A 161631-nucleotide genomic window follows, 5' to 3' on the forward strand; every position below is an offset into this window, starting at 1 on the left:
ACTAAGGATTGGGAAGCATCTATATTCACTTCCTTTGCTTGGTTACAATATAAGATCTGAAAGATACTTAGTAATAGAACGATACGTTTCATACGGGCCTTTTACTTAATAACAAATTTCCATAAAATCTTTCCCATCTTTTTTGGGATATCGACCGTTTGATTATGTAGAATTCTCTAGGATTTTTCTAGTTAGTTTAGGGCTCCAACTTATAATCGGCCTCTAAAATTCGAGGACAATGGCTGAAAATAGTCCCTAAATAATGCCTGGCTAAAGAATGAAAGACCCATTCTCCTGCTGTATTTTGCACCTCTGCGGAACCAATCTCGGAAAAACCGTTTTTCTGGAAGAAAGAATCTAAGCTCCAATCTTCTTCCCCAGGGATCACTTGTATTTTTAACATAGCGTAGAAGGTCCCTGAATCGGGATCGAATCTGAACACGATGGATCGGCCGCCTAATGGATTTCGAATGGAGAAGGTGGCCCATTTTGCCTTGGGTCCGGAACCTTCGGACTTTAGATCGTACAATTCGTATTGTAAATCTTTCTCATTTCCGAAAAACTCATGAAAAGCGGAACGAAATGCCTCTCCGAATTCTAACTGGGTTGGGCAATAAGAATCTTCCGAAGGATCCATAGTACTGATTCTTGGAAGGTAGTATTCACCATCAAGTTTTTAGAGAAATGGATCTTAGGAAAATAAACGAGACTCTAGTCTTTTTTGAGAATATGACCGAAATAAAAAACATGGGCCGGAAAAAATCCAAGATTGATCTGCTGAAAATTTTTTCCTTCATTTCACTCACTGGAATTTTTATCTTATCCGGCCCGATCTTATCCAAAGATCTTTCCGGAATTTATAAAGAATACGTGGTCCAAGATTTTGAAACCGAAGTTTTTGGAGAAGAAAACGTAAAAGCAAAACTCGGTCCTGATTTCAGTCCGGAAGTAAGGATCTCTACTGTGTTTAGAACTCCAGAAAGAGAATCCGAAAAATCTTTGTATATAGAATTAAGCGCGGAAAAAAATCAATCCTTTCAGATCTTATTCAAGAAACCTTGGTCCTCCAAAGAATTCGTAAAAGAGTTTAAATTCCATTTGTATGCAAACGATGGAGGGGGTTCTCTTTTTGTTTTGGTAAGAGACTCAACCTTGGATCAAAAAAAAATATTACTCACACATTTTAATTTTTCAGGATGGAAAGTTTTATCTTTGGATATCACTCGAAAAGTGAGACAGGACGATCTAGTGACTCATAAAAATTCAGAACTTGTGTTCTTAGGATTTTTATACGAAGCTCCTTTCGAAAGAAAAAGAGGTACAAGAGAAGTTTTCGTGATAGATGATATTCTTGCTAAGACAAGACCTAAATATCTTCTATTTCCTAGCGAAAAAGCTTTAGTAAAATAGCCGCGACCTTTTTAAAGCCGGCCATAGACGAAATATAATTCTTTTCTAATCTAAATTCGCAAGTCCTAGATCTTTTCTGGCCGGGTAAGAATTTCTTCTTCTTTCGAAATATTCCCAGTCCTGATCTTTCCAAGAGTTTCTTAATTTATGATCTTCTTCTTTTAAAAAAGTTTCCGTAGAGATAGGTTGATCCGATCTCAAAAATTCGGAAAGTGGAGGGAGTTTATTCTCTTTATATAAAATACATAACTTCTCCGCAAGTCTATAGGTGCCAAGTAGTCTTCCCAATTGGCTATAACCTGCGATATGAGGAGTGAAGATCGAATTTTCTAAACCCGCCATTTGTTCCGCGATCTTTCCCTTAGGAGGTTCCGGAGAAAACACATCCATCACCTTGTATAGATCCGTTCTGTTCAAAATAGTTTGGAAAGTATCTTCGGACCAAACTTCTCCTCTGCTTGTGTTCAGAAGAAGTGTACCTTCTTTCAATTCGGAAATTTTATCTTCGTCGAGCAAGTTTACCGTAGGATAAGGACCATCCGCAGTAAGAGGAACATGCAGACTGACTATGGAACATTTTAGGATCTCATCTAAAGGAACAGATCGATCTTTGATAAAAGGGTCGTTGTAGATATAAGGAACCTTCTTCTTTTCTAAAATTTTAGCGAATGTCTTGCCTGTGTTCCCGAAACCGATGATGCCTACATTCTTCTTTTTCAATTCTTCTTCCGAAAAAAAATGAAGAAGGGAAACCCAGCAATATTCAGCGACAGAACCTGCATTGCTTCCTGGAGAATTGATGAATACCCTGGATTCTTTTTTGAGATCCGAAAAATTCACATGATCTGTTCCGGAACTCACTGTCGCAAAAATTTTTACACTAGGGAACGTTCGACAGGTCTCTCGATCCACCTTGAGTCTAGTGTTTGCGATCAATATTGTAGGCTTAAACTTTTCGATCTCTTCCGGAGATTTGGCGGGATAAGATCTCATGTCTAAGTTCCGGAAATGGGAAAAAATTTCCGAAGCGCCTACGGTTCCTTCCGGATAAAAAAGAATAGGAAGAGACATGAAGGAATCTTTTAAAAAAGGACCTGAATCGCCAATTTATTTTCCGTAAAAACTCTTGCCTTCTCGCACCCGATCCATACCTTCAATGCTTTCCAACCGGTAAATATTTCAAATGTTAGAACGTTTAAAAGAAATCCCCCCGAAAATCTGGCTTTTTGCCTCTGGTTTTTTAATCCTTATATTACTGATCATATTCCTTCTCTGGGAACCCGGCTCAACCGGCAAAGAATTCGGTTTTGATGGAGGAGATTCTCCAGGCTTTACTGTAACTCAAAACGAGAATGGAGAATGGATCATCAATCCGGAGATCATGGCTACTTCTCGCGAATTATATAAAGACGGCCAATGGTTAAGCTACGATGAGATCCTGAAATATGCTGCGAATGGAGAATTGGATCTTGTATCTTCTCTTTGGGAATTGAGAAGGAAATGTCCCGCGGATTATACTCCGGAACAATGTAACGAAATAGTAAAAGCTTTCATCTTAGAACAGTATCCTGGAGCGGATGGAGAAAGGCTAGTCGGTCTTTTCAGAAAATATCTTTCTTATGAGATGGTATTAAGGGAATTCGAACAACCTAGAGGCAAAAGCCAGGAAGAAATTTACGAGATCATAAAGAAGAAAAGAAGAGAAATTTTCTCGGACCAAGATGCCAAGTTGATCTTCGGATTAGAAGAAGCGGAGAAGGAATTCCAGTACGGATACGACCAATTCCTAAGCGAGGTCAAAAATCTTCCCGGAGACAAAAAACTCGCAAGATATGAAGAATATCGTAAGGGAGTTTACGGAAATTATTATAATACGATCAACAAAAGAGAGCCTAAGTTCAATAAATACGAAACTGAACTCTATTTTAAAGAAGCGGACCTAAACAAATTATCCGCTGCGGAAAAAGATCCTCAGGTCCGTGCGATCCGAGAAAAATATTTCGGTAAGGACGGAGCAGATAGGATCGAAAAAGTCCTAAAAGAAATAGATGCGGAAAAGAAGAAGGAAGAGCAAACCGCACAAGAAGAACAGAACTGGCTAAAAAGCCATCCTACTGCAAGACCTGAAGAAAAAGAAAAAGCTCTGAACGAGATCAGAGTTAAAATTTTAGGACAAGAAGAAGCGGAGGCTTACGGTAGAAGAAAAGCCTTGGAAGAAGACCAAAAACGTTTGCAAGGCAAATGATCCGGTTTTCCAGAAATCCGATCCGTCCATTTTTATACCTGATCGGAATTGCGTCCGGAATCCTTTTCGGAATGGAGCCCTTCGAATTTTTTCCTGCGGGAGGACTCTCCGCGTTATGCGCCTATCTTCTATTTTTAGAATTAAAAGAATGGAGACTTAGATCTGCGATCTTCTGGCTTTTGGGACTTTCTCAGATCATTAATCTGATCGTATTTTTCTGGATCCCCTCTTCTATTTCCGCAATTTCGGGAGCAGGTGCAGGTATTTCCTGGGCCCTATTTCTGGTATATGGTGTTTTCTCCCACTGCAAACTGATCGTCTTTTACTTAGGATGGAATTTCAGTTTATTTTTATATAATAAGCATATAAACTCTCCGGAGAGATCCATTCTATTCGGCTGGTTGATCTTTCCTATTTGGGGGGTTTTATCCGATCTGATCATGCCTCAACTTTTCCCTTGGTACTGGGGAAATTTAGCGGAAGGAAATCTTTCCTTTTCTCAAATCGCATCTTGGACCGGAATATTTGGAGTAGGATTTTTTCTACTTTTAGGAAGTTCTTCTTTAGTTTTAATTAGAAATGCCTTCGGACAAAGATACGGGATTGCCGGGATCCTTATTTTCGGGATCGTTTGGACCTTAGGAAGTTTCAGGCTTTATTCCGCTCCGGATTATACCGTTCCGAGTTCCACTCCAGCAATTGAAGATGGGATCTTAAAACTTTCAGGAGTTCTAATACAGCCTAATACTAGTCCCGGCAAAAGAGAACTGGCTGAAAATCCTGAATTCGTAGGGCAAACGATCAGCACAAGTTTGGAGCTGGGACTTCGTTCTTCTTTGGAAACTTCTCCGCCTCCCGATCTTTTATTTTTACCCGAATCCGCTGTCCCGTTCCATGGAACCATTCCGAATGAAAATCCGGGACAAGGAGTATATTCTTCCACATATCACGGCGCATTAATGTATCTAACGTATAAGTCCGGCGCGGATATTTTATACAATGAATTGAATCGTTTTCCGGAAGGTTTAAAAAACCAGGTCACACTTCTTTCTTCTTCTAATGGAGAAGTGCAACGTTACGATAAAAGAAGATTACTTGCTTTCGGAGAATATATTCCTTTCGAATCCGTATTTCCTTTTTTAAGAAAACTGTTTAAGGAGACTTCCTTTTATATTCCTGGAGAAGACCCTAAACCTCTGATGGGAAATCGTTCTTTGAGAAGAGAAAGACTTCCCTCTTTGCCTACGGAAGAAGAAACTCCTTTGATCCAAAATCCGGATCATTTCCGTCCAATTTTAGCCGGCTCCGGCAAGGAAGAAAATATTTCCTACCAGATCTTACCTTTGATCTGTTACGAGGCAATGTTCTCTTATCTTGTAAGAGACTCCGTAAAATTCGCATCCAAGGATACGTATACTTTTTTTGTAAATCCTACAAATGATTCCTGGTTCTCTTCCGAAGTGGAAGCCTGGCAGCATGCGGGAGCGGTTCGATTTAGAGCGATAGAATTCGGACTCACAATGGTGCGTCCTGCAGTTACAGGAATTTCGCTCGCGGTGGATCCTTATGGTAGAAATCTAAATCATCCGACAAAATATGGAGAAAAGAACACCAGATCCTTTTTACTTCCTGCTACAAAATTGAAAGAAGGAGGAAATACATTCTATTCAGAATGGGGAAATTTTCCTTTTTATTTATATACGATCCTGGTATTCACGTTATTCTTCCTTGTAGGAAAAAAGGTATCTTTCAAAACTAAGGGTTAACTCCAAGGGGGATCTTTGTTAGAACATACATTCTGTCATCTCCCCGGCATCGACGTGATCGAGGAGGGAAAACTCTGGGACCAAGGAATTCTTCATTGGAACGAACTCAGAGAAGTATTAAAAGAAAAAGTAAAGTCTCCCTCAGACATGCATTCCAGATTACTATTGGACTCTCTGGATTTTTCCAGAAAGGAAATGGATAGAAAGAACTGGGACTATTTTTTCTTCGCTCTACCCAGCCAGCAAAAATGGAGACTGTTCCCGATCATCAGAGAAAATCTTCTCTACTTAGATATTGAAACTTCCGGTTTAGGGAGCGGCGACTTTGTGACTGTTGTCGGGACCTATGACGGTAAAAATTTCAAAACATATCTGAGAGGAAGGAATATGGATGATTTTCCGGAAGAACTTTCCTCTTCTCACGTTTTTGTGACTTATAATGGAGCAGCATTCGATGTTCCATTTTTAGAAAAAGAATTCGGTAAAAAATTCAAGAACCGTCATTTGGATCTAATGTATATTCTTAGAAGCCTTGGGATCAAAGGCGGCTTGAAAGGATGCGAGAAGGCATTAGGTATCAAAAGAGATCTTCCCTACGAAGTGAATGGCGCGGATGCAGTTAGATTATGGTGGCAGTATGTTCAATACGATGACCAAGACGCATTGGACCTTCTTTTAAAATATAATAAAGAAGACGTGGTCAACCTGGAACTTTTGTTTATCAAAGCCTATAACTTAAAGATCAAAGAAACACGATTTTTTGGGGAAGTGATCCCCGAGGTTTGAGACGCAGAGGAAGTTGAACCGCAAAGATTGGGCACGCAGAGGCGCTAAGACGCAGAGATATTATTAGCTTAGCTACTTTTCCGAAAAAATCTCTCCGCGGCTCTGCGTGAGAAAAAAACTCTGCGCCTCTTCTCCGCGGCTCTCTTAACTCTGGGACTCTGATTCAGCGATCCATCGATAAGTTTCATAAGGTGGTTCCGTTTCTATAATTTCCACCCAGCCCTTGTCTATAAACTTGCGGACCATAGAATGTAGGATCGCCATCGCAGTATTATAATATCCTGAATTAGCAACCTTCTCCCCCATAGCTTCTAAAGTTAGAGCGGAAAGATCGTATTCTTTTTCCTTAAGTCTGCGGATCACACCTCTTTCTAAGATCTGTAGCGTTTTATGAAGAAGTTTAATTGCCTTTTGAGGAGACTCAGGCTCCGGTCCATGAGCAGGCAGTAATCTGCGAATGCTCATTTTGGAAATCCTTTCTAAGGAACGGTAATAATCCTCTAGGTTTCCGTCTATCTCCGCATAAATAGAAGAGATGTTTTGGAGAACCAGGTCTCCCGTGAAAAATATATTCTCTTCCAGGATATAAGGAGTGAGATGCCAAAGATTATGGCCTGGAGTATGCAAAAAGCCGATATCTCTTCCGCCGGCATGGATCACATCTCCCTCTTCTAATTCTATATCGAATTTTAAGATAGGATCGATACGAGTTCCTCTACTTAATGTATTTCTTAAGTTTAGATTTCCTTCTTCTATTCTTATCAATTCTCTTTTGCGATCTTCCGGAACTCTATGTCCTTTGTACACCAGACGTTTAGAAGCTCTATTGAACATTTCCACATGTTCCAGATAATTTCCGATGCCTGAGGCCATTCCTTTCATTGCGTATAGTTTTGCGTCCGTATAATAACGGATCGTAAGAACGGCACTCAGATGGTCCAAATGATTATGAGTATAAAAGATATGTTTGATCTTACTTAAGCTAAGTCCGATCTTTCGAAGCGCTCTTTGGAGCATTCCTAAATTGGCAAGATAACCCGAATCTATAAGTGCAGGTTCTCCAGCCGGAAGAATATAAATATTATTGGGTGCATAAAACGGCTGAGGGATCTCCGTTTTAAAAATTCCGTCCCCGATCTCTTTTACATCTGGAATTGAGTCATAATGATATATTTTCAAACTCGATTCTCCATTGGCTAAATCAAACTGCCTAGTTCGTCTTCTAGGAAAATAAGCGACTCCTTTCTCTGCAAGCTTCTAAATTTCCTTTTCGAATATACTCGGAAAGAATCCGGATCGAGTCTAAATTTTCTTTCGCTTCTTCTCCCAAAATTCGTTTAATATGTTTTGTTTCGAACGCTGATAGTTTTCCGTCGAAGGAACATGAGATACATAATAATCTCAAGCAGGCCTTCTTTTCTTCCCTAGATAATTGGGAGACCAAACTTCCGAATGTGTCCAGATCATCCAAGGATCCGTTTTGAGAATTCAAACCGAATCCTTTATGCATTTTGATCAGCATGTATTCCAAATTGGGATGGAATATTTGTGTGAATACTACCGAGTTTCCGACCGCGGCTAAAAATGCGATCTTCCCCTCTTTACTAAGTTTATCCTTATTTTGTAATATTTCGTCCGTGACTTCTTTTGCTATGATCCTGGAAAGTAATCTGATCCTAAGTTCTTTTAAGATCAGATACATGACCACTCCATCCCAGATTGCAGTAATAGGAGCTGCGATATAATCCGCATATACTCGTAGTGAGTTTCTCGCTAAAATTTTTCGGAGCACGATCTTTGCGATCAGGTTGGAAAGTAAAACTTTGGTTTTATAAAAAAATGTTCTTATCAGCAAACTTCTTTTGTCTGTGAGTCGCAGTGGATCTATTCCTAAAAGTTTTAGATCCGGGTCCGGTATTTCCAGCGCCATTCTCGAGAGTAGATTTGCGTTTCCAGTTACAAGGTCCGGATCTTCTTCCAATTGAATTCCTGAAAGTTTTGTGAGTTTATAGGAGGCCCATAGTCCTAATTTATAGAGAAGATAAAATTCTAAGATTGTCCCGACCGTAAGTGCCGATCCTGCATAACTCCATTTTTCTATAAACTCCGGAGAGAATGTTTCAGGTGATTCCGGAAAAAGTTTCTCCACTAAGATGATAAAGTAAGTGGTCCAAAATCCGATCTGTAATCCTAAGAAGGAAGCCCAACGAATGATCCTAGTACTTTTGGGGAAGAAATCAGAGCTTGGTCCTAGAGTCTTTTCTTCTTCCTTCTCCGCATTGACATAATTCCGAAGAATTTTGATGCCCCATTTTTCCAAAACACCCGGTTTATAATCTGAATAAGATTCGGCCTTTTCATTCATCAGGAGGACGATCGGAAACCAAAATCGGAGGTAAGTCAACTCAATGCTGGAACCTTCCAGGGAGTTTTCAGGGTCTAAGGCCCAACAGGTCGAGTTTTCGTTCCCAAGATTTCATTCTTGACCATGATTTTCCGAAGATAGATATTAGAATTATGGCGTTCTCCAAACCGTTTATATCCAAATTATTCCCTGCATTTTTAGGCCTAGTCGCCACGGCCGCGGTGCTTGTGTCTTGTAATACCGGTGATACGAATAAAGTAGACCTTACTGTTACTGGAACCGACGGTTCCACCTTCCCTATTCAGGGAGAGATCGATAAGGACAAAACTTCCAACTGCGGAAGTGCAACTCCTTATTCCAGTTCCGGCACCGGGACAACTACCGGAACTACTACAAGCACAGGTTCCACTACGAATTTATTCACGATCAATTCCAGGATGTATTTTACCACGGGAGCATTCGTAACCTTGAAATTCGTTTACGATGCGACTCAAAACCAAGGAACAGTGGATGCCCAGCAAGGGTTTTCCTTTTCGGGCTTACCTTTATTGGGAATTTCTCCAGTTGTAGCAAACTACGGAAAAATTTTCTGGGGAGGAAGTGGGGTACCTGTGGATACTGGGACTTCTAGCACACAGGCACTCTCTTATTTGACGGTTACCGTGGATTTAGTGGGAAACAAAGTAACAGCCGGATCTGCAGGTCTTGCTTTGACCCAATGTTATACTACGGACTTTATCAACTGTACATCCGCTACTTCTTCCAGTATGTGTTATACCCAAGACGGTTTAAAATGTTATAATACGAATACTGCGAGTGGCCCTACGGTTTCTATCAAAGGTGATATCAACTGTACAAGTAACGCGATTCCTTCCGGTTCTTCTACTACCAGCCAATGATCAAAGTTTAGCGTAAAGAGCCGAAAAAGCCGCGGGTCCCCTCGCGGCTTTTTTATACGTATCCCTTCTTTTAGTTACCCCAAATGGGATACACCGACCAACTTATATTATTATAAGGCACCACCCGACATCTAAAATATTTGACCGTCACGCGCTTTAGAAAATCATACTACTCTAAATTAACCCCTATAAGGACAAAAATGAATCGTAAAACTATTTTCCTAATCGCCTCTGCGTTAGTAATGTTTAATTGCGCTTTCCCTGCCAACAGAGACGGAATGAGAGTCACCGACTTTAAAGCTCCAAAAAAAGTCGGAGATAAGATCTATATCAACGAATCCGTAGGTGGAAGTATCACTTTACCATTTTGGATCTCTAAAATATCCGATGAGGAATTCACTGCAGCGGTAAAAGAATCCGTAGCGGCAGCAGGTCTTTTTGAGACCCTCGAAGAACAATTCGGGAATAATTGGCATCTTAAGATCGAGATCGTAGACGTGGATCGACCTTATTTCGGAACTACTTTTACGGTAAAAACGAAAATCAAATACACTCTATCTAAAGGGACTCAGGTAATTTCCGAACTTTTAGTCGATGAGTCCGGTGAAGCCACAATGGGCGATGCAATATTCGGCGTAAAAAGACTTAGACTAGCAAATGAAAATTCCGCAAGAGCGAATATCAAAAAGTTCTTGGAAGAAGTTTCTAAAATGCAAGTGAAAGCTCCAGGCAAAAAATAACAGTTTATTTGCCGCAGAAGGCGAGAGAAACTCTTTCGCCTTCTTTCCCGCAATTTTTAGGGATCAGACTTCCATCAATTTGCGGAATTGTTCCTTAACAAGATTACCTTCGTTAGACTCAGGATAAGATTTTAAGAAGTTTAATAAACCTTCTACATCTGCCGCGAATTCTTCGTTCAAACTTTTTCGAATATTATATCGGTTCAATAAAGAAAGGATGACCAAATCATCATCCGAGTTTCGTTCTTCTTTAGAGAATAAAGAATGAGTCAGCTTTTTATCGTTCTTGTCCGCAATCTCTAATAATTTCAAGATCGGATAAGTATACAGACCATTTCGAAAATCTTTTAGAGGGATTTTTCCGGTTTGGTCTCCGGCTTGGAAATAATCGATTGCATCGTCTTGTTTTTGGAATAAAGAACCCAAGCGGATCCCGAATTCATGCAGTTTTTTTCTGGTCTTTTTAGGGATATCCGCCAATATTCCGGCCGCTTCCGAGACCGCCCCGAATAGAGATGCTGTTTTTCCATAGACCACTTTATTATAAATATCTAATGTAATTTTGGGATTTTTTTCCCATTCCATCTGAATGAGTTCGCTGACGGAAAGATCCTTGATCACTGTAGTAAACAGATCCATTAGATCCGGAGAACCCAAACTATTTAGATGATCTATCCCGCATGCGAGAAGATAGTCTCCCGCCAAAATAGAAGTTTTATTCCCGAATTTAGAGGGAACACTAGGCATTCCTCTCCTAGTTTGGGCCTCGTCCACCACATCGTCATGAAGAAGGCTGGCGGCATGGATCAGCTCAGCGATCGCACCTACATCGGAATATTTATCTCCCTTATAGCCCAAGATCTTACAAAGGCAATAATGTAGAATAGGACGTATCCTCTTTCCACCGGATCGGATCGTATATTCTTTGATCTCGGCCAGAATTCGTAGATCTTCGTCTATGATATCTTTTAGTTTTTTATCGAACTTACGGACTAAGAGATCCTTCAATCCTTTTGCTTTCACGCGGGTTTCCTGTTACGACAGTATTTAGAAACGAATTTTTGGCTCAAGCAGTAAAGGACGCGAGGAGAGAAGTTCCGGACCAATTTCTGGTCAAGGTTTCCATTTATTGTCCAAGGCAAGAAGATGACGGGAAAGGATCTTTTCCATATCTCTATCCTCTTTTTTACGATAGATATGGATCAGATTGCGGAACATTCTTTTGAGAATTGTCAGACTGCTTGCATGTGTGAAATATCTTTCATGGGCCTGGAATCCGTTCGCTTTTAGAAAACGAATGCAAGTAGAACGATCCAACATCACTCCACCATGATAGGAATCTATATAAGTCTGAAATTCGGAAGATTCGAAATGAAGAAGGAAATGTAGAGGCATATTCACCCCGTATAATGGGAGCTGCAGCCTATGAGCTATTAACAAATAGATAACGGAAAGTGAAATTGGGATCCCTTTTTTAGAAGAGAACACCTTGTGAAGATAAGAATTATTCGGATCTTCATACTGGTCGTGGTTTCCGCCGAAACCTTCTTCCTGGGAGAGGACCCTGGTTAAAAAATGTACTTTAACTTCGTCGGAAGCGAGATCTTCGTTCAGATCCACTAACTCTTCGACACGGATAGCGATCTTATCCAGATAAGTCCTAAACTCCAAATAAGAAAGATCGGGATCGATCACGGAAGAAAGAAGGAACACACCCTCCTCTAGATCATCGTAATGATTCGGATGACCCTTTTCCGCTAAGATAGAATAACGATAACTGATCCTTTCGGAATGAACTGCAGCGCTTACGGAACGTGCAAAAACTCTAAGAGTCGGATCCTTTAGTTCATCTGCAATTTCCTGGACCCTGACTTGCCAAGGGATCATGCCGGCGATCTCTTTTATGATCCTAGATTTATCTTGAAGAGAAGAAAACTCTAACTGATAAAACTTATCCTCGATCTTGTCCGGAGGAAAGGGAACTGTACCGAAAAAAGAATCGGAGGATTGCATATCTATAAAATCCGATTTCAAAAACGAAAGTCAATTCGGATCTGAAATGATTGTGTAAAAAAGGATGAGCAGTATAAATTAACTATGTCTTCCATCTTTTTCGAACACACTTATTCAAGTGATCGGAAAAATTAAATGAGACTTTTGTTATGTTAATAGAAATATTCGGGTTAGAAAAATTTCTTTCTCTAACCCAAGAGGATTAAGCGGTTACTTGCTCTAATTCTTCTAACGCTTTCTTTTCTTGTTCCGCATTCGGAGGAGTTCCATGCCATCCTGGATTATTTTCCATGAAAGAGACACCTTTTCCGAGTACTGTTTCGAAAAGAATAATGGTTGGAGAACCTTTATGAGTTTTTGCCTTTTCGAAAGCGGAGATAATAGATCCGATATTATGACCGTCCGCTTCTAATACATTCCATCCGAATGCGGCAAACTTTTTATTAAGAGGTTCCAGATTCATCACGTCTTTGGTGAATCCGTCGATCTGGATCCCGTTTTTATCCATAAACGCGATGAGGTTATCTGTTTTGTAATGAGCGGCGGATTGAGCCGCTTCCCAGGTCATACCTTCTCCACATTCTCCGTCGGAAATACATGCATATACTTTGTAGTCTTTTTTAGAAAGTCTTGCACCTAAAGCGATCCCGACTGCAACGGAAAGTCCTTGGCCCAAAGATCCGGAAGAACTTTCGATCCCTTTTAAATAACGGGTAGAAGGATGTCCCTGTAATTTAGAGTTTATGTTCCTAAAAGTAAGAAGTTCAGACTCAGGAAAAAATCCAGCCTGAGCCATGGCAGCATAACGTACTGCGCATACGTGACCGTTGGAAAGGATGAGCCTGTCTCTATCTTCCCAATCCGGATCACTAGGTTTATGATTTAGGACCTTTTTGTATAATACTGCGTAGATATCCGCAAGTCCGAGAGGACCTCCCGGGTGACCGGATTTTGCCGCAGTGACCATTTTGATCACGTTTTTGCGGATATTATTGGCGAATATTTTGATTTCTTTGGTGTCTTCCACGTAAACAAGCTCCGGTATTAATTCGAGCGGAACAAAAACAGTCCCGATAGATAAACGAGTGTGTATAATGGTAGAAAAATAAAATGAAGCTTCCTATGGAATTCTTTTTTTCTAGTCAGTCCGGACCAACCCATGAGTAACATCAGAATAAGTGTAATAGCCGCAATCGCTCTATGAATGTCTATATACAGTTTATCAACAGTTGCGATCAGGCCTGACTGCTCTATCCCTGGTCCTAAATACTTTAAACCGAGCAAATAAACCGCAGTGCTCAAATTGAAAAGGATCCCTCCCAAATTAAAGATCCTATGCAATCGGTTATTCCGAAAACGAAACCAATAACCCGTATAAAAAAATAGGATAGAGAGAGTCATTCCGGTATTGATCAGAAAAAGAGACATCTGTCCAAAAGACAATATTCGAAAGCTGGAGAAAATCCTTTTTAATCGATTGACCCGACAAAATGATTTCGAAAACTGTCTCTTGAACGCTGCCTTAGCTCAATTGGTAGAGCATCTGATTTGTAATCAGACGGTTGTGGGTTCGATTCCTATAGGCAGCTCGTTCATTTTCCGAATAAGATTGACCGGCCACCCTGAGCAAAAATAATGGCTCTCAACAACGGGTAGGTACTCAAGCGGTCAACGAGGGCAGACTGTAAATCTGCTGGCCCAGCCTTCGAAGGTTCGAATCCTTCCCTGCCCAAAAATTTCTTCCTTTCCCATTAAAACTAAATCCTAATACACAAAAAAGTTCGGAAGGATTCGAATAGAGCGATGCGAGACAGGAAGTCGAGCAAGCATTGCGACGAGCCTACGCGAGCGAGGCAGGAGTGCCGAGCGAAGGGGAGGCGAATCCGTTTTTCATTATCTAGTATCAGTCAGGATAAAGGGATCTAATAAATTCTTTCACTTCTAATGGAATTAACCTAGACTTTTTCGCTCCATTGATAAGGCGTATCATAAGTTCTTCCGAAGCTGGAACATTTCTCGCCAATATTCTTTTCTCTAAATTTATCTATTCCTAAAACGAAATAAAGATGCCGCTTAAAGTTACCCGTTGACGCATCGAAGTATGAGTCACCCGGTTTAAGGCTCATATTTCGATAAAAATGAAGTAATTTCGTTATGCTCCTTTAAAGATTCCTTAATGGATTTTATTTCGTCTTGAGTTTTATTTAAGAAGACAAGTAGATCTTCGATATCAATGGGAATACTTGAACTTCCCGGGTCACGCCATTCAGGCACTAAAGATGAATTATGGCAATAGTCGATTAACTGCGCTACCGTATAATGAATATATTTATGAAATACCTCATCTAATATCTCGATTTCGGCTTCAGAAAGTTTCTTAATTGCCTTTTCTTTCTTTAACTGAATCCATCGATCTTCCCGTATAAGATAATCGTTAAATAGAGATGGTAGTTCGACATTCTTTTTAATATTATTATAAGTTTTACTTACTATCGGTCCATAAGGTAAAGATGCAAAACTATCCCCCGTGATCGGAAAATTATATTCTTTGAGAGCTTCTCGGTCCGCAAAGTATAACATTTTTATCAAACGAATGATTTCCATTTTTGAACCTTCTGCCTTTGACAAAAGGTAACTAATAGATTCGATGGTTTTTTCCGAATTATAGTGGAACTCGAGCATAGATTTACCTACGGACTACATCTTATCATTCGTTTACATATCTGTACACTGTTTTTTGACGGAATAAATTAAAAGGGAGTAATAAATTTAAGAATATTCATTCCGTTTTTATATAAAAATATTCCAACAACCGCGACAGCGATGCGCAGGGCTTTAGTCCGGGCTTGGCCCGGATGAGCGCGGATGCGCGAACCCGAAGCAGCGCGCTCTCTTGCGAAGCGAGAGAGTCGCCCAAATCATGAATTAAGGGAACCTGCACACCAACCAAGGTCTCATGAAGAACAAGAGAGCTATTCATGAAACTCAAAAAAGAATCATATTACCATAGATAATCCTTCTGAGTCTCTGGAAGAGATCAGTGTTCAGAATAAAAAATCCCCCGAAGAAATTGTAGAATTAATTTTGAAGTGAACCTGGATATGAACTTTAATAGATCGATTAAAACTTATAAAAAAACCAAGAGTGACGTTTTAAAAACATTTGCAGTAGCTGTAATAACAGTGATAGCCGCGTGCTTCCTTTTGATTGACTGCAAAAAATCTTCCGCTTCGGAAGCTCAAACGATCGCGATCATCAATACAAATATTTTTGATGGAAAAGATCTGATCCAGGATCACACTCTGATCATCAAAGGGAATCGTATTCATTCTATCGGTGGAGATATTCCCGAAGGCGCTGCTATTATAGATGCAAAAGGCGGAATGTTAATGCCTGGCCTGATAGACTCTCATGTTCATACTGATATCGATGGTTTACATGACGCTCTCTTGTTCGGAGTTACTACTGAACTGGAGATGACAGGCCAATGGATGTTTTGGGAGCGTTGGCAGCTTGCAAATCGGAATGATATTGCCGATATGCGTTCCGCAGGTATGGGGATCACTCCTCCTGGTGGACATCCTACACAATACATGCAGTTGAGCAGCAACTGGTTCTTAAAAACATTTTATCGTTATCCATTCGTTTCCACTCCGGAAGAAGCGATCCAATTTGTGGACAAACAAGTAGAAGGAGGTTCCGACTTCATTAAGATCATTATTGAAGATGGAGATACTGTAGGCACTCCTGGACTTCCTGTAATTGACGATGCAACCTTAGTTGCTTCCGTAAAGGCGGCTCATCGTAGAGGCAAGATGGCAATCGCTCATGTCACTTCTGTTTCAGGAGGACGTAGAGCAATTTCTGCAGGGGTGGATGGATTAGCGCATATGTTCTTTGATAAGAAACCTGACAAAGAATTTATCTCTGAAATTAAATCTTCCGGTGCTTTTATTGTGCCTACATTAACTACACTTTCTACCGCTTTCGGGAATAGTCCTCGCACATTACTTGAAGATAAACGTGTTAGTTCCAAATTGAGCAAAGAATGGCTAGAAGCTCTTTCCAAAAATATGAATGTTTATCCTAAAGGAAAGATTGAAGATTCCTTCGAAAGTGTGGCAGCTCTTCATAAAGCAGGCGTTGATATATTAGCCGGAAGCGATGTATCTGAGCCTATCGCAGATCTTGGGGGGCTTGCTCATGGAGCAAGTCTTCATCATGAATTACAATTATTAGTAGCCGCGGGATTCAAACCTATAGAAGCGTTGCGTGCTGCAACTTCCGTTCCAGCGAAAAGATTTAGTCTAAACGATCGGGGCAGGATCTTTCCAGGTGCAAGAGCGGACTTAATTTTGGTGGATGGAGATCCGCTTCAGAATATTTCTGATACTTTATCGATTCGTAATGTTTGGCGAGCGGGAGTTCAACAGTAAGTTGGAGCAATTCTTTTAATTCTTACTCCAAACCACATAAGAAGGTTTTACGGAAACCACAAAGTATTTATCCTTGATCCGGATCTCAGCGTAAGCACGATTTAGAACTTTACGATATACTATATATTCCAGATTCCAAGGGCCAGGTTCGGAAGAAGGACCTAAAATTTTTGGTAACGCAGGCTCCGCATTCGATTCGGATTCTCCGTTTTTCCAGATCCATTTTACGGAAAGAGGAAGATAAGCAGGATCTGCAAATGCAAAACTCGCTTCTTCCTCTTCTTCTGCCACGATAGAAAGTAATGTTTCCAAACTTCCAGGAGAAACTTCTTTGCAGAACTGAGGTTGTATCGAAGGAGTCCCGAAGAATGGCCTACGTATTATCTTACATAAATATTTTGCTCTGTCCGGGACCACAAGATCCGCTTCTTTGTCTCGAGCATCCCAGAATGGAAATTTATTCCTGTTCTCCGGAGGGATAAGTTTGTTTAGAATATCCGCTGATTCGGAATCTTCTTCAGAGTCGTCATCTTTATCTGAAGTTTTGGAACCTACTTGTTTTAGAAATAGATCGATTGCTTCTCTACCTCCACCTTCAAGTGCATAAGCAAATACCGGATCCGGATTTTCTCTCATTAAAATTTTGAGAGCAGGCAAATAGGTTTGGATCCAGTCCCAATTACCGGACTGGCAGATCTTCTTCATTAATATTTCGGATTCATCGCCTGCGTTGAACGAATCTCCGATCATTGTGCAGGCTTCTTTTTTTCTATCCATGATCAGCAGATTTTTTGCAGTCTCCCATTTTCCTCTTTTGGAAGAAGCGTAGGTGCTGCTTGTCAGAAAATATCTGGTGCTGGATTCGAATTTTCCGTTATGCCTGAGAAACTTCGCGTATAAGAATAATAGGTCCGATTTAGATTCATTGCTTAATTCTTTGAATCTTCCGGACAGAAATACTCTTTTATACGGTGTTCCTTTTCCGGATTGTATAGAAGATCCTACCCAAAGCGGGAGAGCCTCGTCTCTTGTGAGAACATCTTTGGAAAACAGATAAAAGAATACATTATCCCATCCTTCAAAATCCCTTTGTTTCATTTTAAGAGAATAACAAAGACGGATCAAAGAATGATTTTCTTTTTTGGATAATACTCTGTATGGATCAGGAGGAGTCGGTTGGATCAGTTCTCCTGTTTCAGGATGTACGGTTGGTTCAGGCGGTTCCCAAACCGGAGTTTCCTTTGAGCAAGAATTTATAACTGCTAATAAGGAGAACGGTGTGACTCCCAATCCGTCCGAGAGTGTTTTTACGAGAGAAGACCATTCTCCCTTCTTGTTTTTCAAACTTCCTGCTCTTGTTTGGTATTGGATGGCAGGAAGGTATTTATTAAATTTTTCGTATAAAAAGTAGAGCCTGGAAGATGCAGTTTTTTTAAAGTCCCCTGTGCCGGAAGATCTGACTACTTCTTCGTATAATGGGATCGCAAATACGGGAGAAAGTTTTTCTAACTCGTAAGCTTCTTCATAAGACACCGCGAAACTCAAACTCGGGAATAAAGAAAATACCAGAAAGAAAAGAACCGCATTCTTTCTTTTAGAAAACATTCTTCAAAAGCTCCTGTTTTGCATCCGACTTATGGGTGAGAGGACAGGTCTCCGCAGGAAGATGAGATGGATGAAATAATTCACTGGTCTTTTTAGGACAATCCGGCCCGGGAAGTTTTCCGGACTCAGGACAGATTTCCAAAGTTACTGCTCTTTGAGAGTATTGGTATTTTTTTCTTTCTTCCTTATCACCGGACTCCGCAGAATCGAATAATTTAGCGATGGTTCCCCATAAAGGAGCGGCAATTGTTCCGCCTAACGCAGAATTTCCCATTCCAAAACTTGGAGAATCATAACCCAGCCAAACCGCCATAGAGATCCCAGGTCTTACTCCTACGAACCAAGCATCTCTATGATCGTTTGTGGTCCCTGTTTTTCCGGCGACTTCTCCCCTATAGCCTGTGTTTCGCACACCTGCATGATTTGCGCTTCCATGTAGTAGATCCACCATGATCTCCGCAGTAGGAGGTGTGATCGCTTTTCTGGTTTGAGGCCATTTCAAATTGAATTCGTCCTGGTCCTTTCTTTGGTAAACAACGTTACCCGCTCTATCCACCACTTTTTCGATCAAATGAGGTCGTACTATATTTCCGTCGTTCGCAAACGCGGAATATGCAGAAGCCATTTCTAAAGGAGAAAGTTCCAAGGAACCCAATGCCAATGACAAATCCCGTCTGAATCTGCTTTTCAGAACTTTCTCTTCCGGAAAGAAGAACCTTTCGAATGCGGAGGAAATCTCGCCTAATCCTAGTTTTTCGGCGATTTGGACCGCTGCAGTGTTCTTGGATTTTGCAAGTGCAACTCTTAGAGAAATATCTCCATCGTATTGGTTTCCTATATTCTCAGGCATCCAATTCGAAACTGAGTTTTTATAGATCAAAGGTGCGTCTAAGATATGAGTCGCAGGATTTGCGATCCCTGAATCGATCGCTTCCGAATACAGGATCGGCTTGATCGTAGATCCTGTTTGTCTATACATTCCGGTGGCTCTAGGAAATTGATTATCAGACTTGAATTCCGTTCCTCCATGTAAAAGAAGAACATCTCCAGTCTGGGGATCCACTGCTACCACCGCGGCCTGAAGCCCGCTGTCTCCGCCGGTTACAAATCGATCGGTATCTATGAATAATTCCAATGCAGGAGAAAGATCCGCGACTAAATTCCTAAAAGGAGTTACATCGGAATTTTTACCATTTTCAGTAAGACGATTTCGTCTAACCTGTCCTCCTTTCAGAAGATTTTCCACATGAGTTTTGACTACCTTTTGCAATTCAGCCTGAACAGGCTGGGAAATTGTGGTATAAACTGAAAATCCTCCGCTTTCATATATATTCGTATCAGGATACATAGTTTGGAGAAATTTTCTGACATGCTCGGTCACATAAGGAGAATCATCCTTACGATTTCCATACACTGTTTCCCCGGGAGAGCGGGTGTTGAATGTTTGGTAGATGTCTTGGATCGCAGGTCTTAGGTCTTCTTTTAATGCACCGTCATTTTCCAAAGATCGGACGATCGCCTCTACTCTTCCGGAAGATAGATCAGGATTTTTTAATGGAGAAAAACGATTGGGAGCGGATGCCAAAGAAGCAAGAACGATCATCTCTGATACATTCAAGTCTTTCGGTTTTTTTCCGAAATAAAACTCGGACGCGCTGGCAAATCCGAAGGCGCCATGACCCAAATACACATTATTCATATAATGTAATAGGATCTTTTCTTTGTCCAAGGAAGATTCAAGAGCGTAGGCAAGTTGAGCCTCTTTCAACTTTCTTCCCAAACTTTTTTCACGATCATTCAGAAGGATACGAGCTAGCTGCTGCGTGATTGTAGAAGCGCCTTGTTTAAATCGAAGACTGATAATATTTACGAAGAACGCTCTAAGCACTGAAGAATAATGAATTCCACCATGAGAGAAAAAGCTTCGGTCTTCTACAAGAAGCACCATTCTTTTTAAATTCTCAGGATAAGCTTCCCATTCTAAATTGCTTGTCTTTTTGCCGAAAATTTCGGAAACCTTTCTGCCGTCCCTATCATAGATGACGGTCGGTTGATGAATATAAAAAATGCTTAATAGACCGGGAACTTCTGCTTCTCTTTGGATGACTCCCATCCAGAAAAAGATCAGGAACACTAATGCCAAAGGTAAAGGGATCAGAACGAGCCAGATATTCGGACGGAATTTAGGAAATTGGAACCTTCTTCCCTTTTCTAATAATCTTTCCGACAAGGTTTTGATAGGACGATGGAATGCAGTAGGAGTCTCTGTTTCGGTCCTGACCTTTTGGAACCAAGGACGATCTTCGGAAGAATTTTTAGACCAGGACTCTTTCCAATTCTCCCATTTGGACTGGATACCTTCTAAAAAACTTGCAATTGGAGATTCTTTGGGGACTTCTTCTTGGATAGGACGAACAACAGTTCTTTCTCTTTCCTGGTATGTTGGAATTCCAACAGGAGGAGTAACGGGCATCTCCTCTTTGGGAGACGGCGCCAATGGAGATCCTTCTCGGACTTCCAAAGGAGAAGATACATATTTGACCAATGCCTTCTGGCCGCAGCGATAACAAGTGAGTTTAAAAACAGTCCCGGTGGGAACTCCTTCAGGCAGCCTGGAAATGGTTCCGCAAGAAAGGCATTCAAACTTAGATTCTGTAAGAGTGCGGACCTTGGTTTCCAACATCTCTATTAATGTCGGAGAGATCCGCTAACCCTACAAGCAAGAAAGTGTTACGGTACGGGTTTTCTTTCGGTGATTACCAGGAAATCCGCCAATTTCCAATCTTCTTCTTGAAAACTTTTGCCTTCTTCCGAAGGGAAAATGCTTACAGTCAAAACATTCAGGCCCATCTGTTTCAGCCGATATGTCAGCCCCAAACTTCTATCAGAATGAAATCTTCCGTTCACATGCACTATCTTTCTTTTTAGTAAAAAGTATGCCTCTGCAATCGAGTCTGCCATAGAAGCATCCCAAACATATTGAGCATCTATAAATTTTTGTTTATCAGGAGTAAATCCCGTGGGCGAATGTTCTGCGATCATTGCGGACAGAAGTTCTTCGTATTCTTTTTGTCTGAATAAATTATAAGTATATCTAGGGGGAAGAAAGGGAGATCTGATCTTATATAAAGAATCCAATCCTTGGTGAGATACAAGGTTCACATATTTTCTGGGAGCGTTAGCCGCAAGCACCGGGAGATTTTTTTCTTTCGCAAAAGAAACCATAGGATGATAATCCGTTTGGTAATTCGGCCAAAATTTTCCCGAATTCAAAAAACCTCTTTCAGTGATCTCTCCCTTACAGTATTCATCCACGGATCTTTGTTGGTCCTTCTCCAGCATCTCCAAGGAAAGAAGTGTAGAATATGTCGAGGTCAATCTTTTGAAAGCCTCCAATTTCCAAGCATGTCCAACCTTATCATTATGCTCTTCTCCGAAAATAATGACATCAGCATCTTTCGCCTTTTCGATGATAGACGAAAGCTCCACCTTAGATTTACTTTTTGAATCATAAATTTCAGGAGTAAAAGTTTGGGAGAATAAGAAAGAAGGAAAAAGAAGAAGGAACCAAAAAATACGGACCAGCATGAAACTTAGTTTGGAAATCGAAAGAAAAAAGAAAAGAACTTAAATAGGCATTAGAAGGTTGTAAATCGATCGACAAAGATCCGAATGATCGGATCATTCTACCACTTTTGTAGAGGTGAAGATGAATACGGAAACTGTTACTATCAAAACGGCTCATGGAGAAATGCAAACATTCGTAGCTTATCCGGATTCTTCTCCTTCTCCTTGTATTTTAGTATTGCAGGAAGCCTTTGGAGTAAACGATCATATCAAAGATATTGCAATTCGATTTGCTAAAGAAGGTTATCTTGCGGTCGCTCCGGAACTTTATTACAGAACTGCTCCTCCGGGATTTGCGGGAAGTTATGAAGACTTCATGGCATTAAAACCTCATTTCAGCCAATTGACTCCTGAAAATTTACGATCCGATCTGGATGCGGTTTTGGATTGGATCAAAACAAATCCTAAAAGTATTCCTGATAGAATTGCAAGCATCGGTTATTGTTTAGGCGGATACGTTTCGTTTTTAGCAAACTCACTTTATAATTTCAAGGCGGCGGTTTCGTATTACGGCTCTAGGATCGTTCAAACTTCGGAAGAATATGCCCCAAAACAAAATGCACCTTTACTTTTGGTTTGGGCAGGCAAGGATAGAAGTGTAAAACAAACTCATATAGCTGCGATCTCAGAATTACTAAAAACTTCAGGGAAAAATTATGTGGAGTTGGTTTTTTCAGAAGCAGAGCATGGGTTCTTCTGCGATGCAAGAGCGGCGTATCATAAATCTTCCGCCGCTCAGGCCTGGGCAATCACATTAGCTTTTTTGAAAGAACATGTGTAGAGCACTGTTTGTAGGAGTTCCAATTCGCGGACTTATTTTAAATTTTTCTCAATCTCATCAGTGACTTCTTTGCTATCCGGTTCCGTTCCGGAACGAAATCTTGCTACGATCTTACCGGTAGGAGAGATCAGGAACTTTTCAAAATTCCATTTTACATCACCCGGATCAGGAGAACTGGAAGTGAGATATGTATACAGAGGATGTTGGTCATCTCCCTTGACTGAGATCTTGGACATCATATCAAAGGTTGCACCTTTTTTCACTCTACAGAATTGTTCTATCTCTGCATCGCTACCAGGTTCTTGGGAAAGAAAATTATTCGCAGGAAAGCCTACTATCTCGAAACCCTTCCCCTTATATTTTTTGTATACCTTTTCCAAGTTTTCGTATTGGTAGGTATACCCACATTTGGAAGCTACGTTTACTATAAGTAAGGTTTTACCTTTGTATTTGGAAAGTGCCACATCCTTTCCTTTGATATCCTTTACGGTAAAATCATACACAGCCTTAGGAGCTGCAAATAGAGAAGAGGAAACAATCAATAAGGAAAGAAAGATCAAAACGGATTTGAAAGCCATAGTGGAATCATATCCGAATCCCGGAAACAGGTCCATCCGTTTCCGGGATAATATCTAGCTCTTAAACCGGTTTTTTACAGAAGATCGTTTTATTGCAAAACGAACTCTCTGGAAGTCCCGGTGAATTTTTTATAAGTCCAGAAAATTCCCCAGAACTGTTTTGCCAAACCGTTGTATACAACCCTGTAAGTTCCTGCCTGTTGGTTGCGGATCAACCAAGTGATAGTCACTTCGGATGTAGCAGAAAGATCTCCACCTGTTCTTGCCCAATCATAAGCCGTATACGGATTATTATCGTTTGCAACAGTAGTCCAAGAACTTCCGTTCTTTTTCTGGATCTCTAAATACGTATAAGTATTCGGATCATAAAAAGAAGAAAGAGATCCATCCAGTTTTTTATCCTGAACCACTCTTGGATGTGAACCTTGGAATTTCACTGTCACGCTATCTTTGACTCTATTATAGGAAGAATTTGCATCGGTCAGAACTTTTCCAAAATCTCCTCCATCATTCACTATACCGTTTTGGGATAACCAAGTTTGCACAAACTGTTGGTTAGAAAGATCCGGAGGATTCGGTCCTGCAGTTGTGGAACGATTTGCTACTATATCCTTTGCAATCCTATCAAACTCTTGGATCAATGCCGCGTTCGCCCAAGGGCCGTAAGCGGTAAATCCGCCTTCGAAGTTCTGAGCGGAATATTCTTCACGAGTAGTTAGATATTGTGCATAAGCATTTGCCATTGCTCCTACGACCACGTTGGAGATCCCCACCGGTGCAAGAGTTGTAGTTAACTTTGCTTTCAATCTTCTTCCTGCGTTCGTAGTTACCTCGAAAGGAGAAGCCACAATCGCAGTATTTCCTATCGTGATCACTTGCAGAGGAAGGACCACTGGAACAAAAGGTACCTGAGGATTCGGGAACCAGAAACTATCCACTTCCCCCACAGGAAGAAGAGTGAATTTTTCCTTATCACATGCCTCATACTTTGTGGAACTCAAAGCTAATTGAGCAAGCGGCCAGAGATACCCTAAGATCTGAGCGGCACCGCTTAAGTTGGTCAAAGAATAATTCTTTTTAACCCAAGCTCCATTCTCGAATACGAAATCATTCCGGATCTCACCTTCTTTTGCAAATTCTACTGGAGCGCCTTCTTCATCTCCCGCCAAAAATCCACCGCCGATTGTCGCAACACAGGTAGTATTTCCCGTGCCCGTATCCCAAGGCATGGAGAAGGTCCCGATATAAGAAGGATCTACAGCCACTTTATTATTCCAAACAACATGAGAATGTCTGTATCCGATATTCCCTGTAAGAGTGGTGGTAGCTGCATTATATAATTCTAATGCTCTAGCTCCTTGTTTAGTTCCATGAACGATAGGGTTTTCCAAAGAATCCAGACTTGGATCAATATCATTCGGTCTTAAGAAAGGTTTTGTAATATCGGAAGGATCCGGTGTATTCGGGCTCACATCTCCCATAGGCCCCTGAGGGAATGCAGCCACAAAATTCCCGCCAAATGTGCTTTCCGCCAAGTAAGAAGCGTAACCTTTATTATCTCCGTGTGCCCTACGATTCGTAATTCCGAGAGAAGTTCCGTGAACCGCAAACCAATTCAATAATCCGATCGGAGAACCGTCAGTGCCTTCAAAACGGAGCAAACTCATGGTCTCGTTTATATTAGAAGAATAATTCGCTTTATCCAAGTTCCAAGCATACGCAGCAGAAGATCTATTATTCGCAAAATTGGAAAGATTTCCCGCGACAAATTTAATCCTTGCTTCTCTTCTATTATTATAAGCCGCCTTGATAGAATCAGCGATACCGTTCACTACTATATTATAATGAACCTTATCAAAACCGACCACTCCGTTGAATAGATTGAATAATGTGTACCAGGAAATATTAGAAGGAGCGGAATGTGTATGGGTCGCGAATAAAAGAACATTATCATTATTAAACGCAGATCCGTAACCGTCGGCCTGTAACTTTTTAACTACACCCATCTTTACACTTTGGTACATATGGATCATATCGTTGGTAACAATCGCCACCCTTGCTCCACCCGGACGTTCAATCACGAACGCTCTGGAATAAAGCCTCATAGCCAAACCGGACATCTGGTCACCAGGACTATTATACCCGGTGCTTGATTGCACAAAAGGTCCGGTAATATCAGCCTTCGCTGCACCTACCAAGAACACATCCGCAGGAGTAGATGTAGGTAAAGCGAGACTATTTAGAATAGGATTAGAGCTGGATCCTTTCACTCCATTAGAAGAAACGGCCAGTTCTAATAATTTATCGTCGTCCGACTTCTGATCACAACCGGTTAGGATGAATATCAGAGTCAATGCTAGGGTTAAAAATTTCGTATATTTGTTTTTCATTTCCCTTGCCTCCACAGTTCAACAAAGTGGGTTAACCGAAATTTAAGGAAGGTCAAACGATTTTTAAAAAAGATGTAAGTGAGCACTTACGTTCGAAATAAACATTATAAGTTTTGAATTTATTTCGAACGACGATGTATCACTTCTTGAGCAATTTTATAATTAAAATATAAGTGATCGGTACATCGATGTAAGTAGGGGCTGTTAGATTGGCTGATCTATATATAAAATAGCCCAAGCAGAAATACACTCTCATATTCCTTACTTGGGCCGATTCTCTGATCTTATTATAAAGAATTTTATTTCTTAGCGATAAACCAATCGAAACTAAAACTTGCTACATTCGCTTGGGTCTCGTCAAAAAGTTCCACCCCTACGGTAAGTCCAGCCCTTCCCTTCTTCTCAAGTTGGGCCATAAACGTGGACCATTCTTGTTCGTCGATAACTCCTCTGGAGACTACTCTGCCTTGTGCTGGCTTCTTATATTTTACTTCTGATTTGCGAACAACCGGAATAATTTCAAAAGGGAGAGAAGCTACTCTGGAAAGTAAATATTCACCTCCGCTTCCTTCTGCGAGAGCGAATAACGCTGCGGCGTGTCCGGAGCCTACATGATTTTTATAGATTGGTTTGTCTTCCATGACTAAGAGAGCATCCTCTCCCTGTTTAGGTCTGGAAAGCTGGATATGTACATTGAACGGTATGGACAAAACGTCGAATTTCTCTGTCATATGCCTAGTTAGAAATTTCGTTCGTTTTATATCAAATCGAAAAGAAGGTAGATGATCGATTTATTCTTAGATTCGTTTGTAAAACGAACTTTTGGATCATTCCATATCCAGCATTTTCATCTGGTATTGTAATTTTCCTCTCGAGATTTTCAGAAGCCTTGCCGCCTCGGATTTATTTCCTTTACATTTCTGTAATGCTGTTTCAATCAATCTTCTGGAATACATAGAGACCAGAGGTTCGAATCCTGCCGCATAAGATCCGTTTGCGATCGGGATCTCTCCCATTTCTTCTCTTTGAGAACTTTTAAGTTCCAATAATTCAGGGGGAAGATCCGAAATTTTGATATGATCCCCTTTAAGATCCGCAAGCGTTCGGATGATACAATTCTCCAATTCTCTAATATTTCCTGACCAAGGGAATTCCAAGAACAGATCCATAACATCTTCGCTTATATTGGGTTTATCCATTTCCATTTGTTTGGAATAATGTTCTACGAATCGATTCGTAAGAAATGGAATATCCGATCTTCTTTCCCTTAAAGGAGGGATCCCAATTTCGAATACATTGATCCTATAATATAGATCTTCTCTAAAAGTTCCTTTTGCTACCATGGATCTCAAATTTCTGTGAGTAGCAAAGATCGCTCTGCATTCTGCCTTAAGCTCCGAACGTCCTCCTACTTGTTTGTATTTACGTTCTTGCAATAATCTTAATATTTTAGGCTGGATCTCTATAGGCATCTCGCCCACTTCGTCGAAAAATAATGTTCCGCCGTTTGCTTCCGCAACTAACCCCGCATAATCGGACTTTGCGTCTGTAAATGCTCCTTTTACATAACCGAAAATCTGGCTTTCCCAAAGATTTGCAGGTACAGCGGCGCAGTTGATCGGAACAAATGGGCTGTCTTTCCCTCTTCCCAATTCATGAAGAAGTCCCGCAATGATCTCTTTTCCGGTACCAGTCTCTCCTGTGATCAATACAGGTTGTTCTCTTCCCGAAATTCTTTCCACTCGATCCACTACCGCCTGCATACTTCTGGAGGCGTATATTAAGGTTTTATTAGATAATACTCTTTCCTGAGGGACAGCGTCATAGATAGAATCCCTTTCTAAAATGGTCCTTTCCAAATTGGAAGTATATTGTTGTAGTTCTTGCCTTGCTTCTCGAATGGAACGGACCATTGCATTGAATGCTTGGGTCAAGAGTCCTATCTCGTCCTTGTTTCGGACTTCTACTTCGACGGAAAGTTCACCTCCTTCTACCCTATCTAATCCTTTTAATAAAGCGAATAGAGGATTTAAGATGGAAATTTTCATAAAGATCAGAAACCCGAAGATCAATACGCATAGACCTACAAAAAGCCGGATCGCCCAATCCAAAACATATCCGTGAACAAAACTTCTGTAAGAAGAATATTCCAGTCCCATCTCGGTATTATTTATGAAATTCTGATATACAATCAGAGGTTTTCCGGAAGAAGTCAGAACAAAAGAACGAACTCCTAAAACTGCGGCGCTCAGATCCGATTTGGAAGTATTTTCCCCTATTTTAGAAAGAAAAACGGAATCTTTAGGAGGAGATATTAGTTTCGCATTTTGTAATACATTAGTTTGGATACTATCGTATTCATTTTCTATTGCCTTGCTCAATCCGCCTGACATTACCTGGGTCACAGATAGCGCCATTGCAAGAACTATAGTCAATATCCTCACTGTAAGAGAAGTCCTATGCCCTCCATAACTTACGAAGAATATATGAAATATAAAAAATCCGGAAATAACGGAAATTGCTAATGCGTTTACGAATATTTCCGCACTTACTTGGCCTAATCTGAATAAGGTAAGATAAATGGTAGGTATCAAAAAGTTCAGGAAGAAGGAGCCTAAGATCCCTGCAAGGGCGATCCTTTTCTGATCTTTATTCTTTAAGATCTGAACGATCGCGATCCCTATCACACTAAATACAAAAAATAAGGAGAAGATTGCGACCACTCTTCCAGGAAAAGTCGCAGTTAGATCCCAGTATTGTCCGTTAAACCTGAATGTTTTTGCCGCATCCTTTGTTTCCCATACGAACCAGAGAGAAATACATGCGGCAATCCCTAATTGTATCTTGAAAAGAATAGATGATACCTTAGGAAAAATAACGGATGGAAATTTCAGAAAAAATCTTTGAAAAAAAACCGCGGCAAACAATGCAGCGGATACAGTGATCCATCTATGTAATGCGCCTCTTGGATCCGTTTCAATGGATGCATATACACATGCAGAATATAAAAAGACTAAACATAAAAAAGAGAGCATCAACTCTCTGATCCCGGAGATCTTATTTTTTACGCTTAGGCAATACACTACTCCTAAAATACATAGAAGAACTGCGATCAAAAAGGAAAGGGTCAGGAATTGAAGATACATGAAATAAAAGCGGAGTTTAAAAAGACCATTCCGAAACGGAAGGTCAAGCGACATTTCGATTTTCTTGGATCAAGTTCCGAAACGCCGCTTAAGTGATAATTCTAACGTTTTCCTTTTTTATTAAAATATTCTTCCAATCTTTCTTTTATATTCTCTCTGATATCCGAATAGAAAAGCCCATAGTCGGAGATATGATAATTTTTCTTATTCCCTCTTCTGGATTCGTAATTCGGATTGGAAGGTAGATCCACCCAAAGCATCTCTCCTTCACATTTTGTTCTGACATAGGCCTTATCCAATTCGGAAAACTGGATACCCACTCCGCCTTTATGTTCTTCCTTCGGAGTTTCAGCACTATTCGGGGTCCAGTTCACTGGACTCACACAGACTCCACCTACATATCTTTCGGGCGGAAGTGCAAAATCAGAAAGTTGTGAACCCCATTTTTTGGAATTCCAACTGATATAACATCCTAGCTCTTTTGAGTTTTTGCATATTTGCAGATTTTTAAATTCAGAAGAATGTACTGCCCAACCAGGAAGATATGCAGCTACGAAGTTCGGGACCTTCTTCTTATCCAAATATTCTTTCAATACATAGACAAGCATCATAGAACCTTGGCTATGACCTGCGATAAAAAATGGTCTTCCTTGGTTATAATGTTTCAGATAATGATCGAATGCGGAAAGCACATCTTTTTTTGCGATCTCGAATGCCTTCTCTCCGTTTCCGGAATCATCTATAAAAGAATATAACGCCGCCTGTCTATATCTAGGCGCATACACTTTTGCAGATTCATTAAAAACGGATGCCTGCATTTTTAAAGGAGAAAGTCCGTAAACGATCAGACTACTTCCTATCTCGGCATTCCATCCTTCCGCCTTAATAAAAGTGGTAGGATGAACAAAGAATACATCCGCCTTCGCAGTATTTTGTCCGTCCTTGAAACCCGCTATCGAAGGGACCTCATCCGGATCGTCTTTCAATTCCGGAAGTGCTGCCCAGGATTCTTTTTTAGAATAATCGGGAGAAGGCGGAACATTCTCCCGGGTAAAAGGACCCGAAGGTTTGATCAAATAAAGAAAGATCGAAGTGCAGTTTGAAAATAAAAATCCCCAAAACAGTAAAGAAGAATATAAGAAAAGTTTCATGCGTTAGAAATCCTCCTCTTTCCCTTTGATTTTTTGGGAAAGATAGCAGAAGATAGAAAGCAATATCCGTGCCGAGTGGAGAAGGTCCCAATCTCATAATCCTTAGCATATAACCGCGATTCTACTAGTTTAGCGGAATAGAAATCGATTGAAATCAATCAATTGTCCATTTTCGGCGATTGAAAATGATCATTTGAATTTTCTTAGAATAGCGATTCCGCGAATACTTTCAAAATTTTGAATCCATTTTGTAGAACATACGCTATGCAAAACATTTTTTGCGTTAGGCACAGGTCTTGCTTTAGGAAGCATACCGGCCGAATGAATTCGGTTCGGGGAGGAAAAAAATGCTGAAGAGAATCACGATGTTAATGCCTCTATTGATCTGCGCACTGTTATTTGCAGGTGCTGGAGAAATGGATGCTGCTCGTTGTAAAACAACCGGTCTATTGATCAAGACGACTAGTTGCTCTTACTCTACAAAAAAGATCGAAGCAAGACCAGGAATATTCAGGGACGTAAGATACCAAGTACCTGAAGGAACTGCTCCTGCAGGAGGATGGCCTGTCGTAGTAATGTACCAAGGATCTTTCTTTACGGTACAATTCTCACGTACCCAAGGAGCACCTTTCGGAGGATATTACGAAGTAAAAGTCATCGAGAAGATGTTGGATAATGGATTTGCAGTGATCGCTCCGGATGCGGGGTTGGATCTTTTCTGGGAAACCAATCTGCCTACTATCTATGAACTTACTGCGGATTATATTTTCTTAAATAATCTGTTTGCCGCAATCCGCAATGGAAGTTTCGGGCCGATCAATTCGAATAAAAAATTCGCAACCGGTATTTCCAGCGGAGGATATAACACAAGCCGTATGGCAGTATCTTTCCCGGGAGAATTCAAAGCACTAGCGGTCCAATCCGGGTCTTATGCTACTTGCAGCGGGCCGCTTTGTATCGTTCCCACTCTTCCTTCCAATCATCCGCCTACATTCTTTATGCACGGATTTTTGGACGCTGTCGTTCCTTGGTGGACCATGGATTTGTATTATGACAAACTCAGATCCCAAGGGATCCCTACGGACAGATATACGGATTACCTAGCAGGGCATGAATGGGTATCCGCATCCGCAGGAAAAATATATTCTTGGTTTAACCAATACCGTTAAGTAAATTCCAACTCGAATCCGGTGATCCCCGCCGGATTCTTTTTTTAGGAAGGATCATGAGATCATTATCCAAATCGCAAATTCTAATCTTCTTATTTTTTATCACTGTTTTAATATTCTGCTTTTATTTTGTATTCTCTGGATCCGATCCGGAAATCCCTTTTATTTCGAAAACTCTTGAATCTTCAAAAGAACATCTCAGCTTTGCTGAAACTTCCAATGATCTTAGTTTTACTGAAGAAGTTTCTGAACCGGATCCTGAAAAAAATTTTACGGACTCTTTTGTATTAATCGAGCTAGTAAATTTTCCTTTTTTATCCAAGACCAGAGAGGTTTTTGAAAACCTGGGTGAGAATATTTTTCGTCCTGATCCAAACCAAACGGACAAAACAAAATCTTTTCATGAAAAACTGGAATATCTAGAGAACAAAAGATCTTTTACAGGCCTAAGCATATTCGAAGAAGAAGAATTCACACTTCTGCAGTTGAGAAAAAAAAAGGATCTCCGAGAGATCCTGAACAAAACATTCGAAAAGCTTAAAGAAGAACTTTCTGAGACCCGGAGAAAAGAATTCCAAACGGAACTGGAATCTTTGGATCGATCGATCTCCGAACTTTCTAAAAAGACCGGAAACCATTAGCCTTATTTACGCATTAGGTCGATCTTTGGAACCGACCTTTATATTTTCTATTTTCCTATCTCTATGTATTTCCTTTTAGAATGTAGTGGTGAATACCGGCCCGATCGCCCAGGATCTATTAAAGCTAAATAAGATCTCAGGCTCGGAATATGCATAATTCGCCATGATCCCCATATTCGGATGCAGAAACACTAGCAAGGTAGCTGAAACGTTCCAAGCTGCTTGGGAAAAGTTCCTTCTCGCATTGATCGTAAGGCTTATGAACTTTTTATAATCCATAAAGAAGACAACTCCTGCACTTCTTGCCTGTCTGGACACCTGTGTCATTGAGTCAACAGTGCTTACAGAACCTACTCCTTGATAATACCATGCGTCTAACATTCCATTCGGATCCGCAGGATATCCATTCACATTATTCTGCACGGTTCCCGCAGTAGTTCTTACATTGATATGGTATTCGTTGCCTGCGTATTGGAAATAAGGGGTGATATACCAGCTTTGAATAGGCAGCTTTATACGAAGCCCTGCCTTACCTACATCGGAACTATATCCATCGTCCGCATCTATAGTAGGAAAAGATTCGTATAGTCCGTTGCCCACAGTGGTACCAATAACGTTACGCGCCTTGTAATAAGCTCCGAAAGCGGCATATCCTATCCCTACCATCGGTTGGACATAACGACTTATATTCATATAATAGTCCAGGTTGGTAGAATAAACATTGCCTCCCGCATTTCCTTCCGCGGTATTCACTCCTATCCGAGGATTCCTAAGAGGCTGAAAATTCACATCCACTCTGGCGTAAGTAGCTTGGAAAACCAATGAGTCACTTAGTACCATGAACTGTAATCCTTTTTGAGGACCAATCCCCTCTACTCCTAAGTCCATGGCTCCATTTTGTGTAAGACCGCTGACTCTGCCTAAAGAAGGAATTTCTCTTTGGCCTGAGTTTGGATTTACATAGTTAAACGGAAGTTTCGTTTGTAATTGTAAATCGAATTGCCCGGCAAAGGCTCCGAGTAAAATTCTCCATTTGTCTTTAGGCGGTTCCGCAGTTTCTTTTTCCTCTGCGGAGATCGGTAAGACCATCAATGGAAGAAATAGTAAAAGAACAAATGCCCTCACTAACTTCCCTTTCCATCCGTATCGCATTAACATTCTCCTCGTTTTTATACGAGTCTCCTAAATCCATTTTGAAGTTTTCAAGAGACTAACCTTCTTAAGCAGTTTTCGTGCCAGAAAGAAATTTATAAAACTTCTCGGAGAAACTTGCTTAAAACAAAGAGATAAAGCATTCCAATAGGCAACTGATTGAAATCGATCGACCGTTCTCTGCCATACTGATTGAAAACAATCAATGTTTCAGGTTCCAAAACGATTGGAATAAATTAAATGCGAAATCAAGGCAAGATACGAAGAAACATCCAAGATAAAAATCCAAACTAGGATTGGCACGTTTCCTGCTAAAAGTCTTCGGGGGCCTTATGAGCTTAGAGCTGACTTTTTTTTCTTTTGGATCTTTGATCGTTTGTATATTCACTGCGGTACTGGGAAGTTTTTTAGCCGCGATCCGGAACAGATCCAAATCCAGTTCTTATTTGGCTGGGGCATTTTTCTTATTATCTATCCACGCATTCGCATTTGTGATCGCGTATAGTATAGATTCTCCCATAGCCGCCTATCATAGATGGCTTATTTTAGCCGTTATTCCCGCATTTTCTTGTATGGGACAGTTCTTCTTCTTTTATCCGAGTCCTATAAAGGAAAAATTCGCATTTCGTTTTTTGAGCGCTCAACTACTCGTTTGGCTGGCCTTCTCATTATATTATATTTTTTGCACATTCAATAAGCCGCCTATATTCGATTTTACGGAACAGATCTGGACATTCTCTCTTCCTTTGGAGAACAAGATCCTTGGAGTTTTGGTCTTAGTTTATTCTTTTCTGATGATATTTACGGGGATATGGAGAAGTTGGACTGCTTCCAAAGAATCCAATCGTTTTACGGGACTATTCGTCTTATTCTTCTCTCTTTTGATCTTTCCTCCAGTGATCGCAAATAGTATGAGCCGCGCAGGACTTATCTCCAGGACGGATTTTCTGACTGTTTATACATTTTTTATGATCCCGGGAAGTTTTGTGATCCTGGTACTTTATATCAATACAACTTCTGACCAAACTCGTTTTCTAAACAGGATCACTGGGATTTGTTTAGGGACATTCTTACTCATTCTTTATTGGATAGGACTCGCTTCCGTTTCCAGGCAAGAAGATACATTCGATCTGAGTAAATTGAGAGAAGCGGAGAATTCGATTTTTATAAAGAAAAATGGCCCAAAAACGGAATCTGCCGCCCGTATTGGAACTCCCACAAAACAGGAATCAAACTCTTCTCCGCATGTAGGAGCTCCTACATCTCCAGACTCCCTCAAAAGATATCCAAGACAGTCCTATGGATACTATGATTCCGTTTTTCCTTCGGAAGCAGAACGTTATTTTGTGGAAGGTAACAAAGAAGAGCCAAGATCCGTATTATATAAATTCGCTTTAGAAGATCAAAAATATGAAGTAAAATTTCCGTACGAAGAATATAGAAACTTTCTTCATACAGCGATCAGGCCTTATTTTTTAATTTTATTCATTACCGTACTCGTGGTCCTTTTTGGGTTCAGACTTTTTTTTAGAGGAGCGATCTGGAATCCTCTCAAAAATTTATTAATTGGAATTGATAAAGTAAACCAAGGAGATCTAAACACAAAGATCCAGGTCCGCATCCAAGACGAGATCGGTTTTCTTACCGATTCATTCAATGGAATGGTAAGTTCCATCCGAGAAGCAAGAACCGCTCTCTCCGTATATGCGGATACATTAGAAGATCAAGTTAAAGACAGGACTTCCAGGCTTACAAAATTATTGGAACAACAACAAGGAGATTATTTTTTAACGTCCCTTCTTCTTAAACCCTTTGGAATAGATACTATCCGGAACGGAAGAGTTTTCATAGAATCATTCACCCGCCAGAAAAAACAGTTTGTGTTCAAAGAACAAAACCACGAGATCGGCGGAGATCTTTGTATGTCCACCAGCCTCAAGATAGGAGGCGCAAATTGTACAGTGTTCATGAACGCGGACGCAATGGGAAAATCGATCCAAGGGGCAGGAGGTGCAATCGTTTTAGGCTCCGTATTCGGTGCAATTTTAAACAGAACCCGGCTCTTCGAAGATAAAACATTAGAGTTAAGTCCTCAGCGTTGGTTGAGATCCGCTTTTTTAGAACTTTCTAAAGTATTTGAAATATTCGAAGGAAGTATGTTGGTCACCGCAGTCCTGGGAGTGATAGAAGAATCCACAGGCAAAACCTATTTAGTTAACGCAGAACATCCTTCTCCTATCTTATACAGGAACGGAAAAGCAAGTCTGATCCCGACCAAACATTTTTTCAATCGTATAGGATTACCTTTCGATCCATCTGCAACATTTACGGTCCAATCATTTCAACTAAAGATCGGAGATTGTTTGTTCTTAGGATCCGACGGCAAAGATGATTTGATAGTAGGTATCCGAGAAGATGGAAGTAAAGAGATCAACGAAAACCAAGAAGCATTTCTATCTAGGATAGAAGAAGCGAAAGGAGATCTGCATAAGATCTACCAAGACATGGAAGAATATCTTACGGACGATATTTCTTTTTTAAAGATAGAATACTCTCTTTCTAAAGAGCCGATTAAAATGAACGGTCAACCTGCAAGACTCGTATCAAAAGAAATAAATTAAAACAATAAGGAGAAAAAAAATGCAAAGTGGATTTTTATTGGAGATAGTTCTCCCGATCTCACTTTTTATAATCATGTTCGGGATGGGACTATCTTTGACACTCAAAGATTTCGAGAGAGTGGCTTTATTTCCTAAAGCAGTATTGGTCGGACTTTTAGCCCAACTTTTACTGTTACCTTTTTTAGGATTTATGGTAGCTACAATGTTCCATCTGGAACCATTGCTTGCAGTTGGATTAATGGTATTATCCTGCTGTCCTTCCGGCCCTACTTCAAATATGTATTCGTATTTGTTTAAAGGTGATGTGGCTCTATCCGTAACATTAACCGCCCTAATTAGCGTGATCAAACCTTTCACTCTTCCATTTTTAACTTACTATTCAATGGTATATTTTATGGGAGAAGGGAAAACGATAGATCTCCCTATTTTCAAAACAATTGTACAACTATTTGTGATCACTGTGCTACCGGTAGGGATCGGAATGGCTGTAAAAAATTATTCTCCTAAATTTGCAGAAGGTTGTGAGAAGCCTGTAAAAGTTTTTTCGATGATAATTCTATTCGCGATCATCGCAGGATTGGTCCGACAGAACTGGGAGAAAATGTGGGGATTTTTTGCTCAAAGTGGAGCCGCTGCACTTACCATGAATTGTATTTGTATCAGTCTTGGATTTTTGCTCGGCCTACTCTTACGATTAAGCAGGACCCAAGCAGTTACGATCGCATTCGAATTAGGGATCCAAAATGGAACCACAGCACTTTTGGTGACAGGAACAATTTTGCAAGTTCCAACGATGACGGTTGTCCCTATCACTTATAGCCTTCTCATGTTTGTGACCGCACTGGTATTCGGGTTATTTATTTTAAAGAATAGAAGATCCATTTTAGACCAACCTTCTTTAGAAAGAGTAAGCTAAACCTTAGAAATAAAAAACCCCGAAAGAAGTTTCTCTCGGGGTTTTAAACTTTAGAGTTAAGCCTTATATCTTTCGATGAGCATTGAACCTGCAATTCCTCCATGAGCACATGCAGTGAGTAATACTTTATTCGCTTTAGGATCTTCTTGCAGATCCATGATCGCATTATTCACTAAACGAACTCCTGTAGCTCCGAATGGGTGACCGATCGCGATGGATCCTCCATTAGGATTGATCTTCTTCTCATCGAATTTTTTCTCCCAATCCCAACCGGTATCCATTTTTAACTGTTCCATTGCCGCAACCGCAGTGGCAGCATAAGCCTCATGGATCTCTACATAATCCATATCTTCTAATTTCAATTGCAGGTCTTCCAACAGACCTTCTGTGGCAACTGCTTGTCCAAGTCCCATAAGATTCGGATGAACACCTTTCATTCTCCATCCGGAAAGTAGTCCTTCTATCTTTAAGCCAAGAGCTTTAGCTTTTTCAACAGTAGTGATGATCACTCCTGCTGCCCCGTCGGAACGAGGGCTCGCGTTAAAAATGGAAACTGTAGGCCCATGTGTTTTCTTCAGATCTTTACCGTATTTTTTCTTAAAGTCTTCGAACTTACTTTGAGGATTATCGAAAAGAAGCATCGCTCTTCCCATGCGGCTTGGATTTTCTACGAGACCTTTTCTGAGTTCTACAGCCTCGTCTATTTTAAGCATATTCCCTTCTTGGTCTTTTACGGGAATGATAAACTGTTCGTATTTTCCCGACATAGAAGCTTCGTAAGTACGTTTAAATGATTCGAAAGCTACTTTATCTGTGATCTCACGAGATAATTCGTAGTTCTGTGCGAGAATCTCCGCGGTCACCTGCATTCCGTAAGAATTCTCCCCATCATCCAAACCGTCTTCCAAGGTATCTCTAAGCTCCACTCCTTCCGGAAGATTATCTGGAAGAAGTTTATTCAATTTTTCTAATGATCCTGTTTTCTTATTTAGGCGAGCGTTTTTAACTATAAAAGGCATGTCAGTCTGAGATTCTTCCCCGATTACCAGAAAGACTTCTCCTTCTCCCAAAATGATCCTGCGTGCGGCTTCGGAGACGGCTTCTATCCCGGATACACAGTTATTGGAAAGTGTGATGGAAGGAATTTCATCTCTGAGTCCGATCAGATTTGCGATCACGCGGGCGGGATTCGGAGAACTTGGAAAACCTTCTCCCACTATGATCCCGTCTATATCTTCTTTTTTGATCCCACTTTTTTGAATAATACTCTCCGCTACTATCTTTCCCAAATGATGGGCGGGATAAGCTCCTAATCCTTTCGCGATCTGTGCGAATGGAGTTCTTAAAGGTGTGCAAATTGCGAGTTTAGTTTCGAGTTTCATCGTTTTTCTCCTTATTTGTTTTAGAAAAATCACATATGGTGCATATACACTATTTAGACTCCAAAACGAAGAACATTGAAAGCAAAAGAAATAAAAAACCCTGAAGAAGTTTCCTTCTCCAGGGCCTTTATTCAACTCAAGAAACTAAGGATTAACCTTCGAATCTTTCGATGAGCATTGCTCCTGCAATTCCACCGTGAGCACAAGCGGTAAGGACCACTTTTTTAGCTTTAGGGTCTTCTTGAAGGTCCATGATCGCGTTATTCACCAAACGGATACCAGTAGCTCCGAATGGGTGACCGATCGCGATAGATCCACCGTTAGGGTTGATCTTCTTCTCGTCGAATTTTTGCTCCCATTTCCAACCGGTATCTTTTTCGATTTGGACAAGAGCTGCAACTGCAGTAGCTGCAAATGCTTCGTGGATCTCAACGTAGTCTACGTCTTCTATCTTAACTCCGGTGTCTTTAAGAAGTGATTCGGTAGCATAAGCTTGTCCGATCCCCATCAGGTTAGGATCTACACCATACATTTTCCATCCGGAAAGAACTGCTTCGATCTTTAATCCAAGAGCTTTAGCTTTTTCTACAGTTGTTAAGATAACACCAGCTGCTCCATCAGAACGAGGGCTCGCGTTAAAGATAGAAACTGTTGGTCCGTGAGATTTTTTAAGATATTTGGAATACTTAGTTTTGAACTCATCAAATTTCATCTGAGGGTTGTCGAAAAGAAGCATTGCTCTTCCCATACGGCTTGGGTTTTCAACAAGTCCTTCACGAAGTCCAACCGCCTCGTCGATAGTAAGTTCGGTTCCGTCTTCGTCTTTCATTGGGATAATGAACGGAGCGTATTTTCCTGCTTTAGAAGCTTCTAATGCTCTTTTGAAAGATTCGAAAGCTAATTTGTCAGTGATCTCTCTAGAAAGTTCGTAGTTCTGAGCAAGGATCTCAGCAGTTACTTGCATTCCGTAAGAAGTTTCTCCGTCGCCTAGTCCGTCCTCAAGAGTGTCTCTAAGTTCAACACCTTCAGGAAGATTGTCAGGAAGAAGTTTTTTCAGTTTATCCAAAGATCCTGCTTTCTTGTTCAATCTTGCGTTTTTCACAACGAAAGGCATAGAAGTTTGGGACTCTTCTCCGATTACCAGGAAAAGTTCACCTTCTCCGAGAATGATACGACGAGCTGCTTCGGAAAGAGCTTCGATCCCGGATACACAGTTGTTAGAAACAGTGATCGAAGGAACTTCGTCTCTGAGTCCGATTAGGTTAGCGATCACTCTCGCGGAGTTCGGAGCGTTAGAGAAACCTTCTCCAACTACGATTCCGTCGATTTGATCTTTTTTAACTCCACTCTTTGCAATAATGTCTTCAGCCACTATACGACCTAGGTGATGGCCAGGATAGGGTCCTAAAGCTTTCGCAATTTGAGCGAAGGGAGTTCTTCTTGGCGTACAAATCGCCAATTTTTGATCGAGTTTCATTGTCTTTCTCCAGACCTTTTATTTGGTACGTTCATTAGAATAAGATAATATTTCATTTGGAGGCCCCCTCAGGGAATTCAGTGACCCTTGCGAACACTTTCAGCAAATCCTCACCAGGTTTTTTAGGTCTGGACTTGCTTACGGATACTACGAGTAGATCATCCATGGATTCCGCTAAAATTTCTCCAGTTTCGGAGTCGCTGACCTCTTGTCTCATACGGCTCCAAATTTTATCAAAACTATGAATCCAAGTTTGTATCTTAGCTCTTCTGCCTGCGGCGAGAGGTTTACGATAACGGATCTTTCCACCCATATAAAAAAGTGTGGTGTCCATTGCGACCAGATCTTCTAAGCTAAGTCCACATTCTGCGGTAAAATTCCAGCGACCTTCTTCCAATAATCTCCAATAATGAGAAGGATTATAGTCGCCGAATGGATTTCTTTCGCAGTAAAAAAGATCTCTTACTGCAAGTGTACGATCGCAAGATCCTGAAAAAGAAGGTATTGATTCGAATGAAGTGATCAGTTCATCGGAAGGATCTTGGGCTGCGATAAGTTGGAAAGGTTTTCCGTCCTTCTCCGTTCTTGCTAATGTTCTGATCTCTGCGGCAACTTTTCCGTTTGGATCCAAAACTTCTTGGGAGAAGGTTAACAGGCCGTCTTGGCCGGAGCGATAACCAGTGCGTATGGATAATTCAGTGTTTTCCATTTGTTGGGCAAGAAAGCGTATATCCGCCCCGACGGTTTGTAATCGAACCGATTCTTCGATCATTCTTTTCCAAGAATAGCCCGCTTCTTCTAAGATACGATATCTATCCCCTAGACAAGAGTCTTCATAAGTCCTGCTAGTGGTGTGTCTTTGCGTATCTAGATCCGAAAATCTGGTCCTGACTTGATCTTTTTCCGTAACAGACATTTTGAATCGTCCTGACACTAGCTTAGACCCCTGGGAAATCGGGGCAATAAAAAAATACAGAACGTTCGTTCTGGTTTTTTATACGCTAAACCCAAATTCTATTGACGAAACGAGGTTTTTAGGGCAATACTGAAAAAATAACGTATTTAAGCACATGACCGCTCAGAGAAAAAAAAGAGATTCCGGGGCCAGTGTCCGAGAAAGAATTCTAGATACTGCGACAGATCTTTTCTATAAACAGGGATTTTCCAATACCGGAATGAGACAGATTATCCAAGAATCCGGTTCGGTTGCTGCTAGTCTTTACGATCATTTCCCTTCTAAAAAAGAATTAGGCATCGCTTACCTTGCTCGCCAGGAAGAAAAGACTCTTTCCGATCTTGCTTCTCTTATGGAAAGATATCCAGAGGTCCAAGAATTTTTAAGAGCTTGGGTGATCTTGAAAGAAAGACAGATCCGCCATCATGAATTTTTCGGAGATCCGTTTGCAGGTTTTGCAAATCAAGTCATGGATGCGGATCCTGAATATACTGAATTTCTAAAAGGTATCGCTGAGAAATGGACTAAGATGATCCGAGATTATCTGAGCCGCGCGGTTGCTTCCGGGCAATTTTCAAGAGCGATGGATATTCAATATGTTTCCAGAAGAGTATTGATGGCTTACCACGGCTCCATCACTCTTTGGAGAATGACAAAAGATCTGCGCTATATTAGAGAAATGGAAGATAGCTTGAGAGAGATCTTCGAAGATTATACCGCTAAATAGATCGAAATTTATCTCCGGGCTTTGGCCCCGAACTTGATCTTAGAAGCAGATCTATTCCTTTGGGGCTCCTCTATCACATCTCGTAATTCCGTTTTTTCTGCCTGTATAAGTTTTAAAGGGCTCTCAACACTTACCTTACAATCCTGCGTATGTGTTGCGGAGAAGTTAGTAACCGCCAGCATCATCTGGGTCCAAGCAGTCATCGTTTCCGGATTTCTTTTCGCACTTTGTAATCCGTAAATGATCGGGTCTTTCATCTTATCCATAAGATTGCAGGAAGGAAAATAGATCCCCGCTCCCTTCTTCAAAAATCTAGAAACAGGAATAAAAAGAAAATTTCTGATATGGCTCGGCTTTCCTTTAGAAGCCTCTGCAAACTTCAGATAGAGGATCAGATTTTTTTCTGCGAGAGTTTCCGCTTCCTTTATAGAGGCGGGATTTTTTCTCAATATGGAAGAAGATTTCGCAAATCCTCTTTCAATCTCATGCCGGATATGTCGAGCACATAGATGCTGGATCATCTCCCATCCTCCGAGCACGACCGCTTGGGGACGATAATATGCGATCGAATCGTCATTTTCCAGATAGAAATGTCTTCCTTCTTTCTGGTTCAGATCATAATACAAATCCCCTATGATCACACTATTAGATGCGTGTTCCTCGGCGGAATGTCTCAATTCGTCCAAGGCAACCGCATCCGTCAAAGGAACAAAAGAGTCACTTCCCGCCAAAAAATCTAAACAACTTCCGATAAACTCGTGGTGTTCACTGTGCTCCTGGTAAGCGGTTACTTGAGGAGAATTGCAGTTGAATAGAAAGAATAAAGTATTTAGAAAAAAGAAAGTGATGCGAGCCATAATCTGATCGAGCGAGTATTTCACATTCCTTAGATTCTGTCGGTCAAAATCTTAGATCCGGTCCTATAAATATTCGGATTTAGATTGATTATAAAAGCCTTCCGCACTCTTGAAGTCCGGGACAGGATACTCGTTCAAAAATAAATTTCCAGTCTTAGGATTTTAGATTTGAAATAGAAAGATTATATAACTAATGTTCATCCCTCATGAAAGAGAAACCCGGCATTTTTAAGAAGCTCCGTTACCATTTCGATAATTTTATGTCTAGGGGTGGAGGTTCCGTATTCGCAGCATTGATGACCCTATTCTTAGGAGCGTTTATATTCTTATCTTTAATGCGGATCCTTGGAGCGCTTTTATTTCCCGATGAATCCATTAAAGGATCCGGCGACTTTTTATGGAGAGTATTTTTGCAGATCTCGGACGCGGGAGCGGTGGCAGAAGACGGGGAATCCAATTGGTTCAATAAGGTTATCGGTATCATAAGCGTATTTTCCGGTTTAGTTTTATTTTCCAGCTTAGTTGCGTTTATCACGAATCAATTCGATCAAAAGATCCAAGAACTCAGAAAAGGGAAAAGTGAAATTTTAGAATCGGATCATACTTTGATCTTAGGTTTTGGGGTTCGCACGATCGAAATATTAAGAGAATTAATAGAAGCAAACTCTTCCGAATCAGGAAAAACGGCGGTCATACTCGCAGACCGAGATAAGGAAGAAATGGATGATTTTCTTTTCGAAAATTTACAGGATACAAAGACCACAAAAATTATCACCAGATCCGGATTACCTTCGCATCTTCATTCTTTAAAAAAAGTAAATGCCTCCAAAGCGAAAAGTATCATTATCTTAAATCCTTCCGGTTCGGAGGAATCGGAAGAGGGTAAATCTATAGGAGATGCAAAAGTATTAAAGTCCATCATGGCACTTGTCGCATTAAACGGGGAATCCGGACTTCCTCCTATCGTTGCAGAACTTCATGGATCAGAAAATCGTAATATTGCTTCGGATCTTTCCGGATCCGTTCAGGTCATGGATGAAAGAAGTATCCTTTCCAAATTGCTTGTACAAACTTCCAGGACATCCGGTCTTGCGATCGTATATTCGAATCTGGTCGGCTTTGAAGGAAATGAGATCTATTTTTATAAACCGAAGAACGGTTGGAGAGGTTTAAACTATTCTGAAATTTCGTTTAGATTCAAGGAATCGGTTCCGTTAGGTTTCAGAAAGATTAGCGGGGAAATCGTTCTAAATCCGGACCCTGAATATTTACCTGAGAATGAAGAAGATGCGATCATCCTTGCAGAAGATGATTCTAAGATAAAATTCGATGATAAACCTGTTGTCGTAAATGCCGCACTTTCTTATCCAAATACTACTTTGTCCCGGCCTATCGATAAACAATTGATCATCGGTTGGAACTCTAAGAGTAAGATTATAGTGAACGAATATGCTAAATTTTCGTCTCCTGATTCCCAAATTGATCTTCTGATAAATGAATCCAACGAAGAGATCAAATCCGCACTTGCAAAACTAAAACAAAAATATCCTCAGATCAAACTAAGATCCTTGATCGCAAACCTTTCCCAAGAAGGTATTTTGGAGAAACTTTCTCCGGAACAGTATGATTCCGTAATATTCTTAGCCGAGGAGAAGGAAAACATCGAAGAAGTAGACGCAAGAACCATTTCTCTTTTGTTAAGATTTCGCCAATATTTTAAGAAGAAACACCAGGCAGGCGGTAAAAAGGCGGAGACCCAGCTTATTACAGAGATCATGAATTCCGAAAATACGGAATTAGTTTTGGAAACCGGAGTGAAGGATTTTTTGATCTCGAACCAATTCGTTTCCAAGATGATGGCACAGGTTTCCCAAGAACCGGATGTGATGAGAGTTTACGATAGTTTGTTCGATCCGGAAGGAAGTGAGATCTATCTTAAACCTGCATTCTTATATTTCGAGGATTTTCCAAAACGTGTGAACTTTGCAGATTGTATGTTAGCGGCTCAGCAAAGAAAGGAAACCTGCTTTGGAATAAGGATCGTTTCGGAAGAAACGGATGAATCCAAGGGTTACGGCGTATATCTGATCCCGGATAAATTGGAATTTTTTACATTCCACGAATCGGATTCTTTGATCGTTTTATCCGAAGACCAATCTTAGTTTAACGTTTCTTCTTAGGTTTTGCTTTTTTAGGAGAAGGTTTCGCAGCCTTCTTCTTAGAAGTACTTACTTTCTTAGTCGCAGCAGTCTTAGAAGTGGCTTTTTTAGAAGGAGCAGAGGCGACTGTTTCCTTCTTCATATCTTCCTTAGCAGCCGGTTTTTGTTTGATAGGAAGCGGATCCTTCTTCTCTTCCGAAGTAACTAAAGAGCCAAGACATTCTATCCCTAGTGGTCCTAAATATAAATTCAAATGTCCATATTCAGGGATCTCTACATCATCAAAATGGCCGAGAGTAGCGCTTTCCCAAGGACGGACGATACCTTCTCCCTTTGTAAATACTGCTTGTACATTATGAAATTTTGAATAAGTTTCTACAACTTCCTTAACCAACTTGGATCCAGGCATCATTTGCCAGGTGCAAGGGAAGATCGGAGCAAGATAGGCCATATAAGTTCCGTGCATAGGAGATCCTACCACGAAAATTTTCCGGACCCTGTCTCTTCCTTTATAACTTAAACCTGCAGCGATCAGTCCTCCCATCGAGTGGCAGATCAGATAACAGTCTTTGATATTCTTCTCTATTAAGAAATTCTCAAGTATCTTACTTTTTTTACGTATATTTCCGGTTTGGAATCCAAGTGGAACTACATAAACAGGATGCCCTAGAGAGATTAGATGTTTGCGCATCGCAGTCCAAGTCAGACCTCTTCCTAAAAATCCGGAAACGCATACGATCGGGCGTTTGTATCCTTCGGTATGATCCGGGAGTTCTATAAAGATCCCCAGGATATGACAGAAAAAATAATATATATGGTGATAGATCTCGGCTAAATGTTGTACGATTACAGGACGGATATTCCCTTTTTCGGGAAGGTAAGTAAGATGGTCTCTCTTCATTCGGTTTCTGCCGCGGGCGAAAATCCCGCCCTACGGTAGAATCCATTCTCAGCCCCGAGGCGCAAACAGAATTTTATGCCCTTCTGCTCTACGAAATATGGAAGAATGTCATTTTGTTTTAGCCTCATATTCCGCAAAAAAATCGCATAATTCTTTATGAGAATATTGATGATCTGCGTATGTAAATGTGCCTGAATTTTTTATTTCGAACGCTGCTTGTCGGATTAGATGAAAACAAGCTCTAGCGAGACTTCCTCCTATGCTGATCCTTCTGACCCCGAGTGATCTAAGTTCCTCAACAGTAAGTTGGTTATGACTTAAACCCATGACCACATTTAACGGACCATTGATAGAATTTACTAATGTTCCTATCGTTTTAGGATCTCCGATCCCTGGGATAAAAAGGCAATCCGCTCCCGCTTCTCTATAGGAATTACAACGAATGACCGCTTCTTGCATTGCATTCGGATGATTCGTTAGGAATGCATCCGTTCTTGCAGTGAGAGTAAAAGGAACACCACTTTGGTCCCCTGCCTTTCTGATCGCATGGATCCTTTCCGCAGCCAGTTTGATATCTAATAATGGAGAAGACGGATCTCCACTCAGATCTTCTATATTACAGCCAACTACTCCGATCGCAATAGCTTGTTTTACTGTTTCTGCAACTTGAGAAGGTTGGATGCCGTAACCTCCTTCCAAGTCGGCGCTTACAGGAATTCCCACGGAATCCACTATGGATTTTACTTCGGCAAGCATGTCTTCTTTGCTCATGATCTGATGATCGGGAAGACCTGCGGCAAAAGCGATACCTGCACTCGTAGTCCCGATCGCAGAATATCCCGCGCCTGCCAACATGCGAGCGCTTCCCGCGTCCCATGCGTTAGGCATTATAAAGATATCTTTAGAATGTAGGTTACGGAATATTTCGCCTAATCTGTTTTGTGCAGATATCATACTATCCTTGTAATATTAATCTTTTTTAAATTTCAAAGAAGCTGAATTGATACAATATCTTAGCCCGGTCGGTTCAGGACCATCAGGGAATACATGCCCCAAATGTCCTCCACATCTGGCACATAGAACTTCCGTGCGGGTCATTCCATGGCTTGTATCCGTTTCGGATTGGACCGACTTGTCTGCCGCAGGCTTATAAAAAGAAGGCCAGCCGCTTCCGGACTCATACTTAGTATCCGAACTGAATAACTCGGCACCACAAGCGGCACAAAGGTATTTTCCCTTTTCTTTATTGTAATAATATTCTCCGGTAAACGCTCTTTCTGTCCCTTTCTCTCTTATGATCCGATATTGGTCGGAACTCAGGATTTTTTTCCATTCTTCTTCTGATTTCTGGACTTCGTATTTCATCTTACCTCCTTTTTTCTCTTTTGGAGCTCCTATAGATTCGGAACATCCCGACAAAACGATCCCTAATAAATATACAAAACCGATTCCTAACCCGATTTTACTCATGATCCTATCCTCGCCGGATACTTCGGTTTATCGCCGAAAAGGTTACTTATAAAACATAATCGATCCGGATCATAAAGTGCAATCCATATTCCAAACACCTGTTCGGCTACTTCTTCTTTGTTCGTATTACAAACCAAAGTCCATATTCCAAAAATGAAGTATTCGGGTAATACTTGACACAAGCTTAATAAAGCAGTACACCTTAGACCTCTAAGCGACAGGGAGAAAACAAATGATTCAAGGAAATTATTTCCAGGATAATACCGACTTACAAACTCATTTTGATAATCTTATAGATTGGAACGAGATCGTAAAAGCTTACGAAGGCGATTTCCATGATGCAGCCAAATTTAAGCAGACAAACGACGACAGATATGCATATGCACCTTCTAATGTTCAAGAAGCGATAGATTACTACAAATCCACAGTGGACGCATTGGGAGAAATTATGGGAGACTTCGTGGCTCCTCGTAGTAAGGAGATGGATCAAACAGGTTTAAAATACGAAAACGGAAAGGTAACATTCCCAAAAGCACAAGAAGAATGTTATAAAACCTTAAAGGACGCCGGGCTCATGCCTATTTCCATTTCCAGAAAATACGGAGGTTTAGGTCTGCCTGCAACCGTTCAATCCATGATGTGCGAGATTGCAGCCAGAGCGGATGCTGCATTCTGTCTAGCATACGGAAATATTAATATAGTCGAGATCATGGAAAGATACGCTTCCGACGAAATGTGCAACGAATGGCTGCCTCAGATCGCAGCGGGAAAATTCAGCGCTGCGATGGCGTTGACAGAGCCTAATTACGGTTCCGATCTTCCTAATGTGCAGACTAGAGCCGTCCAAGATCCGGACGGAACGTGGAAGATCAACGGAGCAAAACGTTTTATCACTCATGCATGCGGTTATGTGGATTCTCCTTCCGTAATTCTTACATTAGCCAGAACAGGTAGCCCTGAAAGTGGAGCAAGAGGCCTTTCTTTCTTTTTAGTACAAGGCAAGGACGTTCATGTTGCGGGGATAGAACATAAAATGGGATTACATTGTTCTCCTACCTGCGAAGTGGTTTTCGAGAATTCCCCCGGGATACTGATCGGAAAAACGGGTTACGGCCTGGTAAAATATTCCATGGGGATGATGAATGCTGCGAGACTTACTATCGCAACTCAATCTTTAGGGATCGGAACTGCCGCTTATTTCGAAGCGAAAAAATATGCTTCCGAAAGAATACAATTCGGCAAACCGATAGAGAAGATCCCTGCAGTCCGAAAAATTTTGGATAAGATGGAAAGAGAGATTTTAGCTACAAGATGTCTTGTTTCCGAAACAGGAAGAACAATCGATCTCTATCATTGGAAAAAAGAAAGAATGCTTAGGGAAGAAGGTAAGAGCGAGAGAGATGTAAACCAAGACGAAACAATCCGCCGCTGGGAAAAGCTCGCGGACTTATTCACTCCAATGAGTAAATATTATGCTTCCGAAGGTTGTGTTTCTCTTGCATCCGATGCGATCCAAATCCATGGAGGAAGCGGATACACCGAGGATTACGATGTGGCAAGGATCTACAGAGACAGCAGGATCACTACGATCTATGAAGGTACTACTCAATTGCAGATCGTTGCAGCGATCGGCGGAGTGGTTTCCGGAATGGCTGCAAGCGGCCATCTAAGGGCATATGCGGAAGAAGAAATGTCCAAATTTTCTCCTTCTACCGATCTAAGATCTCTTTGGGAAAAGCTGGAGCAAGCAGTCCATTCTTACAAATCGATAGGAGACGGTTTTACGAAAGACGAACTCGCTTTCGAAACCGTAGAGATCGCCGCAAGATTCGTGGCAGGGATGCTCTTAGAAAAATCCTTGAGCCAAGTAGATGGCGATCTGAAAAAGCAGAGAACCAAACATTCACAAGATTATAATATAGATTCCTTAGCAATTGCAGAAGGAAATCTATTACGTCTAGAAAGAGCAAATAAACAAGCCGCAGCGGCGGTTTGAAAATAAGAACGGCCGACGATTGTCGGCCGTTTGTTTATAGTCCGTCCCAAAACTTAGGTTATCGATCGGGCATAATTTCGGGCTTCAAGGGCCTTAGGCCCTTATTCTTCTTTTTTTTCTCCGGGAAGATGAGGGATCTCTCCGATCGCAACTCCCAGAGCGATACGATTCAAAGAATGCTGGTGTAACATTTTACGAAAGTTGATCTCCGCATTTAACATAGCGATCCTGGAAGCGATCGCTTCTATCCGACTATTTCTTCCGGAACGATAGCCGCTTGCCTGGCTTTGAGAAGTTTCCTGAGCGGATACAAACGCTTTTTGATAGATCGCTAATATCTTTTGGGAGTTCTTAAAACTTTCAAAAGCATTACGGATTTCCTGAGTAGCGGTCCTTCTGGTTTGAGAAGCGGTAAGCTTTGCCTGCTTTTTCGCGGAGTCCGCCGCTTTTAGATCCGCCATTTGAGAGAATGGGGTCAAAGGCATTGTGACCTGCAGTTGAGCAGTAACATCCTTGGAATGTGTTTGGCCGGGATAAGGAAGAGAATAATAATTATTTAATGCGATCGTAGGAGCAAAACCCACCCAAGCCTTGTCCTTTTGCGCTTCCGCTACCTTAACACTTTGGTAAGCGGAAAGAACGTCGTATCTTTTTGCTAAATATTCTTCCGGCTCCATACCTGTCGGTATCGGTTCTAATTCCGCCTTAAATCCTGCGACAGAGATCGGTTTTTCATAGCCCACCATAGTCGCTAATGTAATACGCACTTGCTCCAATTGGAATTTCGCATCCGCAAGAACCGCTTCCGCGTTAGAAAGACTAGTTTCCGAATTCAAAAGGTCGGATCTCATGATCCTTCCTACCGCATACATTCTTTTTCTTTCCTGCAAAGAATCTTGGTTTAGGTCATAAGCTTCCTGGGAAATTTTAACACTTTCTTCCAATTGTAAGAAGTTGAAATAGGCCTGAGCGATCTCCAGGTACATTCTACCTGCTTCATGTTTTGCTTCTAACCTTCGTTGCTCCGCTAAATTTTTAGAAGCTCTATAATCTTGGTAAGAAGCAAGTCCTGCAGAGATAGGAATACTAAGTAATAAACGAGAACCCGCTCCCACAGTAGGAGGAAGACTGCTTCCCGAACTGGAAGAAGGTAATAGTGAAAGAGGATCCCCGCTTTGAATTGCCTTATACGTTTTATAATTATCCACTATAGAAGGCTGCTGTGTATGACCGGGAACGGAATAGAACTTGTTGAATACGTAAGAAAGAGTCGGCATAAAACCTGCGAATGCCTTGTCCTTCTGGGCTAATGCCTGCTCTGTTGCTTCGTTCTTTAACGCAATCCTTTCCGTTCTTTCCACTGCCAGAATATAAAGATCATCCAAGCCGAATGTATCCTTAGAGACTGTTTTTTCTACATCCTGGGTGGTGATTCCCGTGATATTTTTTAAACTTTCTTCGACTACTCCGTCCGCGACTTTTACCTCCGGAGTGGAAGCACATTCCCAGAAAAGAACACAGGCAAGAATAGAGAATATTATTTTTTTATAATTCTTAAGAGTATCTACGTACTTCATCTTTCTCATTTTCCATAAGATAATAAGCGGCAGGAACTACCACCAAAGTGATCAATGTGGAAACGATCAAACCGCCTAAAATGGTGATCGCCATCGGGATCCTAGTTTCCGCTCCCGGGCCCAAAGCCAAAGCGGGAGGAATAGCGGCCGCAATCGAAGAGAATGTTGTCATAAGCACCGGCCTCAAACGGACGGGGCACCCGATACGGATCGCATCCGCAATATTCTTCCCTTCACTTCTGACATGATTCACGAATTCCACCAGAAGAATTGAGTTCTTCTTCACAAGTCCCAAAAGTAAGATCAATCCTATAAAGCTGTACATATTGAAGGACTGCCCTGCAATGAAAAGAGCGATTAACGCTCCCGAAAAGCTGAAAGGCATGGAAAGAAGAATGTAAAAAGGCTGCTTCAAACTATTGAACTGGCTCGCTAAGATCATAAATGACATTATGATCCCCAAGATCAAAGCACCGGATAAACTGGACTGCGACTCGGAAGCAGTTTTTGCAGAACCGGTAACTTCTACATGATAACCTTCCGGAAGCATTTCTTTTGCGATACGGATTACTTCATTCGTAGCCCAGGTCTGTCCTTTTTCCTTAGGAGGGTTTCCGAAAATTTTAATGGATCTATCTCGGTTCACTCTTGTGATATTTTTAAGAGTGTTTGTTGCCTGAAGGACCAATACATCTTTCAAACGAACGATCTCTCCGTAAGTGTTTCGGACACCTATGTTCGGAATGATATCCGTGCTTTCACCTTTATCCTTGTCTATCTTGACTCTGACATCGAAACTTCTACCATTCTCGGTAAAACGACTTACGTTACGTCCTCCCATCAAAGGTCCGATCGTATTTCCGATATTCGCCATACTCACACCACGAACTGCGGCAGCTTCTCTATTCGGAAGGATTTTAACCTCAGGTTGCCCGGAAACGTAATCAGTATCAATATCCAAAATCGTTTTAGAAGAATCTAATTTTTCACGGATAGAATCCGAAAGTTTCGCAAGTGTGGCCCAATCCGGTCCGGTCAGAACTAATTCGACGGGATAACCTCTTCCCGCACTAAAACCTCTCTGAGAAAGATCTTGGACCGAGAATTTTGCTTCAGGCACAAGCTCTTTCAGATCTTTCCTGAATTCCATAAACACTTCGGATTGAGTGATCTCTCTTCCTGTTTTTTTGCTCTTAGGACGATTCCCCATATCCTTCATAGTAACGAAAAACATAGCGGTATTGGATTCAGTGCCTCCCATACCTCCTATATTACTCATATATTTTTCTACGATTGGGCGGGAGCTGAGGTAATTCTCCACCTTCTTCATTGCTTCGTCTGTACGAATGATAGAAGAACCGATAGGCATTTTTGCTCGAACGATAAATCTTCCCATATCCTGAGGAGGAATGAACTCCTTCTTCAATAAGAACAAAAAGATAATGGAAAATGCAAAAAATAGAACGGAAGAAACGATCACTGTTCCGGGTTTACGAATTACAAATTCCAAAACTCTACCATAAACTCTTTCGGAGAATTGAAGAAAATTCTCTATGACTGGATCCATTCTTTTGAAGAATGAAAAACGATCCGCAGTGTTCTTTAATTTAGAGAATAGAGTATCCGCAGGTAAGGTAAACGGAGACTTGGATTTTTGTTTTTTCTGAGCCTCTTTACTTTCCCTATAACGAGAAGCTCTCATCGGAGTAAAACTCAACGCTTCAAAAAGAGAAAGTGCGACCGCTACTGAAACGGTAACTCCGAATTCCAAAAAGTAACGGCCGATGATCCCGGACATAAATGCAACCGGAAGAAAGATCGCAATAATTGCGAGTGTCGCGGCTAACGCAGCAAATCTGATCTCTGACGCTCCGTCCAACGAAGCTTGGAACCAGGTTTTACCGGATTCTCTATGCCTGCTGATATTCTCCAGCACCATGATCGCATCGTCCACGACTATACCAGTCGCTAAAGAAAGACCAAGCAATGTGAATGTATTTAATGTAAATCCGGCAAAGTATAGGATCAAAAAAGTTCCCATAACGGAAGTAGGGATCGCAAGAAGAACGTTCCAAGTGCTGCTCCAATTCCCTAAGAACAATCTACATACGATTCCCGTAAGCACCGCAGAAAGGATTAGAGTAAAAACTAATTCATGGACCGAATCCCTGATAAAAGTAGTATTATCATTGGAGACATTCAGTTCGAATCCGGGAGGAAGAGTGGGTCTCAGATCTTCTAACTTCTCCTTTACCAAGTCTCCTACTTCTACGGCGTTTGCACCTTTGATCTTTTTGATCCCGAGACCAACGGCAGAAACTCCGTTAAATCTGGAAATCCTTCTGATCTCATCCAGTCCATCTTCTATCTTAGAAACTTCTCTCAAGCGTACCGGACGGAACATCGCGGCACCACTTCTGGAGTTGATATATATATTAGAAAATTGTTCTACAGTTGGAACGTCTCCCACTGCTCTTAAAGAAACTTCGGAAAGTTTATTTTGTACTCTTCCGGAAGGAACTTCTATATTCTGTTCCGTTAATGTATTGATGATATCATTTACCGTAAGTTCCGCTCTCAAAAGTCGGATCGGATCCAAGAAGACGTTGATCGTGCGATCTACATAACCGCCGAGTATGATCTCACCTACTCCTGGAATTTCCTGGAACTTATCTTTGAGCCTGGTCTTAACGAAAACCATCTTCTCCTGATCGGTTCTATTCGGAGCGGTTAATGCGACCCAGATAATCGGTTGGTCATCCGGATTGGATTTCATGATGATCGCAGGATCCAGATCATCCGGAAGTTTATTACTTACCTGAGCGATCTTAGTTTGGATCTCTTGTACCGCGACGTCCACGTCCCGTTTGAGCTCCAATTCCACAGTGATCGTAGCGGAACCGTCGGTGGATACGGAACGGACTTCTACCACACCTTGGACAGTCATTAGAACTTCTTCGATAGGATCGACTACGTCAGTCTCCATAACTTGAGCGTTTGCTCCGGTCAAGTTGAGAGTAACGTTCACGATCGGGAAGTCCACGTCTGGCATCTGAGAAAGACCCATACGGGAGAAGCCGATACTTCCCAGCAGGATGATAGCAGCCATCATCATCCATGCGAAAATTGGATTGCGAATAGAAACCTCGGAAAGCTTCAAAGGAACCTCTTTCTATATGTATTTGTAGGGAGGGATTTTTGTTTCCTTATAGGACCTGCCTTTTTCGGGCAAGTGCCAGATTTTTTCTTGTCCGAAGGACCGGAAAAGTGTACTAAACAGAACTCATGTCGTTTCAATTATTGGATCCCGAAAAAGGAATATTTCTCTCAGAAGCAGGTTCCACGAATACCATCTTAAAAGGAAAGGAATTCCCACCAGGGTCCTGGATCCTAGCGGATTTTCAATCTTCCGGAAGGGGAAGAAAGGGCAAAACCTGGAGTATATTGGGAGAAGAGCCTTTTATTTTTTCGGGTAAATTTTCCTCTAATTCTAACCTATCCTCTCCCGGGCTGTTCTCCTTATATGTCGGGGTCGCAGTAGCAAAGGCGATTTTGTCCGTATATCCTTCTGCCAGTAAAAAAGATCTTAGGATCAAATGGCCGAATGATATCTATTTAAACGGAAAAAAAGTCTGCGGTATACTGATCGAAACGGAAAAAGAAGGAGAAGTTTGGGACTGGATCCTTGGGATCGGGGCCAATCTTTACGGCACCGAAATTCCGGAATATCTGAGTGATGCAGGGTTCGTTACTGATGATCAAAACGAAAAAGGAAGAAGGAACCGATTTTTAGAAACATTACTTCCTCTTCTGAACGATGCAGTATTAGCGATCTCGGATGGAGAAAAAAGGATAGAATTCATCAATGAAAAACTTCTCTGGAAGGGAGAAACCATTGCCTGGACGGAAAGTGGAGAACAAAAAACCGCAACTCTATTGGGAGTAAATGAAGAAGGAAAATTATTAGCCCGGACCTCGGTCGGAAACATGGTCGAATTCATTGACAGCCCCGAGGATTTTAGGTCCTTGGGATAGAATGATCCTAGTAATCGACGTTGGGAATACCAACACGGTCTTCGGTATTTATAAGAACGGTTCCAAAGAGCCGATTTTCCATAGAAGAACAGTTACTCGAAGAGATAGAACTTCCGACGAAATGGGGCTTTATCTCAAAGGTTTCCTCCGAGAATTCGAAATAGACAGCAGCCAAATTGTCGGCGGGATCTATTCTTCCGTGGTTCCTCAGTTGAATCCGATCATAGAAAGAATGATCCATGATTGGTTCCAGATCGAACCGATCAGAGTTCAGTATCAGATGAAGCTGCCATTCGGGATCAAGTATCCTCGTCCTTTCGAGATAGGCGCAGACAGATTGGTGAACGCTGCTGCCGCAGTAAAGGATCATCCGGGAAAATCAATCATCATTGATTTGGGAACAGCCACCACATTCTGCGTAGTAGATGATACTCCTGATTATTTGGGAGGAGTGATCGCTCCAGGGCTTAAAGGTTCCATGGATGCTTTGACTAGAAATACCGCACAACTTCCTCCGATCGTATTCCAAGCTCCTTCTAAAATATTAGGAGATTCTACTATAGAATCCATTCAGGCAGGATTCTTTTTCGGATGGATAGGTCTTTTAGAAGGTATTATCAAAGAAGTTAGAGCGGCTCACGGAAACGATTATAGAGTGATCGGTACCGGCGGACTTGTGACTACGATCCACGCAGCAAATCCTAAAATTTTCGATAAGATAGAACCTCTGCTTACTTTAAGAGGACTACAAATATTATACGAAGATAATGCTAAATGAATTTTTTGATCGTAGGGTTAGGAGGATTGTTAGGATCAATTTGTAGATATATGATATCTCAAACGATCCCGAAAGAATCCGGCCCATTTCCTCTTTCCACATTTACAGTAAATATACTAGGCTCTCTGCTAATTGGAATATTTTACGGATTATCTCAGGGAAAAATTTCGGAAGAAGTGCGGCTATTTACAACCGTCGGATTTTGCGGAGGATTCACAACCTTTTCCGCTTTCGCTTTAGAAAACCTAAAACTACTCCAATCAGGGAACTATTTTAGTTTTTTTGCATATATACTGCTTAGCACGACAATTTGTATTATTGCCGTGCTATTGGGAGTATATTTAAGTAAATAAGAAAAGATCTGTCTTAAGGAAGCTTAATCTCTTTTTTAACGCCGCCTTTAGAGCCCTCTAAAGTTTTAGTCTCCGGATCGATCTCTGAAAGTGAATCGTATTCGATTGGAACGATTACTTTTCCGGTTTTATCGATGAGACCGTATTTTCCGCCTTCGATCGTCGAATGTTCTCCGTCGCTAACGGACTTACAATCGTTACAAACTTTAGAAAAACCTTGGTGGATCTGAAAAGCAAAATCGTAATTCGCCGCGATTATCTTCTTACAAGAAGAATCGAAAAATCCGAATTTAGAATTTTCTACAAATCGAGCCAAACCTTCCGAAAATTCGTCCGGTCCATTGTCGAAAGCAAAAACGTTCAATAGAACCTCATTCTGAGGATCGATACAGATCCATCCGCCCTTGCCGAAAGAAAAACCTACACCATTCTCATTAAAATCGTAAGCAATTGAATATTGAGGAGAAATTTGGACTTTCCCATTCTGGTCCTTATACCCGTAAACATCATTCTCTTCGAAAGCAGTTAACTGCAATTTTTTAGAGCAGAACGCAAGAAGAGGCAAAAAAGCCAAAATCACTAAAAGGTAAATTTTTCGATCCATAGATCCTCCAATATATCATTTATTTCTAAAAGAGCCGCTCATCGCGAAACCTACATATGCAGACGCAATGGCATCCCAAGAATCATCATGCCCGGTCAAATTTTCGAGGCCTAAAAGAAGTTTTAAAGCTGCTTTAATATCTTTTTTGTCCGCGGTGCCGCTGCCTGTGGTCCCTTTTTTTATCTGAGAAGCGGTCGGCTCGACCAAAGGAATATTATGCTCTCCTAATGTAAGTAAGACAACTCCTCTCGCCTCATAAACTCTTGCGGCAGTCGTTCTATTCTTTGCGAAAAATAATTCTTCCACAGAAGCAAGATCAGGATGATATTCATCCAAGATCGCGTCCAACTGTCTTCGAATAGCGATTAAATTGACAGGACTTTTTGTTCCGCTTGGAACTTCTATCGTGCCGTAAGTGAGAACACGAATTACAGACTTATCTTTTTGGAGAACGGAATAACCTAGACGATGGGACCCAGGGTCTATTCCTAAAATTTTCACCAAAAAGACTCCTTGAGTTTAAATTTTGTAGGAAGTCCTACATGGGGCAAGGGGCGCCCCCGCCCGGCTTCGGGTGGGGGGAGTGGCCCGTGGGAGAGCAATTCCCCTCTATCACAAATTCCTCAAACCGGCAACCTCATTTCCTTGCACAAGACCTTGTTGGAATTCCAACAAAACTCCGCTGGTCACCGATCCCGGAAAAGAAGAAGTCGAAGAAAAAATTCCCCGACTTCTAAGAATTTCAGCCGAATTCTTTCTCTAATTCCGGAGAAAGTTCGAAGTTGGAGTTCACACCTTGGACATCATCGTGACCTTCTAAGTTGTCGATCAGCTTCATTACTTTTTCTGCAACCTCTTTGTCGGAAACTTCTGCACCGACTAAGGCCACAAACTTGATCTCGGACTCTTCCGATTTGATCCCTTTATCATTCAAAGCAGTTTGGACTGCTTCATAATCATCCGGAGAAGTTACCACTCTGAAAACTTCTCCCTCGTTCTGAACGTCTTCAGCACCTGCGCCGACTGCTAATTCGAATAATTCCTCTTCGGAAATTTGATCGGAAGGAATTACGATAATACCCTTTCTTTCGAAAAGACGACTAACGCTGCCTGTAGTCGCCAAAGAACCGCCCAGCTTAGTAAGGATACTTTTGATCTCCGGAGTGGTCCTGGTTTTTTTATCAGTTACAGCTTCCACCATGATCGCTGTTCCGCCCGGCCCAAAACATTCATAAAGGCATTCTTCATATACAACGCCTTCCAATTCTCCGGTTCCCTTTTTGATCGCCCTATCGATATTGTCTTTAGGCATGTTGCTGGCTTTCGCCTTCAATACTGCGAGTCTAAGTCTCGGATTGGTATTAATGTCCCCTCCGCCCATACGTGCCGCAACAGTGATCTCCTTGACCACCTTAGTGAAAATCGCCCCTCTTTTAGAATCGATAGCGTCCTTTTTGCGTTTAATCGTTGCCCACTTACTATGCCCGGACATCAGATTTCCCCTTATATTTAAGAATAGATCGGTTTAAAAAATATATAAGATCAAAAGCAGGAAAGTCGGCCTAAAACCGGTCCCACTTTTTCAACAAAACCCGGTTTTTCCAGTCTGTCCATCCTTTTTGGCCTTCCCCATTCCTTGAAGAAATCCAGGCCAAAAACCGGATCCTTCTAACAAACTCTAAGCCAGCCAACCCAACAAAGACTCCCAAATCCCTACCGGGCTAAAGCCGGAAAAAACCAAAAAGAATATTATAAATTCATAAAATTCTTTCAGGAAAGATCCGGGCGGCTCCTCGTAAAACTCGGATCGCGCTGCTACGGGTTCGCGCAAAACGCTCATCCGGGCAGGCCCGGACTAAAGCCCTGCGCATCGCTGCCGCGAATTCTAAGAGAAAGATCTACCATGTAAGGGGACTCTTTTTTAAAAAAAGAGTCCCCACCCTGCTTTGGGCGGGGGCCGGTCTGGCGGTACATAAAAAAACTTTCGATCAAACGGATCGCGTTGATTTCATCTTTGAACTCGTTTGACTTCGTTTTACTCAGTCGCCACCCTTCGGGTTTTTCGCTTCCTATGGGTCGCTCAAAAAGTCGCTGCGAAGGGGGCCGGTCCGGTGGTACCCGCAAACCCGCACTCATTCACTGCCCGTATCACAATTCCAAACGAAAATCAACCAATTTCTCCCCTACAATCCATGTTGGAATTCCAACATGATTTCTACTTGCAAAACAAATTCCGAACTTTCTCCACCTTTCTTATGTTTCGCATAACGTATAACAGCCTGTCACTCGGGCTTGTACAAAAACTCAAGTGTTATTAATAACAATTGTTTTACATAAAACGATCCATTCGTCCCCCGATGCGATCTCTTTGTCCCTAATAAATTGACTAGTTTTAAAACCTGGAGTAAACTCCCGCGTATGCGAATCCTAATCGTAGAAGATGATATATTGTCCTCTCGCTGTTTGGAAATTTTAGCGAAAGAATTTTTGACTGAAAGGATACAAAGTATCCATACAGTTTCCGATCCGGAATCTGCAGCGGAATTTATACGCAAAAATCCTTTGGATCTATTATTCTTGGATATAAATCTACAAGGGAAAACTGGCTTTAAACTTTTAGAAATAGAAAGCAGAAGTTTTTTCCAAACGATCATAGTATCTTCTGAAAGAGACAATGCAGTAAAAGCTTTCGAGTTTTCAGTGTTGGATTTCCTACCAAAACCGATCACGAGAGAAAGATTCGGAATTTCTATCCAAAGATATCTTTCTTCTCATCCTAATATATTTTCTCCAAAAGGAATTCCTCTCAAAAAAGAAGAAGGGATCAATCTTATCGAACCTGGGAATATAATATTCGCAAGATCTGAAAGAAATTACGCTAGATTATTTACCAAAGACGGAAGCGTGGAGAAGGTCAGAAAAACATTAGACCAACTCCAAAAAGATCTGGAAGCACATGGATTTTTCAGAGCCCACAGAAGTTACCTGGTTCGATTAGAAGAAGTCAAAAAGATCTTATTCAAAACGCCGACTACCTATCGACTCTTACTTCATACGGATCATAGTATCCCCGTTAGTCGATCACAAGGAAGTAAACTCCTATCTTTATTCAAAAATTCAAATCTTAAGGTTTTAGGTCTGCCGTGAAACATTTCTACGTTGCCATTCGGTTTAGGACCAAAAACTTTATATTATTTATAAAGAAACATTTTCAGATCTTAAAAGAAGTCAGAAGTAACGAAGAATTCATCCGATCCGCGTACTTCGAAGTATATTTAATACTCAGATATCTTTTCCCTTTCCTATTCGTAGTTTATATTCCTTTTGCAATTTTGGATTGGACTGATTTTCTAAAAAACTCCGGATACTTCCCTCTCTTAATCTATAACTCGGTTTTTATTCCGGGTTGTTTTCTTTTTACAGCTCTTTTAAATTTTCCAATTCTAAAAAGTGAAAACGGCAGAAGATGGCTTACGATAGCCGGAACCTTATTCTTAACTTCCGCAGGAACAGCGATGAACCTGCTCATATTCCAATTTGGGACTGATATTTCGCTATTCGCGTTCACTCAACTTGGTATCGCAGTGCTTCTTCGTTATCCCGATAAAACGAAGAAGGTTATCTATTTCACAAATTACGCAGTATTTTTCGCGGCCATGTACTGGTTGGGAAAGAACTCATCCTTTCTGATCCAAAACTTTTTCTTCACAATGGTCATGACAATTCTATTGGATCTGATCAGTTTTCTTACCAAGGTGAATTCATTTCATAAAGAACAATCCATCCGAGATCTGAATCGAAAACTGGTGATGGAATCCATTAAAAAATCTGAAATTTTAAGAATAGCGATCCATGATCTAAAAAGCCCTGTCACAGGGATCTTAAGTTTAGTAGGACTTTATACAAGAGAACCAAGCCATATTTCTCCGACAAAACGAGTTGCTTCTTCTTATGCGGACCCTCCTGAAATTCTAGAACATATAGATAGAACTTCTCGTAAAATTTTAGAATCGATCGAAGATGTTCTATATCTTGCAAGTTCCGGAGATGCAGAAACGATAGAGAACCAAACCCAAAAATTAAATCCGGAATTATTATTAAAATCGGTTACCTGCAATCTAAACTTTTTATTCACCTCAAAGAACATAAGAATAGAAGATAGACTCTCGGAGTATAATTTCTATTTCCAAGCGAATCCTCAGATATTGTACAGAGTATTCGATAATCTATTAAGTAACGCCGCTAAATTCTCTCCCGAAAATTCGGAAATCTCTCTCAAAAGTGAACTCATCTCAGAATCATATGAGAAAATTCTAATCATCAAAATAGAAGATTCAGGGCCTGGATTCCAGCCCGAAGACGAAAAAGATATGTTCAGGGAATTTTCTATCCTTTCCGCAAAACCTACCGGCTCCGAATCCTCAAGCGGGATCGGACTCGCATTGGCTAAAAAGTTATTAGATAGAATGGGAATACGTATCCGCCTGGGCAACTCCGAAACACTCGGAGGTGCCCAGGTAATATTAGAATTTCCGCAATCAAAAGCGAAATAGGGAGTTAAGAACTGGAGGCAAATCAAAATGAAAGATGTGAAGAGAATTTGGCTGGGAGGAATAGTACTAGCGTTATCCGTAACGTCATTCTACTGTAGTCCGGACCAAAATACGAACAATACACAAGACCTGGCTCTATTAGGAGGACTTTTAGAAACTCCTGAAAAAGGAGCGGGTAATCTTGCAGGATTAGATAATGCGGATCCTAAAGCCCAAAATATTTTAGACGATCTAACGAGTGTAGTCTATGGATCTTACGATGTTGTGTATATTCCGGGCGCTGTATGTGGCAACGGAACACCTTACAAAATATTCGTAGATCGTGCGGATGGGATCTTGGATTGGATCTTAGGATATTCAAGCAGACTTCTAGTATATATGGAACCGGGAGGAGCTTGTTGGGATTACGAAAGTTGCACTGGACAAACGGGTATCAGAGGAGCCGCAAATCCAAACGGTATTCCTGATAACCATATGAATTTCGGAGCGTTTATAGATCCGAATATTCCTGGTGGAAGTCCGAACGCATTGATCTCACCGATCATATTAAGAAACAATCCTACCGGACAGAACGTTAAAACATCCAATTGGAATAAAGTGTTCATTCCCTATTGCACAGGAGACGTGTATGCGGGAAACAAGGTGGCAACTTATTCCGATCCAACCGGACAAAATCCTCCTATCACTTATCGTCACGTAGGTGCTAAGAATATGGAGCTGGTCATCGATTGGTTGAAGAATAATTTTAATAAACCAAAAGAGATGTTTGTTTCAGGATGTAGCGCAGGTGGAGCAGGCTCCATGATCAATTATCACTTCATTAGAAAAGCCTTAAGTCCTTCTAAAAGTTATCTATTGAATGATTCAGGCCCGATCTTTCCGGCTCCTGGATTTGGCAACCAATGGCCTTTACAGCAAAAGATCAAAGAGGCTTGGAATACAGAGTATTTTATAAGCAAGGCTCAGCCTGATTTCCCTTCCGTGGACATTCGCGCGGACTATGGGAAGATCAGCGAGGCTTTAGCTCAAAAATATCCGAATGATAAATTAGCGATCACTCTATTCAGAAGAGATGCTAATTATTCCATGTATTCTTATGCAAGATTCTATGGATTGGACGAGAACAATCCTGCGGATAAGGAATATATTATTTCCACTCTTTGGGCTCAGGACATTGAGAATTTGAAGGCTCAGTACGATAGATATCCGAATTTAGAATATTTCATTCCGTATTACAGAAGTATCAATGAAAGCCATTGTACTTCTATCGTGGAATTTACTGGAACGGAGATAGAAAATACCGGAATTACACTCGGTACATTCATCAATGATTATCTATTGGGAAGTTCTACTTTCAGAAGTTTTTTCGAAAGTGTGAATCCGAACGATGCAAACGTAACGAATTTCTGGTTCGCGTTAGTTAATCTTCTACTATAATCTCTCTCGGAGAAGGCGGACGATTTGCCGCCTTCTTTTTTTCATTCTACCCTTAAGCCGCTTTTTCTTCTTTCAAAGGAACTACATAACCCCAGAAAAGTGCCATCGCAACACCTGCGATGTACATCCAAATACTGAAGATCGCAGAAGGAAGCGCCACCTTAGGTCCGAAAAATTGGATCGCAAGAGTCATACCCAGAGTAGTATTTTGGATCGCAACTTCGATAGAGATTGTTCTCGCCTGCTTCTCCGCAATCCCAAGTAATTTAGGAAAAAGATAACCTGCTAAAAATCCAAAAGTATTATGAAGGATCACAGCAAGTCCGATCAAAAGGATCATATCTATTAAATTTTCTCGATTCTTATAAGCCACAAAAGCAACTACGAAAACCAAAAACAAAATGGAGAAAACTTTATAAGGACTTTCAATCTTTTTAGCAAAATTAGGAAACTTATGTTTTACCGCCATACCTATCGAGATCGGCACCACAATGATTGCGATCACTGTTTTTAACATTTCGAAAAAAGAGATCTGCATCACACTTGAACCGGTTGGATCCAATAAGGAACCGAAAAACGTAACGATCACCGGAGTCAGTAAAGGACAAAGAAGTGTAGAAAGTGCAGTGATCACAACTGCAAGAGCAACATCACCCTTTGCAAGATAATTGATCAAATTAGAAGTAGTTCCGCTAGGACAAGATCCTACAAGAATGACGCCTAACGCGAGTTCGTATTCTAAACCTAAGATCAATACGACCGCGTATGCAGCCAAAGGCATGATCACAAAATGGCCTAAAGTACCGACCAAAGTTTGGAGAGGAGTTGTAAAAATCCGTTTAAAGTCTCCGATTGCCAGCCCGAAACCCATTCCGAGCATCACGATTGCTAAAAGAGCCGGAAGTAGCCCCTTTTCGACTGCACCTAATTGCATGTTTCTCTCCTTAACATAACACCTGTTTTATTATTTTTATCTCCGAGAAGAATCTCGGATTTCCTTTCCGGAAACGTATCTTACTGACCGGAAAGCTCTGAGGTGAAAAGCTTTTTTCTCTTCTACCCGGATCTATTTTATAGAAGTATTAGATCCGGATGGGCAGAAAATTGCAATCGTCAAAAAGACACTACATTAGGAAACTGAATCCTTCTTTTCCCATAACCTGAAGACTATAAACCCTGAAATTATTCCGAATAAGATAAACACGGCACCTAAGGTATATTTCAATTGTAGAATATATCCTATTCCGAAAAGCCAAGCGTATAAGGAGAAGATCGCTAATAACCAGATCCGAATTCTGGAATAGAATTTTTTGCGGGCGGAAACTCCGCCCCATTTCCCCCAAAAACCGAAAGGTTGTAACTTGGCTACAAATGTATCCAGTACTTGATCCGGGACTGGAGCAGTCATAAATGTAACCGCAATGGAAACGACCACACTTCCCAAGGCAGTAAAGAATAGAAGATAATCCGCATTTACATCCGGATATACTTTATATAAAATTAATGAAAGAACTAGAGCTGTCCCCATTCCGGATAATTCCGTCCAAGCATTTGTCCTCCACCAGATCCATCTTAATATCTGAGGAAGGCCTAAACCCGAGGCCATCGCTAAGAAAAATTTCCAGGCGGATGCAATTGAACTCATTTGAGTCGCGACTAAAATAGCAATTCCAGCCATCAATACCACTGCAATCCTTCCTGCGATCACTGTTTCTTTATTTCCGGCATTCGGTTTTAGGAATCTTAAATATAGATCGTTCACTAAATAGCTGGCACCCCAGTTGATATGAGTGTCCGCAGTGGACATGAAAGCCGCCATCAAACTTACGAATACCAATCCCAAACATCCTGCAGGCAAAACGATCTTCATAAGCACAGGATATGCGATCTCTCTATCCGATTGGACTACTCCACCTTCTGCTTGGAATAAATCCGCATCATGTAATGGGAATACGACCAAACACACGAGTCCCGTTAAAACCCAAGGCCATGTACGTAAAATAAAGTTTGCGATATTAAACCAAAGAGAACCTAACTCTGCATCCTTAGGAGTTTTTGCAGTATGTAATCTTTGAGCCAAATATCCGGAACCATCCGAATGATATTGGATCCACCATTGAACTCCGATGAATATTAGAAAAACCTGAAGTGGAAGTCCATGCTCTTCTTCCCCTATCCTTGGCCAAAAAGAAATGATGGATTCCGATTTGCCAGGATATAAAATTTCTAATTTTGAATATAGACCTTCTAATCCGCCTACATATTGAATTGCAAAGACCGCAAATACGATTGCACCGCCTATTCCCAAAGCAAATTGGAATAGGTCAGTCAGGATCACACCCTGGATCCCTCCCATACTGCTATAAAATACTACAACTGAAAAAAGAATAAGGACCGTAAGTGTAGTATTCAAATCTCCTAATATTAGAAAGTTAGGCCAAGAGTCTGAGATAGATTTGAAAACTTCTGCACCAAGCAATACGTTCCAATCCAAGAATGGAGCCGTGATCTTAGACATCGCCTTGAAAACCCAGCCCAATATGATGGAATTAAAAAGAATACTTAAGAAGAATGCTTTTGCCGCTCGAAGTATTGCCGCACCTATTCCGGAATATCTTAATTCTACAAATTCAACGTCCGTAAGGACTTCTGCCTTTCTCCAGGAAGCTGCGAAGAATACAGTAATGATCAGATAACCGATTGCCCAGCTCCACCAGAGCCAGTTCCCGCCAACTCCGTCCAAGGCAACCATTCCCGTAATGACTAACGGAGTGTCCGCGGCAAAGGTCGTTGCGACCATAGAAGTTCCGAGCCACCACCAAGGAAGTTTTCTGTCCGCAACGAAGTAGGAACTCAAACTTTCTCCGGCCTTAGAGGAAAGAAGAAGCCCTGCCGAAAAAGCAAAAATGATATAAGCTAAGATTAGATACCAATCGATAGGAGAAAAAATGGGGTCCCCCTTCTCCCAAAGAAGGGAGAACTCTCCATAAAGATCGGCCGACTTTCCTTGAAAACAAGGATTCTTTCCCGCCTTCCGGATTTGATTTATCTTGATCCCCGCTCCGAGCCCAAAAAGATGGTAGGCAGCGATGGCAAACATAATCGTCCAAAAGTACGGGGGAACATCTGTAGGATCTCCCGATCGCATCCGGAACGTAGCCGGTAGAATCAAACGTTATCATGAAGAAGGCAACCATGTTGTCGTAGTCGTTTCCGCAATGGGCCATACGACGGATGAGCTAGTGGACCTGGCTGATAAGATCACTAAAAATCCTCCAAAGAGAGAGATGGATATGTTATTGTCCACTGGAGAACAGGTTTCTATTTCTCTTCTCGCAATGGCTCTTTGGGATGTTGGAGTTCCTGCAAAATCATTCACAGGTTCCCAGATCAAAATGATCACTGACGGGAACTTCTCCAATGCAAAGATCCAAGGAGTGGATCGTTCCAGAATAGATGCAGCGTTAAATTCAGGAAACGTTGTGATCGTAGCAGGATTCCAAGGGATAGACCTAGACGAAAATATCACTACCTTGGGAAGAGGCGGTTCGGATACTTCTGCGGTAGCGTTAGCCGCCGTACTTGGCGCAAAAGAATGTGAAATTTATACGGATGTGGACGGGGTTTATACCGCGGACCCAAGAGTGGTTCCCCAAGCCACTAAACATTCTCAAATCACTTATGAGGAAATGTTGGAACTCGCAAGCCTAGGCGCCGGAGTTCTTCATTCCAGAAGCGTTGAATTAGGAATGAATTACGATGTGGTCATTCATGTACGTTCCAGCTTTAATAATAATCCGGGGACTTTGGTTGTAAACGAGGACAAAATTATGGAAAAATTGAAAGTAAGCGGAGTTACCGCAAAGAACGACCAAGCCAGAATTACGATCGCGGATGTTCCTGATAAACCGGGACTCGCAGCAGTTCTATTCGGAGACTTAAGCTCCAAAGATATTCTTGTAGATGTGATCGTTCAATCTTCTCCTTATAATGGAAGAAACACTATCTCTTTCACAGTTCCTAAAAAAGACCTGGTCCAAGCTCTTCCTATTTTGGAATCATTCTCTAATTCTCAAGGAGCTAAAAAGCCTGAGATCAATGAGGAGATCTCTATCGTTTCTGCAGTAGGGATCGGAATGAAATCCCATGTAGGAGTGGCCGCTCAAATGTTCAAAGCTTTGGCGGAAAAAGAGATCAATATCGAAATGATCTCCACTTCAGAGATCAAAATATCCTGCGTAATCCCAAGAATTCATGCAGAAACAGCCGTAAACAAGATCCACGAGACCTTCGGGCTTTCGAAAAACAGTTGAACAAGAGAGGATCGGGAACATCCTTTCCCTGTGTTAGGAATTTTTCCCGGATCCTCAGCTTCATTTTCGCGTAAACTCGCCTTATTCTCCGGTATACTTTCTATAGGTATATTCACCTCGGAGATCAGGCCCGCAGAATCCTTAGATAGGATCATCGCTACAGTCGGAAGCCAATCCATCAGCGATCTAGATTTCGACGATGCTCAGGAAAAATACCAAAAACTGACCAAGTACCTCAAAAACGAGGACATGAGAAAATCTCTGCGCACTCGTATCATAGACTTTCTGATAGATAGAGCAGTTGTGGATTCGATCGCAGAAGATGAATCCATCCAGGTGAATGAAAAAAGACTAGAGAGCGAGATCGAAAAAAGAATGGAGTTTATGGGGATCACTTCTCGTAAACAATTCGAAAAAGCGGTCGAGTCCAGCTCAGGAATGTCTTACGATCTTTGGTATACGGAACTTCCTTACCAGATCAAAAAAACCCAGTTAATGCAATACAAGGTGCCGAACCATCCACCTTCTGATAAAGATATCCGAAATTGGTACGCTCAAAACAGAGAGAAGGTAGGATTCGAAGTCCAATATAGACAGATTGCTATCTCTCCCGCAAATGATTCCATCACGGAAGAGTCCAGGATCCACAAAGAAGCAAATGAGATCAAAAAGAATGTTCTATCTGATCCTGCTTCCTTCGGTTTGATCGCAGGTTCTCCTAGAAATACGGATGCAAACTTAAGAGCCAGAAAAGGACTTATGGATTGGGTTTCTTCTTTCGAATTATATAAAACGAATCGTTCTGTTGCAGTTGCATTATCTACTGTTCCAGTCGGTTCAGTTTCAGAAGTATTCAGAGACGAAAGAAAACGTTATTGTATCGTTAAGGTAGAAGGTAAAAGACCTACTCCTTTAGAAAACGTACGCCAAGGGATCGTAAATCTTCTCAGCCGTGAAAAAGAAGACGAAAATTTTATAAAATGGGTAAGAGAATCCAGGTCCACTGTGCCGATACAGATCTTCGACGAAGCTTATAAAAAAGAGAACAAGATCCCGGACCAACAAGAAACCTTGAACTTGGATTAAGTCCGGAAATCCAGAACGGAACCGATCCTAGATTAGAATATGAAATATCCTCCCCAAGCTATCGTATTTTATCTAAAAGAAGATCTTATATCCGTAAAAGGAAATATAGATCAGGGAAACCAACTTCGGTATTTAGAACTTACTCTTAAAAAATTATCTTCCGTATTAAAAGGAATTCCGGTTTATTCAAACAGAAAACTCGGAACTTCGGACGAATCCAAAAAGATCTCCACTCAATTCGAATATTCTAATTTTATAATTCTAGAATCCGGATCAGAAGCTGAATTTTTTTCCAAGATCTGCGATATTCTTCCTTCTTCCAGAACGGGAGATCCTGAATGGGACGAGACCTGTTTTCTGGTTTTTGATGGATTTGCACCACTATTGGATCCGACTCTTACGGAAGAATTGATACTTCGTCATGAAAAGTATCTGGCACAGTATTCTTATTCTGAAAATCTTCCTCCTGGGATCGTGCCCAGAATTCTTTCCAGAGAATTTGTAAGAAGTTTACCTGCGGAATACGCAGGTTCGACCCAAGACTTCTTAGCCAAAAATATCAATCAATTCGATACTGAAATTTTTTATACTTCTCCTGACCTCCGACAATGGAGATTGGATTTCTCAGCAAACAATCCAAGGTCTTTCAGACTATTAGATTCTTTATTAAAGGAGAAGGAAAACTGGAAGTATGATGAGATCCAATCCTTCCTGATCTCACATCCTGAAACATTCCGTTCTGCTCCTAGTTACTACGAAGTAGAATTATACAGAGGCTGCGAATACGAATGCAATTTCTGCCCAAGACAAAATCTAAAACCGGAAGAAGATAATATAACCTTAGATCCTCAAGTGTTAGATAAACTTTTATCTCAGGCAGAAACATTAGGGCTTCCTTATAGTGTATGTTTTGGCGGATTAGGAGAACCTACACTTCATCCTAAATTTCCGGAACTTGTCCAAAAAACTTTGGCATCATCCAATCTAAAGGAATTATTCATAGAGTCCGCTTCATACGGCGATCTCTCCGGTTTTATCAATTTAATTTCTTCCTTAAAAGAAGAAGAAAAGAAGAAGATCAGCTTGATCGTTAATCTCACCACCAGAGATAAAAAGGCTTATTCTCAACTCTATGGAAAGGACAACCTGGACAAGGTTTTACAGAATCTGGCAGCAGTTTCTCAAGTTTTACCAAAATCATCTATCCATCTTCAATTCCTAAAAATCCAAGAAGTGGACTCTGAGTTGGATTCCTGGTATGAACAGGCCCAAAAAGAAGGATACGAAATCATTTTACAAAAATATAATTCTTATTCGGATATTCTTCCCCAACGCAGAGCTTCCGATCTCACACCTTTGGGAAGAGACTTCTGCTGGCATATTTCCAGAGATATATATCTAAACGCAGACGGAGAAGTTTCTATCTGTAAACAAACTCCAGGCTCTAAAAAACATTCTATAGGGAATCTAAACAAAGATTCCTTGGAACAAATTTGGGCGAAAGGAAATCCTTTCTTCACTTCTTCCGCGAAAGGAGCACATGAATCTATTCCTGCTCCTTGTCTTTCCTGCGATGAGTGGTATACATTCAACGCCTAAGCCTAAGATCCGTTCTTTATTCGCTTTCATACAGGCGAGGACCGGATCTACAAGATTCCCCAAAAAAGTAATCCGTCCCATCCCTTCTAATTCGGATAAGACTATCTTAGATCATATCCATTCCAGGGTTTTAAAGATCCTTCCAAATTCCAGGATCGTTTATCTAATCCCGGAAGGAGATTCAGAACTGGGATCCTTTTTGGAAAAGAGAAACATGAATCACTTCTCCGGGCCATTGGAAGATGTTCGTCAAAGATATATTCTTGCGGCAGAAAAATTCCAAGCGGATGCGATCCTCCGACTCACAGGAGATAATCCATTTTACGATACAACTCATCTGGATCTGCTCATCCAAACGTTCATAGAATCTGATTCAGATCTGGCGTATTTTAAAGGCTTACCTCTCGGAACTGGAGGAGAAGTTTTCAGAACTTCCGCACTTTTAGATCTTTCTGATTCACAACAAGAAGAAAGACATAAAGAACATGTAAGCATTCATATAAAAGAGGATCCTACAAAATACAAAATCACCGCCATCCCAAGTTTATTAACAAAAGAAGAAGGTTCCAGATTAGCAAATTTTAGACTGACTGTGGACACCCCCGAAGATTTTGAAACGATCTCAGATCTAATTTCCCAAAAATCTTTCGAAACCATTAGCAATTTTAATACAAAAGAATTTTTAGAATGGGAGAAGGGCTCACCTTCTCTATTCCAAAAGAATTTAGATGTTCCCCAGGTAAGATTTAATCTTCCTTCTCCAAACCAAACGATCAAAGGAAAAGTAGGAGTATTGGTCGCCCCTGCAAAAGAATTCGGTTCAGGACATTTTTCCAGAACTTCTCTTTTGTATTCTTTTTTGCCTTATAGAGGTTGGGAACCCGAATGGATCTTGTCTTTCCCAAAAGACGGAGAATATAATATTCTTCTAATAGACTACAGAGATATAGAAGTTCCGGTCTCTTACCAAAAAACAAAGGTCCTGCTACTAGATCATTTCGGAAAAGATAAACAGAAATATGATTTTTGGGACCTTCTTCCCCATTCTCAAAATGATCCAAACTTCGACTGGGAACAGGTCTTAATTCCTCCGAATCTGATCTCAACAGCTATAAGTGAGAAAAAGAATCCAACAAAAGATTACGGGATCTTTTGTTACGCAGGAAACCTAAGAGAAGAAGAATCCGAAAATCTGGATACATTCCTACTCCAGAATTCTTCCAAAAAGAAGATTCGGATCGGAGGAACTCCTCCTAAAAATAAAGAGATAGAATATTTTTCTAGACTATCCAGAGTTCAATATCTACAAAAACTACGATCTTCCGAAAAGTTCTTAGGATATTTTGGCCAAAGCTTATTCGAGGCTTTGTATTTAAAAATACCTTCTGCAACATTCTCCATTTCCCCAATTCATAGAGAACTTTCTTCTATTTTAGAAAAATATAAAATTCCATTCACAGACTTAAAAGGAAAGGCCGAGTTTTCCTTAGGAATTAAAACGGTCGGTGAAAACGGATACAAACTCTTACTCGATAAGATAGATTCTTTATAAAGACCCTAAAACCCTCCGCGACTTTGCGCCTCTGCGTGAAATTAAAAAATAGAAAATTACCACGCAGAGACGCGGAGCCGCAGAGTAACTAACGTGCCCGTACCAGGGCGGCGTACTATTTTGAGACTGTGCGGAATTTGGATTCCACGTTCCGCCGACTTAAACCCGCACCCAATGCCGAGTCGACCGACCGTCGGATTTTCCGCCAGAAAGTCAGGAAACATTTTTCATTTTATTTGTTTCCTTTGTTGATTTTTTTGCCCATTGTTTTGAAATATGTTTGACCGACGCATAGTCGGATGTATTGTCAAAACCGACTAACGGTCTATACCGACCGTCGGTTTAGCAGGAGGAACCCCAATGATCCCAGCGAAAATCTCCACAAAAGAAAGAATTCTAAACGAATCCAGAAGGCTATTCTTCGAAAAAGGATACGAAACCACATCCATTCAGGACATTCTATCCGCTTTAGATATAGCTAAAGGAACCTTTTATCACCATTTTCAATCCAAAGAAGAACTTTTAGAAGAGATCGCAGTGCAATTCGCAAAAGAAGCGCATGCGGCTATGCAAGTAGAGATTGGAGATCTTGGATCAGAAGGCACCGGCCTGGATAAACTCCGCAAAGCACTCATCGTTGCAAGAAACTGGAAAAAAGGTAAATCGGAAGAAGTTCGCTTCCTTCTGGAATCCCTTTTCTCCGCCAGCAATCTTCAATTGAGAGATAAGATCAGACGCAAATCCGTAGATTTAAGTTTTCCGTTATTTGCTTCTTTAATAGTAGAAGGCCAGCAGGACGGATCACTCAAAAGTGAACTGAGAGCGGATCACCTGACTTCCATTATTTTTGACCTAAGCGATGCTTTGGGTGAAAAAGTTGCTTTCTATCTTTTAGGAAGAAGTAAAGAATCCGAGGCCGATCTATACGACCTGATGCTTTCTTATCACAAAACGATAGAAGATCTGCTCGGCTGCCCGGATGGCGGATTAGATTATTTTAGCAGAGAAGATTGGAGCGAGCTCGCTCAACTTTTCAAAGGTGGTGCGGTTTCGGCTCCAAGCTTAGAACCTTTACCATTGGTTGCGAACGCAGGTTAAGTGAAAAAGGGTCCTGCCCCTAGGACAAATATATGCTACTTTATGCATTGGTTCCCACACTCCCCAGATTGGATTCTAATTCAAATCCGGACGTGGAGGACTATTTAGAAAAAACTCCTTCCGTAAGGAGTGAAAAATTACAGGATTTGGTGGATTCGATCCGGGAAGAATTTTCCGATCTGAGAGAAAGTTTGAAATATGGTATGCCTACTTTCGAAAGAAATGGGCGATGGGTCGCATTCTCGAACCATAAAAACCATCTTTCCGTCTATTTCTGCGAAGAGTCTTTTGTAAGAGCGTTCCGTGCTAAGTTCCCAAAATCGGAAAACGGCAAGAACTGTGTGTTGATCAAAGATAAGGAGAAGTTCCCTTCTTCTTATTTGAAAACATTGCTCAAAAAGACCTTACAATAAGGAAAGATATCTCTCTAACTATCTCGTTATAAAACGGATCTTTAGTTCTTAAGGCCCTGGAATAATACTCTGGGGCTTTTTTTATAGTCCGGGACAAAAATTTAAGGTTGCCATTAGTAAATCCGGCCCCGGGCTTCAAGAGTCTGGACCTTTAGGTCCGGACTCTTACGTGTATTCTCTCTTAATTGCAGGATCAGTACGACTTGACCTCACCCTCCGACGGAAAATTCTATCCGAACGAAGGCTATGAAGAAACAAATCAGCGACCGTTACGAACCTACCAGCGTAGAACCGAAATGGATCTCTCTCTGGGAGAAGGAAAAAAGTTTTGAGCCGAACCTCAAAGCAGGGGAATCTTTTACCATCGTTCTTCCTCCTCCTAACGTGACCGGAAGCCTTCATATCGGTCACGCACTCAATCATACTATTCAAGATATTCTGACCCGTATCGAACGTAAAAAAGGGAAATCCGCTCTTTGGGTTCCGGGCACCGACCATGCCGGGATTGCAACCCAAGTAGTTGTAGAAAGAGAACTCGCCAAAGAAGGCAAAAAGAGAACGGACTTCACCAGAGAAGAATTCGAAAAGAAAGTTTGGGAATGGAAAGAACACTCGGGTGGAATGATCCAAAACCAACAGAGGCTTTTGGGAGAATCCGTAGATTGGTCTCGTTCCAGATTCACCATGGACGAAGGATTGTCCAAGGCCGTATTCAAAGTTTTCAAAACATTATATGACGAAGGTTTAATCTACAGAGGAGAAAGGATCATCAACTGGTGTCCTAAAACTCTGACTGCAATTTCGGATCTGGAAGTTGAACATAGAGAAGTTAAAGGTAAACTTTATCATTTACGTTATCCTATTGTTGGACAACCGGGCAAATATCTGATCGTTGCTACTACAAGACCTGAAACTATGTTTGGGGACGTTGCAGTTGCTGCTCATCCTGACGACGAAAGATATAGATCTTTAAAAGGTGCGGAGTTGGAACTCCCACTTACCGATAGAAAGATCCCGCTCTTATTTGATTCCTTCGTAGATAAAGAATTCGGATCCGGTTTGGTGAAGATCACTCCTGCTCATGATCCGAATGACTTCGAAGCCGGACAAAGATTAGGTCTTAAACCTTTATTAGTTATGAATCCGAATGCAACTCTGAATGAGAACGCAGGAAAATACGCTGGATTAGAAAGATTTGTAGCTCGTAAAAAAGTAATCGATGATCTGCAAGCTCTCGGTCTGGTAGAAAAGATAGAAGAACATACTCATTCTATCGGTCATAACTCTAGAGGCGGAGAAATTATAGAACCTTACTTATCCACTCAGTGGTTCTGTAAAATGAAACCTTTGGCTGAACTTGCAATCCAAGCGGTTCAATCCGGAGAAACCGAATTTGTTCCTAAACTTTGGGAGAAAACTTTCTACGAGTGGATGAACAATATTAGAGATTGGTGTATTTCCCGCCAATTATGGTGGGGACATCGTATCCCTGCATATCATTGCAAAAATTGTAAACATATAGAAGTTTCCGAAACCAAAGTGGATCATTGTCCTAAATGTAATTCCACAGAAGTGGAACAAGACACTGATGTTTTGGATACTTGGTTCTCTTCTCAGCTTTGGCCTTTTTCTACCTTAGGTTGGCCGGAGAATACGGAAGATCTAAAAAAATTCTACCCTACTTCCGTACTTGTAACCGGATTCGATATCATATTCTTCTGGGTAGCCAGAATGATCATGATGGGAAAGAAGTTCTTAGGCAAGGCTCCTTTCCAAAAAGTGATCATCCACGGATTAGTAAGAGATAAAGAAGGTAAGAAATTCTCCAAGTCCGTAGGGAACGTTATCGATCCTTTGGACATGATGAATAAGTACGGAACTGATTCTTTCCGTTTCTTCTTAGCTGCCACTTTACCGGAAGCAAAAGACGTTCTTTTTGACGAAAGCAGATTAGACGGTTATCGTTCTTTCTGTAATAAGATCTGGAACTCCAGTCGTTTCATCTTAATGAACTTGGATGCGGATTGGAAATTAGAAGATCTGGAATCTAAATACGGCTCAAAATTAGAACCGATGGACAAATGGATACTTCATAGGTTCAACGAAACTCTTACGAATTACGAAAAAGCTTATTCCAAATTTCTGTTTTTCGAAATGGCTTCTCAAATTTATGATTTTGTTTGGGGAGATTTCTGCGATTGGTATATCGAATTAGTTAAACCGAGGATTTACGGAAAACTGGGAGAAGGATCCCAAGAGATCGCAAAACAGGTACTTGCAAGTATTCTAATTAAGGCTTTAGGACTTCTTCATCCTTTTATGCCGTTCTTAACCGAGGAAATTTACGAAGTATTCAGCGAAGGAGATTTTTTGATCCAAACTCCTTTCCCTACTTCTTATAATGTTTCTTCCGGGGATGAAGGCGTTCAAAAAACGATTATCCTACAAGATGTAGTCACCCAGATCCGTGTTCAAAGAGCGGAGAATGGCGTTCCATTAGATAAAAAATGTAAAGTGATCTTAAAATCTTCTGAACCTTTGGTTGTTTCTGCAGTAAAAGATTTCGAGTTCTCTATTATACAACTAGCTCGTTTAGAAAGTATAGAAGTGAATGCGAACTATATCGGAGAAAAAACGGATTCCGTTGGTGCGTTCCGTTTCGGAGAAGTAATTCTTCCTTTAGCAGGAATGATAGACTTCGAAAAAGAAAGAGCGCGTATAGACAAAGAATTACAGAAGTTGATCCAAGAAGAAGAGAAACTCGCTTCCAAATTAGGAAATGAGAACTTTATCGCAAAAGCGAATCCGGATGTGATCGAAAAAGAAAAAGAAAAGCTCAAAACCGTCCGTGACAAAAAAGAAGTTCTCCAAAAAGGTTTGGAAAAACTAGGTTAATTTTTCGGACTAAACCGCGGTGAAATATTATGTCTAAGATCCTTTTAATCGGCTCTGGAGGTCGCGAAAGCGCTATTGCTTATAAACTCCGCCAGTCCCCTAAACTCAGTCAATTGCATGTTTTTCCCGGCAACGGAGGCTTTCCTGATTCCGAGGTTTTAGCTCCGAATTCTTTCGATCTAAAGAGTAAATCATCCGTCCAAAGCTTCATTCAAAAAAATGAATATGATTTAGTAGTGGTCGGTCCTGAAGATCCTTTAGTGGATGGGATCGGTGATTGGCTGGCGGAGATAGGAGTCCCAACTTTCGGACCTTCTGCTTATTGCGCCCAGATCGAAGGTTCCAAAGAATTTGCAAAAGCTTTAATGATAGAAGCTGGAGTCCCTACCGCTAAGTATGCTTCTTTCGAAAATTATGAATCCGCACACGCCTATGTTCAAAAAGAAGGAGCGCCTATCGTAATCAAGGCGGACGGTCTTGCGGCAGGTAAAGGTGTGACTGTTTGTAGCGAACTTTCTCAGGCTACACAGGCCCTAAAAGAGATCTTTTTAGATAATAAATTCGGAAAAAGCGGCTCCAAAGTTGTTATAGAAGAGTTCATGGAAGGACAAGAAGCTTCTATCTTTGCGATCAGCGACGGAAACACTTATTTCACTCTTCCTGCAGCCCAGGATCATAAAAGAGCGTATGACGGAGACCTTGGACCGAACACCGGCGGGATGGGAGCCTACTGCCCTGCACCGATCGTCACTAAAGAAACATTAGAAAAAGTAAATACACTTGTATTCCAACCTGTATTCGAGATCTTCCGCAAAAAAGGAAACCCTTATAAAGGCCTTCTATATGCCGGATTAATGATAGATAGCAAAGGAAATCCTAGAGTTGTAGAGTTCAATTGTAGATTCGGTGACCCTGAGACACAATGCGTGTTACCTATGTTAGAAGGCGACTTGCTGGAAATTTTCCAAGCGTCTGCCAAAGGGGCACTCGGAGGCGTAAAAATAGGTTTGAAACCCGGAGCATCCACCGTAGTCGTTTTGGCCGCTGAAGGTTACCCCGATTCTTATGAAAAGAATATTCCTTTAAATTTACCTGAAACAAATAGTAAAGATCTGGTAGTTTTTCATGCCGGTACTTCAAAAAAGGATGGAAACTTAATATCGACAGGTGGAAGAATTCTAGGAATCTCTTCCTACGGTAAGGATTTAAAAGAATCCGTGGATAAGGTTTATTCTTATCTAAACGGTTTTAAAATTTCCAAAACCTTCTTCCGTAAAGATATCGCGAGTAAAGCTCTTTAATTTTATGCCTTTTCTAGTTTCTGGAAATATCGATTTAGTCGAAAGGTCCAACCTTCGCAAATTAGAAAAACATTTAGGGATCATTCTATCCCCTCATCAATATCCATTAGAACAATATAATCTAATTCGAGCTTCCTTAAAACAGAAACTGGATTCGGACACTCTGATCCGTTCCATGACTCGAAGAGAACTATTATCTTTTATTTATATACTCACTCAATTCGGCGATGTAGTCCAAAAAGAAACTCCTGACGAGTATCTGGATGTGGAAAATGTTCCTGTAGTAATCGAATGGCAGGCCGGTCATTATATGATCCCATACGAAGTTTTGGATTTTTTAGCACAATCTCGAGTGTTCCGAAACCAAAACTATCTATTCGCATTGATCCCAGCTCTTCCAAGCAAGGAAAAGAAGGCATGGTTAGAATGGATCGGCGCAGGTTATGGCAGGACATTCCCCCGCGAGATCAATCACGAACTATATTTCCAATGCAGACATCTGCAAAAACCTTTCCAAGGTAAAAGTTTAGTCCAGGAGGAATCCATCCGATTGGAACAACTCTGGGCTCCAGGCAAAAACGAGACAGTGGATTGGTTCTATAAAGGGATCATGCCTTTTTATTCTTCCATGAAGGAACTACAACGTTCCGAAAGAGACCCGTTTCTTCTGCATGTTTTGGATCTGATCCGCTCCGGAAAACTTGTCCTAAAACGACTCCCGGAAGAATTTGGCAGAAAGGAAGAATACCAGCTTGTCTCCACGGTAGAAGGAAACACTCCTCAACTCAGAGACACCGTATTTAGCTGGGAAGAAGCCAGAGAAGAAAGCGAAGATTTCCTCTTCCGATAACTATTCCCTCCTTTACAGAAAGATCCCGGATAATATCCGCAAATTTGCAACAGATTAATATTATATATTTTATTGGACCGAAATGGAAGTTAAGAACGCCAAGGAACTGAAGCGCCTCTCTAAAGAACTTCAAGAGAACTTTTTAAATCGCTGGAAACTTTTGAACCTGGATAAAGACCAGGATCAGCTCAAATCATATAATGATCGTATCGCAGAGCCTAGTTTTTGGGATAACCCTGACCAGGCAAAATCGATCAGCCAAAGAAAAACGGAGTTAGAAAGAAAATTAGAGCCTTGGGTCAATATCCGCCGAGATATATTAGATTTTCCTGATTTAGTCGAACTCACTTTTGACGAAAAGGGAGAAGATGGAGTAGACGAACTCAGTTCAGAATACCAAAGATTAAAGTCTGAATTCGAAAGACTGGAACTTTTGGGTGCTCTAAACGAGCCGGAAGATATGAAACCTGCGTTCTTAAATATACACCCGGGTGCAGGCGGAACGGAAAGCCAGGACTGGGCAGAGATGCTTTTCAGAATGTATCTGAAATATTTCGATAAAAAAGGATACCAGTACAGCGTAGTAGACTTCCAAGAGGGAGACGGCGCCGGGATCAAGAACGCCACCATACATGTGATAGGCGATTTTGCTTACGGATTTATGAAATGCGAAAATGGAGTGCATCGTTTAGTGAGAATCTCTCCTTTTGACGCAAACAAACGTAGACATACTTCTTTCGTATCCGTTCACGTAAGCCCGGAGTTGGATGACGATATAGATATTAAGATAGAAGATAAAGACATCCGAGTGGATGTGTATCGTTCTTCCGGAGCGGGTGGACAGCACGTTAACACCACTGACTCCGCGGTTCGTATCACTCATATTCCAAGCGGGATCGTAGTCGCCTGCCAGAACGAAAGATCCCAGATCAAAAACAGGGATACTGCTTTTAAAATGTTAAAAGCTAGACTTTATGAACTCGAACAAGAGAGATTAAAGGATGATCTGGAAAAAAAATCCGGAGAGAAAAAAGACATCTCCTGGGGAAGTCAGATCCGCTCTTACGTATTCCATCCTTATAATATGGTGAAAGATCATCGTACAGATCAGGAAACCGGAAACGTGCAGGCGGTCATGGACGGAGATATAGAACCGTTTATCATGGCTTACTTAAAAACTCTTTAATGTTTCTCTTGGACTCCTTCTAAAAAGATGGTGACGATCGCATCGAATGCCATCGTATTAGAATAAGGACTTTGGAATAAGTAAGTCGGATTTAAGATCCCATCCACCGCAGCCAGCAGAATATCGATCGTCAGCTCCGGTGTGACATCTTTTCGTATTTGTCCTGCTTTTTGTCCTTCCCGAAGAAGGTCCGCTAAACTCAATATCCTTTGTTTTCGGAACTCCCTCATCGTAACGAATAGATCCGGACGAACCATCTCTATATCTTTAGCGAAGGTTTTAGACATCTTAGATCCCAGATCCGAAATGAAAAATAGGATCTCCTTTAAACGATCGATCGGATCCTTTGACTTATCCTGCAAAACCTTGTCGAATTTTGTTTGGACCTTAGATCTCATAAGCTCGAAAACGGAATCGATAAGTTTATCCTTGGTATCATAATATTTATATAATGTTCTTTTGCTGATACCTATATGTTTCGCGATCTGATCCGTATTCGTTTTTGCAAAACCGGAGGACAAAAAAAGAAGAAAGGTCCTTTCTAAAATTCTTTCTATCATTTTTCCCCCTTTCCATTGGAGATCATACCATCCACAAGTTTGATCTGTCTTTTAGCGGATTTGGCGAAATCAGGATCATGGGTAACCATGATCACCGTGGTTCCTTCGGTCTTATTGATATCCTTAAAAATATCCATTACGATCTTTGCATTCGCGGAATCCAAAGCGCCTGTAGGCTCGTCCGCAAAAAGATATCTGGGTTTCATGACCAATGCTCTTGCAATAGAAACCCGCTGCATTTGTCCTCCGGAAAGTTTAGAAGGAATATGATCCAATTTATCTCCCAGATCGAATCGTTTCAAAAGACGGATCGCGTCTTCTCTTTTTTCTTTCAGTTTTCCCGCTTTTAAAGCAGGCATTAAAACATTCTCCAAAGCGGTAAACTCAGGAAGAAGATAATGAAATTGGAATACAAATCCCATATGAAGATTTCTAAAAGCGTGGAGATCCGTTTGAGATAAGGAACTGATCGTTCTTCCATCTATACTGATCTTTCCTTGGGAAGGATCATCTAAACTGCTGATCAAATACAAAAGTGTACTTTTCCCGGAGCCTGATTTTCCGGTTAAAGATACGAATTCATTTTCTTTGATCTCAAGACTGATCCCTTTGATCACATCAGTAGGAGGTTTTCCGAAACTCTTTTTAACGTTTTCTAATATGATTCCCATTATTCCCCCCGAATGATCTCGATTGGAGAAAGTTTACTAGCGGATCTTGCCGGAAAAATGCTCGCGATCAAAGTAGCAATGAACGCAAGCAAGAATGCTTGTAAATAAATAGAAGGCGCAAATGAAACCATCATCATACCTGATTTTGTCTGCATAAGAGGATTTGAAAAAGATACTTGTTCCAGCCTTCTGCAGATCAAATTCCCAAGGAACATTCCTAAGATACCTCCTGCGATTCCCAGGATCAAACCTTGGATCAGGAATATTTTTAGAATGTCTCCTGCTTCATATCCTATGGACCTGAGGATCGCGATCTCCCTTCTCTTTTGTCCGATCACAATGTTTAAAATATTATAAATTCCGAATCCTGCTACGAGTAGTATAGTTCCGACCAAAGCGTATCGGATCGCATCTTGCATTTTAAATAAGGAAATGAAAGTTGCATTTACATCTTCCCAGCTTTGCACTTTTACATCTCCGGATTCGGCCCATTCTCTTGCCTTAAGAGTTGCTTTAGAAACATCCTTAAGACGCACTGCAATATCGCTGATCCTATTCGGAGTTTGGTTCAAACTTTGGACATCTCCTAAATTTGCGAATGCAGTAGTCTCATCGATTGCCTTGTTTCCCATTTGGAAAGAAGCAGCTATTTTAAATGGAATCGGCTCGGACTTTCCGGTGCTGATATAAACCGTATCGGAGATCCTGGCTCCAAGTAAAAGTCTTAGGCCTTCTCCAATTACAAGTTTGTTCCCGCTTTCTTTGATTTCTAAAAAATCGCCTTGGATGATATTTTCATTAATTCTGGCAACCTTGGCTTGGAACTCGGGTTTTACTCCGATGATCCTTCCTGCTTCCGCAATTTTTCCTCTTCTATATATTACTTTAATTTGAAGTTGAGGAGAACTCGCCTCTACCTCCGGATCCGAGGCAACTTTCTTTTGCCATCCTGCTTGGTTTTCGATCTGTTCAGTGTCTCTTCTTCCTGAAGGAGGGACCGACCAAAAAGGAATTTCCTTAGAATGGAAAAGCACCTGATCCAGATCCTTCTCCCCTATAATTTTTACCTGAGAAGAGATCCTGATATGAGCATCATTATTTACGAGTTGGTCTATTAGATATTCTCTTAAACCCAACATGATCCCTGAGATCACTATATATGCAGTCGCACCTAAGATAATCCCAAGTAAGGTAAAGATAGTTTGTTTTTTACGGGCAGACATCTGCCTAAGAGCGATAAACAACATTTATTTATCCTCCTGGACAAGCACCTTATCTCCTAAACGAACCTCTCCGGAAACAAGTTCGGCATATTCTCCGTTCGTAAGTCCGGTCTCGATCTCTTTTACACGAACTTTACCGTTTTCTAATACTTTAATTTTTCCGGACTGGATCCCTTTGATTGGAACTAATATGACATTTTCTTTGCTGGAAGTTTCGATAGCAACATCTGCGGTCATTCCGGGAAGTATCTCCGGTGGAATTCCAACCGGAGTGATATGAACTTGGAATTGTCCATCTGCAGGATATACTGACTTCACTTCTCCTTCGAAATTTTTATCCCCGAGAGCCTCAAAACGGATCCGGACCTTCTGTCCTTTTTTGACCTTTACTGCGCCCTTCTCCTCTAAAGATACAGTCAGATATCTTTTTTTCAGATCCATCACCGTAACCACAGGAGTTTGAGGAACCACAGTTTCCTTGGTCTCATAAGCAACGTTAGTCACTATTCCTGCAAAAGGAGATCTCATAGTTCCGAAACTATCGAACTCTACAAGAGGAGTTCCTTCTTGGACCTGGTCTCCTTCTTCCACAAAAATTTTTCGAATGGCAGAAGGGATCGCGACCCTGAGATGATACACTTCCGAAGAACTGACAGTCGCAAGACCATAAACGGATTCTATGATAGAGCCTTGGATGATCTCGGAAGTATCCTTGTTGGAATTCCTACCTCTCCAAACAAAAAGAATTAGAAGTAAGATTACCGGAAGAGCGGCCCAAACTAAAAGTTTAGGTCTTTCCTTGAGCTGAAGGATCCAACGATCGAATGGAAGTGAAATTTTCATAGCCTTGTCCTAATACTAGTAGGACGAAATCGATCTCAAAAAGTAAACTATTTTATTGTATTTTAGTTTACATACAAAGATGTCAATTTGGCACCAATGCGAATTTTCTCAAAACCGGAACCTGGCATTGGACCGCGGTGTAGGAATTCCTACAATTGTAAGCAATCAACATTCCACTTTGATTTATATTTACAACTCAGCATGAATTTATAACTATATCGAATCTCGAATTCAGAGGATCTATATGAACAAAACAGTTATTAAAGTTTTATATTGGGCGACCACAGGCCTTATCGCTGTTGGAAATTTATTCGGAGCTTATGCATACACAAGCCAAAGCCCGCAAGTGTTAGAAGGACTCGCTCATCTTGGCTATCCTGGATACTTAGCTTTAATTTTAGGGCCTGCAAAAGGTTTGAGCGCACTTGCTCTTCTTTATCCAAAATTTCCAAGACTGAAAGAATGGGCTTATGCAGGAATCACCTTTAATGTGTTAGGTGCCGGAATCTCTCATCTTCTTGCAAAGGATCCAAATTTCGCGACTCCATTTATTTTCTTGGTTTTGGTCGCGGTTTCTTATACTACTTGGAGAAAATTAGAAGCTGATAAAGCTTAAAATCTTCCAAAGAACTAGATAACCCGCGGGAAAGATTCGGGCGGCCCCCTTCGGGTCGCGCTGCTTCGATTTCGCTTACGCTCATCCGGACACAATGTGTCCGGACTAAAGATCTACGCATCGCTGCCGCTGTTACTAAACCAAGAATATATAGTTCAAGAAAAATCTTAATGTAGGAGCTCCTACAAGAGAGATAAAATTCGTTTGCAAGAATTAAAAATTTCTGATATGCAAATGGCAGCTCTCCCACGAGCCACTCCCCCCAAATCCCAATGCAGGGCGGGGGCGATCTCTGATTCACGTTGGAATTCCGACAGTTCGGGGACTTTGCGCTTCGTACTGCGGCAATCTTCACTACCTACGGGTCATTGCCGAGGACGCGGCCCAATCTTTTCTAATATGAAATGATTGGCTCTCTTCTTCCGAATTGTTTGCCGTATTCTTCCCAGAATTTTCCGTTTGGGTTTCGAGGATTTTTTCGATCTCTGAATTCCGGTTTTAATCCTAATAGGAAATACATCGCAGTTTTTTGTTTATTCTTCACTGGAAGTTTTCCGCGGGACTTGAATTGGAAATATTCGTCGGTTAAATCCACGATAGATTGGGTCACGTTTACTTTTCCGGGTTCACTGTTGGATTCCATTCTGCTTGCGAGATTAACTGTGTCTCCCCACACGTCGTAGGAAAATTTTCTTGCGCCGATCACTCCGGCGACCAAGGGACCGGAGTGGATCCCGATCCTTGCTTTCCAGTTGGGGCCCTTTTTTAGTTTGGATAATTCCTCGAGACGTTCAAGCATTTCCAATGCGGCGAGCAAACTGTCTACTGCATGCGAGGATCTGTAAGAAGGGACTCCCGCCACGCACATATATGCGTCTCCGATCGTTTTCAATTTTTCTAATCTATGCGTTTCGGTTACGGAATCGAAATGCCTAAAACAAAAATCTAATTCTTTTACAAGATCGTTTGGCGTGAGTTTTTCCGCGATGGAAGTGAATCCGTAAAAATCAGTGAATAATACTGTAGCTTGAGTGATCAGCCTTGGCTCCGAACTTCCTGTTTTTTTGAGTTCATCTGCGGTTTCTTTGGGAAGTATATTCAATAATAGTAATTCTGTTTTTGCTTTTTCTTCCTTGAGGGAACGGTCCGCATCCCAGGCGGCCTGTGCTAATTCTTTTCCTATGAATGAAAACCAAGCGACTACCAGGATCAAACTAGTGAAGTAAAAGTAACTTCTGTATTTAGGCTCTAAGCTAAGTATAGGATCGAAAAAATACGGTATGATATGAACGGCAACGAACAAAAGTGCAAGTGCGGCTTCCATGATATAGATGTATTTCTTTTCTTCAGGAGGAAATATATAAAATGGAAATGCAAAACTTGCTATAATGTATAGATCTAATCCTGCTTCCTGGGGCAGGATCCTGGAGATCATCAAAAGCTGCATTGTTCCTACAGCTGCAAGCAATAGCCTCGCAGCCTTATGGGAACGAATAAAATTAAAGAATAATACGAATGCATATCCGAATACATTTACTGTCCAAAGCAGATACAGCCAAATCGGGAATGCCAATCCAAAGGCAGTGAATACGATATAATAAACTAATGTAAAAATTGCAGTGATCAATACCACTGCATTGGTCGCCACTATGTATCTGGCTCCGGGCGCGTCTTCTACTCCTATCGATAATAGTTTTTTCCAGATCCTTTCCGGGATCCGGCAATATTCGAATAAGGTTTTGAAGATGCCCGGAGATTCTTTCAGTCGAGAAAACATTCGACTGCCTCAATCGATCCCGACTGAATCCAAAGAAAATAGATATTTAGTGTTCTTCTCTACGATCGGTTCGTAGATTTCCATAGAAGCCTTTCCGTTCATATCGCAGCCTTTTTCTATACAGACTTTTGTGAGTTCCGGATAAACTTTAAAAATTCCAAGGAAGATAGAAACAAAACTTCTCAAAGGAAAGTCAGCGGTTAGATATCTTTTCTTTTGTATGACCTTGTATTTTAAAGGTAAAGAAAATCCGGAAGGAATTTCGGTAATAGGCTCCGAGAACAAAGCGCCTACTTCACATCTTAATTTTTCCTCAGGAACTGTATTCGGATTATCCTTATAGATGCCGAATAGTTTGTAGTTTTTGATTCCCTTCTCCGGAAATTCTTTTTGGATAGCTTCGAAAGTTTCTCCTACATTTCTATAATTTCCAACTCTATCATGTGATAGAACATAGAATGGTCCTAATGTTTCTTCCTTTACCTGAACGGTATCGAATGCGCCCAAATAATAAAAATAACCAATTCCTGAAACGATTAAGGCAAGAATAACACCTAAAAAAACTTTCAACTTCATCTGGAAACTCCGGAAGGGAATTCTAAACGAAGCATGATACTGATTGCAAGAAAGATTTTGAATGAATTCTGATTTGGATCGGCTTACTTAGAAAACTGAGACCGTTCACTATGGGCTTAAAGAAAATCTATTTCAAACTAGGTTCTAAGAGACCGTATTTCTCTTTTACTTTTTTGATCTGGACTTCCATATCCTTCCAAAGTGTTTCTTTTTGAGGATGGAAGGTAGCATATACACCTTGTCGGATCAGATCCACGATCTCATCCAAGGAGAAGTCTAAAAATCTCCAAAGTTTAAAATATTCATAAGTCAAGTTAACATTAAATATCTCTGGGTCATCCGTATTGATACAAAGAGGAAGACCTTGGTCATAATAATAACGAACCGGGTGGTTCTGTTCTTTACGGACGTATTTTCCGGTAAATACGTTAGACGTAACACAAATCTCTATCGGGATCTTGTTCTCTCTTAAATAATTTACCAGTTCAGGATCTTGGATGGCAGAAGTTCCGTGACCGATACGTTCCGCCTTACAAAGTTCCACAGCTTCCCAGATCGCCCAAGGACCATCGTCTTCTCCGGAGTGAGCGACCGTTCTAAGTCCTGCTTCTTTAGCTTTTTTGAATACTTCTGCGTAGTCGCGGGCCGGTCCCATAAGTTCCGCTCCGCCTAAACCTATCCCGATAACTTCCTTATGTTTGAGTTTGAGAACTCTATTTAAGTTGTTCATCGCATTCTCAGGACCGAACGATCTGGAAACGTCCACAAGAAGTCGGATCTCAATGCCGTCCTTCTCCTTCTCCTCTCTAATACCTTCCACAAGCTGGCTTACCATTTCGTCGAAGTCCAAACCGTTTTGGATAAATTTAGAAGGAGCGAAGAATACCTCGGTGTATAAGATCCTGTTTGCCCTCATATACTCCGCGAGACTTCCCACAAAATAATATAGGTCGGCAGGTTCTTTCACCAAACTTTGAATGAAGAAAAATACTTGGATAAAACCGTTTAGGTCTTTAAAATTAAACTTAGCTTCGAACTCTTCATCGCTGAGTTGGATCCCGTTTTTAACCATGAGTTTTTTCATGGTGTCCTTATTGACGCAGGCTTCTAAGTGAAGATGGATCTCCGTCTTAGGCAATTCTCTGATCAGGTTGATAACATCCTGGTCTTGTAATTTTTTGGAAGAAAGATCCGCAGGTTCCAAGAATGCGGAAGCAGTTCTTTGCCCTGAATCGTAAGCGTCCGAATCGCCTAAAAGCCAGCGAGGCGGGTCCGAGATCTCCAGATCCAAAAGTCTGATCCTTTCGTTCAGAAGATTATTGATCTGTTTGTCGAAAGAAATTTGAAGAGAGGAAGAATAAGGCCGGTCTGCTGGGAGTCTGCTCTTCAGACGGTTCAATTCGGAGACATCCCGGTCTAAGATCCGGATTCTTTCCAAAATTTCTGAGAAGGTCACGCCCACGGGAGCAGGGTAAGTAAAACCCCGTCGGATTTCAATTCGGAAAAAGATTCTGAAGGTTTTCCCCTTATCTTTTCCGGAAATCTTCCGATCCTAAAAGAAGCGCCGGAGGATTTTGTCTCATGATCACAGCAAGAAAAACGTTTTTACCTTTCGCACTCCCCTCGATTTCAGAAAAAGCGATCGAAGAAGTGGCGGCGGTACTGCGCTCCGGCTGGATCACCTCAGGACCAAAAGTAAAAGAATTCGAAGAAGAATTCGCAAAATACACAGGAGCAGAATTTGCCCTGGCTATGAATTCCGCGACCGCAGGACTTCATCTCGCTTTGGAATCCATCGGGCTTTGTTCCGAAGACGCAGTCCTTGTTCCTGCAGTAACATTTACGGCGACCGCAGAGACAGTTTGTTATTTCGGCGCTGAGCCGATCCTGACCGATGTTGATCCGATCTTCAACCTAATGACTGAGGCTACCTTAAAGGAAACCATTGAAAAAGAATGCGTGTTTTCCAAAGGGAATCTGGTTCACAAAAAGACAGGAAAGACGGTGCGCGCAGTGATGCCTGTGCATCTTGCGGGTGCAGTCTGCGATATGGATTCCATCAACTCACTCGCAAAAGAATATCATCTTTATGTAATTGAAGATTCCGCTCATGCATTCCCTGCGGTTCATAAGGGAGAAAGGATCGGAACCCACGGCGATTTTACAGTATTCAGTTTTTATGCCACTAAAGGGATCACTACCGGAGAAGGTGGAATGGTCACAACTCGTCACGCCCATTTTGCGGAAAGAATGAAACTGATGAGACTTCATGGGATCAATAGAGAGACTTACGGTCGTCCGGGCTGGTATTACGAAGTAGTTTCTCCCGGTTATAAATATAATATGAGCGATATCGCTGCGGCTCTCGGACTCGTCCAGCTTGCAGAGGCGGAGGATCTTTGGAGAAGAAGGATCCGAATCGCCGAGATCTATCGCTCCGAATTCGCAGACCTACCTTTTCTACATCTTCCTCTTCCCGCAATCGATGGAGAACATTCTTGGCATTTATTCAGAGTAGAAGTGGATACGGTCCCAGGAAAGATCAACAGAGACATCCTTTGTTCTGAATTACAAAAACGAAATATAGGTTCCAGCCTTCATTTTATCCCTTTATACGAACATCCTTTCTACCAAAGATTCGGATTCGAAAGAAAAAATTATCCGAACGCGGATGCGATGTATAAAAGAACTCTTTCACTTCCTCTATTCGCAGGAATGACTGATGGCGATATCGAAGATGTTGTCACTGCTGTGAAAGATATTTTTACAAATCTGTAGACGCACAAGAAATCAGCCGGAATCAATATTCCGGCGCTTCTTCTACTTAAAGAAAATATAAAATAAGAATACCTTCACAAAAAGTACAAGAAAACCATCTTCCAGGTCGGAAGCTTCTTCCGCTTTTTCAAAAGAAGAAAGTGCAATGATCCATTCTTCCACTTCTTCTGCGATGTCAGAATCGTCGAAAGCAGAAAGATCTATTTTTTTATAACCTGCTTTCGGGATCTCTACTCCGCATACCAAACAAAGATCGGAAATAATATCCAAGGATTCTTCCCGGACCAGTTCTGAAAATTCTCCCATTTCTTTGGTTTCGATCAGGACCGATTGTCCAAGCTCCAATACATCTTCCATCACGGATTCGGAACCTTCTTCATCCGCTAAATCTCTCCAAGAGCGTAACGCTTCCAGCAGAAGGTCCGCAAGTTCCAAAACTTTTTCGGATGCTTCTTTCTTGTCCTCTTCCGACAAATTCTCCGGAAGGCCTTGTAGCCAGGAAGTTTGGACGGCTTGGATGGCCCCTTCTCCGCTGCTTAAATATCTGAGCAGTAGATAAACTAGGGCCCAAACATTCTCCTTATGTTTTTTTACGGAGTAGAAGTTTTGGATGGATTTGAATTCTTTCAGGGCGAATGCCATACTTCTCCTAAATTTTGCCGGGAAGGGGCTAAGACAAGCAGAATGTAAAGAATATCATTTTGCATTTTGCCCGAGGATCTGGAATACTGAGTCTATGCACCGTTTTCTTTTAGGACTGATCCAATTAAACAGCGGAACCGATGTGGATCTAAATCTGCAAAAATGCGAGAACTTCATTCGTGAGGCTGCTTCCGAAGGTGCAAAGCTGATCGGTCTTCCCGAAAATTTTCCTTTTTTAGGTTCCGAAAAGGAGAAGTTGGAAAGAGCGGAAGAGATCAAGACTAAGACGATAGATCTTCTCTCGGATATATCAAAAAAACTGAATATAACTATCCTTGCCGGCGGATTTCCGAACCCGGCACCGAACGGAAAAGTTTTTAATACTTCTATCATTTTCGGGCCGGATGGAAAAGAAAAATTCGAATATCATAAAATCCATTTATTTGATACGGATCCTGGAGACGGGATAGAATATAGGGAATCCAGAACCGTGGAATCCGGCCATATCATTCCGGAAACGTACAAAAGTCCTGAACTTGGAAATATTTCCTCAGTGATCTGTTATGATCTTCGTTTTCCCGAATTGTTTCGCGAAATTATGAAGAAGGATGCGGAAATGATCTTTGTTCCTTCCGCATTCACTAAGATCACTGGACTTGCACATTGGGAAGTTTTGTTAAGAGCAAGAGCGATCGAAAACCAATGTTTTATATTTGCACCCGCACAGACTGGAACTCATTTAAAAGGAAGAGAAACTTACGGACATTCTCTTGTGGTTGATCCTTGGGGAAATATTCTAGGAGATGCAGGAGAAGGAGAAAAAATCCTTTTAACTGAGATTGATTTGGAAGAAGTGCAGGCAGTCCGTAAAAAAATACCTGCACTCAAACATAGACGAAATATATAAAATCTATTCAGTCCACTTAGGATATAATCCCAAACGATCAATCGCTTCTCCGTCATGAGCAGGAACAATATCCAAATTAGGATAAGCTTTTAAAAGAGAATGTACTCTGTATATTTCCTTTCCGACTAGCTCTTGGTCTCTGTCCACAATGGATCTAAGCAATCTGGTCCTATGAGAAGGAAGTTCGAAACCTTCTCTTGCCCAGGTAATATCTCCCGTAAAAAAGAATCTTTTTCCGGAAGGCAAATTCAGGAACATCCCGATATCTCCCGCAGTATGACCTTCCATAGGAACAAATACCACGGAACCATCCCCGAACCAATCCAGACTTTTGGGATAATTCTCATAAGGTTTGGATATAAATCCCAAATTCTTCCATATTATGTTTTCTGAATCTAGTTGTTTTGGTAAATAGCCCTTCTCCACTCCGAATTCTTGCAGATGTTTTCTGCCTTCTTCCGTGGACCAGATCTTGGCTTTAGGAAAATCTTCTACACCACCTGCGTGGTCCCAATGCAAATGAGAGAGAATGATATCCCCGATCTTCTCCGCATCAATCCCGTTTACCTTCAACTGAGAGACCAAAGGATTTGGATTTTGGTAAGCAACCATAGGTTTTACATAAAATCTATGGTCTTTATATTGTTCCTGGATCTGGGTCCCGAGACCTGAATCGAACAAAAAAGTCCCTTTGGGATGTTCCACAAATACAACACTATGATAGATCTGCTTTCTGTGGAATAAAGGACCACCTTCGAATATGAATGCGGAAGATGCCTTCTTCTCCCCTGTTTTAAAGATCGTAAATTTGAGTTTGGTCAATCCGGAAGGATTTTCCAATCTAGGATCCTTGGATAATTTTTCCAACTCGGGAACTTCCGAAACTGCTAGTTTAGGAATTCCTAATGCAGTGCAGAATACTAAAAGTAAAACGGCGAGTATCGCCAAAAAAGTAATTTTAAGTTTCATAATTATTTCTCCGAAACGAGAAGTTTTGCCGTTTTAGAAGCGGATCGTATCGCGTTCGTATTTCGGCTTGTCCTGGAAATCAGAATGGCTCCTTCCAATAAGGAAAGAATGCCTACTGCAAGTTCTGAAGACTTGTTCTCCTCGAATCCGTTCTTCCGGAAAAACGAATCCAATATGGAGATCCAATCTTGGAAAACCGCAGCGCAGGTAGAGTTCACTAAAGAAGGTTCCGAGGCGGTCTCGGAAGCGGTGGTCATGATCGGGCAACCCTTGGAAAAACCGGAGGATACAAGTCTGTATTCCAAAACAGAAAATATCCTTTGGATCCCGGCCGGAACAGATTTGGCGGAATCCAAACCCGCCTTCAATTCCTTGGCCAATTCGTTGCCGGATACCAAGAGAGCTAAGGAAGCCAATTCTTCCTTCCCGCCGGGAAAATGGAAATAGATGGATCCTTTGGGGGTTTTTGCGTCTTCTACGATATCGTTTAACCCGGTTCCCGCATATCCCCCGATTTCCAAACGTTCCGCCATGGCGCGGACCATCTTTTCCTTAGCGATTTCTCCCTTCTGACCCATAAACACTTTGAATCAAATAAAAATAGACCGGTCAACATATTTTTTAGATCGTAAAATCGGATTTTGGATAAAAGTAGAAGGTCCGGGACATTCTTCCTTTCAGAGGGATCTAAAGATTTTTAGGATTTGCCTTCCAGAATTCCGGCCATATGCTCCCGGACTTCTATGATCAATTCTTCTTTGAGTTTTTGTTTGATTGCACTGATCTTCTCTTCGAATTTCAGTTTTTCGCCCATTTGGTGGTATTGGATATCTCCCAATTCTCTGAAAACATGAGTCAGCATATTTCCTTTAAATCCTAAGAAAAAGGCCAACCTTCTATACCAAGGAAATGTATGAGCCAGGCAATTATAACCCACGTTCCGGAAATCTTCCGCGGTAGATTCGTCGGAGAGCAAAGGAAGAAGTTTGTCCTTATTTTTGAATAACATCAATAGAAAGCTCAGGCAGGTCATATTATAAAATGCGAATTTTTCGGATAATTCTCTGAGCATATTTTTGACGAGAGGTTTATCCCAAGGGCAGATAAACAATTCAGGACCATCCGGACCATAATAGATGCAGCTCAATAAAGTGGGATCATGTTGGACCGACTTAATAACTTCAGAATCGAATGGCAGGTCCCTTCCGATAGACAATGACATATAACTTGCCATTGCACCTTTTCCACTCAGTACCACTTTTTTGAGCCCATTCTCCACACTCTTCTCTCTGGCTCCCTTCAGGAACATATCGCTTTCGAGGGACTTTTGAGTGATCACCCTGGACAAACGAAAAAAATCAGAATAAGCTCCTTTGTTCCCGGAGAGTTGGGTCAGCTTTGCAAATTCTTCCGAGTAAATTGATTTTCGGATCAATAAAGGATCGTTATTCAATAAGCCGGATTCGTCGGAAAGAATGGTTTCTCGAATTGAGATGAGTTGCTCTGCAAGTTTAGGATTTTCAGTAACTAGTTTAGGGATCACCTTTTTTTCGTATAATTCGGATATTTGGGTAAATAATGTGTCCGCATCCTGGTCCGGAACATGTATATAACCGCAGGTTGAAGTCCTGGTGAGGATCTCTTCTTCCTGTATAAAGGAATGAATGAGCTTATAATAATCATCCAGCAAATCCTTATGCATTAAGTTTTTATGATATATTTTTCCTAATAATTCTTTAGCCTTGTCTACGTAAGCGTATTTAAAGTGGGGAGTATTTCCCTCGGATAAAGAATACAATACTTCGTTCAGGACGATCTCTCTGTCATTTTGAGTGGTAATTTCGAAATTTCGGATCGTTCCCGCTGATTTTCGGGCGATTTGGAAGAATATATCCCTTACAATTTCCGGACTTCCCTTTTTGGAGGATTTGGCACCCAATACATGAAGTAGTATCTCTAACTCTCCCGTATTCTTTTTGGCATAAATCCTGGGAACAACCAATAACAAACCCTTAGATATCAATTCCGATATTTCCTCCACAAACTTGTAATCTAGTTCAGCGATTGCAGGATATGCAGGAAGTTTGCCTGAATTTAAACCTTCGCTGTTCGTAGACTCTCCTGCTATTAATAAAAGCCTTTCCATCTCAGGGCTAAAATAAGGCCTTTCATCGTTAGGATAAGAATCTTTGGATTTGATCTGTAAATATACCGGCCTGAAAGAAGCGAATTTACCGAACTCAGTGCTTTGTTGATTTTGTTGATCAGATATACTCATTGTTGCCATTGGATCATCCCGAAAGTTTATCAATAATTTTCTTCCTAAATTATAAAGACGAAAATAACGCGGAAATTATTCGGAATTTTAGGATAGTATAATAGATTAAAATTTCTTTATGTTAAGTAAAATTTTATAAGCGTTCCAAAATTAATTCCAACACACTATTCTTACTAAAAAGCTATGTCTTATTATATTTTTTGAATGAATATAGTATACTTATTCTGCTTGCTATACATCCGTGCGGTTACAATATCTCCCCATGATACAACATCCTTGGCACGAGGCCAGTCCCGGCCCAAATCCTCCTCACGAAGTTCATGCACTTGTGGAAATTCCTTCCGGAAGTAAGGCCAAGTTCGAAGTAGATAAGGACTCCGGCCTCATCAAGCTGGATCGGGTACTTTTTGCTTCCGCTCATTATCCTGCTCATTACGGTTTTATTCCCCAAACTCTGGGAGATGATAAGGATCCTTTGGATATTTTAGTTCTTTGTTCGGAAGAAGTTCCCCCGCTTTGTTTGGTACCTGCAAGAGTGGTCGGGGTAATGAGAATGATAGACAGGGGAGAAGGTGACGAAAAGATCCTGGCTGTCGCCTCGGGTGATAGAAGTTTTGACGGGATAGAACATGTCTCTCAACTTCCGAATTCATTTAGAGCGGAGTTGACCCACTTCTTCTCCGTTTATAAACAATTAGAAAAGAAAGAAGTACGAGTAGAAGAGCCGGAAGGCCCCGAGGTAGCAAAAGAGCTGATCCTCAGAGCATTAGATTTTTATAAACAGAAGTTCCCTAAAATATAAGATCAGCCCAAGACCTCGTATACTTCGCTGGACTTGGATTTTCCTTTTACTTTTACTTTGCCTAATTTTTTAAAGGAATACTTTCTGCGATTCTTCAACTTGCGGTATGTACTTTCGCTGAGTAGAAGGTTCGCATGAAACTCCTTGGTCAATCCTTCGATACGAGAAGCAAGATTGACCGCATCGGAGATCACTGTCCCATCCATTCTTTCTTCTTCCCCGATTGTTCCTAACATCAATGTTCCAGTATGAAGTCCGATGCCGATTTGTATAGGTTCATAATGTCGATCCGCTCTGGATTGGTTTAGGCTTTCTAATTCTCTGAGCATTTCCATTGCAGCATCCAAGGCTTGATCGGGTAAACTTGGAAAGAGTGCCATAATTCCATCACCCAGATACTTATCTATGAACCCGCCGTGTTTGCGGATAATCGGTCCCATTTTTCTCATATAAGAATTTAAGAAGTCGAAATTATCTTTTGGAGTCATCTTCTCCGAAAGTTGGGTAAAGGATCTGATATCAGAAAATAGGATGGTCATTTCTCTTTGGACCTGATCTCCTAAACCGATCTCGGTAATATCACTCTTATTCAAAAATTTCAAAAATGCCAAAGGAACAAATCTACTATAGGCTTTGTTCACTTCTAATAAATTATCCGATAAACGTTCTATGTATAAGAATGCCTGGGAAAACCGGAAGGAGAGCAGATAAGACTGGACGAATATGAAAACGAATAATCCTAAAGGAAGATAATATCCCGTATTGATAACTGCCTGAGAATACAAACTATCATTGATAGCGGCCGCGGTTAATGCGATCATTCCTGCGATCGCCATCAAGGAACCTTCCGCTCCATTCCTTACCAAACGAACTAATACGAAGAAGATCCATAATATTGCAAAAATCAAACATACTTGGAAAGGGATCAGAGTATGGGTATAAATACTCGCAGGAGTGACCACCACTATCGTGGATACTATCAGATTAAATCCGATGAAAAACTTTCTTAACTTAGCGGAGAATGAATGAGGATATAATGCATCCAGATAATAAACGAAAAACGGAACGGCCAAGTAGAAAGAAATATATTCCAGTTTATTAAAAAATTCCCAAGGTAGATGAGGAAATTTTTGGATCAGGAATCTTTCTCCGGTAACAAAGATCCTAAGACAGATGCTCGCGCAGAATGCTCCGAAGAACAACCCGGTCATGTCCCTCCTTCTTAAGGAATACAGACCGAAATGGTATAATGCCATGATGATAATACTTCCGAACAAGAACATCTCGCTGAAAGAGCTATTGTCTCTGAAGTTCAGAAGGTCCGCTTCCGTTCCCATTCTAAGAGATTCCCAAAGTCCTCCCTTATAATGATCGAAATTAGAGATCTCTACTTGAAGTAACATCTCCTTGTTCGGTTGTCCGATCGCAACATACAGAGGAAGATATTGAGGACGAGATGAGTTATTGTCCGGACCTACAACACCATTTCCCATGATCTTCTTCCCATCCAAATAGATAGAAGCGGCAGTTCCGGCGCCCTGGAAATGCATCATAAGCCTTCCTTGATTTTGACCAGGGATAATTTTTAAAGTATAAGTCCCATATCCGAAAGCCATCAAAGGATTCATTCCTTCTAGCTTAGGAATTTGATTCCAGTTACCCGGAATATTTACTACATGGATCGCTGCATCCTTTGGTCCAAGATCAGGCCGAGAGACAGCAAGTTTCATCCATTGGAATTTCCACTCTCCATCCAATTTTACGATACCGTCTTCTGCGAAATTCCAATCTCTCAGATCCAAAACTCCGTTCTCCGCAAGAGGGGAAATTTTAGAGGAACTTTTGCTTCTACAAGAGAATAACGTTAGTACCAGGAATAGTATGAGTGGAATAATTTTGAGAGATTTCATATGATATCGATTTGAAATTGGACGACGATTCGCCTTTGTTTTCCTCAGATCGGAAGATGAATTTCCCGGCCCTTTTAGGGAAAGCGGGAGCAATACTAATAAAATTCCGAAATCAATTAAATCAGAAATTTAGAAATTACGAGGGATTTTTGAAAAATTTTTCCGGCGAGAATCTATAACTCTCGTTCGATGAAAAAAATCAGAGGTCTCCCGGATAGGTCCCCGGGAGTTTTATAAGTTAGAATTTTTGTAAGAAGGTTTCCAATATATTGCGGAATTCTTCCGGTTGATCCAATTGCAGCCAGTGTCCAGCATTTGCAACCACAGTATGAGGAAATCCTAAATGAAGTCTATGTAATGCAAATTGATCATCGTTTTCAGATGTGACTATCGCAAGTTTCGGACCCACATATCTTTTTAAAGAATGGTTCGGATCATAATCCAATAATTCGGACGTGATCTTGATCACCATATCTTTAGGAGTTCTGGTTAATTCTCCCATCAGCCTTTCTTTCACTTCCGATCTGGAATTTGCCAATAATTGTTCCCAATAGTCTTCGGTGGTTTGCACATACGCATCCGAATATAATGCATTCTTGATCTGAGTGCGAATTGACTCGGGCAATTTTTTAGGATCACCATTGGAATCCACAAGAACAAGCCCGGCTACTCTACTTGGATTTTCACCTGCGTATTGTAATGCTACACTTCCCCCCATACTATGACCTACGAGTACGAATCTTTGTAACCCCAGAAGATTGACAACTGTAGCTAGATCCTGTGCCATAGAAGAGATCCTATAATCTCCGTCTTTGGGAAATTCGGAATCTCCATGACCTCTAAGTTCTATTCGGACCACTCTTCTGCTTGGAATAAGAGATTCTTTGATCTCTTGCCAATGAGAAACATTCCCTCCGAAAGAATGGATAAACACCACAGGCATTCCGCCAAATCCTTCGTCCTTATAGGAAATTTTCCCTGTAGGGCCATGGACGGATGTTTTGATAATTTCACCTTTACAAAGAACAATGCCAAAAACGGAAGTTGCTAAAGTAATCATAAAAACAAGTATACCAGAATATACATGACAAGTTCTGTCATATTTAGAGATTTATACTAAATTTATGAGAGCTGACAGGCTTCTAAATATTTTATTGCATCTGCAGGCAAAAGGAAGGACCACAGCAAAGGAACTTTCTAAAAAATTAGAAATTTCAGAAAGAACCGTTCATAGGGATATGGAAGCTCTTTCTTCCGCTGGAATTCCAATTTATGCAGAGAGAGGGATCGGCGGAGGCTGGAGTTTAAGCGAGGGTTATAGGACAAACCTTACTGGTTTTAAAAAAGAAGAGGTGATCTCCCTGCTCTTGGTCCATTCTTCTCGTGTTTTAGAAGACTTAGGAAAGAAGAAGGATTTCGATTCTGCTTTCGTCAAACTCATGGCCTCTCTTCCTCCCGCTTATAGAAAGGATGCGGAAACTGCGAGACAAAGGATCCATATAGACGGCCTAGGTTGGGGCCGCGCTATCAGAGAACTTCCACTTCTTCCTATATTACAAGACGCGGTTTGGGAAGAAAAAAAAGTAAAGATCATCTATGAGAAAGAAGGTGGAAAACCGGAACCAAGGATCATAGAACCCTATGGACTCGTAGCTAAAGACACGATTTGGTATGTAGTCGCAAAACGTGGAAAAGAAATGAGAGTCTATCGTATCTCTCGTATCAAAGAAGCCGCAATAACCGCGGAAAGATTTGAAAGACCTAAAAAATTCGATCTAAGCAAATATTGGGAAGAATGGATCAAAGAATTCAAATCAAGAGTCCCTAAATATCTGATCAAAGTTAAGGTCACGGATGCCACTGCGGAACATATCAAAAGTCTTCCTTATATGAAATGCCTGAGCCAAAAACCTATGGCAAAAGGTTTTACAGAAATGGTAATCGATATGGAAACAAAAGAATGGGCGTTAGGAAGTATGCTTCAATACTGCGATTCTGTTTTTGTTTTGGAACCTTTGGAATTACAGGAAGCAATTCGACATAAGGCCAAACAAATCCTGAAAATTTACGAATAAAACTTATTATCCGTCCAATTTATAGAAAGTCAGAAGAAGATTGATTTTCCCGTCAGATCCAAGATAATTTTTGAAACAAAATTTTGCATGTCTTCTTCTCCTAAAAACTATTGGATCCGAAATCCGAACTTTCTGGAAAACCAGGAAGACGCTATTCTCATCTCAGACAATAAAGGAAAACTTTTGGATTCAAATGTTCAGGCAAAAGAGCTTGGACTTATCCCGGAAAAGAACGATCTAAAACATTCTGCTTGGTACAAGAAACTTTCAAACGCGGATTCCAAAGAACATTCTCATCTTACATTACATCTTTCTTCCGGCAAAAGGAGATTCATATGCAGGGCGGTCCCGATCTTAGTGGATGAAAAAGAACCTGCAAAGGCATTCTATTTCAGGGACATCACCGAAAAATCTTTTACGGAAGCAAAGGCTAAAAGATATGAAACCCTTTTTAGAAGACGAGAAAACAGAATTAAAGAATTAGAGATCCGCGATAAACTCACAGGGCTTTTCAATAGAGAATACACGATCGAATCCTTCCAAGCGGAAATTTATAGAGCGGAAAGAAGCGGAACCACGATCGGTGTGGTTTATTTGCATATAGACGGATTAAAAGAGATCAACGAAATATTCGGAAATAACGGAGGAGACCTTCTTCTTAAAGAAATGGGAAGGATACTTTTGGAAAATTCCAGAAGGAGCGATATCTCTTCCAGGATCGGAGGCGAAAAATTCTTACTTCTTCTTCCGGGAGCGCATAAGAATATAGTTTTGGAAAGAGCGGAGAAGATCAAAAGATTATTTTCAGAATCCAGTTCCAACGGTTCTTGGGGAGAAGTGAAAATCACCTTGTCCTTAGGAGTTGCGATGTATCCGGAAGACGGTTCCACATACGATATTCTTCTGCAAAAAGTCCAAATAGGAAATTAAATGACCCACGTAGAAAAGTTCGAAGGCGAAAGAGCACAGGTTTACGAGAGAAGAATAGGAAAGATGATCCCGTTCTATTCAGGGATCATGGAATTGGTAGCGATCTATCTTTTAGAAAATACTCCTGAAAATGGAAAGATCTTATCCGTAGGCTGCGGAACAGGAGCAGACTTTGCCAAATTATTAAAAATTTCTCCGGATCGGTTTTCAATTACAGGCTTAGACCCTTCTCCTGAAATGATCGAACAGGCTCGGAAAAAATTCCCTCAATCGAAATTCATCTGCGGAACTGTGGGAGAACTTCCACTTGCAGAAGAATATGATTCCGTTACTCTGCTATTCGTTTTACATTTTCTTCCGGACACAGGAGATAAACTTTCTATCCTAAAAGAGATCTATGCAAGATTGAAAAAAGGCGGAAGTTTGATCTTATTCGATCTATTCGATTCGGAACCGAATGGAAGAGAAACTTTATTCCAAAATATAAAATCTTATCTAATCAATTTCCAAGGTTGGGAAGAAGAAGCAGTCGAGATCTATTTAAAAAGAGTATTCGAACTACATCGTATTCCGGGTACCAGATACACGGAACTCTTGCAAGAAGCTGGATTTTCAGTCAGTTCTCAAAAATTCAGATCCTTGCATGTAGGTGGATGGATCGCTACCAAATAAGAACCTTCTAAAATTCCTATTAGCTTCTTTTACTTGGTTTAAATGAAGAAGTCATGTTTTTAGAAGCTAACTTCTCCTCATAAAACTCTTTAGAAGCTGCATAGATCGTTTTTTCGAAGGTGGCATATACATTTCCTTCTTCGTCTTCGTATTTTGCGGGAAGATCGAAAACGATTTCACCTTTTTCTAATATATCTTGTTTTGTTTTTTCGATCAATTCTTCGGAGATCAAAAATCGGATCTTTACTTTTCCGAGGATCGGCCGGACGAATTTTACTTTTGCAGCCTTGTCCCAAACAACATAGTCGGGCCCGAGTATCCACATCATCATCAACATATAGTACGGATCCACAGAACTATAGATACTCCCCCCGTAAATTGTTCCGACTCGATTCAATGTACGAAGATTTTTTTTTAAACTTACATGAAGCTCTCTCAAGTCAGAGGAGATGAATTGTATTTTTCCACCCGTGCACCATAAACAAGGCCAATGATTCAAACGAAAACGCAGCCACCAAGAGGAGATGGATTCTTTTTTATCGCTAGTATATAATTTCATAATGGATTCTTTGCTGTCAGATTGGAAGCGGCTATCTTCTATGCAAGGCGATTTCCCTTCTGCTCATTCCTGAAAACATCCACTTATATTCCGGTTATATTAAGATAACAAATCTAGAACCTTTTTATTCTTTAGAAAACGATCGTTATGTTAACTTTTTAAAAATATTTGAAAGGACGTTGACAGGGAAAAAGTTCCAGGTATTTCTTTTTCTACTCCGTATATCGGAGTTAAGCATTAAACTTTTATAATGCAGAAAAATAGATCACGAATGGTGAAAAAATGAAAAGTTCCAAGGTGTTTTCCTCCCGAATCGTCGCAGCCGCATTTATTTGTGCTGTGTCCCTGATTGGAGCCGGATGTAAAGATTCCTCCTCAAACTACGATTCTTTGTTATTTTTAGTCCAATCCAACGGTAAATCCGGGGGAAATCTCCCGGCAGACATAAATTATAAGGCGGAATACCTGACTCCTGCTCCTTTGGACCAACCGAGCGGAATTCCTTTCGAGGGAGGCGGAACCAAGGGCAAAAATAGTAGAAGCCCAATTCCAGTTTATGCCCCTAAATTACAGATAGATCCACAATCTTGGATGAGCAGCGGATACCAATCCAGATCCAATACTCAGCTCAGGAATATTTGTATCCCAGGAACACATGACTCAGGGACGTACGGGATCCAGGGAATCGACGAAAATATTTCCCAAACTCAGGAATACACTGTGGGAGAACAATTGGCTCTCGGGTATCGTTACTTCGATCTAAGGATCAAAAAGATCAGCGGGCAATTTAAGATCCACCACGGATCCAGCGTTTCCGTTTCCGCTCAGGAAGTTTTCCAACATATCTCCAGTTTCGTGAATAATCGTAAAAAAGAGATCGTATTCGTTCATATCCAAAACGTGGACAGTATGAGCGATGCGGAACATTACGAACTGAAAGACCAACTGGTTCTTCCTTATTTAGGTTCCAGAATGGCGCCTCGTAGTTTAGGAAATTCCGTGAACTTCTCCCAACTTTGGGATCTAGATAAGAACGTAATCCTCATCTGGGGCGGCGGAAATTACGCAGACTTATCTGAACGGTATTGGAACCAAGGCCAGACAATGAAGAGCGATTGGCAGAATACAGGAAGTGAAGGAGATCTGATTAAAGCGCTTAGAGCTCGTATCAAGGACAATAGAGAAGGTAAATTTTACGTAGCTCAAATGATCCTGACTCCGAATGCTTCTCAGATCATTTTCCCTCCTTATTGGGGAAGTATACAAGATCTCACCAATGATAAATTGGATCATGCAAGTTTTGTTTATGACTTGGATAGAGAAGCTAAAAAATCGGGACAACGTATCAATATTGCGATGGTAGATTTTGCGGGTCCTCAATTCTCTCAATATGCTTTCGAAGCATGTATGGATGTGAACGATCTGGAACCGAGATACTTCACTTTAAAAAGTAAACAATCCAATCTATGTTTAGATGTGAGTAGCAGCGGAACAGATAACGGAACTCGTGTCCAAGTTTGGAATTGCAACAATACTAACGCTCAAAAATGGTTCTATGAACATTCTACAAGTCATCTAAGAAGCAAACTGAATAATGATAAATGTTTGGATAATGGCGCGGAGAATTGGAACGGAGGAAAGATAGTTCTCTGGGATTGTAGAGATAATATAGATAATATGAGATTCGATTTTTACGACGATTCTATGAGAGTTAGACAAAACGAATCTATTGCTGTAGATGCTAACGGTTCTACCAGCGGTTCCCTGGTCAGTCAGTGGACTTGGCATGGCGGAAACAACCAACGTTGGGAGAAAAATTATGAAACTCCTTACTTTGCTTTGGTCAACCAAGCTTCTAATCTTTGTCTAGATGTAAATAAGAGCAGCACAGACAATGGAGCAAGGATCCAAGTTTATAACTGTAACGGTACGGATGCTCAAAAATGGTATTACGATGCGAGCAATAGTTTCCTCAGAAGCAAACTGAATCCATATAAATGTATGGATAATGGTGGAGAAGCTCGTAACGGAGGAAAGATCGCTCTCTGGGATTGTAAAGATATGAACAATATGAGATTCGACTTTGTAGGAGATAGTATCCGCAATAGGATCAACTCTTTATATGCAGTTGATGCAAACGGAACTTCCAGTGGATCCTTAGTGAGCCAATGGGAATTCAAAAATACCAGCAACCAACTCTGGAAAAAATCGTATTAAGTTCGAAAACGGGGAATCTTATTTGATTCCCTCGTAACGATACATCCAGTCCTGGCCTTTCTTAGCGAAACTAGGCAAGGCCAGAGTAAGGATTATATCCCTGATCCAACAACCTACCTAGCTTTCTTTTATTCATATCATCCGCCGAACGCAGCTTTGATCGCAACGAAGTTAGAAACCAAAGAATAAGCTGTCACTGCAAAAGAAACGGAAAGAGAGATCATAGCTACTCCGAGGCCGATGGGAGATCCCCAAGAATACCAAGGGTAATCCGGAATTTCGTTCTTGCTATTTTCTGCCATGTTTGTTCTCCTTAGATCGAATTAGCTCGATGGTCAATTATCTTGATTATCGAGATATTAGACGGTCGAAATAATTGCAAGACAAAAAAATCCCAAAAACTAAGTCCGAATTGATGGAATCTATTATGACCGATTCCAAAAACCTGAGCACTGTATCCATTTTGTTCCACCAGACCATCGCGGATCGGCTTGGGCTGCATATTACGGATCACAAATGTGTAGACTTTCTATTTACACAGGGTCCTCAAACCGCAGGAGAGATCTCTAAGAACATGGGACTTAGCACTGGTGCGGTAACTTCTCTCATCGATCGTTTGGAGAAGAAGGGACTGGTAGAACGTAAAAATGATCCGAGTGATAGGAGAAAGGTGAGAATTTTTCTCACCCAAGATTTGGCTGCTATGCAAAAGATAGGAAGCCTATTCGAAGGTTTAGCGAAATCAGTTTGGGAACAACTCTCCGGTTATACAGCCGAAGAATTAAAGATCATTCTGGATTATAACCGCAAATCGATCCGGATCATGGAAGAAGAAAGAGAAAAACTTCTACAGAACCGACCGGATGTATAAATCTTTTAGAAGGATTCTACTATTCCGCCTATATTTTTAAGCTTGCTCAACTAGCCGATCTTGCGGAACAATTCTGCGAAAACTTTTAGAACTAAATGAATTCCGTATATTTCCGGAATTTTTAGGGGAGGAAAGGATGAAAGCTTTAGTTACAGGAGCAAGCGAAGGGATCGGAAGAGAATTCGCTAAACAATTAGCTGCAAAAGGTTATAAGATCACCGCAGTTGCAAGAAACGAAGCAAGACTCAAACAACTGATAGATGAACTCGGAAAAGGACATACATTCATCATCGCGGATCTATCGGATCCGAAATCAACCGCAAAGATCCAAAAAGAATTAGAAGATAACCATTACGATTTATTAATAAATAATGCAGGGTTCGGAGTATACGGACCGTTCAATAAGGCGGATCTTTCTAGATTACAGGCGATGACCCGTCTTAATATTGATTCTCTTGTTTCTTTATCTTATTCTTTCTTAAAAAATTCCCAATCTGGGGATTCTTTGATGAATATATCCTCTACACTGGGTTTGGTTCCAATGCCATCTTCAGGTGTATATTCTGCAACCAAGGCATTCGTAACTTCTTTCAGTGAGTCCTTATGGTATGAGCAAAGAAAAAGAGGAGTTTATGTTATGGGACTTTGTCCCGGAGTAACGGTTTCCAACTTTTTCGAAAGAGCAGGAGGAGATCCGAAAGATTTTCCAAAAGCAATCGCTCAATCCGCGGAAACTTTGGTGGAATATGCTTTGGCAGCTTTGAAAAAAAGAAGTTCCCCTACCGTGGTTTCAGGACTTCCGAATAAAGTTTTAGTAAAAGTTTCTAAGCTGATCGGAAGAAAGGCTACAGTTAAATTGATGGGAAAAATGAGGTAATATATAGATGACGTCCCCTTTTTTTGGAGAATTTTTAGGCACATTTGTGCTCATACTTTTAGGAGACGGAGTAGTAGCCGGAGTTTTATTAGAAAAATCTAAAGCAAAAGATTCCGGTTGGATCGTGATCACCGCTGCTTGGGCATTCGCAGTCATCTTGGGAGTTTTTACTGCCAAAGCATTCGGAAGTGCGGATGCTCATTTAAATCCAGCAGTTACTTTGGCATTTGCTGTCCAGTCGGGAGAATATTCTAAAATTCCAATATACCTTCCTGCACAATTTTTGGGAGCGTTCTTAGGAGCGGTGGCTGTTTATCTGCATTATCTTCCTCATTGGAAAGAGACAAAGGACTCGGGAAAAATTTTGGCCGTATTCTCCACGGATCCTGCAATCTCAAATCCTCCTTCTAACTTTATTAGTGAATTTTTAGGCACCTTCTTATTGATCTTAGGGATACATTCTATCTTCTCCCCTCAGATCGCAGACGTAACCACTCCGATCGGCGTAGGATACGTGGGTCTTCTGGTTTGGGTGATCGGACTTTCTATGGGAGGAACCACCGGATATGCGATCAATCCGGCGAGAGATCTTGGACCTAGGTTAGCACATTATATTCTTCCTATCGCGAACAAAGGAAATTCAGGATGGAAATATGCGTGGCTTCCCATTCTTGCGCCTTTAGCTGGCGGAGTATTTGCCGGAATATTCTTAAAAACACTATTATAGTTGGCAGTATGAAATCATTTAATATTAAACAAACATTCTTAATATTCTTTTTGATCCTCTCTTGTTCGGGAGAACAAATTCGAAACAAACCTATTGAAGGGAATCTAGATCTACAAGGCCATAGAGGAGCTAGAGGCCTAAAACCGGAAAACACCTGGCCGGCATTCGAAGAAGCGCTCTCCCAAGGAATGACCACTATAGAGTTTGACACTGTTCTAACCAAAGATCAGAAAATTATAATACACCATGATTCTGAATCCAATCCGGCATTATGTTCTAAAAAAGACGGATCAGAGATCGTTTCAAGATCCATCTATGAACTTACTCTTTCAGAATTAAAAGAATTAGATTGCGGAACCAAAAAGAACCCTAAATTCCCTGAGCAGATCTCCGTTCCTGGAACGGAACTTTTAACCATCCAAGAATTTTTCGAAAAAGTGCAAACCTGGGAAAGAACAGGAAAAAGAAAAATTATCCCTAAGTTCAATATAGAGACCAAATTCCCGAATGATGAGCAATCAAAAGTCTCGAATGAAATTTTAGAGGCACATGTAAATCTTCTGATCAAAGCAATTGAAACTGCAAAGGTAACGGATCGTGCGACAATCCAATCTTTTTATCTTCCTGCAATTTCCTTAGTGAAAAAGAAAAATCCTAAGATCAAAACGTCTGCGTTATTCTCACTCACCTATCCCCAAGGTGCTGCAATGAAATTCGGGTTCGGTGATTCCAGAAGAGAACTTGTTTTAAATCAAACTAAAGAACTAAAAGCGGATATTATTTCTCCTTATTTTTTATATGTAACGGATGAATTCGTTTCAAAGGCTCATTCTTTAGGAATTAAAGTGATCCCATGGACAGTGAACGATACAAAAGAAATGGAAAGATTAATAGAAGCAGGTGTGGACGGAATTATTACAGATTATCCGGATCGATTGAATTCTGTTCTCAAAAAACATTAGACACGCTTTGGGTTCTGCTTATCCTAACGGGAAGTGAAGCAGTCTCTTATACTTCTTTCTAGTTTTTTGTTTTGTTTCTCTTTAGAAGCAGGACCGATCCAAGAAGGAGTGTTACAAATTTCCTCTCAGGATCTTGCGGAACACTCCGAACTGATCCCATTAAATGGGAACTGGCAATTTTTATACGGAGAATTTATTTCTCCTGAAAAAAGCTCCACAGCTAACTGGGACATGTTAACGGTTCCTCATTCTTGGCAGGATACTAAAAAAGGAGATAAAGTACTTCCGAGAGAAGGAGCAGCAAGTTTCCGTTTATCCATCGTCTTCCCGGAAGATGATCTGAAAAAAGAGATCGGGCTATTGATGCCCGACTTTGCATCCGCTTATAAATTATATTATAACGGAAGATTGGTATATTCTTCCGGCACTCCTAGTTTAGATCCTTCTTCTGAAATTCCTAAGATCAAATCCGTTTATCTGCCTCTAAGGGTAGAAAAAACGAATACTGAAATTTTAGTTCAGGGATCTAACTGGATCAATAATTTCGGAGGTTTCTGGCAGGTCCCGAAATTAGGAACCTTAGAAGCGATTTACAGGGAAAAGTTAATCACTCAATCCAGAGAATCTTTTTTGTTTGGTGGGCTTCTTCTTATAGGACTTTATCATACGGGGCTTTTTCTATTTAGAAGAAAAGAAAAGTCTGCATTCTATTTTGCATTATTTACGTTTTTATTAACTTTGAGAGTCGCACTGATCGGTAATAGGCTTGTCCTGGAAATTTTTCCCGATTTTCCTTGGGAGTCCGTTTTTAGATTAGAGTTCTTCTCCTTCTATACTGCAGTTCCGATCTTTTTGATGTTCCATCGTTCTTTGTTTCCAGAGGATACATTTTCTTGGGTTCCCGCTGCTGCCTGGGTATTAGCGATCGCTTATGATATCACTCTATTATTTCCGATCGGGTTTTTTACTAAGATAGTAGGTCCATTCCAAATAGTAACCGGGATCGGACTACTCTATGTTCTGTTTACAGTATGCTTAGGAGTCTGGAAAAAAAGAGAAGATTCACTCTTGTTTCTCGCAGGATTTTTTGCGTTCGGGATCACAGTAGGGATCGATCTACTTTGGGATAAATTGAATCTGAGAGGGATCAATCTTTCTCCTTATGGACTTCTAATCTTTACTTTATCCCAGTCTTTAGTGCTTTCCAGAAGGATCGCAAGAGCATTCAGAAAATCCGAGATACTAAGTGAGAATCTTAGGATCACAAACAGTGCACTGAATATTCTAAAAGATAATTTAGAAGTTTTGGTCCGTGAAAAAACTTCCGAATTAAATCATTCTTTGGAAAGAATACGTAAAGACTTACTTGTTGCTCAAAGAATACAGAAAAAACTTTTTCCGGAAAATGTAGAAGCATACAAAGAGTTAAAATACGCGGTTAAATATCTTCCTAGAGACGAAGTGGGCGGGGACTTTTACGATATTTTCGAAGTTTCTCCAGGTGTGTATCGTATCTTTCTTGCAGATGCAACCGGACATGGGGTCCAGGCAGCGCTTGTCACTATGGCGATCAAAGCGGAATACGAAGGGATCAAATTCGGAGCAAAAGATCCTGGATTCTGTTTGGATCTTTTAGATGATAAATTCCAAAGAAAGTTCTCTTCTTTGGGGACCATATTCTCTTCTATCATCGTGGATATTTATGCAAGAGAGAACAGATTAGTTTATGCATCTGCGGGACATCCGGATCAGATTTTGGTTCATTCTTCTAATCTTATGAATTTGAGAAGAACAGGCGCTATTATAGGTCTGAAAAACAAAAAAAGTTACGAGAACCAGGAATTGGATTTTTCCAATGGGGATAGGATGTTCCTTTTTTCGGATGGAGTATTCGAACAATTCAATTCCAAAAGAGAAGCCTGGGGAGAGTCCAGACTTAGGGATCGGATCTCCGAACTTTCGGATGAACCTATCGAAAATATTCCGGATATAGTCATGAAAGATTTGGATCTTTGGTTAGGATATTCACAACCTCAAGACGATATCAGTCTGATCGCAATAGAAAGAGTTTGATTTGTATTTTAGGATTCATTTTGTTTCCATATACAAAACCTGAAAATATAAAATATGACAGTCCAAAAAAAGTCCGCACTTCAATTTTTACTTTTTACATTACTCATCGATTTTATCGGCTTCGGTATCATCATCCCTGTGGTTCCCAATCTTTTAAAAGATATGTTACAGGGAAACTTAAGCACCGCAGCTGTCTACGGTGGACTTCTATCCTTCACTTATGCGATCACTCAATTTTTCTTTGCTCCTATCATCGGAGGTTTAAGCGATAGATTCGGAAGAAGACCCGTCTTACTCGCTTCCTTATTCGGATTAGGAATTGATTACGCATTCTTAGCATTGGCTCCGAACGTATTTTGGTTATTCGTGGGGAGGATCATCGCAGGGATCACAGGAGCAAGTTACGGAGTAGCAGGCGCGATCATCGCAGATATAAGTCCTCCTGAAAAAAGATCCCAAAACTTAGGATTAGTAGGAATGGCGTTCGGAATGGGATTCATTATAGGTCCGATCATCGGAGGTTTATTTTCCGAATTCGGACCGAGAGCACCGTTCTGGGTGGCTTCTTCTCTTTCTCTTTTGAACTGGGTGTATGGATATTTTGTTTTGCCTGAAACTCTTTTAGAAGAGAACAGAAGAAAATTCAATTGGGTGATGGCAAATCCGTTCGGTTCAATCGTAGCATTTTTTCGTTATCCTGGACCTTTAAGCGGCCTAGTACTTTCTTTATTTCTAATATTCGTAGCAAACCACTGTATGGAAACCAGTTGGTCTTACTTCACTATGAACAAATTCCAATGGACCGCTGCTAAGATCGGATTCTCTCTCGCAGTAGTAGGAGCCTCGCTTGCAGTAGTACAGGGCGGATTACTCAGGATCATCATTCCGAAACTGGGTCAAAAAAATTCGGCTTATATAGGGATTTTCGCAAGAGTGGTCATGAGTGCATTATTCGCATTCGCTTGGGAAGAATGGATGCTTTATGCTCTGCTTGTACCCTTCTCCTTTTGTTTTATCGCAACCCCGGCAATCCAAGGTTATATTTCCAATCACGTTTCTCCCACTCAGCAGGGAGAGTTCCAAGGAATTATGGGAAGTATGATGAGCCTAAGTTCTATTTTAGGCCCATTACTTATGAGTTTTGTTTTTTCTTATTTTACTAGAGAAGGTATGCAGCCTTATTTTCCGGGAGCGCCGTTTATAGTAAGTTCCTTCCTTGCGATCTTAAGTTTAGTGATCGCGATCATTTCTTTTAGAAAGGAAAAACTAAGAGTGGGAGAAAAGGCGGGAGAATGATCTATTCTTCGTCTTCTTCCAGGCTTAGATAAAATAGAGCCCACAAAGTATCGAATAAGATCTGCATCAGCAGCGCGAACCTTTCTTCCCTATCTTCTACGGTTTTAAAATCGTCGATCAGGAAGGTGACGAAAGGTTCCAAGATCCTTCTCTCTTCCAGATCCGGAATAGAATTCAAACTTTTGAGAGAAAAATTCTCTTCAACAGGAACATTATGAAAATTTAATCTGCTATTCAGGACCAGAACCGCCAATTCCAGAAGTTCCGCATCCGACATCGTTTTTACGCCCGCATCGTTCAGTCCGGACAGTAAACCGGAAATCGCCTCGTCGGTAATCTCCTCACTTCTGTCCTCGTCTTCGTCGCTGTATGCTTCTGAAATTGCGATTAGAACTGCCGTTGCTTGGTCCCAGAAGGAAGACAATGCCTCGTCCAAACGAGCCTCATCCTCTTCTGTTAATTCCCTTTTGAAACCTGAGTCAAGATCATCATAAAAAGGTTCGGGATCGTCAGTCTCGCATGCTGCAGAAACAAATGTACGAACGGTGATCCAGAACGGGGACTTATCGTGGCCGATGCGAAGAATTTCCTCGGCATATTTGGCAACTGTGGCTCTCCAAGTGGAAGGGGAATAGGAAGGGATCTCCATATTCAAATCTTTCTCATTCTCTCTAAACTCGTCGACACTATAAATCTTTTCACATTATTTTTTAAGAAGAATTTTGAGCGGGATCTTTAGCCGACTCAAGGATTCTAGTTGCTCCTAATCGAGAAAGATCGAATCATTCCCGCATGAGTATTGACGAAGATTATGATTTTCCCAGATTTCGTTCCGATTCGAATGCAGGTCATTATGAGAGTTGGTTCGTAAGAGGCAATCATCCTGCTCGTCCTCTTGCGATTTGGATCCGTTATACTATTTTTTCTCCGAAACATTCTACTCAAGATTCTATAGGAGAATTATGGGCGATCTATTTCGACGGAGAGAATGGAAAACATTATGTTTCCAAGTCTGAATATCCTATCTCAGAATGCGAATTTTCAGGAGATCCATTTAAAGTCCGGATAGGATCTTCTGTCCAAGACCATAAAGGGCTGAAAGGTAAATCGGGAAATAAACAAGGTTCTACAAATATAGAATGGGACCTCGGCTTCTCCGGAGGAGACAAACCTCTTTTCCTTTTTCCTAAAGATCTATATTCAGGCGGCTTTCCAAAAGCAAAGGTCCTGGTCGGAAAACCTTCTCTGCTACTTAATGGATTTATAAAATTAGAAAATGATAAAATAGATCTAAAAGATTGGAAAGGCAGCCAAAATCATAATTGGGGTCCTAAACATACCGACCAATACGCATGGGGACAGGTTTCAGGTTTTGACGGGGAAGAAGGTTCCTTCCTCGAATTAGCAACCGCAAAGATCAAGATAGGTCCGTTTTGGACTCCTGCAGTCACTCCGATTGTTTTACGTTTGCACGGCGAAGAATATACACTGAACGGTTTATTCTCCTCTTTCGGAAGAGCGAACTATCATTATTTCGATTGGAAATTCCAAGCTTCTTCTACTGAAATAAAAATAGAAGGAAGAATTCACGCTGATAAAAGAGACTTCGCCTGCTTACGTTATGCGAATCCTCCAGGCGGCTGGAAGTTTTGTTTAAACAGTAAAATTGCAAGGGCAGAAGTTTTGGTCCAAAGAAAAGGGGAAACTTCTCCCCTTCGTTTAAGATCTGCCAGAAGTGCAGCATTTGAAATACTTACTGAAGACCCTTCTCACGGTTTATTGACGGAAGTTTAACAATCTTTTACTCCCGGCCTTTTTGGGATTGACCAGGTTCCCTTTCTCGAAAATTTTGAGAGTCAGCCTCAGTTTCTTTTAATCCAAAAGGACTATTCCCTATGGATAAACCGAAGCGAAACGGGATTTTAGATAAAAATTTCCCGAGGTGGCCTGAGATGGAATGTTGAGTGAGGAAAAATCCTTATTGACTTTTTTTGAGACTTATTCTCACTTGCAAAATCAAGCCGGTCCCTGTCCCAGGAGCCGGAGGGAGTCATCCCCACAGTTCATCTCTGGCCCCGGCCGGATTTTATCCGGACCGGGGATTTTTCCCAAATTTTAAGGAGATTTCCATGCGGAACATCCAGACAAAAATATTTTCAATTCTGTTCAGTGTTACCCTGTTCGGTTCCCTGATTTCTTGCGGGGGTCCAGGCAGCGATAATTCGGCCGCGGCGCTTTTAGGTTTGGATATTCCAGCCAGCGCGACTAAACCTCAATTTTTAAATCGATATGCAGAACTTGCTTTCGAGTCCTATACCCAAGCGGAATTAGACGCGTCAAACTTAGCAGCTGCAGTTACTACTTTTGATTCTACCGGAACACCAAGTGATGCAAATTTGACCAACCTCAAAAATCTTTGGGTAAAAGCTCGCGCGAGTTATTTGATCACCGAAGGTTTCCGTTTCAGCAACGGTCCTATAGATAATGACACTGTGCTCGCATGTGATACCTCAGAATGTGAAGGTCTTTTGAATGCTTGGCCTTTAGATGAAGATGCGGTGGATAATTATATCAATAACGGTAGTAACAGCGTTACAAACTTTTCTTCTATCTATGATAAGATTGGCGATCCTACAATCGGCACGGAAGGTGACGCCGATAAGATCGTATTAACTGGATATCATCCGATCGAATATTTACTTTGGGGAAAAGACACCAGCGATACCGGAGCAGGCGATAGAGATTCCAGTTACTTTGCCGATGCAACTACCAACGGTGCAAGACGTAGACATTATTTAAAAACAATCACTGACAGACTAGTTGTTCATCTCGGTTTGATCAAAGCACAATGGGATCCTTCTCAAACAGGAAACTTTAGAGAAACTTTCTTAGACTCCGCGAATGTAAACACTTCCGTTGGAAGTATCTTCCAAGGATTAGGTTCCTTCATGGCGGGAGAATGGGGAGGAGAACGTCTTACAGGTGTGATCGGAGAAACCCAAGAAGAAGAACATTCTTGTTTCAGCGATACTACTAAAGCGGACTTCTACTATGATGCACAAGGTGTATTGAATATCTGGACCGGAAATTACAGCATCCAAAAAGGTGTGAACATTAGCACAGGACCGGGACTTTCCGCTATATTAAGCTTTAAACAACAAGGTTCTATCCAATCAGAGATCGAAAGTTCCAGAAATCTTTTCTGCATCAATCTTTCCGACACTGAATCCCAGGATCCAAACTATACGACCAGCTGCCCTGCTGGAAGTTTAACTCATAGATTCGACCAAGCAATCTCTTCTGCGGACAGCCAACACGGTCTATTAGTGAATGTGCAAAGATTGATCGGTTCTACATTGAACAGAGATTTTGTTGCGGCAGCAGCTGCGATAGGATTCTCAGTAGCTCCATAATGATAGGTCTTTAAATGAACTCTACAGGTTCGGTTCCTGTGAAAACCTCCGAAAAAAATAAAAATATGAACTGTGATAAAAATCTAAACTTCGGTTCCGGAAAAAATCCGGAACCGAATCCATCTCGGGGACGTTTCCAAAAAACGATCCCGTTCTTAATATTTATTCTTCTAAACTTTTTTTACTGCGGCGGAAAAGAAGGAACAGATCCTCTCGGGATCATAGCAGTGATCGCAAGCCAAACAAGTATCGCACCGGATCCGGGAGAAGCTTTCTCTGGAGGATATGGAACTCGATTTATTTCCAATCCTACCGCTTTCGATACTCCCGTTGTAAACTTGAGTTCCGACGGAATACAATTCAATACCGGAAATAATTTCTTCAATAGAGCTTGGGTGGCAGAAGGTAACAGCGCTTCCTCCGGTTTAGGACCGACTTTTAATACGAATTCTTGCCAAAATTGCCATGCAGGGGACGGAAGAGGAGCGCCGCCAGCAAGCGGAACCTTATTTAACTCCGTAGGAATTTTGATCCGACTTTCCAAGGCAGGAATTTCAGACCCTACCACAGGCGGACCTGTTGGTTTGGATTCTTTCGGGCTTCAATTGAATCATAAAGGGATAGGATGTAGTCCTATCACTTCGCCTTCAGCGTACGATTCTAACTTTAATTGCACCGGCACCACCGGCTCTAACTTTACTCCACCGGAAGGATCCGCATCCGTATCCTATACCGGAGCAACCGTAGTAAGAAATTACACGTCAGGCGGAACAGTTACCTTAAATACTCCTGTATATTCTTTTAGCTGGAATGTGAATTTCGGAGGAGCACCTTCTTCTTTTAATTTCTCCCCAAGAACCGCCCCAATGATCCCGGGCTTGGGCCTGTTAGAAGCAATTCCTGAATCCGTTATTTTGGGTTGGGCGGATCCGACCGATTCGGACTTGGATGGAATATCAGGAAAAGTGAATATGGTTTGGGACGCCAAAAACCAGAAAAAGGTCATGGGACGTTTCGGTTGGAAGGCAAACGAGCCAAGTTTATTCCAGCAAAACCAAGGCGCTTTTTTAGGGGATATCGGGATCACAAGTCCTCTATTCTCTACGGATAATTGCCCAAGCACTCAGACACAATGTTTAGCCGCCGCTTCCGGGACGGAAGATCCTGAGATTACCGCATCTATCGCAGAGTCTGTGAATTTCTACACCAAGCTGGTCGCCGTTCCTGCCAGAAGAAATTTATCCGATCAGGATGTGATCGATGGAAAGGTATTATTCTCATCCATAAAATGTGACGCATGTCATAAACCTCTTGTTCTTACTGGAAATGTTCCGGGACTTCCTGAACTTTCTTACCAATACATCAAACCTTATACGGATCTACTACTGCATGATATGGGTCCAGATCTTGCCGATGGAAGACCGGACTTTGATGCTGACGGACAAGAATGGAGAACTCCTCCTCTTTGGGGCCTAGGTTTGATCCAGCAAGTAAACGGACATTTAAAACTTATGCATGATGGAAGAGCGAACGGGATAGAAGAAGCAATCCTATGGCATGGAGGAGAAGCCGATACCGCAAGGAACGGTTTCCAAAACCTATCTTCCACAGACAGGCAAAAACTGATCAAATTTTTGGAATCTTTATAGGAGAATCGACAATGAGATCCATATTATCTAATTCTTTATTTAGAAAAACTTTATACTTCATTTCAGCACTTTCCTTAGTTTCCTGCGGAGGCGGAGGCAAAGATCCTCTGCTCTTCTTGGCGGCCGGACCGGGAAGTTCCGCATTTTTGGAACATACGGGTAAATTTGTGATCATTCCTAGTCTAGAACAATTGACTACGGATACGGCAGCATTAGAAGCAGCGGCGATTACTTATACTTCTTCCGGAAACACTACAGAACCGAATCTACTCGCCCTGCAGACTGCTTGGGACCAGGTTAGAGTTTCCTTAAAAAAAGTAGAACCTTACTACTTTGGACCTGCTGGGAATCCGACTGAGTATTATACTAAGATGGACGGATTTATAAAATCCGGCGCAAGGCCAAGCAGCAACTTGGTAAATCAGATCATAACAGGCGTTGTGCCCTCTGTTTGTACTGCTACCAATACAACTCTTAATAAAACAAACCTAACAGCTTGCCCGCCCAAATATAAAGGGATCGAATCTCTTGAGATCCTACTTTTCGACTCCGATTTGAGTAGAACTACGATCGATTCAAATCCCAGTATCAATACTGCAAACGCGGACTCCAGTGCGCCCGGTCCGCGAAGAAGAGATTATATCTTAGCCCTCGCCCAGGTAATTAATCAAGACGCATTAGATTTATATAATAAATGGCTTCCTACGGGCGGAAATTTTCTGAACGAATATACCACCGGAACAGGGATCCAATTCCGTTCTCAGGGAGAAGCTTTCGATATTTATATCCAATCTCTCGGAAATTTAGTGAACCAAATCCAAGATAATAAACTCGGAAATGCAGCTTGTTTAAGTGTGTCTTGTTCCGGCGCCGGAAAATTACAAAAGCCTGATCCTGTATTTTTGGAAGCGATCTATTCAAGGGTTGCTTATAAAGATCTGAGAGATAATTTATTAGGTATAGAATTCGCTTATTTAGGAGATCCTGCGGACCCAAAGATCAGCTCTATGTCTAAATTAGTCAGAGCACAGAACTCTTCTTTGGATGATGATATCCAAGCTGAGATCACAAACTTTAAGAATATGCTTAATGCGAAGATCAGTGCTACTGCCGACCTTTATGCCGAGATCGATGCGGATGGAACCACTATGAACGGTACAAGTGTCACCACATATGTAAAACCGATCTGGGATCAGGCAAAGATCTTAAAGAACCTGATGACGATCGATGCGTTTTCCGTTTTAGGAGTTCCTAATCTTCCTTCTTCCAACGACGGGGACTGATCCTTTTATAAAATACTAATGTATATTGTTTGAGATAAAAACGATATATATTAGTATTCCATTCTGTCATCAAATTTGTCTTGCCAATTGCCCCGTTAGACTTTTCTCTATCGGACTATGTTTAGTTCTCTATTTCCATTAATCGCTTTTACCGCCTGGACCATTCTACTCGTACTCGTCGTAGTATCTTTTAGAACTGCACAAGTATTGGCAGGCACCAAAAAATCAAATGAGTTCCCTGCATGGATACAACACGGTTCCGATCTGTATTGGAGGATCCACAGAGCTCATTTAAACTGCGTAGAAGGTCTTCCAGTTTTTGCAGTTTTAGTTTTAACCTTTATACTTTCAGGATACCAAAACGATACTTTCGATCTTTTAGCTTGGATCGTATTCGGAGCAAGAGTGCTGCAAACAAGCGCTCATTTAAGCGGAGGCGGAGTTTGGAATGTGAACGTAAGATTTACCGGATTTATAATCCAATATCTTTGTTTCACTGCGATGTTAGTGATATTAGTACGTTCCATTCTATAATTTCAAAAAACCTCTTGACCGTCATGTACATCCGAGGTTAACCTTCGGAGATACATGGCCTCCAAGTTCGATTATCTACGCAAAAATCTTTATGCAATGGCGGAGCTGTGTTTGGAGCAGGTCCTGATCTTGGACGACGCGATCGAACAGGAAAATCCTGATCTTGCCAAACAAGTAATCGAAAGAGACGATCTGATCGATAGTTTGGAAAAACAAAACGATAACCTCTCTCAAAATGCGATCTTAGAAGCGATCGCAAACCGTAACTTACTCGGGATGGACCAAATCGATGGAGAAGTTATACTCAAAAAAGACCCGCTTAGATTTGCACTTTCTTCCATTCGTATCAACAGAAGTTTAGAAAGGATGGGAGACCAGATCGTAAACTGTGCCACCTGCTATAGAAGAGGACTTCTTCCTAAAGGATTTTTCAGACAGGAAGAAATTTTAGATAAGATGCTCTCAAGGGTTGTCACTCTTGTAGGGATGGCGGTAGAGTCCTTGGTAGAAGAGAAAAATAGATTTTATGGTTCGGTGCATACCGTAGAAGAAGAACTGAACAATCTATGTCATGCAGCATTCTTAAAGTTCGTGCTGGATCCTAGACTCGATAAAAACCAATTCGCAGATCTATATAGGATGATATTAGGGATAGAAAGAGCCGGAGACTATGCGGTAAACATCGCAGAAGAGTTGGTCCGACTAAATACGGGCATGGACATTCGCCATCTTTCCGATCCCGTTCAGGTCACCGAAAAAAGTAAAGCTTCCTGATCTATATTATAAAAATTGAATTATTGCTGAACACAAACCAAGGACTTAGTTACATTACAGAAATCAGGAGTCCCTGTAGATATTCCTCCTACAGTCGGATCCGAGTTCCCTGCAAAATTTCCTTGGAACGAACCTGAACTGGAAGTCCAGCCTTGGCATGTATTTGCAGTAGACCAATCCGTCTGCAGACCGGTCCAGTATCCTGCGGATGTCGCACTTATCCCACTTCCAGTACTAAAAGCGAATAAAGCATTCGCATCCGTTGCGAATGCTTTTACGAAAGTACCGCCTGCAAAATCTATATATTCTTTATTCGGCAGTAAAATCCAATCGATCTTAGAAGGCATTGCCCTTCTCCAAGTCCCTGCGACTGCAAAAGTTTTGTAAGTACCTGAAGGAAGTCCGCTGCCAAAGAGGTTATTCGCCTCATTCTGACAAACAAAGTCCCCCAAACCCCCAACGGCGAAATTTCCAGCATAAGAAACCGGAGTTGCAAATAAGAATTTATCATTATCCTTTTGTAATATAGAATAAGGTATAGTCTCCGAACTAGGAGTAAGAATGGAGATCACGATAGAATTGTCGGTAGAATCCGAATCATCCGACGCTCCCGTTATAGTCAAACTTTGAGGAATATTATAATTGGAGGGAGTAAATGTCATCGTTCCGGGAGAAATAGGAGCGATCGTAGAATTGCTTGTGGAAAAATTGTAAGTCACTGAAGTATCAGGTTTATGGACTAAAGAAATCGATAGGACTAAAGAGCCTCCTTCAGGCAGAGAATTTCCTCCGGTAATAATAAGCTCTTTATCGCATCCTGTGATAAAACAATTGATAATCGCATTTTCATAATATTCTTGTGTATTCGGGTCTCCGGGATTTTCGGATCTAATTGCGCAGGATGCCTGAAAAACCGAAAGGCAGATTGCAAAGAGTAAAGAGACCCGCTTTGTATACATAAAACTTAAACCGGATCCTTAAAACGAGAAGACTCCGCACCATTATTGGATCCAAAACCTTCTCCCTGTTCCAAATAACTCTCTAATTCTTCTTTTAGGCCGTGAGGGAGTTGAAGTCCGGAACTTTCTATCCTTTCGTTATACTTACTAAAAGAAAATCTATGTCTTGAAGTTCCAAGATAAACGCTTAAAGCTTCCGAGCCCCATTCCAAAATGTCTCGGATATATTCCTCATTTTCTTCCAACTTCTCCGCATAAGGAATAAAAAGAGGTCTATTCACAGGGCGGCCGATAGTTCTATAAAATAAAAGCCTGCGAAGAACTTCGTGATCCTTCCAATTACCCGTATCAAGGGCTCTCTCTACCATTCTGAGATTGATACAGTCTAAAAATTCGATCTTTAGATTTTCATTCTTCAATCTTCTGCGAAGACTAGCTTTGATCTCTTCGGACTCGTATAAAAAATTAGGACAATATTCGGGACATTCTTGGTCCTTATGTAAATCACAATAATGTAATAAAATACAATCGATATCCGAGGAAGGTTCTACGATCCCGAAATTGATCGAACCTAAAATTTCGACGCCGGTACGAAAGCCCTTATCCTCCAATTCCTTTAAAGCGATGCGGCAAGCCTGCATTCTTCTTAAAGCTTCTTTGGTATCGTAGTTGCGGTATTTGTTTTTAAGGGCTACGTATTTTTCTATAAGATAGGTCATTCGAACAGTTCTCGCAAATAGCGGTTCATACCGTGTAATACTATCTCCGGGATTTCATGTCCACCCGGAAATGCCAGTAACTCACCTACCCAGCCCGCGTCTTTTAACACTGTTTCCAATCTTTTCGCGGCAGGATAACCGAGCACAGGGTCCATTCTACCATGACTTTGAAAAAATTTATAGCCGGGAGTTTGTTTCGCATACTGAGACCAATGAGTCTCATCCAGCAAAGTTCCCGACAGAATGACAAGACCTTTGGGCTTTTTCTCTGCCTTGAGAGTAATCTCGGTCGCAAGCATGGACCCTTGAGAAAAACCACCCAAGATAATACGATCCATTGGAACATCCAAGGCCTGGATCATCTCTTCTACCTTTTGTTTCGCCTCTGCCAGACCGGCCGGATAACGTTCAAAAAGTTCGCGAGAGCCTCCCGCAACCATGGCTCTTTGCAACGCCTCCATATCGATAGGGAACCAAGCCTTACCATTATAACCCGGCGCGATCGGGACTTCTAAGATCCCATCCGGAAAAATAAAATTTGTTCCCTCGGGAACGTCCATATAAGAATATAAAGGAAGAAGATCGAATGCGTTTGCACCGTAACCATGCATAAAGATGACGTAAGGACCTTGTGGATCGCCTGGAATTCGAGCGGCTTTAACAGGACCTAATTGGACGAGCGGGATATCATACATGGTTTCCTTGTAAGGGAAGGTCTTGAAATTGGCAATACCATTCCGGAACACTTTTATAGGATCTAATCGTAAATCCTAATAACCGAAGAAAATATTAGAATTTTCAAAGGTATTTCATTAAAATTTAATGGTCTATGTGAAAAAATCAAATTTCTGTTAGGTTATCTGAAAGAAAGTTGTTTATGCGAAATTTTATACTAATTTTTATATGCTCTATTTTTATCCAAAACTGCGGAATTGTACTTCTTACTCAGGACTTAAATCCTGAAAAAGATAATTTTTCAACTTTAGCAAGACTAGTACTCGCAATAGTTCCTGCAGGATCATTGATCCATTACTTTCCAATGGATGATACTATATTCCCCAACGATGTAACACAAAACGGTTTAGACATGAACTCATACGGAGTCGATATGCCGGTATTAGTTTCCGATCGTTTCGGCGTCCCAAATCACGCACTCTATTACAACGGAGCGGCCGGAACAGGAGCAACCACCCAAAGCGCAGCTAACGGAAACCAGGTCTTGGACGGAAGTACTTCTTCTTATACGATCAGCTTTTGGGCAAAGGGAACTTATCCTGCTTCCCCCGGCGGAGGAAGTATGGGGATTTTTATAGCACAGGGAAACGGCTTCGGGATCCAATATTATAAAAATTATCCGTCTTCTTGCGGATCACTTAGGGCTTTCACTAATAATGGAAGTGTGGGAGATGTGGATCTAATCGGCCCATGCAATTTTGTCCCGGAAATTTGGCACCAGATTATCTTTGTCTGGGATTTGGAACAATCGACCGCAAGTTTATATGTGGATAATATCTTGATCGCTCAACAAACAAATACAGGCAGTCAGAGACCTTGGAATGTGAACGCAAAGTTATCTTTCGCATATTCCCCCTTAGGCAGCAATTACGTAGAAGTAACGATAGACGAATTTAAAATTTATAATATGGCCTTGTCGCCGAATCGATATTGGATGCCCTAGCCGGATTCGAAATCTTAACAAGCTGCGATTCCCACGCAGAGGATAGAGCGCTTGCATGGGCGAAGGTCCGTAAAAACAACTAACGCTTTTTTGCAGTCTTAGGTTTTGGCTTTTTTTTAATTTTAGGCAATTGGTCCTGAACGGCTTTAAAATATTCGCAGACAAGATGATCCGACCAAGAGATCGCTTTCCATCCTTCAAAATATGCGATATGGCTTCCCCTTTTCGTATAAACATGGATCGAATTCGGAAGGTTTTCCAGCCAATGTAAATTTTCTAAAACATTCTGATTTATGCAGATGGGATCATCCTTTGCATTCAAAATCATAATCGGAGTTCGGATATTTTTCATTACCAGTGCGGGGTTCGAATACCGGTAATATTCTTCCTTATCTTCAAAACCGGAGAGCCTGTGCAAACGATCCTGGAATTCGCCTAAGGTTCTGGATTCCATCACTTCCTGAAATCCTCCCACTGCAGATAAGGTTTCATAATGACGTTTCAAAAAATAATGAATCAGCCTTTGGCCCATGATCTTACTGTAAACCGGATGGACCCTATGAAATGCCCTTTCAATATCGTATGCCGGAGAAATTGCTACTGCGGCATCCAATAAACTTTTCGTTCCGGATTCTCCCAGGTATCGAGCAAGCAACCCGGAACCCGCAGAAATTCCTACTCCAAACAGAGGACTATTGGGAAATCGTTTTTTAATATATAAAAGTTGCTCTTTTAAATCCGAACTAGACCCCATTGTGTTTATTTGCGGCTTAGGGAGAGGAAGATTCCCATGTCCCCTCCTAATACAAACCACAGAAGCCCATTTCAACTGGGTCCGAATTGCTTTCACAATAGACTTAACGTCTTGCTCGTCCCCACTGATTGTATGAAAGACAATCACGATCGGATCGGAATCCGTTTTTTTCTTTCCATCAATATTGGACCAGGCAAGTCCAGTGACGCCTCTATCTTTCATTCTAAGATGTTCCAACTTATCGTAATGAAAAAATTCGGAACGATATTCTCTAAAAAGTAAGAGAGCCAGCATTAGATGATTATTAAAACACCAGAACGTAGGAAAATATTTTCTAGTTAAACGAGGACAATTTGCAATTACTCTCCTCACAAACTCGCCTTCGCTGAACTGAAGAACAGGTTTTTCTATCACCTCAAGAAAATAGTAAAATGTAAATGCTAGAATGAGAAATAAAATAAGATAAACAATAGAGAAGAACGAGAGCATTCAAGAATCCAAATGAAAATACTTTAGGAAAGAATAGGCAGAGAAAGGCTATGGTCTATTACTTTATGATTTTTAGTATCTAGGCAGGGGGAGGTCATGTAGGGGGAAGTATCCCCCTCGCTTCAGCCGCGTTACACGCGTCTTACGCTACCCCCTCTCCGGGAATCTACCGCTTCGAACCCCCCGGACCGGATTTTTTTCAATCCGAAACATTGCTTTTCTTTCCAAATTTAAAAAAGCTGCGTTCTCACGCAGAGGCACTGAGACGCGGAGATTATGACTTTGTTTTTCCCTGTGTCCTTTGTGAACTCCGTGCGATTATATTCCAGGGTTCGCACAGAGACCACGGAGTTCACTGAGAGGGTAGAAAGAATATGGTTACGCGGGCTGCATTGGCGAACATACGCAAAGCCGCCCTCGAATAACAATCATCTTCATTTGTAGGAATTCCTACACGTGAGGAGGGTGAGAAAATTGATTGTATAATTAGAAATCTGTGATAGAGGATTTTTTTGAGTAATTCATAGAACCGCCACCATCCCCCACCCAAAAGGGCGGGATTTTACCCGCCAGCTTTAAGCGGAATCGAATTTCCGTTCGACAAATTACCTTAGGAACTCCTACTCGAGACCCTCCTCAAACTTAAGCGTCATTCACTTGGAAACCTTTCGGGTGTGGTTTTCCTTCTTCTACCCTTATGGAGGCTTTGTAGAAATTGTTTGGCTACAACCTTAGGTTGGCGAGGAGAGCCTTTTATAGATTACTTAAATGTGCGAAACATTTAAGACGTTATTCACACTTCTTACTGTATGCAGGTTGTGATAACTCAGTTCGCAAGAATTCTTCAAATTCAAACGACCAGTCGATTCCTGTCTTTCCCATTTGAATATTTTACGCGTTGAAGGAAAAATTGAACAGGGGTGGTTTGTTGGACAGCCATGAAACATGAACGAAGGACTCCATTTCAAGTCTTCGTCGAAGGTATTAAGATAAAAGAATCGGCGGCAAACCACTCTTTTAATCCTCCTTTCTTTCGTATATCCAAATTCCCTTATTCTTAATATTTGATAAAGAATCTGCAAAATACAAGCATACTTCCTCAACCTTCTGAAAATTCAGATCTGCAAGAACATTCGATGTAACTTCACTTAAATTTTCATAATCGGAATCCTCCGGCTCTCGATCTAAATAGGCTGTAACACGTAAGAATTGTAATCCTTCATATTCTACAATAATAGCCCGTATAGAATGATAAACCATTCCAAGAAGTGCTCTCTGAAGTGATAAGAGCAAATTAATTCTTAAATCGGAATCATGCATTTATTCTTTTACCATCAATTAGGATTAGAAGGAATAATGTGCGCACCAGTACCACTATTATGAATCATGCCTTTTTTAGTAACAGTACCTTTACCAGTTTTAGGATCAACAGTTTCACCTATTGTTTTACCAAAATCGACTCTTGTCTTAACGTCATTTACCGTTTCAGCCGATTTTACCCTTCCTGCATGGAAATCATCAAGCAATTGCTGGGCATTCTCAGTTAAAACACTATTACCTTTTCTAAAATTATTATGACCACGGATATGTTTTCCTTGTTTCCCTTCATGAATTGTCTTAGATATGTGACCGAATCGTTTTTTAAAATTCGCTATCCGTAGCGTTCTCCCGATTGACGTGCCTTTCGGGCCGCCAGTCACCCCACCGACAACACTACCTGTGAAATCAACAGCTAAATCAGCTTTCTCACTCGTCGTTAACGGGTCATTATTAGAATATCGTCCCGCTACATAACCAACTGTAGCTCCTGTTGAGAATACTCCACCTCCCAACATCATGTATCCGAGTGGAACTCCAAGTGTCCCGCCGGAAGTAATCAAAGCAGCAGTTGATGCAGTATAACCCATTCCGATAAATGCGCTTTGATAAAACTTGCTCATCATTTCATATTTATTATCTTGAATAAGGCCCAAAGTTGATCTATAGCCTGTAACATGAATTGTATAGTCGCCATTTTTATCATAATGTACATTCCGACGTTGGTTTAACATTTTGCCAAGATCACCTTCATGCCCGGTCGGATCCTTATACAGAATCGGATTTCCAGCAACATACATAAAGCGGTTCCAGTTCTGAGTAACGACACCTCGCTCTGGAATCACACTATCCGCGCTTGTAAACCTCGCGATCTGCGGATCGTAATATCTTGCATTATAAAAATAGAAATTAGTCTCTCTATCTAACTCTTGGGAGTTATACTTAGGAGCAAAGTCCAGAGTTCCTCTTTGGACAAGAGTCTCTCCATAAGGCTCATACTGCATTCTTGAGAGGGTATGAGCACCTTCATCCAAAACATGAGCAACAGAGTCTACCTGATCCGTTAAGAAATACGCAGTGACTCCATCTTCATTTAGAGCAGCGATCCGCACTCCGTTTAAATAAACGTTATTAATAGAGCTTAAGATATTGGTTTCTTCAGAATATTCTAAGCCGTAGAATTTACTTGGATACAGGATCTCCTGGTTTTTGAAAGAAGCACCACTTGGAACTAATGCTTTCTTGCGAACTCTGAATCCACCTTCGTCATAATAATAGTTACCGATAGTGGTGCTGAGTGCATCTTGGACCTGAGTGATCCTATTCTGGGAATCTACTGTGATCGTCTTGGTCAGGTCTTTGAAATTATCCCGCTGGTAAGTCATGTTCCCGGAGGAATCGTAGCTCATGACCAAGCGATTATTTCCACTTTGGGTGGAATCGATCTGTGTGACTTGGTGGTTGGAATATTGGTAATTCCACTCGTCTATGAGGGTATTATCGTTAAAGTTATGATTTCGTTTTGCGAGTAGGTTCCCGTTCTTTGCGTATGCAAAACTTTGGCGGAAGGTTTTTGTGTAATTGTCTGCAGATTCTTGGTATTTATGATATATTGGGGGAGGTCTCCCCCTCGCTTCAGCCGCGTTACACGCGTCTTACGCTACCCCTCTCCGGGAATCCAAAGCTCCGAACCCCGGACCGGATTTGCGCCTTAACTCATTTTTACTCATGCAGAGACGCTAAGACGCGGCGAGTGGAGTGAAGCGGTTCGAATTAATTTGGAAGTTTTAGGAGAAGTTTTTTGTGATCTGATAGTCATAGGCGAAGATTCGTAAGACTCGCCAGCAAGCAAGAAACCCAGCATTCTGATTGAAAATTATATTTCTATGATTTAATCTTAGCGAAAACTGTAATCCGCAGACCCCATGCTAGTTGTTCTCTTAAGTCCTTTCCTAACCCGAGCCTCATCCAACTAATTACTTTGTAGCGAAATTTCCTTCTGCCTCTCATTGAAGGTTCTCCTTTTTCTCGAATTCCTTTCGCTACAATCTTAGGTCTGCAAGGGGAGTTTTTCTGTTTAATCTTTATATCTTTTTTTCAAAATAAAAGTAAATATCAATAATACCAAAAAGTAAGAACATAATGCCTGCTATTTTAATATTTATAGTAAACCTTCGAGAACTAAAAAATCTTTTCAAATCTCCTTCTTCATACTGTGATTCTGAGGAATTTTGAATTAGTGAAGTTTTAAAGAGCAGAAAATATGCAATTAGGAACTTAGATAAACATTTTATAATGATGCCTAAATCATTACCATCCATATTTCGTCTCCGTTACTTTTGAACTGTTTGTTCGAGAACCTCCTCCTCCGGGGCTTCCAACGCCAATTTCAAAAGTAAAATTATTGGTTCCCGGTGAGTACCCTAATCCTGCACCGACACCTTTTATATTTACATTAAAATTTACCCCTTCGCCAGTCATTATATTCTCCATTTCCGCTTTATTTGGTTGTTTCCACGAAAGCACCCAGCCATATGAAGCGTTTCCTGAAAATGCCTTTGTCAGAGAACCGCCCGACAAAGCTTGACTTTCATAAACTGTTCCATAACGATCTATCATATATCCTCCGCCAGCTGTAAATTCTCCAGCTTTAGATATTCGCCCTGAACCTTGAGCTGACATGTAATCCGGAGAGCGATGGTTATTTATTAGTTTTGAATCACATGAAGGAGCTTGCCCAAAGCCAAATCCACAAATAGAAAGCTCCATAGCTTCCCTACCAACTCCTTTAGTTATATTCCAAACATCTTTTCTGGTGATTTCTGGCCAAAGTGATTTCTTAACTTTTGGTTTCAAAGTAATCGGATCAATTCCTTTATTAAGAGGACGAATTTCCGGAGTGGTCGGACGACCCAATAGTTTTTGATCAGAAGGAAGTAATCCAGAACCTACTCCATTGGAATTTCGTGGGACAAATGCTGGACTCGCAGAGTTCGCCGTTTCATAAGGAGAAGGAAGAAGTTTTTTAGGAACTGCGTTATGCCCAGTTGGATCCTTATATCGAATCGGATTCCCCGCAACATAAGAGAATCTATTCCAACCCTGCGTATTCCGTGCCCCATCAATGATCGTATCCGCACTTGTAAACCTCGCAATCTGCGGATCGTAATATCTTGCATTATAAAAATAGAAATTAGTCTCTCTATCTAACTCCTGAGAGTTATACTTAGGAGCAAAGTCAAGAGTTCCTCTTTGGACAAGAGTCTCTCCATAAGGCTCATATTGCATTCTGGAGAGTGTATGAGCACCCTCATCCAATACATGAGCAACTGAGTCCACTTGGTCAGTTAAAAAGTAAGCAGTAACCCCATCTTCATTTAGAGCAGCGATCCGCACTCCGTTCAAATAAACGTTATTAATAGAGCTTAAGATATTTGTTTCTTCAGAATATTCTAAACCGTAGAATTTACTTGGATACAGGATCTCCTGGTTTTTGAAAGAAGCTCCACTTGGAACTAATGCTTTCTTACGAACTCTAAATCCACCTTCATCATAATAATAATTTCCAATCGTTGTGCTAAGTGCATCTTGGACCTGAGTAATTCTGTTCTGGGAATCTACTGTGATCGTCTTGGTCAGGTCTTTGAAATTATCCCGCTGGTAAGTCATGTTCCCGGAGGAATCGTAGCTCATTACCAGACGATCGTTTCCACTTTGGGTGGAATCTATCTGAGTGACTTGGTGGTTGGAATATTGATAATTCCACTCGTCTATGAGGGTATTATCGTTAAAGTTATGATTTCGTTTTGAGAGTAGGTTTCCGTTCTTTGCATACGCAAAACTTTGGCGGAAGGTTTTTGTATAATTGTCCGCAGATTCTTGGTATTGGCCGTCTGCGGCGGTGAGTCGGTTTAACCCGTCGTAGTTATAATTGTATGCTGCTGTGTATTCGCTGGATGTGTTTGTGATCCCTGTGATATTATTTTGGGAGTTAAAAGCATACACTGCATCTTGGAGTGTTTTTGTGGTTCCGTCCACATCTCCAACCGAGTTGATGCAAACTAATCTTTGTTTTACATCGTAGATATAGTTGGTTTGGACTCCGTTGCCTAAGCTGAGTATGGATATGTTGGGGGAGGTCTCCCCCTCGCTTCATCCAGCCCTTGCTTAAATCATATCCCATTTCAGGATAACCCCTTTAAAACGCAAGAGCCGGATTCCGCTACCCCCTCTCCGGGGACTTGCTGGCTGCGAACCCCGGACCCGGATCCTTTATAGTTCGGAATTTTAAAAAGCTGCGATTCTCACGCAGAGCCGCTAAGGCGCAGGGGCTCGCGCTTGCATGAGCGAAGGTGCGCAAAACCCTCCTTACCGAAAGGAACAACTGCAGCTTGTTGGAATTCCTATATTGAGGCGTGTAAGGAAGCTTGATTGGAAAATTAGAAATTTATGATATGGTTGTATCTCAAATGAAATTATAATCCTACGATCTTCGGACTGGTTCAAGTAAAGTCTTTCTATCAAAAGCACCTTTATATCGCCCTGCTTCAACTTTTATAACGGGCTAAGGACAGGAGGGAGGAGGAGATTTCCTATAAACGAGAGAAAATAATAAATATGCCATCGCAAAGAAAGAAAAGAAATCGAAAAAAACGTTGCTCAAAAGTACTTTTTCTTGAAAGTCAAAATAACCAGGAAACATGACATAAAAAGTTTTCTCTGCACTGATATTAATTACTCCATATTTTTCTTTAAATCCAGATTTTTTAATTGTACTGCAAATAGACGGGCTTTCCATAGGATGATTTTTGGTGGGATTATAAATACAATACAGTCCAGGAAAAGGAATTAATGTTTTACCATTTACTTCGTAAGGATCAAAATAGAAAAAAATCAATAAATAAATTACAAGCATAGATTTTAAAAAATATTTCATTTTTCGCAAAACCACTAATCCAATTTAGCTATTTTCCCGTAGTCAAAGACTTATTGTTTTTATTATTATAATTTTTCATAATTCTATCATTTTCTTTCTTACTTCTCAAATCGCTCAACCAGAAATCATCAAATTTTAAAAACCGTCTAGAAGCAGTAGGGCCATCTACTGATCTTTTCCCATCCGAAGACTTAATACTTCCCTCCCTATTCGCCGATCCTGAGAAACCGAAGGGTAAACCTAACTTTAATCCGCGAAATTTCACAGGTAAGCCTGTGCTTAAAACAATATCCTTATTTTTGGACTTATTTCTATATCTTTCATCAACCATGATGGTAGTGCCAAGACTTATTGGCCCAAAGTTCCCATTTATAGTATGATATTCTTTTTCACCGTCTATATAATTTTCTTTTGTATCATTTACGTCATAATAATTTACTCCAACACCTCCGTTTACGCCAATTGTAGGAGTTATGTTGATAAATAATCCTCGAGCTCGTTTTGTATCTCCACCCACATCTATATCTTCTTTATACATCCCGAATTCGGCCAAATACCCAGCACCTAAAGTAGCTTCTGCGGAAACACTTACAATTTCAAGTTTTGCTGGAAAAATAGGATTTCCACACATTTCGGGTCCACATTCTTTCATTGGGACATGCCCCGTCGGATCCTTATACAGAATCGGATTTCCAGCAACATACATAAAGCGGTTCCAGTTCTGAGTAACGGCACCTCGCTCTGGAATAACACTATCCGCACTTGTAAACCTCGCGATCTGCGGATCATAATATCTTGCATTATAAAAATAGAAATTCGTCTCTCTATCTAGCTCTTGAGAATTATACTTTGGAGCAAAATCTAACGTTCCTCTTTGTACAAGAGTCTCCCCATAAGGTTCATACTGCATTCTGCTGAGAGTATGAGCACCTTCATCTAGAACATGAGCAACTGAATCTACCTGATCCGTTAAGAAATATGCAGTAACCCCATCTTCATTTAGAGCAGCGATCCGCACCCCATTCAAATAAACGTTATTGATAGAACTTAAGATATTGGTTTCTTCAGAATATTCTAAACCATAGAACTTACTTGGATACAGGATCTCCTGGTTTTTGACAGAAGCTCCACTTGGAACTAGAGCTTTCTTACGAACTCTGAATCCACCTTCGTCATAATAATAGTTACCGATAGTGGTGCTGAGTGCATCTTGGACTTGGATAATTCTATTTTGAGAATCTACTGTGATCGTCTTGGTCAGGTCTTTAAAATTGTCCCGCTGGTAAGTCATGTTCCCGGAGGAATCGTAGCTCATTACCAGACGATTGTTTCCACTTTGGGTGGAATCTATATGAGTGACTTGGTGGTTGGAATATTGGTAATTCCACTCGTCTATGAGGGTATTATCGTTAAAGTTATGATTTCGTTTTGCGAGTAGATTCCCGTTCTTTGCATAAGCAAAACTTTGGCGGAAGGTTTTCGTATAATTGTCCGCAGATTCTTGGTATTGACCGTCTGCGGCGGTGAGTCGGTTTAATCCGTCGTAGTTATAATTGTATGCTGTTGTGTATTCGCTGGATGTATTTGTGATCCCTGTGATATTATTTTGGGAGTTAAAAGCATACACTGCATCTTGGAGTGTTTTTGTGGTTCCATCCACATCTCCAACGGAATTGATCCGGACTAATCTTTGTTTTACGTCATAGGTATAGTTGGTTTGGACTCCGTTGCCAAGTCCAAAACCGGAAGTTTGTCCAAATTCATTATAAGTAATATTTTCAACGATGGTTTTGCTGCAATAGCCAGGGATCACTCCATTTGTATTTACTTGTACTGAAATTCCTGTGATATAACCTGCGGTTCCGTAGGTGTAGCAGGCTTTCATCCGAGTATGGTTGACTGGATGTTCCGGATAATTGATAGAAGTCACACGTCCCAGTAGATCATATTTGTATTCCGTAATATAGGGACCGTCTGCGAGTTCTATGGTCAGATTTTTGATGTTTCTAGTTTCTTTCTTCGCTCTGCCTAATTTGTCGTAGCTGAAGGTTTTGATCTGGACCGAGTCTTCTACTCGCACGAGTTTGCCGAGTGCATTCTCCGCTCCGGAACCACTATCGTAATCGAAATATACGGTTCCTTCCGGTGTATCTTTGGTGATCATTCTGCCGAGAGGATCATACGTAAAACTTGTGGTGATTCCACGCGCATCCGTAGTTTGGGTAGTATCTCCAAATGCATTATAGGAACTTGTGCTAACTCCAAAATCCGGATCGCTGTTTTTCTTTAACCTTCCAAAAGCATCATATAACCAATACGCTTGGTTTTTTCCGGAAGTATCTTTTACATTGATCCCGCTTGTATCACAGGACAAAGCTCCGCCATCATTCAGGTCCGACTTTTTGATCATCTTTCCTGCAAGATCAAAACAGAAACCGATCTTTGCATTGGTCCCATCGGAACCGAAGTCTTCTATATAAAGAACCTGGCCTTTTCCATCTTTTACCGTTCTCTTGCTTGTTCCACCGCTATGGGTCTCAATCGTCTCAAATGGATCGTTATATGTAACGGTTAACGTAGTTGCTTCTGTTTCTCCAACTGCAACAGGAAGGATGGTTTTTTTGGCTCTTCCGATGGCATCATAATCGATATAACTTGGATTTCTTTCTTGGGTATGGAGAACAAAAGTATCTATCTCACCTGCATCTGCCCAATCCGGTTGGCCGGAACGAATGACTTGCCCGTTTCCATTGTACGAGATTTTTCCTGATCTTACAAATTGTCCGTTAGACCCTGTCTTAACTGTATGGATGATCCTGCCCATACCGTCTTTGTAACTGCGAGTTGCAAAACTCGGATCGGCTCCTCCGGTAGGAAAGCTAGTCTTTGCACTATAAGGGAAACTAGACCCATATTCATATACTGCTAAAACTTTGGTTCCGGAATCCGTATCTGCACTGGACTCAACGAGTCTTCCAAAATTATCATATTCAAAATAAGTTTTGTTCCCGTTTGGATCCGTAGAATCTTCCGGAGAACCGAAAGCTTTACTATAGTTCGTAGTGTAGCTGGTCTTAAGTTGGAGAGATCCTCCAAAACTTGTTTGTTCTTTTACAAACTGATGAAGCTGGTCATCATAAACATAAGAGGTCCCACGGGCCGGACTTGAACTTACATTTTTGTCTACTATCTTATTTCCATAAGTATCATATTCGTATTCCGTAATGTTTGCAGAAACAGAAGGGAGCCCGCTTCCCGTATACGTTACAGAATTACGGGTTAGATTTCCTTGGGAATCATAAGTAAGATTACTTGTTGTTTCATGAGAAGAACCGGATAAGGAAACAGTCTTTTTAGGACGGGTCTGGTTCGTTGTGGAATCCGTTTCGAAATCCGTAACGGAGGTAAAACTTTGGGAAGAATGTGCCGAATCTGCATAATGATCCGTGCTTATATCCGTCTTCTTAGTGAGATTATATCCGTTAAAATTCACAGAACCTTCGGAAGTGGTTGTTGCAGTTCCATTGATAAAATTCTGTGTTTTACTTAAACGAGCCAGATAACTGATCTTTCCTGAGACAGTTTCAATCTGTTGGATCTCATATGTCTTTTTAGAAGATCCGTAGTCCTTATTGTCCGAACCAAGGATATGCATTTCTTTTTCAGCGCCAGCAAGAGCACGGTTATGCATAAAGTTGGAATAAGGCTGGCTGAAATAAGAATGAACCGTTCTGGAACCGGTTGCATCCGTCATTGTGAATTCGGTAAATCCAAATGCGTCCGTTTCTTTTTTGCCGTTAATGAAAGCAGAGAAAGAAACCCCGTTTTTATAACTATAATTCTTAGGGATGGTGTTCCCAAGTCCGTCATCTAAGGTAATCTTTGTGCAGACTCTGTAATTGATCGAAAGGTCCGGGATATTATCTCCACCATTATTATCAAACTTAGTAGAATTATCATATTCTAAAGTGTAAGTCCCACCGATCCCGTTCTTGATCTGTTCGATCACATCCGGAACCGTGCCTGTTGACATAGCAAAATACCAAGTAGGCTCTTTGAGATGAATAATACCAATATCTGCGAGTCCATCCCCATTATAATCCCCTTGGATCCATTGAAAAGGATACACTTTACTCATTAGATCCGGACGATCCATAGATAAGGCAAACACGGGAGAAGCCGCAGTAACCAACTTACTCTGAGAAAGATCATAGACCTTATTCTCTCCATCGGAGACAACGATCGGATTTCCTCTATGATCGAATTGGTTCGAAAATCCCACAAGCCCGGGGTTGTATACTGTTCTCGCAATAGTAGTTGCAGTAATTCTAATTTTAGAAAATACAACAGAAGCAGTGTCTGTCGGATCCTCATAAACGATCGAATTGCCGGATACTTCCGGAAAGAGCGCGTATTGGATCCCGGCCTGACTTGTTTTATCATAAACGGTAGTGGATACAGGAATATTCACTGAACCGGTTAGAAGTTTGAAATTGATTGCAGTAGAACCGATAGTTCCTAAATACCATTTATGAGTAGTTCCGGTTCTATCTACGAGTAAGATCTGGGCCTTTCCAACTCCAGAAAAATCTCCGGAAAAAATACTGAAACTTGTTCTTCTGTTCCGATTGGTTTCACTTCCTACTTGGAAAAGATTCTGTAGATACGAATCTAATACATCTCCGGTAACTGTTAGATATTTTGTTCCACTTGGGCCTGTAAGTAAAAATCTTTGGGCGCTTGTGCTTGTTTGGTCATTCAAGACCAAAGCCGACTTGGAATTAGTAGAATCGAAATTATCTATAGCATATGCACTTGAATTGAGATCGAAAGAAACAACCTGAGAGTCTGCGATACTTGCAAAGTCCGTTCTTTTAAAAACGTTTCCACTATCTTGGGTAACGACAAAAAATTTGCTTGTAGTTCCGAAATCACCGAAAAACAAAACTTCATCACGAGTGTTTACAGTATAACGATCCACCTTACCATTGTTAACCGTTACAATCCCAGTTGTCTCCGGACTAAAACCCGTAAGAACTGCTTCTGTAAATGTGGAACCCTTCTTAAAATCAAACACCCCGGTTTTTCTATCAAAAAGAAGCAGCTCGGAAGAAGCAGAACAATCGTTTGTAGTAAAACATCCTGGATATGCAATTTCCCCTTTTCCAGGGTTGGAGTTCCCATCGTATTGATAATCTAAAAGAACAGTTTTGGTATGTGAAGAAGTAGAGAATACACCGAATCCCTTTGTAGGTTTCACTTCATCCAAAGGAAGAGGAGTTTTCATGACTCTGTCTTGATTCGGGCCATAGCTCATATCGCTATAAATTTTGTATCTGAATCCGTTAGATGTTGCCTCTCCGATCCAGAACTTTCCGTCCGTCTCAGAGAAAAACCCTACGTCAGTTGCACCATCTCCATTGAAATCTCCTTGGAGCCAACGAGTGATCGTTTTGAATTGAGGAGCTTTGGACCAGATCTTAAAATTAATAGTCCGATTTAAAGTTTCTCCTAAGGTCCATTCACCGGAAGAACGATCGAATAATAAAAAGTCGGAAGTTCCGTCTCCGTTAAAGTCTCCCGAAAATTGATCGTTAGAAAATAAAGTCTGCTCGGGGGCAGTGAATACTTTGTATAGCACCCAGTTGGTAATAAAATAGATCGGATCCGCTTTATTAGGATTTCTAAAATTTTCTCCTACAAACCATTTTCCATTTCTTTGGTCATAGATAGAAATATCAGTAAGTCCATCCGCGTTATAATCTCCGCTTAGGAACTTAACCTTACTTCTATCCTTTCCATCTATACTCGTGTCGTTTGTGCTGACACTATCCAAATTCGCATTCGGAGAATAATCTCCTCTGAAAACATTTTGGAATTTTTTACCTATCTTTAAGAACTCGAAACTCCCACCTTTATTCAACATCAAAGTCCAAAGGCCGGTAGGTTCATCGAAGAGCAGGGAATCGGAAAGACCATTCCCGTCATAATCGCCGGGAAACCACTCCATCCGGAAAATATCCGGGATCCCGCTCATCAATCTTCCATAATTACGAAATTGGAATACTTGTCCGTCATGTTCCGCGACTATGAAGTCTTTAGTTTCCGGCAGGTAGAATGCAATATCGGATCTCCCGTCTCCATTAAAGTCACCGCTTACATTTCCTTTAAAAAATCGGATCTTAGAAGGACCATCATAGTTTTTATAACGATTCCCATATGTTTTAAAATTATATCCGCCTTCTCTTCTTCCTTCTGCCGCTTTCCAATTTCCGGTTTGAGGATTGAAGAATACGATATCCGAAATCGCATCCCCGTTAAAATCTCCTTCAAAATATTGGGTAGAATCAGGAAGAACTTCCGGTTCGCTGGAAGCTTGGTTTGTTATATTCTGCCAGGCTAATATTCCGGAAGAAGAACTATACTTGAATTCAGGTTTAGTTGTATGCCGATCCGAATCTACGGTTTTAAGGATCGGTCTTCCTGAATCGAAAGAAGTATCGTATATAAGAGAATACGTCCAAAGTTTGCCGCCAGTCCAACCTACTTCTATCTTATCTAAAAGCCTATCCATGGTCATGGTAAAACCGGGAGCCATACTTACATACGAATCTCCTCTAGGCTTTGTGATAAACTTCACATATTGTTTTGCGGGAAATCCACTTCTGCTGTTTCCGGTATATTTAATCTCTTGGACATATAAGTTCCGTTTTTCGGAATACAGGGAAGTATCATAAGTGACCTGCATATAGTTCCCGTTCCGATCCTCCGTTTTAGAAAGATACCAGCTATATGTTCTGGAAATTTGGTTTGGATCATAGATCCGATTGGAAGAAGAGTCACCAAAGATAGTTTTAGTTCCGCCGGAATCTAAAACCTCCCAAGTCCCTCCGTTCTCTATATTCGTTAATTTTAATAATGCAAAATCTTCTTCCGTGATCTCGGGTCTATACACACCATTCTCATTAGAAGTAGAACCGGAAACTTTGATCAGTCTTTTCCCGTTCCAAGTGAATGTATCTCTGGAATCGTAGAACAAAGCTCCATATTCAGGAGTTCTCGTAATCGCTCCAAGTCCGATGCTCCAACCGATCCCAGTCCATCCATCTCCTCCAGTGGAAGAATAGGATAACGCTAGATTTGGCTGAACTCCCGCTCTTCCCGCAGGAACTTGTATCGGATAACTTAAAGAAACTGCTCCAAAATTATTCGGTTCAGGCGGCGAGATAAACATAGCTCCTGCTAATGCATCCGCTTTCGTTTCCGGATCGTCTATTGTTTCGCTGTAGTTTGTGGAAATAGAAAATAGATCACTTCCTTCCGGTGAAGGTGCGGAACCGGGAGATAGAAAGGAAGTTCCAGAAGGAAGGACTCCAGCGAATTGGAACAGACGATTCATCATATTCGATCCACCGGAGCAGGAAGTAAGGAGGAAGGAAAAGGTTATAGATACGACCGAAAGTCTGAAAAAACTTTGCAATTGTTTCTGCGAAGCGATTTTTCGATTCGGACTCTTTGTAGAAATCAAGAATCTTCTTCCAAACATACCTTTTTCCGTTCTGTTATATTTTATTTTTTTAATAGGAATGGATGGCTTTCAGATTTAACCAAAAGCCACCCTGAGTTTGTTTATGGAACGATCTGCACGCTAAGCGTGTAATCTCTCTCGATCAAAGGAGCGATAAAGAAGTTATTCAAACCGAACTGGAGAGATCCAGGACTCACCAAATCAAGATTAAACCCTCGAATTACTTGCTGAGCAGTATCTTGAGAGAACCAAACCGGAAGAGCTTTTGTATCATACACTCCAAGAGCTACTCCAGACTGCACTCCTTGGTTAGTCGTGCTCACGAAGAATTCTCCACTCCCTTTCAGTGCAAAAGGTGATAAGGTAGCAGTTCTTCCTCGGATGGTCCGTTTATTATTTTCAAAATGTTCCCAAACAGAAAGAACTGTGTTTCCGGAAAGAATCGTTTTTCCTGGCTTTTGGGTTGCTGTCGCAGAAAGTGAACCAATTAACAACTCATTTGTATATAAGAGCTGCCCATCAGCAAGATTCAGAACTTTCAGATAAATACCACCAGACCTAGAATATGTTACAAATACCTGGCCTCCGGATAAAGATGCCTGCAACGCATTCACATCAGAAACACCTGAAACAAGAGTCAAGTCAGTCGTCCCTAATTTAGCTCCTGTACTTAAATCAACTCCCCTTGCATACCAAACGTTTGCTGTAGTTTTCCAAATCACGAATCCCCTATTACCGCTTGCCCTGACAATCATTGGACCAGGAATCGTAACAGCGTTTACGTCAAGAGAACTACTACCTGTGAGCAAAGCACCAGTAAGGATATTATAAACTCTATATCCAATACCTATATTTCCAGTAGAAGTGTTCACATAGTGGCCAAGAAAAAGGACATTGGTATTACCCGCTCCGCTGTCTACTCGGTACTCGAATCTGCCCGTAGAGTTATCCGGATGGACCACGTCATCCAACAAAAAAGTATCTACTGTAACAGCTCCAGTTGATGTATTATAGATACGTGCTCTTCCAAGCTTGTGAATAGAAGGATATGACCCTTGGCTATCTCCCCAAACAACCATAGCGCGATCTGAACTTACAGCCACATCTATCCTTGACCAATCGCCTAGATCGTAAAATCTTGTGGTAACTTTTGTCTCTGCAACGGTCGCCGCATACGTCGTCATATTTCGGACCGCCAAATAAATATCTTTGGCGTTTTCCCAAACAATTACCGCTTTTCCATTATCCAATTTTACAACTAATTCCCCCGGAGAGGTAATCGCAGTTGTGTTAATTTGAAACTGACCAGCAAGCACGTTGCCCGTAGAAACTTGGAATACTTTACCATAAAGGTTGGTATCTCTCCTCCAAATTACCATGGTCGCATCACCTTCGGTAACAGATACTGGCTCGCCCAACGGAACCGCAGTTCCAGGATCACTTAAGATTGTATCGGCTGCGAGTGTGCCTGCTTTGTAAGTACGACCGCTATTCGTAGCCAGTTGGAACATTCCACCGGAAAGGAAACCTGTGAATCCTCCAGCATCAGTCCATGAGTTCCAATAAGGAACCCCTTTATTGTAATTCCCCATCCAGTTTACTGCGAGATAATCCGGATTGTATCCAAGGCATCCAGAAGGATGGAAGAGATTAGCTCCCGAACAAGATACTGTCCCCGACGTTAGTAGAGGAAGATACTGAGGAAGAGAATAATTTGAAGCAGGAGTTCCTGTTGTTTGAGTATTCCAATCTGCAAGGAAGGAATTATCCACGATTAAGCGTGCATCAGGAGAAAGCAATGCACCTGGAATAGAGACTGGAGTCGTCTTGATGTTCTTCTTCTTAATTGCCGTATCCAAGACAACCGTAAAGGAACCTTCTGGATAGCCGGGAGTTGGGAGACTGCTTACTACGATATAAGGGTAAGTATCGCCGCTGACATAAATATAATCATTTACTTCTATCGTCCCATATACTCCGGATAAATAGAGAGTGGTGTCTCCTACGGTCACTGGAGAACTCAATTCTCCTCTCATCTTTTTCACATCAGTATATTTCAAAGGCCAAATGGTCCTACGATATGCACTGTTCAAAGCTGGGCGAACATAGATGTTCACTAAACTATTATTCGGATCGACTATGTTGCTCAACTGAGGCATGCGTAAGCAGATTCGGAATGTTTGATCCGCATAACCGGAAGTATCAATCCACATCTTACGTATTTTATAAGCATCCGTATCATCAGTGTCTTTGTAAACATGAACCCAATCCGTTCTTTGCCCTCCAAAACCTAAACTGATCTCAAAATCCATGACTTGGTCGATATTGAAACGTTTTGTTGCAATGGCAGGAGTATATTTGAAATCGCTAAAGTATTGGTAAGAGCCACCGTTTTCTGGTAATCCGAAACTTGGATTCAAATATTTGGTCTGATCCAGCTTAACCGTAAATACAACCTTCTCGTTAAATCCTACTTTTCCTACATAGAAAGATTTTTGGTCCGGCTCATATGGATTCTCGCCGAATTGAGAAAGATCCCACTGAGTATTCAGTTTAAAGAATGAATTAGGATCATTTGGATTGATGGATCCACCTGTCAGATTGGAACCGGAAATTCCGATTGGTGTCGCTCCGTATGGCGGATTCTCTTCATTTTTAGCAAGGTCTTTAACAGTAATATAAACTATGTCATAATAGTCGCCTGCCCAGATAATTGAATCCACACCTTTTACCATTTGAGCCTTACGGATATTACCCGGATCAAAAATACGAATATTTGAACCATCGACCCAATATTCAGTGGGTGCGTTAAATTTACCATGCGAGTAAATTGCCCAGACACCTGCAGTTTTTCTTTCTTCTTCTGTCCATGAATTGATCGGCTTCTGAACACAAGCAGTACGGCTGACTCCATCAGAACCTGCAAATGTCTGATTTACGCAAGGCAAGTTCGTTGGGATTCCTGCTATAGATTTAATTCCCTTAATATGTAGTTTTGAATCACCTAAGGATGGAGCAAACTCACTATAATCAAGAACATAATCTTGAAACTCTACTTGGGGTCCTGAACAGGCAATCCTTTCTAATGCTTTCTTAAGTGTTACGCCAGGAGATAATGTAGTAGCAGTAGTCGTCACGCAAGGATTATTCGAACTTAAATCATCAAAGGCAGCAACTCTATATTTTTCTCTATATTGTGGCCCGTAAATTTTAATTAAACTTGTTCTTCCTTTGGAATTTTCCTCTACGATCTTCAAGTTATCACCCGAAAAATTCAATAGAGCGGATTTATAATTCGAATCCGCAACATGAGTCATCGTGTAATCTACGATGAAAATTTTTGGAGTATAACCGGAAGCAATTGCACTTTCAATTTCTGCAGTATTTAAGTTCGGAAGTTCCACAACATATGGTCCGAAATCATCTCCCCCATAAACTTCTACTTGGAATAAACTATAATCGTCATTTCTCAAACGGAAACTTTGAACTGGAATTAAATCTCCTCGAGCATCTTCAAACATTAAAGTGCAAAGAATATTGCTTAGCTTAACTGGCATGTTAACCGATCTATTTTTAATATATAGTGCGGCCCTTACATAACCTGCATTTGCATCGACTTTCGAAGTCTGGTTAATTTTAGAACTTTTTTCCGATCTATATTTCCTAGCCTTATTACTTGCGGAATCAGACTTAACAGTTTTTGCTTCTTTATCGATATCGTTCTTAAACGGTTTATCTGCCCATTTTGTCGTAGTCGCTTCGTCTAAATTTCTAGCAGCCCAGCTATTTGCGGTTTTGTAAGACGCTGATGCAGAAGCAGACATCGCAGCAGGAGATTCTGATCCACCTACAGAAACTGAAACGCTTGCACTAGCCTCTACTTGATTAGATCCGCTTGCTTCTACTTCCCTTTTATATTGATCTTGGAATTGAACTGTTCTTAAATTTAATTCATTTTGGTGAATTGATTCGGAGCCCTCATTCTTAGTGGACTCCAGATCGTTCGAATTGATCTCGCTTACGATCTCGTCACTTTCACCAGAACTACTTTTTAAAATAGCGATCTTCATGGTAACTGGCGGTGCGACAACTGTGTCAATATCGGGATAATCGGCTACCCATACGTTCGTAGTAGTTTCATTGATGTTTAATATTCCATCTCCATCGAAATCGTTAACGATTGTAGTTCCGGTAGGATCAATTGCGCCGCCAAAAGCTTGAGCGCTTACTTTTGTTCCCGGTTTCAAATTAAAAAGGTTATTTACCGGAGTTGTTGGTGTTCCACCATTCCCGCCAGGAATAGGAACTCCGCCCTTATCTACCACTAGAGGAACCTTTTCCGCAACTAACCATGTGGCTTTTTTCAAATCCACATCTCCGCTGCCAAAACCCCAGTCGCTTAAACAACTTGCAAAAGAAAGTACAACAGAAGTTATAATAACTTTTCTAACAACAATCCTAACGATCAAATCGAACATCGAACGAACCTCCGGTTCCCCATCACTTAAAGAACCAAATCCAAAATACAAAACATCCCGGACAAATTTTTCGACATGAGTCTACTTTTTTGACTGAGTTCAAATCTTTACTCACAGTTTTGTCAGATTCATCTTTGAATCGAAACAGAACTTGGGCGTTTGAATGGACGTTTGAAAAAAGTTCCCATTTTTGTCTAATTTTTTGCGGGAGACTTAAAAAAATTTTTGAAACGTTAAGAAAACAGGCAGTTATCAGAACAAAATCCGGTTAACGGAGAAAAATTTGGGAACCTTTTCTATCAAATGGGATAACGGACTTCAATAAGCGGCTATCCCATAATGGATATTTTACATTATCCTAATATGGGATATTTATATGTCGAATTCTTGATAAAAATTTATATTTTATATTTTTATAATATAAAAATCCTAATATCTGGAATTTAATTATTTATAAACTCATTGAATTGTCTGCAAATAGTTCGGGAATCAAATCATAAAGTCACTCTTCTCCTCTTGATTTCGATCAAGAGGAGAATCATTCATGAATTTTTTCACACTAGATTCAGATTATTCCTTAATGGATACGGTTACCTCATTTAGGGTAACGGATATTCTCCTCAGAATTCAGGAATGAACTCATACATTTTCATCATATAGAGATCGATTTTATTGCGGAAGACTCAACTTGCATCTTTTCTTGCACTAAAACATCTTTTTTCAATAATATATTAAATATTTATAATATATTATTATCCCTCTCAGTCCAATTAAGTATAAAATCATTTAAAAAATGAGACATATCCTACCATTACCGACCGTTCACAACAAAACCGTCCTCCCCCTAAATCTTGCGAACAAATGTTCAATAAAAACGAACAGTGTTCCATGGTCTTACAATCCAATGAATTTTTCTTGTCGGGAATCCAGGTAGAATCCATCTTTTACCAGAACAATCGTTCTACTTCAAACAGATCAAATTCTATCTGTACGATCCGAAAGTTTCAAAATTCGTTATCCGAGGACATAAGAGGGATCCAAATGGCAAAACAATTCGAAGGTAAAGTCGCATTAGTTACGGGAGCTGCATCTCCCAGAGGTTTAGGCCGCGCTATCGCCAATACTATCGCAAGAGATGGTGGAGATGTGGTCGTTGTAGACTTAAATAAAGAGCATATCGAGCAAGCAGCTGCTGATATCGCTAAAGAATTCGGCGTTAAAACATTAGGTATTCCGGTAAACGTTACTAAACCGGAAGACTGCGACGCTGCTATCAATGCTGTTAAAGAGAAATTCGGTAAATTGGACTTCTTAGTAAACAACGCAGGTGTTCTGAAAGATAATCTTTTCATCAGAATGAGCGAGCAAGAGTATGATTTCGTGATGGATGTAAACGCGAAAGGTGTGTTCTTAATGACCAAGTATGCTTCTAAACTTCTTTTAAAAGCTCCTTCCGGTAGAATTGTGAACATCTCTTCTCTTTCAGGTCTTTCAGGTCAGCCTGGACAAGCCAACTATTCTTCTTCTAAGGCTGCTGTAATCGCTCTTACTAAAGTTGCCGCGAGAGAATTTTCAGGCAGAAACGTTTTAGTAAATGCAGTTTGCCCTGGTTACGTGCAAACAGACATGACTGCTTCTCTTCCGGAAGAAGTCCAAAAAAAACTTACCGATCCTATGTTCATTCCTTTGAAGAGACCTGGTACTCAACAAGAGATCGCTAACGCTGTTGAATTTTTCCTTTCAGACAAAGCATCTTATATCACCGGTGTTTTCCTCCGTGTAGACGGCGGCGCCGGTATCGGAATGTAAGGAGTTATCCATGAGAGAAGTAGCAATCATCGGGGCCTATGAAACGGTCCACGGTAATCATAAAGATAGGACTTTACGCGATCTAGTTACTGAAGCCGGTAACGGTGCTATCAAAGATTCAGGCATAGACAGAAAAGAGATCCAAGCTGTTTATGTGGGGAATTATGCCGGTAATGAGTTTAACGCTCAAAACACTATGGGTTCTTATGCAGCCAACTTACTCGGATTAGGTGATCGTCCAGCTATCAGAACCGAAGGAGCTTGCGCTTCCGGCGGGATTGCGATGAGACAGGGTGTTCTTGCTGTTGCATCCGGCCTGTACGATACTGTTTTAGTTCTGGGCGTGGAAAAAATGAACGGTTTAGATCCTGAAACCACGATGGAAATCGTGGCAAGAGGCCAAGACCAAGATGTAGAAGGCGGTTATTGTATCTCCGGTCCTTCCGGTTTTGCGCTAAACGCGATCCGTCATATGCATGAGTTCGGAACTACTAAGGAAATGTTAGCAACTGTTGCTGAAAAAAACTATTTCCACGGCAGTCTAAATCCATTTGCCCATAAACAAAAAGAGATTTCTTTCAATAATATTATGAGAGCAAGAATGGTAACTACTCCATTCGGTTTTCATGATGTTTCTTTGGTTACGGATGCTTCTGCGGCGGTTGTGATCACTACTAAGGAAAAGGCAAAATCCGTTCGTAAGGACTATGTTGTTGTAAAAGGTTCCGGGATCGGTGGAGACTACTTCAATGTGGCTCTTAAAAAAGATTCAGTAAGCTTCCCCGCATCTGTTCAAGCGGCTACAGAGGCATTTAAAATGGCCGGTATAGAAAGAAAGGACATCGATGTTCTGGAATGCCATGACTGCTTCACGATTACCGAGATCATCAATATAGAAGATCTTGGCTTTGTAGAAAAAGGAAAAGGCGGCCAGTTCACTAAAGACGGCCATACTCGATTGGGCGGAAAACTTCCTGTAAACACTTCAGGCGGTTTGAAAGCAAAAGGCCATCCGGTTGGTGCTACAGGCGTTGGTCAAGTTGTGGAGATGACTTACCAACTCAGAGACCAATCCGAAAAACGACAAGTAGCGAATGCCCGCACTGCTTTAACTCATGTTTTAGGCGGCCCGGGTGCAGTTAGTATAGTGCATATTCTGCAGAGGGGGGAATAATGGCGGAGATTATGGAAGCTCATTCTTTAACCGGAAAAAAATGCAAGTCCTGCGGATTCGAAGCTACTGATCCTGTTGTTTCTTGCACAAGCTGTGGATCGGATGATGTGGAAGCTAAAACTTTTTCAGGCAAAGGAAAAGTTTACACTTACACTGTGGTTCATGTCGGTTTCGGTCATTTGGCTCCAAGAGCGCCTTACGTTCTTGCAGTCATCGAGCTGGAAGAAGGTGCAAAAACCATGAGTATTATCGAAGGAGAATACCAAGGTAAACCTGTCACTGAATCCGTTGCGATCGATATGCCTGTTCTTTTCGATAGAACAGAAACTTCGACGGGATTTATTTTTAAACCCGCTTGATCTAAAAAGGAAGCGGGGTGGGACTCCCCCGCTTTTGTTTTACAAAAAACCAATAAGTCCGATTCTTTTCCATTCTCAGAAATCGATATTAAGAATCATCTCCGGATGCTTTGACAAAAGTCAATTTTCGGTTCCTTCTACACTTTACCCGAAATCCTTTGCGGAATCCGCGCCGACAATACCGTGACAAAAAGTTCTTTGCTTTCTCTTTCTGAAAAAGAAACTTGGAACCAATATAAAGGAGTAATCCATGAAGACTCGGGCAATCCTGATTTCCCTTTTTGTTTCCATTCTCTCCCTCATCTTCCTATTGAACTGCGGAGATAAAGAAAAGCCGAAAGAAGAAGCTGCACCTGTAGCAAGTGCAGCAGCAACTTTAAGTCCTGAAGTAGAAGAAGGTAAAAAACTTTTTCTTGAAAACGGATGTAACGCATGTCACGGCGATACAGGTGCTGGAGACGGAGCAGCTGCGGCTAGCTTAAATCCAAAGCCTAGAAATTACAAAGCACCTGCTAACGAGTGGAAAAATGGTCCTACAGAGGCAGGAATTCTAAAAACTTTGAATAACGGAATTCCAAGCAACCCTGTGATGACCTCCTACAAGTTCTTAGGCGACGAAAAACTTAAAAAGATTTCTAAGTACGTAATCTACCTAAACCAAAATTAATTCCAATTCTCCGGGAGTCCGAAAGGACTCCCTTCTTGATTTTTTCCCACTTTTCTTCTGGAAGTTTTCCACCCCCATTTCAACCTAGCTTTGTGAGCCAATCCTCTTCTTTACCACATTGCGACAGTTGCGGAACAGACAGAAAATCCCCTCTTTCTAGAGAAGTGAAAGCTTACGGCAAATGGGCCTGGTTTTTGATCCTTTTCGGGATCTCTTCCAAACCTACCGCTGTTTCCTTTCAATGTTCCCAGTGCGGCCAGATTTTCGACAGACTTTCTCCGGAGGAGCTAGAGCACTACGTTTAATCGGAGAACCTTCCAGTAGACGGTCGGTTTTTCCCAGGAAACGGGATTGACTGTCTTCAAGTGGGAAGGTCTTTTGTGCTAAATAAGGCAGATGTCTGACGAATTCAAAATAAACGTGGATCTTGAACCTAATGTTCCGGTGATCCATATCTCTGGAGAAATTACCTCCGAGGCGGATGACGAAATTTTAGGAAAATACCAGTCCATACCCGAACAACGTAGGACCAGGGTGATTTTGAATTTTCACGGAACGTCTTACATCAATTCGGCGGGGCTTGCTACGTTGATCAGTTTGATCACCAAAGCAAGTGAATCTTCTTCTAAAATTGAATTTGCAGGTCTAAACGATCATTTCAGAAAAGTGATGGATATAGTCGGTCTTACGGATTTCGTTCTGATCCATAACACTCTGCAAGAAGCTCTTAGTTAAGGGATCAATCCCTTCTTCTTAAAATCCTCTACTACTAATTCCAGATCTTCGGGCGTGTCCACGCTCAATGCTGCGCGGCTTGCTATATACACTCCGATAGAATGTCCTGCTTCCATCGCTCTTAATTGTTCGAGTGATTCCGATTCTTCCAACGCGCTTGGGGGAAGATCAGGATATCCAAGTAAGAAGTCCCTATCGTATCCGTAGATCCCCAGATGTCTGTAAGCAGGCACAGTTTTTTTAAATTGGCTAGGGATTGCGGAACGGGAGAAGTAGAGCGCTTTTCCGTTTTTATCCAGAACCACTTTGACCCTGTTCGGATCTTGGATCTCGTTTTCTTCTAATCGAACTGCTGCAGTGCTCATCGCCCAATCCGGTCTTTCTGTTTTAAGTTTTGCCACTCCGTCTATCAGTTCCGATTCTATTCCAGGTTCATCGCCTTGTATATTGATGATAATTCCTGAGTCGGGATATTTGAGTGCGACTTCTCTAATTCGATCCGTTCCGGAAGGATGATCTGGAGAAGTCATTACCGCCTTACCGCCATGATCCGAAACGATCTGTAAGATCCTTTCGTCGTCGGTAGCAACTACTACATCATGAAGAAGAGAAGACTTTAGAGAATTTTTATATGTCCAAGCGATCATAGGAAGGTCCCCGATCTTGGCCAATGGTTTGCCGGGAAATCGGGAACTTCCGTATCTTGCAGGTATGACCCCTAGGATTTTCGATTTTGTCATCAGTTGACGATAAATTCTGTGAAGTAAACTTCTTGGATCTTTCCGTCGGAGAGGATATGATTGATCTGAGCCTTGATCTCTTCTCTCAAATCCAATTGATCTTCGACGTCTATCAGATCGTCCTTGGTTTTTCTTCCTATAATTAGGTTTACCAAGTCTCTCATCTGAGCGATCCTTTCCGCAAGTTCCGCAGTGATCTTAGCATCATCTCTTGCTACTCCGAAAGATAATTTCATCTTTACGAAGTGTGTTTCCCCTTTATCCGCAGTGTTGATCCTGAACTCTTCCTGGAATTGGAAGGTCATTAATGGCGGAGGGGGTTTTACTAAAGCCACGTTTTTCATTTCACGGAAAGTGCTAGTCGCCGCCTGTTTCGCAACAAACATGGAAACAAGTACAACTATTATAATTCCGAATACGGCACCGGCAATATAGATCAGCCATTTGATGAGCGGAGACGAGCCGGCGCCGGCATCCGCCGCGGGTAAACCGCCTTCTTCCTCGTCTATTTCGGGATCGCCCATGGGTATTCTCCTTTTACTCTACTATAATCCACTTTCGGTGGAAGTTTCCGAACCAGGAACTCGGCTCTTAGGCAGGCCGAAGTTGGATTCGTATTCACTTCGTTTGGTGGATTTTTCCGTTAAGATTACGATATCAATTCTTCTATTGAATGCTTTTGCTTCCGGAGTTCCTTGGTTCTCCACGACCAGAGGTCTATAAGATCCGAAACTCACTGCTTGGAACCAACTAGGATCCAACTTTCCTACTCCGACAACATAATCGGTGGAGTTGATCGCTCTTGCTCCTGCAAGATCCCAATTGTTTAAATATGTTCTTTCTTCCCTGTTTGGATTCGCGCCGGGAAGTACTGCATCAGCGTCGCAGTGACCTTCTACCCGTACAAATCTTTCGAGTCCTTTGATGAGTCCGCTGGCTTTTTTTAATGTACCTTTGATCGGTTCCTGCAAGATTGCGGAGCCTGGATTAAAATAATCTGCCCCTACTAAGCTGATCACAAGACCTCTTTCGTCTTCCGTTACTCTCACTTTCCCAGCTTCTATCTCAGGTTTGAATAATTCCGTAGCGGTCTTCTTGGATTTAGAAAGTGCCTTTCCTGTGGTCATGGAAGGAAGACTTTCTATATTCATTCCCATCTCTTCCAATTTTCCTTTGGAAAGAGTTTGTCCACCGTCAAAAAAACCGGTAGTGGTCTTGAACGCGGATAGAATGATCTGCATCTCTATCGCGTTCGTTTTACCTGTACGGTATAACATAATGAAGAAGCAAAGAAGAAGCGTAACCATGTCTCCATAAGTAAGCATGTACTCTGGAATATTCTGGATACATTCTGGACATTTCTGTTTTGCCATATTCTTCTTCCGAAATAAATCTTAATCGTTTTCGTCTTTCAATACGCCACGTTCGCCAGGTGGCAGATAACTTGCGAGCTTGTCCTTCACGATACGAGGGTTGTCTCCCGATTGGATGGAAAGTGTACCTTCTATCATGATCTGTCTTACTAATAGTTCGTCTTCGGATTTACGCATGAGTTTTTTCATGATAGGGATAGCGACCATGTTCGCACCCATAGATCCGTATAATGTGGTGATCAAAGCTGCCGCCATCCCTGTTCCGATCGCACTTGCGTCCCCGGATCCAAGGTTCTTTAACATCTGAACGAGTCCGATCAGAGTTCCGATCATCCCGAATGCAGGAGCGAGAGCTCCCCAGTTTTCCCACCAAGCTTTTCCGGCACCGTGTCTGGATGCAATATTACTCATTTCGGTTTCCATAATATTCCGAACGAGTTCAGGGTCTGTTCCGTCCACTACGAGGGTAATTCCCTTTCTTAAAAATTCTTCAGGAAGTTCGTTCACGTCGTCTTCTAATGCGAGTAGACCTTCTCTCCTTGCTTTTTCGGAGAAGGAAACTAATGTTTTAATGAGTCCGATCAGATCGCTTTTTTCTTCTCTAAAAGCCTTACGAGTTACCTTGCCTAATTCCAATGTATTTTGCCAAGGGACCGCCATCACCGTACAAGCGGTCGCTCCTCCGAATGTGATCAATACGGAAGGTACGTCCACGATATCGATCGGGTTCAAACCGGCGGAAAGAATCCCGAAAGCGAATACTACGACTGCAGAGCCGAAACCTATGATTGTAGCTATATCCATTGTAGTTTAATCTGCCCTCTTAAATTGATCCGGCGCGGAACCCAAAGGAAACACCAGCACTCGTTTTTTGAACTCCAAAATTTTTTCGATCACTTCGGGTATACTTTCCTGGACCACATATTTTCTATCATTAGACAAAGTGATCGTAGTATCCGGATTAGCTTCGATACATTCTATATGAGAGGCGTTCAGAACGAATTCAGTTCCTTTTAATCTATGTAAAGTAATCAAACGCCCCTCCTTTTTCCAGAGTTCTTGTTTATAGTCTCGACCGTCTTTTGGATTTGGATGATGAATTTTTCCTCCGTAAAACGGTTTACCGAGGCCTGAAAGTCCTTAGTTTTCCATTCTTTTCGGTCGGATTCCTTTATGGCCGAGTTCAATGCCTCTACTGTTTGCTCTTTGAAGAATAGCCCGGTCTTTCCGGAGGCAACCGTTTCCAAGGCCCCACCTTTCGCATAAGCTAGAACAGGAGTACAATACCCCTGGGCCTCGACAGGTGCGATCCCGAAATCTTCCATCCCGGGAAAAATGAATGTCTTTGCCTTGGCCATATACTCTTGCACTTCGTTTCTCGGCCTATGAGGTAGGATCTCCACATTAGGGGGAAGATCTTTTATAAGTTTCTTATATTCTTGGCCGCTTCCTAAAATTTTAAGAGATCTACCATTCTTTCGATATGCTTCTATCGCCAAGTCGATCCGCTTATAAGGAGCGAATGCGGAAACGATCAGGTCGAAGTTTTCCTTCTTCTCCGCTTTGACCTGAAACCCTTTAGGCAAACAAGGAGGATACACTACCTCGGAATCTCTTCTATAGAATTTTTGGATCCTTCTCGCTACGAACTCGGAGTTACATAAGAATGAATCCACTCTATTGGAAGAAACAGAATCCCAGTTGCGAAGATAATTGGAAACAAGTTGGAATGCGAAAAACTTCAGGCCGCTTCTCGCAGGAAAATAATCATAATACAGATCCCAAACATATCTCATGGGAGAATGTACATAGCTGATATGGATCGCGTCCGGATCGGGGATTATACCTTTTGCAACACAATGAGAAGAAGATAGGATCAGATCATATCCTCTTAGATCCAAGGATTCTATCGCGGTGGGAAATAAAGGAAGATACCAACGGTATTTGGATTTGAAAGGAAGACTATCAGTGAATGCCGTTACGATCTTTCTATTTTCTATTCTTTCGTTTAATTTTCCTTTTTCATAAAAAAGGGTAAATAGATCCGCATCCGGAAATACTTTAAGGATAGAATCGAGTACGATCTCTCCTCCCCTCATTCCATTCAGCCAATCATGGATCACTGCGACTTTCATAGATACTAGGATCGGCAGGGTAGCTTAGTTTGTCCCCGCCTTTTCGGAGCGGTTCCTGGTGGAGTTATAGTTTGTTCAGATAGAAATCGCTGGAAATCCCACCGATGATGGTGGTCCTACGATATAAATTGATGGAGAAAGGGATAGGAGCACTTCTTTCTATCTTGCGGTATCCTTCAACGTACCTTCTCGCATCGTCTCCTAAAATTCTCATATCGGTCAATGTTTCTGCCAGATTATCGTAGGTATCCGGATCATTGATAAATCTTGGGACGGAGCCGTTACTACTTTTGAGTTTATAAGAGATCTCTTCCATATTTGCGAACATCAAAGTGATATCTTGTTTATTCTCTCGGATCACACCCGTGGAAGCCGCAAAAAAGTCGTCATAGTATCTGGCAGAAGGAGCGAAGTCCGGACGAAAACCATCTTCTTCTTTGTATGTAGGTTTGAAGAATGTCTGTTTGGAATTTTCTTCCGCATTCCCAGGATTGATATCTATGGTCCGACCGGAAAGTACGGTAGCTGTCCTAAAACTGATATCGTAGTTTGAATACAATGTGATGGGCTCCGCAAGACGGATCGTGATCTCCACCGCCTTGGTCCTGTTCTTGTCCAAAAATCTTTTGTCGGGAACTTCTTCTATCCCGACCACATCCACATCTCGAACGATTCCCCTTTCTAATCCTAAAATACTGACTGGAGTTCCAGGACGGATCCCTTGGGACTTAGGATAATAAATTTTTAAAGTATAAGGATAATCTTCTTCGGAACCGGATCTCTCGATCACGGATTGGTATAAGAGTACGAAAAAAGCACAAAAGAAAACGAAACCTAGATGTATGGGAGAAGGGATCGGGAATTTCATACTTTCTTCTATTAGAAACTTCGGCTTTGGATTCGGATCAACTAAATCCTTCTAAATCAAAAATAGATGGGCGAAATTTTGGAGAATTTCCCGATAATTCTAGGGGAAAGGAAGAAAAAACCTGCTCAAAACGCCTATGAGACATAATATAATTGACTTTTTGAAAGAATCCGTTCAAAAAAGAACGAGTTGGTGGCTTCTGGCCTTCCTCTTTCTATTGGCGAGCACTTTAGGTTGGGGATTTAGAAGGGGTTCCCTTCCCCAGGAGTTGAACAAACTCATACTGACAGGACACGAAACTCTTAGAACGGAAGAAATAGTTCAGATCATGGGTATCCAACCGGGAACCTCTTTCGAAAATTACGACCTCGGCCAAATGGAACACCGACTTACCTCACATCCCAGAATCAAATCCGCACATTTGGAAAAAAAAACGGACGACCAATTATTGGTGGAGATCACTGAAAGAAAACCGAATTACCTTGTGAACTCAGACGGTCATCTTTTTGAAATAGATCCTGATCTCAAAATAATTTCCATGGATGATGTTAGAAGCCAAGGACTCACCGTTCTTTCCGGAACATTTCCAAGAGAAAAAGGAGAAGTGATCGGTGCTGCATTCAAAGATCTTCATACTTCTGTGGAGAATGCATTTCGTTCTTATCCTGCATTGAAGACCCGCATCTCCGAAGTATCCTTGCATGAAGACGGAGAAATTTTTGTCTACGCGGACACTCCTCTGTCCGTTCGTGTGCAAGTCGGGACCTTATTCCAAACGGAACAGGTCAGAAAGTTATACGCTGTATTAGCATATCTTGAAAAAGAAAAAGTCCGCCCCAAACTCGTGGACATACGAGGAGAAGACGCGGTCTACCATTAAGAATATGGAATCTTCTGAAAGAATCATAGTCTCTCTGGATCTGGGATCGGCACTTACAAAAGTGGTGGTAGGACGTCCTATCTCCGAATACGAAACTGAAATTATCGGAACAGGAATGTTCCCTTCTTCCGGGATCAAAAACGGATCCATTATCAATATAGAAGCAACCACTCGTTCCATCATAGAAGCAGTGAGCGAAGCGGAACTTATGTGCGGACAAGAGATAGGTTATGTAGTTGTAAACGTCACTGGCAAATCCGTTCGTGCAGACAATTCCAAAGGAGTCGTTGCGATCACCAACAGAGATAGAGTCGTAACCGAGCCCGATATAGTTAGAGTGATAGAAGCCGCACAGGCAGTTCGAGTTCCTGCCGACCAAGAAATTTTACATGTTCTTTCCAAAGAATTTTCCGTAGACGATCAAACTTCCATCAAAGATCCGATCGGAATGACAGGAGTTCGTTTAGAAGCGGAAGTTCATATAGTCACAGCAGGTCTAACAGCACTTCATAATTTAGAAAAATGTATTGAAGCAGCCGGCTTGGCGGAAGAGACAAGAGTTCTTTCAAGTTTAGCTTCTTCAGATGCAGTTTTAACTTCCGGCGAAAAAGATCTGGGAACTGCAGTATTAGACATCGGCGCAGGGATCTGTGATCTGATCGTTTATGTGGATGGGGGGATCGCTTATTCTTCCGTAATTCCATTCGGTGGATATAATGTTACTTCCGATCTTTCCATCGGTTTAAAGACTACGATCGAGACCGCAGAGCTGGTTAAAAAAAGATTCGGTCATTGTTCCTTAGAAGAAATAGATCCGACCGAAACAGTAGAGATACCACCAATCAGCGGAAGACCTGCCAGAGCTGTTCTTAGAGAAGAATTAGTCCATGTAATCGAACCTCGTATGAGGGAAATTTTCGAAATGGTGGATGCGGAACTCATCAAGTCCGGAAAAAAATCATTTCTCGCTGGGGGAGTCATCCTCACTGGCGGAGGAAGCCTTTTAGAAGGAATAGAAAGTCTGGCGGAAGATGTATTTCGTCTAACGGTAACTCGCGCAAGACCCGCGGGGCTCTCCGGACTTTCGGATAGAGTATCTTCTCCTGAATTTGCTACCGCAGTCGGACTTATCAAATACGCCTCCAGATTAGGGGATATGGAAAGAAAATCCCAGGACAGAAGCGAAACCTGGAGCAAAAAAATTCGGAGATGGATAGAGGAAAACCTCTAAGGGAGCGATCATGTTACGTTTCGAAGAAGAAGAAAAATCAAACCCTGCTATTATTAAAGTTTTAGGGATCGGCGGCGGCGGAATGAACGCAGTCGCAAGAATGGCGAATTCCAGCCTAAGAGGTGTGGAATACGTTATTATGAATACCGACGAACAGGTATTAAAACGTTCCGAGATAGAAAGTAAAATCGCATTAGGTTCCAAAACTACTAGAGGAATGGGTGCAGGGGGAGATCCTGAACTAGGCGCAAGAGCAGCGGAAGAAGACAGAGAAAAAATCGCATCCGTGATCCAAGGCGCAGACATGGTTTTTGTAACTGCAGGAATGGGAGGCGGAACCGGAACTGGCGCCGCACCTATCGTTGCAAAGATCGCAAAAGAGCAGAAATGCCTAGTAGTCGGTGTGGTCACTATTCCTTTTTCTTTCGAGGGAAAAAGAAGGATGGAACTCGCCAAAAGAGGTATAGAACAACTTCGTTCTTATGTAGATACATTAATTTTAGTGAATAATGAATCCATCTTTCAAGTTGTAGAAAGAGATACTCCTATCGACCAAGCATTCAGAGTGATAGATGATATTCTTTTGAACGCAGTAAGAGGGATCAGTGATATCGTAAACAATCCAGGTATCATCAACGTGGATTTCGCGGATGTAAAAGCGATCATGAGAGATACAGGTGACGCAGTCATGGGAGTGGGAGAAGGTTACGGAGAAAATAAAGTCTCCGAAGCCGTGAACTTTGCGATCGATAACGCTCTATTAGATTCCCGCTCCATCGCAGGTGCAACTTCTCTTTTGATCAATGTTACAGGTGGAACTGATCTAACTATTTCCGATTGGAATGAAGTATCTCAGATCATCACGTCTCAAGTGGATCCTAACGCGAACATCATCATCGGTTTAACTGAAGACTCTGAGCTGGAAAAAAGAATTCGTATCACAGTGATCGCAACCGGCTTTAATAAAAGAGCTGCAGGCATCGGATCTGTTCCTAAATTACAATCCCAACCTCAAAGGAAAGTGGTAGGACTTCCTGAAATGGAAGAACCCCTCCAGACTTTCAAAACGGAACCGGAAAGGATCAGCAATGACCCGGAAGCATACAGGGCGCTTAAATCCAAAAGCCCTTCCGGAAACATGAAAGAAGATTATGATATTCCTGCTTTTTTGAGAAGAGGAGAAAAAGGGAGAAATTAATTTTTCTCTTCGGTTGCCTCTTCTTTTATCGGAGGAGGCGCCATCAATTCTTTCAGCTCCTTTAGATAATCATCTTCCGGGCCGCCTAAACGGATCGCTTCATCATAAAACTGGATCGCCTTTTGGTAATCCCCTTCCGAAAAATAATAAGTAGCTAAATTTGCTTTGGCCGCCCAGGACTTTCCCTTTGCTTTTAGATCCGCTTTCTCCCAAGAAATTTTTGCTCTATGGAAATTCGGATTTTCTCCTGTAATCTCTTCGTATCCTTCTAAAAGAAGAGCTTCTACTTCGGGATTTTCATCTTCCGTAAAAATAGAAATATCTTCAGATTCAACTTTAGGAGAAAGCCTTCTTTGTATTTCGGAGATGGACTCATCTAACGCAGTGGAAAGAGAAGGAAGCATACTAGGACAACTAACGTCCCCTACTCCATTATAAATGATAGAAGGTTTACTGAGGATAGTCTTCATCGTTTCTCCGGAATCTATCCGGATCAAATTCGCTTCGATAGGAATATAAACTTTTCGGACACCAGTAGGCTTTACAATCGGATCATTTACAAGAGAAGAAGCGGCTCTGCTATACTGTCGATTTCTATCCTTTCCTGCAGTAGCTACTTTCAAAACCGCCAATCCAAGAGCGAGATAGTCCATTTTAGCTTCTACATAACATTGGGATTCAGGCTGTTTGACGGAAACATATAGGACTGCATCCGCACTCAATATTTCACCGATCTTTTTTCTATTCTTTTGTATTCCTTCTAAGGAAATATCTTTCACATCCAGAACATCCGACCTATCTTTCAGATCCAAAATTTTAAAATAAGAATCTTCTGAAAAACTCTCATAAATTTTTGCAGGGACCATTAACACGAAAGAACGATTACTTTCATGGGCCCATATTTCCGAGCCCATCGGCTCCAAAGCAAACGCGACTGTCTTCACTCCATTTAAGAAATGTTTCAAGTCCCTTCCTTCTTTTGTAGCAGGATACTTTGGATATTCTACGGTTACGGATTGGCAGGTTATAAAAACCGCGAACAAACAGAATAGAAAGACTGAAGTGAGCCGCATATCGGATCGGACCCTTTTTTAGTAAATTTTAGATCCCGTTTTTCACGGTTTCTTTCCTGGAATTCGCCGGTAAGAGTTCCAACAAAATCAGATGAGGCCTCGCGCCGAAGCGGATTCTTGGCGCCACATGACCTTCTGCTCCTAAACCTCTACTGACAATAATATCAGTATTTTCATAAGCGTTCAATCCCCCGGCAGCAATATGTCGAGGAACCCTGGAAAGAGTTAAGATTGGACCGAAAAACGGAACCTGAACCTGTCCACCGTGAGTATGTCCGGCCAGGACCAGATCCACTTTTTCATTCGGTTGATGAAGAACCGAATCCGGATAATGACTGATCAGGATGGAATATATGTCTTCTGGGATCTCTCTTTTCAAACTCCAGATCAAAGTTTTATTCCTATAATCAGGCAAACCGAGTCCGATCAAACCGATCTTATTTTTCCCGACTTGAAGAACCTTAGATTTTCGGTCCCAGAGAACAGATCCGCTCTTAGAAGAAAAATCAGTATAACGCAATATATGATCCACATCGCCTGTAACAAAAAAGAATCCATTATTATATTTGAATTCTTTCAGATAAGAAGTGACGATCGGATACAAGGAGACATGATTCATCACATCGCCTGTGAACAATATCAGATCCGGTTGGAAACGATTCGCCTCTTCTCTAACTTTTAAGTGCAGGTCTCTAATATCATCCGTTTGCAGATCCGAAATATGTACAATTTTGATGGGAGAAATTATCTTATCCGATCGGATCAGGATACGTTCCACATCCAGATGATTCGGTTCCCAAACTTCGGAGTAAAATTTAATACCAACCAAAAAGATAGAAACGAATAAGAAAACAATTCTCTTAGAAAATACGAAATGAACTAAACCAAACAGAGGCAGAGCGATCGTAAGAACGGTCCAAGCAATTCTAACTCGAATAAAAGAGCTTACATCCAAAAAGAACGGAACCGTAAACGCAAGAATCAGATAGATGAATGTAAGAATTAAAAATTTTTTAAAAAAGGAAAGATCCCATTCTTTTGAAAAGACAAACTTTCTCTTATTCCCCAAAAACAGAAACAGGAACAATGTAAATGTGATAATTACTAAAACATCTATTATAAAATTGGATTTTGAATACGCATTCAGATAAAAATTCATATTTGGATCTTCTTCTTTCCGTTCCAAAATTCCGCGACAATTGCGCTTAATAAATACATTACGGTCCCATACATAAGAACAGTAAGTAATGTTTCACTTTGTTTGATATGAAGTTCTGCGAGAAGTAAAGCCAAGGATAGACTTCTGATCCCGGAAACCATCGACAAGGAAGCTCTTACTTCTTGAGTAGAATTGAACAAAAAGATCCCGGGAAGAAGAGAAAGCCCTACCGCAACAGCGGCACCGATCCAAGCAATCCAGCCTAGACTCAGTGCATATTCTCCGTATTGAAAGATCAAAAGTAAAATTGATAATACTAAACAGAAACTGCTGAACCTTTCCACCCAAGGAGCGATCGGATCGGAAAATTTAGGAAAAAAATATTTGCTTAAGAGTCCTAGAAGTAACGGCAGACCCTGCAAAAAGGTCCCGATCAAAAAAAGTTTCAGGAAAAGATCGAAATCGAATCCGGAACCACCTTGGTAGATGGAGAAGATCAAAGGAGTGAGAATGGTATTCGCACCGTTCAATAGCGCGATTAACATTCCGCCCAACGCGGGGTTCCCTTTTGCCCTTAAAACGAATAATCCCCCGGACGCTCCTCCGGGAGAAGCGGCACAAAGAAAAATTGCCGCGAATACAAACTCGGATACTCCTAAAAGTTTTCCCGAAAAAAATACCGAAACAGGAAGTATCCCAAAATTCCAAAAGAATGCGAATATTAGGATCGGAACAAATTTAGACCAAGAGCCCAATTCTTTTTTTTCTATCCGCAACCCCAAACCGTACATGGAGGAAAGGGAAAGAAGGATGAGCACGATCCGTATTAACATTTTCTAATTTTGAGAAAGACTTTTTTTAAGGAAACTTCTCTCTTTGATCGTTTGAGAAATAAAACTAGCGATCGCAAAGAAAAATGCGAATCCAAGGAAAAAATAAGGCGCTATAGAGACTTGTTCTTTCGGAATATTATTCTGCACCAACATTCCATAGAACGCTACCACAAATAAGGCCGCAGGAACAGTGATCACTGAACCCAGATTGATGAATAATTTATATCGGATAGATCCATTCTCCGTCTTCTTCGCATGACCGAAAGACCATAACCAGTTTCTATGTTTCGCCAATTGAGAAGCGTTTTGAAAAAGAAGTTTTTCCCCTTCCTTTTGAACAATATATCCCGCTTTTTCAAATTGAGTGGAAGCAGAGTTTAGATCCGTTTTTAATTCTCCGGATAAAATAGCAGGGAAGAAGGAGCCGAAATATTTTTGGGTAAAAGTTTCCTTTTGTTTTCTATCCCAAAGAGAAACAATAAATACCAGAATGAAAATTAGGATTGGAAGTACGTTTAAAATTATAGTGATCATCTTTATTTTTATGCCGCTGTTAGAATAATCGGTCCATTCTCGGTAACAATCACTGAATGTTCGAACTGAGCGGTATAAGAACCGTCAGGAGTTTTTAAAGTCCATCCGTCAGATTGTTCTACAAAGTCTTCCGCCCCGGTCGAAACAAAAGTTTCTACCGCGATTACCTGTCCCGATTTTAGTATCCGCTTATCTCTTGGTTCATAATAATTACAAATATCGAATGGTTCTTCATGGAGAGATTTCCCGACACCATGCCCGCATAATGTGCGAATTACTTTATATCCGTTCTTCTTAGCCGTATTCTCGATCGTTCTTCCGATTGAATTCAGTTTTTCTCCGGTCTTTACGCCTGAAAGAGCAAGTTTTAACGCTTCAGAAGAAACATCTAAAAGTTTACTTAAACCTTTTTCATCCTTTCCGACGATGAGAGTAAAACCGGTATCTGCAAAATATCCGTTTAACTCTAAAGAGACATCCAGATTCAGAAGATCCCCTTCTTTTAGGATACGATCGTTTGGAATTCCATGAGCGATCTCGGTATTCAAACTAATACAAGTGTAACCCGGAAATTTATACATAAGTTGAGGAGCGCTTCTTGCTCCAAATTTAGAAAAATAAGAATATGCAATACGATCCAGTTCTTTGGTGCTGATCCCCGGTTTAGCGGCCTCTCTCATCTTGACCAAGGTCTCTGCGGTGATCTTGCCGATCCTTTGTAATGCTTCCAGATCTTCTTTATTACGAACCGTCATAAATATTAGTTCTACAGAAAGAAATTAGATGGCAAACGATAAATGTGGGAATTCCAACAAGAATAGAAAGAATCTCAAAGTTTCTGTTTCACTTCCCTAAATGTATAAAGAAGTTCAGAGGAAATCTGATCGCAAGTTTGCAAATATCGTGCTAAAGGATTTTCGGAATCGTCCGCAGATTTAGGATCTTCGAAAGGAAGAGAGATCCTCGCTTCCGCTCCTGGAACATAAGGACAGGATTCATCCGCTTGGGAACAAACCAAAACAGCGATAAACTCAGAGGCGGGATTAGGAGCGTCTTGGAATTTTTTAGAATAAGCGATCAAGGGAGGAGTTCCATCCGCCCACCATATGGAATATTTAGGATTGCGAGGAGGGCCTTGGTTTTCCAAACGAAATCCGCAATTCTCCAAAGCATTCACCGAGTTTGGATGAAACTCAGTGACACTTGTTCCTCCTGAAAAAGATTTAATTCCGGGAAAATCAAAATAATGAGGAATACATGCCGCGAATGCCTGAGCGATCTGGCTCCTTCTCGAATTATGAGTACATATAAAAACTAAATTCGCTTTTTGTTTGGTCTCAAAAGATTGCAGAATAAAATCCGCAAAAGAAGAAAGTACGATCTTTCTTTCCTTAGAGATCTTATCGATCAAAGAAAGTTTAGTATCCAAATATGTTTTTAAAGGTTGGAATAAAGGAGACATTACGGGAATATTAAGTTCCTTTTTGAAAGGAGCAAGCTAGATTTTTCAGATTTTGAAAGGCTTTGACAGATTTCAAATCATCAGGGATCTATTGCAAAATCGAAAAGGAAGCTAAATGAAAACGAATAACACTACAAAAACGGCAGTAGTCAGCGTTTCCAAAGAAGAGTTATACATTTACGTTTACACCGTAAAATTCTAGAGCGTTCGAATATAATACTTTTTGTAATAACTCACCTTCGAATGTGTCTGTAACCAGATGTAGATCTTCTTCAGTGAAAGGAGCAGGAGAACGGGTGGAGGGAAGATCCGTCCCGAACATCAAAGCATCCGGATTAATTTCCGCAACATCCACCAAAGCGGATCGTATATCCATATTGGTCCTGCCGAATCCGGTTGCTTTGACTCTTACTCCTTTTTCTACCAATCTCAGAATGGTGGAAAATCCTTCTTTAGATAATCCTAAATGATCGATGGAAACTTTAGGCAAGGACAACAAAACTTCTTCTAAAAACTCGTCTATCTCTTTGGCATCTATATATAATTCCACATGCCAGCCTGCAAGATCGTAAACTCTGGCTCCCATCTCTTTGATCTTAGAAATTTCCTCGGAGCCTCCTCTTCTTACATTAAATCGAACAGCTCTCACTCCCGCCTTATGAAGGGATAAAATTTCGGGATCCTTAGTGTTTGCAGGAAGTTGTGTCACACCTACATAATTTTTTCCTAATACGGAGAGTGTATCCAGTAAATAAGTCTGATCGAAGGCTTGGAAAGAACCGGAAACAACCGCGCCCCCTTTGATCCTAAGCCAATCCGCCTGCTTATTATAGTCCGAGACCGTAAAGGGCTCCGGTAAGAAGCCGTGATTGGGCACCAAAGGATATCTTGGATCTATGATATGGAAATGAGAATCGAAGATCCGCATCTTCGTAGTATAACATTTACGGAATATGAGTCAAGAGATTGTGGATAGGAAATTTATTTCCGTAAAAGCTTAAAAAGGCTTTTCTCCTTTATAACGAAGCACTCTAGTTCCCGCAAAAAGATCGTGTATTGCCGTCCTTTTGTGAGAAAAAAGGATATAAAGCACTGAAATCCCGTAATATACAATCGAATCCCAAAAAGTAAAATTATCCAAAGGATTCCATTTATTTAAGATCCTATGAACACCGGCCAAGGGTAATCCTTCCATCTCGGCTTGATGTTCCATAAATATCCTGGAATCATATACCGCACTCATGATAGTTACCGATGACAAAGCGAGTTCAGGTAAGGACCTGATAAAAGATCTAATCCATCCTAAGCGCCCTTTACAAGAATCGGTAACAATTATCCCAGCAAATGCCTTACCGAATGTTCTACCATATAACGCATGCATTACGAATCTATACCCGATATAAAGTAAAGAATGTAAGGCGGTATAGAAGGGAAACAGCTCATATACCGTCTTATTATGATAATAAAAAACCATAATTTGAGGGATCAAAACAGGGCATAGGATCAAAAAATCCAAGAACTGAGCATAAACTCTCCTGCTTAAACTCGCGTATGCCAAATGTTTTTCCGTAGTATTAATTTTTTCGAATATATTTTTCATTAATAAACAATTATAAGATATTTCTAAAATGAAAAACGAACCATCTCAGCTCTTTACCGCTCTCGCAGAGATAGAACCCGTCTTTATAAGCTATAATATCGGGGCTCTTGGAAATTTCCGCCCAAAAACCTTTAGGACAAGGCTCCCACCAATCCGGCTTACAATTCCCCTGATCGAAATTTTCAGGCCAATCGCTCGGATAAGAATCGAATCTGAGATCCAAACCGGGATGGTTTTTGAATCCTTCCAGAATTGACTTCCTAAACTCAGGGACTTCTACCTTATATTTTGAAAAAACTACCCAAGATTTTCTGAATCCACAGCGTTTGATAAAGTAATCGGATACACCATTCGGAATTCCGAGGATACCGAATTTTTCCGCCTCTGCCCTTGTTAGGCCCTTGAATTCAAAACGATCCGTAAAGACCGGATCACCGGAGCTATTCCGAAAGAAAAAATATAAAGAAGTCCCCAAAACTATAAGAGTAACTGTGATGCTGCACGTTAGTAAGATCTTGGAAGGGAAATATTTCGCCATTTTTTCGCCGGGATCGGATCGGCCGGATCTTAACTGTAGAATATGGAAACCAAAAGTAAGGAATCAAGGAGAATTTAGAAAAGCACACTTACACATTTCTCCCAATCCGGAAATGACCCTCTTCCGCCACATGTGTATATGCGAAGATTCGCAATAAAAAAACTATTTGGAAACTTCTAATAGCTCTAAGGTCCGTTTTAAACCTTCTCTTCCTCCCCAAGACTGATGTCCCGGAACTAAGATTGAAATTTTTGAAAACGACTTTTCTAATTTACGAATTGTTTTAGGCCATTCTTTTAGATCAGCGTCTTTGGTATTACCGATCTCGTTTGCCTCTGCACTTTTCACTAAACAGCCGCCGAATAAAATTTTGGATTTAGGAAGCCAAACAACCAGATTATCTTTGGAATGGCCCGGACCGGGAAAAAGGATCTCCATCTTAGTTTTGCCAAAAACCAAATTATCGTTATCTTTTAGGGACTTTTCAGGAAGAGACTTACCTTCTTCTTTTAAAAAGGAAATAGTTCTTTTGCCTGCATAAGAAGGAATATTTAATTTTTTTAATATTTCTATCCCGCCCGCTCTATCTTCGTGAAAATGAGTGATAATAACGGCAATTACCGGCTTTTTCAGATTTTTAGAAACCCAGCCCAAAAGTTGAGAAGTTTGCTCCTCTCCCCAAGCAGTATCAACAAGAACTACACCTTCTTCCGTTCCGATCACAAGACCGTTAGAAGGAAAATAACCGTCTTTTAAAAGTTTATAAGAAGTATGAACATAGACATTTGTTCCGATCTTGGAGACTTGAAGGCCATGTTCTTCCGCATAAACAGAAGCCGAAAAAACAATTAATAAAAATATAATATATTTCATTTTAAATTTTTAACCGAAATTTGGGCATCGTCCTTCCATTCGCCTTCGAAAATCAAGTTCCCTTCCGAATCAGTCAACTTGCCTAAACCGTTTCTTTTATTCAATTTCCATTCACCTTCATAAACAGTGCCGTCAGCGTATTTATAGATCCCGATGCCTTCTTTATTGCCTCGGTTCCAATCCCCATCATAAGATTCCACGCCGGCAAGCACAAGTTTACCTTTCCCATGAGCTAAACCGTTTTGGAAACTGCCGTCATAACGATAAGATCCGGATAGAACCTTAGTCCCGACACCGTTCTTACAATCACCTGAAACACAACTTGGAGAGAAAAAGTAATACGCAAAAAAAAGAACAATCGGGATCAAAAGGATGGGATAAAAGTTTTTATTCATGGCTCTCAGAAACCGATACGAACCCTAAAATTCCATATTATGGAAAAATAAACTAATAAATTTCAGGGTTTAATCTTCCGATCTGGAAAATTCTTTAAAATTTCTTTTACGAACGATAGAGTTCAGTCTTTTCAACAATCTTTTCAGATCGTCTTCTCCCATCGCCTCCGTAACTGCAGCTTGGGCCTCTTCCCAGATCGGATAAGCGATCCTTAAAGCTTCCAAACCTTTTTGGGTTAAGATCACTTTTCTAGCTCTTTTATTTTCGGAAGGAACATCCGCAACATAGCCTAACTCTTCCAAAGGATTCAAGTTACGGATCAAAGTAGTTCTATCTAAAACGAGAAGGTCCGCTAACTCGGCAAGACCAAGGCCGTCCGTGGCACCAAGAGTATGCAATAAACTGAATCTTTGAGAAGTAAGACCGGCCTTCTCCAATTCTCTATCATAAAATTGAGTGACCGCTCTAGAAGCCCTGCGCAGATTAAAGTTCACACAACTTAAACCTGCGCTAAGCATATCCGCTTTGCTCGGAAATTTTTCAGACTTCCGAGCCGTGGTGTTTAGAGACTTCTTGGACATAGGATCAAAAAGACTATCAGTCTTGGGAATATTTTCCCTCCGATACTTGTTTTCGCAACTGTTTTACCCTGTCTTCGAAAGAACCTTCTTCCAAACCAGGCTCATCGAATATGAAACTTCCCAAAAAAGACATCATCTCTTGGTCATGGCGAACGGGACGTCCCTTTTGAAGATCAATAAAAGAAAACTGAGCCCTCAAAACGGCCTTCAAACGATTACCATCCTTATCCAAAAGTAAGTATTCGTTATGGATAGTCGCCGGAGTCAGCTTGATCAAACGAGTTACAATTTTCACCACATCATTCTGCTTGACCGGTTCCAAGTATTGAGTCTCCACCTTACTCACCACCCATGACTTACCTGAACTAGAACCATAATCATAAAAATCGAAATTGGCAGTTTCCCTTAGCTGTTCGGAGCGAGCCTCCAAAAAGTAATCCATATACCTTGCGTTATTCAAATGACCGAAAGGATCACAATCCTGAAAACGGATCCTAGCAAAACTATAGGGGGAAAGCACCGGTTTATCAATCGTCAATTCCATACAGAATCTCCCAAGAGAAATAATGTGTATTTACATATATGTAAATACACATGTGTAATTACAGGAATTAGACATCTCCAAATCCAGGTCAAGGCAAAAAATCCCTCCCTCCTTATGTTGGAATTCCAACAAGAATTTATATTTTTTAAGGTTGGCCGCGTCCTCGCGAAAAATCCGTAGGGAATGAATGAGCCGGAGATAGGCGAAGGATCATTTAGGACGTACAAATTTATCAGCAAGGCTCGGACCGGGCTCTCACCTCCGGTCATAAAAATCGCATCCGCGATTTTTATGACCCCGGCTCGATCCCTCGCGGGTTGTAAATAGGAATCTCGTTGTAGGAACTCCTACAATCAGCGCAGAAAAATTGTTCGTCGAAAATGGAATTCTGTGATATGGGAATGCGAGCTCTCCCACGAGCCTCTCCCCCCAATCCCAACGCAGTGAAAAACCTGGGACATAGGTAACAGTTTAAACCAGAGACATGGGTTACACTTTTAATATCCTAGATACCTTTTTCTTACGTTCATTGAATATTCCTATTTTAACGAAGCTA

140 protein-coding genes, 2 tRNA genes and 1 pseudogene (1 of these 143 cut by a window edge) are annotated in these 161631 nt (G+C 41.1%); 63 read left to right on the forward strand and 80 right to left on the reverse strand.

Annotated features, from left to right (window positions below):
• On the reverse strand, positions 1–92 hold the 5' end (the start) of the coding sequence (locus tag EHR06_RS10265) for a beta propeller repeat protein (RefSeq protein ID WP_135756910.1). The gene continues 1156 nt to the left of window position 1, outside the view; the window shows 92 of its 1248 coding nt (coding positions 1–92); its start codon is at positions 90–92; its stop codon lies off the left edge, out of view.
• A gap of 104 nt (positions 93–196) precedes the next feature.
• Positions 197–637, reverse strand: coding sequence for a hypothetical protein (locus EHR06_RS10270; RefSeq protein ID WP_135756911.1), 441 nt, complete (start codon positions 635–637; stop codon positions 197–199).
• Between the two features lie 110 nt (positions 638–747).
• On the opposite strand from EHR06_RS10270, the gene EHR06_RS10275 reads away from it, so the two are divergent.
• Positions 748–1410 (forward strand): flagellar assembly protein FlaA, encoded by a 663-nt coding sequence (locus tag EHR06_RS10275; RefSeq protein WP_244288568.1) that lies wholly within the window; start codon positions 748–750, stop codon positions 1408–1410.
• 45 nt (positions 1411–1455) lie between these two features.
• Here EHR06_RS10275 and EHR06_RS10280 read toward each other — a convergent pair whose 3' ends face one another.
• Positions 1456–2481, reverse strand: a complete 1026-nt coding sequence (locus tag EHR06_RS10280) for an NAD(P)-dependent oxidoreductase (protein ID WP_135756913.1) — start codon at positions 2479–2481, stop codon at positions 1456–1458.
• A 112-nt stretch (positions 2482–2593) separates the two neighbouring features.
• Between EHR06_RS10280 and EHR06_RS10285 the strand changes: the two genes are divergently transcribed.
• The 3 genes from EHR06_RS10285 to EHR06_RS10295 are packed head-to-tail and all read left to right on the forward strand — an operon-like array spanning position 2594 to position 6207.
• The gene (locus tag EHR06_RS10285) at positions 2594–3655 is read left to right on the forward strand and encodes a lipase secretion chaperone (RefSeq protein ID WP_135756914.1); all 1062 of its coding nucleotides are present in this window, start codon (positions 2594–2596) and stop codon (positions 3653–3655) included.
• Positions 3652–5421: an apolipoprotein N-acyltransferase gene (locus EHR06_RS10290; RefSeq protein ID WP_135756915.1), complete on the forward strand. Its 1770-nt coding sequence runs from the start codon at positions 3652–3654 to the stop codon at positions 5419–5421. The genes EHR06_RS10285 and EHR06_RS10290 overlap by 4 nt, the downstream gene beginning before the upstream one ends.
• 15 nt (positions 5422–5436) lie before the next feature.
• Positions 5437–6207, forward strand: a complete 771-nt coding sequence (locus tag EHR06_RS10295) for a ribonuclease H-like domain-containing protein (RefSeq protein ID WP_135756916.1) — start codon at positions 5437–5439, stop codon at positions 6205–6207.
• Between the two features lie 144 nt (positions 6208–6351).
• On the opposite strand, the gene EHR06_RS10300 is transcribed toward EHR06_RS10295, so the two are convergent.
• Together EHR06_RS10300 and EHR06_RS10305 are read right to left on the reverse strand one after the other, a co-directional pair.
• Positions 6352–7386, reverse strand: a complete 1035-nt coding sequence (locus EHR06_RS10300; RefSeq protein WP_135756917.1) for an MBL fold metallo-hydrolase — start codon at positions 7384–7386, stop codon at positions 6352–6354.
• Between the two features lie 43 nt (positions 7387–7429).
• Positions 7430–8572, reverse strand: coding sequence for an LBF_2804 family protein (locus tag EHR06_RS10305; protein ID WP_135756918.1), 1143 nt, complete (start codon positions 8570–8572; stop codon positions 7430–7432).
• Positions 8573–8724: 152 nt separating this feature from the next.
• Between EHR06_RS10305 and EHR06_RS10310 the strand changes: the two genes are divergently transcribed.
• A complete protein-coding gene (locus EHR06_RS10310) occupies positions 8725–9471 on the forward strand; it encodes an LIC10920 family plasminogen-binding lipoprotein (RefSeq protein WP_135756919.1) in 747 nt (248 codons plus the stop codon).
• Positions 9472–9671: 200 nt separating this feature from the next.
• Positions 9672–10211, forward strand: coding sequence for a hypothetical protein (locus EHR06_RS10315; RefSeq protein ID WP_135756920.1), 540 nt, complete (start codon positions 9672–9674; stop codon positions 10209–10211).
• Between the two features lie 63 nt (positions 10212–10274).
• Here the strand turns inward: EHR06_RS10315 and EHR06_RS10320 are convergent, their stop codons facing one another.
• From EHR06_RS10320 to EHR06_RS10335, 4 genes are all read right to left on the reverse strand, one after another.
• Positions 10275–11234 carry a polyprenyl synthetase family protein gene (locus EHR06_RS10320; protein WP_135756921.1) on the reverse strand — a complete coding sequence of 320 codons (960 nt, stop codon included), beginning with the start codon at positions 11232–11234 and terminating at the stop codon, positions 10275–10277.
• Positions 11235–11324: 90 nt separating this feature from the next.
• Complete coding sequence (locus EHR06_RS10325) at positions 11325–12224, reverse strand: transglutaminase-like domain-containing protein (protein ID WP_167492288.1); 900 nt, start codon at positions 12222–12224, stop codon at positions 11325–11327.
• A 202-nt stretch (positions 12225–12426) separates the two neighbouring features.
• Positions 12427–13251 carry a transketolase gene (locus EHR06_RS10330; RefSeq protein ID WP_135756923.1) on the reverse strand — a complete coding sequence of 275 codons (825 nt, stop codon included), beginning with the start codon at positions 13249–13251 and terminating at the stop codon, positions 12427–12429.
• 17 nt (positions 13252–13268) lie between these two features.
• Positions 13269–13652 carry a hypothetical protein gene (locus tag EHR06_RS10335; RefSeq protein WP_086447090.1) on the reverse strand — a complete coding sequence of 128 codons (384 nt, stop codon included), beginning with the start codon at positions 13650–13652 and terminating at the stop codon, positions 13269–13271.
• Positions 13653–13740: 88 nt separating this feature from the next.
• Here EHR06_RS10335 and EHR06_RS10340 point away from each other — a divergent pair.
• A tRNA-Thr gene (locus EHR06_RS10340) sits at positions 13741–13813 on the forward strand.
• A 61-nt stretch (positions 13814–13874) separates the two neighbouring features.
• Positions 13875–13956 (forward strand) — tRNA-Tyr (locus EHR06_RS10345).
• Between the two features lie 383 nt (positions 13957–14339).
• On the opposite strand, the gene EHR06_RS10350 is transcribed toward EHR06_RS10345, so the two are convergent.
• Positions 14340–14828 (reverse strand): Panacea domain-containing protein, encoded by a 489-nt coding sequence (locus tag EHR06_RS10350; RefSeq protein ID WP_167492289.1) that lies wholly within the window; start codon positions 14826–14828, stop codon positions 14340–14342.
• A 497-nt stretch (positions 14829–15325) separates the two neighbouring features.
• On the opposite strand from EHR06_RS10350, the gene EHR06_RS10355 reads away from it, so the two are divergent.
• Positions 15326–16660, forward strand: a complete 1335-nt coding sequence (locus EHR06_RS10355) for an amidohydrolase family protein (protein WP_135756925.1) — start codon at positions 15326–15328, stop codon at positions 16658–16660.
• 15 nt (positions 16661–16675) lie between these two features.
• Here EHR06_RS10355 and EHR06_RS10360 read toward each other — a convergent pair whose 3' ends face one another.
• The 3 genes from EHR06_RS10360 to EHR06_RS10370 are packed head-to-tail and all read right to left on the reverse strand — an operon-like array spanning position 16676 to position 21853.
• Positions 16676–18265 (reverse strand): hypothetical protein, encoded by a 1590-nt coding sequence (locus EHR06_RS10360; protein WP_135756926.1) that lies wholly within the window; start codon positions 18263–18265, stop codon positions 16676–16678.
• Complete coding sequence (locus EHR06_RS10365) at positions 18255–20948, reverse strand: transglycosylase domain-containing protein (protein ID WP_135756927.1); 2694 nt, start codon at positions 20946–20948, stop codon at positions 18255–18257. The genes EHR06_RS10360 and EHR06_RS10365 overlap by 11 nt, the downstream gene beginning before the upstream one ends.
• Positions 20949–20995: 47 nt before the next feature.
• On the reverse strand, positions 20996–21853 hold the full coding sequence (locus EHR06_RS10370; protein WP_135756928.1) for a ChaN family lipoprotein: 858 nt from the start codon (positions 21851–21853) through the stop codon (positions 20996–20998).
• A 121-nt stretch (positions 21854–21974) separates the two neighbouring features.
• Here EHR06_RS10370 and EHR06_RS10375 point away from each other — a divergent pair, with 121 nt between their 5' ends.
• A complete protein-coding gene (locus tag EHR06_RS10375; protein WP_135756929.1) occupies positions 21975–22673 on the forward strand; it encodes a dienelactone hydrolase family protein in 699 nt (232 codons plus the stop codon).
• A 32-nt stretch (positions 22674–22705) separates the two neighbouring features.
• Here EHR06_RS10375 and EHR06_RS10380 read toward each other — a convergent pair whose 3' ends face one another.
• From EHR06_RS10380 to EHR06_RS10400, 5 genes are all read right to left on the reverse strand, one after another.
• Positions 22706–23251, reverse strand: a complete 546-nt coding sequence (locus EHR06_RS10380; protein ID WP_135757031.1) for a glutathione peroxidase — start codon at positions 23249–23251, stop codon at positions 22706–22708.
• A gap of 89 nt (positions 23252–23340) precedes the next feature.
• Complete coding sequence (locus tag EHR06_RS10385; protein ID WP_135756930.1) at positions 23341–25641, reverse strand: neutral/alkaline non-lysosomal ceramidase N-terminal domain-containing protein; 2301 nt, start codon at positions 25639–25641, stop codon at positions 23341–23343.
• A gap of 299 nt (positions 25642–25940) precedes the next feature.
• Entirely contained in the window at positions 25941–26372 is a 432-nt protein-coding gene (locus EHR06_RS10390; protein WP_208757774.1) for a YiiD C-terminal domain-containing protein, read from the reverse strand.
• A gap of 96 nt (positions 26373–26468) precedes the next feature.
• Entirely contained in the window at positions 26469–28787 is a 2319-nt protein-coding gene (locus EHR06_RS10395; protein ID WP_135756931.1) for a sigma 54-interacting transcriptional regulator, read from the reverse strand.
• A 101-nt stretch (positions 28788–28888) separates the two neighbouring features.
• The gene (locus EHR06_RS10400; protein WP_135756932.1) at positions 28889–29938 is read right to left on the reverse strand and encodes a DUF3089 domain-containing protein; all 1050 of its coding nucleotides are present in this window, start codon (positions 29936–29938) and stop codon (positions 28889–28891) included.
• A 347-nt stretch (positions 29939–30285) separates the two neighbouring features.
• On the opposite strand from EHR06_RS10400, the gene EHR06_RS10405 reads away from it, so the two are divergent.
• Complete coding sequence (locus EHR06_RS10405; protein WP_135756933.1) at positions 30286–31107, forward strand: extracellular medium-chain-length polyhydroxyalkanoate depolymerase; 822 nt, start codon at positions 30286–30288, stop codon at positions 31105–31107.
• 56 nt (positions 31108–31163) lie between these two features.
• Positions 31164–31748 carry a hypothetical protein gene (locus tag EHR06_RS10410; RefSeq protein WP_135756934.1) on the forward strand — a complete coding sequence of 195 codons (585 nt, stop codon included), beginning with the start codon at positions 31164–31166 and terminating at the stop codon, positions 31746–31748.
• A 75-nt stretch (positions 31749–31823) separates the two neighbouring features.
• On the opposite strand, the gene EHR06_RS10415 is transcribed toward EHR06_RS10410, so the two are convergent.
• A complete protein-coding gene (locus tag EHR06_RS10415) occupies positions 31824–32900 on the reverse strand; it encodes a hypothetical protein (RefSeq protein ID WP_135756935.1) in 1077 nt (358 codons plus the stop codon).
• Positions 32901–33232: 332 nt separating this feature from the next.
• On the opposite strand from EHR06_RS10415, the gene EHR06_RS10420 reads away from it, so the two are divergent.
• A complete protein-coding gene (locus EHR06_RS10420) occupies positions 33233–35521 on the forward strand; it encodes a SpoIIE family protein phosphatase (protein ID WP_135756936.1) in 2289 nt (762 codons plus the stop codon).
• A gap of 19 nt (positions 35522–35540) precedes the next feature.
• On the forward strand, positions 35541–36437 hold the full coding sequence (locus EHR06_RS10425; protein ID WP_135756937.1) for a bile acid:sodium symporter family protein: 897 nt from the start codon (positions 35541–35543) through the stop codon (positions 36435–36437).
• A 56-nt stretch (positions 36438–36493) separates the two neighbouring features.
• Here EHR06_RS10425 and EHR06_RS10430 read toward each other — a convergent pair whose 3' ends face one another.
• From EHR06_RS10430 to EHR06_RS10440, 3 genes are all read right to left on the reverse strand, one after another.
• A complete protein-coding gene (locus EHR06_RS10430) occupies positions 36494–37819 on the reverse strand; it encodes a thiolase family protein (protein WP_135756938.1) in 1326 nt (441 codons plus the stop codon).
• 151 nt (positions 37820–37970) lie between these two features.
• Positions 37971–39296 (reverse strand): thiolase family protein, encoded by a 1326-nt coding sequence (locus EHR06_RS10435; RefSeq protein ID WP_086447100.1) that lies wholly within the window; start codon positions 39294–39296, stop codon positions 37971–37973.
• A gap of 52 nt (positions 39297–39348) precedes the next feature.
• Entirely contained in the window at positions 39349–40212 is an 864-nt protein-coding gene (locus tag EHR06_RS10440; protein WP_135756939.1) for a thioesterase family protein, read from the reverse strand.
• Positions 40213–40366: 154 nt separating this feature from the next.
• Here EHR06_RS10440 and EHR06_RS10445 point away from each other — a divergent pair, with 154 nt between their 5' ends.
• Positions 40367–40978 (forward strand): TetR/AcrR family transcriptional regulator, encoded by a 612-nt coding sequence (locus tag EHR06_RS10445; RefSeq protein ID WP_135756940.1) that lies wholly within the window; start codon positions 40367–40369, stop codon positions 40976–40978.
• Positions 40979–40986: 8 nt separating this feature from the next.
• Here EHR06_RS10445 and EHR06_RS10450 read toward each other — a convergent pair whose 3' ends face one another.
• Positions 40987–41835, reverse strand: a complete 849-nt coding sequence (locus EHR06_RS10450) for a hypothetical protein (RefSeq protein WP_135756941.1) — start codon at positions 41833–41835, stop codon at positions 40987–40989.
• Positions 41836–42095: 260 nt separating this feature from the next.
• Here EHR06_RS10450 and EHR06_RS10455 point away from each other — a divergent pair, with 260 nt between their 5' ends.
• Positions 42096–43997, forward strand: coding sequence for a CASTOR/POLLUX-related putative ion channel (locus EHR06_RS10455; protein WP_208757775.1), 1902 nt, complete (start codon positions 42096–42098; stop codon positions 43995–43997).
• A 1-nt stretch (position 43998) separates the two neighbouring features.
• On the opposite strand, the gene EHR06_RS10460 is transcribed toward EHR06_RS10455, so the two are convergent.
• From EHR06_RS10460 to msrB, 3 genes are all read right to left on the reverse strand, one after another.
• The gene (locus EHR06_RS10460; RefSeq protein ID WP_135756943.1) at positions 43999–44895 is read right to left on the reverse strand and encodes an esterase/lipase family protein; all 897 of its coding nucleotides are present in this window, start codon (positions 44893–44895) and stop codon (positions 43999–44001) included.
• Between the two features lie 108 nt (positions 44896–45003).
• Positions 45004–45849, reverse strand: coding sequence for an isocitrate lyase/PEP mutase family protein (locus EHR06_RS10465; protein ID WP_135756944.1), 846 nt, complete (start codon positions 45847–45849; stop codon positions 45004–45006).
• Between the two features lie 15 nt (positions 45850–45864).
• Positions 45865–46260 (reverse strand): peptide-methionine (R)-S-oxide reductase MsrB, encoded by a 396-nt coding sequence (gene msrB, locus EHR06_RS10470; protein ID WP_208757778.1) that lies wholly within the window; start codon positions 46258–46260, stop codon positions 45865–45867.
• Between the two features lie 337 nt (positions 46261–46597).
• On the opposite strand from msrB, the gene EHR06_RS10475 reads away from it, so the two are divergent.
• Positions 46598–48361 (forward strand): acyl-CoA dehydrogenase family protein, encoded by a 1764-nt coding sequence (locus EHR06_RS10475; RefSeq protein WP_135756946.1) that lies wholly within the window; start codon positions 46598–46600, stop codon positions 48359–48361.
• Between the two features lie 101 nt (positions 48362–48462).
• On the opposite strand, the gene EHR06_RS10480 is transcribed toward EHR06_RS10475, so the two are convergent.
• Both EHR06_RS10480 and EHR06_RS10485 read right to left on the reverse strand, forming a co-directional pair.
• Complete coding sequence (locus EHR06_RS10480) at positions 48463–49938, reverse strand: TolC family protein (RefSeq protein ID WP_135756947.1); 1476 nt, start codon at positions 49936–49938, stop codon at positions 48463–48465.
• Positions 49916–53053, reverse strand: a complete 3138-nt coding sequence (locus EHR06_RS10485; protein WP_244288576.1) for an efflux RND transporter permease subunit — start codon at positions 53051–53053, stop codon at positions 49916–49918. The genes EHR06_RS10480 and EHR06_RS10485 overlap by 23 nt, the downstream gene beginning before the upstream one ends.
• A 170-nt stretch (positions 53054–53223) precedes the next feature.
• Here EHR06_RS10485 and EHR06_RS10490 point away from each other — a divergent pair, with 170 nt between their 5' ends.
• From EHR06_RS10490 to crcB, 3 genes are read left to right on the forward strand one after another with little or no spacing between them, the layout of a single operon-like run.
• Positions 53224–53973 (forward strand): biotin--[acetyl-CoA-carboxylase] ligase, encoded by a 750-nt coding sequence (locus EHR06_RS10490; protein ID WP_086447110.1) that lies wholly within the window; start codon positions 53224–53226, stop codon positions 53971–53973.
• A 1-nt stretch (position 53974) separates the two neighbouring features.
• Positions 53975–54751 (forward strand): type III pantothenate kinase, encoded by a 777-nt coding sequence (locus tag EHR06_RS10495; RefSeq protein ID WP_086447111.1) that lies wholly within the window; start codon positions 53975–53977, stop codon positions 54749–54751.
• Positions 54748–55104, forward strand: a complete 357-nt coding sequence (gene crcB, locus EHR06_RS10500; protein WP_135756949.1) for a fluoride efflux transporter CrcB — start codon at positions 54748–54750, stop codon at positions 55102–55104. Before EHR06_RS10495 ends, crcB begins: the two co-directional genes overlap by 4 nt.
• A gap of 13 nt (positions 55105–55117) precedes the next feature.
• Here the strand turns inward: crcB and EHR06_RS10505 are convergent, their stop codons facing one another.
• From EHR06_RS10505 to EHR06_RS10515, 3 genes are all read right to left on the reverse strand, one after another.
• Entirely contained in the window at positions 55118–55708 is a 591-nt protein-coding gene (locus EHR06_RS10505; RefSeq protein ID WP_135756950.1) for a WG repeat-containing protein, read from the reverse strand.
• A 15-nt stretch (positions 55709–55723) separates the two neighbouring features.
• Complete coding sequence (locus tag EHR06_RS10510) at positions 55724–56209, reverse strand: crossover junction endodeoxyribonuclease RuvC (RefSeq protein ID WP_008593400.1); 486 nt, start codon at positions 56207–56209, stop codon at positions 55724–55726.
• A 241-nt stretch (positions 56210–56450) separates the two neighbouring features.
• Positions 56451–57200 (reverse strand): YebC/PmpR family DNA-binding transcriptional regulator, encoded by a 750-nt coding sequence (locus EHR06_RS10515; protein ID WP_100724898.1) that lies wholly within the window; start codon positions 57198–57200, stop codon positions 56451–56453.
• Positions 57201–58126: 926 nt separating this feature from the next.
• On the opposite strand from EHR06_RS10515, the gene EHR06_RS10520 reads away from it, so the two are divergent.
• Genes EHR06_RS10520 through EHR06_RS10530 form a run of 3 tightly spaced genes read left to right on the forward strand, consistent with a single transcriptional unit; the run spans position 58127 to position 61698 of the window.
• Positions 58127–58855, forward strand: a complete 729-nt coding sequence (locus EHR06_RS10520; RefSeq protein WP_135756951.1) for a LytR/AlgR family response regulator transcription factor — start codon at positions 58127–58129, stop codon at positions 58853–58855.
• On the forward strand, positions 58852–60261 hold the full coding sequence (locus EHR06_RS10525; RefSeq protein WP_135756952.1) for a sensor histidine kinase: 1410 nt from the start codon (positions 58852–58854) through the stop codon (positions 60259–60261). Before EHR06_RS10520 ends, EHR06_RS10525 begins: the two co-directional genes overlap by 4 nt.
• A 27-nt stretch (positions 60262–60288) precedes the next feature.
• A complete protein-coding gene (locus tag EHR06_RS10530) occupies positions 60289–61698 on the forward strand; it encodes a pectin acetylesterase-family hydrolase (protein ID WP_135756953.1) in 1410 nt (469 codons plus the stop codon).
• A gap of 52 nt (positions 61699–61750) precedes the next feature.
• Here the strand turns inward: EHR06_RS10530 and EHR06_RS10535 are convergent, their stop codons facing one another.
• Both EHR06_RS10535 and EHR06_RS10540 read right to left on the reverse strand, forming a co-directional pair.
• Positions 61751–62632: a bile acid:sodium symporter family protein gene (locus EHR06_RS10535; protein ID WP_135756954.1), complete on the reverse strand. Its 882-nt coding sequence runs from the start codon at positions 62630–62632 to the stop codon at positions 61751–61753.
• Positions 62633–62827: 195 nt separating this feature from the next.
• Entirely contained in the window at positions 62828–64648 is a 1821-nt protein-coding gene (locus EHR06_RS10540) for a sodium:solute symporter family protein (RefSeq protein WP_167492292.1), read from the reverse strand.
• 139 nt (positions 64649–64787) lie between these two features.
• Here EHR06_RS10540 and EHR06_RS10545 point away from each other — a divergent pair, with 139 nt between their 5' ends.
• From EHR06_RS10545 to prfB, 10 genes are all read left to right on the forward strand, one after another.
• Positions 64788–66011: an aspartate kinase gene (locus EHR06_RS10545; protein WP_135756956.1), complete on the forward strand. Its 1224-nt coding sequence runs from the start codon at positions 64788–64790 to the stop codon at positions 66009–66011.
• 30 nt (positions 66012–66041) lie between these two features.
• Positions 66042–67097, forward strand: a complete 1056-nt coding sequence (locus EHR06_RS10550) for a putative peptidyl-prolyl cis-trans isomerase (RefSeq protein ID WP_135756957.1) — start codon at positions 66042–66044, stop codon at positions 67095–67097.
• Between the two features lie 39 nt (positions 67098–67136).
• On the forward strand, positions 67137–68696 hold the full coding sequence (locus EHR06_RS10555) for a spiro-SPASM protein (protein WP_135756958.1): 1560 nt from the start codon (positions 67137–67139) through the stop codon (positions 68694–68696).
• A complete protein-coding gene (locus EHR06_RS10560; RefSeq protein ID WP_135757033.1) occupies positions 68671–70248 on the forward strand; it encodes a cytidylyltransferase domain-containing protein in 1578 nt (525 codons plus the stop codon). Before EHR06_RS10555 ends, EHR06_RS10560 begins: the two co-directional genes overlap by 26 nt.
• A 360-nt stretch (positions 70249–70608) precedes the next feature.
• Positions 70609–71346 carry a TetR/AcrR family transcriptional regulator gene (locus EHR06_RS10565; RefSeq protein ID WP_135756959.1) on the forward strand — a complete coding sequence of 246 codons (738 nt, stop codon included), beginning with the start codon at positions 70609–70611 and terminating at the stop codon, positions 71344–71346.
• Between the two features lie 32 nt (positions 71347–71378).
• Positions 71379–71759, forward strand: coding sequence for an iron chaperone (locus tag EHR06_RS10570; protein ID WP_135756960.1), 381 nt, complete (start codon positions 71379–71381; stop codon positions 71757–71759).
• A gap of 246 nt (positions 71760–72005) precedes the next feature.
• A complete protein-coding gene (locus tag EHR06_RS10575; RefSeq protein ID WP_135756961.1) occupies positions 72006–74654 on the forward strand; it encodes a valine--tRNA ligase in 2649 nt (882 codons plus the stop codon).
• 29 nt (positions 74655–74683) lie between these two features.
• Complete coding sequence (gene purD / locus EHR06_RS10580; RefSeq protein WP_135756962.1) at positions 74684–75955, forward strand: phosphoribosylamine--glycine ligase; 1272 nt, start codon at positions 74684–74686, stop codon at positions 75953–75955.
• Positions 75956–75959: 4 nt separating this feature from the next.
• Positions 75960–76805, forward strand: coding sequence for a hypothetical protein (locus EHR06_RS10585; RefSeq protein ID WP_100706428.1), 846 nt, complete (start codon positions 75960–75962; stop codon positions 76803–76805).
• Positions 76806–76887: 82 nt separating this feature from the next.
• Positions 76888–77991 carry a peptide chain release factor 2 gene (prfB, locus tag EHR06_RS10590; protein WP_100711162.1) on the forward strand — a complete coding sequence of 368 codons (1104 nt, stop codon included), beginning with the start codon at positions 76888–76890 and terminating at the stop codon, positions 77989–77991.
• Here the strand turns inward: prfB and EHR06_RS10595 are convergent.
• From EHR06_RS10595 to EHR06_RS10610, 4 genes are read right to left on the reverse strand one after another with little or no spacing between them, the layout of a single operon-like run.
• Complete coding sequence (locus EHR06_RS10595) at positions 77988–78551, reverse strand: TetR/AcrR family transcriptional regulator (protein ID WP_135756963.1); 564 nt, start codon at positions 78549–78551, stop codon at positions 77988–77990. The two genes, prfB and EHR06_RS10595, sit on opposite strands and share 4 nt — an antisense overlap.
• The gene (locus tag EHR06_RS10600; protein ID WP_135756964.1) at positions 78548–79222 is read right to left on the reverse strand and encodes an ABC transporter ATP-binding protein; all 675 of its coding nucleotides are present in this window, start codon (positions 79220–79222) and stop codon (positions 78548–78550) included. Before EHR06_RS10600 ends, EHR06_RS10595 begins: the two co-directional genes overlap by 4 nt.
• Positions 79222–80469 (reverse strand): ABC transporter permease, encoded by a 1248-nt coding sequence (locus EHR06_RS10605; protein ID WP_135756965.1) that lies wholly within the window; start codon positions 80467–80469, stop codon positions 79222–79224. Before EHR06_RS10605 ends, EHR06_RS10600 begins: the two co-directional genes overlap by 1 nt.
• Positions 80470–81288, reverse strand: a complete 819-nt coding sequence (locus EHR06_RS10610) for an efflux RND transporter periplasmic adaptor subunit (protein ID WP_135756966.1) — start codon at positions 81286–81288, stop codon at positions 80470–80472.
• A gap of 244 nt (positions 81289–81532) precedes the next feature.
• On the opposite strand from EHR06_RS10610, the gene EHR06_RS10615 reads away from it, so the two are divergent.
• Positions 81533–81904: a DoxX family protein gene (locus EHR06_RS10615; RefSeq protein ID WP_135756967.1), complete on the forward strand. Its 372-nt coding sequence runs from the start codon at positions 81533–81535 to the stop codon at positions 81902–81904.
• A 394-nt stretch (positions 81905–82298) separates the two neighbouring features.
• Here the strand turns inward: EHR06_RS10615 and EHR06_RS10620 are convergent, their stop codons facing one another.
• The 3 genes from EHR06_RS10620 to add form a co-directional block, all read right to left on the reverse strand.
• Positions 82299–83681, reverse strand: coding sequence for an adenylate/guanylate cyclase domain-containing protein (locus EHR06_RS10620; protein ID WP_135756968.1), 1383 nt, complete (start codon positions 83679–83681; stop codon positions 82299–82301).
• Between the two features lie 9 nt (positions 83682–83690).
• The gene (locus EHR06_RS10625; protein WP_167492293.1) at positions 83691–84251 is read right to left on the reverse strand and encodes a GyrI-like domain-containing protein; all 561 of its coding nucleotides are present in this window, start codon (positions 84249–84251) and stop codon (positions 83691–83693) included.
• A gap of 133 nt (positions 84252–84384) precedes the next feature.
• Positions 84385–85719, reverse strand: coding sequence for an adenosine deaminase (gene add / locus EHR06_RS10630; RefSeq protein ID WP_135756970.1), 1335 nt, complete (start codon positions 85717–85719; stop codon positions 84385–84387).
• Positions 85720–85838: 119 nt separating this feature from the next.
• Here add and EHR06_RS10635 point away from each other — a divergent pair, with 119 nt between their 5' ends.
• Positions 85839–87035: a DegT/DnrJ/EryC1/StrS family aminotransferase gene (locus tag EHR06_RS10635; protein ID WP_135756971.1), complete on the forward strand. Its 1197-nt coding sequence runs from the start codon at positions 85839–85841 to the stop codon at positions 87033–87035.
• A 42-nt stretch (positions 87036–87077) separates the two neighbouring features.
• Here EHR06_RS10635 and EHR06_RS10640 read toward each other — a convergent pair whose 3' ends face one another.
• Complete coding sequence (locus EHR06_RS10640) at positions 87078–87677, reverse strand: hypothetical protein (protein ID WP_135756972.1); 600 nt, start codon at positions 87675–87677, stop codon at positions 87078–87080.
• Positions 87678–87771: 94 nt separating this feature from the next.
• Between EHR06_RS10640 and EHR06_RS10645 the strand changes: the two genes are divergently transcribed.
• Positions 87772–88584, forward strand: a complete 813-nt coding sequence (locus EHR06_RS10645; RefSeq protein ID WP_135756973.1) for a carbon-nitrogen hydrolase family protein — start codon at positions 87772–87774, stop codon at positions 88582–88584.
• A 3-nt stretch (positions 88585–88587) separates the two neighbouring features.
• On the opposite strand, the gene EHR06_RS10650 is transcribed toward EHR06_RS10645, so the two are convergent.
• The 3 genes from EHR06_RS10650 to EHR06_RS10660 all read right to left on the reverse strand — a co-directional run bounded on the left by EHR06_RS10650 (position 88588) and on the right by EHR06_RS10660 (position 91831).
• Positions 88588–89553: an MBL fold metallo-hydrolase gene (locus EHR06_RS10650; protein ID WP_135756974.1), complete on the reverse strand. Its 966-nt coding sequence runs from the start codon at positions 89551–89553 to the stop codon at positions 88588–88590.
• 2 nt (positions 89554–89555) lie between these two features.
• Positions 89556–90131 carry a TetR/AcrR family transcriptional regulator gene (locus tag EHR06_RS10655; RefSeq protein ID WP_135756975.1) on the reverse strand — a complete coding sequence of 192 codons (576 nt, stop codon included), beginning with the start codon at positions 90129–90131 and terminating at the stop codon, positions 89556–89558.
• 119 nt (positions 90132–90250) lie between these two features.
• The gene (locus EHR06_RS10660) at positions 90251–91831 is read right to left on the reverse strand and encodes an exonuclease (protein WP_244288570.1); all 1581 of its coding nucleotides are present in this window, start codon (positions 91829–91831) and stop codon (positions 90251–90253) included.
• 265 nt (positions 91832–92096) lie between these two features.
• Between EHR06_RS10660 and EHR06_RS10665 the strand changes: the two genes are divergently transcribed.
• Positions 92097–92633, forward strand: a complete 537-nt coding sequence (locus tag EHR06_RS10665; RefSeq protein WP_208757780.1) for an inorganic diphosphatase — start codon at positions 92097–92099, stop codon at positions 92631–92633.
• Positions 92634–92635: 2 nt separating this feature from the next.
• Here the strand turns inward: EHR06_RS10665 and EHR06_RS10670 are convergent, their stop codons facing one another.
• Positions 92636–94543, reverse strand: a complete 1908-nt coding sequence (locus tag EHR06_RS10670; protein WP_135756978.1) for an adenylate/guanylate cyclase domain-containing protein — start codon at positions 94541–94543, stop codon at positions 92636–92638.
• A 238-nt stretch (positions 94544–94781) separates the two neighbouring features.
• On the reverse strand, positions 94782–95603 hold the full coding sequence (locus tag EHR06_RS10675; RefSeq protein ID WP_135756979.1) for an alpha/beta fold hydrolase: 822 nt from the start codon (positions 95601–95603) through the stop codon (positions 94782–94784).
• A 64-nt stretch (positions 95604–95667) separates the two neighbouring features.
• On the opposite strand from EHR06_RS10675, the gene EHR06_RS10680 reads away from it, so the two are divergent.
• From EHR06_RS10680 to EHR06_RS10690, 3 genes are all read left to right on the forward strand, one after another.
• Positions 95668–96618, forward strand: a complete 951-nt coding sequence (locus tag EHR06_RS10680) for a helix-turn-helix transcriptional regulator (RefSeq protein ID WP_135756980.1) — start codon at positions 95668–95670, stop codon at positions 96616–96618.
• A gap of 87 nt (positions 96619–96705) precedes the next feature.
• Entirely contained in the window at positions 96706–97548 is an 843-nt protein-coding gene (locus EHR06_RS10685) for a GGDEF domain-containing protein (protein WP_135756981.1), read from the forward strand.
• A complete protein-coding gene (locus EHR06_RS10690) occupies positions 97549–98220 on the forward strand; it encodes a class I SAM-dependent methyltransferase (RefSeq protein WP_135756982.1) in 672 nt (223 codons plus the stop codon).
• Positions 98221–98239: 19 nt separating this feature from the next.
• Here EHR06_RS10690 and EHR06_RS10695 read toward each other — a convergent pair whose 3' ends face one another.
• Positions 98240–98779 carry a DUF4442 domain-containing protein gene (locus EHR06_RS10695; protein ID WP_135756983.1) on the reverse strand — a complete coding sequence of 180 codons (540 nt, stop codon included), beginning with the start codon at positions 98777–98779 and terminating at the stop codon, positions 98240–98242.
• Positions 98780–99061: 282 nt separating this feature from the next.
• Between EHR06_RS10695 and EHR06_RS10700 the strand changes: the two genes are divergently transcribed.
• Positions 99062–100996 carry a ricin-type beta-trefoil lectin domain protein gene (locus tag EHR06_RS10700; protein WP_135756984.1) on the forward strand — a complete coding sequence of 645 codons (1935 nt, stop codon included), beginning with the start codon at positions 99062–99064 and terminating at the stop codon, positions 100994–100996.
• 137 nt (positions 100997–101133) lie between these two features.
• Here EHR06_RS10700 and EHR06_RS19135 read toward each other — a convergent pair whose 3' ends face one another.
• On the reverse strand, positions 101134–101298 hold the full coding sequence (locus EHR06_RS19135; RefSeq protein WP_167492290.1) for a hypothetical protein: 165 nt from the start codon (positions 101296–101298) through the stop codon (positions 101134–101136).
• Between the two features lie 125 nt (positions 101299–101423).
• Here EHR06_RS19135 and EHR06_RS10705 point away from each other — a divergent pair, with 125 nt between their 5' ends.
• The 6 genes from EHR06_RS10705 (at position 101424) to EHR06_RS10730 (ending at position 107802) form a co-directional block, all read left to right on the forward strand.
• On the forward strand, positions 101424–101867 hold the full coding sequence (locus EHR06_RS10705; RefSeq protein WP_279633355.1) for a MarR family transcriptional regulator: 444 nt from the start codon (positions 101424–101426) through the stop codon (positions 101865–101867).
• 136 nt (positions 101868–102003) lie between these two features.
• Entirely contained in the window at positions 102004–102744 is a 741-nt protein-coding gene (locus tag EHR06_RS10710) for an SDR family NAD(P)-dependent oxidoreductase (protein WP_135625800.1), read from the forward strand.
• Positions 102745–102751: 7 nt separating this feature from the next.
• Positions 102752–103471, forward strand: a complete 720-nt coding sequence (locus tag EHR06_RS10715) for an MIP/aquaporin family protein (RefSeq protein WP_135756986.1) — start codon at positions 102752–102754, stop codon at positions 103469–103471.
• Between the two features lie 8 nt (positions 103472–103479).
• Positions 103480–104433 (forward strand): glycerophosphodiester phosphodiesterase, encoded by a 954-nt coding sequence (locus EHR06_RS10720; protein WP_135756987.1) that lies wholly within the window; start codon positions 103480–103482, stop codon positions 104431–104433.
• A 33-nt stretch (positions 104434–104466) separates the two neighbouring features.
• Complete coding sequence (locus EHR06_RS10725) at positions 104467–106506, forward strand: PP2C family protein-serine/threonine phosphatase (RefSeq protein WP_135756988.1); 2040 nt, start codon at positions 104467–104469, stop codon at positions 106504–106506.
• A 54-nt stretch (positions 106507–106560) separates the two neighbouring features.
• Positions 106561–107802 (forward strand): TCR/Tet family MFS transporter, encoded by a 1242-nt coding sequence (locus EHR06_RS10730; protein WP_135756989.1) that lies wholly within the window; start codon positions 106561–106563, stop codon positions 107800–107802.
• Between the two features lies 1 nt (position 107803).
• Here EHR06_RS10730 and EHR06_RS10735 read toward each other — a convergent pair whose 3' ends face one another.
• Positions 107804–108451 carry a hypothetical protein gene (locus tag EHR06_RS10735; RefSeq protein ID WP_135756990.1) on the reverse strand — a complete coding sequence of 216 codons (648 nt, stop codon included), beginning with the start codon at positions 108449–108451 and terminating at the stop codon, positions 107804–107806.
• Between the two features lie 143 nt (positions 108452–108594).
• On the opposite strand from EHR06_RS10735, the gene EHR06_RS10740 reads away from it, so the two are divergent.
• The 6 genes from EHR06_RS10740 to EHR06_RS10765 all read left to right on the forward strand — a co-directional run bounded on the left by EHR06_RS10740 (position 108595) and on the right by EHR06_RS10765 (position 115455).
• The gene (locus EHR06_RS10740; protein WP_135756991.1) at positions 108595–109596 is read left to right on the forward strand and encodes a hypothetical protein; all 1002 of its coding nucleotides are present in this window, start codon (positions 108595–108597) and stop codon (positions 109594–109596) included.
• Positions 109597–109931: 335 nt separating this feature from the next.
• A complete protein-coding gene (locus EHR06_RS10745) occupies positions 109932–111215 on the forward strand; it encodes an imelysin family protein (protein ID WP_135756992.1) in 1284 nt (427 codons plus the stop codon).
• 65 nt (positions 111216–111280) lie between these two features.
• Positions 111281–112864, forward strand: coding sequence for a di-heme oxidoreductase family protein (locus EHR06_RS10750; RefSeq protein ID WP_135757034.1), 1584 nt, complete (start codon positions 111281–111283; stop codon positions 112862–112864).
• A gap of 11 nt (positions 112865–112875) precedes the next feature.
• Positions 112876–114147 (forward strand): imelysin family protein, encoded by a 1272-nt coding sequence (locus EHR06_RS10755; RefSeq protein WP_135756993.1) that lies wholly within the window; start codon positions 112876–112878, stop codon positions 114145–114147.
• Positions 114148–114264: 117 nt separating this feature from the next.
• Positions 114265–114681, forward strand: coding sequence for an MAPEG family protein (locus tag EHR06_RS10760; RefSeq protein WP_135756994.1), 417 nt, complete (start codon positions 114265–114267; stop codon positions 114679–114681).
• Between the two features lie 54 nt (positions 114682–114735).
• On the forward strand, positions 114736–115455 hold the full coding sequence (locus EHR06_RS10765) for a phosphate signaling complex PhoU family protein (RefSeq protein ID WP_135756995.1): 720 nt from the start codon (positions 114736–114738) through the stop codon (positions 115453–115455).
• A 20-nt stretch (positions 115456–115475) separates the two neighbouring features.
• Here EHR06_RS10765 and EHR06_RS10770 read toward each other — a convergent pair whose 3' ends face one another.
• The 3 genes from EHR06_RS10770 to EHR06_RS10780 are packed head-to-tail and all read right to left on the reverse strand — an operon-like array spanning position 115476 to position 117828.
• Positions 115476–116414 carry a DUF1554 domain-containing protein gene (locus tag EHR06_RS10770; protein ID WP_135756996.1) on the reverse strand — a complete coding sequence of 313 codons (939 nt, stop codon included), beginning with the start codon at positions 116412–116414 and terminating at the stop codon, positions 115476–115478.
• 5 nt (positions 116415–116419) lie between these two features.
• Positions 116420–117133, reverse strand: a complete 714-nt coding sequence (locus EHR06_RS10775) for a hypothetical protein (protein ID WP_135756997.1) — start codon at positions 117131–117133, stop codon at positions 116420–116422.
• Complete coding sequence (locus EHR06_RS10780; protein WP_167483182.1) at positions 117130–117828, reverse strand: alpha/beta hydrolase; 699 nt, start codon at positions 117826–117828, stop codon at positions 117130–117132. Before EHR06_RS10780 ends, EHR06_RS10775 begins: the two co-directional genes overlap by 4 nt.
• A gap of 182 nt (positions 117829–118010) precedes the next feature.
• Between EHR06_RS10780 and EHR06_RS10785 the strand changes: the two genes are divergently transcribed.
• The gene (locus tag EHR06_RS10785) at positions 118011–118811 is read left to right on the forward strand and encodes a LamG domain-containing protein (RefSeq protein WP_135756999.1); all 801 of its coding nucleotides are present in this window, start codon (positions 118011–118013) and stop codon (positions 118809–118811) included.
• Between the two features lie 79 nt (positions 118812–118890).
• Here EHR06_RS10785 and EHR06_RS10790 read toward each other — a convergent pair whose 3' ends face one another.
• The 8 genes and pseudogenes from EHR06_RS10790 to EHR06_RS10820 all read right to left on the reverse strand — a co-directional run bounded on the left by EHR06_RS10790 (position 118891) and on the right by EHR06_RS10820 (position 138313).
• On the reverse strand, positions 118891–120054 hold the full coding sequence (locus tag EHR06_RS10790; protein ID WP_135757000.1) for a YheT family hydrolase: 1164 nt from the start codon (positions 120052–120054) through the stop codon (positions 118891–118893).
• A 1017-nt stretch (positions 120055–121071) separates the two neighbouring features.
• The gene (locus tag EHR06_RS10795) at positions 121072–121374 is read right to left on the reverse strand and encodes a MafI2 family immunity protein (RefSeq protein ID WP_135757001.1); all 303 of its coding nucleotides are present in this window, start codon (positions 121372–121374) and stop codon (positions 121072–121074) included.
• A gap of 14 nt (positions 121375–121388) precedes the next feature.
• On the reverse strand, positions 121389–122105 hold the full coding sequence (locus EHR06_RS19265; RefSeq protein WP_341867507.1) for a polymorphic toxin type 50 domain-containing protein: 717 nt from the start codon (positions 122103–122105) through the stop codon (positions 121389–121391).
• Positions 122106–122123: 18 nt separating this feature from the next.
• Positions 122124–122975, reverse strand: a pseudogene (locus tag EHR06_RS19270) (RHS repeat-associated core domain-containing protein); the annotation flags it as partial.
• 706 nt (positions 122976–123681) lie between these two features.
• Positions 123682–125409, reverse strand: a complete 1728-nt coding sequence (locus tag EHR06_RS19380; protein ID WP_341867506.1) for an RHS repeat-associated core domain-containing protein — start codon at positions 125407–125409, stop codon at positions 123682–123684.
• A 526-nt stretch (positions 125410–125935) separates the two neighbouring features.
• Positions 125936–126307: a hypothetical protein gene (locus EHR06_RS10810; protein ID WP_135757003.1), complete on the reverse strand. Its 372-nt coding sequence runs from the start codon at positions 126305–126307 to the stop codon at positions 125936–125938.
• A gap of 28 nt (positions 126308–126335) precedes the next feature.
• On the reverse strand, positions 126336–133709 hold the full coding sequence (locus EHR06_RS10815) for a SpvB/TcaC N-terminal domain-containing protein (protein WP_244288571.1): 7374 nt from the start codon (positions 133707–133709) through the stop codon (positions 126336–126338).
• 227 nt (positions 133710–133936) lie between these two features.
• On the reverse strand, positions 133937–138313 hold the full coding sequence (locus EHR06_RS10820; protein ID WP_135757004.1) for an LIC12048 family lipoprotein: 4377 nt from the start codon (positions 138311–138313) through the stop codon (positions 133937–133939).
• Positions 138314–139354: 1041 nt separating this feature from the next.
• Between EHR06_RS10820 and EHR06_RS10825 the strand changes: the two genes are divergently transcribed.
• From EHR06_RS10825 to EHR06_RS10850, 6 genes are all read left to right on the forward strand, one after another.
• Positions 139355–140122, forward strand: a complete 768-nt coding sequence (locus EHR06_RS10825; RefSeq protein WP_086448525.1) for a glucose 1-dehydrogenase — start codon at positions 139355–139357, stop codon at positions 140120–140122.
• A gap of 10 nt (positions 140123–140132) precedes the next feature.
• A complete protein-coding gene (locus tag EHR06_RS10830; RefSeq protein ID WP_135757005.1) occupies positions 140133–141296 on the forward strand; it encodes a thiolase domain-containing protein in 1164 nt (387 codons plus the stop codon).
• Positions 141296–141655: a Zn-ribbon domain-containing OB-fold protein gene (locus EHR06_RS10835; protein ID WP_135757006.1), complete on the forward strand. Its 360-nt coding sequence runs from the start codon at positions 141296–141298 to the stop codon at positions 141653–141655. The genes EHR06_RS10830 and EHR06_RS10835 overlap by 1 nt, the downstream gene beginning before the upstream one ends.
• 250 nt (positions 141656–141905) lie before the next feature.
• Positions 141906–142322, forward strand: a complete 417-nt coding sequence (locus EHR06_RS10840; protein WP_100706473.1) for a c-type cytochrome — start codon at positions 141906–141908, stop codon at positions 142320–142322.
• Positions 142323–142414: 92 nt separating this feature from the next.
• On the forward strand, positions 142415–142627 hold the full coding sequence (locus EHR06_RS10845) for a hypothetical protein (RefSeq protein ID WP_135757007.1): 213 nt from the start codon (positions 142415–142417) through the stop codon (positions 142625–142627).
• A gap of 91 nt (positions 142628–142718) precedes the next feature.
• Positions 142719–143057, forward strand: a complete 339-nt coding sequence (locus EHR06_RS10850) for an STAS domain-containing protein (RefSeq protein WP_020769614.1) — start codon at positions 142719–142721, stop codon at positions 143055–143057.
• Here the strand turns inward: EHR06_RS10850 and kdsB are convergent.
• The 7 genes from kdsB to EHR06_RS10885 all read right to left on the reverse strand — a co-directional run bounded on the left by kdsB (position 143054) and on the right by EHR06_RS10885 (position 148173).
• Complete coding sequence (gene kdsB / locus EHR06_RS10855) at positions 143054–143797, reverse strand: 3-deoxy-manno-octulosonate cytidylyltransferase (protein WP_135757008.1); 744 nt, start codon at positions 143795–143797, stop codon at positions 143054–143056. The genes EHR06_RS10850 and kdsB overlap by 4 nt on opposite strands.
• Positions 143797–144321: a flagellar basal body-associated FliL family protein gene (locus tag EHR06_RS10860; protein ID WP_008591739.1), complete on the reverse strand. Its 525-nt coding sequence runs from the start codon at positions 144319–144321 to the stop codon at positions 143797–143799. Before EHR06_RS10860 ends, kdsB begins: the two co-directional genes overlap by 1 nt.
• Before the next feature lie 21 nt (positions 144322–144342).
• Positions 144343–145170 carry a flagellar motor protein MotB gene (gene motB / locus EHR06_RS10865; RefSeq protein WP_135757009.1) on the reverse strand — a complete coding sequence of 276 codons (828 nt, stop codon included), beginning with the start codon at positions 145168–145170 and terminating at the stop codon, positions 144343–144345.
• 21 nt (positions 145171–145191) lie between these two features.
• Positions 145192–145974 (reverse strand): motility protein A, encoded by a 783-nt coding sequence (locus EHR06_RS10870; RefSeq protein WP_135757010.1) that lies wholly within the window; start codon positions 145972–145974, stop codon positions 145192–145194.
• 6 nt (positions 145975–145980) lie between these two features.
• Entirely contained in the window at positions 145981–146205 is a 225-nt protein-coding gene (locus EHR06_RS10875; RefSeq protein WP_135757011.1) for a flagellar FlbD family protein, read from the reverse strand.
• The gene (locus EHR06_RS10880; RefSeq protein WP_167492291.1) at positions 146202–147305 is read right to left on the reverse strand and encodes a glycosyltransferase; all 1104 of its coding nucleotides are present in this window, start codon (positions 147303–147305) and stop codon (positions 146202–146204) included. Before EHR06_RS10880 ends, EHR06_RS10875 begins: the two co-directional genes overlap by 4 nt.
• Positions 147306–147369: 64 nt before the next feature.
• Positions 147370–148173, reverse strand: coding sequence for an MlaD family protein (locus tag EHR06_RS10885; protein WP_135757013.1), 804 nt, complete (start codon positions 148171–148173; stop codon positions 147370–147372).
• A gap of 136 nt (positions 148174–148309) precedes the next feature.
• Between EHR06_RS10885 and EHR06_RS10890 the strand changes: the two genes are divergently transcribed.
• The 3 genes from EHR06_RS10890 to ftsZ are packed head-to-tail and all read left to right on the forward strand — an operon-like array spanning position 148310 to position 151482.
• On the forward strand, positions 148310–149053 hold the full coding sequence (locus EHR06_RS10890) for a cell division protein FtsQ/DivIB (RefSeq protein ID WP_135757014.1): 744 nt from the start codon (positions 148310–148312) through the stop codon (positions 149051–149053).
• 4 nt (positions 149054–149057) lie between these two features.
• On the forward strand, positions 149058–150284 hold the full coding sequence (gene ftsA, locus EHR06_RS10895) for a cell division protein FtsA (protein WP_100711214.1): 1227 nt from the start codon (positions 149058–149060) through the stop codon (positions 150282–150284).
• Between the two features lie 10 nt (positions 150285–150294).
• The gene (gene ftsZ, locus EHR06_RS10900; RefSeq protein WP_135757015.1) at positions 150295–151482 is read left to right on the forward strand and encodes a cell division protein FtsZ; all 1188 of its coding nucleotides are present in this window, start codon (positions 150295–150297) and stop codon (positions 151480–151482) included.
• On the opposite strand, the gene EHR06_RS10905 is transcribed toward ftsZ, so the two are convergent.
• The 13 genes from EHR06_RS10905 to EHR06_RS10965 all read right to left on the reverse strand — a co-directional run bounded on the left by EHR06_RS10905 (position 151479) and on the right by EHR06_RS10965 (position 161075).
• Positions 151479–152555 carry a lipoprotein LipL41 gene (locus tag EHR06_RS10905; RefSeq protein ID WP_135757016.1) on the reverse strand — a complete coding sequence of 359 codons (1077 nt, stop codon included), beginning with the start codon at positions 152553–152555 and terminating at the stop codon, positions 151479–151481. The genes ftsZ and EHR06_RS10905 overlap by 4 nt on opposite strands.
• Before the next feature lie 28 nt (positions 152556–152583).
• A complete protein-coding gene (locus EHR06_RS10910; protein ID WP_244288572.1) occupies positions 152584–153741 on the reverse strand; it encodes a metallophosphoesterase in 1158 nt (385 codons plus the stop codon).
• Complete coding sequence (locus EHR06_RS10915; protein WP_135757018.1) at positions 153711–154547, reverse strand: bile acid:sodium symporter; 837 nt, start codon at positions 154545–154547, stop codon at positions 153711–153713. The genes EHR06_RS10910 and EHR06_RS10915 overlap by 31 nt, the downstream gene beginning before the upstream one ends.
• A gap of 3 nt (positions 154548–154550) precedes the next feature.
• Positions 154551–155081: a hypothetical protein gene (locus EHR06_RS10920; protein WP_135757019.1), complete on the reverse strand. Its 531-nt coding sequence runs from the start codon at positions 155079–155081 to the stop codon at positions 154551–154553.
• An 8-nt stretch (positions 155082–155089) separates the two neighbouring features.
• Positions 155090–155836, reverse strand: coding sequence for a type I methionyl aminopeptidase (map, locus tag EHR06_RS10925; RefSeq protein ID WP_135757020.1), 747 nt, complete (start codon positions 155834–155836; stop codon positions 155090–155092).
• 74 nt (positions 155837–155910) lie between these two features.
• The gene (locus EHR06_RS10930; protein ID WP_135757021.1) at positions 155911–156543 is read right to left on the reverse strand and encodes a low molecular weight phosphatase family protein; all 633 of its coding nucleotides are present in this window, start codon (positions 156541–156543) and stop codon (positions 155911–155913) included.
• Positions 156544–156712: 169 nt separating this feature from the next.
• Positions 156713–157471 (reverse strand): amidohydrolase family protein, encoded by a 759-nt coding sequence (locus EHR06_RS10935; protein ID WP_135757022.1) that lies wholly within the window; start codon positions 157469–157471, stop codon positions 156713–156715.
• Between the two features lie 69 nt (positions 157472–157540).
• Positions 157541–158143 (reverse strand): RDD family protein, encoded by a 603-nt coding sequence (locus EHR06_RS10940; protein WP_135757023.1) that lies wholly within the window; start codon positions 158141–158143, stop codon positions 157541–157543.
• 10 nt (positions 158144–158153) lie between these two features.
• Positions 158154–158681: a hypothetical protein gene (locus EHR06_RS10945; RefSeq protein WP_135757024.1), complete on the reverse strand. Its 528-nt coding sequence runs from the start codon at positions 158679–158681 to the stop codon at positions 158154–158156.
• A 162-nt stretch (positions 158682–158843) separates the two neighbouring features.
• Positions 158844–159554 carry a subclass B1 metallo-beta-lactamase gene (bla, locus tag EHR06_RS10950; protein WP_135757025.1) on the reverse strand — a complete coding sequence of 237 codons (711 nt, stop codon included), beginning with the start codon at positions 159552–159554 and terminating at the stop codon, positions 158844–158846.
• Positions 159551–159949, reverse strand: coding sequence for an MORN repeat-containing protein (locus EHR06_RS10955; RefSeq protein ID WP_135757026.1), 399 nt, complete (start codon positions 159947–159949; stop codon positions 159551–159553). The genes bla and EHR06_RS10955 overlap by 4 nt, the downstream gene beginning before the upstream one ends.
• 69 nt (positions 159950–160018) lie before the next feature.
• The gene (locus EHR06_RS10960; RefSeq protein ID WP_244288573.1) at positions 160019–160468 is read right to left on the reverse strand and encodes a MarR family winged helix-turn-helix transcriptional regulator; all 450 of its coding nucleotides are present in this window, start codon (positions 160466–160468) and stop codon (positions 160019–160021) included.
• A 79-nt stretch (positions 160469–160547) separates the two neighbouring features.
• Positions 160548–161075, reverse strand: a complete 528-nt coding sequence (locus tag EHR06_RS10965) for an acyl-CoA thioesterase (protein ID WP_135757028.1) — start codon at positions 161073–161075, stop codon at positions 160548–160550.
• Positions 161076–161631 lie beyond the last annotated feature (556 nt).

Origin of the sequence: Leptospira dzoumogneensis (assembly GCF_004770895.1) — a bacterium.
GTDB classification, from domain to species: Bacteria; Spirochaetota; Leptospiria; order Leptospirales; family Leptospiraceae; genus Leptospira_B; species Leptospira_B dzoumogneensis.

Coding starts and splice junctions, on each gene's coding strand:
- EHR06_RS10780 (WP_167483182.1), bottom strand. CDS start 117,828: ATGTATGATATCCCGCTCGTCCAATTAGGTCCTGTTAAAGCCGCTCGA.
- EHR06_RS10770 (WP_135756996.1), bottom strand. CDS start 116,414: ATGTATACAAAGCGGGTCTCTTTACTCTTTGCAATCTGCCTTTCGGTT.
- EHR06_RS10870 (WP_135757010.1), bottom strand. CDS start 145,974: ATGGATATAGCTACAATCATAGGTTTCGGCTCTGCAGTCGTAGTATTC.
- EHR06_RS10715 (WP_135756986.1), top strand. CDS start 102,752: ATGACGTCCCCTTTTTTTGGAGAATTTTTAGGCACATTTGTGCTCATA.
- EHR06_RS10700 (WP_135756984.1), top strand. CDS start 99,062: ATGAAAAGTTCCAAGGTGTTTTCCTCCCGAATCGTCGCAGCCGCATTT.
- motB (WP_135757009.1), bottom strand. CDS start 145,170: ATGGCAAAACAGAAATGTCCAGAATGTATCCAGAATATTCCAGAGTAC.
- EHR06_RS10720 (WP_135756987.1), top strand. CDS start 103,480: ATGAAATCATTTAATATTAAACAAACATTCTTAATATTCTTTTTGATC.
- EHR06_RS10755 (WP_135756993.1), top strand. CDS start 112,876: ATGAGATCCATATTATCTAATTCTTTATTTAGAAAAACTTTATACTTC.
- EHR06_RS10745 (WP_135756992.1), top strand. CDS start 109,932: ATGCGGAACATCCAGACAAAAATATTTTCAATTCTGTTCAGTGTTACC.
- kdsB (WP_135757008.1), bottom strand. CDS start 143,797: ATGACAAAATCGAAAATCCTAGGGGTCATACCTGCAAGATACGGAAGT.
- EHR06_RS10930 (WP_135757021.1), bottom strand. CDS start 156,543: ATGTCTCCTTTATTCCAACCTTTAAAAACATATTTGGATACTAAACTT.
- EHR06_RS10710 (WP_135625800.1), top strand. CDS start 102,004: ATGAAAGCTTTAGTTACAGGAGCAAGCGAAGGGATCGGAAGAGAATTC.
- EHR06_RS10395 (WP_135756931.1), bottom strand. CDS start 28,787: ATGTATCTTCAATTCCTGACCCTTTCCTTTTTGATCGCAGTTCTTCTA.
- EHR06_RS10425 (WP_135756937.1), top strand. CDS start 35,541: ATGCAAAGTGGATTTTTATTGGAGATAGTTCTCCCGATCTCACTTTTT.
- bla (WP_135757025.1), bottom strand. CDS start 159,554: ATGAAATATATTATATTTTTATTAATTGTTTTTTCGGCTTCTGTTTAT.
- EHR06_RS10825 (WP_086448525.1), top strand. CDS start 139,355: ATGGCAAAACAATTCGAAGGTAAAGTCGCATTAGTTACGGGAGCTGCA.
- EHR06_RS10965 (WP_135757028.1), bottom strand. CDS start 161,075: ATGGAATTGACGATTGATAAACCGGTGCTTTCCCCCTATAGTTTTGCT.
- EHR06_RS10430 (WP_135756938.1), bottom strand. CDS start 37,819: ATGAAACTCGAAACTAAACTCGCAATTTGCACACCTTTAAGAACTCCA.
- EHR06_RS10390 (WP_208757774.1), bottom strand. CDS start 26,372: ATGACAGAGAAATTCGACGTTTTGTCCATACCGTTCAATGTACATATC.
- EHR06_RS10370 (WP_135756928.1), bottom strand. CDS start 21,853: ATGCTGGTCCGTATTTTTTGGTTCCTTCTTCTTTTTCCTTCTTTCTTA.
- EHR06_RS10660 (WP_244288570.1), bottom strand. CDS start 91,831: ATGAGTATATCTGATCAACAAAATCAACAAAGCACTGAGTTCGGTAAA.
- EHR06_RS10750 (WP_135757034.1), top strand. CDS start 111,281: ATGAACTGTGATAAAAATCTAAACTTCGGTTCCGGAAAAAATCCGGAA.
- EHR06_RS10890 (WP_135757014.1), top strand. CDS start 148,310: ATGAGACATAATATAATTGACTTTTTGAAAGAATCCGTTCAAAAAAGA.
- EHR06_RS10585 (WP_100706428.1), top strand. CDS start 75,960: ATGCCTTTTCTAGTTTCTGGAAATATCGATTTAGTCGAAAGGTCCAAC.
- prfB (WP_100711162.1), top strand. CDS start 76,888: ATGGAAGTTAAGAACGCCAAGGAACTGAAGCGCCTCTCTAAAGAACTT.
- EHR06_RS10920 (WP_135757019.1), bottom strand. CDS start 155,081: ATGATCACTATAATTTTAAACGTACTTCCAATCCTAATTTTCATTCTG.
- EHR06_RS10655 (WP_135756975.1), bottom strand. CDS start 90,131: ATGGGTCAGAAGGGAGAAATCGCTAAGGAAAAGATGGTCCGCGCCATG.
- EHR06_RS10605 (WP_135756965.1), bottom strand. CDS start 80,469: ATGTTGTTTATCGCTCTTAGGCAGATGTCTGCCCGTAAAAAACAAACT.
- msrB (WP_208757778.1), bottom strand. CDS start 46,260: ATGAAATACGAAGTCCAGAAATCAGAAGAAGAATGGAAAAAAATCCTG.
- EHR06_RS10440 (WP_135756939.1), bottom strand. CDS start 40,212: ATGTCTGTTACGGAAAAAGATCAAGTCAGGACCAGATTTTCGGATCTA.
- ftsZ (WP_135757015.1), top strand. CDS start 150,295: ATGTTACGTTTCGAAGAAGAAGAAAAATCAAACCCTGCTATTATTAAA.
- EHR06_RS10815 (WP_244288571.1), bottom strand. CDS start 133,709: ATGATGAATCGTCTGTTCCAATTCGCTGGAGTCCTTCCTTCTGGAACT.
- EHR06_RS10560 (WP_135757033.1), top strand. CDS start 68,671: ATGAGTGGTATACATTCAACGCCTAAGCCTAAGATCCGTTCTTTATTC.
- EHR06_RS10940 (WP_135757023.1), bottom strand. CDS start 158,143: ATGAAAAATATATTCGAAAAAATTAATACTACGGAAAAACATTTGGCA.
- EHR06_RS10740 (WP_135756991.1), top strand. CDS start 108,595: ATGAGTATTGACGAAGATTATGATTTTCCCAGATTTCGTTCCGATTCG.
- EHR06_RS10375 (WP_135756929.1), top strand. CDS start 21,975: ATGAATACGGAAACTGTTACTATCAAAACGGCTCATGGAGAAATGCAA.
- EHR06_RS10310 (WP_135756919.1), top strand. CDS start 8,725: ATGGCGTTCTCCAAACCGTTTATATCCAAATTATTCCCTGCATTTTTA.
- EHR06_RS10945 (WP_135757024.1), bottom strand. CDS start 158,681: ATGGCGAAATATTTCCCTTCCAAGATCTTACTAACGTGCAGCATCACA.
- EHR06_RS10465 (WP_135756944.1), bottom strand. CDS start 45,849: ATGATATCTGCACAAAACAGATTAGGCGAAATATTCCGTAACCTACAT.
- EHR06_RS10515 (WP_100724898.1), bottom strand. CDS start 57,200: ATGTCCGGGCATAGTAAGTGGGCAACGATTAAACGCAAAAAGGACGCT.
- EHR06_RS10735 (WP_135756990.1), bottom strand. CDS start 108,451: ATGGAGATCCCTTCCTATTCCCCTTCCACTTGGAGAGCCACAGTTGCC.
- EHR06_RS10460 (WP_135756943.1), bottom strand. CDS start 44,895: ATGAAGAGAGACCATCTTACTTACCTTCCCGAAAAAGGGAATATCCGT.
- map (WP_135757020.1), bottom strand. CDS start 155,836: ATGACGGTTCGTAATAAAGAAGATCTGGAAGCATTACAAAGGATCGGC.
- EHR06_RS10680 (WP_135756980.1), top strand. CDS start 95,668: ATGAGAGCTGACAGGCTTCTAAATATTTTATTGCATCTGCAGGCAAAA.
- EHR06_RS10270 (WP_135756911.1), bottom strand. CDS start 637: ATGGATCCTTCGGAAGATTCTTATTGCCCAACCCAGTTAGAATTCGGA.
- EHR06_RS10670 (WP_135756978.1), bottom strand. CDS start 94,543: ATGAAATCTCTCAAAATTATTCCACTCATACTATTCCTGGTACTAACG.
- EHR06_RS10820 (WP_135757004.1), bottom strand. CDS start 138,313: ATGTTCGATTTGATCGTTAGGATTGTTGTTAGAAAAGTTATTATAACT.
- EHR06_RS10775 (WP_135756997.1), bottom strand. CDS start 117,133: ATGACCTATCTTATAGAAAAATACGTAGCCCTTAAAAACAAATACCGC.
- EHR06_RS10380 (WP_135757031.1), bottom strand. CDS start 23,251: ATGGCTTTCAAATCCGTTTTGATCTTTCTTTCCTTATTGATTGTTTCC.
- crcB (WP_135756949.1), top strand. CDS start 54,748: ATGAATTTTTTGATCGTAGGGTTAGGAGGATTGTTAGGATCAATTTGT.
- EHR06_RS10490 (WP_086447110.1), top strand. CDS start 53,224: ATGTCGTTTCAATTATTGGATCCCGAAAAAGGAATATTTCTCTCAGAA.
- EHR06_RS19135 (WP_167492290.1), bottom strand. CDS start 101,298: ATGGCAGAAAATAGCAAGAACGAAATTCCGGATTACCCTTGGTATTCT.
- EHR06_RS10575 (WP_135756961.1), top strand. CDS start 72,006: ATGAAGAAACAAATCAGCGACCGTTACGAACCTACCAGCGTAGAACCG.
- EHR06_RS10955 (WP_135757026.1), bottom strand. CDS start 159,949: ATGAATAAAAACTTTTATCCCATCCTTTTGATCCCGATTGTTCTTTTT.
- EHR06_RS10415 (WP_135756935.1), bottom strand. CDS start 32,900: ATGCGATACGGATGGAAAGGGAAGTTAGTGAGGGCATTTGTTCTTTTA.
- EHR06_RS10280 (WP_135756913.1), bottom strand. CDS start 2,481: ATGTCTCTTCCTATTCTTTTTTATCCGGAAGGAACCGTAGGCGCTTCG.
- EHR06_RS10535 (WP_135756954.1), bottom strand. CDS start 62,632: ATGCAATTAGGTGCAGTCGAAAAGGGGCTACTTCCGGCTCTTTTAGCA.
- EHR06_RS10275 (WP_244288568.1), top strand. CDS start 748: ATGGGCCGGAAAAAATCCAAGATTGATCTGCTGAAAATTTTTTCCTTC.
- EHR06_RS10530 (WP_135756953.1), top strand. CDS start 60,289: ATGAAAGATGTGAAGAGAATTTGGCTGGGAGGAATAGTACTAGCGTTA.
- EHR06_RS10760 (WP_135756994.1), top strand. CDS start 114,265: ATGTTTAGTTCTCTATTTCCATTAATCGCTTTTACCGCCTGGACCATT.
- EHR06_RS10915 (WP_135757018.1), bottom strand. CDS start 154,547: ATGTTAATACGGATCGTGCTCATCCTTCTTTCCCTTTCCTCCATGTAC.
- EHR06_RS10640 (WP_135756972.1), bottom strand. CDS start 87,677: ATGGCATTCGCCCTGAAAGAATTCAAATCCATCCAAAACTTCTACTCC.
- EHR06_RS10765 (WP_135756995.1), top strand. CDS start 114,736: ATGGCCTCCAAGTTCGATTATCTACGCAAAAATCTTTATGCAATGGCG.
- EHR06_RS10480 (WP_135756947.1), bottom strand. CDS start 49,938: ATGAAGTACGTAGATACTCTTAAGAATTATAAAAAAATAATATTCTCT.
- EHR06_RS10360 (WP_135756926.1), bottom strand. CDS start 18,265: ATGTTTTCTAAAAGAAAGAATGCGGTTCTTTTCTTTCTGGTATTTTCT.
- EHR06_RS10610 (WP_135756966.1), bottom strand. CDS start 81,288: ATGAAAATTTCACTTCCATTCGATCGTTGGATCCTTCAGCTCAAGGAA.
- EHR06_RS10840 (WP_100706473.1), top strand. CDS start 141,906: ATGAAGACTCGGGCAATCCTGATTTCCCTTTTTGTTTCCATTCTCTCC.
- EHR06_RS10695 (WP_135756983.1), bottom strand. CDS start 98,779: ATGAAATTATATACTAGCGATAAAAAAGAATCCATCTCCTCTTGGTGG.
- EHR06_RS10555 (WP_135756958.1), top strand. CDS start 67,137: ATGAAATATCCTCCCCAAGCTATCGTATTTTATCTAAAAGAAGATCTT.
- EHR06_RS10545 (WP_135756956.1), top strand. CDS start 64,788: ATGGCAAACATAATCGTCCAAAAGTACGGGGGAACATCTGTAGGATCT.
- EHR06_RS10635 (WP_135756971.1), top strand. CDS start 85,839: ATGATCACAGCAAGAAAAACGTTTTTACCTTTCGCACTCCCCTCGATT.
- EHR06_RS10595 (WP_135756963.1), bottom strand. CDS start 78,551: ATGATAGAAAGAATTTTAGAAAGGACCTTTCTTCTTTTTTTGTCCTCC.
- EHR06_RS10565 (WP_135756959.1), top strand. CDS start 70,609: ATGATCCCAGCGAAAATCTCCACAAAAGAAAGAATTCTAAACGAATCC.
- EHR06_RS10645 (WP_135756973.1), top strand. CDS start 87,772: ATGCACCGTTTTCTTTTAGGACTGATCCAATTAAACAGCGGAACCGAT.
- EHR06_RS10475 (WP_135756946.1), top strand. CDS start 46,598: ATGATTCAAGGAAATTATTTCCAGGATAATACCGACTTACAAACTCAT.
- EHR06_RS10860 (WP_008591739.1), bottom strand. CDS start 144,321: ATGGGCGATCCCGAAATAGACGAGGAAGAAGGCGGTTTACCCGCGGCG.
- EHR06_RS10410 (WP_135756934.1), top strand. CDS start 31,164: ATGAGATCATTATCCAAATCGCAAATTCTAATCTTCTTATTTTTTATC.
- EHR06_RS10285 (WP_135756914.1), top strand. CDS start 2,594: ATGTTAGAACGTTTAAAAGAAATCCCCCCGAAAATCTGGCTTTTTGCC.
- EHR06_RS10385 (WP_135756930.1), bottom strand. CDS start 25,641: ATGAAAAACAAATATACGAAATTTTTAACCCTAGCATTGACTCTGATA.
- EHR06_RS10435 (WP_086447100.1), bottom strand. CDS start 39,296: ATGAAACTCGATCAAAAATTGGCGATTTGTACGCCAAGAAGAACTCCC.
- EHR06_RS10905 (WP_135757016.1), bottom strand. CDS start 152,555: ATGCGGCTCACTTCAGTCTTTCTATTCTGTTTGTTCGCGGTTTTTATA.
- EHR06_RS10885 (WP_135757013.1), bottom strand. CDS start 148,173: ATGAAATTCCCGATCCCTTCTCCCATACATCTAGGTTTCGTTTTCTTT.
- EHR06_RS10335 (WP_086447090.1), bottom strand. CDS start 13,652: ATGTCTCTTTTTCTGATCAATACCGGAATGACTCTCTCTATCCTATTT.
- EHR06_RS10810 (WP_135757003.1), bottom strand. CDS start 126,307: ATGAAATATTTTTTAAAATCTATGCTTGTAATTTATTTATTGATTTTT.
- EHR06_RS10790 (WP_135757000.1), bottom strand. CDS start 120,054: ATGCTCTCGTTCTTCTCTATTGTTTATCTTATTTTATTTCTCATTCTA.
- EHR06_RS10835 (WP_135757006.1), top strand. CDS start 141,296: ATGGCGGAGATTATGGAAGCTCATTCTTTAACCGGAAAAAAATGCAAG.
- EHR06_RS10485 (WP_244288576.1), bottom strand. CDS start 53,053: ATGATGATGGCTGCTATCATCCTGCTGGGAAGTATCGGCTTCTCCCGT.
- EHR06_RS10505 (WP_135756950.1), bottom strand. CDS start 55,708: ATGGATCGAAAAATTTACCTTTTAGTGATTTTGGCTTTTTTGCCTCTT.
- EHR06_RS10795 (WP_135757001.1), bottom strand. CDS start 121,374: ATGCATGATTCCGATTTAAGAATTAATTTGCTCTTATCACTTCAGAGA.
- EHR06_RS10520 (WP_135756951.1), top strand. CDS start 58,127: ATGCGAATCCTAATCGTAGAAGATGATATATTGTCCTCTCGCTGTTTG.
- EHR06_RS19265 (WP_341867507.1), bottom strand. CDS start 122,105: ATGTTAAACCAACGTCGGAATGTACATTATGATAAAAATGGCGACTAT.
- EHR06_RS10325 (WP_167492288.1), bottom strand. CDS start 12,224: ATGCAATCCTCCGATTCTTTTTTCGGTACAGTTCCCTTTCCTCCGGAC.
- EHR06_RS10305 (WP_135756918.1), bottom strand. CDS start 8,572: ATGAATGAAAAGGCCGAATCTTATTCAGATTATAAACCGGGTGTTTTG.
- EHR06_RS10495 (WP_086447111.1), top strand. CDS start 53,975: ATGATCCTAGTAATCGACGTTGGGAATACCAACACGGTCTTCGGTATT.
- EHR06_RS10315 (WP_135756920.1), top strand. CDS start 9,672: ATGAATCGTAAAACTATTTTCCTAATCGCCTCTGCGTTAGTAATGTTT.
- EHR06_RS10450 (WP_135756941.1), bottom strand. CDS start 41,835: ATGGCTCGCATCACTTTCTTTTTTCTAAATACTTTATTCTTTCTATTC.
- ftsA (WP_100711214.1), top strand. CDS start 149,058: ATGGAATCTTCTGAAAGAATCATAGTCTCTCTGGATCTGGGATCGGCA.
- EHR06_RS10785 (WP_135756999.1), top strand. CDS start 118,011: ATGCGAAATTTTATACTAATTTTTATATGCTCTATTTTTATCCAAAAC.
- EHR06_RS10355 (WP_135756925.1), top strand. CDS start 15,326: ATGAACTTTAATAGATCGATTAAAACTTATAAAAAAACCAAGAGTGAC.
- EHR06_RS10400 (WP_135756932.1), bottom strand. CDS start 29,938: ATGAAACTTTTCTTATATTCTTCTTTACTGTTTTGGGGATTTTTATTT.
- EHR06_RS10690 (WP_135756982.1), top strand. CDS start 97,549: ATGACCCACGTAGAAAAGTTCGAAGGCGAAAGAGCACAGGTTTACGAG.
- EHR06_RS10705 (WP_279633355.1), top strand. CDS start 101,424: ATGACCGATTCCAAAAACCTGAGCACTGTATCCATTTTGTTCCACCAG.
- EHR06_RS10350 (WP_167492289.1), bottom strand. CDS start 14,828: ATGGAAATCATTCGTTTGATAAAAATGTTATACTTTGCGGACCGAGAA.
- EHR06_RS10850 (WP_020769614.1), top strand. CDS start 142,719: ATGTCTGACGAATTCAAAATAAACGTGGATCTTGAACCTAATGTTCCG.
- EHR06_RS10935 (WP_135757022.1), bottom strand. CDS start 157,471: ATGCGGATCTTCGATTCTCATTTCCATATCATAGATCCAAGATATCCT.
- EHR06_RS10675 (WP_135756979.1), bottom strand. CDS start 95,603: ATGATTACTTTAGCAACTTCCGTTTTTGGCATTGTTCTTTGTAAAGGT.
- EHR06_RS10290 (WP_135756915.1), top strand. CDS start 3,652: ATGATCCGGTTTTCCAGAAATCCGATCCGTCCATTTTTATACCTGATC.
- EHR06_RS10455 (WP_208757775.1), top strand. CDS start 42,096: ATGTCTAGGGGTGGAGGTTCCGTATTCGCAGCATTGATGACCCTATTC.
- EHR06_RS10570 (WP_135756960.1), top strand. CDS start 71,379: ATGCTACTTTATGCATTGGTTCCCACACTCCCCAGATTGGATTCTAAT.
- EHR06_RS10615 (WP_135756967.1), top strand. CDS start 81,533: ATGAACAAAACAGTTATTAAAGTTTTATATTGGGCGACCACAGGCCTT.
- EHR06_RS10365 (WP_135756927.1), bottom strand. CDS start 20,948: ATGTTGGAAACCAAGGTCCGCACTCTTACAGAATCTAAGTTTGAATGC.
- EHR06_RS10405 (WP_135756933.1), top strand. CDS start 30,286: ATGCTGAAGAGAATCACGATGTTAATGCCTCTATTGATCTGCGCACTG.
- EHR06_RS10960 (WP_244288573.1), bottom strand. CDS start 160,468: ATGCTTAGCGCAGGTTTAAGTTGTGTGAACTTTAATCTGCGCAGGGCT.
- EHR06_RS10420 (WP_135756936.1), top strand. CDS start 33,233: ATGAGCTTAGAGCTGACTTTTTTTTCTTTTGGATCTTTGATCGTTTGT.
- EHR06_RS10445 (WP_135756940.1), top strand. CDS start 40,367: ATGACCGCTCAGAGAAAAAAAAGAGATTCCGGGGCCAGTGTCCGAGAA.
- purD (WP_135756962.1), top strand. CDS start 74,684: ATGTCTAAGATCCTTTTAATCGGCTCTGGAGGTCGCGAAAGCGCTATT.
- EHR06_RS10620 (WP_135756968.1), bottom strand. CDS start 83,681: ATGTTTTCTCGACTGAAAGAATCTCCGGGCATCTTCAAAACCTTATTC.
- EHR06_RS10650 (WP_135756974.1), bottom strand. CDS start 89,553: ATGAAACTTAAAATTACTTTTTTGGCGATACTCGCCGTTTTACTTTTA.
- EHR06_RS10730 (WP_135756989.1), top strand. CDS start 106,561: ATGACAGTCCAAAAAAAGTCCGCACTTCAATTTTTACTTTTTACATTA.
- EHR06_RS10685 (WP_135756981.1), top strand. CDS start 96,706: ATGTCTTCTTCTCCTAAAAACTATTGGATCCGAAATCCGAACTTTCTG.
- EHR06_RS10880 (WP_167492291.1), bottom strand. CDS start 147,305: ATGAAAGTCGCAGTGATCCATGATTGGCTGAATGGAATGAGGGGAGGA.
- EHR06_RS10830 (WP_135757005.1), top strand. CDS start 140,133: ATGAGAGAAGTAGCAATCATCGGGGCCTATGAAACGGTCCACGGTAAT.
- EHR06_RS10600 (WP_135756964.1), bottom strand. CDS start 79,222: ATGGGAATCATATTAGAAAACGTTAAAAAGAGTTTCGGAAAACCTCCT.